The sequence below is a fragment of the uncultured Microbacterium sp. genome (assembly GCF_947489255.1).
Lineage (GTDB): Bacteria > Actinomycetota > Actinomycetes > Actinomycetales > Microbacteriaceae > Microbacterium > Microbacterium phycohabitans.
This window is the reverse complement of the sequence record NZ_CANLCY010000002.1, coordinates 227,335-453,494: the sequence shown is the minus strand read 5'-3', so window position 1 is coordinate 453,494 and position 226,160 is coordinate 227,335. Positions and strand designations below refer to the sequence as shown.

The 226,160-nt window shown below is 70.8% G+C and carries 218 protein-coding genes and 10 tRNA genes (2 of these 228 only partly in view); 81 read left to right on the top strand and 147 right to left on the bottom strand.

Annotated elements, in window-relative coordinates; translation table 11 throughout:
- Together Q0818_RS06125 and Q0818_RS06120 are read right to left on the bottom strand one after the other, a co-directional pair.
- Positions 1-120 carry the start of a bifunctional 3'-5' exonuclease/DNA polymerase gene (locus Q0818_RS06125; protein WP_298872759.1) on the bottom strand. It extends 1,578 nt beyond the left edge of the window, so 120 of the gene's 1,698 nt are visible here — the first part of the coding sequence; it begins with the start codon at positions 118-120; the stop codon falls past the left edge of the window.
- A gap of 15 nt (positions 121-135) precedes the next feature.
- Positions 136-864 carry a C4-type zinc ribbon domain-containing protein gene (locus Q0818_RS06120; protein ID WP_298872756.1) on the bottom strand — a complete coding sequence of 243 codons (729 nt, stop codon included), beginning with the start codon at positions 862-864 and terminating at the stop codon, positions 136-138.
- Between the two features lie 247 nt (positions 865-1,111).
- On the opposite strand from Q0818_RS06120, the gene Q0818_RS06115 reads away from it, so the two are divergent.
- Positions 1,112-1,184, top strand: a tRNA-Val gene (locus tag Q0818_RS06115).
- Positions 1,185-1,234: 50 nt separating this feature from the next.
- Positions 1,235-1,918 carry a type A chloramphenicol O-acetyltransferase gene (catA, locus tag Q0818_RS06110; RefSeq protein WP_298872754.1) on the top strand — a complete coding sequence of 228 codons (684 nt, stop codon included), beginning with the start codon at positions 1,235-1,237 and terminating at the stop codon, positions 1,916-1,918.
- On the opposite strand, the gene Q0818_RS06105 is transcribed toward catA, so the two are convergent.
- Positions 1,908-2,108 (bottom strand): hypothetical protein, encoded by a 201-nt coding sequence (locus Q0818_RS06105; protein ID WP_298872751.1) that lies wholly within the window; start codon positions 2,106-2,108, stop codon positions 1,908-1,910. The genes catA and Q0818_RS06105 overlap by 11 nt on opposite strands.
- A 31-nt stretch (positions 2,109-2,139) precedes the next feature.
- Positions 2,140-2,835, bottom strand: a complete 696-nt coding sequence (locus Q0818_RS06100) for a DUF1345 domain-containing protein (protein WP_298872748.1) — start codon at positions 2,833-2,835, stop codon at positions 2,140-2,142.
- A gap of 251 nt (positions 2,836-3,086) precedes the next feature.
- Here Q0818_RS06100 and aceE point away from each other — a divergent pair, with 251 nt between their 5' ends.
- The 6 genes from aceE (at position 3,087) to Q0818_RS06070 (ending at position 10,848) form a co-directional block, all read left to right on the top strand.
- The gene (gene aceE / locus Q0818_RS06095; RefSeq protein WP_298872745.1) at positions 3,087-5,813 is read left to right on the top strand and encodes a pyruvate dehydrogenase (acetyl-transferring), homodimeric type; all 2,727 of its coding nucleotides are present in this window, start codon (positions 3,087-3,089) and stop codon (positions 5,811-5,813) included.
- Positions 5,814-5,923: 110 nt separating this feature from the next.
- Positions 5,924-7,111: a CdaR family transcriptional regulator gene (locus Q0818_RS06090; RefSeq protein ID WP_298873146.1), complete on the top strand. Its 1,188-nt coding sequence runs from the start codon at positions 5,924-5,926 to the stop codon at positions 7,109-7,111.
- 192 nt (positions 7,112-7,303) lie between these two features.
- Positions 7,304-8,224, top strand: a complete 921-nt coding sequence (locus Q0818_RS06085) for an ACP S-malonyltransferase (RefSeq protein WP_298872743.1) — start codon at positions 7,304-7,306, stop codon at positions 8,222-8,224.
- On the top strand, positions 8,221-9,225 hold the full coding sequence (locus Q0818_RS06080) for a beta-ketoacyl-ACP synthase III (RefSeq protein WP_298872741.1): 1,005 nt from the start codon (positions 8,221-8,223) through the stop codon (positions 9,223-9,225). The genes Q0818_RS06085 and Q0818_RS06080 overlap by 4 nt, the downstream gene beginning before the upstream one ends.
- A gap of 67 nt (positions 9,226-9,292) precedes the next feature.
- Positions 9,293-9,541: an acyl carrier protein gene (locus tag Q0818_RS06075; protein WP_022880558.1), complete on the top strand. Its 249-nt coding sequence runs from the start codon at positions 9,293-9,295 to the stop codon at positions 9,539-9,541.
- Between the two features lie 68 nt (positions 9,542-9,609).
- The gene (locus tag Q0818_RS06070) at positions 9,610-10,848 is read left to right on the top strand and encodes a beta-ketoacyl synthase (protein WP_298872696.1); all 1,239 of its coding nucleotides are present in this window, start codon (positions 9,610-9,612) and stop codon (positions 10,846-10,848) included.
- A 145-nt stretch (positions 10,849-10,993) separates the two neighbouring features.
- Here Q0818_RS06070 and Q0818_RS06065 read toward each other — a convergent pair whose 3' ends face one another.
- The 3 genes from Q0818_RS06065 to Q0818_RS06055 all read right to left on the bottom strand — a co-directional run bounded on the left by Q0818_RS06065 (position 10,994) and on the right by Q0818_RS06055 (position 13,180).
- Entirely contained in the window at positions 10,994-11,497 is a 504-nt protein-coding gene (locus tag Q0818_RS06065) for a DUF3145 domain-containing protein (RefSeq protein ID WP_076675660.1), read from the bottom strand.
- A gap of 137 nt (positions 11,498-11,634) precedes the next feature.
- Positions 11,635-12,516 carry a hypothetical protein gene (locus Q0818_RS06060; RefSeq protein WP_298872693.1) on the bottom strand — a complete coding sequence of 294 codons (882 nt, stop codon included), beginning with the start codon at positions 12,514-12,516 and terminating at the stop codon, positions 11,635-11,637.
- 76 nt (positions 12,517-12,592) lie between these two features.
- Positions 12,593-13,180 carry a hypothetical protein gene (locus Q0818_RS06055; RefSeq protein ID WP_298872690.1) on the bottom strand — a complete coding sequence of 196 codons (588 nt, stop codon included), beginning with the start codon at positions 13,178-13,180 and terminating at the stop codon, positions 12,593-12,595.
- A gap of 149 nt (positions 13,181-13,329) precedes the next feature.
- Between Q0818_RS06055 and Q0818_RS06050 the strand changes: the two genes are divergently transcribed.
- On the top strand, positions 13,330-14,004 hold the full coding sequence (locus Q0818_RS06050) for a response regulator transcription factor (RefSeq protein WP_298872687.1): 675 nt from the start codon (positions 13,330-13,332) through the stop codon (positions 14,002-14,004).
- A complete protein-coding gene (locus Q0818_RS06045) occupies positions 14,001-15,428 on the top strand; it encodes a HAMP domain-containing sensor histidine kinase (RefSeq protein WP_298872685.1) in 1,428 nt (475 codons plus the stop codon). Before Q0818_RS06050 ends, Q0818_RS06045 begins: the two co-directional genes overlap by 4 nt.
- A gap of 126 nt (positions 15,429-15,554) precedes the next feature.
- On the opposite strand, the gene Q0818_RS06040 is transcribed toward Q0818_RS06045, so the two are convergent.
- A complete protein-coding gene (locus Q0818_RS06040) occupies positions 15,555-15,893 on the bottom strand; it encodes an ATP-dependent DNA ligase (protein ID WP_298872682.1) in 339 nt (112 codons plus the stop codon).
- A 335-nt stretch (positions 15,894-16,228) separates the two neighbouring features.
- Between Q0818_RS06040 and Q0818_RS06035 the strand changes: the two genes are divergently transcribed.
- The 4 genes from Q0818_RS06035 to Q0818_RS06020 all read left to right on the top strand — a co-directional run bounded on the left by Q0818_RS06035 (position 16,229) and on the right by Q0818_RS06020 (position 20,207).
- Positions 16,229-17,626, top strand: a complete 1,398-nt coding sequence (locus Q0818_RS06035) for a hemolysin family protein (RefSeq protein ID WP_298872679.1) — start codon at positions 16,229-16,231, stop codon at positions 17,624-17,626.
- On the top strand, positions 17,623-18,648 hold the full coding sequence (locus Q0818_RS06030) for a CNNM domain-containing protein (RefSeq protein WP_298872677.1): 1,026 nt from the start codon (positions 17,623-17,625) through the stop codon (positions 18,646-18,648). Before Q0818_RS06035 ends, Q0818_RS06030 begins: the two co-directional genes overlap by 4 nt.
- A 184-nt stretch (positions 18,649-18,832) precedes the next feature.
- Entirely contained in the window at positions 18,833-19,651 is an 819-nt protein-coding gene (locus Q0818_RS06025; RefSeq protein WP_298872674.1) for an SDR family oxidoreductase, read from the top strand.
- A gap of 187 nt (positions 19,652-19,838) precedes the next feature.
- Positions 19,839-20,207, top strand: coding sequence for a hypothetical protein (locus tag Q0818_RS06020; RefSeq protein ID WP_298872671.1), 369 nt, complete (start codon positions 19,839-19,841; stop codon positions 20,205-20,207).
- 55 nt (positions 20,208-20,262) lie between these two features.
- Here the strand turns inward: Q0818_RS06020 and Q0818_RS06015 are convergent, their stop codons facing one another.
- The 4 genes from Q0818_RS06015 to Q0818_RS06000 all read right to left on the bottom strand — a co-directional run bounded on the left by Q0818_RS06015 (position 20,263) and on the right by Q0818_RS06000 (position 23,293).
- Positions 20,263-21,129: a zinc-ribbon domain-containing protein gene (locus tag Q0818_RS06015; protein WP_298872669.1), complete on the bottom strand. Its 867-nt coding sequence runs from the start codon at positions 21,127-21,129 to the stop codon at positions 20,263-20,265.
- Positions 21,130-21,189: 60 nt separating this feature from the next.
- Positions 21,190-21,263, bottom strand: a tRNA-Ile gene (locus Q0818_RS06010).
- Between the two features lie 90 nt (positions 21,264-21,353).
- Positions 21,354-22,319 carry an isoprenylcysteine carboxylmethyltransferase family protein gene (locus Q0818_RS06005; protein WP_298872666.1) on the bottom strand — a complete coding sequence of 322 codons (966 nt, stop codon included), beginning with the start codon at positions 22,317-22,319 and terminating at the stop codon, positions 21,354-21,356.
- A gap of 11 nt (positions 22,320-22,330) precedes the next feature.
- Positions 22,331-23,293, bottom strand: a complete 963-nt coding sequence (locus tag Q0818_RS06000) for a DMT family transporter (protein ID WP_298872663.1) — start codon at positions 23,291-23,293, stop codon at positions 22,331-22,333.
- 41 nt (positions 23,294-23,334) lie between these two features.
- On the opposite strand from Q0818_RS06000, the gene def reads away from it, so the two are divergent.
- Complete coding sequence (def, locus tag Q0818_RS05995; protein ID WP_298872660.1) at positions 23,335-23,901, top strand: peptide deformylase; 567 nt, start codon at positions 23,335-23,337, stop codon at positions 23,899-23,901.
- Positions 23,902-24,035: 134 nt separating this feature from the next.
- Here def and Q0818_RS05990 read toward each other — a convergent pair whose 3' ends face one another.
- Entirely contained in the window at positions 24,036-26,498 is a 2,463-nt protein-coding gene (locus Q0818_RS05990) for an acyltransferase (protein ID WP_298872658.1), read from the bottom strand.
- 148 nt (positions 26,499-26,646) lie between these two features.
- On the opposite strand from Q0818_RS05990, the gene Q0818_RS05985 reads away from it, so the two are divergent.
- From Q0818_RS05985 to Q0818_RS05975, 3 genes are all read left to right on the top strand, one after another.
- Complete coding sequence (locus Q0818_RS05985; RefSeq protein ID WP_298872655.1) at positions 26,647-27,141, top strand: DUF2231 domain-containing protein; 495 nt, start codon at positions 26,647-26,649, stop codon at positions 27,139-27,141.
- A gap of 142 nt (positions 27,142-27,283) precedes the next feature.
- On the top strand, positions 27,284-28,858 hold the full coding sequence (locus Q0818_RS05980; RefSeq protein ID WP_298872652.1) for a serine/threonine-protein kinase: 1,575 nt from the start codon (positions 27,284-27,286) through the stop codon (positions 28,856-28,858).
- Positions 28,859-29,048: 190 nt separating this feature from the next.
- On the top strand, positions 29,049-30,101 hold the full coding sequence (locus Q0818_RS05975; RefSeq protein ID WP_298872649.1) for a hypothetical protein: 1,053 nt from the start codon (positions 29,049-29,051) through the stop codon (positions 30,099-30,101).
- 40 nt (positions 30,102-30,141) lie between these two features.
- On the opposite strand, the gene Q0818_RS05970 is transcribed toward Q0818_RS05975, so the two are convergent.
- The 8 genes from Q0818_RS05970 to recO all read right to left on the bottom strand — a co-directional run bounded on the left by Q0818_RS05970 (position 30,142) and on the right by recO (position 37,805).
- Positions 30,142-30,214 (bottom strand) — tRNA-Asn (locus tag Q0818_RS05970).
- Positions 30,215-30,276: 62 nt separating this feature from the next.
- Complete coding sequence (locus Q0818_RS05965; protein WP_298872645.1) at positions 30,277-31,050, bottom strand: ATP-binding cassette domain-containing protein; 774 nt, start codon at positions 31,048-31,050, stop codon at positions 30,277-30,279.
- Between the two features lie 79 nt (positions 31,051-31,129).
- The gene (gene dnaG, locus Q0818_RS05960; protein ID WP_298872642.1) at positions 31,130-32,971 is read right to left on the bottom strand and encodes a DNA primase; all 1,842 of its coding nucleotides are present in this window, start codon (positions 32,969-32,971) and stop codon (positions 31,130-31,132) included.
- Complete coding sequence (locus Q0818_RS05955) at positions 32,971-34,323, bottom strand: deoxyguanosinetriphosphate triphosphohydrolase (protein WP_298873145.1); 1,353 nt, start codon at positions 34,321-34,323, stop codon at positions 32,971-32,973. The genes dnaG and Q0818_RS05955 overlap by 1 nt, the downstream gene beginning before the upstream one ends.
- Positions 34,295-35,449 carry a tRNA dihydrouridine synthase DusB gene (gene dusB / locus Q0818_RS05950; RefSeq protein ID WP_298872639.1) on the bottom strand — a complete coding sequence of 385 codons (1,155 nt, stop codon included), beginning with the start codon at positions 35,447-35,449 and terminating at the stop codon, positions 34,295-34,297. Before dusB ends, Q0818_RS05955 begins: the two co-directional genes overlap by 29 nt.
- 94 nt (positions 35,450-35,543) lie before the next feature.
- Entirely contained in the window at positions 35,544-36,227 is a 684-nt protein-coding gene (locus Q0818_RS05945) for a DsbA family oxidoreductase (RefSeq protein ID WP_298872636.1), read from the bottom strand.
- 49 nt (positions 36,228-36,276) lie between these two features.
- Positions 36,277-37,080, bottom strand: a complete 804-nt coding sequence (locus tag Q0818_RS05940; RefSeq protein WP_298872633.1) for an isoprenyl transferase — start codon at positions 37,078-37,080, stop codon at positions 36,277-36,279.
- Positions 37,077-37,805 (bottom strand): DNA repair protein RecO, encoded by a 729-nt coding sequence (gene recO, locus Q0818_RS05935; protein WP_298872630.1) that lies wholly within the window; start codon positions 37,803-37,805, stop codon positions 37,077-37,079. Before recO ends, Q0818_RS05940 begins: the two co-directional genes overlap by 4 nt.
- Positions 37,806-37,885: 80 nt before the next feature.
- Here recO and Q0818_RS05930 point away from each other — a divergent pair, with 80 nt between their 5' ends.
- A complete protein-coding gene (locus Q0818_RS05930) occupies positions 37,886-38,584 on the top strand; it encodes a TRIC cation channel family protein (RefSeq protein WP_298872628.1) in 699 nt (232 codons plus the stop codon).
- A 93-nt stretch (positions 38,585-38,677) separates the two neighbouring features.
- Here the strand turns inward: Q0818_RS05930 and Q0818_RS05925 are convergent, their stop codons facing one another.
- The 15 genes from Q0818_RS05925 to lepA form a co-directional block, all read right to left on the bottom strand.
- Positions 38,678-39,460, bottom strand: coding sequence for an MOSC domain-containing protein (locus Q0818_RS05925; RefSeq protein WP_298872626.1), 783 nt, complete (start codon positions 39,458-39,460; stop codon positions 38,678-38,680).
- A 144-nt stretch (positions 39,461-39,604) separates the two neighbouring features.
- Complete coding sequence (gene leuA, locus Q0818_RS05920) at positions 39,605-41,365, bottom strand: 2-isopropylmalate synthase (RefSeq protein WP_298872623.1); 1,761 nt, start codon at positions 41,363-41,365, stop codon at positions 39,605-39,607.
- Between the two features lie 180 nt (positions 41,366-41,545).
- Positions 41,546-42,136: a GNAT family protein gene (locus Q0818_RS05915; RefSeq protein ID WP_298872620.1), complete on the bottom strand. Its 591-nt coding sequence runs from the start codon at positions 42,134-42,136 to the stop codon at positions 41,546-41,548.
- Positions 42,133-43,080 carry an NADP-dependent oxidoreductase gene (locus Q0818_RS05910; protein ID WP_298872617.1) on the bottom strand — a complete coding sequence of 316 codons (948 nt, stop codon included), beginning with the start codon at positions 43,078-43,080 and terminating at the stop codon, positions 42,133-42,135. The genes Q0818_RS05915 and Q0818_RS05910 overlap by 4 nt, the downstream gene beginning before the upstream one ends.
- A gap of 76 nt (positions 43,081-43,156) precedes the next feature.
- Complete coding sequence (era, locus tag Q0818_RS05905; RefSeq protein ID WP_298872614.1) at positions 43,157-44,050, bottom strand: GTPase Era; 894 nt, start codon at positions 44,048-44,050, stop codon at positions 43,157-43,159.
- Positions 44,047-45,357 (bottom strand): hemolysin family protein, encoded by a 1,311-nt coding sequence (locus Q0818_RS05900; RefSeq protein ID WP_298872611.1) that lies wholly within the window; start codon positions 45,355-45,357, stop codon positions 44,047-44,049. The genes era and Q0818_RS05900 overlap by 4 nt, the downstream gene beginning before the upstream one ends.
- The gene (ybeY, locus tag Q0818_RS05895) at positions 45,354-45,821 is read right to left on the bottom strand and encodes an rRNA maturation RNase YbeY (protein ID WP_298872609.1); all 468 of its coding nucleotides are present in this window, start codon (positions 45,819-45,821) and stop codon (positions 45,354-45,356) included. Before ybeY ends, Q0818_RS05900 begins: the two co-directional genes overlap by 4 nt.
- Positions 45,818-46,843 (bottom strand): PhoH family protein, encoded by a 1,026-nt coding sequence (locus Q0818_RS05890; protein ID WP_298873144.1) that lies wholly within the window; start codon positions 46,841-46,843, stop codon positions 45,818-45,820. The genes ybeY and Q0818_RS05890 overlap by 4 nt, the downstream gene beginning before the upstream one ends.
- 49 nt (positions 46,844-46,892) lie before the next feature.
- Positions 46,893-47,240, bottom strand: a complete 348-nt coding sequence (locus Q0818_RS05885; RefSeq protein WP_298872607.1) for an HIT domain-containing protein — start codon at positions 47,238-47,240, stop codon at positions 46,893-46,895.
- Positions 47,241-47,374: 134 nt separating this feature from the next.
- Entirely contained in the window at positions 47,375-48,109 is a 735-nt protein-coding gene (locus Q0818_RS05880) for a 16S rRNA (uracil(1498)-N(3))-methyltransferase (RefSeq protein WP_298872604.1), read from the bottom strand.
- Positions 48,110-48,111: 2 nt separating this feature from the next.
- Positions 48,112-49,236, bottom strand: coding sequence for a molecular chaperone DnaJ (gene dnaJ / locus Q0818_RS05875; protein ID WP_298872599.1), 1,125 nt, complete (start codon positions 49,234-49,236; stop codon positions 48,112-48,114).
- 62 nt (positions 49,237-49,298) lie between these two features.
- On the bottom strand, positions 49,299-50,339 hold the full coding sequence (hrcA, locus tag Q0818_RS05870; RefSeq protein ID WP_298872596.1) for a heat-inducible transcriptional repressor HrcA: 1,041 nt from the start codon (positions 50,337-50,339) through the stop codon (positions 49,299-49,301).
- Between the two features lie 326 nt (positions 50,340-50,665).
- A complete protein-coding gene (gene hemW, locus Q0818_RS05865; RefSeq protein ID WP_298872592.1) occupies positions 50,666-51,883 on the bottom strand; it encodes a radical SAM family heme chaperone HemW in 1,218 nt (405 codons plus the stop codon).
- The gene (locus Q0818_RS05860) at positions 51,883-52,527 is read right to left on the bottom strand and encodes a DUF1990 family protein (RefSeq protein WP_298872589.1); all 645 of its coding nucleotides are present in this window, start codon (positions 52,525-52,527) and stop codon (positions 51,883-51,885) included. Before Q0818_RS05860 ends, hemW begins: the two co-directional genes overlap by 1 nt.
- A gap of 22 nt (positions 52,528-52,549) precedes the next feature.
- Positions 52,550-54,394 (bottom strand): translation elongation factor 4, encoded by a 1,845-nt coding sequence (gene lepA, locus Q0818_RS05855; protein WP_298872586.1) that lies wholly within the window; start codon positions 54,392-54,394, stop codon positions 52,550-52,552.
- Between the two features lie 197 nt (positions 54,395-54,591).
- Between lepA and Q0818_RS05850 the strand changes: the two genes are divergently transcribed.
- Positions 54,592-55,320 (top strand): alpha/beta hydrolase, encoded by a 729-nt coding sequence (locus Q0818_RS05850; RefSeq protein ID WP_298872583.1) that lies wholly within the window; start codon positions 54,592-54,594, stop codon positions 55,318-55,320.
- A gap of 115 nt (positions 55,321-55,435) precedes the next feature.
- Positions 55,436-55,696, top strand: a complete 261-nt coding sequence (gene rpsT, locus Q0818_RS05845) for a 30S ribosomal protein S20 (protein ID WP_076675791.1) — start codon at positions 55,436-55,438, stop codon at positions 55,694-55,696.
- An 800-nt stretch (positions 55,697-56,496) separates the two neighbouring features.
- Here the strand turns inward: rpsT and holA are convergent.
- The 5 genes from holA to Q0818_RS05820 all read right to left on the bottom strand — a co-directional run bounded on the left by holA (position 56,497) and on the right by Q0818_RS05820 (position 64,888).
- Positions 56,497-57,534 carry a DNA polymerase III subunit delta gene (gene holA / locus Q0818_RS05840; protein WP_298872579.1) on the bottom strand — a complete coding sequence of 346 codons (1,038 nt, stop codon included), beginning with the start codon at positions 57,532-57,534 and terminating at the stop codon, positions 56,497-56,499.
- 197 nt (positions 57,535-57,731) lie between these two features.
- A complete protein-coding gene (locus Q0818_RS05835) occupies positions 57,732-60,038 on the bottom strand; it encodes a ComEC/Rec2 family competence protein (RefSeq protein WP_298872578.1) in 2,307 nt (768 codons plus the stop codon).
- Positions 60,035-60,655: a ComEA family DNA-binding protein gene (locus Q0818_RS05830; protein WP_298872577.1), complete on the bottom strand. Its 621-nt coding sequence runs from the start codon at positions 60,653-60,655 to the stop codon at positions 60,035-60,037. The genes Q0818_RS05835 and Q0818_RS05830 overlap by 4 nt, the downstream gene beginning before the upstream one ends.
- 354 nt (positions 60,656-61,009) lie before the next feature.
- Positions 61,010-63,583 (bottom strand): leucine--tRNA ligase, encoded by a 2,574-nt coding sequence (gene leuS / locus Q0818_RS05825; protein ID WP_298872575.1) that lies wholly within the window; start codon positions 63,581-63,583, stop codon positions 61,010-61,012.
- Positions 63,584-63,649: 66 nt separating this feature from the next.
- Entirely contained in the window at positions 63,650-64,888 is a 1,239-nt protein-coding gene (locus Q0818_RS05820; protein WP_298872573.1) for an anthranilate synthase component I family protein, read from the bottom strand.
- A 42-nt stretch (positions 64,889-64,930) separates the two neighbouring features.
- On the opposite strand from Q0818_RS05820, the gene Q0818_RS05815 reads away from it, so the two are divergent.
- From Q0818_RS05815 to Q0818_RS05795, 5 genes are all read left to right on the top strand, one after another.
- Positions 64,931-65,611: a DedA family protein gene (locus Q0818_RS05815; RefSeq protein WP_298872571.1), complete on the top strand. Its 681-nt coding sequence runs from the start codon at positions 64,931-64,933 to the stop codon at positions 65,609-65,611.
- Between the two features lie 5 nt (positions 65,612-65,616).
- Positions 65,617-66,648 carry an App1 family protein gene (locus Q0818_RS05810; RefSeq protein WP_298872568.1) on the top strand — a complete coding sequence of 344 codons (1,032 nt, stop codon included), beginning with the start codon at positions 65,617-65,619 and terminating at the stop codon, positions 66,646-66,648.
- Positions 66,649-66,888: 240 nt separating this feature from the next.
- Positions 66,889-67,599: an SOS response-associated peptidase gene (locus tag Q0818_RS05805; RefSeq protein ID WP_298872566.1), complete on the top strand. Its 711-nt coding sequence runs from the start codon at positions 66,889-66,891 to the stop codon at positions 67,597-67,599.
- Positions 67,596-68,507 carry a 3-methyladenine DNA glycosylase gene (locus Q0818_RS05800; protein ID WP_298872563.1) on the top strand — a complete coding sequence of 304 codons (912 nt, stop codon included), beginning with the start codon at positions 67,596-67,598 and terminating at the stop codon, positions 68,505-68,507. The genes Q0818_RS05805 and Q0818_RS05800 overlap by 4 nt, the downstream gene beginning before the upstream one ends.
- Positions 68,508-68,549: 42 nt before the next feature.
- Positions 68,550-68,622, top strand: a tRNA-Ala gene (locus Q0818_RS05795).
- Positions 68,623-69,082: 460 nt separating this feature from the next.
- Here Q0818_RS05795 and rsfS read toward each other — a convergent pair.
- The 9 genes from rsfS to rplU form a co-directional block, all read right to left on the bottom strand.
- Positions 69,083-69,463 (bottom strand): ribosome silencing factor, encoded by a 381-nt coding sequence (gene rsfS, locus Q0818_RS05790; RefSeq protein ID WP_298872561.1) that lies wholly within the window; start codon positions 69,461-69,463, stop codon positions 69,083-69,085.
- Positions 69,460-70,596 (bottom strand): hypothetical protein, encoded by a 1,137-nt coding sequence (locus tag Q0818_RS05785; protein WP_298872559.1) that lies wholly within the window; start codon positions 70,594-70,596, stop codon positions 69,460-69,462. The genes rsfS and Q0818_RS05785 overlap by 4 nt, the downstream gene beginning before the upstream one ends.
- Positions 70,593-71,189 carry a nicotinate-nucleotide adenylyltransferase gene (gene nadD / locus Q0818_RS05780; protein ID WP_136585537.1) on the bottom strand — a complete coding sequence of 199 codons (597 nt, stop codon included), beginning with the start codon at positions 71,187-71,189 and terminating at the stop codon, positions 70,593-70,595. Before nadD ends, Q0818_RS05785 begins: the two co-directional genes overlap by 4 nt.
- Positions 71,190-71,199: 10 nt before the next feature.
- A complete protein-coding gene (locus Q0818_RS05775) occupies positions 71,200-71,424 on the bottom strand; it encodes a hypothetical protein (protein ID WP_076675817.1) in 225 nt (74 codons plus the stop codon).
- 55 nt (positions 71,425-71,479) lie between these two features.
- Positions 71,480-72,739, bottom strand: a complete 1,260-nt coding sequence (locus Q0818_RS05770) for a glutamate-5-semialdehyde dehydrogenase (RefSeq protein ID WP_298872551.1) — start codon at positions 72,737-72,739, stop codon at positions 71,480-71,482.
- A gap of 4 nt (positions 72,740-72,743) precedes the next feature.
- The gene (gene proB, locus Q0818_RS05765; protein WP_298872549.1) at positions 72,744-73,580 is read right to left on the bottom strand and encodes a glutamate 5-kinase; all 837 of its coding nucleotides are present in this window, start codon (positions 73,578-73,580) and stop codon (positions 72,744-72,746) included.
- Positions 73,577-75,121 (bottom strand): GTPase ObgE, encoded by a 1,545-nt coding sequence (obgE, locus tag Q0818_RS05760; RefSeq protein WP_298872547.1) that lies wholly within the window; start codon positions 75,119-75,121, stop codon positions 73,577-73,579. The genes proB and obgE overlap by 4 nt, the downstream gene beginning before the upstream one ends.
- Before the next feature lie 152 nt (positions 75,122-75,273).
- Positions 75,274-75,531, bottom strand: coding sequence for a 50S ribosomal protein L27 (rpmA, locus tag Q0818_RS05755; protein ID WP_298872544.1), 258 nt, complete (start codon positions 75,529-75,531; stop codon positions 75,274-75,276).
- Between the two features lie 18 nt (positions 75,532-75,549).
- Complete coding sequence (rplU, locus tag Q0818_RS05750; RefSeq protein WP_055836929.1) at positions 75,550-75,858, bottom strand: 50S ribosomal protein L21; 309 nt, start codon at positions 75,856-75,858, stop codon at positions 75,550-75,552.
- A gap of 213 nt (positions 75,859-76,071) precedes the next feature.
- On the opposite strand from rplU, the gene Q0818_RS05745 reads away from it, so the two are divergent.
- The gene (locus tag Q0818_RS05745; RefSeq protein WP_298872542.1) at positions 76,072-76,350 is read left to right on the top strand and encodes a DUF4031 domain-containing protein; all 279 of its coding nucleotides are present in this window, start codon (positions 76,072-76,074) and stop codon (positions 76,348-76,350) included.
- Between the two features lie 142 nt (positions 76,351-76,492).
- On the opposite strand, the gene Q0818_RS05740 is transcribed toward Q0818_RS05745, so the two are convergent.
- Complete coding sequence (locus Q0818_RS05740; protein WP_298872540.1) at positions 76,493-79,141, bottom strand: ribonuclease E/G; 2,649 nt, start codon at positions 79,139-79,141, stop codon at positions 76,493-76,495.
- A 150-nt stretch (positions 79,142-79,291) separates the two neighbouring features.
- On the opposite strand from Q0818_RS05740, the gene Q0818_RS05735 reads away from it, so the two are divergent.
- The 6 genes from Q0818_RS05735 to Q0818_RS05710 are packed head-to-tail and all read left to right on the top strand — an operon-like array spanning position 79,292 to position 83,078.
- Complete coding sequence (locus Q0818_RS05735; protein ID WP_366943124.1) at positions 79,292-79,852, top strand: YbaB/EbfC family nucleoid-associated protein; 561 nt, start codon at positions 79,292-79,294, stop codon at positions 79,850-79,852.
- Entirely contained in the window at positions 79,849-80,148 is a 300-nt protein-coding gene (locus Q0818_RS05730) for a WXG100 family type VII secretion target (protein WP_298872537.1), read from the top strand. Before Q0818_RS05735 ends, Q0818_RS05730 begins: the two co-directional genes overlap by 4 nt.
- Positions 80,145-80,594 (top strand): hypothetical protein, encoded by a 450-nt coding sequence (locus Q0818_RS05725; protein ID WP_298872535.1) that lies wholly within the window; start codon positions 80,145-80,147, stop codon positions 80,592-80,594. Before Q0818_RS05730 ends, Q0818_RS05725 begins: the two co-directional genes overlap by 4 nt.
- Entirely contained in the window at positions 80,591-80,908 is a 318-nt protein-coding gene (locus Q0818_RS05720) for a hypothetical protein (protein WP_298872532.1), read from the top strand. The genes Q0818_RS05725 and Q0818_RS05720 overlap by 4 nt, the downstream gene beginning before the upstream one ends.
- Positions 80,905-82,431, top strand: a complete 1,527-nt coding sequence (locus Q0818_RS05715) for a hypothetical protein (RefSeq protein ID WP_298872530.1) — start codon at positions 80,905-80,907, stop codon at positions 82,429-82,431. The genes Q0818_RS05720 and Q0818_RS05715 overlap by 4 nt, the downstream gene beginning before the upstream one ends.
- A gap of 47 nt (positions 82,432-82,478) precedes the next feature.
- Positions 82,479-83,078, top strand: a complete 600-nt coding sequence (locus Q0818_RS05710; protein WP_298872527.1) for a vitamin K epoxide reductase family protein — start codon at positions 82,479-82,481, stop codon at positions 83,076-83,078.
- Between the two features lie 414 nt (positions 83,079-83,492).
- Here Q0818_RS05710 and ndk read toward each other — a convergent pair whose 3' ends face one another.
- From ndk to Q0818_RS05665, 9 genes are all read right to left on the bottom strand, one after another.
- Positions 83,493-83,909: a nucleoside-diphosphate kinase gene (ndk, locus tag Q0818_RS05705; RefSeq protein ID WP_058231506.1), complete on the bottom strand. Its 417-nt coding sequence runs from the start codon at positions 83,907-83,909 to the stop codon at positions 83,493-83,495.
- Between the two features lie 3 nt (positions 83,910-83,912).
- Positions 83,913-84,326, bottom strand: a complete 414-nt coding sequence (locus tag Q0818_RS05700) for a DUF4233 domain-containing protein (protein ID WP_298872524.1) — start codon at positions 84,324-84,326, stop codon at positions 83,913-83,915.
- A complete protein-coding gene (locus Q0818_RS05695; protein WP_298872521.1) occupies positions 84,323-85,675 on the bottom strand; it encodes a folylpolyglutamate synthase/dihydrofolate synthase family protein in 1,353 nt (450 codons plus the stop codon). Before Q0818_RS05695 ends, Q0818_RS05700 begins: the two co-directional genes overlap by 4 nt.
- Positions 85,672-89,124 carry an isoleucine--tRNA ligase gene (gene ileS, locus Q0818_RS05690; protein ID WP_298872519.1) on the bottom strand — a complete coding sequence of 1,151 codons (3,453 nt, stop codon included), beginning with the start codon at positions 89,122-89,124 and terminating at the stop codon, positions 85,672-85,674. The genes Q0818_RS05695 and ileS overlap by 4 nt, the downstream gene beginning before the upstream one ends.
- A 309-nt stretch (positions 89,125-89,433) precedes the next feature.
- A complete protein-coding gene (locus Q0818_RS05685) occupies positions 89,434-90,999 on the bottom strand; it encodes an ABC transporter ATP-binding protein (RefSeq protein WP_298872517.1) in 1,566 nt (521 codons plus the stop codon).
- The gene (locus Q0818_RS05680) at positions 90,996-91,817 is read right to left on the bottom strand and encodes an ABC transporter permease (RefSeq protein ID WP_298872515.1); all 822 of its coding nucleotides are present in this window, start codon (positions 91,815-91,817) and stop codon (positions 90,996-90,998) included. Before Q0818_RS05680 ends, Q0818_RS05685 begins: the two co-directional genes overlap by 4 nt.
- Positions 91,814-92,791 (bottom strand): ABC transporter permease, encoded by a 978-nt coding sequence (locus Q0818_RS05675; RefSeq protein WP_298872512.1) that lies wholly within the window; start codon positions 92,789-92,791, stop codon positions 91,814-91,816. The genes Q0818_RS05680 and Q0818_RS05675 overlap by 4 nt, the downstream gene beginning before the upstream one ends.
- A 25-nt stretch (positions 92,792-92,816) precedes the next feature.
- Positions 92,817-94,430, bottom strand: a complete 1,614-nt coding sequence (locus tag Q0818_RS05670; RefSeq protein ID WP_298872510.1) for an ABC transporter substrate-binding protein — start codon at positions 94,428-94,430, stop codon at positions 92,817-92,819.
- Positions 94,431-94,965: 535 nt separating this feature from the next.
- Complete coding sequence (locus tag Q0818_RS05665) at positions 94,966-95,805, bottom strand: DUF559 domain-containing protein (RefSeq protein ID WP_298872508.1); 840 nt, start codon at positions 95,803-95,805, stop codon at positions 94,966-94,968.
- A gap of 354 nt (positions 95,806-96,159) precedes the next feature.
- Between Q0818_RS05665 and valS the strand changes: the two genes are divergently transcribed.
- The 3 genes from valS to Q0818_RS05650 all read left to right on the top strand — a co-directional run bounded on the left by valS (position 96,160) and on the right by Q0818_RS05650 (position 101,295).
- Positions 96,160-98,727, top strand: a complete 2,568-nt coding sequence (gene valS / locus Q0818_RS05660; RefSeq protein WP_298872505.1) for a valine--tRNA ligase — start codon at positions 96,160-96,162, stop codon at positions 98,725-98,727.
- Positions 98,727-98,975, top strand: coding sequence for a hypothetical protein (locus Q0818_RS05655; RefSeq protein ID WP_298872502.1), 249 nt, complete (start codon positions 98,727-98,729; stop codon positions 98,973-98,975). The genes valS and Q0818_RS05655 overlap by 1 nt, the downstream gene beginning before the upstream one ends.
- Before the next feature lie 271 nt (positions 98,976-99,246).
- Positions 99,247-101,295, top strand: a complete 2,049-nt coding sequence (locus Q0818_RS05650; RefSeq protein ID WP_298872499.1) for a M3 family metallopeptidase — start codon at positions 99,247-99,249, stop codon at positions 101,293-101,295.
- A gap of 33 nt (positions 101,296-101,328) precedes the next feature.
- Here Q0818_RS05650 and Q0818_RS05645 read toward each other — a convergent pair whose 3' ends face one another.
- The 7 genes from Q0818_RS05645 to Q0818_RS05615 all read right to left on the bottom strand — a co-directional run bounded on the left by Q0818_RS05645 (position 101,329) and on the right by Q0818_RS05615 (position 107,098).
- Positions 101,329-101,844 carry a GNAT family N-acetyltransferase gene (locus Q0818_RS05645; RefSeq protein WP_298872497.1) on the bottom strand — a complete coding sequence of 172 codons (516 nt, stop codon included), beginning with the start codon at positions 101,842-101,844 and terminating at the stop codon, positions 101,329-101,331.
- A 58-nt stretch (positions 101,845-101,902) separates the two neighbouring features.
- A complete protein-coding gene (clpX, locus tag Q0818_RS05640; RefSeq protein WP_298872494.1) occupies positions 101,903-103,171 on the bottom strand; it encodes an ATP-dependent Clp protease ATP-binding subunit ClpX in 1,269 nt (422 codons plus the stop codon).
- Positions 103,172-103,437: 266 nt separating this feature from the next.
- Positions 103,438-104,100, bottom strand: coding sequence for an ATP-dependent Clp protease proteolytic subunit (locus Q0818_RS05635; RefSeq protein ID WP_108320609.1), 663 nt, complete (start codon positions 104,098-104,100; stop codon positions 103,438-103,440).
- A gap of 23 nt (positions 104,101-104,123) precedes the next feature.
- A complete protein-coding gene (locus Q0818_RS05630; RefSeq protein ID WP_058231493.1) occupies positions 104,124-104,708 on the bottom strand; it encodes an ATP-dependent Clp protease proteolytic subunit in 585 nt (194 codons plus the stop codon).
- A gap of 78 nt (positions 104,709-104,786) precedes the next feature.
- Positions 104,787-105,275 carry a tetratricopeptide repeat protein gene (locus Q0818_RS05625; RefSeq protein ID WP_298872489.1) on the bottom strand — a complete coding sequence of 163 codons (489 nt, stop codon included), beginning with the start codon at positions 105,273-105,275 and terminating at the stop codon, positions 104,787-104,789.
- A 164-nt stretch (positions 105,276-105,439) separates the two neighbouring features.
- Complete coding sequence (gene tig, locus Q0818_RS05620) at positions 105,440-106,951, bottom strand: trigger factor (protein WP_298872487.1); 1,512 nt, start codon at positions 106,949-106,951, stop codon at positions 105,440-105,442.
- A 73-nt stretch (positions 106,952-107,024) separates the two neighbouring features.
- A tRNA-Pro gene (locus Q0818_RS05615) sits at positions 107,025-107,098 on the bottom strand.
- A 200-nt stretch (positions 107,099-107,298) separates the two neighbouring features.
- Here Q0818_RS05615 and Q0818_RS05610 point away from each other — a divergent pair.
- Positions 107,299-107,372: transfer RNA gene (locus tag Q0818_RS05610), tRNA-Gly, on the top strand.
- Positions 107,373-107,423: 51 nt separating this feature from the next.
- Here Q0818_RS05610 and Q0818_RS05605 read toward each other — a convergent pair.
- Entirely contained in the window at positions 107,424-107,762 is a 339-nt protein-coding gene (locus Q0818_RS05605; protein ID WP_298872485.1) for a DUF4190 domain-containing protein, read from the bottom strand.
- 275 nt (positions 107,763-108,037) lie between these two features.
- Here Q0818_RS05605 and Q0818_RS05600 point away from each other — a divergent pair, with 275 nt between their 5' ends.
- Positions 108,038-108,664 (top strand): hypothetical protein, encoded by a 627-nt coding sequence (locus Q0818_RS05600; protein ID WP_298872483.1) that lies wholly within the window; start codon positions 108,038-108,040, stop codon positions 108,662-108,664.
- A gap of 126 nt (positions 108,665-108,790) precedes the next feature.
- Here Q0818_RS05600 and Q0818_RS05595 read toward each other — a convergent pair whose 3' ends face one another.
- Complete coding sequence (locus tag Q0818_RS05595; protein ID WP_298872481.1) at positions 108,791-109,327, bottom strand: gamma carbonic anhydrase family protein; 537 nt, start codon at positions 109,325-109,327, stop codon at positions 108,791-108,793.
- Between the two features lie 148 nt (positions 109,328-109,475).
- Between Q0818_RS05595 and Q0818_RS05590 the strand changes: the two genes are divergently transcribed.
- The 5 genes from Q0818_RS05590 (at position 109,476) to Q0818_RS05570 (ending at position 112,899) form a co-directional block, all read left to right on the top strand.
- Positions 109,476-110,072, top strand: coding sequence for an alternate-type signal peptide domain-containing protein (locus Q0818_RS05590; protein WP_298872479.1), 597 nt, complete (start codon positions 109,476-109,478; stop codon positions 110,070-110,072).
- A 10-nt stretch (positions 110,073-110,082) separates the two neighbouring features.
- Complete coding sequence (locus Q0818_RS05585; protein WP_298872476.1) at positions 110,083-110,610, top strand: hypothetical protein; 528 nt, start codon at positions 110,083-110,085, stop codon at positions 110,608-110,610.
- Positions 110,607-111,104: a hypothetical protein gene (locus Q0818_RS05580; protein ID WP_298872474.1), complete on the top strand. Its 498-nt coding sequence runs from the start codon at positions 110,607-110,609 to the stop codon at positions 111,102-111,104. The genes Q0818_RS05585 and Q0818_RS05580 overlap by 4 nt, the downstream gene beginning before the upstream one ends.
- A gap of 29 nt (positions 111,105-111,133) precedes the next feature.
- Positions 111,134-112,303: a signal peptidase I gene (locus tag Q0818_RS05575; protein ID WP_298872471.1), complete on the top strand. Its 1,170-nt coding sequence runs from the start codon at positions 111,134-111,136 to the stop codon at positions 112,301-112,303.
- Positions 112,304-112,413: 110 nt separating this feature from the next.
- On the top strand, positions 112,414-112,899 hold the full coding sequence (locus Q0818_RS05570; protein WP_076675873.1) for a DNA starvation/stationary phase protection protein: 486 nt from the start codon (positions 112,414-112,416) through the stop codon (positions 112,897-112,899).
- A gap of 153 nt (positions 112,900-113,052) precedes the next feature.
- Here the strand turns inward: Q0818_RS05570 and Q0818_RS05565 are convergent, their stop codons facing one another.
- The 5 genes from Q0818_RS05565 to Q0818_RS05545 all read right to left on the bottom strand — a co-directional run bounded on the left by Q0818_RS05565 (position 113,053) and on the right by Q0818_RS05545 (position 118,376).
- Complete coding sequence (locus tag Q0818_RS05565) at positions 113,053-114,546, bottom strand: amidohydrolase family protein (protein ID WP_298872465.1); 1,494 nt, start codon at positions 114,544-114,546, stop codon at positions 113,053-113,055.
- Positions 114,543-115,166, bottom strand: a complete 624-nt coding sequence (locus Q0818_RS05560; protein ID WP_298872462.1) for an FMN-binding negative transcriptional regulator — start codon at positions 115,164-115,166, stop codon at positions 114,543-114,545. Before Q0818_RS05560 ends, Q0818_RS05565 begins: the two co-directional genes overlap by 4 nt.
- 354 nt (positions 115,167-115,520) lie before the next feature.
- A complete protein-coding gene (locus Q0818_RS05555; RefSeq protein WP_298872459.1) occupies positions 115,521-116,513 on the bottom strand; it encodes a DNA-formamidopyrimidine glycosylase family protein in 993 nt (330 codons plus the stop codon).
- The gene (locus tag Q0818_RS05550; protein ID WP_298872457.1) at positions 116,513-117,055 is read right to left on the bottom strand and encodes a ribose-5-phosphate isomerase; all 543 of its coding nucleotides are present in this window, start codon (positions 117,053-117,055) and stop codon (positions 116,513-116,515) included. The genes Q0818_RS05555 and Q0818_RS05550 overlap by 1 nt, the downstream gene beginning before the upstream one ends.
- A gap of 133 nt (positions 117,056-117,188) precedes the next feature.
- Positions 117,189-118,376: a ferrochelatase gene (locus Q0818_RS05545; RefSeq protein WP_298872454.1), complete on the bottom strand. Its 1,188-nt coding sequence runs from the start codon at positions 118,374-118,376 to the stop codon at positions 117,189-117,191.
- A 150-nt stretch (positions 118,377-118,526) separates the two neighbouring features.
- Here Q0818_RS05545 and pepN point away from each other — a divergent pair, with 150 nt between their 5' ends.
- From pepN to Q0818_RS05520, 5 genes are all read left to right on the top strand, one after another.
- The gene (gene pepN, locus Q0818_RS05540; protein ID WP_298872451.1) at positions 118,527-121,076 is read left to right on the top strand and encodes an aminopeptidase N; all 2,550 of its coding nucleotides are present in this window, start codon (positions 118,527-118,529) and stop codon (positions 121,074-121,076) included.
- A 134-nt stretch (positions 121,077-121,210) separates the two neighbouring features.
- Positions 121,211-122,122 (top strand): ABC transporter ATP-binding protein, encoded by a 912-nt coding sequence (locus tag Q0818_RS05535; RefSeq protein WP_298872448.1) that lies wholly within the window; start codon positions 121,211-121,213, stop codon positions 122,120-122,122.
- Entirely contained in the window at positions 122,119-122,919 is an 801-nt protein-coding gene (locus Q0818_RS05530; protein WP_298872446.1) for an ABC transporter permease subunit, read from the top strand. The genes Q0818_RS05535 and Q0818_RS05530 overlap by 4 nt, the downstream gene beginning before the upstream one ends.
- Positions 122,920-123,003: 84 nt before the next feature.
- Positions 123,004-124,257 carry a mechanosensitive ion channel family protein gene (locus tag Q0818_RS05525; protein ID WP_298872444.1) on the top strand — a complete coding sequence of 418 codons (1,254 nt, stop codon included), beginning with the start codon at positions 123,004-123,006 and terminating at the stop codon, positions 124,255-124,257.
- The gene (locus Q0818_RS05520) at positions 124,254-124,703 is read left to right on the top strand and encodes a globin (protein ID WP_298872442.1); all 450 of its coding nucleotides are present in this window, start codon (positions 124,254-124,256) and stop codon (positions 124,701-124,703) included. Before Q0818_RS05525 ends, Q0818_RS05520 begins: the two co-directional genes overlap by 4 nt.
- 35 nt (positions 124,704-124,738) lie before the next feature.
- Here the strand turns inward: Q0818_RS05520 and Q0818_RS05515 are convergent, their stop codons facing one another.
- Entirely contained in the window at positions 124,739-125,563 is an 825-nt protein-coding gene (locus tag Q0818_RS05515; RefSeq protein WP_298872439.1) for a cation-transporting ATPase, read from the bottom strand.
- A 170-nt stretch (positions 125,564-125,733) separates the two neighbouring features.
- Positions 125,734-126,402: a hypothetical protein gene (locus Q0818_RS05510; protein ID WP_298872436.1), complete on the bottom strand. Its 669-nt coding sequence runs from the start codon at positions 126,400-126,402 to the stop codon at positions 125,734-125,736.
- A 54-nt stretch (positions 126,403-126,456) separates the two neighbouring features.
- On the opposite strand from Q0818_RS05510, the gene Q0818_RS05505 reads away from it, so the two are divergent.
- Positions 126,457-127,326: an acyl-CoA thioesterase II gene (locus tag Q0818_RS05505; protein ID WP_298872432.1), complete on the top strand. Its 870-nt coding sequence runs from the start codon at positions 126,457-126,459 to the stop codon at positions 127,324-127,326.
- 97 nt (positions 127,327-127,423) lie between these two features.
- Here Q0818_RS05505 and Q0818_RS05500 read toward each other — a convergent pair whose 3' ends face one another.
- The 4 genes from Q0818_RS05500 to Q0818_RS05485 all read right to left on the bottom strand — a co-directional run bounded on the left by Q0818_RS05500 (position 127,424) and on the right by Q0818_RS05485 (position 130,822).
- The gene (locus tag Q0818_RS05500) at positions 127,424-127,963 is read right to left on the bottom strand and encodes a thioesterase family protein (protein ID WP_298872429.1); all 540 of its coding nucleotides are present in this window, start codon (positions 127,961-127,963) and stop codon (positions 127,424-127,426) included.
- A complete protein-coding gene (ettA, locus tag Q0818_RS05495) occupies positions 127,956-129,635 on the bottom strand; it encodes an energy-dependent translational throttle protein EttA (protein ID WP_298872426.1) in 1,680 nt (559 codons plus the stop codon). Before ettA ends, Q0818_RS05500 begins: the two co-directional genes overlap by 8 nt.
- A gap of 69 nt (positions 129,636-129,704) precedes the next feature.
- Complete coding sequence (locus tag Q0818_RS05490) at positions 129,705-130,214, bottom strand: hypothetical protein (protein WP_298872424.1); 510 nt, start codon at positions 130,212-130,214, stop codon at positions 129,705-129,707.
- A 62-nt stretch (positions 130,215-130,276) separates the two neighbouring features.
- Complete coding sequence (locus tag Q0818_RS05485; RefSeq protein ID WP_298872421.1) at positions 130,277-130,822, bottom strand: single-stranded DNA-binding protein; 546 nt, start codon at positions 130,820-130,822, stop codon at positions 130,277-130,279.
- A gap of 217 nt (positions 130,823-131,039) precedes the next feature.
- Between Q0818_RS05485 and Q0818_RS05480 the strand changes: the two genes are divergently transcribed.
- Positions 131,040-131,297: a hypothetical protein gene (locus Q0818_RS05480; protein ID WP_298872418.1), complete on the top strand. Its 258-nt coding sequence runs from the start codon at positions 131,040-131,042 to the stop codon at positions 131,295-131,297.
- Positions 131,298-131,348: 51 nt separating this feature from the next.
- On the opposite strand, the gene Q0818_RS05475 is transcribed toward Q0818_RS05480, so the two are convergent.
- Positions 131,349-132,767, bottom strand: coding sequence for a PLP-dependent aminotransferase family protein (locus tag Q0818_RS05475; protein ID WP_298872415.1), 1,419 nt, complete (start codon positions 132,765-132,767; stop codon positions 131,349-131,351).
- A gap of 61 nt (positions 132,768-132,828) precedes the next feature.
- Between Q0818_RS05475 and Q0818_RS05470 the strand changes: the two genes are divergently transcribed.
- On the top strand, positions 132,829-133,437 hold the full coding sequence (locus Q0818_RS05470) for a hypothetical protein (RefSeq protein ID WP_298872413.1): 609 nt from the start codon (positions 132,829-132,831) through the stop codon (positions 133,435-133,437).
- A 50-nt stretch (positions 133,438-133,487) separates the two neighbouring features.
- Here Q0818_RS05470 and Q0818_RS05465 read toward each other — a convergent pair whose 3' ends face one another.
- Positions 133,488-133,697 carry a methyltransferase gene (locus tag Q0818_RS05465; RefSeq protein WP_298872410.1) on the bottom strand — a complete coding sequence of 70 codons (210 nt, stop codon included), beginning with the start codon at positions 133,695-133,697 and terminating at the stop codon, positions 133,488-133,490.
- Positions 133,698-133,801: 104 nt separating this feature from the next.
- On the opposite strand from Q0818_RS05465, the gene Q0818_RS05460 reads away from it, so the two are divergent.
- The 6 genes from Q0818_RS05460 to Q0818_RS05435 all read left to right on the top strand — a co-directional run bounded on the left by Q0818_RS05460 (position 133,802) and on the right by Q0818_RS05435 (position 135,948).
- A tRNA-Arg gene (locus Q0818_RS05460) sits at positions 133,802-133,877 on the top strand.
- 35 nt (positions 133,878-133,912) lie between these two features.
- Positions 133,913-134,539, top strand: coding sequence for an oligoribonuclease (orn, locus tag Q0818_RS05455; protein WP_298872407.1), 627 nt, complete (start codon positions 133,913-133,915; stop codon positions 134,537-134,539).
- A 36-nt stretch (positions 134,540-134,575) separates the two neighbouring features.
- Positions 134,576-134,651: transfer RNA gene (locus Q0818_RS05450), tRNA-His, on the top strand.
- A 171-nt stretch (positions 134,652-134,822) separates the two neighbouring features.
- The gene (locus Q0818_RS05445) at positions 134,823-135,170 is read left to right on the top strand and encodes a metallopeptidase family protein (RefSeq protein ID WP_298873142.1); all 348 of its coding nucleotides are present in this window, start codon (positions 134,823-134,825) and stop codon (positions 135,168-135,170) included.
- The gene (gene clpS, locus Q0818_RS05440; protein ID WP_298872405.1) at positions 135,161-135,469 is read left to right on the top strand and encodes an ATP-dependent Clp protease adapter ClpS; all 309 of its coding nucleotides are present in this window, start codon (positions 135,161-135,163) and stop codon (positions 135,467-135,469) included. The genes Q0818_RS05445 and clpS overlap by 10 nt, the downstream gene beginning before the upstream one ends.
- The gene (locus tag Q0818_RS05435) at positions 135,466-135,948 is read left to right on the top strand and encodes a DUF2017 family protein (RefSeq protein ID WP_298872402.1); all 483 of its coding nucleotides are present in this window, start codon (positions 135,466-135,468) and stop codon (positions 135,946-135,948) included. The genes clpS and Q0818_RS05435 overlap by 4 nt, the downstream gene beginning before the upstream one ends.
- 65 nt (positions 135,949-136,013) lie before the next feature.
- Here the strand turns inward: Q0818_RS05435 and Q0818_RS05430 are convergent, their stop codons facing one another.
- The 6 genes from Q0818_RS05430 to gatC form a co-directional block, all read right to left on the bottom strand.
- Positions 136,014-136,607, bottom strand: coding sequence for a hypothetical protein (locus tag Q0818_RS05430; protein ID WP_298872399.1), 594 nt, complete (start codon positions 136,605-136,607; stop codon positions 136,014-136,016).
- Positions 136,582-136,902, bottom strand: coding sequence for a hypothetical protein (locus Q0818_RS05425; RefSeq protein WP_076675934.1), 321 nt, complete (start codon positions 136,900-136,902; stop codon positions 136,582-136,584). Before Q0818_RS05425 ends, Q0818_RS05430 begins: the two co-directional genes overlap by 26 nt.
- A 63-nt stretch (positions 136,903-136,965) precedes the next feature.
- Positions 136,966-138,222 carry a DNA polymerase IV gene (locus tag Q0818_RS05420; RefSeq protein ID WP_298872395.1) on the bottom strand — a complete coding sequence of 419 codons (1,257 nt, stop codon included), beginning with the start codon at positions 138,220-138,222 and terminating at the stop codon, positions 136,966-136,968.
- A gap of 347 nt (positions 138,223-138,569) precedes the next feature.
- Positions 138,570-140,087 carry an Asp-tRNA(Asn)/Glu-tRNA(Gln) amidotransferase subunit GatB gene (gene gatB / locus Q0818_RS05415; protein ID WP_298872392.1) on the bottom strand — a complete coding sequence of 506 codons (1,518 nt, stop codon included), beginning with the start codon at positions 140,085-140,087 and terminating at the stop codon, positions 138,570-138,572.
- Entirely contained in the window at positions 140,087-141,607 is a 1,521-nt protein-coding gene (gene gatA, locus Q0818_RS05410; protein ID WP_298872390.1) for an Asp-tRNA(Asn)/Glu-tRNA(Gln) amidotransferase subunit GatA, read from the bottom strand. Before gatA ends, gatB begins: the two co-directional genes overlap by 1 nt.
- Positions 141,604-141,903 carry an Asp-tRNA(Asn)/Glu-tRNA(Gln) amidotransferase subunit GatC gene (gatC, locus tag Q0818_RS05405; RefSeq protein WP_298872388.1) on the bottom strand — a complete coding sequence of 100 codons (300 nt, stop codon included), beginning with the start codon at positions 141,901-141,903 and terminating at the stop codon, positions 141,604-141,606. The genes gatA and gatC overlap by 4 nt, the downstream gene beginning before the upstream one ends.
- An 82-nt stretch (positions 141,904-141,985) precedes the next feature.
- Between gatC and Q0818_RS05400 the strand changes: the two genes are divergently transcribed.
- The gene (locus Q0818_RS05400) at positions 141,986-143,665 is read left to right on the top strand and encodes a long-chain-fatty-acid--CoA ligase (RefSeq protein ID WP_298872386.1); all 1,680 of its coding nucleotides are present in this window, start codon (positions 141,986-141,988) and stop codon (positions 143,663-143,665) included.
- 225 nt (positions 143,666-143,890) lie between these two features.
- Positions 143,891-144,391: a hypothetical protein gene (locus Q0818_RS05395; protein WP_298872384.1), complete on the top strand. Its 501-nt coding sequence runs from the start codon at positions 143,891-143,893 to the stop codon at positions 144,389-144,391.
- 124 nt (positions 144,392-144,515) lie between these two features.
- Here the strand turns inward: Q0818_RS05395 and ligA are convergent, their stop codons facing one another.
- The 3 genes from ligA to Q0818_RS05380 form a co-directional block, all read right to left on the bottom strand.
- Positions 144,516-146,975 (bottom strand): NAD-dependent DNA ligase LigA, encoded by a 2,460-nt coding sequence (ligA, locus tag Q0818_RS05390; protein ID WP_298872382.1) that lies wholly within the window; start codon positions 146,973-146,975, stop codon positions 144,516-144,518.
- A 152-nt stretch (positions 146,976-147,127) separates the two neighbouring features.
- Positions 147,128-148,225 (bottom strand): tRNA 2-thiouridine(34) synthase MnmA, encoded by a 1,098-nt coding sequence (gene mnmA / locus Q0818_RS05385; protein WP_298872380.1) that lies wholly within the window; start codon positions 148,223-148,225, stop codon positions 147,128-147,130.
- Between the two features lie 9 nt (positions 148,226-148,234).
- On the bottom strand, positions 148,235-149,446 hold the full coding sequence (locus Q0818_RS05380) for a cysteine desulfurase family protein (protein WP_298872377.1): 1,212 nt from the start codon (positions 149,444-149,446) through the stop codon (positions 148,235-148,237).
- A gap of 47 nt (positions 149,447-149,493) precedes the next feature.
- Between Q0818_RS05380 and glgX the strand changes: the two genes are divergently transcribed.
- The 3 genes from glgX (at position 149,494) to glgB (ending at position 155,881) form a co-directional block, all read left to right on the top strand.
- Positions 149,494-151,593, top strand: a complete 2,100-nt coding sequence (gene glgX, locus Q0818_RS05375; protein WP_298872375.1) for a glycogen debranching protein GlgX — start codon at positions 149,494-149,496, stop codon at positions 151,591-151,593.
- 185 nt (positions 151,594-151,778) lie between these two features.
- Entirely contained in the window at positions 151,779-153,746 is a 1,968-nt protein-coding gene (locus Q0818_RS05370; RefSeq protein WP_298873140.1) for an alpha-1,4-glucan--maltose-1-phosphate maltosyltransferase, read from the top strand.
- Positions 153,743-155,881 carry a 1,4-alpha-glucan branching protein GlgB gene (gene glgB, locus Q0818_RS05365; RefSeq protein WP_298872374.1) on the top strand — a complete coding sequence of 713 codons (2,139 nt, stop codon included), beginning with the start codon at positions 153,743-153,745 and terminating at the stop codon, positions 155,879-155,881. Before Q0818_RS05370 ends, glgB begins: the two co-directional genes overlap by 4 nt.
- Before the next feature lie 146 nt (positions 155,882-156,027).
- Here glgB and Q0818_RS05360 read toward each other — a convergent pair whose 3' ends face one another.
- Both Q0818_RS05360 and Q0818_RS05355 read right to left on the bottom strand, forming a co-directional pair.
- Positions 156,028-156,978 (bottom strand): tetratricopeptide repeat protein, encoded by a 951-nt coding sequence (locus Q0818_RS05360; RefSeq protein ID WP_298872372.1) that lies wholly within the window; start codon positions 156,976-156,978, stop codon positions 156,028-156,030.
- Complete coding sequence (locus tag Q0818_RS05355) at positions 156,975-158,780, bottom strand: glycosyl transferase (RefSeq protein ID WP_298872369.1); 1,806 nt, start codon at positions 158,778-158,780, stop codon at positions 156,975-156,977. The genes Q0818_RS05360 and Q0818_RS05355 overlap by 4 nt, the downstream gene beginning before the upstream one ends.
- Before the next feature lie 174 nt (positions 158,781-158,954).
- Here Q0818_RS05355 and Q0818_RS05350 point away from each other — a divergent pair, with 174 nt between their 5' ends.
- Positions 158,955-160,031 (top strand): AI-2E family transporter, encoded by a 1,077-nt coding sequence (locus Q0818_RS05350; RefSeq protein WP_298872367.1) that lies wholly within the window; start codon positions 158,955-158,957, stop codon positions 160,029-160,031.
- Between the two features lie 2 nt (positions 160,032-160,033).
- On the opposite strand, the gene Q0818_RS05345 is transcribed toward Q0818_RS05350, so the two are convergent.
- From Q0818_RS05345 to rpsB, 9 genes are all read right to left on the bottom strand, one after another.
- On the bottom strand, positions 160,034-160,756 hold the full coding sequence (locus Q0818_RS05345) for an alpha/beta fold hydrolase (protein WP_298872365.1): 723 nt from the start codon (positions 160,754-160,756) through the stop codon (positions 160,034-160,036).
- Positions 160,756-161,043 carry a hypothetical protein gene (locus tag Q0818_RS05340; protein ID WP_298872361.1) on the bottom strand — a complete coding sequence of 96 codons (288 nt, stop codon included), beginning with the start codon at positions 161,041-161,043 and terminating at the stop codon, positions 160,756-160,758. The genes Q0818_RS05345 and Q0818_RS05340 overlap by 1 nt, the downstream gene beginning before the upstream one ends.
- A 9-nt stretch (positions 161,044-161,052) precedes the next feature.
- Positions 161,053-161,652: a transglycosylase SLT domain-containing protein gene (locus Q0818_RS05335; protein ID WP_366943113.1), complete on the bottom strand. Its 600-nt coding sequence runs from the start codon at positions 161,650-161,652 to the stop codon at positions 161,053-161,055.
- A gap of 178 nt (positions 161,653-161,830) precedes the next feature.
- A complete protein-coding gene (locus Q0818_RS05330) occupies positions 161,831-162,406 on the bottom strand; it encodes a DivIVA domain-containing protein (protein WP_298872358.1) in 576 nt (191 codons plus the stop codon).
- Positions 162,403-163,449 (bottom strand): phosphatidate cytidylyltransferase, encoded by a 1,047-nt coding sequence (locus tag Q0818_RS05325; protein ID WP_298872355.1) that lies wholly within the window; start codon positions 163,447-163,449, stop codon positions 162,403-162,405. The genes Q0818_RS05330 and Q0818_RS05325 overlap by 4 nt, the downstream gene beginning before the upstream one ends.
- Positions 163,450-163,454: 5 nt before the next feature.
- The gene (frr, locus tag Q0818_RS05320) at positions 163,455-164,009 is read right to left on the bottom strand and encodes a ribosome recycling factor (protein WP_076675969.1); all 555 of its coding nucleotides are present in this window, start codon (positions 164,007-164,009) and stop codon (positions 163,455-163,457) included.
- Between the two features lie 75 nt (positions 164,010-164,084).
- Complete coding sequence (pyrH, locus tag Q0818_RS05315) at positions 164,085-164,804, bottom strand: UMP kinase (protein WP_298872351.1); 720 nt, start codon at positions 164,802-164,804, stop codon at positions 164,085-164,087.
- Positions 164,805-164,941: 137 nt separating this feature from the next.
- The gene (gene tsf / locus Q0818_RS05310; RefSeq protein WP_298872348.1) at positions 164,942-165,769 is read right to left on the bottom strand and encodes a translation elongation factor Ts; all 828 of its coding nucleotides are present in this window, start codon (positions 165,767-165,769) and stop codon (positions 164,942-164,944) included.
- A gap of 149 nt (positions 165,770-165,918) precedes the next feature.
- Positions 165,919-166,812, bottom strand: a complete 894-nt coding sequence (gene rpsB / locus Q0818_RS05305) for a 30S ribosomal protein S2 (RefSeq protein ID WP_298872345.1) — start codon at positions 166,810-166,812, stop codon at positions 165,919-165,921.
- Positions 166,813-167,127: 315 nt separating this feature from the next.
- On the opposite strand from rpsB, the gene Q0818_RS05300 reads away from it, so the two are divergent.
- Entirely contained in the window at positions 167,128-167,643 is a 516-nt protein-coding gene (locus Q0818_RS05300; RefSeq protein ID WP_298872343.1) for a M23 family metallopeptidase, read from the top strand.
- A gap of 110 nt (positions 167,644-167,753) precedes the next feature.
- Here the strand turns inward: Q0818_RS05300 and Q0818_RS05295 are convergent, their stop codons facing one another.
- The 10 genes from Q0818_RS05295 to Q0818_RS05250 form a co-directional block, all read right to left on the bottom strand.
- Positions 167,754-168,395, bottom strand: coding sequence for a DUF3060 domain-containing protein (locus Q0818_RS05295; RefSeq protein ID WP_298872341.1), 642 nt, complete (start codon positions 168,393-168,395; stop codon positions 167,754-167,756).
- A 312-nt stretch (positions 168,396-168,707) separates the two neighbouring features.
- Positions 168,708-169,730: a tyrosine recombinase XerC gene (locus Q0818_RS05290; RefSeq protein ID WP_298872339.1), complete on the bottom strand. Its 1,023-nt coding sequence runs from the start codon at positions 169,728-169,730 to the stop codon at positions 168,708-168,710.
- Between the two features lie 147 nt (positions 169,731-169,877).
- The gene (gene dprA / locus Q0818_RS05285; protein WP_298872337.1) at positions 169,878-171,062 is read right to left on the bottom strand and encodes a DNA-processing protein DprA; all 1,185 of its coding nucleotides are present in this window, start codon (positions 171,060-171,062) and stop codon (positions 169,878-169,880) included.
- Complete coding sequence (locus tag Q0818_RS05280) at positions 171,059-172,585, bottom strand: YifB family Mg chelatase-like AAA ATPase (protein ID WP_298872333.1); 1,527 nt, start codon at positions 172,583-172,585, stop codon at positions 171,059-171,061. The genes dprA and Q0818_RS05280 overlap by 4 nt, the downstream gene beginning before the upstream one ends.
- The gene (locus tag Q0818_RS05275; RefSeq protein ID WP_298872331.1) at positions 172,582-172,944 is read right to left on the bottom strand and encodes a YraN family protein; all 363 of its coding nucleotides are present in this window, start codon (positions 172,942-172,944) and stop codon (positions 172,582-172,584) included. Before Q0818_RS05275 ends, Q0818_RS05280 begins: the two co-directional genes overlap by 4 nt.
- Before the next feature lie 93 nt (positions 172,945-173,037).
- A complete protein-coding gene (locus Q0818_RS05270) occupies positions 173,038-173,361 on the bottom strand; it encodes a DUF2469 family protein (RefSeq protein ID WP_055836674.1) in 324 nt (107 codons plus the stop codon).
- 232 nt (positions 173,362-173,593) lie between these two features.
- Positions 173,594-174,247, bottom strand: a complete 654-nt coding sequence (locus Q0818_RS05265) for a ribonuclease HII (protein WP_298872328.1) — start codon at positions 174,245-174,247, stop codon at positions 173,594-173,596.
- Positions 174,244-175,017: a signal peptidase I gene (gene lepB / locus Q0818_RS05260; protein ID WP_298872326.1), complete on the bottom strand. Its 774-nt coding sequence runs from the start codon at positions 175,015-175,017 to the stop codon at positions 174,244-174,246. The genes Q0818_RS05265 and lepB overlap by 4 nt, the downstream gene beginning before the upstream one ends.
- 139 nt (positions 175,018-175,156) lie before the next feature.
- Entirely contained in the window at positions 175,157-175,504 is a 348-nt protein-coding gene (gene rplS / locus Q0818_RS05255) for a 50S ribosomal protein L19 (RefSeq protein WP_058231655.1), read from the bottom strand.
- 184 nt (positions 175,505-175,688) lie between these two features.
- Entirely contained in the window at positions 175,689-176,192 is a 504-nt protein-coding gene (locus Q0818_RS05250) for an MFS transporter permease (protein WP_298872323.1), read from the bottom strand.
- A 111-nt stretch (positions 176,193-176,303) separates the two neighbouring features.
- Here Q0818_RS05250 and map point away from each other — a divergent pair, with 111 nt between their 5' ends.
- Positions 176,304-177,086 carry a type I methionyl aminopeptidase gene (map, locus tag Q0818_RS05245; protein ID WP_298872320.1) on the top strand — a complete coding sequence of 261 codons (783 nt, stop codon included), beginning with the start codon at positions 176,304-176,306 and terminating at the stop codon, positions 177,084-177,086.
- A 293-nt stretch (positions 177,087-177,379) separates the two neighbouring features.
- On the opposite strand, the gene trmD is transcribed toward map, so the two are convergent.
- Genes trmD through rpsP form a run of 4 tightly spaced genes read right to left on the bottom strand, consistent with a single transcriptional unit; the run spans position 177,380 to position 179,364 of the window.
- The gene (gene trmD / locus Q0818_RS05240) at positions 177,380-178,069 is read right to left on the bottom strand and encodes a tRNA (guanosine(37)-N1)-methyltransferase TrmD (protein WP_298872318.1); all 690 of its coding nucleotides are present in this window, start codon (positions 178,067-178,069) and stop codon (positions 177,380-177,382) included.
- A 1-nt stretch (position 178,070) separates the two neighbouring features.
- Positions 178,071-178,715, bottom strand: a complete 645-nt coding sequence (gene rimM / locus Q0818_RS05235; RefSeq protein ID WP_298872316.1) for a ribosome maturation factor RimM — start codon at positions 178,713-178,715, stop codon at positions 178,071-178,073.
- Positions 178,715-178,945 (bottom strand): RNA-binding protein, encoded by a 231-nt coding sequence (locus Q0818_RS05230; RefSeq protein WP_056230892.1) that lies wholly within the window; start codon positions 178,943-178,945, stop codon positions 178,715-178,717. Before Q0818_RS05230 ends, rimM begins: the two co-directional genes overlap by 1 nt.
- A gap of 5 nt (positions 178,946-178,950) precedes the next feature.
- Positions 178,951-179,364, bottom strand: coding sequence for a 30S ribosomal protein S16 (rpsP, locus tag Q0818_RS05225; RefSeq protein ID WP_115917985.1), 414 nt, complete (start codon positions 179,362-179,364; stop codon positions 178,951-178,953).
- A 232-nt stretch (positions 179,365-179,596) separates the two neighbouring features.
- On the opposite strand from rpsP, the gene Q0818_RS05220 reads away from it, so the two are divergent.
- The gene (locus Q0818_RS05220) at positions 179,597-180,760 is read left to right on the top strand and encodes a glutamate--cysteine ligase (RefSeq protein ID WP_298872307.1); all 1,164 of its coding nucleotides are present in this window, start codon (positions 179,597-179,599) and stop codon (positions 180,758-180,760) included.
- A 49-nt stretch (positions 180,761-180,809) separates the two neighbouring features.
- Entirely contained in the window at positions 180,810-181,553 is a 744-nt protein-coding gene (locus Q0818_RS05215; protein WP_298872304.1) for an SGNH/GDSL hydrolase family protein, read from the top strand.
- Positions 181,554-181,662: 109 nt separating this feature from the next.
- Here Q0818_RS05215 and ffh read toward each other — a convergent pair whose 3' ends face one another.
- Both ffh and Q0818_RS05205 read right to left on the bottom strand, forming a co-directional pair.
- Positions 181,663-183,207, bottom strand: coding sequence for a signal recognition particle protein (gene ffh / locus Q0818_RS05210; protein ID WP_298872302.1), 1,545 nt, complete (start codon positions 183,205-183,207; stop codon positions 181,663-181,665).
- Positions 183,208-183,336: 129 nt separating this feature from the next.
- On the bottom strand, positions 183,337-183,882 hold the full coding sequence (locus Q0818_RS05205) for a TetR/AcrR family transcriptional regulator (RefSeq protein WP_298872299.1): 546 nt from the start codon (positions 183,880-183,882) through the stop codon (positions 183,337-183,339).
- A 63-nt stretch (positions 183,883-183,945) separates the two neighbouring features.
- Between Q0818_RS05205 and lipB the strand changes: the two genes are divergently transcribed.
- The 4 genes from lipB to Q0818_RS05185 all read left to right on the top strand — a co-directional run bounded on the left by lipB (position 183,946) and on the right by Q0818_RS05185 (position 187,248).
- The gene (lipB, locus tag Q0818_RS05200; RefSeq protein WP_298872296.1) at positions 183,946-184,584 is read left to right on the top strand and encodes a lipoyl(octanoyl) transferase LipB; all 639 of its coding nucleotides are present in this window, start codon (positions 183,946-183,948) and stop codon (positions 184,582-184,584) included.
- Positions 184,581-185,615 (top strand): lipoyl synthase, encoded by a 1,035-nt coding sequence (lipA, locus tag Q0818_RS05195; protein WP_298872293.1) that lies wholly within the window; start codon positions 184,581-184,583, stop codon positions 185,613-185,615. The genes lipB and lipA overlap by 4 nt, the downstream gene beginning before the upstream one ends.
- 128 nt (positions 185,616-185,743) lie before the next feature.
- Complete coding sequence (locus Q0818_RS05190; RefSeq protein ID WP_298872290.1) at positions 185,744-186,922, top strand: inorganic phosphate transporter; 1,179 nt, start codon at positions 185,744-185,746, stop codon at positions 186,920-186,922.
- Positions 186,919-187,248, top strand: a complete 330-nt coding sequence (locus tag Q0818_RS05185; protein ID WP_298872288.1) for a hypothetical protein — start codon at positions 186,919-186,921, stop codon at positions 187,246-187,248. The genes Q0818_RS05190 and Q0818_RS05185 overlap by 4 nt, the downstream gene beginning before the upstream one ends.
- Before the next feature lie 4 nt (positions 187,249-187,252).
- Here Q0818_RS05185 and Q0818_RS05180 read toward each other — a convergent pair whose 3' ends face one another.
- The 4 genes from Q0818_RS05180 to smc form a co-directional block, all read right to left on the bottom strand.
- Positions 187,253-187,681, bottom strand: a complete 429-nt coding sequence (locus tag Q0818_RS05180; RefSeq protein WP_298872285.1) for an MSMEG_6728 family protein — start codon at positions 187,679-187,681, stop codon at positions 187,253-187,255.
- Between the two features lie 3 nt (positions 187,682-187,684).
- The gene (locus tag Q0818_RS05175; RefSeq protein ID WP_298872284.1) at positions 187,685-188,185 is read right to left on the bottom strand and encodes a DUF2004 domain-containing protein; all 501 of its coding nucleotides are present in this window, start codon (positions 188,183-188,185) and stop codon (positions 187,685-187,687) included.
- Between the two features lie 73 nt (positions 188,186-188,258).
- A complete protein-coding gene (gene ftsY, locus Q0818_RS05170) occupies positions 188,259-189,131 on the bottom strand; it encodes a signal recognition particle-docking protein FtsY (RefSeq protein ID WP_298872283.1) in 873 nt (290 codons plus the stop codon).
- 4 nt (positions 189,132-189,135) lie between these two features.
- Entirely contained in the window at positions 189,136-192,681 is a 3,546-nt protein-coding gene (smc, locus tag Q0818_RS05165) for a chromosome segregation protein SMC (RefSeq protein ID WP_298872281.1), read from the bottom strand.
- Between the two features lie 433 nt (positions 192,682-193,114).
- On the opposite strand from smc, the gene Q0818_RS05160 reads away from it, so the two are divergent.
- Together Q0818_RS05160 and Q0818_RS05155 are read left to right on the top strand one after the other, a co-directional pair.
- A complete protein-coding gene (locus Q0818_RS05160; protein WP_298872279.1) occupies positions 193,115-193,402 on the top strand; it encodes a hypothetical protein in 288 nt (95 codons plus the stop codon).
- A 67-nt stretch (positions 193,403-193,469) separates the two neighbouring features.
- A complete protein-coding gene (locus Q0818_RS05155) occupies positions 193,470-194,552 on the top strand; it encodes a GNAT family N-acetyltransferase (protein WP_298872277.1) in 1,083 nt (360 codons plus the stop codon).
- 76 nt (positions 194,553-194,628) lie between these two features.
- On the opposite strand, the gene mutM is transcribed toward Q0818_RS05155, so the two are convergent.
- From mutM to Q0818_RS05125, 6 genes are all read right to left on the bottom strand, one after another.
- The gene (gene mutM / locus Q0818_RS05150) at positions 194,629-195,519 is read right to left on the bottom strand and encodes a bifunctional DNA-formamidopyrimidine glycosylase/DNA-(apurinic or apyrimidinic site) lyase (protein WP_298872274.1); all 891 of its coding nucleotides are present in this window, start codon (positions 195,517-195,519) and stop codon (positions 194,629-194,631) included.
- Positions 195,512-196,204: a ribonuclease III gene (gene rnc / locus Q0818_RS05145; protein ID WP_298872271.1), complete on the bottom strand. Its 693-nt coding sequence runs from the start codon at positions 196,202-196,204 to the stop codon at positions 195,512-195,514. The genes mutM and rnc overlap by 8 nt, the downstream gene beginning before the upstream one ends.
- Before the next feature lie 10 nt (positions 196,205-196,214).
- Positions 196,215-196,424, bottom strand: a complete 210-nt coding sequence (gene rpmF / locus Q0818_RS05140; protein ID WP_013586329.1) for a 50S ribosomal protein L32 — start codon at positions 196,422-196,424, stop codon at positions 196,215-196,217.
- A gap of 2 nt (positions 196,425-196,426) precedes the next feature.
- Entirely contained in the window at positions 196,427-196,921 is a 495-nt protein-coding gene (locus Q0818_RS05135; RefSeq protein WP_298873136.1) for a DUF177 domain-containing protein, read from the bottom strand.
- A 187-nt stretch (positions 196,922-197,108) separates the two neighbouring features.
- Positions 197,109-197,606 carry a pantetheine-phosphate adenylyltransferase gene (coaD, locus tag Q0818_RS05130; protein WP_298872270.1) on the bottom strand — a complete coding sequence of 166 codons (498 nt, stop codon included), beginning with the start codon at positions 197,604-197,606 and terminating at the stop codon, positions 197,109-197,111.
- A gap of 42 nt (positions 197,607-197,648) precedes the next feature.
- Positions 197,649-199,826, bottom strand: coding sequence for an ATP-dependent DNA helicase RecG (locus tag Q0818_RS05125; RefSeq protein ID WP_298872269.1), 2,178 nt, complete (start codon positions 199,824-199,826; stop codon positions 197,649-197,651).
- Between the two features lie 116 nt (positions 199,827-199,942).
- On the opposite strand from Q0818_RS05125, the gene rsmD reads away from it, so the two are divergent.
- Entirely contained in the window at positions 199,943-200,506 is a 564-nt protein-coding gene (gene rsmD, locus Q0818_RS05120; protein ID WP_298872268.1) for a 16S rRNA (guanine(966)-N(2))-methyltransferase RsmD, read from the top strand.
- A 151-nt stretch (positions 200,507-200,657) separates the two neighbouring features.
- Here the strand turns inward: rsmD and thiL are convergent, their stop codons facing one another.
- The gene (thiL, locus tag Q0818_RS05115) at positions 200,658-201,662 is read right to left on the bottom strand and encodes a thiamine-phosphate kinase (RefSeq protein WP_298872266.1); all 1,005 of its coding nucleotides are present in this window, start codon (positions 201,660-201,662) and stop codon (positions 200,658-200,660) included.
- 25 nt (positions 201,663-201,687) lie between these two features.
- Between thiL and Q0818_RS05110 the strand changes: the two genes are divergently transcribed.
- On the top strand, positions 201,688-202,197 hold the full coding sequence (locus Q0818_RS05110; RefSeq protein WP_298872264.1) for a DUF3515 family protein: 510 nt from the start codon (positions 201,688-201,690) through the stop codon (positions 202,195-202,197).
- Positions 202,198-202,379: 182 nt separating this feature from the next.
- Here Q0818_RS05110 and Q0818_RS05105 read toward each other — a convergent pair whose 3' ends face one another.
- The 6 genes from Q0818_RS05105 to leuC form a co-directional block, all read right to left on the bottom strand.
- Positions 202,380-203,465 carry a D-alanine--D-alanine ligase family protein gene (locus tag Q0818_RS05105; protein WP_298872262.1) on the bottom strand — a complete coding sequence of 362 codons (1,086 nt, stop codon included), beginning with the start codon at positions 203,463-203,465 and terminating at the stop codon, positions 202,380-202,382.
- Positions 203,365-204,507 (bottom strand): NAD(P)H-dependent glycerol-3-phosphate dehydrogenase, encoded by a 1,143-nt coding sequence (locus Q0818_RS05100; RefSeq protein ID WP_298872260.1) that lies wholly within the window; start codon positions 204,505-204,507, stop codon positions 203,365-203,367. Before Q0818_RS05100 ends, Q0818_RS05105 begins: the two co-directional genes overlap by 101 nt.
- Entirely contained in the window at positions 204,497-205,243 is a 747-nt protein-coding gene (locus Q0818_RS05095; protein ID WP_298872258.1) for a 1-acyl-sn-glycerol-3-phosphate acyltransferase, read from the bottom strand. The genes Q0818_RS05100 and Q0818_RS05095 overlap by 11 nt, the downstream gene beginning before the upstream one ends.
- A 4-nt stretch (positions 205,244-205,247) precedes the next feature.
- The gene (gene murA / locus Q0818_RS05090; RefSeq protein WP_298872256.1) at positions 205,248-206,621 is read right to left on the bottom strand and encodes a UDP-N-acetylglucosamine 1-carboxyvinyltransferase; all 1,374 of its coding nucleotides are present in this window, start codon (positions 206,619-206,621) and stop codon (positions 205,248-205,250) included.
- A gap of 63 nt (positions 206,622-206,684) precedes the next feature.
- Positions 206,685-207,281: a 3-isopropylmalate dehydratase small subunit gene (leuD, locus tag Q0818_RS05085; RefSeq protein ID WP_298872255.1), complete on the bottom strand. Its 597-nt coding sequence runs from the start codon at positions 207,279-207,281 to the stop codon at positions 206,685-206,687.
- 1 nt (position 207,282) lies between these two features.
- The gene (leuC, locus tag Q0818_RS05080) at positions 207,283-208,779 is read right to left on the bottom strand and encodes a 3-isopropylmalate dehydratase large subunit (protein WP_298872254.1); all 1,497 of its coding nucleotides are present in this window, start codon (positions 208,777-208,779) and stop codon (positions 207,283-207,285) included.
- Between the two features lie 227 nt (positions 208,780-209,006).
- Here leuC and Q0818_RS05075 point away from each other — a divergent pair, with 227 nt between their 5' ends.
- Together Q0818_RS05075 and Q0818_RS05070 are read left to right on the top strand one after the other, a co-directional pair.
- Positions 209,007-210,317 (top strand): PLP-dependent transferase, encoded by a 1,311-nt coding sequence (locus tag Q0818_RS05075; RefSeq protein ID WP_298872252.1) that lies wholly within the window; start codon positions 209,007-209,009, stop codon positions 210,315-210,317.
- On the top strand, positions 210,314-211,627 hold the full coding sequence (locus tag Q0818_RS05070; RefSeq protein WP_298872250.1) for an LLM class flavin-dependent oxidoreductase: 1,314 nt from the start codon (positions 210,314-210,316) through the stop codon (positions 211,625-211,627). Before Q0818_RS05075 ends, Q0818_RS05070 begins: the two co-directional genes overlap by 4 nt.
- A 477-nt stretch (positions 211,628-212,104) precedes the next feature.
- Here Q0818_RS05070 and Q0818_RS05065 read toward each other — a convergent pair whose 3' ends face one another.
- Positions 212,105-213,166, bottom strand: coding sequence for a TerC/Alx family metal homeostasis membrane protein (locus tag Q0818_RS05065; protein WP_298872249.1), 1,062 nt, complete (start codon positions 213,164-213,166; stop codon positions 212,105-212,107).
- Positions 213,167-213,343: 177 nt separating this feature from the next.
- Here Q0818_RS05065 and Q0818_RS05060 point away from each other — a divergent pair, with 177 nt between their 5' ends.
- Positions 213,344-213,898 (top strand): sigma-70 family RNA polymerase sigma factor, encoded by a 555-nt coding sequence (locus Q0818_RS05060; RefSeq protein WP_298872247.1) that lies wholly within the window; start codon positions 213,344-213,346, stop codon positions 213,896-213,898.
- On the top strand, positions 213,895-214,968 hold the full coding sequence (locus tag Q0818_RS05055) for a DUF4349 domain-containing protein (RefSeq protein WP_298872244.1): 1,074 nt from the start codon (positions 213,895-213,897) through the stop codon (positions 214,966-214,968). The genes Q0818_RS05060 and Q0818_RS05055 overlap by 4 nt, the downstream gene beginning before the upstream one ends.
- 387 nt (positions 214,969-215,355) lie before the next feature.
- Here the strand turns inward: Q0818_RS05055 and Q0818_RS05050 are convergent.
- Positions 215,356-215,431, bottom strand: a tRNA-Glu gene (locus Q0818_RS05050).
- Between the two features lie 187 nt (positions 215,432-215,618).
- On the opposite strand from Q0818_RS05050, the gene Q0818_RS05045 reads away from it, so the two are divergent.
- The gene (locus tag Q0818_RS05045; protein WP_298872241.1) at positions 215,619-216,257 is read left to right on the top strand and encodes an MBL fold metallo-hydrolase; all 639 of its coding nucleotides are present in this window, start codon (positions 215,619-215,621) and stop codon (positions 216,255-216,257) included.
- A gap of 203 nt (positions 216,258-216,460) precedes the next feature.
- On the opposite strand, the gene Q0818_RS05040 is transcribed toward Q0818_RS05045, so the two are convergent.
- The 9 genes from Q0818_RS05040 to Q0818_RS05000 all read right to left on the bottom strand — a co-directional run bounded on the left by Q0818_RS05040 (position 216,461) and on the right by Q0818_RS05000 (position 224,385).
- Positions 216,461-216,730, bottom strand: a complete 270-nt coding sequence (locus tag Q0818_RS05040; RefSeq protein ID WP_058623374.1) for an HPr family phosphocarrier protein — start codon at positions 216,728-216,730, stop codon at positions 216,461-216,463.
- 28 nt (positions 216,731-216,758) lie between these two features.
- Positions 216,759-218,819, bottom strand: a complete 2,061-nt coding sequence (locus tag Q0818_RS05035; RefSeq protein ID WP_298872232.1) for a fructose-specific PTS transporter subunit EIIC — start codon at positions 218,817-218,819, stop codon at positions 216,759-216,761.
- Positions 218,820-218,837: 18 nt separating this feature from the next.
- On the bottom strand, positions 218,838-219,803 hold the full coding sequence (locus Q0818_RS05030) for a 1-phosphofructokinase family hexose kinase (RefSeq protein ID WP_298872229.1): 966 nt from the start codon (positions 219,801-219,803) through the stop codon (positions 218,838-218,840).
- Positions 219,800-220,585, bottom strand: a complete 786-nt coding sequence (locus Q0818_RS05025; RefSeq protein ID WP_298872227.1) for a DeoR/GlpR family DNA-binding transcription regulator — start codon at positions 220,583-220,585, stop codon at positions 219,800-219,802. Before Q0818_RS05025 ends, Q0818_RS05030 begins: the two co-directional genes overlap by 4 nt.
- 232 nt (positions 220,586-220,817) lie before the next feature.
- Entirely contained in the window at positions 220,818-221,237 is a 420-nt protein-coding gene (locus Q0818_RS05020; RefSeq protein WP_298872224.1) for a hypothetical protein, read from the bottom strand.
- 88 nt (positions 221,238-221,325) lie between these two features.
- On the bottom strand, positions 221,326-221,535 hold the full coding sequence (locus tag Q0818_RS05015; protein WP_298872222.1) for a hypothetical protein: 210 nt from the start codon (positions 221,533-221,535) through the stop codon (positions 221,326-221,328).
- Between the two features lie 87 nt (positions 221,536-221,622).
- Positions 221,623-221,694, bottom strand: a tRNA-Gln gene (locus tag Q0818_RS05010).
- Positions 221,695-221,903: 209 nt separating this feature from the next.
- Positions 221,904-223,412, bottom strand: coding sequence for a glutamate--tRNA ligase (gene gltX, locus Q0818_RS05005; RefSeq protein ID WP_298872220.1), 1,509 nt, complete (start codon positions 223,410-223,412; stop codon positions 221,904-221,906).
- Between the two features lie 10 nt (positions 223,413-223,422).
- The gene (locus Q0818_RS05000) at positions 223,423-224,385 is read right to left on the bottom strand and encodes a LysR family transcriptional regulator (RefSeq protein WP_298872217.1); all 963 of its coding nucleotides are present in this window, start codon (positions 224,383-224,385) and stop codon (positions 223,423-223,425) included.
- Positions 224,386-224,466: 81 nt separating this feature from the next.
- On the opposite strand from Q0818_RS05000, the gene Q0818_RS04995 reads away from it, so the two are divergent.
- Positions 224,467-225,555: an aminotransferase class V-fold PLP-dependent enzyme gene (locus Q0818_RS04995; protein WP_298872213.1), complete on the top strand. Its 1,089-nt coding sequence runs from the start codon at positions 224,467-224,469 to the stop codon at positions 225,553-225,555.
- A 74-nt stretch (positions 225,556-225,629) separates the two neighbouring features.
- Here the strand turns inward: Q0818_RS04995 and Q0818_RS04990 are convergent, their stop codons facing one another.
- Positions 225,630-226,160, bottom strand: the 3' portion of a protein-coding gene (locus Q0818_RS04990) for an MFS transporter (RefSeq protein ID WP_298872210.1). The gene runs 726 nt beyond the window's last position; 531 of the gene's 1,257 nt are visible here — the last part of the coding sequence; the start codon falls outside the window, past its right edge; the stop codon is at positions 225,630-225,632.

Here is a 226,160-nt window from a genome sequence, read left to right as displayed (position 1 = left end):
CGCGATGGCGTCGGCCAGCCGTTCGACGGGGACCTCGACGGAGGGTGCGTCGCGATCGACGGTCAGGAGTGCGAGACGGTCGGAACCGATGCGCCCGACGACGACCGTGTCAGATGCCACGGGCTCCGGACGAGGTCATCGCGATTCTTCGGTGCGCACGAGGATCGCGCCGCACTCGGGGCAGAAGACGACCTCGTCGGTCTGCGCGCGACGGACGGTGGCCAGATCGCTCGGCGGCAGAACCATGCGGCACGCCTCGCAGGCCCCGGCACGCAGGAGTCCGGCGCCGTTGCCGCGCGCAGCGAGACGCTCGTACAGCCCGAGCAGATCGGACGGCACCGAGGCGGCCACGGCCTCGCGGTCGCGGCGTGCTCCCTCGAGCCGGGTCGTCGCGTCGGACACGGTGGTCTTGGCCTCGGCGCTGAGCTCGGCGCCCTGCGCGTTGGTGTCGGCGATCAGGGCCTCTTGCTCGGCGACCGCGGCATCCGCTGCCTCGAGGCGCTCCATGAGGGCGATCTCCATGTCTTCGAGGTCGCCCTTGCGGCGCTTCAGCGACACGAGTTCGCTCTCGAAGCCCTGCGCCTGCTTGGGGTTCGATGATGCGGCGAGGCGGTCGGTGTCGCGGGCGATGCGGGCGTCGACCACGGCGACGTCGGACTCGAGACGCTTCAGTTCGGCGGTGATGTCGTCGCGCGCATTGGCCCGGATGCCGAGCTCTTGCGACAGCGTGGCCCGCCGGGCGATGAGCTCGCGCACGCGCTCGGCCTGCGGCGGGTTCGCCGCCACGCGCTCGTCGCGCACGATGCGGGCGTCGAGGTCGGCGAGATCGAGCAGTTTGCGCTGGTCGGCGGGATCGGCATTCACGCATGCAACGCTACCCCGGGGGTCGGACATCGGCGGTACGCGCTGTCGTCCCCGCCCGTCCCGGCCCGCCCCGGCCCGTCCCGTTCGACGCGAGGTCACGCGGTCCGGCCGAGATGACCCGCGATTCGCGGCATCCATGGGTCGTCTCGGCGCGAACGCGTGACCTCGCCGTCGAGGCGCCGGCGAGGACGCGAGCGTGCTGCGAGCACGGCCGCGCACCGTCGCGACGCTAGACTCGTGGCATCCCGGGCCTTTAGCTCAGCTGGTAGAGCGCCACGTTTACACCGTGGATGTCGTCGGTTCGATCCCGGCAGGGCCCACCTCTCCACAGCCTCGCTTTCGCTCGTCGCACGTCCGCGATCATGGAGCGATGGAGCACCCCACCCCCATCGACATCGACACGTGGCCGCGACGGCAGCAGTTCGCGCACTACCTGCACGCGTCGCCGTGCACGTACGCGCTGACGGTCGAGATCGACGTCACCGACTTCGTCGCCGCTGTGCGGGCAGCGGCGCGTCGCACGTACGTCGCGCAGATCTGGGCCCTCGCGTCGATCGTCGATCGGCACGAGGAGTTCCGGCTGTGCCTCGACGAGGCGGGCGCTCCGGCCGTGTGGGACCGCGTGCACCCGGCCTTCACGGTCTTCCACGCCGAGCGCGAGACGTTCTCGTGCCTCTGGGTGCCGTTCGACCCCGACTTCGACGCGTTCCACGCCGCCGCGGTGCGGACCATCGCCGAGCACGCGGCATCCGAGGAGTTCTTCCCGCAGGGCGAACCGCCCCGCAACACCTTCGACGTGTCGAGCGTGCCGTGGACGAGCTTCACCGGCTTCACGCTGAACATCCAGAAGGGGTGGGCGCATCTCGCACCGATCGTCACGCTCGGCCGATACGTCGAACGCGACGGCCGGGTGCTGCTGCCCGTCGCCCTGCAGCTGCACCATGCCGCGGCCGACGGCTTCCACGCCGCCCGTTTCGTGAACGAGCTGCGCGACCTTCTGGCCGACGGGTCGTGGCTGGCGGTCGCTCCCCGGGCCGACCGGGCTATCTGGTGAGGACGTGGACGGCGAACATCACGGTGCCGATCAGCCCGCTGACGAGGCCGACGACGATAATCCAGCCGCCGGCGTTCAGATTCGTGCCGATCAGGCTCGCGAATGCGCCCAGCCACGGGGTCATAGCGCGCCGCCGACGCTCGCGAACCGCCCGACGAGAGCGCATCCGGCGCAGGTGCGGAGACGTCATCCGATCATGATGGCATCCCGCGACGACACCATCAGTTCAGGATGTTCACGCTGCGCGCGATCACCAGCGCGAGCAGGATGAAGCCCGACACCGCCTGCGCCATCATGAACAGCTTCGCCCGGCTCGAGAGCGGCATCACATCGGTGGGGCTGAACGCCATGGCGTTGGATGCCGAGAAGTAGAGGTAGTCGACGTATCCCGGCGCCCAGTCCTCGACGTCGGACGACCGCCGCCGCACCTCGCTGACCGCGTCGCGGTCGCTGTCCTGCGGGAACTGGAAATCGGCGGGCGGGAGGTCGTCGCGGGCGTCGCGGCGGCGGGCGATCGGGCCGCCGCGGTCCATCTCCCAGTACACGACGGCGTAGCCGATGACGTTGATCGCCCACACCTGCGCGGCGCCCAGGAGCGTTCCGGCGCCGTCGCCCTGCCCCTGCAGCAGCTGCTGGACGAGCAGGAACAGCGCCACCTGATTGGCCAGCAGCAGCACAGCCGTGAATGCCAGGGCGAACCCGCGCCCGATGCGGGATTCGCGGGTCAGCCGCGACGGGTTGGTCACCACCATCGGGATCGCGCACAGCACCCCCGCGGTCACGACCACGTATCTCAGGATGCCGCCGGCCTCGGTCGGCAGGAACGCGTACAGTCCCGCCCCCACGGCGAGGGCGATGAGCACCGGCCAGCGATGCTCGGGCCGCGTCCGGAACGCGGCGGGATCCTGCGTGTCCACGCGCTCAGGCTAGACCCGCCGGCATCCCGTCCCCCGGATGCGGCGCGCTTCATCCGGAGTCCATGACCGCGACCGGACTGCTCGACGTCGAAGCGTCGCCGCGACGCGGGGCCCGCCGCAGCCCGCGCGCGCATCCGATGGCGCGCCGACTCGCTAGGCTGGACGCTGGTTGATTGTGCGGAGCGAACAAGGGTTGCCGCACTCGTATGGCGATTCTCTGGCATGACCTGCCAGACGACGAAAGGTCTTCCGTGACTGTTCACGACCAGGATCCGTATTCGCAGGGGCCGCAGGACAGCGACCCGGAAGAGACCGGGGAGTGGCAGGAATCCCTGCGCCAGCTGGTCCAGGCGAAGGGTCCGGCTCGCGCTCGCGAGATCATGCTGAGCCTGCTCAAGGGCTCGAAGGAACTGCACCTGAACGTGCCGATGGTTCCGACCACCGACTACATCAACACGATCTCGCAGAAGAACGAGCCCGAGTTCCCCGGTGACGAGGAGCTCGAGCGTCGTTACCGCAAGTGGATCCGCTGGAACGCGGCGGTCACCGTCCACCGCGCTCAGCGCCCCGGCATCGGCGTCGGCGGCCACATCTCCACCTACGCCTCGTCGGCCGCCCTGTACGAGGTGGGCTTCAACCACTTCTTCCGCGGCCTCGACGACCCCTCCGGCGGCGACCAGATCTTCATCCAGGGCCACGCCTCCCCCGGCGCCTACGCCCGCGCGTTCCTCGAGGGTCGCCTCACCGAGGCGCAGCTCGACGGGTTCCGTCAGGAGAAGTCGGCGGCCCCCAACGGCATCCCCTCGTACCCCCATCCCCGTCTCATGCCGGAGTTCTGGCAGTTCCCGACGGTGTCGATGGGTCTGGGCCCGATCAACGCCATCTACCAGGCGATGTCGAACAAGTACCTCGCCAACCGCGGCATCAAGGACGTCGGCGGCTCGCAGGTCTGGGCCTACCTGGGCGACGGCGAGATGGACGAGGTCGAGAGCCGCGGTCAGCTGCAGGTCGCGGCGAACGAGGGCCTCGACAACCTCAACTTCATCATCAACTGCAACCTCCAGCGCCTCGACGGCCCGGTCCGCGGCAACGGCAAGATCATCCAGGAGCTCGAGAGCTTCTTCCGCGGTGCCGGCTGGAACGTCATCAAGGTCGTCTGGGGCCGCGAGTGGGACGACCTGCTCGCCCGCGACACCGAGGGCGCGCTGCTCAACCTGATGAACACCACGCCCGACGGCGACTACCAGACCTACAAGGCCGAGAACGGCGCGTACGTCCGCGAGAACTTCTTCGGACGCGACCCCCGCGCCCTCGAGCTCGTCAAGGACTACACCGACGAGCAGGTCTGGGGCCTCAAGCGCGGCGGCCACGACTACCGCAAGGTCTACGCGGCCTTCAAGGCAGCGGCGGAGCACAAGGGGCAGCCGACCGTCATCCTCGCCAAGACCATCAAGGGCTACGGCCTCGGTCCCCACTTCGAGGGCCGCAACGCCACGCACCAGATGAAGAAGCTGACGCTGGACGACCTCAAGTCGTTCCGCGACGCGATGGACATTCCCGTCACCGACGCGCAGCTCGAGGACAACCCCTACCAGCCGCCGTACTACAACCCCGGCGAGAAGGACGAGACGATCCAGTACATGCTGGAGCGTCGCCGTTCGCTCGGCGGCTTCCTGCCCGAGCGTCGCACGACCCACGTGGGCCTGGAACTGCCCGGGGATGCCGCGTACGCGCTGCCCAAGAAGGGTTCGGGCACGCAGGACGTCGCCACGACCATGGCGTTCGTGCGTCTGCTGAAGGACCTGCTGCGCGTCAAGGGCTTCGGTCACCGCATCGTGCCGATCATCCCCGACGAGGCGCGCACGTTCGGTATGGACGCGTACTTCCCGACCGCGAAGATCTACAACCCCAAGGGTCAGCACTACACCTCCGTCGACCGCGAGCTCCTGCTGGCGTACAAGGAGAGCCCCGAGGGTCAGATCATCCACGTCGGCATCAACGAGGCGGGCGCCCTCGCGGCGTTCACCGCGGCGGGCACGGCGTACTCGACCCACGGCGAGCCGCTGATCCCGGTCTACGTGTTCTACTCGATGTTCGGCTTCCAGCGCACCGGCGACGCCCAGTGGGCCGCGGGCGACCAGATGGCGCGCGGCTTCATCATCGGCGCCACGGCCGGCCGCACCACGCTGACGGGTGAGGGTCTGCAGCACGCCGACGGTCACTCGCAGCTGCTCGCCTCGACCAACCCCGCGACGGTGTCGTACGACCCGGCCTACGGCTACGAGATCGCCCACATCGTGCGCAGCGGCATCGAGCGCATGTACGGCGGCGAGCACTCCGACCCGAACGTCATGTACTACATGACCGTGTACAACGAGCCCTACGTGCAGCCCGCCGAGCCCGAGGGTGTCGACGTGGACGGCATCGTCCGCGGCATCCACCACATCTCCACCGGTGAGGGCGACGGACCGCGCACGCAGCTGCTCGCCTCGGGCGTCGGTGTGCCGTGGGCTCTCGAGGCGCAGCGTCTGCTGAAGGACGACTGGGGCGTCAAGGCCGACGTGTGGTCGGTGACCTCGTGGTCGGAGCTGCGTCGCGACGGTCTCGCCGCCGACGAGCACAACTTCCTGCACCCCGACGAGGAGCCCCGCGTGGCCTACCTCACCGACAAGCTGAAGGAGGCCGAGGGTCCCGTCGTGGCCGTCAGCGACTGGATGCACGCGGTGCAGGATCAGATCCGCCAGTGGGTCCCGCAGAACTACTGGACGCTCGGTGCCGACGGCTTCGGCTTCTCCGACACCCGCGCCGCGGCCCGTCGATTCTTCAAGATCGACGGTCCCTCGCTCGCCGTCCGCGCCCTCCAGGCCCTGGCCGAAGAGGGCAAGGTCGACCGTGCGGTCGTCGGGCAGGCCATCGAGAAGTACCGCCTGCACGACGTCAACGCCGGTACCAGCGGCAACGCGGGCGGCGAGGCCTGAGTCAGGTGACTCCCTCCACGGACGGGTCCGGTTCCGCCCCCACGGGCGGGGCCGGGCCCGACCGCCGTTCTGCGTCCGGTGCCGAGGCGGCGCAAGAGAAGGCCGAGACGCTGACGTGGCTGCGCCGCATCTCCGGCGATCTGGCCACGGCGACCATCCAGCGGCTCGAGGAGACCCTGCCCTGGTACGCCGAGATGCCCCCGGCCCGGCGCTCGGCCGTCGGCCTGGTCGCGCAGGCCGGCATCACGTCGTTCCTGCAGTGGTTCGAGGAGCCCGCCTCGACCCCGGCGATCGCCGCCGACATCTTCGCCGCCGCTCCGCGTGAGCTGCTGCGCAGCGTGAGCCTCACGCAGACCCTGCAGCTGGTGCGCGTGACCGTCGAGGTCATGGAGGAGCGTGTCGCCGGCCGCAGTGAGAAGGTGCGCGAGGCGATGCTGTCGTATTCGCGCGAGGTGGCCTTCGCCGCCGCCGACGTCTACGCGCGCGCTGCCGAGGCCCGCGGCCTCTGGGACGCGCGTCTCGAGGCGCTCGTGGTCGACTCGATCCTCACCGGTGAGGCCGACGACGAGCTTCCCAGCCGGATCGCCGCCCTCGGGTGGCACGGGCACGGAGAGGTCGCGGTGCTCGTCGGCACCACTCCCCCGCAGCTCGACGTCGACCAGGTCCGCCGCACCGCCCGCAAGCTCGGCGTCGACGTGCTCATCGGCGTGCAGGGCTCACGTCTCGTGCTCGTGGTGGGTCGCGCCGACCTGCCCGCGCGCGGCGGTGACGACACCGCCGAACTGCCGTTCCCCGAGATCGCGAAGCGGCTCGAGCCCGGCTTCGGCTCCGGTCATCTCGTGCTCGGTCCCGCCGTGCCCGCCCTCGTCGATGCCGGGCAGAGCGCCCGCGCCGCCCTCGCGGGCTTCGCCGTCGCCCGGGCGTGGCGTCACGCCCCGCGTCCCGTCGAGGCCGACGACCTGCTGCCGGAGCGAGCCCTCGCCGGTGACGCCGTCGCGAAGCAGACGCTCGTCGAGCGCGTGTACCGCCCGCTGCAGGCGCACAGCGCGGATCTCGTGGCGACGCTGTGGAGCTACCTCGACAACGGGCGTTCGCTCGAGGCGACGGCCCGCGAGCTGTACGTGCACCCCAACACGGTGCGGTATCGCCTGAAGCGCGTCTCCGAGGTCATCGGGTGGGATGCCACGGGCCCCCGCGAGGCGCTGATCCTGCAGACGGCGCTGATCCTCGGTTCGATCGGTACGGATGCCACCCGGCGTCGCGGCCCCGTCAACCGGCGGCCCGTCGTGTCGCGCTGACGCCGCACGCATTCCCCGTCTGGACCGTCCGCCGAGCGTCCACGACACGTCGCTCTCCCCGCGAGGACGCGGCGTGTCGGGGACGCTCGACGGGATCGACACGGCGCTGATGCACGGCGCGCACAAAGACACGCCGCATATCTGTGCCGATATCTCCATAAGCGCGGGCCCGATCCTTGGCAGGATGGGACGGTGATCATCGCCGTCTTCCCCGGACAGGGCTCGCAGACCCCCGGGTTCCTCTCGCCGTGGCTCGAGTTCGACGGGGCGCGCGAGCGCCTCGCCGCGTTCTCCGAGCAGGCCGGAGTCGATCTCATCGCCGCCGGTACCGAATGGGATGCCGACCGGATCCGCGACACCTCGGTCGCTCAGCCCCTCATCGTCGCGGCGTCGCTGCTGTCGTGGGCGGCGCTGAGCGAGCGCGCCGGTTCGCCGGTCGCCGGTGTCGCGGGGCATTCCGTGGGCGAGATCGCCGCGTTGGCGGCATCCGGTGTTCTGAGCGACGCCGACGCGCTGCGTCTGGTGGGCCTCCGCGGCCGCGCGATGGCCGAGGCGGCCTCGGCGGTCGAGACGGGCATGAGCGCCGTCGTCGGCGGCGACGAGCAGGCCGTGCTCGAGCGCCTCGAGGCCCTCGACCTGACCCCCGCCAACTACAACGGCGGCGGGCAGATCGTGGCCGCCGGAGAGCTCCCCGCCCTCGCGGAGCTCGCGAGCGACGCGCCCCGCGGCACGCGCGTGATCCCGCTGCAGGTCGCCGGCGCCTTCCACACCCGCTTCATGGAGCCCGCGGTCGAGACGCTGCGTTCGGCGGCGGCCGACGTCGAGGTCGGCGACCCCGAGCTGACGCTCTGGACCAACTCCGACGGCTCCGTCGTCTCCGACGGGCGTCGTGCGCTCGACCTCGTCGTCGCGCAGGTGGCGTCGCCGGTGCGCTGGGACCGCTGCATGGCCTCGTTCGCCGAGCACGGCGTGACCGGCATCATCGAACTCTCGCCCGCGGGGGCGCTCACCGGGCTCGCCAAGCGTGCCCTGCGCGGCACCCCGACCGTGGCGGTCAAGACCCCCGACGACCTCGACGCGGCCGTCTCACTGCTGAAGGAAGACCAGGCATGAGCACCCCCACCCTCCGCCAGACCCAGGGCGCGGCCCACACCCGCATCTACTCCTACGGCGCGGCCCGCGGCGAGAACTTCGTGCCGAACGACGACCTCGTCGGCCCGATCGACTCCAGCGACGAGTGGATCCGCCAGCGCACCGGCATCGTCACCCGCGTGCGCGCGAACAAGGAGACGGATGCCATCGACCTGGCCTCCGAAGCCGCGCGCGAGGCCGTCGAGAAGTCCGGCGTCTCCCCCGCCGACATCGACGCCGTGATCGTCGCCACCATCAGCAACCCGAAGCAGACGCCCTCGGCCTCCGCGATCGTCGCGGACCGCATCGGTGCGAACCCCGCGGCCGCCTACGACGTCAATGCCGCGTGCGCGGGCTTCGCGTACGGCGTGGGTCAGGCCGACGCCCTCGTGCGCGCGGGGCTGGCGAAGCACGTCGTCGTGGTCGGTGCCGAGAAGCTCAGCGACATCGTCGACCCGACCGATCGCAGCATCTCGTTCCTCCTCGGCGACGGCGCGGGCGCCGTGGTCATCGGGCCCAGCGACACCCCGGGGATCGGCCCGACCATCTGGGGCTCCGACGGCTCCAAGGCGGACGCCGTGGGGATGAACGCCACGCTCAACGAGTTCCGCGACGGCACGGCGCCGTGGCCGACGCTCCGTCAGGAGGGCCCCACGGTGTTCCGCTGGGCCGTCTGGGAGATGGTCAAGGTCGCCCGTCAGGCGATCGAGGCGGCCGGCATCGAGCCGGGCGATCTCGCCGCTTTCGTGCCGCACCAGGCGAACATGCGGATCATCGACGAGTTCGCCAAGCAGCTGGGCCTGCCCGAGACCGTGGTCATCGGCCGCGACATCGAGACGACGGGCAACACCTCGGCGGCATCCATCCCCCTGGCCACCCACCGCCTGCTCGAGGAGCACCCCGAGCTCAGCGGCGGTCTCGCGTTGCAGATCGGCTTCGGCGCCGGACTCGTCTTCGGCGCGCAGGTCGTCGTCCTCCCCTGACGCGAGAGCGTCGAACCCTAGACTGATCGGGGCCTGTCAGGCCCGCCCCCAAGAAACAGGAGACATCATGGCATTCACCAACGACGAGGTTCTCGCCGGCCTTGCCGAGCTCATCACCGACGAGACCGGGATCTCGGCCGACGAGGTCGCCCTCGAGAAGTCGTTCACCGACGACCTCGACATCGACTCCATCTCGATGATGACGATCGTCGTCAACGCCGAGGAGAAGTTCGGCGTCACCATCCCCGACGACGAGGTCAAGAACCTCAAGACCGTCGGCGACGCCGTGACGTTCATCACGTCGAACCAGTCCTGACACCTCCCGGTGGGGGCTCCGGCCCCCACCGGTCACGACCTGTCGGCCGCACCAAGGATCCCTCGCTCATGAGCACACCCCGCATCGTCGTCACCGGCATCGGAGCCACTTCGCCCATCGGCGGAACGGCACCCGAGAGCTGGTCCGCCCTGCTCGCCGGAACCTCCGGCGCCCGATCCCTCGAGCACGAATGGGTCGAGCAGTACAACCTGCCCGTCACCTTCGCCGCCGAGGCGCTCGTGCGACCCGAGACCGTGCTCGAGCGACCCGTCGCCAAGCGGCTCGACCCCTCGTCGCAGCTCGCAATGGTCGCGGCCAAGGAAGCATGGGAAGACGCCGGTTCGCCCGACATCGACCCCGACCGTCTCGGCGTCGACTTCGCCACCGGCATCGGCGGCGTCTGGACGCTGCTCGACGCCTGGGACACCCTGCGCGAGAAGGGCCCGCGTCGCGTCATGCCGATGACGGTGCCGATGCTCATGCCCAACGCCGCCGCGGGCAACCTGTCGCTCCACTTCAACGCGCGCGCCTTCGCGCGCACGGTGGCGTCGGCCTGCGCGTCGAGCACCGAGTCGATCGTCAACGCCGTGCAGCACATCCGCGACGGTCTGGCCGATGTCGTCATCGCGGGTGGCACCGAGTCGGCGATCCACCCGATCACCATCGCCTCGTTCGCCTCGATGCAGGCGCTGTCCAAGCGCAACGACTCGCCCGAGACGGCCTCTCGGCCGGCCAGCATCGACCGCGACGGCTTCGTCATGGGCGAGGGCGCCGGTGTGCTCATCCTCGAGACCGAGGAGCACGCGAAGGCCCGCGGTGCGAAGATCTACGCCTCGATCGTGGGTGGCGGCGTCACCGCCGACTCGTACCACATCACCGCCAACGACCCCGAGGGCCAGGGTGCCGCCCGCGCGGTCCACATGGCACTGGAGATGGCCGGAGCGTCGGTCGACGACGTCACGCACATCAACGCGCACGCCACGTCGACGCCGGTCGGCGACCCGAACGAGTACAAGGCGCTGCGGGCGGTGTTCGGCGAGCGCGTCGACGAGATCCCGGTCTCGGCGACCAAGGCCTCCACCGGTCACCTCCTCGGCGGCACGGGCGCCCTCGAGGCGATCTTCACCGTGCTGGCGCTGCAGAACCGCGTCGCCCCGCCGACCATCAACCTCACCGAGCAGGACCCCGAGGTCCCGTTCGCCCTGTCCGGCTCCCCCGTCGAGCTCGGAGCGGGCGATCAGCTCGCGATCAGCAACTCCTTCGGCTTCGGCGGCCACAACGCCGTCGTCGCGATCGCATCCGTCTGATCCGACGAAGAACGCCCCCTGGCATCCCTCCGACTGCGGTGGAGGATGCCAGGGGGCGTTCTCTTTCATCCGAGTGGGGATACGCGGTCCCGGTACCGGGTGCGGACACCGGCCTCCGGTAGTGGCGCCTCCCCGCCCGGGGGTCTCACCCCACCTTGTGCAGCCAGACGATCTGCTGATCGTCTCCCGCGTGGCGGAACGGCTCGAGCTCTTCATCCCAGGCCGAGCCGAGGGCGACGTCGAGTTCGCGCTGGAGTTCGAAGGGATCGCCCGCGGCGACCTCCATGGCGTAGCGCACGCGGTCCTCGCCGATCACGACGTTGCCCGACGCATCGGTCTGCGCGTAGTGGATGCCGAGTCCGGGCGTGTGCATCCAGCGACCGCCGTCGCTGCGCGGAGTGGGGTCTTCGCTCACCTCGAAGCGCAGGTGCTCCCAGCCGCGTATCGCGCTCGCGAGCGCAGCGCCGGAGCCGACCGGGCCCTCCCAGTAGAACTCTGCACGACGGCTGCCCATCAGCACGGGCTGGTCGGCCCAGTCGAAATTGACGGCACGGCCGAGAGCGCGTCCCACCGCCCACTCGAGGTGGGGGCACAACGCGCGGGGCGCGGAGTGGATCAGGATCACTCCGCGCGAAGACGTGATCGCCATGGTCTCTCCTTCGTCAGGTACGTCTTCCCCTACGACCTGTGATGGAGCACGGCGGCTGTTCGTTTGTCCCGGCAATTATCGCCCGTGCATAACGAAATCACAACACTGTGATTTCGTCCGGCCTCACGACGCTGTGGTCAGGCGAACCAGAGCGCCCAGTACAGCGCGAAATTGCGGTTGCCGTAGGCCGAGCAGGCGTCGCCGGTGCCCCACCGCGCGGCCAGTGCGGCGGGGTTCGGCTGGTACGGCGTGTAGTTGTACAGCGCCGCGGTGGCGCGGTTCGTGATCGCCACGTCGGTGCCGCCGCAGGCCGGGTCGGGCGAGTAGGCGATGTAGTGGGTTCCGGGCTGCCGCATGAAGCCCGAGGCGCTGTACGACTTCAGGTCGGTGGTGCCCTGGACGACCTGCTCGGCGAAGCCCGCCGCCCCCGGGTCGCAGGCGGCGTCGTCGGGGCAGCGCGCCCCCATGGCCGCCCCGAGCTGTTCGGCCCGAGGGGCCCGGGCCGACCGGCCCGCGACGAGGCTCTGCTCCTTCTGCAGGGTGACCAGGATGACCTTCGCCGAGATGCCGCACGCTCGCTGCACGCGGTCGATCACCTGCGCGGCGGACAGCTCTCCCCCGTCCCACCCGTCGCACACCGTCTCGCCCGTGGCATCCGAGACGATCGGTCCCCGGGCGGGGAAATCCACGCGCAGATCGGCGAGGCATGTGTCGGCCGTGCAGGCGCCGACCTGGTCGTCGAGGAACGCCTGGATCTGGTCGGCGGTCAGCGCGTCACCGTCGTAGAAGTCGTCGTCGCCGATCAGGGTGCCGGGGTCGAACGAGGTCAGGTCGACCGCTTCGCGACGGGTCTCGGCGTTCCAAGCGGCGTTCCACGCCCGCGTGAGCGAGACCAGCGGCACGAGGGCGGCGACGATCAGGGCGATGAGCACCGCGGCGGTGACACCGACGGTGATCCGGCGGCGGCGGAGTACTCGCGCGCGGGCCGCGGAAGGCCGTCGCCTGCGTCTGTTCGCCACCCCTCGATCGTGCCGCACCGCGCTGACCGCTCGCTGCACGCCCGGGGCGTGGCGCGGCGGTCAGCGCGGTCGCCGCTCAGCTGCCGGACGACGCCGACGGGGTGGGTGCCGCGCCGTCGGCGGGCGGGGCGGGCGGGGTCGGGGCCGTGCCGTCGGACGGCGGAGTGGGCGCCGAGCCGTCGGCGGGCGGGGTCGGGGCGGTGCCGTCGGTCGGCGGGGCGGGCTTCTCGCCGTCGGCCTGGGGGCCTTTCGCTCCGGGGCCGTCCGCTCCGGGGCCGGGGTGACCCGGGCCGCCACCGGGACCGCACTCACCGGGGCCGGTGCCACCGGGCGCGGCGGGTGCGGCGGGCGCGGTGCCGTCGGACGGCGCCGGGGCGGGCGTGGGCGCGGTGCCGTCGGCAGGGGTCCCGCTCGCGGTGGCGCCGGGCGTGGGCGCGGTGCCGGGGCCGGTCGCGCCCCCGTCGGCGCTCGGGGCCGAGGTCGCGGCGGTGAGCGTCGCTCCCCCGCCGTTCTGCGCGGCCAGGGCGGCGCTGCCGCCGGTGAGCCCCGCGGCCACGATGACGGCGCCCGCGATCAGGGCGGGGCGTCGCCACGAGCGGCGGCGCGGCTCGGTGGTGTCGTCCAGGCGCGGAAGCGGCTGGGTGGGGTATTCGTCGTCGTTCACGGTGTCTGTCCTCCTGCGCCGGTGGCTGTCACCGGCTCTGAGACCAGACTTCGAGGCGGGACTGAAGCGAACCTGAAGCCGACGACCGCGCGGTGATCGCATACGCAAGCCACAACCGGCGTTCAGGGGGCGGCCCTATCGTCGGTCGGATGTCCGCTTCGGCCCGCGTGCTCATCCTCGACGACGACGAGACCATCCGCGTCTCCGTGCAGACGGCCTTGCGCGCGGAGGGCTTCGTGACCGAGGCCGCTCCCGACGGGTCCGACCTGCCCGCTCGTCTCGAACGGTTCCGCCCCGATCTCGTCATCCTCGACTGGATGATGCCGGGGCCCAGTGGCATCCGGTTGCTGCCCCTCGTGCGAGCGACGGGCGACATCCCGGTGATCATGCTCACCGCGCGGGACGAGGTCGACGACCGTCTGCGCGGTTTCGCGGAGGGCGCGGACGACTACGTGGTGAAGCCGTTCACGATGGCCGAGCTGGTCGCCCGCGCCGGCGTCGTGCTGCGTCGGCGCGGGCGCCTGCCGCAGACGATCGCGATCGGCGACCTGCTCGTGGATCCGGATGCCGCGACCGCCCACCGGGCGGGGGCGTCGCTGGAGCTGACGGCGACGGAGTTCCGCCTGCTGCAGCTGTTCGCGGAGAGTCGGGGACGCACCCTGTCGAAGGCGCAGATCCTCACCCAGGTGTGGGGCTACGAAGACTACGACCCCAACCTGGTCGAGGTGCACCTCAGCGCGCTGCGCCGGAAGATGGAGCAGCACGGGCCGCGGCTGATCCACACGGTTCGCGGGCTGGGCTATCGCTTGAGCGCGGCCGCGTGAGCGCCCCTGCCCTGCGCTCCGGGTCTCTGCGGCGTCGCACGATCGTCGCCGTGGTGGCGGTCGTGGCGCTGCTGCTCATCGTGCTCGCCGTCGTGGTCGATCTGGCGCTGGGCGCGCGCCTGCGCGGGCAGATCGAGGAGCGTCTGCGCGACCGCGCCGCCGCCACCGCGTCGCTGGTCGGGATCGTCGACGACGCCGACCTCGCCGAGCGTCTGTCGGACCAGGGACTCGCCGTGCGCATCGACTCCGCCGGCGGGGGGTCCGTCGTGGCGGGCCCGAGCCCCGAGCAGCTGCGCGAGGGACCGGGCGGACCGGGCGGGCCGGGTGGAGGTGCACCCCGGGAGCGTTCGGCCCCGCAGCCCTCCCCCTCCAGCGGCGTGGACGTCGTGGCATCCGAGGTGTCGGGCGACGATCAGCTGGTCACCCTGCGCTCGACGCTGAGCGACGGATCGACGTTGACCCTGACCGCGTCGGCCGTGGGCGTCGGCGAGACGCTCGGTCAGGTGCGATGGATCATGGCCGTGTCGTCGGTCGGGGTGCTCGTGCTCGCCGCGGGCGCCGTGACGCTGGTCGTGCGCCGGAGCCTGCGCCCCCTCGACCGGGTATCGGAGGTCGCTCGGGCCATCGGGGCGGGGGAACGGGAGCGGCGGCTGCACCCGACCCGTGCAGACACCGAGATCGGTCGCGTGGCGACGGCGCTCGACGACATGCTCGACGACGTCGTGGGGGCGGAGCGCACGGCCCGCGAGGCCGAGCAGCGGTTGCGGGCGTTCCTGTCGGATGCCGCGCACGAGCTGCGGACGCCGGTCGCCGGCATCCGCGCCGCCGCCGACACCCTCGTGCGCGCCGATCTGGACGGGCCCGAACGCGAGATGCTCGCCGCGCACGTGGCGCGCGAGGCCACGCGCGCCTCGCGCCTCGTCGACGATCTGCTGACGATGGCGCGGGTCGATCGCGGGCTCGACCTGCAGCGCGTTGACGTCGATCTGCGGACCCTGGTGGATGCCGAGGCTCGCCGCGTTCCGCTCGTGCACCCCTCGGTGCGGTTGCGCGCGGCCGTTCCCGATCAGTCCGTCACGGCGACGGTGGACGTCGACCGCATCGCCCAGGTGATCGCCAACCTCATCGAGAACGCGGCCCGAGCCACGGGCGGAACCGGCGAGATCGATCTCGGCCTGCGGACCGACGCCGGTCGCGCGGTGATCTCGGTGGTCGACGACGGTCCGGGGGTGCCCGCCGCCGAGCGCGAGCGCATCTTCGACCGGCTCGTGCGGTTGGACACCGCGCGGGCATCGGCCGCGGGGGTCGGCCTGGGGTTGCCGATCGCCCGCGGGATCGCCCGCGCGCACGGTGGTGACGTGCGGTGCGTCGCGTCACCGACCGGGGCGCGCTTCGAGGTGGAGCTGCCGCTCACCGCCGCCTGAGCGCGTCGCGGTCAGGCTGACGCGCTCGCGGCGAGGCGATGGGCACGCGCACTGCCCGGGTGCCGTGCGCCCGGTCGGGCAGGGGGCGAACGGCATCCGCGCCATCGTGCGAATGGCCGGGCGGCGTCAGTTGGCCGTGCGACCCACCGGGCGGCGGGGCGGGGCCGGCGGCGGGGCGATGCCCGCGGCCGTGAGCGTGAGCCCGTCGGCCCCGCTGGCGTCATGCATCATCTGATCGATGAGTTCCCGGTCGATCGCGGGCTCCCGACCGCCGTAGAACTGCATCACGAGCGCGTTCGAGGCGTGGATCCACAGACTCGCCTGGCGCACGCCCTCGTTGACGGGCAGCTGGAGCATGAACCCCTCGTTGCGCCGCAGCTTGTTCATGACGACGATGCGGAGGTGAGCGAGGATGCGGTCGTCGATGTCGAACGATGCGCGGTCTCGGTAGATGAGTCTTCCCACGACAGGTCCTTTTCTGGCGCGCCGAAGCGTACCGGTAGAGCAAGGGCGGGACCACGCCGGGAAGCGAGGCAATGCGGGAGTACCAGTATCGCATCCGTCGGGGCGGATGAGCCGTGCGCGAGCGATATATCGCTCGACGGGTTTGTCACGCCCCGCGGCCCGTCCTGAAGGTCGAGGCGAACGCTCAGACTGACCGACGACAGGGTCGGTAGATTGAAAGCCGATCTGCGATCACCCGACCCACGAGAGAGAAACCCCGTGAGCCATCACCGCACCTCCACCGACCAGGAGGGCCGATCTTCGAGCCCCCTCTTCTCGAGAGGGGGTGAGATCTGATGCTGGCCGCGGCCCTGACACTCCTGTTGGGGATCATCGTGACCCTGGCGATCATCGTCGCCTGCGGATTCTTCGTGGCGCAGGAGTTCGCCTACATGTCCGTCGACCGCGCGCGACTGACCGCGCGGGCCGAGAAGGGCGACGCGCAGGCGAAGCGCGTGCTGGCGATCACCAAGCGCACCTCGTTCATGCTGTCGGGTGCCCAGCTCGGAATCACCGTGACGGGCCTGCTCATCGGATACGTCGCCGAGCCGCTGATCGGTGAGTCCATCGGCACGCTGCTGGGCGGCGTGGGCGTCGACCCCGCCGTGTCGGTGCTCATCGGGACGGTCGGGGCGCTCCTGCTCGCGACGGTCGTGACGATGATCTTCGGCGAGCTCTACCCGAAGAACCTCGCGATCGCGAACCCCGAGCCGCTCGCTCGCGCCCTCGCCGTGCCGACGCGCATCTACCTGCTGCTGTTCGGCTGGCTCATCACCGTGTTCGACGTCGCCGCCAACGCCCTCCTGCGCCTGCTGCGCATCGAGCCCCTCGAAGACGTCGACGAGAGCGCGACCGCGCGCGACCTCGAGGCCATCATCGAGGAGTCGCGTCAGAGCGGCGACCTGCCCGACGATCTGTCGATGATCATCGATCGCATCCTCGATTTCCCCCAGCGCGATGTCGAGCACGCCATGGTGCCGCGGTCGCAGGTGGGCTCGGTCACCCCCGACACCACCGTCGGCGAGGTGCGCGCGCTCATGGCCACCGGTCATACCCGCTACCCCGTGATCGGCGCGGAGGACTCCCCCGTCGGCGTCGTCGAGCTCATCGACATCCTCCGTGAGGACCCGGCGGATGCCGCGCCCGTGGCATCCGTCATGCGTGCGGCCGTCGTCATCCCGACGTCGATGCTGCTGCCGGTGGCCCTGGATCGCATGCGGCACACGCGCAACGAACTCGCGTGCGTCGTGGACGAGTACGGCAACTTCGACGGCATCCTCACCATCGAGGATCTGACCGAAGAGGTCATCGGCGAGCTCTCCGACGAGCACGACGCCGTCGTGGCCGAGGCGGCGGCGGTCGGCGACGACGCGTGGAGCGTTCCGGGCGACCTGCACCTCGACGAGCTCGAGCGCCTCATCGGGTACGACCTCGCCGACAGCGACGTCGAGACCGTCGCCGGTCTCGTGATCGAAACCCACGGCGACCTCCCGCCCGTCGGCGGGGTGGTGCGCATCGATCTGCCCGAGCGGGCGTCGGAGACCGTCCAGGGCTTGGACTACGAACGCTGGCTCGCGGTCGAGGTCGTCGAGGTCGACCGGCACGTGCCGTCGCACTTGCGGGTGCAGTTGCACGAGGTGGATCGAGACGCCGTCGTCGACGGCCCGACGATCGACGAGGAGGTGGCCCGATGAACGGCTGGACCGTCGCGCTGATCACCACGGCGCTCATCATCGCGAGCGCGTTGTTCGTCATCGTCGAATTCGCGCTGCTCGCCGCCCGCCGACACCGCCTCGAGGAGGAGGCCGCCACGAGCGCCTCCGCCCGAGCGGCGCTCCGCGGGGTCAACGAGCTCACCGTCATGCTCGCGTTCGCACAGTTGGGGATCACGGCCTGTACGTTCCTGCTCGGCGCGATCACCAAACCGGCGATCGACTACGCCCTCGCCCCGGTGTTCGAGGCGTGGGGCCTGCCTTACGTGCTCGCCGACATCATCGCCTTCATGCTCGCGCTGATCGTGGTGACCTTCCTGCACCTCGTGATCGGCGAGATGGCGCCGAAGTCGTGGGCGATCGCCCACCCCGAGACCGCGGCGAAGGCCACCGGCATCCTCGCCCGTGCGCTCACGTGGCCGCTGCGTCCGTTCCTGCTGTGGATCAACCACATTGCGAACCGTCTGGTGAAGGCCTCGGGCGTCGAGCCCGTCGACAAGGCCGCGGCGGGCGGGCAGGACGCCGACACCATCCGCGAACTCGTCGCGCACTCGCGTCAGGCCGGCACCCTTGAGCAGCAGTACTCCGAGCCCATCGCCCAGGCGATCGCGCTCGGCACGCTGACGGTCGGCGACATCGTGCGCACCGACCGCTCCCCCACGGCCGTCCCGCAGGATGCCACGGTCGCCGACATCCAGCGCGTCGCCGCCGCGTCGACCCACCTGCGCATCCTCGTCGGTTCGGGGGCGGGCTCCCGGGTGGCGCACGTGCGCGACACGCTCGCCGTCGCCCCGTCGACGCCGGCGGAGCAGATCGCCCGGGATCCCCTGGTGCTGGAGCCGGCGGCATCCGCCTACGATGCCCTCGCTCGCATGCGGCGCGGACGCGTTCAGCTGGCCACCGTGGTGGAGGGCGAGAGGCTCGTCGGCGTCGTCACGCTGGACGATCTGCTGCGCGAGATCCTGCCCGGGCCGGGCGAGACGGCGGAGGTCGCCGGACGGTAGTCGCCGCTCCCGGTTCGGGGCGGATTCCGCGCTTCGGGGCATGGGTCTTCCGCCCCGAACGCAGGAGGACGCCCCGAACGGCGGCGACGGTCGAGGATGCGGGGGGTGTCAAGCCACCACGGGAGCGGAGAGGCGCGGCGTACCGTCGCTGGCGTTCACCCATCCCCTCTCCTGGAGGACTCCCATGAGCAAGATCTGGTTCATCACCGGCGCATCCAAGGGCTTCGGCCGCGAGTGGGCCGAAGCGGCCCTCGAGCGCGGTGACAGCGTCGCCGGGACCGCCCGGAACCTCGACGACGTGAAGGAACTCGTCGACGCGTACCCCGAGACCTTCCTGCCGATCCAGCTGGACGTCACCGACCACGCCGCCGACACCGCGGCCGTCGAGAAGGCGCACGAGAAGTTCGGCCGACTCGACGTCGTCATCAACAACGCCGGCTTCGGACACTTCGGCATGGTCGAGGAGCTCACCGAGGACGAGGTGCGCGCCCAGCTCGAGACCAACTTCTTCGGCGCGCTGTGGGTGACCCAGGCGGCGCTGCCGATCATGCGCGCGCAGGGCTCCGGGCACATCATCCAGGTGTCGAGCATCGGCGGAATCAGCGCCTTCCCCTCCGTCGGCGTCTACCACGCGTCGAAGTGGGCGCTCGAGGGTCTGTCGCAGTCCCTCGCGCAGGAGGTCGCCGGCTTCGGCATGCACGTCACCCTCGTCGAACCGGGGGGCTACTCCACCGACTGGTCGGGACCCTCGGCGAAGCGCAGCGAGGAGATCGAGGCGTACGCCGACGTCCGCGAGCAAGCGGCGAAGCGCCCCTCGGCCGCGGAACCCGGTAAGCCCGAGGCCACGCGCTCGGCGATCCTGAAGGTCGTGGATGCCGAGAACCCGCCGCTGCGCATCTTCTTCGGCAAGGCTCCCCTCGGCATCGCCGAGAAGGACTACGAATCGCGACTGCAGACGTGGCGCGAATGGCAGCCGGTGTCGGAGGAGGCGCACGGCTCCTGACCGCGTCGTCTCGGCCGGGGCGCGCGACGTGCCCCGGCCGAGACGCTTCGACGACATCGTGTCGGGTGCGGCTCGGTCGCGGCGGGTGCCGCGTCGGTGGTGAGGGGGCGCGGATCCGTCTCCGACCCGGACGGTGCGGCGGCCCTGATGACACCGGGCGGCCCGCCGGCGATGCGATGATGAACCGGTGAGCACAGACGTCGGCTTCCCGCCGCGGCGCAGCCGGGAACTCCTGCGATCGTGGGTCGACGACTATCTCGAGACGGTCAGCCTGAACGGTGCCCGCGTGGACGTCGTCCCACAGGACGGGGAGGACGAGCTCGACACCGGTCTGGTCGTCATGCACCCGAAGGACTCCGCCCTCCTGGTGTACATGCAGCCGCGGGGTGTGAACGATCCGTTGTGGGAGCTCACCATCCCCGGCCGCGAGACGGACTCCGTCCTCAGCGCCCTCGAACTGGGGGCCGTCGCTTCCGTGGTGCTCGACGCGGCGCGGTTGTGCATGTACCTGCAGTTCCGCTCCCTGGAGTGGGACCGCGCATCCGGCCGGCGCTGACTCCCACGCAGCGGCGATGCCGCGTCGGCATCGGCCCCGCGCCCTCGGCATCCCCTCACCGGAGATACGCATCAACGAGGAGCGGGCCCCGGATGCCGCGGAACACGTCGATGAGGAGGTCGACCGCCCGACGATTCCACGTCGCGAGCCGCAGGTCGTGCGGGCCGAGCGGCTCGAGGGCGCCGGTGCGCACCCGCACGACCTCCCACCCCGCTGCACGGAGCGCGCGATCTTTCCGTCGGTCGGACTGCTCGCGCCGGCCCACGTGCTCGAGACCGTGACGACCGATCGAGTCGTACTCGACGGCAACGCGCAACTCGGGGAAGACCAGATCGGGCCACACTTCGAGATGGTCGTAGAACGGGCGCGCCACGCGCACGGCGTTGAACCCCTCGCTCAGCGAGAGGCGTTCGCGCAGGTCGGCGCGCAGCCGACCTTCGACCGCCGACGCCGGCTTCGGGGCGCACACCGATACGAAGGCATCGCCGACGGCCGCGGCGGGCGTCTTGTCGCAAAGGCGGCGCGGGCGCGGGGCGCGGCGTGCCCGCAGGACGGCGTTGTCGGAAGTCGCCGGTTGCGTCACGTCATCGCGCATCGGCAGAGCGATCGTCCGCGTGGGTCTGGCCGACTCGCTGCAGTCGGGGCACCACGCGCTCCTACGCCGCTCGCGACCGGGGCGCAGCCGCTGCTCGGTCGGGGTGGCGGCGAAGCGATGCCCCGCGTCGCACTGCCACAGCAGCAGAACCTCGGCGGCCGGCGGGATCTGGCTCAGCGCGATGCCGTGGTTGAGGTCGGGGTGGTACTGCCGCACCAGCGCCGGAAACGCCGCCCAGGCCTCGCGATACGCACCCCGGGGGTAGGGAACGTCGAGCCCCTTCGACCACTGTCTGCGTGCCCACCAGGCTTGCACTCTCTCCGCCACGCGCCCGACCGTAGCGTCGACCTCCGACATCGGCGATCGGGTCCACGGCGGAGAGAGGAGTAGGGCGGGTGGGACTTGAACCCACGATCGTCGGGTTATGAGCCCGCTGCCTTGACCAGCTTGGCCACCGCCCCCAGCGAAGACGAGCCTACCGGCATCCGTCCGCCGATCTCGAAAGCGGTCGACGACGGCCGCCGCCGTCCGAGCACGCCGGACACGCGGTTCTAGCGCCCCGAGCCCACCGGCCTGAGGCGCGGGATCCAGCACCGTACGGCGCGCGCGTAGGCGCGGTACTCGTCGCCGAAGGCCCTGACGAGGTCGATCTCTTCATGAGGGCGGATCGCGTAGTTCCACACGAGGGATCCGGCGAGGGCGTAGACGACCACCATCCACGACGACATCAGCAGCCCGACGCCGACCCCCTGCGCGATACCCGCGAGCGCCATCGGGTTGCGGACGAAGCGGTACGGACCCGCCACCACCAGGCGGTTCGGCATGGCCGAGGGCAGGGGCGTGCCGTCTCCCTCGACCGTCATCGCGGCCGCCGACCACAGACCGAGGGCGCTCGCGGCCACCACGACCACGATGCCGACGACGTCCACCGCGGCGGGCAGGGGCAGAACCAGCCGCCACCGCTCCTCGAGGGCGCGGATGATCACGGGCAGCACGACGAGGAAGAGGCCCCAGAACACGAAGATCTGGGCGGCCGTGGCCGCGACGTGCGCGAGGGGGCTCCGGCCCGGACGCGCGCGACGGAAGGCGAAGGGCCCCACCAGCAGCCACTCGGTCGGCACGCGCCCGAGCACGAGGAGGAACACCGCTCCCACCGAGGCGACGCTGGCGGCGATCATGAGCACGACGCCCCATCCGGCGAGGGTCGTCACGGTGGCATACGTCGCGAGCAGGACCGTCATCGCCAGCGTCCACGCCGTCGCCGTACCGGCGGCCCAGCGTGCCGCGCGAAGCGGCAGGACCGCGGCGAGAGCGGAGGCGACGACGAACAGGGGGACGTCGAGCACGGCCACGGCGACGGGGTCGAGCTCCCCCAGGGTCGTCGTCCGTACGACGGGGGCGGTGAAGACGCCCACCCACCAGGCGGCGCCGGCGAGCGCTTGCAGTGCGAAGTACGCACGCGCGACGGTCGCGGCCGGGAACCCGCGTGGCAGGGAGACGCGGCCGTCGGCGATCACGTGCGTGCTCGTCAGTGCACGCGGGGCTGGGCGTTCTTGCCGTCGGCCGTGATCTGAGGGTGGTGCTTGGTGAGCTGGATGACGCCCCAGGTGGCGATCGCGCCGGCGATGACGAAGCCGATCAGCGCCCAGGCGGGCGCCGTCGAGGCCTCGCCGAGCACGAGCAGGCCGATGAGCACCGCGATGATCGGGTCGATCACGGTCAGGCCCGCGATGACGAGATCGGGCGGGCCCACCGAGTAGGCGGTCTGCACGAAGTACGCGCCCACGGCCACCGCGGCGAGCAGCGCGACCAGGCACAGCAGCGTCAACCACTCGAAGTTGCCGGCCTGCGCGCGGCTGATGACGACCTTCGCCAGCGTCGCGACGAAGCCGTAGATGACGCCCGCGGCCATGATGTAGAACAGCGCCTGCGCGCGACGGCGCACGAGCACCCAGAAGACGCCGAACACGATCACGACCACGAGCAGGATGCCGAGGATGATCAACAGTTCGCGCTCGGTGATGACGTGCTCGGTCGCGAAGAAGGCCGCGATCGTGACGAAGATGAAGATGCCACCGACGCACAGCGCGATCGCGAGGAGCGACTGCCTCGTCGGCTTGTGGCGCGACACGCGGGCGTTGAGGACCGTGGTGATCACGAGCGCGATCGCGCCGAGGGGCTGCACGAGGATCAGCGGCGCCACCGAGAGCGCGGAGAGCTGGCAGACGATCGCCAGGCCCAGCATCAGCGTCCCCGCCACCCACGACGGCCGCGTCAGGAGCGAGGTGAGCTGACGACGCGACAGACCGCCGGTGGTCTTGCCCGACAGGCGCTCGACCTTCTGCACGCCGCGGTGCTGGTACTGCGCCCCGAACGACATGAAGACCGCGCCCAGCAGGGCCAGCGGGATACCGAGGAGGATCCGCGGGTCGCGGAAGACACCGACGAGTTGGTCGATTCCGTCGCTGAGAGTGGCATCGAGCGGGATCACCCCTCGACGATAGCCGCCCGCCCGCTGGATAGGCTGGTGACGTGGCCGTACTCCCGATCCGCATCATAGGTGACCCCGTGCTGCACGCACCCGCCGCCCGCGTCGACGAGATCACCGATGAGGTGCGCCAGCTCGTCGCCGACATGTTCGAGACGATGGATGCCGCCCCCGGCGTCGGGCTCGCCGCGCCCCAGGTGGGCGTGGGCCTGCGCATCTTCACCTACACGTACGAGGACGACGAGGGTCAGCCGTGGCGCGGCGTCGTCATCAACCCGGAGCTGTGGATCCACCCGCTCGAGCCCGGCTACCCCGACCCCGACGACGAGAGCGAGGGGTGCCTGTCGTTCCCCGGCGAACGCTTCCCTCTGCGTCGGTCCGAGGCCGCGCTGCTCACGGGCACCGATCTCGACGGTCATGCCGTGCGGATCGAGGTGACGGGCTGGCGCGCGCGCATCCTGCAGCACGAGTTCGACCACCTCGACGGCATCCTGTACGTCGACCGTCTCGACGACGAAGACGCGCGCGTGGTCGCCAAGATCGCGAAGAAGCGCAAGTGGGGCAAGCCGGGCGCCTCGTGGATGCCGGGCGTCGACGACATCGACGCGTGACGGCCCCGACCGCGGGGCGTGGTGCGCGGGGTCGGCGGTGACCGGACTTCTCCGGGCCGCCGGACGGCCGCTCCGCGGGCGGGGGTGCTCCCGCGCCGAGGCCGAGCCGGGCGTGCGTGCGGCCCCCGAGACGGTCAGTACAGACCGCGAGCCGACAGTTCGCCGCGCAGGATCGGGGTGAGGCGCTCGGCGAAGGCCGGCGTCACGTGGATGTCGTCGTAACGCAGTGGGGTATCACCGGCGAAGGCCGGACAGACGTCCTGCCAACAGGTGAAGGGCAGGGCGCTGATCGCCGCGTCACCGGTCAGCGCGGCCTGCGCCTCGCTCGCGGCCTCCATGGCGTTCCAGACGTCGTCGACGGCGGAGAGGCACGCTCCGGGGCCGGTGACCGGCGAGTAGCAGCGGCCCAGGTCGGCGCCGTGTGGTGGCGGTGAGAGGTACACGGTCCTGCCTGGCGGTGCCCATCCCGCGACTCCCCGGGCGGTGGCGGATGCCAGCTCCGCGGCGTCGAGATCGCGCCCGTCGACCGTCCGCGCGAGCGTGAACGCGTTCGACACCACGAGCAGGTCGGCGGGGTCGGACGCCACCATCGCCGCCACGTCGCTCTTGCGCGCCGTGCAACCGGCCGTGACCGACGGGTCGCGGCTCTCGATCAGGACGTCGGTGAAGCGGCATCCGTACATCCCGACCGTGGTGACGCGCCAGGCGCCGCCGCTCTCGTCGGCGAGACGCGCGAACGCGGGCGCATACGCCATCGCGCTGGAGTCGCCCACCAGATAGAGATGGTGGGCGGCGCCGGCGTCGCCCCACGTGCAGCCGCCCGGATCGGGGACGCGGTCGGGGGTGAAGCAGTCGTGCGCCCTGTTCGCGGACGACGAGTCGCGCAGGGATTCGTCCAGCGACGGGTGCAGCGTGGGCCAGGTGCTCGCCGTCGTCGCCGCGGCGAGGTCGCTCTGCAGGGCGGCGAGGGCGTCACCGGCCGCGGCGTCGACCTCGGCCGCGGCGGGGGCGGCGACGGGCACGCCCGGAAACGTGGGAGCGCCGTAGGCCGCGAACACCGCGAGCACGGTCGCCCCGGCCCCGATGACGAGGGTGGCGAGGGCCGCTCCCGCGCGGGGGGCGAAGCGTGCGCGCCATGACGACCAGGGTTCGGCCTCAGGCGGGGCGTCGACCGGGGCCATAGCTGACGGACGCGCGGTCGACGGGTGCGGCGCTGTCGGTGCCGGGGACGCGAGCTGTGTCGCAACACCGTGCCGCGGCGCGGCCGGGACTTCCGCCGACGCGGGAGGGGCTGCGCGGCCGACCGCCGCGTGGGCGGCCGGTCGCGCGCCCGGGTAGTACCGCTGACCGGGGACCCATCCGGCGGGGCGCGAGGAGAGAGCGCCGGCACGGGCGGCCAGCCCGGCGGGGGCGGACGGCGAGGAGGGGGCGGACGGACGGCTCACGGGAACGCTCGGCGCGGCCGTGATCGACGGGCGGCTCGCGGGAGCGGCCGCGGGAGCCGTCGGTTCGGCGACCCGTCGCTCCCGCGGCCACGGCAGGCGGTGGAGCGGCTGCTCGACCCCGAGGAAGGTCGCGACGGCGAGCACGACCATCACGAGCGCGGTGATGCCCAGGGCCGCCGGCCCCGGCGTCAGGACGACGCTCGCGAAGACGATGACCGGCAGGTGCCAGAGATACAGCGAGTAGGACATGTCGCCGACGGCGACCGACGCGGGGTTCGTCAGCACGAAGAGGTGGCGGTGCCGTGGGTCTCCCGCCACCCCGCCGGCGATCACCAACGCCGCTCCGACCACGGGCAGCACCGCCCAGGGAGCGGGAAAGGGACCCGCAGGATCCACCACGAAGAACGCCGTGACGATGATGCCCACGCCGCCCCAGGCGGCCGCACCGCCGATCACCGTCGGGATCCGCGACAGCAGCCCTACGCCCGTCGCGAGCACCGCCCCCACGGCGAGCTCTCCCCCGCGTGTGAGGGTGGAGAAGTACGCCAGAGACGGGTCGACGGGGGTGAGCATCACCGCAGCGGCCCCAGATGCCACGACCACCGCGAGTGCGAGGAGAGCGACCGTCACACGCGCACCCCGTCCGCGCCGTGCCGCTGCGGGGAGGAGGGCCACCGCCAGCAGCACGAGGAGCGGCCAGGCGAGGGAGTACTGCTCTTCGACCGACAGCGACCAGAAGTGCTGCAACGGCGAGATGTCGCCGGTGGCGAAGTAGTCGCGGCCCTCGAGACCGAAGCGCCAGTTCGACACCAGTCCCGCGGCCGCCAGCGCGTCGCCGACGGTGCGATCGGCGCGGGGGGCGGAGAACAGCGCGAAGCCGAGCGCCACGACCGTGCCCAGCACGAGCGCGGACGCGGGAACCAGGCGCTTGATCCGCCGACCGAAGAACGCCGCGAGCCGCACCGTCCCCTCGGCGCGCAGATCGGCGAGGAGGATGCCCGTGAGGAGGAACCCCGAGAGGACGAAGAACACATCGACGCCGACGAATCCTCCCCGGGGCCAGCCCGTGAGATGGGTGGCGATGACGGCGAGCACGGCCATCGCCCGCAGCCCCTGCAGGTCGCGGCGCACGCGCGAGACACTCACGGTCACGGGGATCCCTTCCGACCGGAGCAGACGGCCGGAGCGAGCTTAGTGGAAGCGCTCCCATATCCGTGGCGTCGCGCGTCGGATGCGCAGCACCTCAGCCGCTCGCGCGCAAGCCCCAAGAACGGCGACATCGCAGTGCTTCGATGAGCGCATGTGGCAGATCGCGGGGCTCCCCGCCCACCCGTTGCTCGTTCACGCCGTCGTCGTGCTCATCCCCCTCGCGGCCCTCATGGTGGTCGTCGGAAGCGTGTGGCCGGCGGCCCGCCGGCGGCTCGGCATCCTGACTCCGCTCGTCGCGCTCGTCGCACTCGTCTTCGTACCGCTGGCGAAGGAGGCGGGAGAGGTGCTGGAGCGCCAGGTGCCGGCCTCGGCCGTGCTCGAGCGACACACCGAGCTGGGCGATCAGCTGCTTCCGTGGGCGATCGGACTCTTCGTCGTCGCCGTCGGTCAGTGGCTGTGGTTCCGGTTGCGGGCACGGCGCGCCGACGAGCCCACGCGCTCGGCGCGTCCCGGCGCGAGGGTGGCGACGATCGCCATCGCCGTGGTGGCCGTCGTCGTGGCCGGCGCGACCACGTACTCCGTCGTGCAGGTGGGCGACAGCGGCGCGCGAGCGGTGTGGTCGAGCGACGGCGGCGGCGCGAACTGAACGAGCCGCCATTATGGGCGTCCCCCTCGTCGCCCGCTACCCCCGCCGCGGGAGCGGCGAAGGGCCGTAGCGTTCGAACCGGTGGATGTCGCCCGACGCCCGCCCGCTGCATGCCCTCGCGGCACCCCGTGTGAAGGAACCGATGAGCCACGCTCCCGACCTGACGATGCCCCACGCCGGTGACATCCTCGGCGGACGTTACGTGCTCGCCGAGCGCATCGGCGCAGGGGGCATGGGGCGGGTCTTCCGGGCGCGCGACGAGGTTCTGCGTCGCGACGTCGCCGTGAAGGTCTTCTTCGCCGACCGCACCGATGAGGCCGAGTCGCTGCGGCGGATGGCGGAAGCACGGGCCCTGGCCGCCCTCGACCATCCGTCGCTCGTGACGCTCTACGACGCCCGCCTCGACACCGGCGACCACGTGTACCTGGTGATGGAGCTCATCGACGGGCCCTCCCTCCAGCGGCGCATCGAGCGGGGAGCTCTCGCACCCGCGGACGTCGCCGGAATCGTGGCCGACCTCGCCGCAGCCCTCGCCGTCGTGCACGAAGCCGGGATCGTGCATCGTGACATCAAGCCCTCGAACGTCCTCCTCCGGCCCGTGCGCGGAACGGACCGCGGTATGGAAGCCGTCTTGGCCGACTTCGGTGTCGCCCACCTCGTGGATGCCACGCGGCTGACGACCCCCGGAACGGTCATCGGCACCGCGGCCTACCTCGCGCCCGAGCAGGTGCGCGGCGAACCGCCGCAGCCGGCCTCGGACGTGTACGCGCTCGGCCTGCTGGCCATCGAGGCGCTCACGCGCCTGCATCCGTTCGGCGGCGGTTCGGTGCAGGAGACGCTTCTCGCGCGGCTCGCGCGTCAGCCGGACATCCCGGCATCGCTCGGGTACGCGTGGAGATCGCTGCTGTCGGCGATGACGGCGCACGATCCCGCCGCCCGGCCGTCGGCCACCGCCGTGGCCGAGCAGACCGTCGAGCTGGCGGCGGGCCGTGAGACGGTCGCGGTCGACACGGGGCCGATGACCGTGGTGGACGACGACGCGTGGATCGATCTGGGGCTGCCGGCTGTCGCGATCGCCGCCGGTGACTTCACGGCGCGACTGTCCGAGCCGACGGTGGCCCTGCTGTCACCGGCGACGGCCGGCGATGCGGCGTCGAGCGGCTCCCGAGCGACGCCGGACGCAGCGCCCGCGTCCCCGTCGCGCCGACGCCGCTGGGCATGGGCCGGTGTCGGGACGGCCGCGGCCGTGGTCCTCGGCGGGCATCTCGTGGCCTTCTCGTTCACGGGCTCGGGCAGCGTCCCCGCCAGTGGGAGCGTTCCGTCTCCGACGCCGTCGCTCGTCGCAGAGACCTCTGCTCCGGCGCCCTCGGAGACGCCCGTCGACATCCCCGTCGAGCCGGTGGTCGATACCGGAACCGATGTCTCTTCCGGCCAGGCTCCGGCTGCCCCGGTCTCGGTCGACCAGACGCCGGTGGACCAGACCCCGGTCGAGGTCATCCCCTTCGAGCCCGCCCCCGTCGAGCAGCCCGCATCCGGCTCCGGACCCGGAGCGGAACCGGGGGTCGGCCCGGGAGCGGATGCCGGCGGTGGATCGGCATCGGGCCGCGGTAACGGTGCCGCGAACGGCGCGGGAAACGGCGCGGGAAACGGCGTGGGAAACGGCGGAGCGAATCACAAGGCCAACGGAAACGGGAAGGGCGGCCCCGGCGCGCCCTGAGTCGACGTCGGCGTGATCGCGTCCGCTGGTCTCTCCACGGAACCGTTGGCGGATTCACGATCGCTGCCCCTGGCGCGGCCACGCGTCGACGCGGGACACCCGCCGCCCCGGATCACGCCTTCTCGAGGGCCGGAGCGCAACCCCTCGCGGGCGGCCGTGCAGACCGCTTGACTCCCGGGCGGGGGGAACCATGTCGCCGAGGAGAGCCGCGATCGTCGTCGCGATCGTTTCGATGCCGGTTCTGGCGGCATCCGTCGCCTTCCTCCCCACCGGCGGCGGAGTGAGTCTGTTGTCGGCCCTGGGGATCGCGGTCGGTCTCACCGGCGCCGGTCTCGCGATGCTCTGGGCGACCCGTTCGTCGTGGGAGCCGGAAGCCGCACCTTCCCCCCGTGCCCCCGACCGGAATGCGGCGCACCGCCGAGCGCGCCGTCTCCTGCGGGTGCAGGGGTGGGTCGGGGTCGTCGGGGGCCTCGGCATCCTGATGCTCTCGCTCGGAGTGAGCGACGCCGAACGCGCCGCGGTGCGCCTGGGAGCTCTGGGCGTGGGCCTGCTGATCCTCGGCATCGTGAGCATCGTCCTCGCCCGCACGACCGGTCGAGAACGGAGAGAAGAGGATGCCACTCCCGACGACGAGCCGCTCCCGTCGGGGTGGGTGCTCGTTTCGCGTCGCGACCGCGGTGCGCTGGTGATCTTCCTGGTGCCCGGCCTCGTCGCCGTGGTGTGGGGCGCCTGGCAGGTCGTCCCTCTGATGATCCTGACCGCCCGCAACGCCCCGCCGGGGATCGTCGTCCTCCTCGGCCTCAGCGCGATCGCGGTCGTCGCGGGGCTCGCCGTGTGGGCGCTGCGTCAGATCCCCGACGTCTGGATCGACGCAGAAACGGCGCGGGTGCGGGTCGGATCGCGGGTCGTCGCGGGAAGCGCGTTGACGTCGGCCCGGGTGACCGCCACCGCGATGATCACCGGCGGGACACGATCGCTGTTCCTCATCCTCGAGGGGCCGGAGAAGCTGCGTGTCCCCGTGTTGCTGCGTCGCCGCGGCGAGCTCGCGATGAATCCCGCTCAACGACGCGCGACTCTCGCGCTGATCGACGCGGCGGCCATCGAGCTGCCCCGCGCGAAGGAGGATCCGCGAGGGAAGTTCTCGCGGACGCTGTACCCGACGCACCTCGATGCCGGACAGGCGCGCGAGCTCGTCGCCCACCCGCCGCGTTCGGATGAGGACCTGCCGATCACCGTCGGGTGAAACGACGAAGGCCCGACGCGGACGTCGGGCCTTCTGCGGGCTCCCCGGCTTGGACTCGAACCAAGAACCTATCGGTTAACAGCCGATTGCTCTGCCAATTGAGCTACCGAGGATCATGCTCACCTCGCGGCGGGCAACCCCACGATACTAACAGCACACGGGGGTGGCGGAAAAATCAGCGGGCCGAAATCCGTCGCTCGGGCGTGCCGTCCGGCGTCCACTGCAGGGTCTGGTCGCCGTGTCCCAGGGCGACCGCGTGACCGGCGTGCAGCACGAGCACGTCGGCGTCCAGATCGCGCGGGGCGTCGGCGTCGTTCGTGACGATCAGCGACGCCATCCCCCGCTCGTCGCGACGGCGGATGATCGAGGCGCGCGCCGCAGCACGCACCTCGACGTCGAGGTTGGCGTACAGGTCGTCGGCGACGAACAATCGCGGCTCCAGCACGAGAGCACGCGCGAGGGCGACCCGCTGACGCATGCCTGCGCTGAGCTCGTACGGGTACTTCGGCGCGGTGCCCAGCGGCAGTTCCATCTCGTCGAGCAGCGTCGCCACGCGCACGGCCAGAGCCCGCGTGTTGACCCGGCGGTCGCGGCTCGTGATGGGTTCGGCGATGACGTCCTGCACGGTGAGACGGGAGGGCAGTCCGGCGCCGGCCCCCTGGGGCAGGTAGCCGGTGTGGAAGGTCCACTCCCGACGGGCACGGCCCGGACGCCGCGCCGAGATGCCGTGAACGCGCGCGTCTCCCCCGACGACCGCCAGGCCGTCGTCGGGGTGACCGGCCAGCAGCGACACGAGGGAGGTCTTGCCCGCCCCCGTCGCTCCGCGGACGACGAGCGTGCGCCCGGCGGGCAGGGTGAGGGTGATGCCGTCGATCACGCGCACGCCGCTGCGCGCGAGCGAGAGGTCGTCGGTGCGGAGGGCGACGTCGGTGTCGAGTGACCGGGGCATGCTCCCATCCTCGCCGAGGATCGCGTCCCCTGTCGCGGGGCTTCCTCCCGACACGCCGGTGCGGTAGCCCCGGTGGGCCTCAGCTCGCGACGAGTCGCTGCCGATCGGCATCCAGTTCTCGAAGGCGCAGACGAAGACGCCGGCCCTCCTCGGATTCGGCCGGGACGCGCTGGATCCCCCGCAGCAGTTCGTCTTTCTCGCGTTGCAGCTCGCGCACGAGCAGGCCGCGGGCGAGGTCGTTCGCCGACGCCACCGCGCCTTCCTCGGTGCGCGCGGGGAACTCGGCCGTCAACAGCTCGGCGGCGAGGGAGCGGAACGGCTCACGGACCGCCTCGACGGCCGTCACGGCCCAGCCGGGCTGCGACAGGTCCGTGGATGCCAGGGAACTGCGCACCGCTTCGAGAGCCGGGTGACCGAACGGGGTCTGCAGCGCCCGCAGGAATAGGTCGGGCTCGATCCGGTGCCCGTACTGCAGGAAGGCCATCATGGCCCCGCGCTCGAGGGCGACGTCGCGGGTGTGCGGCAGCGAGGCCATCGTGACCGACACGGCGACGGGGGCCGGGTCCGCGGTGCGCTGCGCGTCGCGCTTCTCGGCGCGATCGGCACCGCGGGCGGCGCGTTCGACGGCGGCCTGCACTTCGGGGATGTCGAGTCCCAGACGCCGGGCCAGCACGCGCACGTAGCCCGGCCGGAGCGCGGGGTCGCGGATGTCGGCGACGATCGGGGCCGCCGCGTGGAGAGCGCCGGCACGACCCTCGACGCTGGAGAGGTTGAAGTCCTTGAGTCGCTGATCGATGACGAACTCGAACATGGGGGCCTTGGTCTCCATGAGCGAGCGCACCGCGCCGTCGCCGCGCTGGAGACGCAGGTCGCACGGGTCGAGGCCTTCGGGGGCGACGGCGACGTACGTCTGCGCCGCGAAACGCTTCTCATCGGCGAAGGCCCGCAGCGCCGCCTTCTGGCCCGCGGCATCCGGGTCGAAGGTGAACACGACCTCTCCGGAGCTGCTGTCGTCGCCCATGACGCGGCGGAGCACCGTGATGTGATCACTGCCGAACGCCGTGCCGCACGAGGCGATCGCCGTGGTCACTCCCGCGAGATGGCAGGCCATGACGTCGGTGTACCCCTCGACGACCACGACGCGGTGCGAGCGCGAGATGTCGCGCTTGGCCAGATCGAGGCCGTAGAGCACCTGCGTCTTCTTGTAGAGCGGGGTCTCGGGGGTGTTGAGGTACTTCGGGCCCTGGTCGTCGTCGTAGAGCTTGCGCGCGCCGAAGCCGATCACCTGACCGGTGATGTCGCGGATGGGCCACACCAGGCGCCCGCGGAAGCGGTCGTAGACGCCGCGCTGGCCCTGCGACACGAGTCCCGCCTGCAGGAGCTCGTCGCGCGTGAACTTCTGCGCCGTCAGGTGGTCGAGCAGGTGCGACCAGCCCTTGGGCGCGTACCCGACGCCGAAGTGCGCGGCCGCCCCCGCATCGAAGCCGCGGTCGCCGAGGAAGCGGCGGCCGGTCTCGGCCTCGGGGGTCATCAGCTGCGTGCGGAAGTACTCCGCCGCCGCGGCATTGGCGGCGTAGAGCCGCGAGCGACCCGACGTCTCGGGGGCTGCTCCCCCGTCTTCGTAGTGCAGCGTGTACCCGACGCGCGCCGCCATGCGCTCGACCGCCTCGGTGAACGACACGTGATCCATCGCACGCAGGAACGAGTAGACGTCACCCGATTCACCGCAGCCGAAGCAGTGGTAGTAGCCCACCTGGGGCCGCACGTTGAAGCTCGGACTGCGCTCGTCGTGGAAGGGACACAGCCCCTTCATCGACCCGACGCCGGCGGGCTTGAGCGCGACGCGCTCGCCGATCACGTCGGCGATGTTCACCCGCGCTTTGACCTCGTCGACGTCGGCCTGACGGATGCGACCCGCCATCAGGCATCCGCTCCGCGCGAGGCTCGGGCGCCGGGAGCCCAGACGCCGAGCTCGGCGGCATCCACCTCGCCGACCAGGCGGCCGTGCCACGAGATCGCGAGCTGATCGGTGAGACTCGCGACCTGGTCCACCACCACGCGACGGCGCGCGGCGTCGTCGGCCGCCGCGGCGAAATCGGGAGCGTGCAGGGCGTCGAGAGCGCCGGGGTTCTCCCACAGGGCGGATGCCAGGCGCTTGAGCACCTGACGCTGCTCGCGGTAGAGCACCTTGCGGCCGTCGATCGACACGACGGTCGCGCCGATGATGCCCTTGAGCACCGCCATCTCGACCTCGACCTCGGCGGGCACGATGACGTTCGCGCGGTACCGCGTCAGCGCGTCGGCCGGGTAGGCCTCGCGGGTGGCGGCGGTGGCCGCGCGCGCGAAGCGACCGATGAGATCGGACGTGAGGTTCTTCAGCCGCGCGAGCGCCGGGCGCGTGCCGTCGAAGGAGTGGATCCACTCCGGCATCGCCATGAGCCGTTCGAGACCCGCCGCCAGATCGTCGCGGACGAAGTCGTAGCCCACCCAGCGCTGGATGGCGTCGAGCAGTCCTTCACGGCCGACGCGGGATGCCAGGCGCGCGGGGTCGACGTAGCGGTTGACGACCGCGTCCTCGAAGTCGTGCACCGAGTAGGCGATGTCGTCGGAGAGGTCCATGACCTCGGCCTCGATGCAGCGCTGCCGTGCGGGTGCACCCCCGCGCATCCAGTGGAACACCGGTTCGTCGTCGGGGTAGACGCCGAACTTCAAGCGTCCGCCGGGATCGGGTACGGGCTCGTCGGCCGTCCAGGGGTACTTGCAGGTGGCGTCGAGGCTCGCGCGCGTGAGGTTCAGACCGAACGGTTCCCCCTCGACGCCGAACACCTTGGGCTCGAGGCGCGTGAGGATGCGCAGGGTCTGCGCGTTGCCCTCGAAACCGCCGATGTCGTCGGCCCACTCGTTGAGCGCCCGCTCGCCGTTGTGACCGAAGGGCGGGTGCCCGAGATCGTGGCTCAGGCAGGCGGTGTCGACGACGTCGGGAGACAGCTGCAGGGCGGTCGCGAGCTCTCGGCCCACCTGCGCGACCTCGAGGGAGTGCGTGAGGCGGTTGCGGGCGAAGTCGGCCGGGCTCGCCGGGCTCAGCACCTGCGTCTTGGCCGCGAGGCGCCGCAGTGCGGCGGAGTGCAGCACGCGGGCACGGTCACGGGCGAAGTCGTCGCGCTGGGAACGATGCCGTTCGACGTGGAACCGGGCGGCGTCCGCATCCTCGTACCCGAGGGGACGGGCCGTCGTCACCGCCACCTCAGCCGCCACTGTGGTGCAGCTCCGCATCGGCGAGGGCGCGACCGGCGGCATCGCCGATCTCGCGGGAGTCGAGCCAGCCATCGGGGAGAGCCGGGCGCTTCGGGGTGCCGGCGCGTCCGCGCTGACCCTCGGCCGCGGCGCCCGGGTACGGGGCGTCGAGCTCCATCGTGGACAGGAGCTCGTCGATCTCGTCGAGGGTCGAGGCCGTCGCGAGGCTCGCGCGCAGCTCGCCGCCGACGGGGTAGCCCTTGAAGTACCACGCGACGTGCTTGCGGATGTCGCGGCACCCGCGGCCCTCGTCGTCGAAGAACTCCACGAGCAGCTCGGCGTGGCGCCGGAACGCCTTCGCGACGAAGCCGAGCGTCGCGTCGACCGGCTCGCCGTGCGCGGCGCCCGGGCCGCCGAGGGCACGTGCGAGGTCGCCGAAGAGCCACGGGCGTCCGAGGCAGCCGCGACCGACGACGACACCGTCGCAGCCGGTCTCGTCCATCATCCGCACGGCGTCGTCTGCGGACCAGATGTCGCCGTTGCCGAGCACCGGCACACTCGTCACGGTCTCTTTCAGCTTCGTGATCGCGGCCCAGTCGGCGTGACCGGAGTAGAACTCGCTCGCCGTGCGCGCGTGCAGGGCGATGGATGCCACGCCCGCCCCCTCCGCGATGCGGCCGGCCTCGAGGTAGGTGAGGTGATCGGCGTCGATGCCTTTGCGCATCTTGACCGTGAGCGGCTTGTCGCCCGCGGCCGTGACGGCGCGCTCGACGATCTCGCGGAACAGCGACGTCTTCCACGGCAGCGCGGCTCCCCCGCCGCGGCGGGTGACCTTCGGCACGGGGCAGCCGAAGTTGAGGTCGATGTGATCCGCGTGGTCTTCGTCGACGATCATGCGCACCGCCGCCTCGACCGTCGCCGGGTCGACCCCGTAGAGCTGGATCGAGCGCGGCGTCTCGGACTCGTGATGGCGGATGAGGCGCATCGTGGTGTCGTTGCGCTCCACCAGAGCGCGCGTCGTGATCATCTCGCTCACGTAGAGCCCGGCACCGTATTCGCGACACAGACGACGGAACGCCGTGTTCGTGATGCCGGCCATGGGAGCGAGCACGACGGGGGCGTCGAGTTCGATGTTGCCGATGCGCAGCGTTCGCGTCGGAGCCATTGCCGTATTCACTGTCTCATTCTCCCAGACGGTCGCACGACACGGTGCCCGCCCCCGAACGGATCGGGAACGGGCACCGGATGGGGAGGAAGGGTCACGCGTCGGCGGTCTCGACGACCTCGCGACGCTCGCCCCAGACCTGACGGGCGATCTGCGTGAACGCCTCCACCGGCTGCGCGCCGCTGACGCCGTACTTACCGTCGATCACGAAGAAGGGCACGCCGGTGATGCCGAACTGGCGGGCCTGCTCCTGGTCGGCGCGGACGGCGGCGCGGTAACGCTGCGACGAGAGCGCCTCGCGCGCGGCATCCGCATCGAGACCGACCTCGGCCGCGAGCTGCACGAGGTCGTCGTCGCGTCCGACGTGCTTGCCCTCGAGGAAGTACGCCGACATGAGCAGCTCGGCGAGCTCCAGCTGCTTGCCGTTCTCCTTGGCGAAGTGCAGCAGCTCGTGCGCCTTCACGGTGTTGGTGTGCTTGAGGATGTCGAAGCGGTACGCGAGTCCCGCGTCGGCGGCGACGCCGGTGACGCGGTCGAGCATCTCGCGCGCGGACTCGGGCGAGATGCCCTTGTGCTGCGAGAGGTAGTCGACCTCTCCCCCGTCGAAGTCCTCGGGGGTGTCGGGCGAGAGCTCGAACGAGTGGTACTCGATCTCGACGACGGGAGCGTCGTCATCGGCGGCCGTGGCGGCCAGGCCGTTCTCGAGGTTGCGCTTGCCGATGTAGCACCAGGGGCAGGCGATGTCGCTCCACACGTCGATCTTGATGGCATCCGTCATATCGCGTGCAACCTTCCGGATCGTCGATCTATTCCGCGAGCGGCATTCGTCAGGCGGTGGGCTTGTCGACCGCGCCGCCGAAGCGGCGGTCGCGCGAGAGGTACAGCCCGATCGCGTCCCACAGGTGCGTGCGCCGGAAATCGGGCCACAGCGTGTCGAGGAACACCATCTCGGCGTACGCCGACTCCCACAGCAGGAAGTTCGAGGTGCGCTGCTCGCCGCTGGAGCGCACGAACAGGTCCACGTCGGGCATGTCGGGCTGGTAGAGGTTCTTGCGGATGAGCTTCTCGGTCACGGCCGATGCCTTGAGCTTCCCGGCCGCGATGTCGTCGCCGATGCGGCGCACGGCATCCACGATCTCCACCCGCCCGCCGTAGTTGACGCACATCGTCAGCGTCAGGGTGGAGTTGCCCTCGGTGAGGCGCTCCGCGTGCTGCAGCTCCTTGATGACCGAGCCCCACAGGCGCGGCTTGCGACCCGACCAGCGGATGCGGACGCCCCACTCGTTCAGCTGATCACGGCGGCGGTGCAGCACCTCGCGGTTGAAGCCCATGAGGAAGCGCACCTCGTCGGGCGAGCGCGACCAGTTCTCGGTCGAGAACGCGTAGACCGAGAGGTGCTTCACCCCGGCCTGGATCGCCCCGGCGACGACGTCGAGCAGCGCCGCTTCCCCCGCACGGTGGCCCTCGACGCGCGTGAGCCCCTGCCGGTTGGCCCACCGCCCGTTGCCGTCCATCACGATCGCGACGTGCTCGGGTACGGCCCCCTTGGGGTAGGCGGGCGGGTACTCCCCCGTCCAGTCCAACGGGCGGTACGGCACGGCGTCGCGGTGCGTGAACGGCTTCGGTGTCATCGATGCGCCTCCAGGTGCGAGAGGGAGCGGATGCCGCGCTCCAGATGGAACTGCGCGTACGCCGCGACGAGGCCCGAGGCCGCGGCGGTCGTGCGGCCGGGGGCGGCGTCGATGGTCTCCCACTCCCCCGCCATGAGTGCACGGAGCATGTCGACGGTGTCGCGCGACACGCGCGGGGATCCCGCGGGGGCGCAGGTCGAGCAGACCACGCCACCGAGCTGCGGGAGGAAGTAGTCGTGGTCGCCGATGGTGCCGCAGCGGGCGCACTCGGTCAGCCCCGGCGCCCAGCCCGAGAGGGCCATGGCGCGCAGCAGATACGAATCCAGCACGCTGCGCTCGGAGTGCTCGCCGCGGGCCAGCGCGCGGAGCCCGCCGACCAGCAGCAGGTACTGCTGGGGCGTGGCCTCGGCCTCGTTCAGCCGGTCGGCCGTCTCGACCATCGCGCTGGCGGTCGTGTAGACGTCGTAGTCCGCCACGATCTCGGCCCCGTAGGAGCCCAGCGACTCGGCCTGCTGCACGATGTCGAGGTTGCGGCCCTTGAACAGCTGCACGTCGGCCACCATGAAGGGTTCCAGCCGCGAGCCGAACTTCGACGACGTCCGCCGCACCCCCTTCGCGACCGCGCGGATCTTGCCGTTGCGGCGGCTGAGGAGGGTGAGGATGCGGTCCGCCTCCCCCAGTTTGTGGGTACGCAGGACCACGACTTCGTCGCGGTAGGTGGGCACAGTCCATTATCGGTCCGCGCACCCGTGAGCGGCCTGCGCGGCGCGCGCGCCGGAGCGCACGAGGCGGGAGAATGGATGCCGTGGACTCCCCCTCCTTCGTCATCCCGCTGTGGGCGGATCTCACCGCCGTCGCCCTCGGCGGCGTGCAGGGGGCGCTGTTCGCCTCGGGGTTCCAGGGCCAGCGTCGCCTCGATCTGCTCGGGGTCGCGATCATCGGCATCCTGTTGGGGATGGGCGGGGGTCTCATCCGCGACCTCCTCTTGGGGCTCACCCCGGCGACGCTGCAGAGCAACTGGTACCTCATCACCGCGACCCTGGCCTCGATCGTGGGGATGCTGCTGTCGGGGATCTTCCAGAGGCTGAACCGCGCGATCGTCATGCTCGACGCGGTCGTGATCGGGCTGTTCGGCGCGTTCGGCACGTCGAAGGCCCTCGCCCTCGGCCTGCCCGCCGTCCCCGCGATCTTCGTGGGCGTGGTCGCCGCGGCGGGCGGCAGCGTGCTGCGGGACGTGCTGATGGGGCTGCCGGTCGCGATCATGCACGTGGGCTCGCTCTACGCCGTCGCCGCGGGTGCGGGGTGCGTGGTCCTCGCCGTCACGGCCGGGTTCGGCGTCCCGCTGCCGCTCGCCGCGGTCATCGGCGTGGTGGTGACGACGGTACTCCGCGTGCTGGCCGTGCTCTTCGACCTGTCCCTGCCCGAGCAGCGCAAGCTCTACCGCCGCAAGGTCGCGGTCGAGACCACGGGCATCCCGATCATCCGCACCGACAGCACCGAGTAGGTCTGCCTCTCCCGCGCGTGAGTTGCCGATAATCGTCGCTCAGGTGCTCACCGAAGCGACAATCATTGGCGACTCGCGCGGGGTGTTGCGGGCTCAACCGAGCGGCACGACCTCATCGCCCACGCGCACGGTGCCGCCGTCGGCCGTCGGGAGCAGCAGGATGCCGAGGGTTGCGGCGTCCTGGCCGAAGTCGGTCGTCAGCACCCGCAGCAGGCGCGCGTCGCGGACGCCCGTGTCGGGGTTCGCCGTGATCGCGGCGCAGCGCTCGATCGGCTTCTGCACCTCGAACTCCACCTCCCCGATCCGCACGCGCCCCCGCCATTCCAACTCCGCCCACGGTGCGGTCCCGCTCACGACGATGTTGGAGCGGAAACGGCGATCGTCGACGGGAGCGGCGACCGTGGCATCCAGGTCGGTGACCGAGGCCGCGCCGTGCAGCGAGACGAACCCCTGCGGGCGGTCCTGGAAGCGGGCGGTGCGGCCGTCTCCGAGCAGCCCCAGGGGCAGGATGCCGTCGGCCTCGAGCAGCTTCGCATCGCTCGTCGTGCGGAGGTAGGCGGTGACCGCTTCGCTCAGCCGCGCGCGGCCCTCCTCGCTGAGATCGGCGGTGACGTCGATGTCGTCGACGCTCAGGCGCAGCGTCCGCGCGTCGTCGTCGAACGTCAGGCGCACGCGCGCGAGCGTCGGGAACGTCATCAGCGCGAGCCCACGACTCTTCGGATACGTGGCATCCGCCGGCTCCACCGCATCGGCGAAACGGAACACGAGCGAGCGGTCCCCCTGCACACGTCCGTCGCCCTGGATGACGAGGCTGTCGCGCTTCTCGGGCGTGAAGCCCTTCACGGGGTAGCGGTAGAGGGCGTCGACGCGGATCACGGATTCATCCTCGCATCCCGTCGGTGTGGCGAGATGAGGACCCCCTGGTGCGGTGAGACCGTTCGGCGGGAGGGGTGCGAAGCCCCTCGCCCCCACGCCGAAGCGCCGCCATCCGAACGGGGATGACGGCGCTTCGAGGTCGGATCAGACGCCGGCCAGGGCGCCCGCGGCCTGACGCGTGCGGATCGCGCGGTTGACGCCCGAGACGATCGCCTTGAGCGACGCCGTCGAGATGTCACCGTCGATGCCCACGCCCCACAGACGCTGGTCGTCGACCTGCAGCTCGACGTACGCCGCGGCCTGAGCGTCACCGCCCGAGCTGAGAGCGTGCTCGACGTAGTCGTACAGCGTGACGTCGAAGCCCTGGGAGCGCACGATCTCGAGGAACGCCGCGACCGGACCGTTGCCCACGGCCGAGGCCGGGTGCGTGGCATCGCCGTCGCGCAGCGAGACGTCGAGGTGCACATCGCCCGACATGTCGCTCGAGGAGCGGGTCGACAGCAGCTCGAAGCGGCCCCAGCGCTGGTCGTCGTTCGTGGAGGGCAGATACTCGTCGGTGAAGATGTCCCAGATCTGGGCGCTCGAGACCTCGCCGCCCTCGGCGTCGGTGCGCGCCTGCACCACGCCAGAGAACTCGATCTGCAGCTTCCGCGGCAGGTCGATCGCGTGGTCGGCCTTCAGCAGATAGGCGACGCCACCCTTGCCGGACTGCGAGTTGACGCGGATGACGGCCTCGTACGACCGGCCGAGGTCCTTCGGGTCGATGGGCAGGTACGGCACCGCCCACTCGATCTCGTCGATGGTCTTGCCCTCGGCGCTCGCGCGGGCCTCCATCGCCTCGAAGCCCTTCTTGATGGCATCCTGGTGCGAACCGCTGAAGGCGGTGAAGACCAGGTCGCCCGCCCAGGGGCTGCGCTCGGGCACGGGCAGCTGATTGCAGTACTCGACCGTGCGCTTGACCTGGTCGATGTCGCTGAAGTCGATCTGCGGGTCGATGCCCTGGGTCAGCAGGTTGACGCCCAGGGCGACGAGGTCGACGTTGCCCGTGCGCTCCCCGTTGCCGAACAGGCATCCCTCGATGCGGTCGGCGCCCGCCATGTAGCCGAGCTCCGCGGCGGCCACGGCCGTGCCGCGGTCGTTGTGCGGGTGCAGCGACAGGATGACGTTCTCGCGGTGGTTCAGGTGGCGCGACATCCACTCGATCGAGTCGGCGTAGACGTTCGGCGTGGCCATCTCGACGGTGGCCGGCAGGTTCAGGATGACCTTGCGCTCGGGCGTCGGCTCCAAGACCTCGAGCACCTCGTTGCAGATGCGCAGAGCGAACTCGAGCTCGGTGCCGGTGTAGCTCTCGGGCGAGTACTCGTAGAAGACCTGGGTCTCGGGGATCGTCGCCTCGTACTTCTTGCACAGGCGGGCGCCCTCGAGCGCGATGTCGACGATGCCCTGCTCGTCGGTGCGGAACACGACCTCGCGCTGCAGCACGCTCGTCGAGTTGTACAGGTGCACGATGGCCTGCTTGGCGCCGGCGATCGCCTCGTACGTGCGGGCGATGAGGTGCTCGCGCGCCTGCGTCAGCACCTGGATGGTGACGTCGTCGGGGATCAGGTCGTCGTCGATCAGCTGACGGACGAAGTCGAAGTCGGTCTGGCTGGCGCTGGGGAACCCGACCTCGATCTCCTTGTAGCCCATCTTCACCAGCAGGTCGAACATGACCCGCTTGCGCTCGGGGCTCATCGGATCGATGAGGGCCTGGTTGCCGTCGCGCAGGTCGACGGCGCACCAGCGGGGTGCGGCCTCGATGCGCTTGCTCGGCCACGTGCGGTCGGGCAGGTCGACCCGGATCTGCTCGTGGAAGGGACGGTACTTGTGCACCGGAGCGGACGTGGGCTTCTGGGTGTTCTTCATGATGTGTCGCTTCTTTAGATTCGTTCGGTGGGGCCGACGACGATCTCCGCGACGAGGAAGGCCCTTAGAACGAGGACTCGTCGCGGCAGCTAAGAAGAAGAAGGCCACCGAAGCGCATGGAGCGATCGTAGCAGCCCCGTGCCGCGGCATCCGCCCCGCCCGCGGCGCGAGCGCCCGCCGTCATGCGACGGGTGATCCCCACTCGCGCGCCAGCACGGCGTAGACGAGCAGGTCGGCCCAGCGGTGCTTGAACCAGTCCTTCTCGACGAAGTGCGCCTCGCGGCGCATCCCGAGGCGCTCGGCCAACGCGACAGAGCGAGCGTTGTCGGGATCGATCTGGGCGACGAGGCGACGGAGCCCGTAGACCTCGAACGCCGTGTCGATGAGCGCGCGTACCGCCTCGGTGGCGAGGCCCAGGCCGGATGCCGCCGGGCTCACGACCCAGCCGATCTCGGCCGAACCCTCGTCCGCATCGAGGTGGAAGAGCACGAGGTCGCCGATCACCGCGCCGTCGTCGAGCCGTTCGATGACCAGCATGACCCCGCCGCGCTCCCCCTCCAGCGTCGTGCGACCCATCAGGTGACCGTTGCGGCGTCGGATGTCGTCGGGCGACTGCGGATCGAAGGGGAGGAACCGGCACACCTCGGCGTCGCCGCGGTACGCCGCCATCGCGTCGAGATCGCGCTCCTCGAATGGACGCAGGCGTACCCGCTCCGCCGTGATCTCGAGGGTCTCCGGCGCGGGCGGCAACGTGAACGGCGAGGCGCTCACGGCAGCAGGGCGACCTTGCCGCCGGGGTGCCCGGTCATGACGAAACGCACGGCTTCGACGGCCTCGTCGAGCGGGTAGGTGCGCGCGACAGGCACCTCGAGGGCACCGGATGCCGCGAGCTCGAGCACCCGGGCACGGGCGATGTCGCGGAACCGGGCGCTCTCGGGGCGCGCTCCGGCGATCCAGAGGAAGCCGTCGGCCTTCGCCCGGTCGGGCGAGACGATCGTGACGACACGGTCCCGGTCGGAGACGAGCTCGAGCGAGACGTCGATGGCCTCGTCGGTCCCCGCCGCGTCCCAGGCGGCCGCGATCGCAGCACCGTCGGCCGCCGCCTCGACGCGCTCGCGCAGTCCCTCGCCGTAGGCGACCGGGATCCCGCCGTAGCGACAAACGCGCTCGGCGGAGTCGTCGGCATCCGCCCCGACCGTGCCGATGACGCGCACCCCGAGCACGCGCGCCTGCTGGAGCAGACTCACCCCGACCGCTCCGGATGCGGCGTGCAGCAGCACGGTCTCTCCCTCGGCGACCCGCGTGACCTGGATCATCTCCGCCGCGGTGGTCCCTGCAAGCAGGAGGTTCGCGGCCTCTTCGTGCGAGAGGTTCGCGGGTTTGGCGAACACGTCGCGGGCGGGAACCGTGATGTCGGTGGCATAGGCGCCCTGCACCCGGAACGCCACGACCTCATCGCCGACCGCGAGCTCGCCCGAACCACCGACGGCGTCGGCACCGAGGGCGATGACCTGCCCCGAGAGTTCGTAGCCGATGGGCACCGGGAACTGCACGCCCGCACGCGCCGTCGCGACGTGCTTGGCGTCGGCGGGATTGACTCCGGCCGCGCGCACGCGGATCTTCACCTCTCCGGGCCCGGGCGCGGGAACCTCGACCTCGTCGTAGCTCCAGGTCTCGATCGGCCCCGGAGTCGGCGCCGTCCATCGCTTCGCCATTACGTGCACCTTCCGTGAGGACCGCACGCTCTCGCGCGGGGTCGGGGTTGCTCGGCCGCCGGGTGGCGGACGCCCCTCAGAAGCCGAGGCGTCCGAGCTGCTTCGGGTCGCGCTGCCATTCTTTCGCCACGCGCACGTGCAGCGATAGGTAGACGCGCCCACCCACGAGCGGTTCGATACCGGCGCGAGCGCGCGCGCCGACATCGGCCAGTCGAGAGCCCTTGCGGCCGATGATGATCGCCTTCTGGCTGTCGCGCTCGACGACGATGTTCGCGTAGACGTCGGTGAGATCGCTGTCTTCACGGGCGGCGACGTCGTCGACCGTGACCGCGATCGAGTGCGGAAGCTCATCGCGCACGCCGTGCAGGGCGGCTTCGCGGATGATCTCGGCGATGCGGTCTTCGAGCGTCTCGTCGGTCACGACGTCGTCGGCGTAGAGCGCCGGGCCCACGGGCATGAGCGCCAGCAGCTCGTCGCTGAGGACGTCGAGCTGATCGTTGGTCACGGCCGAGAGGGGGATGACCGCGGCCCAGTCCTCGCGGAGCGCATCGACCTCGACGAGGCGTTCGGTGATCTGGTCGCGACTGGCGGCGTCGGTCTTGGTCACCAGGGCGACCTTCTTGGCACGCGGGTATCCGGACAGCGACTCCGCGATCCGCCGATCGCCGGGGCCGACCTTCTCGGTCGCGGGGGCGCAGAACGCGATGACGTCGACGTCGCCGAGCACCTGCTCCACCAGGTCGTTCAGGCGCTGGCCGAGCAGGGTGCGCGGTCGGTGGATGCCGGGGGTGTCGACGACCACCAGCTGCCCGCCGGGTCGGTTGACGATCCCGCGGATCGCGCGCCGCGTCGTCTGCGGCTTCTCGCTCGTGATCGCGACCTTCTCGCCCACGAGCGCGTTGGTCAGCGTGGACTTGCCGACGTTGGGCCGGCCCACGAAGGTCACGAAGCCGGATCGGGTGTCGGTCATCTGTCGTTCCTTTCACGCGCCGAGAGCTCTGCCTCGGCGTCGTCGTCGGCGGGCGTTTCGCTGCGCTCGACGATCACGGTGGCGATACCCCGGTTGCGGCCGCGCGATGCGCCGCCGGTCATCACGAGGCCGGAGTGTTCGGCGGTGGCGCCGGGTTGCGGGATGCGACCGAGCGCCTTGCCCAGCAGACCGCCGATCGAGTCGACGTCCTCGTCGTCGAGCTCGAGGCCGAAGAGGTCGCCGACCTCATCGAGGCCGAGGCGGGCGTTGACCCGGTAGCGTCCGTCGGGGAGCTCGACGATCTCGGTGTTCGGTGCGTCGTACTCGTCGGCGATCTCGCCCACGAGCTCCTCGATGAGGTCTTCGAGGGTGACCAGACCGGCGACACCGCCGTACTCGTCGACGACGAGGCAGACGTGGACGGCATCCTTCTTCATCTGCTGCAGGAGCGTCTCGGCCTTCATCGACTCGGGGACGAACACGGCGGGTCGGGCGATGCGGCGGATGGGGGCGTCGCGCCAGCCCGCCTCGTCGCGGAAGCCGAACTGCACGAGGTCTTTCAGGTAGAGAACCCCCACGACGTCGTCGGCCTCGTCGTCGGCGAGGGGGACGCGCGAGACGCCCTTCTCGAGGAACAGTGCGAGGGCCTCGCGCGAGGTGGCGGTGGCATCCACGCTCACCATGTCGGTGCGCGGCACCATCACCTCGCGCACGTACCGGTCGGTGAAGTCGAACACCGAGTGGATGAGCTCGCGGTCGTCCTCCTCGATGAGCTCGTTCTCGGCGGCCTCGTCGATGATGCTGAGCAGCTGCTCCTCCGACGCGAACGACGTCGAATGCGAGACCCCGGGGGTCACCCGGTTGCCGACCGCGACGAGACCGTGTGCGAGCGGGCCGAGCAGGACGCGCATCCCCCGGATGACGGGAGCGATACCGCGCAGCAGACCGCGCGCGTGCTGACGACCGACCGACCGGGGGCTCGCACCGACCGCGACGAAGGAGATCCCCGTCATCAGCACGGCCGCAGCGGCGACCGCGAGCCAGATGTCGTCGAAGATCAGCATGAACGCGGCCGCGACGAGCACGGCAGCGGTGGTCTCGGAAAGCACGCGGATGAACACCACCGCGGTGTTGTGCGCGCTGGTGTCATCGGCGATGCGACGCAGCGACCGGGCGTTGCGGCCCGAGGCGCCGAGCTCCAGGAGATCCGTGCGCGAGGTCACGCCGAGCGCCGCCTCGGAGGCCGCCATCAACCCGCCGAAGGCGACGAGGAGGAAGGCGGCGACGAGGAGGAGCGCTTCGGTCATGCCCGACGCTGGCGTTCGACGGCTTGGAACCCGCTGATCAGCTCGCGCTGCAGGCCGAACATCTCGCGCTCCTCGTCGGGTTCGGCGTGGTCGAACCCGAGCAGGTGCAGGAGCCCGTGCGTGGTGAGGAGGATGAGCTCGTCCTGCGTCGAGTGCTTCGCCGCGACGGCCTGGGTCTCGGCCACGGCGGGGCACAGCACGATGTCGCCGAGCAGACCCGCGGGGGTGGGGGCGTCTTCGGAGCCGGGACGCAGTTCGTCCATCGGGAAGCTGAGCACGTCGGTCGGGCCGGGCTCGTCCATCCACTGCACGTGCAGCGACTCCATGGCGCCTTCGTCGACGAGCACGATCGCCACGTCGGCGTCGGCGCTGACGTGCAGCTCCGCCAGGTTGTACTCCATCAGGCGCAGCAGCACCTGTTCGTCGACCTCGTGGCCGGACTCGTTGTTGATCTCGATCGTCATGAGCGGTTTCGTCTCGGGAGGTGATCGCGGGGACCGGCGGCACCGGGGCCGCGTCGCTCCGCACGGGTGGCGAACTCGGAGGCCTCGTCGCGCTCGCGACGCGCGGCCAGGCGCTTCTCGTCGTACTCGCTGTACGCGTCGACGATGCGGCCGACGAGCGAATGACGCACGACGTCGTCGCTGGTCAGTCGCGAGAAGTGGATGTCGTCGATGTCGCTGAGAACGCGGGTGACCAGGCGCAGACCCGACGCGCCCTGCGGGAGGTCGACCTGGGTGATGTCACCGGTCACGACCATGCGCGTGCCGAACCCGAGGCGCGTGAGGAACATCTTCATCTGCTCGGGCGTGGTGTTCTGCGCCTCGTCGAGCACGACGAACGAATCGTTGAGCGTGCGACCGCGCATGTACGCCAGAGGTGCGACCTCGATCGTCCCCGTCGCCATGAGCTTGGGGACGATGTCGGGGTCCATCATCTCGTTGAGCGCGTCGTAGAGCGGGCGCAGGTAGGGGTCGATCTTGTCGGTGAGGGTGCCCGGCAGGAACCCGAGCCGCTCCCCCGCCTCGACGGCGGGACGGGTCAGGATGATGCGGTTGACCTCTTTGCGCTGCAGCGCCTGCACGGCCTTCGCCATCGCGAGGTACGTCTTGCCGGTTCCGGCCGGACCGATCCCGAACACGATGGTGTTCTCGTCGATCGCGTCGACGTACTCCTTCTGCCCGGCCGTCTTGGGGCGGATCACCTTGCCCCGCGACGACAGGATCGCCTCACCCATGACCTCGGACGGGCGCGGCCCGCCGTCGCTTCTCAGCATGCGGTTCGAGCTCGACACGTCGGACGGGTCGAGGCCCTGGCCCGAGCGGGTCATCGCGAGCAGTTCGTCGACGAGGCCGCGTGCGGCGCGCACCGCCCCGGCCGCACCGGAGAGCGTGATCTCGTTGCCGCGCACGTGGACGTCGACGTCGGGGTGCTCCTTCTCGACGACGCGCAGGAGGCGATCCTGCGGGCCGAGCAGTTGCACCATGGCCACACCGTCGACAGCGATCTGCTCGACGACGGTCTCTTCGGGGGAATCAGCCACCCAGGCTCTTTTCGTTCAGGCCGCCCGCGAGGACGTGGGCGTGCACATGGAAGACGGTCTGACCGGCACCGGCGCCGGTGTTGAAGATCAGTCGGAAGTCGCCGTCGGCGTGCTCGGCGGCGAGGCGGTCGGCGAGGGCGACGACCTCGGTGAGCAGCTCCGGGTCGCCGGCGGCGAGCTCGACGACATCGCGGTACTGCGCCGTCTTGGGGATGACGAGCAGGTGGACCGGCGCCTGGGGCGCGATGTCGCGGATCGCGAAGACGTTCTCGGTCTCGGCCACGATCTCGGCGGGGATCTCGCCCTGCAGGATGCGCGTGAAGATCGACGGTTCGCTCATGGCATCCAGTCTAGTGAGGGCCTCCGACACGCAGGTCGAGTGGGCGGAGCCGCTGAAGCGTCGGCGAGCGGTCGGGGCGGAGATCTCGTGCCCCGAACGCCGGAGCGCACCCCGCACCGGTGACGCGGACCCGCTCACCACCGCCCGTGCGCCGCCGACAGCACCGAGACCGCCGCAGCCCCCGCGGTGGAGGTGCGCAGCACGGTGTCGCCGAGGCGCACGAGCCGCGCGCCCGCGTCCTCGAGCGTCGAGAGCTCCTCGGGGGCGATGCCGCCCTCCGGGCCGACGACGAGCACGACGTCACGTCCGTCCGAGGCCTCCGCGGCCACCTCGGTGAGGCGAGCGGATGCCGAGGGCTCCAGCACCAGAACGAGCGCCGTGCGGGCGAGGGCGACGAGGTCGGCCGTTCGCGCCAGCCTCTGCACCTCGGGGATCCACGCGCGATGCGCCTGCTTGGCGGCCTCGCGCACGATGGTGCGCCAGCGCGCGAGCCCCTTGTCCTCCTTGGCATCCCACCGCGACACGCTCCGTGCCGCCTGCCACGGGACGATCGCGTCGACACCGAGCTCGGTGGCCGCCTGCACCGCGAGCTCGTCGCGGTCGCCTTTCGCGAGCGCCTGCACGAGCACGAAGCGCGGGGACGGCTCGGAGGCCACGTCGCGCGAGGCGACGCGGACCTCGACCTCCTTGGGGCCGACGGCCGTCACGACGCCGGAGAGCCAGACGCCGCAACCGTCGCCGAGGGTCACCGTCTCGTCGACGCGCACGCGCCGGACGCTGGCGGCATGGTGCGCCTCCGCTCCCGTCAGGGTCACGGCATCCCCGGGACGTGCGGACGCGGCGCCGTCGGTGACGAAGTGCAGCGCCACGATCAGTGCCGGAAGCGGTCGCGGAACTTGCTGAACATGCCCTGCTGGTGCTCGGCCAGGCGGGGCTTGGGGGCCTTCGTGCGCTTGGCGAACTCCTCGATGAGGGCGCGGTCGCGATGATCGAGACGCGTGGGGGTCACCACGTGCACGCCGACCTTGAGGTCGCCGCGCTGGGAGCCCCGCAGGGGCGTGATCCCGCGACCCTTGATCGTCAGCACGTCGCCGGACTGCACGCCGGGGCGCACCTCGAGGTCGACGGAGCCGTCGAGGGATTCGATCGTCGTCGTGGCGCCGAGGATGGCGTCGGGCATCGACACCTCGAGGGTCGCGACGAGGTCGTCGCCCTCGCGGCTGAAGGCGTCGTGCGCCTCCACCGTGATCTCGAGGTACAGGTCGCCGTTGGGGCCGCCGGCCGGACCGACCTCGCCCGAGCCGGGGAGCTGCAGGCGCAGACCCGACTCGACGCCCGCGGGGATGTCGACCGACACGGTGCGGCGTGCGCGCACGCGTCCCTGACCCTGGCAGGTGCCGCAGGGGTAGGGGATGGTCGTGCCGTGACCGTGGCACACGGTGCAGGGCTGGCTGGTGACGACGTTGCCGAGCAGGCTCCGCACGGTGCGCTGCACGTGACCGGAGCCGTGGCAGATGTCGCACGTGACCTCGCTCGTTCCGGGCTGGGCGCAGGCCCCCTGACACGTCTCGCAGAGCACCGCCGTGTCGACCTCGAGGTCGCGGTGCGTGCCGAAGACCACGTCGCCGAGGTGCAGCGTGACGCGCACCAGGGCGTCCTGGCCGCGCTCTCGACGCGAGCGCGGGCGCGGACCACGGCCTCCGCCGCCGCCCTGCGCGCCGCCGAAGAACGTCTCGAAGATGTCGCTGAAGCCGCCGAAGCCCGCCGCTCCCCCGCCGCCGAACGGGCTCTGATCGCCGCCCATGTCGTAGCGGCGACGCTGCTCGGGGTCGCTGAGCACGTCGTAGGCGTGGGTCACGAGCTTGAAGCGCTCCGAGGCGTCCTCCCCCGGGTTGACGTCGGGGTGCAACTGGCGCGCCAGACGCCGGTAGGCCTTCTTGATGTCTTCCGGGCTGGCGTCGCGTTCGACGCCCAGGACCTCGTAGTGGTCAGCCACAATCGCCTTCCTGCCCGCTGTCGCGGGGTCGTTCTCGTGGGGAGTGCTCGCAGCGATCGACGTCAGCGCGAACTGTCGTCGTCTTCGAGCATCCGGGTCAGATAGTGCGCGACGGCGCGGACCGCCGCGAGGTTGGAAGAGTAGTCCATGCGCGTGGGCCCGAGCAGGCCCACGCGGGCGCCACCGGTCGAGCCGTCGTACCGGCTCGCGAGCACCGAGGCCTCGACGAGGCCGAACGGTTCGTTCTCGCGTCCGATACTCGCCGACAGGCCCTTCTCGTCGGCGACCATCTCGCTCATCAGCCGCAGCAGGGTCACCTGCTCCTCGATCGCCTCGAGGAGCGGGTAGATGCTGCCGCGGAAGTCCTGCTCCCGCTTGGCGAGCGTCGCCGCACCGGCCATGACGAGGCGGTCTTGGCGGAACTCCTCGAGCTCTTCGCCGACCACGCGCAGCACGGCGTCGGCGATCGCGTCGAGGGCGACGCCGGGCCGCGGGCCGTCGGAGAGGGCTTCTGCCACGCGCTGTGCGCTCTCGGCGACGCTGCGCCCCACGAGCACCGCTCCCACGCGCGCCCGCAGGAGCGCGATGTCGCTCTCACCGGGCTCGACGGGCACGAGCGCGATGCGCTGCGAGACCCGCCCGGTGTCGGTGACCAGGATGACGAGCACCCGGGGACCGCCGAGGGCGACGAGCTCCACGTGCGTGACGTTGGCGCGGGAGAACGAGGGGTACTGCACGATCGCGACCTGGCCGGTCAGCTGCGTGAGCGCCCGCACCGTTCGAGCGAGGAGGTCGTCGAGATCCCCGGCCTCGTCGAGGAACGACGTGATGGCCGAGCGCTGCGCGGTCGACAGCGGCCTCAGCTCGGCGAGGTGGTCGACGAAGACGCGGTAGCCCTTGTCGGTGGGCACGCGCCCCGACGAGGTGTGCGGCGCGACGATGAGCTCTTCGTCTTCGAGCAGCGCCATGTCGTTGCGGATCGTGGCGGCCGAGACTCCGAAGGCGTGGCGGTCGACGATGGCCTTGCTGCCGACCGGCTCACGCGTGTCGACGTAGTCCTGGACGATCGCGCGCAGGACCTGGAGGCCGCGTTCCGACACCATGCGCTGCTCCTCCCGTCTGGCACTCGACTCGACTGAGTGCCAATTCTACGACGATCGCCCGGCCCCTGCGTCGAGCGGCTCGCGGGGTGTGCCTCGCGCGTCCCGTCCGCCCCGGCGATGAACGCCGATCCTGTCGAGACACGCTGCGTCGCGCAGTGTTTCGTCCGGATCGGCGTTTATCGAGGGATGCGGCACGCGCCGGGACGCCGATGATCACCGGGATGTCGGGAGGCGCGGAGCACCGGCACGCGCGAGGGGCCGACACAGGCGTGCGCCGTCTCGCGCGAGAGCACACCGATTCGAGGGGTGGATCGATTCCGCGCGGGTCAGGCCGTGAGCGCGCGCACCACGGCATCCGCCAGCAGGCGTCCGCGGCGTGTCAGCACGATGCGCCCGCGCACGGCATCCGCGCCCTCGATGAGGCCGTCGGCGATGAGGGATGCCACGGCCTTGCGGCCCTCGCCGAGGATCTCCGACACCGCGAGCCCCTCGCGGATGCGACTGCGCAGGAGCACCGACTCGAGCCGGCGCGCGGTCTCGTCGGGACGCTCGCGTGCGGCGGCGGGCGACTCCTCGGCCGCGAGGCGCTGCGCGTACGCGGCCGGGTGTTTGACGTTCCACCAGCGCAGCCCGGCGACATGGCTGTGGGCGCCGGGACCGAAGCCCCACCAGTCGGTGCCGCGCCAGTAGGCGAGGTTGTGCCGGGAACGGTGGTCGACCCCGCGCGACCAGTTCGAGACCTCGTACCAGTCGTAGCCGGCGGCCGCGAGCAGATCGTCGGCGAGTTCGTACATGTCGGCCTGCAGGTCGTCATCCGGCATGGCGACCACCCCCGAGCGGATCTGCCGAGCCAGCTTCGTGCCGTCCTCGACGATCAGCGCGTAGGCCGAGACGTGGTCGGGCTCCAGAGCGGTGGCCGCCTCGAGGGAGGCGCGCCAGTCGTCGAGCGACTCCCCCGGTGCGCCGTAGATCAGGTCGACCGAGACGTCGAGACCGGCGCGGCGCGCGGCCGAGACGGCGGTGGAGACGTTGGCCGGGTCGTGCGTGCGATCGAGGGCGGCGAGCACGTGCGGCCGGGCCGACTGCATGCCGATCGACAGGCGCGTCACGCCCGCCGCGGCGAGGGTGCCCGCGACGGCGTCGTCGACCGTGTCGGGGTTGGCCTCGACCGTGACCTCCGCGCCCTCGGCGATGCCGAACTCCTCGCGCACGGCATCCAGCATCCGCGCCAGATCGCCGGGCGGGAGCAATGTGGGCGTGCCGCCGCCGAAGAACACCGTGGATGCCGCACGCCGACCGCCCGCGGCATCCATCACCGTGCCCGCGAGGCGGACCTCGGCGGCGAGCGTGTCGGCGAAGTCGTCTTGGCGGGCGCCGCGCAGCTCGCTCGCGGTGTACGTGTTGAAGTCGCAGTAGCCGCAGCGCACGCGGCAGAACGGCACGTGCAGGTACACGCCGAAGTCGGCGTCGGCGTCGACGACCAGGTCGCCGGGGAGCCGACCGTCGACGGGCGCGGGGTCGCCGAGCGGGAGGGGCCCGCCCATCAGGACGTGTACAGCGGCGAGATCGCGCGCAGGTACCGCGCGAACAGCGCCTTGCGCCGACGCCGGACGCGGCTCGTGAAGAGGCGGTACGACGGCGCGGTCGGCCGGTCGAAGGCCCGCACGACGAACCAGACCTCGTCGTTCTCGCGCCATTCGAGGGCGAAGAGCTCTTCGCCGCTCACGATCGAATGCCCGACCGTCCCGAGGATGAAGCCGACCCGGCGGGGCTCCTCGAAGACCGAGATGACGCGCAGTTCGGCGTCGGCGCGGTGGCCGTCGACCTTGCCGTGCAGGCGCACGCCGGTGCCGGGGCTGACGAACGGGGTGCCGTCGGCGGCGAAGCGCTGTTCGGCCTCGAGTCGGCTCGGCGCCACGGGCGCTCCCTCGGCGTCGAAGCCGACACCGGCATAGCCCCCTCGGGATGCCGGGCGCACGTCGGTGATGCTCAGTTCCTCCCCGCGCAGCGGAGCCCAGGAGAGCAGGAGCTCACCGGCCGCGACGAAGCGCTCATCGCCGCTGCCGATGCGCCACGCGTCTTCCGCGGGCACGGAGTGCTCCGGCGGGTACTGCATGAGGTCGGGCGCCTGGGTGGCGCCGACCGCCGCGTAGTCGACCGTGTCGTCGGTGAAGTTCTGCCGTCGCATGATCTCCCTCTCGATTCGGTCGTTACTTCTTCGCCTCGACGTCTCCCGACAGGGCGGCGATGAACGCCTCCTGGGGAACCTCGACGCGGCCCACCATCTTCATGCGCTTCTTGCCCTCTTTCTGCTTCTCGAGGAGCTTGCGCTTGCGGGTGATGTCACCGCCGTAGCACTTGGCCAGAACGTCCTTGCGGATCGCGCGGATCGTCTCGCGGGCGATGATGCGGGCGCCGATGGCGGCCTGGATGGGCACCTCGAACTGCTGACGAGGGATGAGCTTGCGCAGGCGCTCGGCCATGAGCGTGCCGTAGGCGTAGGCCTTCTCGCGGTGCACGATCGAGCTGAACGCGTCGACCTTGTCGCCCTGCAGCAGGATGTCGACCTTGACGAGGTCGGCCGTCTGCTGGCCGGCGGGCTCGTAATCGAGGCTCGCGTACCCCTGCGTGCGCGACTTGAGGTGGTCGAAGAAGTCGAACACGATCTCGCCGAGGGGCATGTGGTAGCGCAGCTCGACGCGGTCTTCGCTGAGGTACTCCATGCCGAGGAGCGTGCCGCGGCGCGTCTGGCAGAGTTCCATGACGGTGCCGACGTAGTCCTTCGGCAGCAGGATGCCGACCTTGACGATCGGCTCCGACACGGAGGCGACGCGACCGTCGGGGTATTCGCTGGGGTTGGTGACCGAGACCGTCTCACCGGTGTCGGTCGTGACCTCGTAGGTCACCGACGGAGCCGTGGTAATGAGGTCGAGTCCGAACTCGCGCGAGAGGCGCTCGGTGATGATCTCGAGGTGCAGCAGCCCGAGGAAGCCGCAGCGGAAGCCGAAGCCCAGCGCGACCGAGGTCTCGGGCTCGTACTGCAGCGAGGCGTCGGAGAGCTTCAACTTGTCGAGCGCTTCGCGCAGCTCGGCGTAGTCGCTGCCGTCGATCGGGTAGATGCCCGAGAAGACCATCGGCTTCGGGTCGGTGTAGCCGGGCAGCGCCTCGGTGGCGGGCTTGCGGTGGGTGGTGATCGTGTCGCCGACCTTCGACTGGCGCACGTCCTTCACCCCGGTGATCAGGTAGCCGACCTCGCCCACACCGAGGCCCTGGGTGGGCACCGGCTCCGGGCTCGAGACGCCGATCTCGAGAGCCTCGTGCGTCGCGCCGGTCGACATCATCTGCAGCCGCTCGCGCGGCTGGAGGGACCCGTCGATCATGCGGACGTAGGTGACGACGCCGCGGTAGGCGTCGTAGACGGAGTCGAAGATCATCGCGCGGGCCGGGGCGTCGGCCTTGCCGATTGGGGCGGGGATCTTCTCGACGATGAGGTCGAGCAGGTCTTCGACGCCCATGCCGGTCTTGCCGCTGACGCGCAGCACGTCGGCGGGGTCGCCGCCGATCAGGCCGGCGAGCTCGGCGGCGTACTTGTCGGGGTCGGCGGCGGGCAGGTCGATCTTGTTCAGCACGGGGATGATCGTCAGATCGTTCTCGAGTGCGAGGTAGAGGTTCGCCAGGGTCTGGGCCTCGATGCCCTGCGCAGCGTCGACGAGGAGGATCGCGCCCTCGCACGCGGCGAGCGAACGGCTGACCTCGTACGTGAAGTCGACGTGACCGGGCGTGTCGATCATGTTGAGGGCGAACGTGCCGTCGGCGGTGGACCACGGCATCCGCACGGCCTGCGACTTGATCGTGATGCCGCGCTCGCGCTCGATGTCCATGCGGTCGAGGTACTGCGCGCGCATGTCGCGGTCGGCGACGACGCCGGTGATCTGCAGCATGCGGTCGGCCAACGTCGACTTGCCGTGGTCGATGTGGGCGATGATGCAGAAGTTGCGGATCTGCGCCGGCGGGGTGGCGGACGGCTCGAGGGGCTTCAGGGCGCGCGGTGACATGTTCCGTCGATTCTACGGTGGCGCGCCGACATCCCCGTCCGCGGATGTCCAGGATGCCGGCATCCGGCATCCCGATCGCGCCGCGGGACGCGCGAGATCATGCGATCCGGACGAGGGCGCACGTTGTCGGCGGGGTCGGATGGTGTCGGCGTCGCGGCCCGGACCTCACGGTGTGCCTCGCTCGTAGCATGGATGCCATGGCGGTCCAGGTCGTGTTCGTGCACGGCATCCGCACGTCGGCGACCATGTGGCGCACGCAGGTCGCGTACCTCGAGCAGCGGGGCACGCCCGCGATCGCGGTCGACCTGCCCGGGCACGGCACGCGCCGGGGCGAGGACTTCACGCTCGACGGCGCCTTCGCCACGATCGACGCAGCCGTTCGCGAAGCCGCGACCCGGGGACCCGTGCTGCTGGTGGGCCATTCGATGGGCGGACTGCTCTCGATCGAGTACGTGGGTCGGGAGGAGGAGCCGCCGCCGGTCGCCGCGTTCGTCGCGGCATCGTGCACCTCGATCCCCCGCGGCGTGGGGCTTGCGGCGTATCGCTTCCTCGCGCGGCGGTTCGACAGCCTCCCCGATCGCGGCCTGGGGCTGACCAACCGCGTGCTGGATCGCACTCTGCCGCCCGAGACCCGGCCCGACTTCGGCGCCGGCGGCTACGCGTTCGACGCGCAGGACACCGCGCTCGCGTCACTGTCCGTGCTCGACCTGCTCGCGGCACTGCGGCGCATCGAGGTGCCACTGTGGTTCATCAATGGGCAGTGGGACCAGCTGCGCGTGAACGAGAAGCTGTTCTCGTCGATCGCGAAGGATGCCGAGTTGATCGTCGTTCCGCGCACGACCCACCTCGTCACGGCGATGCGGCCGCGCGTGTTCAACGCGCTGCTGGAGGTGGCGCTCACCACGATCGAGACCTCGACCTGTTAGACTCGATTCTTGGCTTGCGTGTGGGGTTTTTCCCGACCTCCACGATCGCCGGTGCAGCGCCCCTCTACCGCTTGACCGGCACTTCCAACATTCACTCAAACGAAAGACCGTCGACGTGGCGAACATCAAGTCGCAGATCAAGCGCAACAAGACCAACGAGAAGGCGCACGAGCGCAACAAGGCCGTCAAGAGCGAGCTGAAGACGCACGTGCGTCGCACCCGCGAGGCCGTCCTGGCCGGTGACAAGGAAGCCGCCGAGAAGGCGCTCGTACTCGCCGGCAAGAAGCTCGACAAGGCCGTGAGCAAGGGTGTCATCCACCAGAACCAGGCCGCGAACCGCAAGTCGGCCATCGCGAAGCAGGTCAACGCTCTCTGAGCCGAAGCCTTTCGACAGCCCGTCCCGCCTCGGCGGGGCGGGCTTCGTCGTTTCCGGGGGCGGTTCGGGAGGCACGGCGGGACGGGGCGGTGGTTTCGGGCCTTCGGCCGGGGGTCGGGCCGAGCGGTTCGGGGCGTTCGACCGGGGGTCGGGCCGAGCGGTTCGGGGCGCGTTCTGTGCATTGGGGCGGACTATTCGCGCCCCACAGCACGCAACGCGCCCCAAACCCGATGGCGGGTTGAGAGGTCCCGGTTTGCGGCCGGGCGCGGCGGTTTGGGGCGCGTTCAGTGCATTGGGGCGCGCAATTCACGCCCCGATGCACGCAACGCGCCCCAAACCTCGTAGGCGGGATGGGAGGTCGCGGTTTGCGGCCGGGCGTGGCGGGTTGGGGCGCGTTCAGTGCACTGGGGCGCGCAATTCACGCCCCGATGCACGCAACGCGCCCCAAACCCCGTAGGCGGGTTCGGAGGTCCCGGTTTGCGGCCGGGCGCGGCGGTTTGGGGCGCGTTCGGTGCATTGGGGCGCGCAATTCACGCCCCGATGCACGCAACGCGCCCCAAACCCGACGGGCGGAGCATACCCGGCGGAGCTACCGCAGCCGCGAGGCCGCTTGGCGTGAAACAGCGGCGCCCCGCACGAGCCCGAGACCGCGCTCCGCGGCGCGACGTCGCGTCTGGGGTGCGTGCACCGTCTGAGGTGCAACGTCCCGGCTGCGGCTCGATGTCCCGTCTGGGGCGCGTGACGTCACCGCACACCGCGGGTAGCGCTCGAACTCGCGCCGGGCGCAGCCGCGCACCGCGTCAGTCGCCGTACGGGGCGCGTGTGGCGATGATCGTGATCATGCGCTCGAGCGCGAAGACCGGGTCGCGCGAGGCGCCCTTGACCTCGGCGTCGGCGCGGGCGGTGGCGTGGATCGCCATGCCGAGGGTGTTGCCGGTCCAGCCGACGAGGTCGCGGCGGGCGCGGTCGACCTGCCAGTCCTTCATGCCGAGGCGCTGTGCGGTGGCCGACGACGACTCGCGGGTTCCGGCGACCCGCGCCATCGTGCGGAGCTTCATCGCGACCGCGGCGACGAGGGGCACGGGGTCGGCTCCGGATGCCAGGGCGTGGCGCAGCGCGAGAAGCGCCGGCCCGTACTGACCGGCGATGGCGGTGTCGGCGACGGTGAACGCCGAGGTCTCGACGCGCCCGCCGTAGTACCTCTCGACGATGCGCTCGTCGATGTCGCCGGGGACGTCGGCGATGAGCTGCTGGCAGGCGGCGGCGAGCTCGGTGAGGTCATCGGCGAACGCGGACACGAGGGAGCGCAGGGCGACCGGGGCGATGCGCTTCTGGGCGGCTTTGAATTCTCCGACGGCGAAGTCGAACCGGTCGGAGTCGCGCTTGACGGCGGGACACGCGATCTCGATGCCGCTCCCCTGGCCCGCGCGGATGCCGTCGAGGAGCTTCTTGCCGCGGACGCTCGCGCCGGTGTGGCGCAAGACGACCGTGGCGCCCTCCTGCGTCTGCGAGAGGTACGAGACGGCCTCGCTGAGGAACGTGTCGCTGCACTTCTCGACCCCGCTGACGCGCACGAGCCGCGGCTCGCCGAACAACGACGGCGAGGTGACGGACAACAGGGTGCCCGCGGCGTAGTCGTCGGCACGGATGTCGGTGACCTCGAGGCTCGGGTCTTCGCTCTTCAGCAGGGAGCGGATACCGGCGATCGCGCGTTCGGCGCAGACCTCTTCGGGGCCCGAGACCAGCACGATGGGAGCCGGCTGCGGGGCGCGCCACGACACCTGCGGGATGGCCGATTTGGCCTTGGCAGGGGCTGCGCGTCGAGGGGCCGGGGTCACCCTCACAGCCTACCGACAGGGTCGGACACGCGTACCGGGCCGAAGAGGGAACGGGGCCGGCGCCGCGGCGACGTCGACCGCGCGAGATGGCCGCCGTCGCCCGGCGCTCGGTGGCAGCCGCAGACGAGCGCGTGCGGGGCGGGCGCTACCGCGCACTGGCCCGCCGCGAGCCGCTCGTCCGCTCGCGCCCACCTTCGTCACCCTCCACGCTGGCGCCACAGGGTGAGACGCCCCTCCTCGTCGTGCCAGACGGCGAGCAATCCCCCGGTGTCCGTGCGCGCCGCGACGGTCGCCTCCTCCTTCAGGATGCCGAGCAAGCGTGCCGTCGGATGACCGTAGGTGTTGTGCGCACCGACGCCGATCAACCCGATCGAGGCGTGCAGGCGGTGGTACAGCTCAGAATCCTGGTCGGCGCTGCCGTGGTGCGAGACCTTCACCACCTCCACGCGCGGCGCGTCGACCCGTCGCAACAGCGCCGCTTGCGGCTCGGCGCCGAGGTCTCCGAGCAGGACGGTGCGCGGGAAGCCCTCCCCCACGACGTCGATCGCGACGCTTGCGGCGTTGCCGGGCTCCGTACCGGGCAGGGGCCCGAGCGCCTGCCACCGAGTGCTGCCCACCGTTCCCGTCATGCCCATCGTCGCCGGGACCAGTCGCGCGCCACCGGCGACGAAGCAATCGAGCAACCTCCGATCACCCGCTTCGCCGAGAGGACCGTGCACGATCAGATCGGTCCGACCCACGACGGCCGCCGATCCCCCGACATGGTCTTCATCGAAGTGTGTGAGGACGACGAGGTCGAGATGGGCGATGCCCAGGGTCTGGAGACACTCGGCGAGGGGCTGAGGGTCGGGGCCGGTGTCGACGAGGGCGACCGCCGATCCGGAACGCCACAGGGTGGCATCCCCTTGTCCGACGTCGCACATGGCCACCTGCCACAGCGCGGGAACGGTGAGCGGCCCGGCCACGGATCGAACGACACCCGTCGCCCCGGTCACCCCCACGAGCACCGCGACCATCGCCGTCGCGGTCGCTGTCAGCCGCGGCACCCTGCGCGGACGCGCCACGGCCACCGCGATCGCCGCCCCCACGACGGCCAGCAAGGCCGCACCGAGGGTGCCCTCCGGCCAGGGCAGATTCTGAGCCGGGACTGCCGCCGCGGTCCGCGCGATGGCGGCGATCCAGGCGGCGGGGATCCAGGCGAGGGCGGTCAGCCCGTCGCGAAGCCACGGGACAGGGGCGATGCAGGCGAGCGCACCCGCGATCGTGGCCGGCGCCGCGGCCGGATCGGCGAGCATGTTGGCCACCACCCCGAGCAGGGGAACGTGCGGGTCGATCAGCACGATGAGCGGACCGCACACGATCTGAGCCGACGTGGGCACCGCCAGTGCCAGTGCGAGAGGTTGCGGCATCCATCGCCCGAACCCGGTGGCCAGCGGTCGGGCGAGGACGAGGAGGGCGGCGGTCGCCGCGGCGGACAGGGCGAAGCCGAGTGATCGGCACAACCAGGGGTCGGCGATCAACAGCACGGTCACCGCCCCCGCCAGAACGGCGATACCGATGGTCGGTCGCCCCAGGGCGACCGCCAGCAGCGCGATCGCGCTCATCGCGGCGGCGCGGACGACGCTGGGCTCGGGCGTGACCAGGATGACGAACGCTGCCAGCACGATGAGTGCGCCCACCACACGGATGCCACGACGAACCCCGCACAGCCCGAGCACACCGAAGGCGGATCCCACGACCAAGGCGCAGTTGGCGCCCGAGACCGCGGTGAGGTGGGAGAGGGAGGCGGCGTTCATGGCGATCTCGGTGTCGCTGTCGAGGCTGGAGGTGTCGCCGACGGCCAGACCCGGGATGAGGCCCGCCCCGGGTTGCGGCAGGCCGTGCGTCGAGGCCACGAGCCCGTCGCGAAGCTGTTCGAACACCGCCCAGACGCCCTCGGGCGCGGATGCGCGCTCGACCTCGTTCGCGCGCAGCGCCAGGATCGCGCGATCGGCGGGGTCGGTGGGGATGCCCGTCCCTGCGACGACGATCTCACTGCCGGGACCGATCGAGGCGACGTCGCTCAGCACCTCGGGATCGAAGCCGATGCGAGCCGGAATTAGACCGCTCACCGCGGTGGCGCCCGCGGTCAGGGTCGAGACCGACGCGTCCATCCACGCCCCGCCGCCGGAACTCCTGGCCAGATGTCCCGTCACCGTCGCCGTGACCCGCAGGTGCCGCCCGCCCTCCACCTGGAGGTGGGCGACCGCCTCGCGCGTCGGGACGAGAGACGACACCGTTGCGGCGGAGGCACCCGCGCAGGCGAGCGCGACCGCAACGACGACCAGCAACGGATGCCGCACCCGGACGAGGAGCGCGACCACGATGGCCGCCGCTGCCGAGAGGCACACGGCGAGCAGTCCCGGATCGGTCAGGGCGGTCGCCGCCGCAGCCGCCGTCCATGTCGCCCCCGCCACCACGACCGGCCGCAGAGACCGCCGCCGCAGCGCCCGGCTTGTGTTCACACGCGCACCAGGTCGCGGATCGCGGCGAGCATCTTGTCGCCGATCCCGGGCACCGACAGCAGGTCGTCGACACTGGTGAAGCGTCCGTTCTCTTTGCGCCACGCGAGGATGCGGTCGGCCATCGCGGGCCCTACCCGGGGCAGGGTGTCGAGCTGCTCCGCGGTCGCCGTGTTGAGGTCGAGGAGCGCGCTCGCGGTCCCCGAAGCGCCGGGCCCATCCCCTTCGGGGGCAGCACCCGCCACGGGGACGACGATCTGCTCCCCGTCGGTCACGGTACGGGCGAGATTGACGCCGTCGCGATCCGCGTCGTCGGCGAACCCGCCGGCCAGAGCCACGGCGTCGGCGACCCGGCCGCCGACATCGAGCCGGTACAGTCCCGCTCGGTGCACCGCACCGGCGACGTGGACGTAGACGCCGGTCTGGGCGGGGACCACCGCACTCCGCGAGGGCGACGGACCGGGGGTGACGGTCTCGGCCCCGGTCGTGCCGCGGAACATCCCGATGCCGATCGTCACGGCGAAGGCCGCGAGGATCAGCACGATCACCGCGCCGACGCCCAGCTTGCGCCGCGCGCCGGTCCCCTCGGCATCCGGGGCTTCGGCGGGACGAGCGGTCATGCACTCACGGTAGGGATGAGCCTCCACGTCCCGTGGGCGGGGCGGACCGATCGGTGGACGACCGTGCCAGCTCCCCCGCTGGGGAGGAGCCGCACCGAACGACGGTCACCGACGACGTCGAATGCGCCGCTGCCCCGTCGACACCGGGCTGCTCACCCGGTCGGGCTCCAATGGCCCATGCGCCCCCGCAGCGGGTCGGCGTTCACCCGGGCGACGACGCTCAGGCACGAAGGCCGGCCGTCTCTGGGCGACGACACGACCGCCCGAAGCGACACCCGCGCGCGCCCGTGAACGCCGAATGCCACGCCCTCACCGCTCCGCAGAGCTCGAGGACGTGGCATCCGGAGTCGACGATCACTTCGTCGAGAAGCTGACCACCTTCGGCGGACGCACGACCGCGCGCACGATCTCGCGCTCGCCGAGCGCGCGCACGACCTTCTCGTCGGCGCGCGCGAGCTTCTCCAGCTCGTCGGCGCCGATCTTGGCCGAGACCTGCAGCGTGCCGCGCACCTTGCCGTCGATCTGCACGACGGCGGTCACGGTGTCTTCGACCAGCAGCGTCGGGTCGGCCTGGCGCCAGGTGACGAGGCCGACGAAGCCGTCGTAGCCGAGCGTCTGCCACATCTCCTCTGCGGTGTGCGGGGCGAACAGGTCGAGAGTCATCGCGATGACCTCCGCCGCCTCGCGCACGGCGGGGTCGCTCGCGCCGGCCGAGCCGTCGATCGCCTTCCGGGTGGTGTTCACCAGCTCCATCAGGCGGGCGACGACGACGTTGAACTTCGTCTGCTCGATGAGGTTCGGCGCCTCGGCCAGCAGGCGGTGGGTCACGCGGCGCAGCGACGCGTCGCCCTCGGCCCAGACGACGTCGGTCTCGCTGTCGACGTCGTGCGCGATGCGCAGGGCGCGGGCGAGGAACTTCGCCGCGCCCGTCGTCGACACGTCGTTCCAGTCCTTGTCGTCCTCCACCGGGCCGGCGAAGGCGAGCGCCACGCGCAGCGCGTCGGCGCCGTGGGCGTCGAGCTCCTCCTGGAAGAGCACCAGGTTGCCCTTGCTCTTCGACATCTTCGCGCCGTCGAGGATGACCATGCCCTGGTTGATGAGGCTCGAGAACGGCTCGGTGAACTCCACCAGGCCCATGTCGAACAGCGCCTTGGTGATGAAGCGCGCGTACAGCAGGTGCAGGATCGCGTGCTCCACGCCGCCGATGTAGAAGTCGACCGGGCCCCACTTCGATGCCTCGCGGCCCGAGAACGCCTCCGTCTCGCTGTTCGGCGACAAGAAGCGCAGGTAGTACCAGGAGCTGTCGACGAAGGTGTCCATCGTGTCGGGGTCGCGCAGCAGCGTCTGCCCCGTCTCGGGATCGGTGACCTGCACCCACTCCGTGGCGGCTCCCAGCGGGGAGGTGCCCTTGGGCTTGAGGTCGAGACCCTCGACGGAGGGCAGCACGACCGGGAGCTGGTCGGCGGGCACGGGCGTGATCGACCCGTCCTCCCCGTGCAGCATCGGGATCGGGGTTCCCCAGTAGCGCTGACGCGAGATGAGCCAGTCGCGCAGGCGGTACGTCTTGGCGGCGCGGCCGACGCCCTTCGCCTCGAGCTCCTCGATCATCCGCGCAATTGCGTTGCGCTTGCTCAGCCCGTTCAGCGATCCGGAGTTGATCATGCGCCCGTCGCCCGTGAGCGCGACGCCGGTCTTGACGGGGTCGGTCTCGTCGAGGTCGCCGAGGGGATCGATCGGCACGCCGTCGGCATCCAGCTCGATCACCGGGATCGCCCCGGTGACGGGAGCGTTCGTGTCGACGACCACCTTCACGGGCAGGTCGAACGCGCGGGCGAAGTCGAGGTCGCGCTGGTCGTGCGCGGGCACGGCCATCACTGCACCGTGGCCGTAGTCGGCGAGCACGTAGTCGGCGGCCCAGATCGGCAGCTTCTCGCCGTTGATCGGGTTGATCGCGTAGTGCCCGAGGAACACGCCCGTCTTGGGACGGTCGGTCGCCTGCCGCTCGATGTCGGTCGCGCGCTGCACCTGCTCGAGGTACGCGCGGAACGTCTCCTGCACGCCCTGATCGGCGGATGCCGCGAGCTCGGCCGCGAGCTCCGACTCGGGCGCTACGACGAAGAACGTCGCGCCGTGCAGGGTGTCGGGGCGCGTGGAGAAGACGGTGATCTTCTCTTCGCGGCCCTCGACCTCGAAGGTGATGTCGGCACCCACGGAGCGGCCGATCCAGTTGCGCTGCATCTGGATGACCTTGCTCGGCCAGAAGCCCTCGAGCTGGTTGAGGTCGTCGAGCAGACGGTCGGCGTAGTCGGTGATGCGCAGGAACCACTGCGTCAGCTTCTTCTTGACCACCACGGCGCCGCTGCGCTCGCTCGTGCCGTCGGGCAGCACCTGCTCGTTCGCGAGCACGGTCTGATCCACCGGGTCCCAGTTGACCAGGGCGTCCTTGCGGTACGCCAGGCCCTTGTCGTAGAGCTTCTGGAACAGCCACTGGTTCCAGCGGTAGTACTCGGGGTCGCTCGTGTGCAGCACGCGGCTCCAGTCGAACGAGACGCCGTAGTCTTTCAGGCTCTCCTTCTGCTGGGCGATGTTGGCGTACGTCCACTCGACCGGATCGGCGCCGCGCTTGATGGCGGCGTTCTCGGCCGGTAGGCCGAATGAGTCCCAGCCGATGGGGTTGAGCACGTTGTACCCGCGGTGGCGCCAGAAACGGGCCACGATGTCGGAGTAGAGGTAGTTCTCGGCGTGCCCCATGTGCAGGTCGCCCGAGGGGTAAGGGAACATCGCGAGCACGTACTTGCGGGGACGCGTGTCGTCGTCGCCCCCGGCGCGGAACGGGTCTTTATCGGCCCACGCCTGCTGCCACTTCGCCTGGATGGCGTGGGTGTCGAAGCCCCCCTCGCGGGGGTCTGGTGCGGAGTTCTGAGACACGGGTGAAGCCAATCGTGAAGGTCGGGGAGGCCGCGAGGGCCTCCTCCCAGGCTATCGGACCGCGCGTCACCACCCGGGCGGGACATCGGCGCCCAGAGCCGCGAGCGGTGCGCGCGCCTTCAGCCCCACCTCAGCGACCTCGGATGCCGCGACCGACCGCCACGTGATCCCCCCTCCGGCGCCGACCCAGGCGGCATCCGGCTCGACGACGACGCTGCGGATGACCATGGCGAGGTCGGCGGAGCCGTCGTCGCCGATCCAGCCGAACGTTCCGGAATAGACGCCGCGGGGCGCCGCCTCGAGGCCGGCGAGGATCTCCATCGCCGACGCCTTCGGCGCCCCGGTCATGCTGCCCGCGGGGAACGCCGCCGAGAGCAGCTCGCCGATCGTCGTGCCGGGCAGCAGCCTCCCCGACACCTCGCTCACGAGCTGGTGCACGCTCGGATACGTCTCCACCTCGAGGAGGCGATCGACCCCGACCGTCGACGGTTCGCACACCTGCGACAGGTCGTTACGCATGAGGTCGACGATCATGACGTTCTCGGCGCGTTCCTTGGCATCCGTCCGCAGCTCTTCGGCCAATGCGCGGTCGGTCTCGGCGTCGGCGGCGCGTCGCCGCGTCCCCTTGATCGGGTGCGTGTGCACGTGGCCGTCGCGGACGGTCAGGAAGCGCTCGGGCGACACGCTCGCGAGGGCCGTGCCGCCCTGGCGCAGGAACCCGGCGTGGTGCGACCCCGACGCGCGGCGCAGGCGCCGGAACACGTCGAGCGCGTCGATCGCCCCCGGCACGGTGAATCGGGTGGTGAGGCACAGCTGGTACGCGTCGCCCTCGCGAATGCGCTCGCGACACGCCTCGATGAGTTCGGCGTACCGATCGGGTGAGACGCGGGCGGATGCCGTGCCCCGGGCCGGCGCGTCGGGCACCGGCGCCGCGGGGGTCACGGCCGCGAGACGCTCCGGAGACACCGCGTCGCCGTACACGAGCACGCGTCGCGCGGCATGGTCGAAGGCGAGGAACGAATCGACGCGCATCCACGCGGAATCGCCCTCGTACGCGCGCCAGCCCACCCAGCCGCCCCGGAACGCCCCGGTCCGGTCGTCGCCGGCGCGCGGCCCCGTCGCGTCGACGCGGGTGCTCACGGACTCGTCTGCCGGGCGCCCCGTCCCCATCCAGCTCCACCCCGTCCGGGCGTCGGCTCCGGCGTCGAGCCAGAACGCGTGGGCGGACGCGGCGAAGAGATCGACGAAGGCCGCTTCGGGGTCGACCCAGCCGTGTCGGGTGAATGGAGAGGCGGAGTCGGGCACGCTCCCAGGCTAGGCGCGACGAGCGGCTCTAGGCTGAGGGAGGTGAACGAGATCCTCACGTGGCTGCTCGACGTCGTCCAGAACGTCGACCCCGTGTTGCGCACGGTCATCGCCGGTCTCGCGGTCATGCTCGAAACGAGCGTGCTGGTCGGTCTCGTCGTCCCCGGCGACACGATGGTCATCGTCGCCGGCACCGCCGTCGCCTCCCCCGTGGAGGGTGTCGTACTCGCCGCCGCGATCGTGGTGGGGGCGCTCATCGGCGAGAGCCTCGGCTTCTGGCTCGGTCGCTACTTCGGACCGCGCATCCGGGCGTCGCGGCTCGGGCAGAAGCTGGGCGAACGCAACTGGGACCGCGCCGACCGCTACCTGCGCCGACGCGGGGGTCCGGCGATCTTCCTGTCGCGCTTCCTGCCCGTGCTGCACTCCCTCGTCCCTCTCACGGTGGGGATGAGCGGGTACAGCTACCGCCGTTTCCTCGCGTGGACGACCCCCGCGTGCGTCGTCTGGGCGAGCCTGTACGTCACGGTCGCGGCGGGAGCGGCGGGGACGTATCGCGAACTCAGCGATCAGATCCACTACGCCGGCTATGTCTTCGTCGGCATCCTCGTCGTCTTCCTCGTGCTCGTCTTCGTCGGCAAGAAGGTCATCGAACGGATGGAACGCCGTCACCTGGCAGATGACGACCAGATCCTCGAATCCGCGGACGGCGACGTGAAAGACTGAGGCGGATGCCTCGTAATCCTCGCGCCAAAGTGCTCTGGTTCGCCCGACTGGAGCGCCGCTTCCACCGCTGGCGCGAACGACGCGCCCGCGCCCGCGGCCTCCGTCCGGCCGTCACCGGCTTCCCCGGCTACGGCACGGAGGAGTGGGTGCGCGTCCTCGGCCGCGTCCTGATCGCGCCGCCCACGAAGCGCACCTCCACGGGTGAGCTCGAGAGCCTGCGCGGGTGGCGGAGCTTCGCCGCGGTCCCGGTGGGGTTCGCGCACGTCACGGTCGTGATCGATGGGGTGACCCACCAGGTCGCCGCCGACCGCGGAGGGGTCATCGACGCGAAGCTCCCGGCGACGCTGAAGCCCGGGTGGCAGAGCATCACGATGTCGGTCGAGGGCAGCGATCCCGCCGAGACCCGCGTCTTCGTCGTCGGGTCCGACGTCCGGTTCGGCGTCGTCAGCGACATCGACGACACCGTCATGGTCACCGCTCTCCCCCGTCCCCTGCTGGCCGCCTGGAACTCGTTCGTCGTCGACGAGCACGCGCGGCAGCCCGTCCCCGGAATGGCGGTCATGCTCGAGCGCCTCACACGTGAGCACCCGGGCACGCCCGTCGTCTACCTCTCCACCGGGGCATGGAACGTCGCACCCACGCTGACGCGCTTCATGCGTCGACACCTGTTCCCGGCGGGTTCGTTCCTGCTCACCGACTGGGGTCCGACGCACGATCGCTGGTTCCGCAGCGGCCGCGACCACAAAGAACTGAACCTCCGCCGCCTCGCGGCCGAGTTCCCGCAGGTGAAGTGGCTGCTCGTCGGGGACGACGGACAGCACGACGACGCGATCTACACCGGTTTCGCGATCGAGCACCCGCGGAACGTCGAGGCCGTCGCCATCCGCCGCCTGCTGCCCGCCGAGGCCGTGCTCGCCGGAGGTCGCACCGTCGTCGACGACCACTCGGCGGCCGAGGTGCCCTGGGTCACCGGCTCGGACGGCGCGGCCCTGCTCGATCGGCTCGAAGACGTGGGCGTCATCTCGCGCAACGCCTGATCCCGGATGCCGTGCGGCCCATGCCGCACACAACTTCGGTGATTCGCGCACGCTCAGCGCGAACCCCGCTCCCTCGGGGTGAGGCTGCGTACACCGAGGTTGCGCTCATCCCGAGGGTGCGTGAGACGTCGGAATCACGTGAATCGCTGATGTCGCGCTGAGCGCCGAGGTTGCGCTGGGCGACGCGCGGCCGACGGCGACGGACGCGCCGATGTCGGAGGGGCCGCGTACGGTGGAGGCATGTGCGGTCGATTCGTCGTGGCCAATGTCGCCAGTGAGCTCGTGGGGGTGCTGCGCGTCGACGTCGAAGCCGACGAACTGCCTCGGCCGTCGTACAACATCGCGCCCACCTCTCCGGTGGCGATCGTCCTCGATTCGCTCAAGAGCGAGCCACCGGTGCGCCGCCTCGAAGTGGCGCGCTGGGGCCTCATTCCCGGCTGGGCGAAAGACGTGAAGATCGGCGCGCGCGCCTTCAACGCCCGCAGCGAAGAGGTCGAAGACAAGCCGATGTTCCGCAACGCCCTCATCAAGCGCCGCGCCATCGTCCCGGCATCCGGCTACTACGAGTGGAAGACCACCGACGCCGGGAAGACGCCGCACTACATCCACCCCGCCGACGGATCGCCGCTCTTCTTCGCGGGCCTCTACGAGTGGTGGAAAGACCCCGCCCGCGCCGACGACGACCCGGCGCGCTGGGTGCTGAGCTGCACGATCCTCACGCGCGACGCCATCGGCCGCCTCGGCTCGATCCACGACCGCATGCCGCTGTTCATGGACCCCGACGTCGCCGACGCGTGGCTCGACCCCACGACCGAGAACGTCGGCGACATCCTCGACGCGGCGATCGACGCCGCTCCCGACGTGGCCGAGACGCTCGACGACCACGTCGTCTCGGCAGCGGTGGGCAACGTGCGCAACGACTCCCCCGACCTCATCGAGCCGGTCGGATGACCCTGACGCTCGACGCCCCCTGCGTCCTCTCCCGCGACGAGTGGATGCCGATGGCCGGCGCCCACGTCGCGCGCGCCGACGAGCTGACCGCGGCGCACCGAGCGCGGGCGAGCCGGGGCGAGAAGCACCCCGTGGAGGACTTCCTCTTCACGTACTACTCGTACAAGCCCGCGATCCTCCGGCGGTGGCATCCCGGTCCCGGTATCACGCTGCGCGGTGCGACCGAACGCGTCGACTGGCGCTGGTACCGCGCCGACGGCGACGATGTGCGGGTGGATGCCGCCGCCTTCCGTTCGGAGAAGGGCTCGATGTACCGCGGCATCGTGAACCTGCTGCGCGCGACGCGCGATCGTCCCGCGCAGTTCGGGTGCTTCGGTCTGCACGAATGGGCGATGGCCTACCGCGTCGACGAGGTACGCCACGCCGTGCCGCTGCGCCTGGGCCGAGCGGGGACGGATGCGGTGGTCGACGCGCACGAGCTCAAGTGCACCCACTTCGACGCGTTCCGCTTCTTCACCCCCGATGCCGTGCCCCTCAACCGCACGTCGCTGCGGCGCGACGACCAGGCGGCGTGGGAGCAACCGGGCTGCCTGCACGCCGGGATGGACGTCTACAAGTGGGCCGTCAAGCTCGGGCCCCTCGTTCCCGGCACCGTTCTTCTCGACGCGTTCGAGCTCGCCCGCGACATCCGCACGCTCGACATGGAAGCGTCGCCGTACGACCTGACCGACTGGGGCTATGGGGCGGTAGCCATCGAAACCCCGGAGGGCAAAGCCGAATACGTCGCCCGCCAGCGAGCGCTCAGCGCCCGCGGGCAGGAGTTGCGAGACCGTCTGCTGGCTGCCGTGACCTCGCCCGACGACACGCCCGGCGGCGTCGATTTTCCTCGTCTGCGATCCGTGTTGTAAGCTCATGGAGTTGCCTCAAACGGGGCGGAAAACAAAAAACACGGGCCTGTGGCGCAGCTGGTAGCGCACCTGCATGGCATGCAGGGGGTCAGGGGTTCGAGTCCCCTCAGGTCCACCCGGTTGAGAAAGCCCCCGCTTCGGCGGGGGCTTTCGTCGTTCCGGCGGCGTCGTCGTGTCGCCCTCCCGGCCGTGCCTTCGGGTGACTCCACCGGGACCCGCGCGGTCAGTCCCCTGCCCCTGATGCAGGATCCCTCTTGCGAGCAGGATGCCATCCGCAGCGCCTCCGCGGCCGACCCGGCGCCTCACGGTCGACCCGGCGCTGCTTTACGGTCGATTCGGCGCCTCGCGTTCTGTGCCCCGCGTTCTGTGCCCCGTAGATGCGGATCGCCGCCCCAGAACCGGAAAACCACCCCAGAACCGGGTCGATGCGCTCCCGGCATCCGAATCCCGCGCCACCCTCCGGATCCGGTGAACGGATGCCGACCGGGGCCGCTCGGGACGCACGGGAGGGCGCCCGCCCCGGGCATACGAGAACGCCCCCTGCTGGGCGGCAGAGGGCGTTCTGGAGGGCGTCGTTACTCGGGCGCGTTCGCGGGCGTGGGCAGCTCGATCGGGATGACCGGGCAGTCCTTCCACAGGCGCTCGAGACCGTAGTAGACGCGCTCCTCCTCGTGGAACACGTGCACGACCAGATCGCCGAAGTCGAGCAGGACCCAGCGCGATTCCTGGCGACCCTCGCGGCGCAGGCGCTTGTGACCGGCCTCGAGCATTTTCTCCTCGACCTCGTCGGCGATCGCCGCGACGTTGCGCTCGTTGCGACCGGTGACGAGCAGGAACACGTCGACGAGGGGAAGGGGCTCGGACACGTCGAGGGCGACGATGTCATCGCCGCTCTTGGAGTCGGCGGCGAGAGCGGCGATCCGCGCCATCTCCCGCCCGTTGTCGGTGGCTGTCATCGGAAGACTCCTGTCGTGAAGGCGAGCACGAGAGTGACGGCCACCGCCAGCGCGAGCGCGCCGGTCGTGATGATGAGGCCGACGAGGAGCTTGCTCCCCTTCTCGGGCGCCGGTGGGCGAATGATCTCGCCCGGTTGCTTGACGGTGCTGATCGCGGCGCTGGCGGCGATCGGCGTGGGGGACGAGGCGGGCGGGAGCTCGCCGTCGAGGAGCACCGCGTCGGCGTCACGGCCGTCGGTGGTGCCGGGTGCGTGTCCGACCGATCCGAGCCCCTCGGGGAGCGGGAAGGTGCCGGTGATCATGATCTCGCCCGTGCCGTTGATCGGACCCACCAGCGGAACGCCGGTGGGGGTCTGCGACAGGATCAACGCGTTCGGGGTCGAGACGGTGCCGGTGGCACCGGTGTTGCGCGAGATGAGCTGATCGAACGACGCCGGCAGGCTGATGTCGGGCGTCTGTCCGTCGAGCAGGTCGGAGCCCAGGGCCGGGTTGACCACCGACGGCGCGGGCGCCTCTTCGGCCGCGGTGACGGGGCTCTCGCCGGTGTCGGCAGCGGCGGGACGGAAGATCGCGGGGAGCACGGGCTCCGCCGCGGAGGGGGCCGGAGACGCGGCCTGGCGGGGCTGCGCAGGCTCCAGGTCGGGGCTGATGATCGGAACGGCCGCCGTGCGGATCTTCTCCTGCGCGCGAGCCTGACGACGGGTCAGACCCGACACCCCGAACTCGGCACCCGCGTCGGTGAAGGGAGAGTCGAAGACGGCGGGGCGCAGCGCGGGTGCGGCAGGTTCGTCGCCCACAGCGGGTTCGGTCGCGGCGACGTCCGACGCGCCGGACTCGTCTGCGGCCTCTTCGCCGGCGGCGCGCTCCTCTACGGCGGTGTGCTCCTCTGCCGCGGTGTGCTCCTCGCCGGGCGCGTCCGCGGCCTCGTCGTCCGCGGATCCGTCTGCGGCGTCGGCGGCGGTCGGGGCGGAGGGAACCGCGTCGATGACCTCGGCGGGGGCGGAGGTCTCGGCATCCGGGGTCTGCTCGCCCTCGGGCTGCGGCGGGATGATCGGGGTCGCGCCGGTCTGACGCAGCTCGCGCAGCTGACGACGGGTCAGGGCGGGCGTCTCTGGGGTCTCGGAAGTGCTCATGCCTTACTCCGGTAGAGGTGATGCTTCGCGATGTACTGCACGACGCCGTCGGGCACGAGGTACCACACGGGGTGTCCTCGGCGCACACGTGCGCGGCAGTCTGTGGACGAGATCGACAGCGCCGGGATCTCCAGCTGGCTCACGTTCTCGGAGGGCAGGCCCTCCGTGGTCAGCACGTGACCCGGACGCGAGACGGCGACGAAGTGCGCCAGGTCCCACAGCTCCTGATGGTTGCGCCAGCTGAGGATCTGCGCGACGGCGTCGGCTCCGGTGATGAAGAAGAGCTCGGCGCCCGGGCGCTGCTCCTGCAGATCGCGCAGGGTGTCGATCGTGTAGGTGGGTCCCGCGCGGTCGATGTCGACGCGACTCACGGTGAACTGCGGATTGGATGCCGTCGCGATCACCGTCATGAGATAGCGATGCTCGCTCTCGGTGACGTCGTCTTTCTGCCAGGGGCGGCCCGTGGGCACGAACACGACCTCGTCGAGGTCGAACGATTGCGCGACCTCACTGGCCGCAACGAGGTGACCGTGATGGATGGGATCGAACGTCCCACCCATGACCCCGATACGAGGGGCGCGCGTCACCGACATACGGTGGCCCTCAGTGGCCGTGGGCCTCGGGAGTGGGCGTGCCGTGCTTCTGCGTGTAGGCCTCGGCCTTGTGCGCGTGACGGTTGGAGACGTTGCGGTACGACAGCGTCACCAGGCTCAGCGCGACGAACACGACGAAGGCCACCACGCCGTACCAGAAGGTCGAGGCCTGGACGTTGCCCCCGTGGTGGGCGCCCTCTTCAGCGGCCTGGGCGAGAAGTGACACGAAAGTCATCAGTGCTCCGTTCGAAGTTTCCGCGCGTCGGGACGCGCGTTGCCATTTTAGGCGGTCAGGCGCGCACCTGGCCGTCGCCGCGCCCGAGCCACTTGGTGCTCGTCAGCTCGGCGAGGCCCATGGGTCCGCGGGCGTGCAGTTTCTGGGTGGAGATGCCGACCTCGGCACCGAAGCCGAACTCGCCTCCGTCGGTGAAGCGCGTGGACGCGTTCACGAGTACCACAGCGGAATCGACCTCGGCCAGGAACCGGTCGGCGGCAGCCTGATCGGCCGTGACGATGGATTCCGTGTGCTGGGTCGAGTAGCGACGGATGTGCGCGAGAGCCTCGTCGAGATCGTCGACCACGCGCACCGCGAGGTCGAGCGTGCCGTACTCGCGGGCCCAGTCGTCGTCGGTCGCGGGCACGACGCGGTCGTCGTGAGCGCGGGTCGCGTCGTCACCGTGCACGGTGACACCGGCATCGGCGAGGGATGCCAGCAGCTCCGGCAGCAGTCGGTCGGCGGCGTCGCGGTGCACGAGCACCGTCTCGACGGCGTTGCACACGCTCGGGCGCTGCACCTTGGCGTTCAGGACGATGTCGCGCGCCCAGTCGTCGCGGGCCGTGGCGTCGAGGAAGACGTGAACCACACCCGCGCCGGTTTCGATGACGGGGACGGTGGACTCGGTCACCACGGTCTCGATGAGCGAAGCACTCCCCCGCGGCACCAGGACGTCGACGAGGCCGCGGGCGTTCATGAGGGCGCGCGCGCCCTCCCGCCCGAAGTCGTCGACGCTCTGGATCGCCTCCGGGTCGACGCCCTGCGCGCGCAGCGCGTCGCGCATGACCCGCACGAGTGTGGCGTTGCTGCTCTGCGCCGCCGAGCCGCCCCGCAGGACGACGGCGTTGCCGGACCGCAGCGCGAGCGAGGCGATGTCGACGGTCACGTTCGGACGCGCCTCGTAGATCGACCCGACCACGCCGAACGGCACGGCGACCTTCTGCAGCGCGAGACCGTTGGGGAGCGTGCGCGTATCGAGCACCCTTCCCACGGGATCGGGCAGCTCGGCCACCTCGCGGACGGCAGCGGCCAGGGCGGCGACGCGTCCCGCGTCGAGGCGCAGGCGGTCGAGCAGCGACTCGCCGATGGCATCCGCTCGACCGCGCTCGAGGTCTTCGGCGTTCGCGGCGACGATCTCGGAAGCGGCCTCGTCGATCGCCTCCGCCACGGCGAACAGCAGTGCGCTCTTGCGTGCGGAGTCGAGCAGCGCGATCTGCCGCGCGGCGTCCTTGGCCAGACGCAAGCGCTCGTCGACGGAAGCGGCGATCACGGTCATGCGCTCAGTGTACCGGCGCGCCCACAGCGCCCACGGGGCCCGTTGTCAGGGTGACGGGGTCGGGATGGGGAGCGAACCAGGTGCCCACCGCATCGCCGGCGAGGGCGGATGCCACCAGGTCGGCGCTCGTGACGAGCACCCCGACGCCGGCGGTGGAGGCGAGCTTCGCGGCGGAGGCCTTCGTGGCCGCTCCCCCGGTGCCCACGCCGTTCACGACGCCTGCGCCGAACTCGAAGTCTGACAGGTCGTCGCCCCAGGCCACGTCGGTGATCGGGCGGGCGCCGGGCTCGCTCGGCGGGCGGGTGAAGAGGGTCTCGATGTCGCTCAGGAGCACCAGGGCGTCGGCGCCGATGAGCTGGGCCACGAGCGCTGCGAGGCGGTCGTTGTCGCCGAAGCGGATCTCGTGGGTCGCGACCGTGTCGTTCTCGTTGACGATGGGAAGGATGCCGAGACCGAGCAGACGCTCCATGGCACGACGCGCGTTGGAGCGGTGGGTGGCGTTCTCGAGGTCGCCGGCGGTCAGCAGTACCTGCCCCGCGAGCAGACCGAAACGATCGAGAGAGGTCTGATAGCGCCACATGAGCACGTTCTGGCCGACGGCGGCGGCCGCCTGCTGGGTGGCCAGATCGTTGGGGCGCCCCTCGAGATCGAGCAGGGGCAGGGCGGTGGCGATCGCACCCGACGACACGAGCACGACCTCGGTTCCGGCGCGGTGCGCCTGCGAGAGCGCGTCGACGATCGTGTCGATGCGGTAGGCGCCGTCGCCACTGATCGACGACGACCCGACCTTCACCACGACGCGGGCGGCGCCGGGGATGTCGGCGCGCGTCGTCGCGGTCATCGCTCCTCGTCCTCGAGCGTCAGGGCCGTGGAGTCGCCGTCGGGCGAGATGCCCGCCGCGCGCGCCGCACGGCGTTCGGCCTCGAGCTCGGCGCGGGCGTCGGCCTTGGCATCCATGCGCTCGTGATACTGCTCGCGACGCTCCGAGGAGGTGCGGCGGGAGTTCTGGATGAGACGCGGGTCGGTGCCTCGCGGCGCCGTCATGAGCTCCGCGGCCGAAGTGAGGGTCGGCTCCCAGTCAAACACGATGCCGTCGCCGGGGCCGATGACCACGGTCGCTCCGGCGACCGCACCCGCGCGGAACAGGCCGTCTTCGACACCGAGACGGGCGAGGCGGTCGGCGAGGTAGCCCACGGCCTCCTCGTTCTGGAAGTCGGTCTGCTGCACCCACTTGACCGGCTTGTCGCCGAGGATGCGGTAGACGGGGCCGTACGTGCCGCCCTCGACCTTGATCTCGAAGTCTTTGACGGCGCCCTTCGGGCGGATCACGACGCGCTCCGCGGGAGCCTCGGCGATGGAGGCGATGCGGTGCTGCTCGACGATCTCGCCGAGGGCGAAGGTGAGCTCGCGGAGCCCGGCGCGGCTGACGGTGGAGATCTCGAACACGCGGAATCCGCGGGCCTCGAGGTCGGGGCGGACGAAGTCGGCGAGCTCGTGCGCCTCGGGGACGTCGATCTTGTTCAAGACGACGATCTGCGGACGCTCGAGGAGGGGGATCTGCCCCTCGGGCACGGGATAGGCGGCCAGCTCGGCGAGGATGATGTCGAGGTCGCTCAGCGGGTCGCGGCCCGGGTCGAGCGTGGCGCAGTCGAGCACGTGGACGAGCGCCGTGCAGCGCTCGACGTGACGGAGGAACTCGAGCCCCAGTCCCTTGCCCTCGCTCGCACCCTCGATGAGGCCCGGGACGTCGGCGATCGTGTAGCGGGCATCACCCGCCTGCACGACGCCCAGGTTGGGGTGGAGCGTGGTGAACGGGTAGTCGGCGATCTTCGGCCGTGCCGCCGACACGGCGGCGATCAGGCTGGACTTGCCGGCTGAGGGGAACCCGACCAACGCCACGTCGGCGACGGTCTTGAGTTCCAGGACGACGTCGCCCTCCCAGCCGGGGGTACCGAGCAGCGCGAAGCCAGGGGCCTTGCGCTTCGGCGACGCCAGCGCGGCGTTGCCGAGACCGCCGAGGCCGCCGGGGGCGGCGACGAACCGCATGCCGGGGGTGAGCATGTCGACCAGCACGTTGCCGTCGGGATCCTTCACGACCGTGCCGAGCGGGACGGGAAGCTCCTGGTCTTCGCCCAGGGCGCCCGAGCGGTGGTCGCCCATACCGAAGCCGCCGTTACCCGCGGAGCGGTGCGGCGAGTGGTGGTACGACAGCAGCGTCGTCACCTGCGGGTCGGCGACGAGCACGACGTCGCCGCCGCTGCCGCCGTTGCCGCCGTCGGGACCGGCCAGCGGTTTGAACTTCTCACGGCGCACCGAGACGCAGCCGTTGCCGCCCTTGCCCGCACGCAAGTGCAGGGTCACGCGGTCGACGAAGGTGACCATGGCGGGTCCTTCCGGGTGGGCGGCGGCGGGGCCGACGCGGCGGGAGACGGGGGTGCCGTCGGTGCAGGCGAGGTTCGGGTCAGCCGTGCACGGGAAAAAAGACGAGGGGGCGGGCAGTGCCCACCCCCTCGGAAGCGCCGGAGCGCTGAGGATTACTCCGCTGCAGCGACGATGTTGACGACCTTGCGGCCGCCCTTGTTGCCGAACTCGACCGCACCCGCGGCCAGAGCGAACAGCGTGTCGTCGCCACCACGGCCGACGTTGGCGCCGGGGTGGAAGTGCGTGCCGCGCTGGCGGACGAGGATCTCGCCGGCGAGGACGGCCTGGCCGCCGAAGCGCTTCACGCCGAGGCGCTGTGCGTTGGAGTCACGACCGTTACGGGTGGAGCTTGCGCCCTTTTTGTGTGCCATCTCTGCGTCTCCTGGCTCTTACTTGATGCCGGTGATCTTGACGCGCGTGAGGTCCTGACGGTGGCCCTGGCGCTTCTTGTAGCCGGTCTTGTTCTTGAACTTCTGGATCACGATCTTCGGACCGCGCTCCTCGCCGAGCACCTCGGCCGTGACCGAGACCTTCGCGAGCTTGTCGGCGTCGGTCGTGACCGCGTCGCCGTCGACGAACAGGACGGCGGGCAGCTGGATGCTCTCGCCGATCTTCGCCTTCTGGCGGTCGAGCACGACGACCGTGCCGACCTGGACCTTCTCCTGGCGGCCGCCGGCGCGCACAACTGCGTAAACCACTTCACACCTGTTTCGTTCGGGAGCGCACGGCTCCGGTTGTCTGATGACGTTGGGAGGGTCTGATGACCCAAGTCTCGGTGCGATCCGGCCGACGAAAGTCAGCGGGGTCACGCTCCGATGAGAGCGGACGCGACGCACCAAGGGTCAAGTTTAGCTCACCCGGGGGCATCCGGCAAAAGCATCCGTCCCGCGTGTCGACCGTAGGATCGCGGAATGGCGATCCTCATCGACGACCCGCAGTGGCCCGCGCACGGACGACTGTGGGCGCATCTGGTGAGCGACACCGATCTCGACGAGCTGCACGCCTTCGCCGCCGCCGCCGGCATCCCTTCGCGCGCCTTCGACCTCGACCACTACGACGTCCCCGATGAGCGGCACGCAGACCTGGTCGCGGCCGGCGCCGAGCACGTGGGCGGGAAGGAACTCGTGCGCCGCTTGCGGGCCTCCGGCCTGCGCATCACCGCCCGGGAGCGGCGCGACGCGAGGCGCTGACACCGATCTCGCGGGCGGCCGATCGCGGCGGGCACGGGCGGTCGGTGGCATCCATCCCGTCCGACCGCATGCGTGAGGGGCCGCACGCCGCCGCCGGGAACGATGCTCGGCGACGGAGGACGACCCCTCACGGGATGGGGACTCAGGACTCCGGGTTCGGCTGCGCGTTGACCGGGGTGCCGGTGAGGGCGGCGGTGGTCACGCGGCGACGCGAACGCCCCTGCCCCGGAGCCTTGGGCTCGGGCAGCGCCTCGAGCACGGACTCCAGGAGCGCGTCCTTCTCGGTGCGCGGGGCCTTGGGTTCGCGCTTCTTCCGCGGACGCTTCTCACGCGCCGGGGCGGCGGGCGCCTCGGACTCGGACTTGGCCTCGAGCACGGCCTCGACGGAGGCGACGACGGCCGCCTCGACGACGGCCGGGTCGTCGATGGTCGGCTTGACGGTGGATGCCGCGATCTGAGCGAGCGCGGACTTCACGCCCTCCGTGATCACGTGCGTGCCGCCGGCCGGGGCTGCCGCGGAACCGCCGTTGCCGCCGTTCTGCGCCGAGCCGTTGCCGGAGCCGCCGTTCTGCGCGTTGCCGTTCTGTCCGTTGCCGCCGCGACCGCGACGGTTCGACGAACCGCCGTTGCCGCCGTTGCCGTTGCCCCCGTTGCCGCCGGCCGATCCCGAGGTGCGGTGACGCACCACCGGGTCGTGGTGCACGACGACCCCGCGACCGGCGCACACCTCGCACGCCTCGCTGAAGGTCTCGAGCAGGCCGAGACCCAGCTTCTTGCGGGTCATCTGCACGAGACCGAGCGAGGTGACCTCGGCGACCTGATGCTTCGTGCGGTCGCGGCTCAGGCACTCGATGAGGCGGCGCAGCACGAGGTCGCGGTTGGACTCCAGCACCATGTCGATGAAGTCGACCACGATGATGCCGCCGATGTCGCGCAGGCGCAGCTGACGGACGATCTCCTCGGCCGCCTCGAGGTTGTTCTTCGTGACGGTCTCTTCGAGGTTGCCGCCGGAGCCGACGAACTTACCCGTGTTGACGTCGACGACCGTCATCGCCTCGGTGCGGTCGATGACGAGCGAACCACCGGAGGGCAACCAGACCTTGCGGTCGAGGGCCTTCTCGATCTGCTCCGTGACGCGGAACGCGTCGAACGGGTCCTGCTCGCCCTCGTACTTCTCGACACGCTCGAGGAGGTCGGGGGCGACGCCCTGGAGGTAGGACGAGATCGTCTGCAGCGCCTCGTCGCCCTGGATGAGCATGCGCGTGAAATCCTCGTTGAAGACGTCGCGCACGATCTTCACCAGCAGATCGGGCTCGGAGTGCAGCAGGGCCGGCGCCTGAATGGTCTTCACCTGGCTCGACACGTGCTCCCACTGCGAGGTGAGGCGCTGCACGTCGAGGGTCAACTGCTCTTCGGTGGCGCCCTCGGCGGCGGTGCGCACGATGACGCCCGACGACTCGGGGAGCACCTCCTTGAGGATCTTCTTCAGGCGCGCACGCTCGGTGTCGGGGAGCTTGCGCGAGATGCCGTTCATCGTGCCGTTGGGCACGTAGACGAGGTATCGGCCGGGCAGCGAGATCTGGCTCGTCAGACGCGCACCCTTGTGGCCCACGGGGTCTTTGGTGACCTGCACGAGCACGCGGTCGCCCGACTTGAGGGCCAGCTCGATGCGGCGGGGCTGATTGTTGGTCTCGACGCCGTCCCAGTCGACCTCGCCGGAGTACAGCACGGCGTTACGACCGCGGCCGATGTCGACGAACGCCGCCTCCATGCTCGGCAGCACGTTCTGCACGCGACCGAGGTAGACGTTGCCGATGAGCGAGGCGTCCTGGTTGCGGGCGACGTAGTGCTCGACGAGCACGTTGTCTTCGAGCACGGCGATCTGGATGCGACCGGCCTTCGAGCGCACGACCATGACGCGGTCGACGGCCTCGCGGCGGGCGAGGAATTCGGCCTCGGTCACGACGGGTCGGCGGCGACCGGCTTCGCGACCGTCGCGGCGACGCTGCTTCTTCGCCTCGAGGCGCGTGGAGCCCTTGATGCGCTGCGGTTCGGTGATGACCTCGACCGCGCGCTGGCGGACGGGGGCGGCCGGGGCCTCGGGGGCCTCGTCGGCAGACCCGGTGCTCGCTCCCCCGCGGCGGCGGTTGCGGCGGCGCGCGTTCGCGGAGCCGCGCTCGGCGGGGCCCTCGTCGTCACGGTCGTCACGGTCGTCGCGGTCCCAGGACTCCTCGCGCGCCGGCAGCGGCGGAAGCGCGGGGGCGTAGAAGTGCAGCGCGGTCGACACGGCCGATACGAAGTTCTCGGGCAGCAGGCCGAGCGACACGGCCGTGGGGCGCGTCGGCTTCTCGGGCTCCGCAGCGACCTCGGGCTCCGCAGCGACCTCGGGCTCGGGCTCGGCGGGCACCTTGGGCTCGGCCGGCGCCTCGGGCTCGGCGGCGGTGTCGGGCTCAGCCGGGCTCGCGGACTCGGCCGGGGTCGCGGGCTCGGCCGGGGTCGCGGGCTCGGTCTGCTCCGTGACCGCGTCGGACGAGGTCGGCGCCTCGTCGGGAACCGGAACGGATGCCGCGACGGCGGCGTCCTCCGAGGTTGGCGCCACGACGTCGTCGGGCGCCGGGATGTCCGTCACGTCGAGCACCGCGGGAGCCTCGGTGTCGTCGGACGCCGCGTCCTCGGCATCCTGGACCGCCGCCTGCTCCTCGTCGACCACGTCAGCGTCTGATGACATGGCGGTGTCGGGTGAGACCTGAGTCTCGTCGGCGGGGTTCTGTTCGTCTGTCACATCGGCCATATCGGGGTACTCCCTGGCGGGCGACACCGCGCGTCGCCCGACGAAATCTCATGCAGCGCCGCACCCGGCGGGGCCGCGAACTCACTCGGTCTGCAGCCGGCCTGCGGCTCGGGCTGCGAAGGGCGGTCATCGCCCGAAGTCTTCTGGGTGATGTTCCTGCGGCGCGGCCGCGGTCACATCAGCCTTCATTATCGCATGAACCGCCGCGAACGCTCGCGACCGCGCGGGACCGACCCATCGCATCCGCCCTTCCACGCCCGGAGGGGCCTGGGTAGGCTCGCAGCTCTGGCGAAGGGGGCCACCATGACCTGGTCCGAGGACTCGCTCAGCGCTCCGGAGCAGGCACGCGCACGCGTGCACGCCCAGACGGCACAGGCCAGGGCGCTCGCGCACGATGCGGCCCGCATGGCCACCGACGTGCGCACCACCACCGCCACGCGCACTTCGGTCGGGCGGGAGGTGCGCGTTTCGGCAACCGCGGGCGGACGCGTGAATCGCGTCGATCTGTCCGCAAGCGCGATGGATCCGGATGCCGCGACCCTGTCGCGCATCATCACGGAGACCGTGCGCGAGGCGCAGCGCGACGCGGCGGACACCGCGCTTCGAACGATGGCGGAGAGCCTCGGGGATTCCTCGGAGCTCGTCGCCACGACACGCCGGTGCATCGAGGAAGAGGACGCCGGTCCGACCACAGGGAGGCTGGACGCATGATCAATCATCTGGAGGTGACGCCGGCTCGACTCGCGACCGCCGCGCAGAACATCAAGGACGCGGGGTCGCGGATCGACCAGCTCGTCGAGACGCTGACGCGCGAGGCCGCGACACTTAGCACGCAATGGAGCGGAGAGGCACAGCAGGCCTACGCGTTCGCCCAGGCGCAGTTCGGCACGAGCGCGGCCAGCCGCACAGCCCTGCTGACGAGGACGTGCGGGGCGCTGGACGACCTCGCCGCCGCCTACAGCGAGGTCGACCTCGCCGGTGCTCGCGGTCTGGGGGCGACGGCATGAGACGTCCCGTCCGCACGATCGCGGTCGTCGGCCTCGCGGTGGTCGCGAGTCTCGCCGCGGGCTGCAGCCAATCGCCGCTCGCCGACGATTCGTACAAGACGGCGATCCCCGCCGCACTCGAGGCCGCCGACCTCGGCATTTCGGATGCCTACGCCGATGTCAGCCTCGACGGGTTCACCGAGACCCTGACGGTGGGGGGAACCGTCACCCTCCCCACCGGGGAGGGGACGGAGGCGTCGCCGGAGTTCGTTCGCAGTGTGATCGGAATCGCCCTGGACGGGCGAAACCTGAACATGAAGTACCTCGACGTGGCTTTCCGCGACGGCGACGACACGAGGATCGACGTGGCATCAGCGCTCACGAGTCTCGGTGCGACGCCGAACTACGACGGGTCGAGCATCACCATGGACGAGGCGAGGACGATCGCGGAGGGGGCGACACGATGACAGCGGCGAACCAGCGCATCGAGATCGACGGCGGCGTTCTGAAGAAGCAGGCGTCCCTGGTGCGCGATGCGTCGGGCGCTTTCGCCTCGGCCGCGGACGGCGTTACCGCCGATCTGCCCCAGGAGGCGTTCGGTCTGCTGAGCCGGGGCCTCGTCGTCCCCCTCGCGAACGCGGTCGCGGATCGGGCGCGCGAATTCCTCGCGTCGGCGCAGAACCTGGCAGATCGCGTCGCCGACGGGGTCGACGACGCCACGACGGCGTTCTCCACGGTCGAACAGGATGCCGTGGACGTCTTCGCCGGGACCGGCGGATGACCGCCGCATCCGCCATCAGCTCCGAACTCGCGGGTGGCACCTGGGCTCGGGGCCTGCCCTCCACCGGTCCGGGGGGCGACGCGTGCGCGCAGATCCCCGGCATCGCGGGCGTCGTGCTGCAGTACGTGCAGCCGTTGCGCGACTGGTTCGACGAACTGGTCGGCAACCCCGCCGCCACGGCGGCCGTCGCCGCCGCGTGGGAGGACAGCTCGAGATCGCTGTCCGGTATCCCGGACACCGTTCAGAGCGCGCGGGCCTCGCTCGGCGAGCTCGACGGTCGCACGGTGCGTGCGCTGCGCGAGCGCCACGAAGACCTCTTCCAGGTGGCCCTCGACGCGGCCGAGTGGACGGCGGCGACCGCCGCCGCGCTGCGCCTGGCCTCCCGCATCGTGGAGGCCACCCGGTCGTTCGTCTGCGACGCTCTGGTTCAGCTGGCGCGCTTCGCCGACGACCTCTTCTCCTTCACTCTGAACCCCTTCGAGGTGGCCGATCGCGTCCAAGACTTCGCCCGGGGTGCGTACGACCTCATCGAGGCGACCGGACGTCTCGTCACCGACCTTCTCGAAGCCCTCGCGGCTCTCGGGTCGCTCCTGCAGCGGCTCCTGCCTCTCATCGCCGAGGGGATCGACGATCTGCAGCAGATCATCGCCAAGATGCTGCCGGCCCTGGGCGCTCTCGCGGGGGTGCCGTTCGGTCCTCTCGGGGTCGCCGGCGGGTTCCTTCTGGGCGGCGCGGGCCAGAACTTCCTGCAGAAATCGACGGATGTCGAAGAGCTCGACCCGGAGACGCTGACCGGCCAGAGACGCGAGGCGTGGGAGCGATCGCAAGAGGTGACCCGGCTGTCCACCCTCGCCGACCTCGTCTCGGTGAACGGCACGACCGACGGGATGGGCGGCGCCGACCAGACGGTCATCGACATCAAGAAGATCGTGGGATCCGACGGGATGGAGCGGTGGGTCGTCTCGCTCCCCTCCACGCAGGATTGGCAGCTCGGTCCCGACGCGGGCGCGTTGAACGACCGCGACTCGAACATCGCCCTCATGATGGACAATCCGGCTCTGCGCACGGCCTACGAGCGGGCGGTTCTCGAGGCGATGAGCGACGCGGGGGTGCCCCCGGGAAGCGACGTCGTCCTCACAGGGTTCAGCCAGGGCGGGATCATGGCGGCCAATCTGGCTTCCGACCGCACGTTCCCGTACAACACGGTCGGCGTCGTGACGAACGGATCGCCGATCGACTCTTTCGACGTGCCGCGCGACGTGCCGGTGTATGCCTTCCAGCACGTCACGGACGTCGTGCCGACTCTCGACGGGAACGCGTTCGACGAGATCCCGTCGAACGTCAATCGCGTGCTCATGCCGGGTCCGGCGAGTCCCATCGACGCGCACAACAACAAGGCCTACACGAACTCGGTCCATGCGTGGGAGCAGCAGTACGCCGCACAGCACGGAGGCCCACCCCCCGGCCTCGACCTGTTCACGGGAGAGGTGGTCGATCACAGCGTCTTCGCGACGCGCGAGTGAGGCCGTTCGAAGCGACCGCATAGCGCGACGGTGCGAGAATCGGCTCCATGAGTGAAGCCGTCGCCCCCCGCCGTCCGGTCGTCGTGGCCATCTGGTTGATCTTCGCGGGCGTGGTGGGATGGGTCGCCGCCTTCTCCCTGACCATGGAGCGCTTCCACCAGCTCATGAACCCGGGGGCCGCGGCGTCCTGCGACTTCAGCGTTCTCGTCCAGTGCTCCACCAACCTGCAGTCGTCGCAGGGCAGTGTCTTCGGCTTCCCCAACCCGATCATCGGCCTGGGGGCCTGGATCGCCCCGATCGTCGTCGGAATGGCCCTGCTGGCGGGCGCCCGCTTCGCCCGGTGGTTCTGGGTGCTGTTCTGGCTCGGCTTCGTCTTCGCGATCGGTTTCGTCGTCTGGCTCATCTCGCAGAGCCTGTTCGTGCTGGCGACCCTGTGCCCGTGGTGCATGGTCACGTGGGCGGTCGTCATCCCGTCGTTCTTCGTCGTCACCTTGCACGTGCTGCGCGAGGGCGTCATCCCGGGCGCCCCGAAGGTGCGCGAGGTCGCCGACCGACTCATGGTCTGGGTGCCGCTCATGGCCTTCGCGTGCTACGTCGTCGTCGCGGTGCTGGCGCAGGTGCGCCTGGACGTGCTGTCGCAGCTCTGACGCGTCGGTGCGTCGCGCTGCGCACATCCTCCGCCATGCGCATGACCTCAGCTCGAGCGACCCGGATGCCACTGACCCGGCGCGCATCGCTGAGGTTGTGCGCGCACGGGCACCGGTGGCTTCGACAGGCTCAGCCATCTCGCGTCGACGCCGGGGCTCGTGTTCCCGGCCGCGTCGGAGGTCGCTGAGCTCGTCGAAGGTCGTCGGACCCCGAAGGTCCCTGAGCTTGTCGAAGGGACCGGGAGCCGCGGGTCGGTGGCTTCGACAGGCTCAGCCACCTCACGTGGACGCTGCCCCCCGGTGCCTTCGACAGGCTCAGCCACCTCACGTGGACGCTGAGCCCGGTGGCTCGGCTCCGGGGAAGACGACGAAGGCCGCCGCCCTTGCGGGGCGGCGGCCTTCACGGCATCCGGATCAGGCGAACCAGATCGCGAGCTCGCGCTCGGCGGATTCGACGCTGTCGCTGCCGTGCACGAGGTTCTGCTGCACCTTCAGGCCCCAGTCGCGGCCGAAGTCGCCGCGGATCGTGCCGGGGGCGGCGGTGGTGGGGTCGGTGGTGCCGGCGAGGGAGCGGAAGCCCTCGATGACGCGGTTGCCCGCGAGGCGGATCGCGACCGAGGGGCCGGACAGCATGAACTCGAGCAGCGGCTCGTAGAACGGCTTGCCCTCGTGCTCGGCGTAGTGCCGGGCGAGGGTCTCACGGTCGGGCTCGACCAGGCGGATGTCGACGAGGGCGTAGCCCTTCGCCTCGATGCGGGCGAGGATCGCGCCGGTCAGGCCGCGGGCGACGCCATCGGGCTTGACCAGGACGAGGGTCTCTTCGGTGGCCATGGGTCATTCTCCGTTCGAGAGGTCGGGGTCGGCGGCCCGTCGCGCGTTCGCACGATCGAGGGCCGCTCCCTTGATCGTCGCATACGCCCACATGCCGCCGAAAATGACCGCGACCACGGCGAGGGCCGGAACGAGGAAACCGCCGAGCAGCAGGAGCACCTGCAGCCCCCACCCGGCGAACAGCGCCCAGCGATGACGCAGCAGACCCGACACCGCGACCATCGCGACGGCGAGCACGACACCGCCGACAATCCCCCACCACGGCTCGATGCCGAAGGGCAGGACCTTGAGGCCGTAGACGACGAGGCCGCCGAGGAAGACGATGATCGACTCGAAGCCGAGCACGACCGCGCCGAGCGACTCCTGCGCGCCGCGCTGACGACGCGGGCGCGGCGCGCGCGGTGCGCGGGGGCTCACGCCTGCCACCCCGATTTCCAATCCTCGAGCTCCGACAGACGCAGGGCTTCGCCGGCCAGCACGACGGAGCCGGCGATGACGACGGCCCGGCGGTCGGACTCCGCGGCCCACGCGCGCGCGGCGTCGGCCGCGTCCTCGAGGGTGGGGTGCACGGTGACGGGCAGATCGGCGGCCTCGGCGACGTCGGCGATCACGTCGGGGTCGGTGGCGCGGTCGCTGTCGGGGGCGGTGGCGAACACCCGCGCCACGGCGGGAACGAGCGCCGACATGATGCCCACGGCATCCTTCCCGTCGAGGATGCCGACGACGGCCCCCCACTCGTCGATGTCGAAGGCCTCGTCGAGGGCGGCGACCAGCGCGCGGGCGCCGTGCGGGTTGTGCGCGGCGTCCACGAGCACGGTCGGTGCGGTGCCGACGAGCTGCAGGCGCCCGGGCGAGGTGGCGTTGCCGAGTCCGTCGGCCACCACGTCGGCGGCGAGCGGCTGCGAGCCCCCGCCGATCAGCGACTCCACCGCGGCGACGGCGAGGGCGGCGTTGGTGCCCTGGTGCGCGCCGTAGAGGGGCAGGTAGACCTCGCGGTACGTGCCGGCGACACCGCGGATATCGAGCTGCTGGCCGCCGACCGCGAGCGTCTGCGCCTCGAGCGCGAAACCGTCGCCGGCCACGGCGACGTGCGCGCCCTCCTTCTCGGCGCGCGAGCGGATCGCGCGCAGGGCCTCCTCGGGCTGGGCCGCCGAGACGACCGCGGCTCCGGGCTTGATGATGCCGGACTTGACCGTGGCGATCTCGGCGATCGTCGCGCCCAGCCGGTCGACGTGATCGACGTCGATGGGGGTGAAGACCGCGACGTCGCCGTCGGCGGTGTTCGTGGAGTCCCACTCCCCGCCCATGCCGACCTCCAGCACGAGCACATCGATCGGTGCGTCGGCGGCGACCACGAAGGCGAGCACCGTGAGCAATTCGAAGAACGTCAGCGGGGCGTCGTCGGCCGCGGCCAACTCGGCATCCACCATGCCGACGAACGGCTGGATCTCGTCCCACGCGTCGGCGATCGCAGCGTCCGAGACGGGCTCGCCGTCGATGAGGATGCGTTCGGTGAAGCGTTCGAGGTGGGGGCTGGTGAACAGCCCCGTGCGAAGGCCCATCGCCCGCAGCAGGCTCTCGATCATGCGGCTGGTCGAGGTCTTGCCGTTCGTCCCCGTGATGTGGATCACGCGGTACGTGCGCTGCGGGTCGGCGAGCAGCTCGAGCACGCGGCGCGTGCGCTCGACGCGCGGCTGCACCCACTGCTCGCCCTGCCGTTCGAGCAACGCGCTGTAGACGGCGTCGGCCCTGGTGCGATCGCTCATGCGGGGGCTCCGATCCGTGCGACGGCGACCGTGACGGCCCCGACATTCGCGTAGGTCTTGGCGGCGAGCACGTTCTCGAACTCCGCGGGGGCCAGGGACCCCCGCTCGACGAGTCGGCCCGCGGGACCGGCCAGCACGACGGCTTCGGCGAGAGTCTCGGATGCCACCCCCGCGATGTCGAACGCCTGGGCCACGGCCTGCGCGTCGGAGTCTTCGACGAAGGTCAGCGAGAGGGAGATCCGGTCGCTCACGTCGAAGCCGGCCGCCTTGCGGGTGTCCTGGATGCCGCGGATCATGTCGCGTGCCAGGCCCTCGGCCTCGAGCTCCGGCGTGGTGACGGTGTCGAGCAGCACGAAGCCGCCGCCCGCGAGCACGGCCAGCGCCTCTCCCTCGGGGCGACCCGCGGTCTCGACGACGAGGTCGTACTCGGCGGGCTCGAGCGCGATGCCGCCCGCGACGACCTGTCCGTCGACCTCGCTCCAGTCGCCCTCGCGCGCCGCCTTGATGGCCTGCTGCACCTGCTTGCCCAGGCGGGGTCCCGCGGCACGGGCGTTCACCGAGAGCCGGTGCGTGATGCCGTACGCGGCAGCGGTGCCCTCCTCGAGCGCGACCTGCTCGACGCTCTTGACGTTGAGCTCGTCGCGCAGAATGTCGTCGAACTGCGCCAGGCCGGCGGCATCCGCCGTCACGACGGTCAGACGCGGCAGGGGCAGGCGGACGCGCTTGCCCTCGCGCTTGCGCAGGGCGTTGGCGACGCTGGAGACCTCGCGGACGGTGTCCATCGCGGTGCGGATGTCGGCGGACGCGGGGAACGCGGCGGCATCCGGCCAGTCGGTCAGGTGCACGCTGCGTCCACCGGTCAGACCCTGCCAGACGCGCTCGGTGACGAGAGGCAGCAGCGGGGCGGCGACGCGGGTGAGGGTCTCGAGAACCGTGTACAGCGTGTCGAAGGCCTCGCGGCTGCGCGGATCGTCGGTCACGCCCACCCAGAAGCGGTCGCGCGAGCGGCGGATGTACCAGTTGGTCAGCACCTCGGCGAAGTCGCGCAGGCGCTCGGCCGCGGTCGTGGAGTCCAGGCCCTCGAGGTCGGCCGCGACGTTCGTCACAAGGTCGCCGGTCAGCGCCAGGATGTACCGGTCGAGCACGTCGGTGGAGTCGGTGCGCCATTCGGCCTCGTAGCCGTCGGCACCGGATGCATTTGCGTACGTCGCGAAGAAGTACCACGCGTTCCACAGCGGGAGCAGGAACTCGCGCACGCCCGAGCGGATGCCCTCCTCGGTCACGACGAGGTTGCCGCCGCGCAGCACGGAGCTCGACATGAGGAACCACCGCATGGCATCCGAGCCGTCGCGATCGAACACCTCGCGCACGTCGGGGTAGTTGCGCAGCGACTTCGACATCTTCTGCCCGTCGTTGCCCAGCACGATGCCGTGGCACGACACACCCGTGTACGCCGGGCGGTCGAAGAGCGCGGTCGAGAGCACGTGCATCACGTAGAACCAGCCGCGGGTCTGCCCGATGTACTCGACGATGAAGTCGGCCGGAGCGTGCTCGTCGAACCACTCGTGGTTCTCGAACGGGTAGTGCACCTGCGCGAACGGCATGGAGCCTGAGTCGAACCACACGTCGAGCACGTCTTCGATGCGGCGCATCGTCGACTGCCCGGTCGGGTCGTCGGGGTTCGGCCGGGTGAGGTCGTCGATGTAGGGACGGTGGAGGTCGACCTCGCCGTCCGCGTTCACCGGGAGGCGGCCGAAGTCGGCCTCCATCTCGGCGAGCGAGCCGTACACGTCGACGCGCGGGTAGTCGGGGTTGTCGCTCTTCCACACCGGGATCGGCGACCCCCAGTAGCGGTTGCGGCTGATCGACCAGTCGCGCGCACCCTCGAGCCACTTGCCGAACTGGCCCTCCTTGACGTTCTCGGGCACCCAGGTGATCTGCTGGTTGTTCGCCAGCAGGTCGTCCTTGATGTCGGTCACGCGCACGAACCAGCTCGACACGGCCTTGTAGATCAGGGGGTTCCGGCAGCGCCAGCAGTGCGGATACGAGTGCTCGTACGAGGCCTCGCGCACGAGGCGACCAGCCTGCTTCAGCAGGCGGATGAGGGGCCGGTTGGCCTCCATCCACAGCTCCCCCGCCACGTCGGTGACGGCCGACAGGAAGCGGCCGCCATCGTCGAGCGAGATGATGGTCGGCAGGCCCGCGGCGTCCGCGAGGCGCTTGTCGTCCTCACCGTAGGCCGGGGCCTGGTGCACGATGCCCGTGCCGTCGGAGACGGTGACGTAGTCGTCGACGAGGATCTTCCAGGCGTCCTGCGTGCCCCACACCGAGGCGTCGGCGTAGTAGTCGAAGAGGCGGTCGTACGACACGCCCTCGAGCTCCGCGCCCAGGATCGTGGACTGCACGGCCGTGCGGGCGGCATCCGGGCTCTCGTACCCGAGGTCTTTGGCGTAGTTCGGCAGCAGGTCCTCGGCCAGCAGGTAGCGGTGGGCGACGGCCTCGAAGGCTTCGTCGGGCGTGCCGTCGGCGGTCGTATGCACGTCGGCGGCGCCGTTCGGGCCGCCCTCGATCACGGCGTACCGGATGCCGGGACCCACCGCGAGCGCGAGGTTCGTCGGCAGGGTCCACGGCGTCGTCGTCCAGGCCAGAGCCCGCACGCCCGTGAGACCGAGCGCCTCGGCCTTGGCACCGACGAGGGGGAAGGTGACGGTGACCGAGGGGTCCTGGCGCATCTTGTAAACGTCGTCGTCCATGCGCAGCTCGTGCGTGGAGAGGGGGGTCTCGTCGCGCCAGCAGTATGGCAGCACGCGATAGCCCTCGTAGGCGAGACCCTTGTCGTGCAGGGTCTTGAAGGCCCAGAGCACGCTCTCCATGTAGGTCGTGTCGAGCGTCTTGTAGCCGCGGTCGAAGTCGACCCAGCGCGCCTGGCGGGTGACGTAGTCCTGCCACTCCCGCGTGTACTCGAGCACCGACTCGCGGGCCTTGGCGTTGAAGGTCGCGACCCCCATGGCCTCGATCTCGTCCTTCTCGGTGATCCCGAGCTGCTTCATCGCCTCGAGCTCGGCCGGGAGGCCGTGGGTGTCCCACCCGAACACGCGGTCGACCTTCTTGCCGCGCATGGTCTGGAAACGCGGGAAGACGTCTTTCGCGTACCCGGTGAGCAGGTGCCCGTAGTGCGGCAGGCCGTTCGCGAACGGCGGGCCGTCGTAGAAGACCCACTCCTGGGCGCCCTCGCGGTTCGCGATCGAGGCGCGGAAGGTGTCGTCGGCCGCCCAGAACGCGAGCGTGTCGTTCTCGATCTCCGGGAAGCGGGGGCTGGGGACGACGGATGCCGTGGCGGCGGCGCTTCCGCCGGATGCAGGGGCCGTGGCATCCGGGGTCGACGCGGGCGTGCCCGCAAGACCGGCGTCGGCGGCGGGTCCGAAGGATGAGGGGCGAGGGTAGGTCATGTCTCTCCGCGGGTCGAGGTCTGCTCGCCGGGACGATCCGTCAGGACCGCGGTACCACCCTGCATTGCGCGCCTTGATGGCGCGCCTCTCTCACTGCGGCGATGACGGGCCTGCCCCGCGCGGTTCTAGTGGTCCGGTCCCTGAGCGTGTCGAGGGGCCGGACGTTCTTCCGCGAGCTCCCCGGTGATGGCCGGATCGACGCTGTTGCCCTCATTCTACGCGAGCGCGGGGCTGCGCGCGCCGGCGCGGCGCTCGAGGGCGCGGGTCGGGGCCGCGTCGCGCGGCGGCGTCGGCCGCGCCAAGTGACCCTCACTGCGGAGTTGCGGCTCCGCCGGGTTCGGAGCGGAGGCCGGCCGCGGCCAGCAGCTCGCGGGTGAAGGGGTGCGCGGGGGCGGCGAAGACGCACGAGACGGCGCCCGAGTCGACGACCCGACCGTCCTTCATCACGATCACGTCGTCGGCGATCGCGGCCACCACGTCGAGATCGTGCGTGATGAACACCATCGCGAGATCCCGCTCGGACTGCAGCGCGAGCAGGCGGTCGAGGATGCGCGCCCGCACCGACGCATCGAGGGCCGACACCGGCTCGTCGAGCACGAGCAGATCGGGCGACACCGCCAGGGCTCGCGCGATCGCGACACGCTGGCGCTGACCGCCCGACAGCTGCGCGGGCCGGCGACGAACGAACGCCGGCGAGAGGCCGACCTCTTCGAGCAGCGCGGCGACCGCGGCACGGCGCTCGCCCCGCGGCACCCCTCCGGCGGCGACGGCCTCGCCGAGCGTGCGCCCGATCGTCCATCGCGGGTCGAGAGCACCCCACGGATTCTGCTGCACCAGCTGCACGCGCGTGCGCGCGGCGCCGACGGCGACCCGCGACGACCAGGGCCGGGCGTCGAAGCGCAAAGACCCGGCATCCGGATCCGTCACCCCCACGATCATACGGGCGAGGGTCGTCTTGCCCGAGCCCGACTCCCCCACCACCGCGAGGGTGCGTCCGCGACGCAGGGCGAGCGAGACGTCGTCGACGGCCACGCGGTCGCCGAAGCGTTTCCCGAGGCCGTCGGCGCGCAGCAGGGGCTCGTCGGTGCGAGGACTCCGTCCGAGCGGCTCGTGCGAGACCGCGACCACCAGCGCCCGCGTGTGGGGATCGCGGGGGGATTCCAGCACCTCGGCCGTCGGGCCGGTCTCCACGACGCGTCCTTCGTGCAGGACGACGACCCGGTCGGCGACCCGCGCGACGGCGCCGAGGTCGTGACTGATGAAGACCACGGCCACGCCGTCGTCGGCGATGCGTCGCAGAAGCGCCAGCACCCGGGCCTGCACGGTGGCATCCAGAGCCGTCGTGGGCTCGTCGGCGACGAGCACCGCCGGGTGCGCCGCAAGCGCGGAGACGATGAGCGCGCGCTGACGCAGACCCCCCGACAGCTCGTGCGGGTACTGCCGTGCCCGCACGTCGGGCTCGGGCATCGCCACCCGCGCGAGGCTGTCGAGCACGCGCGCGGCGAGAGCGGCGCCGCGCACCGAGGGCTCGTGGATGCGGACCGGTTCGGCGACCTCGGCGCCGATGCGGCGGAGCGGATCGAGGGACACGAGCGCGTCCTGCGACACCAGCGCGATGCGGCGGCCGCGCAGTCGTCTCCATTGCCGCTCGCCGAACGCGCGCGTGTCGACGCCGTCGATCTCGAGCTCGTCCGCCGAGCTGCGCAGACCCGTCGGCGTGAGCCCCAGCAGGGCCCGGGCGCTCACCGATTTGCCGGTCCCCGACTCCCCGACGATCGCGACGCACTCCCCCGGCGCGACATCGAGATCGAGATCGCGGACGATCGAGCCCGACGGCCCGTCGATCCGCAGGCCTCGCACCCGCACGCCGCTCATGCGCCCCGCTCCTCGGCTCGCGCGCGCAGGATGCGGCCGACCACGCTGACGCTCACGACGGTGGCGGTGATGGCCAGCCCGGGGAACAGCGCGACCCACGGGGCCTGCAACAGGAGGTTGCGTCCCGCGGAGAGCATGAGGCCCCACTCCGCGGTCGGCTCGGTGGGGCCGAGCCCCAGGAAGCTGAGCCCCGCGGCCGCGAGGATGCTCGTGCCGACACCGATGGTCGCGAGCACGCTCGCGGCGCCGAGAACGCCCGGCAGCACGTGGCGCACGTGCACCACCGCGGCGGGTACACCGATGAGGCGCGCCGCTTCGACGTGCTCGGCCGCCGCGAGCGAACGCGTCTGCGCGCGCGCCAGTCGCACATACACCGGGACCGCCGCGATCGTCACCGCGATCGCGACGTTCACGGCTCCGGGACCGAGCACCGCGACGACCAGCAGCGCCACCAGGAACTCGGGGAAGGCCAGCAGCACGTCGACCACGCGCATCGCCGCGGCGTCGACGAGGCGCGGCGCGACGGCCGAGAGCGAACCCGCGACGACCCCGACGACGAGGGCGAGAGCCGTGGCGAGCAGGCCGATGCCGACCGACCGGCCCGCCCCGTACACGACGCGCGAGTAGACGTCGCGTCCGCTCTGATCGGTGCCGAACCAATGCGCCGCGCTGGGCGGCTGGAGCGTGGAGCGCACGTCGGTGAGCAGCGGATCGTGGGTGGCGAGGAGCCCGGGCGCGACGGCGGCGAGGGCGATGACGGCGAGGACGGTACCGGCGGCGATCAGCGCGGCCCGGCGCGCCGGACGGGGCCCGCTCACGACGGCACCGCCGTCCGCACGCTCAGCGCGGGTTCCGCGGCACGCAGGCGGGGGTCGATCAGGGGCACGACGAGGTCGACGATCGTGTTGATCACGACGAAGACGAGCGCGCTGAGCAGGATCACCCCGGTGATCACGGGCAGGTCGCGGTCGGTGATGGCCGTGAGCGTGACGCGACCGATTCCGGGACGGGCGAACACCGTCTCGACCAGCACCGCTCCGCCCAGAAGCGACCCCACGAGGTACGCGGCGAGCGTGAGTCCCCCGGCCCCGGCGTGGCGCAGGGTGTGGTGCACGCTCTCGCGCACCGCGCCGGCGCCGCGGGCCCGCACGGTCAGCAGGAAGGGCTCGCGCTCGGCCGCCTCGACACCGTCGCGCAAGACCTGCGACAGCAGAGCGGCGACGGGGAGCGCCAGCGTCACCGCGGGGAGCACGATGGCGGCGCCGTCCCGCGCCCCCGACACCGGGAACCACCCCAGCTGGAACGAGAACACGCTCAGCAGCACGAGGCCCGTCCAGAACACCGGCGACGACAGCACCACGAGCTCGATCCCGGATGCCACCGCACGACCGGTCCGCCCGCGAACGAGCAGAGCGGATGCCAGCGCCAGCACCACCGCGATGACCAGGGCGAGTGCCGACAACTGCAGCGTCGGCCCGAGCTGGCGCCCGATGACCTCGGTCACGGGCAGGCGCAGCTGGTACGACTCGCCCAGATCGCCCCTCGCGAGGCGCGCGATGAACGACGCGTACTGCTCCACAACCGGCCGGTCGAGGCCGAGGTCGCTGCGCATCGCCGCCTTCACCGCATCGCCGACCTGCGCCTGCGGCCCCAGCATCACCTCGACGGGATCGCCGGGGATGACCCGGAACGCCACGAACGCCAGGGTCGCGGCCCCCCAGAGCACCAGGACGACGGATGCCACGATCCCGCCGATGCGCGTGAAGATCGCGCGCGGGCGAGAGCGTGGCATCCGGGGTCCGTCGTCAGCGGTGGACTCAGCCGACCGAGGCTGTGGCGAAGAGCGGACGACCGTACAGGTCGAAGCTCAGCCCGGTGATGTCGGGACGCACGGCGCTGATCAGCGTGGGGCTGTACAGCGGCACGATCGCGGCGTGCTCGGCGTTCCACTGCTGCACCTGGGCGTACACGTCGTTGCGCGCGGCGGCATCCGTGGTCGAGGCGCCCTGTTCGAGCAGCGCGTCCATCGCCGGGTCGCTCACCTGAGACGCGTTCTGGAAGCCGTCGGTGGCGAGGTGGCTGCGCAGCAGGTCGGGGTCGACGCCCGAGAAGCCCCAGTCGGTCACGTCGTAGGTCTTCGGTCCGTACTGCTCGTTGTAGGCACCGGGCTCGAGAACCTCGCGCTGCAGGTCGAAGCCCACGGCCTTCAGGTCGCTCTGCACGGCGTTGGCCAGGGCGGCGCGGTCGTCGGGCACGGGGGTCCAGGCGATCCAGCGGGCGGTGAGACGCTGTCCGTCCTTGGTGCGGATGCCGTCGGCATCCCGTCCTGTCCAGCCGGCCTCGTCGAGCAGGGCGTTCGCCTCCGCCTGGTCGAAGGGCCAGGAGTTCTCGAGGCTCGCGTCGTAGCCGGGGGTGGTGGCGCCGAGGATGCTCCACGCCCGCGGGTACTGGCCGAAGAAGATCTCGTCCACGGCCGTGTCGACATCGATCGCGCGGGTGAACGCCTGGCGCACCTTCTCGTCGGCGAAGACGCCGTACTTCTCGTTCAGGAACAGGGAGTAGGGCAGCCCGGGGTAGGCGATCGACTGCACGGTGTCGTCGGCGGGCACCTGCGAGACGAGGTTCGGGGGCAGGTTGGTCACCACGTCGGCCTGGCCGCTGGAGAGCGCCCCGACGCGCACCGAGGCCTCGGGGAGGATGTCGACGCGGAGCGTCTTGAAGGCGGGCGCGCCGGCCCCGTCGGGACCCCACGTGTAGTCGTCGTTGCGGGTGTAGACGATGTCCTGATCGGGCGTGTATTCGGTCAGTTCGAAGGGACCCGTGCCGACGGTGACGTCGGGGCCGCCCGCGGCGAGCTGGTCGGCCTTGGTCTCGAGCACGGTCGGCGAGTAGAAGCCGAGCAGAGCGGTGCTCGCGGCCTGCAGGAACGGCGCGTAGGGCTGCGTGAAGCGCACGCGCACGGTGTGCTCGTCGACGACGTCGGTGCCCGCGTACAGGTCGCCGCCCAGCATGCTCGCGGCCTGGGCGGAGGCGGTGTCGGGGTCGACGATGCGATCGAAGTTCGCCTTGACGGCGGCGGCGTCGAAGGGCGTGCCGTCGTGGAAGGTCACGTCGGTGCGCAGGCGGAAGAGGTAGCTCGCACCGTCGTCCTCGATGTCCCAGGACTCGGCGAGCCACGGCGAGAACGATCCGTCGGGCTCCTGGAACACGAGCGAGTCGAGCACGGCGCGCTGCACCATGGCGGTGACGTCGAGCTGACTGGTCTGCGGGTCCATCTTGCCCGCCGAGAGGTTCGCGCCCTCGATCGCCCAGACGATCTCGCCGTCACCGGACGCCGCCGGGTCGGACCCGGCGCAGGCGGAGAGGGACAGAGCGGCGACCGCGCCGACGGCCACGGCGGAGAGCACGCGCCGGGAAAGCTGAGAAGGCATGACGAAACCTCGAAGTCTTCGGTGGGGGAACCCCCAGCCTACCCGCGTTCCTGGACCGGGTGCGGAAAGTCCGGAGTTCGCGGCCGCGCGGCCGCGCTGAGGCGCCCGTGCTCCGCGATGCGCACAGCCTCCACGCCGCGCATAACCTCCGCGATGCGCACAACCTCCGCCAGCATCCGCCCCGTCGCACTGACCCTGTGCACATCGCCGACCCTGCGCACGGCGCGCAGCCCGTGACCACTCACCACCCGCGCACAACCTCCGCGCCGCGCACAACCTCCGCCAGCATCCGCCCCGCTGAACTGACCCTGTGCACATCGCCGACCCTGCGCACGGCGCGCGGCCCATGACCACTCCCACCCGCGCACAACCTCCGCGCCCTGCACAACCTCCGCGATACGCACAACCTCCGCCAGCATCCGCCCCGCTGAACTGACCTTGTGCACATCGCCGACTCTGCGCACGGCGCTCGGCCCGGGGCGTCCAGCCCAGGCCAACCGCGCACGGCGCGGGACATTAAGCCCTCCCGCACGACTCACGCGCGGTGGAGGCCCTGGGCCACCGCGTGCATGATCAGCTCCTGCACCTCGGGCCAGCGGTGCATGACCTGCTCATAGCTCACACGGATGACGTGATAGCCGAGCAGCATGAGCGCGGCATCGTGCCGGATGTCCTCCGATCGTTGCGGGCCGACGTGATGCCCGCCGTCGATCTGCACCGCGAGTCGCTCGCCGATGAGGAAGTCCACCCGATGACCATCGATCCAGATCTGTGGCCGGATCGAGAGGCGGAGCCATCGCAACCGCGTCGAGAAGTACGTTTCGAGTCCCGAATCCGCCCACGGTGTCACCTCGGTCGCGAGACGGCGCGCAACGCCCACCCACGGCAGCCGTTCGAGTCTGCGACGGTCGACGAGCCGCTTGTTCACCGCCGACTCCCACACCGCGAGCGCTTCTTCGTAGGGCCGGCACGCGGCCACGGTCATGAGCACGTTCTCGACGCCGTCTTCGAGCAGATCGGGATGCCGCGGAACGATCGCGCGTTGCCAATGGACGACGGCCGCCGTCTCGGCGATCTTCCCCCGGCCGGGGTAGGCGACGTGCGGGCGGTCGGGACGCTCGTGCACCCAGATCCCGAGGCGCTCGGCGGCGGTGACGCAGGACACGACGGTTCCCGTCCTCGCCGCCGCGACCAGGTACTCATCGGCATCGGGGCTGGCGATCCAGTCACGGCGTACCCGCGTCACGAGTCCGCGCGAGATGGCATCCGCGATCTGACGACGACCGTGCCCCTCCCGGACGAGCCGCGTCGGCCGCGCCACGCCACCGAGTTCTGCGACACGTCCGGCGACGGAACGAGCTCGATCGGTGGGCATGACGACATGGTGCGCGACGGGCACGCGCTCCGGGGGCGTCGCGTCGGCTCTGTGGATCATCTGGCCCCTGGGGAGGAGGCGCGGCGTCGCGCTCACGAACTCCGCGATGTGCACAACCTCCGCCCGCATCCGCGTCAATCGACGGAGATTGCGCGCATCGCTCACTTTGCGCGCACCGAACGCAGCTGAGAAGCCGCATGCAGCCGCGCCCCACCGCCGCACGCGGGGCCGCACAGCCGGTACGGCACACGTCCGCGCGTGCCCCGACACGAGGACCCCGGCCCGATACGATGGATGCCGCACCCATCAGGCACGCTCACACAGTGCCGCCCATATCGCTCGAGGAGTTTTTCCATGGCCACGATCCCCGACAAGCCCGCGCTGGAAGGCCTCGAGCAGAAATGGGACGCCGCGTGGCGCGAGCGCGGCACCTATGTCTTCGACCGCCTGCGCGCCGCCGAGGCCGGCCGCCAGGGCGTCTACTCCGTGGACACGCCGCCGCCGACGGCATCCGGAAGCCTGCACATCGGGCACGTGTTCTCGTTCACGCACACCGACGTGAAGGTGCGCTTCGAGCGCATGCGCGGCAAGACGGTGTTCTACCCGATGGGCTGGGACGACAACGGCCTGCCCACCGAGCGCCGCGTGCAGAACTACTACGGCGTGCGCTGCGATCCCTCGCTCCCCTACGACGCCGACTTCACCCCGCCGTTCGCGGGCGGCGACAACAAGAGCAGCAAGGCCGCCGATCAGGTGCCCATCAGCCGCCGCAACTTCATCGAGCTGTGCGAGCAGCTGACGGTCGAAGACGAGAAGCAGTTCGAGGATCTCTTCCGCGAGCTGGGCCTCAGCGTCGATTGGACGCAGACCTACCGCACGATCTCCGACGACTCGATCCGCACGAGCCAGCTGGCGTTCCTGCGCAACATCGAGCGCGGCGAGGCGTACCAGGCCCTCGCGCCGACGCTGTGGGACGTGGACTTCCGCTCCGCGATCGCCCAGGCCGAGCTCGAGGACCGCGACCAGCCCGCCGCCTACCACCGCGTCGGCTTCGCCAAGACCGACGGTTCGGGCGACGTGTTCATCGAGACCACCCGCCCCGAGCTCCTCGCAGCGTGTGTAGCCCTCGTTGCGAACCCCGACGACGAGCGCTACCAGCCGATGTTCGGCACCACCGTGCGCACCCCGCTGTTCGACGTCGAGGTGCCCGTGCTCGCCCACCCGCTCGCGCAGAAGGACAAGGGGTCGGGCATCGCCATGATCTGCACCTTCGGCGACGTGACCGACATCATCTGGTGGCGCGAGCTCGACCTCCCCAACCGCACGATCATCGGCAAAGACGGGCGGATCGTCGCCGACGCCCCCGACGTGATCGTGACGGATGCCGCGAAGGCGGCGTACGACGAACTCGCCGGCAAGACCGTGTTCAGCGCCAAGAAGCGCGTCGTCGAGCTCCTGCAGGAATCCGGCGCCATGGAGGGCGCCCCGAAGCCCTTCACGCACCCCGTGAAGTTTTTCGAGAAGGGCGACCGGCCGCTCGAGATCGTGTCGACCCGCCAGTGGTACATCCGCAACGGCGCGCGCGACGCCGAGCTGCGCGAGCGTCTGGTGGCCCTCGGTCGCGAGATGTCGTGGCATCCGGACTTCATGCGCGTGCGCTTCGAGAACTGGACCAACGGCCTCACCGGCGACTGGCTCGTATCGCGCCAGCGCTTCTTCGGTGTGCCGATCCCGGTCTGGTACGGCCTCGACGACAGCGGCGAGCGGGACTACTCCCGCGTGCTCACCCCCGATCTCACGTCGCTCCCCGTGGACCCCACGGTCGACGTGCCCCCGGGCTACACCGAGGACCAGCGGGGCATTCCCGGCGGCTTCGACGCCGAGCGCGACATCCTCGACACGTGGGCGACCTCCTCGCTCACCCCGCAGCTCGCCGGTGGCTGGCAGCGCGACGAGGAGCTGTGGAACCTCGTCTCGCCGTTCGACCTGCGCCCGCAGGGCCAGGACATCATCCGCACGTGGCTCTTCTCGACCATGCTGCGCAGCGCCCTCGAAGACGACCGCAGCCCCTGGACGGATGCTGCGATCTCCGGCTTCATCGTCGACCCCGACCGCAAGAAGATGTCGAAGTCGAAGGGCAACGTCGTCACGCCCGCCGACATCCTGAAGCAGCACGGCTCCGACGCGGTGCGCTACTGGTCGGCATCCAGCCGTCTCGGCACCGACGCGGCCTTCGACCCGCAGAACCCCACGCAGGTGAAGATCGGCCGCCGCCTGGCCATCAAGCTGCTGAACGCGGCGAAGTTCGTGCTGTCGTTCCCCGTGCCCGAGGGCGCCGAGGTGACGCACGCGCTCGACGCGTCGATGCTCTCGACCCTGGATGCCGTGGTGCGCGACGCGACGGCCGCCTTCGAGGCCTACGACCACGCGCGGGCGCTGGAGATCACGGAGTCGTTCTTCTGGACGTTCTGCGACGACTACCTCGAGCTCGTCAAGGAGCGCGCCTACGACCAGTCCGACGTGGGTCAGGCCTCGGCCGCCCTCGCGCTGCGCACGGCCCTGTCGGCGCTCGTGCGCCTGTTCGCTCCCGTGCTGTCGTTCGCGTCGGAGGAGGTGTGGTCGTGGTTCGAGGAGGGCTCGGTGCACACCGCCGCGTGGCCCGAGCCGCTGGGCATCGAGGGCGACCCGGCCGTGCTCACGGCCGTGAGCGCCGCGCTCATCGGCATCCGTCGCGCCAAGACCGAGGCCAAGGCCTCGCAGAAGACGCCCGTGACCTCCCTCACCGTGGCCGGTCCGAACGTCGAGGCGCTGCGTCTCGCCGAGGGCGACCTGCGCGCCGTGGGTCGCATCGAGACGATCGCCTTCGCCGAGGGCGACTCCACCACCGTCACCGACATCGTGTTCGCACCCCAGGAGGACTGATGCAGCTCGGAACCCGTTGGACCGCCCGTGAGCAGCCGCCGAAGGCCGTTCCCGAGGCGCTGCACGCGCAGATCGCCGCGGTCGAGGCCGCGCTCAACCCCGACGGCCTGAGCGCCCCCGCCCCGCGGTGGACGCTGACCTTCCTCGAGGGGCGGCCCGTCGCCGAGCTCGACACGGGGGTCATCGTGTCGCAGGAGGCATCGGGCGAGGTCGTCGTGCGTTACGACGACGACGCCGAGTTCGCCTGAGTCGCCCGCTCCGGCCGTCGAGCCCGCCGCCGCCTTCGGGCGGTCGGCGGGCTCTCCCGTTCGGCGTCGAGGTGCCCCGGTCCCTTCGACACGCTCAGGGACCTCCGCCGGGGAGGTGGCTGAGCCTGTCGACGCCACCAGACGCGCAGGTTCCGGTCCCTTCGACACGCTCAGGGACCTCCGCCGGCGAGGTGGCTGAGCCTGTCGAAGCCACCGGGACGGGCTCACGCTGTGCCGCGACCGGGGCCGGACCTCGGCCTAGGCTGGACCGATGACGGATTCCCCCAATCCCCTCCTCGCGCCGCCCTCCCTCCCCTACGACCTGCCCCCGTACGGCAGCATCCGCGCGGAGCACTATCTGCCCGCGTTCCACGCCGGCTTCGCCGCCCAGCGCGCCGAGATCGACGCGATCACCGCGCAGACCGACGCGCCCACGTTCGAGAACACGCTGATCGCGCTCGAACGCAGCGGCGAGGTGCTCGGTCGTGTGAGCCGCACGTTCTACACGGTCACCGGTGCCGACGGCACCCCGGAGATCCAGGCCATCGAAGAAGAACTCGCACCGCTGATGTCGGCCCACCGCGACGCCATCCAGCTCGATACGGCGCTCTTCGCCCGCGTCGCCGCCGTGCACGCCCAGCTCGACGAGCTCGACCTCGACGCCGAGTCGCGCTACCTCGTCGAACGTCACCACCGCGAGATGTCGCTCGCCGGGGCCGCACTCGACGACTCCGAGAAGCAGCGCCTGACCGGGCTCAATCAGGAGCTCTCGGTGCTCACCAACACCTTCGAGAAGAACCTCCTCGCCGACACCAACGACCTCGCCGTGGTCTTCGACACCGCAGCCGAGCTCGACGGTCTCAGCGAGGGCGAGCTGTCGGCCGCCGCTCAGGCCGCGACGAGCCGCGGACTGGACGGCCGCTACGTCGTCACCCTCACCCTGTACACCGGTCACCCGCTGCTCGCCTCGCTGACGAACCGCGAGAGTCGCCGCCGCCTGCTCGAGGCCTCGCGCTCCCGCGCGATCCGCGGCAACGCCCACGACAACCGCCCGGTACTCCGCGACATCGTCCGCCTGCGCGCCGAGCGCGCCGCTCTGCTCGGCTACCCCTCCCACGCCGCTGCCGTCCTCGCCGACCAGACAGCGGGATCCCCGGATGCCGCCCGCGACCTCCTCCGCCGGCTCGCCGCCCCTGCTGCCGCCAACGCCCGCTCCGAGCAGGAAGCGCTGCAGCGGATCGCGGACGCCGACGGCATCCGGATCGAGGCCCACGATTGGGCTTTCTACACCGAGAAGGTGCGTGCGGAGCGCTACGACCTCGACCGTGCGGCGCTGCGCCCGTGGTTCGAGGCCGAGCGCGTGCTGCGCGACGGCGTGTTCTTCGCGGCGGAGCAGCTCTACGGCATCCGCGTATCGGAGCGGCACGATCTGCAGGGCCACCACCCCGACGTGCGCGTCTTCGAGGTGCACAACGCCGACGGCACCGAGCTCGGACTGTTCCTGCTCGACCTCTACACCCGTGACACCAAGCGCGGCGGCGCGTGGATGAACTCGATCGTGACGCAGTCGGCCATCCGCGGCACGGCCCCGGTCGTCGTCAACAACCTCAACGTGAACAAGCCCGCCCCCGGCACCCCGACGCTGCTGACGCTGGATGAGGTCACCACCCTCTTCCACGAGTTCGGCCACGCCCTGCACGGCCTCTTCGCCACCGTCACCTACCCCCACTTCGCCGGCACGGCCGTCTACCGCGACTTCGTCGAGTTCCCCAGCCAGGTGAACGAGATGTGGATCCTGTGGCCGGAGATCCTGTCGAACTACGCCCGTCACATCGACACCGGCGAGCCTCTCCCCGCCGACGTCGTCGAGCGCCTGCACGCCTCGGAGGCCTTCAACCAGGGCTTCGCCACGAGCGAGTACCTCGCGGCATCCTGGATCGACCAGGCATGGCACGGACTCTCGGTCGATGAGGCCTCGGCCGACATCGACGTGGCGGAGTTCGAGGCGCGGGCCCTTGCCGACATCGGGCTCGACAACCCGGCGGTTCCCACGCGTTACGCCTCGACGTACTTCGCGCACGTGTTCTCGGGCGGCTACAGCGCCGGGTACTACTCCTACATCTGGAGCGAGGTGCTCGACGCCGACACCGTGGAGTGGTTCCGCGAGAACGGCGGACTCACGCGCGAGAACGGCGATCGCTTCCGCCAGCGGCTGCTGGGCGTCGGTGGTTCCGGCGATCCTCTCGCCGCGTATCGCGACTTCCGAGGTCGGGATGCCGAGATCCAGCCGCTGCTGGAACGTCGCGGTCTCGCCGGCTGAGGCGCTCTCGCGGCCCGGGGCCCCAGGGCGGGGTCAGCTCCCGACGGAGTACTTGAAGCCGATGTGAGAGTCGGCGAAGCCGAGCCGGGTGTAGAACCGGTGGGCGTCGACGCGAGCGGCGTCGGAGGTGAGTTGCACGAGGGCCGCCCCCATTGCCGGGGCGGCCTCGTGCATGACCCAGCGCATCACGGCGCTTCCGATGCCGCCGGAACGCACGGTCGACGACACGCGCACCGCCTCGACGAGCAGGCGCGTCGCGCCCCGGCGCGCCATACCGGGGATGACGGTCAGCTGGAGCGTCCCCACGACGGCGCCGTCGGCGTCATCCACGACGAGCAGCTCGTTCAACGGGGCGTCGAGGACGCTTCGCAGGGCGTCTGCATAGACCTCGGTGTCGCCGTCATCGCCGCGGTCGCCGCGGGCGGCGCTGATCGGGTCGTCCGAGAGCAGTGCCATGAGGGCGGGCAGGTCGGACGCCGTGGCGCGACGCACGCCGACGGCGCCGACGCGCGTTGACACCACGGCGGGAAGCTGGAGTTCGGGGAGCATCTCCCCATCCTGCCGCCCGTGACATGGCTCGCCGCGCAGGACGCCCCGCGACGCCGCCTCAGGCGCTGCGGCGCTTCTGCGCGAGCACGATCGTCGGCTGCGCTCCGTCTTCGACGGACGCGCGCGTGATGACGACCTTCGCGATGTCGTCGGCCGAGGGCACCTCGAACATGATCGGACCGAGGACGTCCTCGAGGATCGCGCGCAATCCGCGAGCACCGGTCTTGCGGGCGACGGCGAGGTCGGCGATCGCCCGCAGAGCGTCTTCGTCGAACTCGAGCTGGACACCGTCGAGCTCGAACATGCGCTGGTACTGCTTGACCAGAGCGTTGCGCGGCGCGGTGAGGATCTCCATCAGCGCGTCCTGGTCGAGGGGCGAGACGGATGCCACCACGGGCAAACGACCGATGAACTCGGGGATCAGGCCGAACTTGTGCAGATCTTCGGGCAGCGCCTCGCTGAAGAGGTCGGGCGCGTCTTCCTTGCGGTGCAGCGGAGCGCCGAAGCCGACGCCGTGCTTGCCCACGCGGGCCGAGATGATCTCCTCGAGTCCGGCGAAGGCTCCCGCCACGATGAACAGCACGTTCGTCGTGTCGATCTGGATGAATTCCTGGTGCGGGTGCTTGCGGCCGCCCTGCGGCGGAACCGACGCGACCGTGCCCTCGAGGATCTTCAGCAGCGCCTGCTGCACGCCCTCGCCCGACACGTCGCGGGTGATCGAGGGGTTCTCGGCCTTCCGAGCGATCTTGTCGACCTCGTCGATGTAGATGATGCCCTGCTCGGCGCGCTTGACGTCGAAGTCGGCGGCCTGGAGGAGCTTGAGCAGGATGTTCTCGACGTCTTCACCGACATAGCCGGCCTCGGTGAGGGCCGTGGCATCCGCGACCGCGAACGGGACGTTCAGGCGCTTCGCGAGCGTCTGGGCGAGGTAGGTCTTGCCGCAGCCCGTGGGCCCGAGCAGCAGGATGTTGCTCTTGGCGATGTCGATCTCTTCGGCGCGCGCTTCGGCGGGCTGGAGCGTGCCGTGCGCGCGGACGCGCTTGTAATGGTTGTAGACGGCGACCGCCAGAGCGCGCTTCGCGGGCTCCTGACCGACGACGTACTCCTCGAGGAAGGAGAAGATCTCGCGGGGCTTGGGCAGATCGAACTCGGCGACCTCGCCGGCCGAGGACTCGGCCATGCGCTCTTCGATGATCTCGTTGCAGAGCTCGACGCACTCGTCGCAGATGTAGACGCCCGGACCGGCGATCAGCTGTTGCACCTGCTTCTGGCTCTTGCCGCAGAAGGAGCACTTGAACAGGTCGGCGCTCTCACCGATGCGTGCCATCCCGGTTCCTCCCGTCACCCGGCCCCCGCCGGTGTGTACCCGAGCCTAACCCGAGCCCGCGACATCCGAGGGCATTTGCGCTTCCGGCGGTGTCGTGATCGCCGACGGCGGACACGTGGCATCCGGTCTCCCCCGCGTCACTCGCCGACTTTTGTCGCCTGGGCGTCGCCCGAAGCGGCCATTTCTGGCGACTCACGCGATGGCGCGCCGCACACGACGAAGCCCCGCATACCGAAACGGGTCTGCGGGGCTTCGTGACGCGAGGGTCAGGCCGTGAGGGCCGCGGGCTGACGCTTGCGGGTCGTGAGGACCTGGTCGACGATGCCGTACTCCATCGCCTCGTGCGCCGAGAGGATCTTGTCGCGGTCGATGTCCTTGTTGACCTTGGCGACGTCCTGACCGGTGTGACGGGCCATGGTCTCTTCGAGCCAGGTGCGCATGCGGAGGATCTCCTGCGCCTGGATCTCGATGTCGGACGCCTGCCCGTGACCGGCCTCGCCCATCGCGGGCTGGTGGATCAGGATGCGGGCGTTCGGCAGGGCGAGACGCTTGCCGGGGGCACCGGCGGCCAGGAGCACGGATGCCGCGGAGGCGGCCTGTCCGAGCACGACCGTCTGGATCTGCGGCGAGACGTACTGCATCGTGTCGTAAATCGCCGTCATGGCCGTGAACGAGCCACCGGGCGAATTGATGTACATGATGATGTCGCGGTCGGGGTCCTGCGACTCGAGCACGAGGAGCTGCGCCATGACGTCGTCGGCCGAGGCGTCGTCGACCTGGACGCCCAGGAAGATGACGCGGTCCTCGAACAGCTTGTTGTAGGGGTCCTGGCGCTTGTAGCCGTAGGCCGTGCGCTCCTCGAACTGGGGCAGGACGTAGCGGCTCGAGGGCATGTGCGCTGCGGCGCCGCCGAAGGTGGGGATGTTCATGTCGGTGTCCTTTTCCTCTCGCCTCAGGCCGCGGTTCCGCCGCCGCCGGTGACGTCGGTGGCGTGCTCGCGCATGTGGTCGACGAAGCCGTACTCGAGGGCCTCCTGCGCCGTGAACCAGCGGTCCCGGTCGCCGTCGGCGTTGATCTGCTCGACGCTCTTGCCGGTCTGATTCGCGGTGATCTCGGCCAGGCGGCGCTTCATGTCGAGGATGAGCTGCGCCTGCGTCTGGATGTCGCTCGAGGTGCCGCCGAAGCCGCCGTGGGGCTGGTGCAGCAGCACGCGCGCGTTCGGCGTGATGTAGCGCTTGCCCTTGGTACCGCTGGTCAGCAGCAGCTGGCCCATCGACGCCGCCATGCCGATGCCGACGGTGACGATGTCGTTCGGCACGAACTGCATCGTGTCGTAGATCGCCATACCGGCCGTGATCGAGCCGCCGGGCGAGTTGATGTAGAGGTAGATGTCCTTCTGCGGGTCTTCTGCCGCGAGCAGCAGGATCTTGGCGCAGATCTCGTTCGCGTTCTCGTCACGCACCTCCGAACCGAGCCAGATGATGCGGTCCTTCAGCAGCCTGTCGAAGACGCTCGTTGCCATAAGGGGTTCGGGCATGTGTGCTCCTCTTCCGGTGATCTGCAACGAATCTACCGGCGGGCTCCGGGGCAGGATGCCGTGTTCGCCGCGGGCGGATCAGCGGGGGTTCTCGGCGATTTCTCGCGCGTATCCGGTCACGGAACGGGTATAGCGCGGCAGGTGCGGCGCGAGCGCCTGAAGAGCGACGGATGCCGCGCGCTCCGGCTCCCCGCTCGACACGAGAGCCAGGGAGTAGAAGGCGGCGGCCGCGTCGTGCAGCGCTCCGCGGGGCTCGCGCTCGTACTCGGCGCGGAGCATCGCGAGAGCCTCCTCGGTCTTGCCGAGGTTGCGGATCGTGCTGGCCAGCTGGATCGTGGCCTGCGTTCGCCGGTCGTCGTCGAGGCCGATCGCCAGCGCCCGACGGTACAGCGTCTCGGCCTCGTCCTCGATCCCGGCCGAGTCTCGCGCTCCGGCGCGCTCGAAGAGCGCCACGGCGTCATCGGGGTCCCGCTCGGCGGCGAGCTCGTCGATCCGCCCGATCACCTGATCCGGGCTGAGCGCCTCATCGGCCCACACGGCATCCACTCTGCTCTGCCAGTCACTCACGCATCCATCCCTCTCTCGTCGTGCGGCATCGAGCCGTCCGCCCCTGGCGGGTGTCCATGACACGCCGCGACGCGCGTCACCGGTACGGCGTGTCTCGGACACCCTCGGCATCCGGGTACGAGAAAGGGGGCGGATGCCGTGGCATCCGCCCCCTTCGTCTCGACTTACTCGCTGTCGGCGGCGTCGGCCTTCTTCTTGGCCGGGGCGCGCTTCTTGGCGGGAGCCTTGGCGGGGGCCTCGTCAGCGGGAGTCTCCTCGGCGGGAGCCTCGTCGGCAGCGACCTTCTTCTTGGCGGGGGCGCGCTTCTTGGCGGGAGCCTTCGCGGGGGCCTCTTCCGCTGCGGGGGCCTCGTCGGTCTCGACGGCCTCGTCCTCGTCGCCCTCGGCGGGCTCTTCACCCTCGACGGCGACGAAACCGGTCAGGTCGACGGGCTTGCCGTCGGTGTCGACGACGGTGACCTTGCCGAGAGCGATCGCGAGCGCCTTGTTGCGGGCGACCTCACCGACGAGCGCCGGCAGCTGGTTGCCCTGCTGCAGGGCGTTCACGAAGTCCTGCGGCGCCATGTTGTACTGCGCGGCCGACTGGATGAGGTACTGCGTCAGCTCGTCCTGCGACACCTGGACGTTGGCGTCTTCGGCGATCTTGTCGAGCACCATCTGCGTGCGGAACTGCTTCTCGCTCGCCTCGGTGACCTCGGCGCGGTGCTCGTCGTCCTCGAGGCGGTTCTCACCCTCGAGGTGGTTGTGCACCTCGTCTTCGATGAGCTGCGGGGGCACGGGGATCTCGACGGCCTCCAGGAGGGCGTCGATGAACTTGTCGCGCGCGGCCGAGCCCTGCGTGAACACGGCCTGCTGCGACACGCGCTCGCTGAGCGACTCGCGGAGCTCGGCGATGGTGTCGAACTCGGATGCCATCTGGGCGAAGTCGTCGTCGGCGTCGGGGAGCTCGCGCTCCTTGACGGCCTTGATCGTGACGGCCACCTCGGCCTCTTCGCCGGCGTGCTCGCCACCGACGAGCTTCGAACGGAAGGTGGTCTGCTCGTCGGCGGTGAGGGACTCGATCGCCTCGTCGATGCCCTCGAGCAGCTCGCCGGAGCCGATCTCGTACGACACGCCCTCGGCGCGGTCGATCTCGTTGCCGTCGATCGTGGCGACGAGGTCGAGCTCGACGAAGTCGCCGGTGGCGGCCGGACGATCGACCGTGACGAGCGTGCCGAAGCGGGCGCGCAGGCGGTCGAGCTCGGCGTCGATGCCGGCCTCATCGGCCTCGGCGGCGTCGACCGTCACCGTGATGGTGTCGTAGGCGGGCAGCTCGAACTCGGGGCGCACGTCGACCTCGACATCGACGACGAGGTCGCCGGAGAAGTCCTTGAGCTCGGGCAGCTCGACGATCTCGGCGCTCGGACGGCCGATGACGCGGAGGTCCTGCGCCTCGACGGCCTGACGGTAGAACCCGTCGAGACCCTCGTTGACGGCGTGCTCGATGACCGCGCCGCGTCCCATGCGCTGGTCGATGATGGGAGCGGGGACCTTGCCCTTGCGGAAGCCGGGGATCTGCACGTCGCGGGCGATGTGCTCGTAGGCGTGGGCGATGCTCGGCTTGAGCTCGTCGGGCGAGACCGTGATGTGGAGCTTGACCCGGGTGGGGCTGAGCTGCTCGACGGTGCTGTTGACCATGCGGTGTGTTCTCCTCGTGTGGCCCGCGCGCACGCGGGGGCCGTGTGGGCCTGTGGTCTGTGGGGCCGTTGCGTCGGGGCGACAGGATTTGAACCTGCGGCCTCCCGCTCCCAAAGCGGGCGCTCTACCAAGCTGAGCTACGCCCCGGGGCGACGCGCGCGAACGCGTTCGACGAAACGACCTCGGAAAGTCTAGTCGATCGGCCTGGGAGCACCGGTTTTCTCGCGGTGCGGGGTGAAATCGGCCGCCGACCCGCGCCCGCGACGCGCGGTGCGTTCGCGACCGCCTGCGCCGTGTCGTACAGTAGACGAGTCCGACTTCGCGGCTCGATCCGAGCGGCGTAATTCGGGGCTGTAGCTTAGTGGTAAAGCCTCTGTCTTCCAAACAGATGATGCGAGTTCGATTCTCGTCAGCCCCTCCACGATGAATGGCCCGCCCCCTCGGGGGTGGGCCATTCATGTTCCGGCGGTGATCAGCCGCCGAGCGTGTTGCAGGCGACCTCGTTGCCGTTCACGACGACGGTGCCGGTGAACCCGGCGACCTCGCACGCCTGGTATGCCGCGGCGCCGAAGCCGATGGCCGAGACCACGACGATCGCCACGATGATGCCGATGACCGTGAGCACGGCGCCGACGATGATCGCCGCGACGGCGAAACCGTTCTTGTGCCCCGCCTTGCGGCTCTGCACGAGTGCGACGATGCCCAGGATCAGGCCGATGACATTGAAGAAGATCGCCACGACGAGCGCGACGATGCCCAGGGTGCGACCGGGAACGGGGCCGGACGCGGGGCGGTTGTATTCGACGGACATGGATCCTCCAGAACACTGCTGTTGATGCAGTACGCATCGGACATTAGCGCGCGACGTGGCTTCCTGGGTGTTTCCTGTGCCCCGTGACGACCAGCGGAGACGTTGCGCCTTCGGCTTCGTCTGTCGAGCGCATGGCGATGCTCGGCCGCGCCTGCGATGGGACCTATCCCGCGCCTCTTCGACGATCATCTGCGCGCTTGCTACGTTGCTGGGGGGCGCACTGCCTCCGTGCAGCGGAAATGAGGCCGAAAATTCAGAATCCGAGACGGCGTGCGGTGTGGCGAACGATGGCGGGGGCGGCGACCGTCTCGCTGAGCGTCGGTCTCGCCGCGTGCAGCGGGGGAACTGATGCCGGCGGCGAGTTCTCCGCCGAACGCAAGACCGTCGAAGCCTTCATGGACGCTCTCCAGAACGGCGACGCGCAGCAGGCGTCGACGTATCTCGCCGACAGGTCCAGCTTCCCCGCCGACGCGTTGACGGACGACTTCTATTCGTCGGCCCTAGAGCGTCCTCAGGACGCGCGCATCGCGGTCGCGACGGAAAGCCAGGGCACCGTCTACGTCCAGGTCGGCTACCGGCTGGGCTCGGACGACCGAGAGCTGGATCTCGTCATGGCGAGCGGAGACCGATCGCTCATCGAGGGATGGTCGGGCACGCCGACGATCCTGCGGTCGGCCGCCGGCGACGGTCGGGTCACCGTGTCCGACGCGCTCGAGATCGAGGTGGGGACGGCGGCAAGCTACACCTCGCTGCTTCCCGGCCGTTACTCCGTGTCGTACACGGGTGCTGGCGATGCCGTCGGCCCGTTCGAACTCGACTTCCCTGTGAAGGCCCCGGAATCCGACTCTCAGCTGCCCACGGGCGTGTCATTCGCGGGTGGCGCCCTCGAGTTCGCGGGCTGAGCGCTCAACTCGCCCGAGCTGCTCAGCCCCGGCAACCCGTTCGCGGCCTTCAGCGCTGCGGAACGATGGCGTCAGGGCGCGGCGCTGCGCGGGGCGTCCGTCGGAGGAGAGCGTCCGCGGCCGCCCTCACACGCGCCGCGCGTCGGCATGACGCGCCGTGTGCCGCAGATAGGTCTGGGCGTTGCGGAGGATCCCCGCGCGTTCGTCGTCGGTAAGCGCTCGGCGCACCTTCGCGGGCACTCCCGCCACGAGCGAGCCGTCGGGCACCACCGTCCCCTCGAGCACCACCGCTCCCCCGGCGATCAGACATCCCGCCCCGATCCGCGCCCCCGAGAGCACGACGCTTCCCATGCCGATGAGCGAGCCGTCGCCGATCTCGCAGCCGTGCACGACGGCGTTGTGCCCCACCGAGACGTCGGCACCGATCACGACGCCGTGCCCGGCGTCGACGTGCACCGAGACGTTGTCCTGCAGGTTGCTGCGCGCCCCCACAACGATCGACGCGCTGTCTCCGCGCAGCACGGCGTTGTACCAGACGCTCGCGCCCTGCCCGAGCCGGACGTCGCCGACGATACGGGCCCCGGATGCCACGAACGCGGTGTCGTGCACGGAGGGCACGGCGCCGTCGAGGGCGAGCAGGGAGGCGTCGGGTGCGATCGTCATGCGCCGAGGTTAACCGCACGGGCGTACTACTGGCGACTACTGGGCCGAGGAGACAGCCGTAGCCCCGGTCGGCGAATCGGTAGCGGCTCGCGACGCGCTCCGCTCTAGCTTCGGTCGCAACCCCGTCGCCGTGGCCCCAGGAGTCGTCATGTCACTCGAAACAGCATCCCCCACCCCCGCCGCCCGCGCCGCACGCCCCGTCCGTCGCCATCGACGCGCGACCGCGATCGCGCTCATCACCGTCGGGGCCGCTCTGCTCTCGGTGGGGGGAGGGTCGTACGCTTACTGGTCCACTCAGACCGCCCTCACCGCCGGCCCGGTCAGCGCCGGTGACCTCAACCTGTCGCTGGGAACAGGAAGCTGGACGCTGAAGGGCGTGATCGGAACGGCTCAACCGGTCGCCAACCTCACGACGGTGAAGATCGTCCCGGGGGATGTCCTGACGCTGACGCAGCCCCTCGACGTGACCCTCGTGGGCAACACGATCGCCGCCGATCTCAAGGCTGAGGTGGGCTCCACCTTCACGTCCGGTGCGCTGGGCAGCAACCTTGACGTCGTGCTGTCGGTCGCCGGCTACGGCACCGCCACCAGCGCCAACACCTACCGGCTGACCTCCGCCAACAGCGGTGCGGCGACGGCGACCCTCACGGTCACCTTCAAGCCCGGCACGACCGGACGCGCGGGGGCGACGCAGAGCGTCAACCTCAACGACATCGCCTTCACGCTCACGCAGGCGTCCAGCTGACGCGCGTCCCGTGCGCACGCGAGCCGCCGCCGTCTCGCGACGGCTGCAGTGGGCCGCCGCGCTGACGGTCGCCGTGCTCGTCGTCTCCGGAGCGTCGACTGCGCACGCCCTCTGGCAGAGTCGCACGGCGCTCGCGGCGGGCACCCTCACCGCGGGTTCCCTCGACCTGTCGACGGAGTGGGTCGGCGCGTGGACGTCGTGGACCCCGCTGTATCCCGGACGCGCGAGCGATACGGCCACGCTACGGGTCACCGAGACCGCGGCCGGCGGAACGACGCTGCGCTGGCGTCTGACGGCCACTCCCGTCGTCTCGGCCGATCTGGCGCCCTACGTCACGACGCAGGTGTACGTCGGCGCCTGCGGATCGGGCACCCCGATCAGCCCCACCACCGGGTACGCGCCCGCTGGCGGCCTGTCCCCCGGACAGAGCGTCGACCTGTGCCTGCGGGTGACCCTCGCCACGAGTGCGCCGCAGAACGTACAGGGCAAGGCGGTCGCGCCGGCGATCACCGTGACGGCCGACCAGGTGATGTCGTGACCAGGCGTGGTCGAGGAGCGCTCCTCGTCGCCGCGCTCACGATCACCGCCGTCGCCGTCGTCCCCGACACGGGTCCCGCTGCCGCGGCGTGGCAGGTGTCCGTTCCCGCGCCGGCATTCACCCTCGCCGCCGGATCGCTCACCGCACCCGCGGCCACGTGCCAGACGACGACCTCTTCGCCTCCGGCCGCGCGTATCTCGTGGCAGGCGGTGGACGGGGCCACGGGATATCGCGTCGTCCTCGGCAACACCGTCAATTCCTCGACCTCGGAGCTCGCGGCGAACCAACCGGGAACCAGCTACGACGTGACGGGGTCGGCCCTGGGAAATCTGCTGTTGGTGCTGGGGAATCTCCTCACGGGGGGATCGGTGCACGTCACGGTCACGGCGCTCAATCAGAACTGGAGCTCGCCGCCGAGCACCCGCCAGAACATCGCGCTGGCCGGCAGCGTGTTGACGGGACTCGCGGGAGGACTGAAGTGTCAGTCGGGGTAGGTCTGCGACGGGACCGGGCGAACGCCCCCATGTCGGGCGCGCGGCGGGGGTGGCGGCGGACTCGAGGTGCGCTGGCCACCGCGGTGCTCGTCGTGGTGTCGACCTTCGCGTTCTTCACCGTGGTCGTTCCCCTGCTGCTCGGCGCGCAGACCTACACGATCCTGACCGGGAGCATGCAACCGGGGTTGCCTCCGGGGAGCCTCATCGCGGTGAGACCGGTGTCGATCGACGAGGTGAGCGTCGGTGACGTGGTGACCTACCAGATCCGATCCGGCGATCCCGCGGTGGTCACCCATCGGGTGGTGGGGACGACGTCGAGCACGGGTGGCGATCGCCTGCTCATCACCCGTGGGGATGCGAACGATCTCGACGACCCCCCGGTCCAGCGCGAGCAGCTGCGCGGCTCCGTCGTGCTCGCGCTGCCGTATCTGGGATACCCGGCGGCACTGTTCGGTGGGCAGGCCCGCGGAGCGGTGATCGCGTCGGCGGGGGTTCTCATCGTCGGATACGGCGCAGCGCTCCTCGCCCTCGACCTCGCCCGATCCAAGCGGTCGCCGCGGCGCCGCGAAACGACCCTCGCCATCATCGTCGTCCTCTCGACCGGCATCGCGGCATCCGCCACCTCTCCCCTTCCCGCCGAGGCCGCGGACGGTACCGCGGACGCGCGGCTCCTGCTGAGCGTCGACGGGAACACCTTCGTCGCCGACGGCGTCGTGTCGCTGTTCCGCTCGGACCTGCCGCTCGTTCCGGGTGGGTCCGCCGGCTCGGTCCTGTGGATCCGCAACGCCAGCACAGACCCCGCACGGGCGGGGATCCGCATCGACGCGAGCCCGCTGAGCGGGAGCCCGACGGATCACGAGATGGCGGACGACCTTCGGCTCGTCGTGGACGACGCGCCGGTCGCCCCGGGAGGAGAGTGGGTCAGCGATCCGATCTCCGCCGGGGCGACGCTCCGTGTCGACGTCGCGCTGGGGTTGGATGCCGACGCCCCGAACGCATCGCGCCGGGGCGAAGCGCTCGTCTATCCCTCGGTTCGTCTGACACAGGTCGTCGACGAGGACCCGCCGGGGCGGGAGGCGGGCGGCGTCCTCCCGCGGACGGGCGGGGCGGCCCCTCTCCCGGTGGGCCTGTGGGGAGCGGGCCTGCTCGCGCTGGTGTGCGGGATCGGTCTGCGTCGACGGGCCACCGAGGGAAGGTAAGGATTGCCTCCTCACCGGGGATTTAGCCGAGCCTCATCTTGCTTGCGGAATGTCCGGGCGTGAGTAGCGTTGCATCCAACAGACTTCGTTCACTGCGACAAGGAGCAGACATGAGCACCGTTCAGACCCCCGCCGCCACCACCGTCGACCCGACGATGGCCGCCGGCACGGCCCAGTTCCTCTCCCCCGTCGTGATCGGCCTCGAGGCGCTCGTCGTCAACGGCAAGCAGGCGCACTGGCACGTGCGCGGCTCGAACTTCATCGGCGTGCACGAGCTCCTCGACACGGTGGTCGCCCACGCGCAGGACTGGGCCGACCTCGCCGCGGAGCGCATCGTCGCCCTGGGCCTTCCGATCGACTCGCGCCTGTCGACCGTCGCCGCCAAGGCGAAGGCGACCGAGGTGCCCGCCGGTTTCGCGCAGTCCGACGTCGTCATCCGCGCCGTGATCGCCGACATCGACGCGGTGCTCGTCGACATCGAGGCCGCCATCGAGGGTCTCGACGAGATCGACATGTCGAGCCAGGACGTCGCGATCGAGATCAAGCGCGGTCTCGACAAGGACCGCTGGTTCCTCTTCGCGCACCTCGCGGCGTAAGCGGAACGAAGGGGGCGGCGCTTCGGCGTCGCCCCCTTCGTCGTCCCCGTACCGCTCGTGATGAGCGCCCGTGGATGGTCACGTCCTGTCGCCGCAGCGCCCGCCGGGCGACGAGAACGCACGCGCACGCCTGAGAGAGCACGGGAGGGGCGATCAGAGCCCGTGGGTCACCCGGCCGGCGAGCAGCGTCGTCCGCACCGGCATCGACCGCAGCGCACGCTCGTCGGCGCTCAGCGGATCGGCGCCGACGATCACGAGGTCGGCGACCGCCCCCGGCGCGATCTCGGCCGGAGCCATCGATCCTCCGGCGGTGGAGGCCGCGATCGCGGTGCCGATCTCCACCCGCTGGTGCGCCTGCCAGGGCTCGCGCCCGTCGCGGGTGCGGAACACCGCGGACGCCATCGCCGCCCACGGATCGAGCGGCGCCACCGGCGCATCCGAGCCGAACCGCAGGTTCGCGCCACTGTCGGCGAGGGCACGCAGGGGGTAGGGCTGCGCCGACTGCCCGGCCCAGATGGCATCCGTCATGTCGCGATCGTCGAGAGCGTGCTCCGGCTGCACGCTCGCCGTGACGCCCAGGCGGGCGAAGCGCGGGATGTCGGCGTGGGCGACGAGTTGCGCGTGCTCGATCGTCCCGACCGCGCCGGTCACCGCGTAGGCGTCGAGGGCATGGCTGTTCGCGACGTCACCGATCGCGTGGATCGCGCACTCCAGGCCCGCGGCGGTCGCGCGCGTCATCATCTCGACGAGGTCGTCGGGTGCGACGGTCAGCAGACCGCGGTTGCCGGGGTCGCCCGGATACGGGTGCGCGCACGCGGCGGTGCGCGTGCCCAGGGAGCCGTCGGTGATGGCCTTGAGCGGCCCGACCCGGATGAGGTCGCTCCGCCCGCCCCGCACACGGTCTCCCGTGCGCAGTCCCTCGGCGATCGCCCGGTCGAGATGCTGCGGGTACGTTCCGTACGACACGCGCAGAGCGTCGAAACCGCGAGCGGCACGTCGCTGCCACGGCTCGTCGTTCCAGGTCATGTCGAGGTCGACGAGTCCGACGAGGCCCCGCGCCGCGGCGGCGTGCGCCATGCGCTCGACGGCGTCGTCGGCGCCGTCGGGCGCGACGGCGTTGAGGCGACGCGAGATCTCGAAGGCGTCCTCCTCCACCAGCATCCCGGATGACACGGGGGTGAAGCCCTCCCGGTGGAAAGCCGCCGTGTTCAGCCAGACGCTGTGCACGTCGGCGTTGATGAGGTACGTCGGCACCTCGCCGGTCGTGGCATCCAGAAGGTCCAGGGTCGGCTCGTCGGGCCACAACCCGTCGCGGAAGCCGGAGCCGATGCGCCGCCCGTCGCTCACCGGAGCGAGCGCCATGACGGCCGCCGCATCGTGCGCCGAGGCGACCTCACCCAGCGGGACGCGATCCGCGGCGAGGGCCCACTGCAGCACGTGCACGTGGTGGTCCCACAGGCCCGGGAGGAGCCATCCCCCCTCGCCCTCGACCACGAACCCGGTGGGGCGCAGGTTGCCCGTGGGCGCGATGTCGGCGATGACGCCGTCGACGAGGACGAGGTCGACCGGTTCGTCGGTGGGCAGCAATTCGCGACCGGGACCGGCGACGCGTACCGCGCGGATGAAACCGACGTCCTCGCCGATCACGGGCGCACCCGCGCGTCGGCGGCGCGCTGCATCTCTGCGGCGAGCACGGGGTTGTGCGATTCGAGTCCCTCGATGATCGTGTCGACCACCTCGGCACTGCGGTTCTGACTGAGCTTGCGCTTCGCCGTCACGCGCGTCGGCGTCAGGCGGAAACCGACGGTGCCGCGTTCGAGCCGTTCGACGAAGGCCGCGTCGTTGGGGAGCGTGTACAGCCCCCGCGCATCGGCACCGTCTCCCTCGAAGCGGTCGACGAGCCGATCGAGCACGCGGAGGTTCTCCTCCGGCGACAGCAGTTCCGGGATGCCGGACAGGTGCGCCGACACAAAGTTCCAGGTCGGCACGGCGGCGACGTCGCCGTACCAGCGCGGGGTGATGTAACCGTGCGGACCCTGCACGACGACGAGCAGTTCGCGGTCGCCGAGGCCGAGGATGACGTCGTCGGGCTTTCCCACGTGACCGACGATCGTGAGGTCGTCGCGCGTGTCGTCGAGCATGACGGCGTAGTGCGAGGCGACGAGGCCGTCGTCGGTGTGACTGACGAGGGTCACCCACGGATTGAGGTCGACGAGACGGCGGATCTCGCCGATGTCGGTCATCGCGAAACTCGGGTTCTGGCGCACCGGACCAGCCTAGAACGCGCGGCCCGCTGCGGTCGGCTTCGACGGACGCAGCCTCCTCCACCCCAGGTCCCTGAGCCCGTCGAAGGGACCGAGACCCGCGACGGGGCCGGAGACTTCGACAGGCTCAGCCTCCTCCGCCCCAGGTCCCTGAGCCCGTCGAAGGGACCGGGACCCGCGACCGCCCGGAGGCTTCGACAGGCTCAGCCTCCTCCGCCCCGAGCCGGCCGAGGCACAGAGACCCACGACCGCCCGGAAGCTTCGACAGACTCAGCCTCCTCCACCCCAGGTCCCTGAGCCTGTCGAAGGGACCGGGACCCGCGGACGGGCCGCCGGGTCAGCGTCCCGAGGAGCCCGTCACGCCTGACAGCGAGGGCACCAGTACAGCTTGCGCCCCGCGGCCTCCTCCATGAGCACCGTCGTCCCGCACACCCGGCACGGGAGTCCCGCCCGGTGGTAGACCCAGTGCCGGTCGTCGCGGTGCGCCATGGCCCGGCGGTACGCCTCGGGATCGAGGTCGTCCATCGTCATCATCTGACCGGTCTCGACGCCGATGGGCAGCAGCCGCGCCCAGTCGCGCCACAGGTCGCGCACGACCTCCTCGGGCACCTCCCGCCCGGGGGTGTGCGGGTTCTGGCGCGCGCGGAACAGCAGCTCGGCACGGTAGACGTTGCCGATGCCGCTGACCACGGACTGGTCCATGAGCAGCAGGCCGATGGGGGTCGGCTTCTTCCGCACGACCGCGGTGAATCGTTCCTCCCCCTCGGCGACGTCATCGACGAGCGGGTCGGGGCCCAACTTCGCGATCGTCGCCGCGACCTCGTCGGGCGACTGCAGCGCGCACGCCGTCGGTCCGCGCAGATCGGCGCAGGTGGTGTCGGTGAGCAGGCGCAGCCGCACCGCACCCACGACCGGCGGGGGCCACTCGATCTGCTCGTCGAGCCCCGTCGTCTGCTCCGACATGCGCACCCGCGCGCGTCGCGGAGCGCCGATGGAGCTCAGGGAGTTCTCGCCCGCGGCATCCAGGATCGGCTCTTCGTCCGCGACGGTGCCGCGCTGATTGGTCTGCCCCATGCGTCCGTTCGCGGACGCGATGGTGGCATCGACCGAGACCTCGCCGGCGAAGTCCCAGGCCCCGTACATGCCGAGGTGCACGCGCAGCCAGACGTCTCCGTCGAAACGCAGGAACATCTGCTTCGCGACCGCCCGCGCCTCGAGCGCTTCTCGTCCGTCGATGACGGCAGCGCCCTCGACGAAGCGACCCTGGGGACTGGATGCCGAGACCGTGCGTCCGACGATGTTGCGCTCGAACTGACGAGCGATCCGATGGACGGAGTGCCCTTCGGGCATCAGCCTGCCTCGGGGTCGAACGAGTCGCTGGCGTCGGTCATCGTGTTCTCCGAACGCCCGGCACGCGGGTCGGGCAGCAGCACGCCGTCCTGCTCGAACGCGGCGAGCTGGCCGATGCGACGCGCGTGGCGCTCCTCGCCCGAGAACGGCGTGGCGATGAACCGGTCGATGAACGACGCGGCCTCGTCGAAGGTGTGCTGGCGCGCGCCGATCGAGATGACGTTGGCGTCATTGTGCTCACGAGCGAGCTCGGCCGTGGAGATGTTCCACACGAGTGCCGCCCGCACGCCCAGCACCTTGTTCGCCGCGATCTGTTCGCCGTTGCCGGAGCCGCCGAACACGACACCGAGGGCCTCGACGCCCTGAGCCTGATCGCGTACGACGGCTTGAGCCGCGCGGATGCAGAACGCCGGGTAATCGTCGAGCGGGTCGTACTCGATCGGTCCGTGATCGATGACCTCGTGCCCCTGGGCGGCAAGGTGGTGCTGGATCTGGGTGGAGAACTCGAGACCGGCGTGATCGGTGCCGATGTGGATGCGCATGGGGCCAATCCTATTGAGCAGCGCCGACATCGGGCCCGCGGATGACGCCTCGCCGCACCCTCCCCGGTCGCCCGGGCGCGCACACGACGACGCCGCCCGCTCCCAGGAAGGAGACGGGCGGCGTCGATGGCGCTCAGGGGCGCAGTCCCGCAGCTACCGGCTTGAAGCCGGCGCGGATGTTCTCGCAGCACCCGGGACGGCAGACGTCGTACCAGGGACCGAGATCGGTCAGGTGCGGCCGCTCGGACTTCGGCGCGCCGGTGAGACGTTCCTCGACGAGGTCGACGAGACCCGACACGTAAGCGGGGTCGATACCGGGCGTCGGGGTGCGCACGGCCCGGATGCCGGCCTCTTCGGCGGCCTCCATGGCCTCGGTGTCGAGGTCCCACAGCACTTCCATGTGGTCGCTGACGAACCCGAGCGGAACGATGACCACGGCCTCGGCGCCTCGGCCGGGCAGCTCCGCGATGACGTCATTGACGTCGGGCTCGAGCCACGGCTGCGTGGGCGGGCCCGAGCGCGACTGGTAGACGAGCTCCCATTCCACGTCGGCGACGGCCGCGGCGACCTCGGCCATGACGAACGCGGCGACGGCCTTGTGCTGGGCCTCGTAGGCGCCGCCCTCGCCGAAGTCGACGTCGCGCGGACCGGAACGCTGCGCGTCGGCCGTGGGGATGGAGTGGGTGGAGAAGAGCACGCGGATCTTCTCGGGCGCGATGCCGTCGGCGACGAAGGACGAGACCGCCTCGGTGACGCCCGTGACGAACGTCGAGACGAACCCGGGGTGATCGAAGAACTGACGCACCTTGTCGATGGTGACCGTCTCACCCAGACCCGTCGCCTCGAGCACCCGCGCGTAGTCCTCGCGGTACTGACGGCAGCTCGAGAACGAGCTGTAGGCGCTGGTCGCGATGGCCAGCAGCGTGGTGTCGCCGGCCTCGGCCGCCTCGGTCACGGCCTCTTCGAGGTACGGCGACCAGTTGCGATTGCCCCAGTAGACCGGAAGGCCCAGACCGCGCTTGGCGATCTCCGCCTCGAGGGCCGCCTTGAGCTCGCGGTTGTGCTGGTTGATGGGGCTCACGCCGCCGAAGTGGCGGTAGTGGTGGGCGACCTCTTCGAGGCGCTCGTCGGGGATGCCGCGTCCACGCGTCACGTTGCGCAGGAACGGGATGACGTCGTCCTGCCCCTCGGGCCCGCCGAAACCGGCGAGGAGGATGCCGTCGTAGGCCACCGGCGTCTCGACCCACTTGGGTCCGGACGCCGCGGCAGGCGACGCGTAGAGGACGGTCTCAGGGCTGGTGTCCGTGTCGGTCGTGCTCACGCACACATCCTCCCACCCCGCCGATGGGCCTGGACGCGAGATATCTCGCGACTAGGCTATTACGGTTGCCATCGTCGCCGACGGCGTCCGCCGTGACCCGCGCCGGAGCGTCATCCGCGACGATCCCACCCTCATCCCCGGGAGACGCCAGTGCCAGGAGAAAACCTCACCCGCATCGAAGCGCAGGAGCGCCGTGCGATCGTCGACACGCACGAGTACGACGTGCAGCTCGACCTCACCCGCGGAGACGAGGTGTTCTCCTCACGCACGGTCGTGCGCTTCGCCGCCACCGAGGGAGCGTCGACGTTCATCGACCTCATCGCGCGCACGGTGCACTCCGTCACGCTGAACGGCCGTTCGCTCGACCCCGCCACGGTGTTCGTCGACTCCCGCATCGCGCTCGACGACCTCGCCGCCACGAACGAGCTCGTGGTCGAAGCCGACTGCGAGTACACCAACACCGGCGAGGGCCTGCACCGCTTCGTCGACCCCGTCGACGGCGAGGTCTACCTCTACTCGCAGTTCGAGGTGCCCGACTCGCGCCGCATGTACACGGTGTTCGAGCAGCCCGACCTCAAGGCCGCCTTCACCTTCTCGGTGACCGCTCCCGCGCGCTGGAAGGTCGTCTCCAACTCCCCCACCCCCGAGCCCGTCGCCCTCGACGGCGATTCCGCGCGCTGGGACTTCCCTCCCACCCCCCGCATCTCGTCGTACATCACGGCCCTCGTCGCGGGCCCCTACGAGGCCACCTACAGCGAGCTCACGAGCGCCGACGGCCGCGTCATCCCGCTCGGCGTCTTCGCCCGCAAGAGCCTGTGGCAGTACCTCGACGCCGACTACGTGTTCGAGAAGACCCGCCAGGGCTTCGCGTACTTCGAGGAGAAGTTCGGCTTCCCCTATCCCTTCGCCAAGTACGACCAGCTCTTCGTGCCCGAGTTCAACGCCGGCGCGATGGAGAACGCGGGTGCGGTCACGTTCACCGAGACCTACGTCTTCCGCTCCAAGGTGACGGATGCCGTCAAGGAGCGTCGCGTCGTGACGATCCTGCACGAGCTCGCGCACATGTGGTTCGGCGACCTCGTGACCATGAAGTGGTGGAACGACCTGTGGCTGAACGAATCGTTCGCCGAGTGGGCCTCCACCATCGCCACCGCCGAGGCGACCGAGTGGGAAGCCGCGTGGACGACCTTCAACGCGATGGAGAAGACCTGGGCGTACCGCCAGGATCAGCTGCCCTCGACCCACCCGGTCGTCGCCGAGATCAACGACCTCGAAGACGTGCAGGTCAACTTCGACGGCATCACTTACGCCAAGGGCGGATCCGTCCTCAAGCAGCTGGCCGCCTGGGTCGGCATCGAGCAGTTCTTCGCCGGTGTCGCGGCGTACTTCCAGAAGCACCAGTGGTCGAACACCGAGGTCGGCGATCTGCTCACCGAGCTCGAGACCACGAGCGGACGCGACCTGGGCGACTGGGCCAAGAAGTGGCTCGAGACCGCGGGCGTGAACACGCTCACCCCGCTCATCGAAGAGGGTGCCGACGGCACCATCTCGCGCTTCGCGATCGTGCAGACCGCGCCGAGCGACTACCCCACGATCCGCCCGCACCGCCTCGGCATCGGCTTCTACTCGCTGAACGACGCCGGAGCGCTCGAGCGCGTCCACCACGTCGAGCTCGACGTCGACGGCGACCGCACCGAGGTGGCCGAGCTGCGCGGCATCCGTCGTCCCGACCTCGTGCTGCTCAACGACGACGACCTCGCCTACGCGAAGATCCGTCTCGACGAGCGCTCGCTGGCGACGGCCATCGCCCACCTCAAGGACATCTCCGACCCCCTCGCCCGCTCGCTCGTCTGGGGCGCCGCGTGGGATCAGACCCGGGATGCCGAGGCCTCGGCGACCGATTACCTCGACCTCGTGCTGCAGAACATCGGCTCCGAGACCGAGTCGACCACCGTGCGCACGACGCTGGCCCAGCTGCAGCTCGCCGCGAACTCGTACGTCGCCCCTTCCACGCGGGATGCGGCGCGTGAGCGCGTCGCCGACGGACTGTGGGCCCTCGCCCAGCAGGCCGAGGCCGGGAGCGACAGCCAGCTGCAGTTCGTCACGGCGTTCGCGTCGGCGGCATCCACTCCGGCCCACGCCGAGACGGTGAAGGCCCTGCGCGACGGGTCGACGACCCTCGAGGGTCTCGAGATCGACACCGACCTGTCGTGGCAGCTGCTGGTGTCGCTCGCCGCGGCGGGCGTCGTCAGCGGGGCTGATATCGAGGAGGCCCGCGCGGCCGACAACACCGCCAAGGGCGGCGAATTCGCGGCGATGGCGAAGGCGTCACTGCCCTCGCGCGAGGCCAAGCAGGAGGCGTGGGACTCGTTGATCGTCCGCACCGACGCGCCGAACACGATCGTGCGCTCGACCGCCGCCGGGTTCACCAACCCCGCGACGGTCAACGTGCTCGCCGACTTCGTCGAGCCGTACTTCGCGATGCTGCTGCCGATCTGGGAGTCGCGCAGCTACCAGATCGCGCAGTACCTCATCGTGGGTCTGTACCCCGCCGCCCTGGCGAACAAGTCCCTGCGCGACGCGACCCGTCAGTGGCTCTCGCAGAACGCCGACGCGGCCCCGGCGCTGCGCCGTCTCGTCGGTGAGAACCTCGCCGGCGTCGAGCGTGCGCTGGCCGTACAGGAGCGCGACGCGCAGTAGACCGCACCCCGACGACGGATGCCCTCTCCCCCACCGGGAGGGGGCATCCGTCGTTCCGGGTCATCCTCGCGATGACGCGGGATCATCCCCGCGACCGACGCCCGCGCCGGGGGCTGATCCGTAGCGTCGAACGCATGATCGTTGCAGACAATCTCACCAAGCGATACGGCGCGAAGACCGCCGTCGACGGTGTCTCGTTCACCGTCGCCCCGGGGCGGGTGACCGGCTTCCTCGGGCCCAACGGCGCGGGCAAGTCCACGACCATGCGCATGATCGTGGGGCTCGATCGCCCCACCTCCGGCCGGGTCACGGTCTCGGGACGGGAGTACCGCCATCTGCGCTCTCCGCTGACCGAGGTCGGCGTGCTCCTCGACGCGAAGGCCGTGCACACGGGCCGCTCGGCACGCAACCATCTGCGCGCCCTCGCCGCGACCCACGGCATCGGCCGGGAACGGGTCGACGAGGTCATCGAGCTCACGGGCATCGGCGCGGTCGCGGGGAAGCGCGCGGGCGGGTTCTCGCTCGGGATGGGGCAGCGCCTCGGCATCGCGGCGGCGCTGCTCGGCGACCCGCACACGCTGATCCTCGACGAGCCCGTGAACGGCCTCGACCCCGAGGGCGTGCGCTGGGTGCGACAGTTCGTGCGGCACCTGGCCGCAGAGGGCCGCACGGTCCTGCTGTCGAGCCACCTGATGAGCGAGATGGCGCAGACCGCCGACCACGTCATCGTCCTGGGGCGTGGCCGCGTCCTCGCCGACGCGCCCCTCGCCGACCTCGTCGGGGCCTGGACGACCACGACCCTCGTCGTGCGCTCGCCCCGCCTCGACGACCTCGTCACCGCGCTGCAGACCCCGGATGCCACGATCGCGGCGATCGAGCCGGGTGCGGCCCAGATCACCGGGGTCCCCCCGCAGACGGTCGGCGACATCGCCGCCGAGCGCGGCATCCCCCTCTACGAGCTCAGCCCGCGCGTCGGATCCCTCGAGGACGCCTACCTCGCCCTGACCGACGACTCGGTCGAGTACAAGACCAAGGAGATCGCATGACCACGCTCGTCGCCGGACCCCGCAGGTCCACGCACGCTCCGGCTCATGGCCTGAGCTTCACCCGCCTTCTCCGCGGGGAGGCGATCAAGATCCTCACCCTGCGCTCGACGTGGTGGTCGCTCGGGGTCACCGCCGCCCTGTCGGTCGGTATCTCGCTCCTGATCGCCGTGGCGACCAGCGATACGGACGGGTCGATGGCGCCGACGAACGTCATCCTGGCCCCCACCCAGTTCACGATGCTCGTGGCGGGCATCCTCGGTGCGATCGTCGTCACCGGCGAGTATTCCACCGGCATGATCCGCTCGACCCTGACCGCCGAACCGCGTCGGGGAGCCGTGCTGCTGGCCAAGGCGATCGTCGTGGCGGTGACCATGATGGTCACCACGGTCGTGATCTACGCCGTCGCGATGGCCTTCACCGCACCCTTGACGACCGCGGGGATCGATTGGGCGTCACCCGCGGACTCGATCGTCCCGCTCGGCTGGGGCGTGGTGTCGATGGCGTGCTTCACCCTCATGGGTGTCGGCTTCGGCTTCCTGCTGCGCAGCGGAGCGGCCGCCATCGCGGTCACGGTGGGCGTGCTGTTCGTGCTGCCGATCGTCCTCAGCCTCTTCGCGATCGCGGGTCCGGACTGGATGTGGGTCGTCGAGGCGGGCCGGTACCTCCCCGTGGACGCGGCCGGCGCGCTGACGCGGGCCGGGGCACAGGACCTCCTCGAGCCCGCGCTCACCTTGGCCGGGTGGGTCGTCGGGCCGCTCGCGCTCGGATGGATCGCCCTGCGGACGCGCGACGCCTGACCCCTCCTCCCCATCCTCCGCACCCTCCACGGATGCCTCGACGCTCAGCCGGCGCCGAGGCATCCGTCGTTAGTCTGATTCCCGATGTTCGTTCTCGCCGAAAACCCCGATCCCAGCCCGTCGCCCACGATCACCTCGCCCGCCCAGCTGGCCGACCTCGACACCTGGGCCTGGATCGGCGGGCAGTTACTCGGTTTCGGCGGCGTGCTGCTGCAGATCCTCGGCATCGTCGTCGGCATCGCCGTCGCCGCGTGGGTCTTGCGCGTCATCATCCGCCGGGTGGTCGACCGCATCGTCAATGGTGCCAAGAGCAAGGCCCGCGTCGATGACACGCAGGCGCTTGACCGCTCTCCCCTCAGCGCCGTCCGGCTCGTGCAACGCACGCGCACTCTCGGCACGATTCTGCAGAACATCGTCAACGTCATCCTCGTGATCGTCGCGCTCGTGTGGATCGCCGGCATCGTCGCGCCCGACGCCCTCGCATCGCTCACCCTGCTCACCGCGGCGATCGGCGCCGGCCTCGGCTTCGGCGCTCAGAACATCGTCAAAGACGTTCTCAACGGCATCTTCATCGTCGCCGAAGACCAGATCGGCATCGGCGACGTGGTCGACCTGGGACTCGCGACGGGCATCGTCGAGTTCGTGAGCGTCCGCATCACGCACGTGCGCGACGTCAACGGCACGCTCTGGTACGTACGCAACGGCGAGATCACGCGCATCGGCAACATGTCGCAGGGCTGGTCGCGCGTCATCATCGATCTCGCCGTGCCGGTGGATGCCGACATCGACGACGTCGAGAAGGCCATGCTCAGCGCGGCGAAGGCGATGTCGAAGGAGCAGAAGTGGCGTTCCCGCATCATCGAGCAGCCCGAGATCTGGGGCCTCGAGTCGATCAGCGGTGATGCCCTCGTCATCCGTCTCGTCATGAAGACGCGATCGAGCGCCAAAGACGACGTCGCCCGTGAGCTGCGGGCGCGCCTGAAGCGCGCCATCGACGCGATGGGGATCGCCCTGCCCCACCTGAACTCCATCGTCCTCACCGGCGCCGAGGGCGCGCAGAGCGTGCGGGGAGCCCACCCGCCGAAGACGAAGGAGACGCCCGTCGCCGTCGTCAACGATCGTCCGCGCTGGAAGCCGCGAGGGCGTCGCCTCGACGTCTCGGATACGGTGGAGGACCGCACCGAGCACGATGCCGCTCCGGCGCCGAAGGTCGAGAAGACCAAGACGCGGCGCGACGACACCCCCACTTCGGTTGTCGACCTGCCCGAAGCGCCGGGTGCCGACACGCCGAAGCCGACTCCCCCGGCCGCACGCGCCGACGAAGAGGGCACCCCATGAGCGAACCGGTGAGCTTCTACGACCAGGTCGGGGGCATGGAGACCTTCCGCCGGCTCGTCGACGCGTTCTACCGCGGCGTCGCGTCCGACGAGGTGCTCAAGCCCATGTACCCCGAAGAGGATCTCGGTCCGGCCGCGGAGCGGCTGACGCTCTTCCTGGCGCAGTACTGGGGCGGTCCGGCCACCTATGGTGAAACGCGCGGGCATCCGCGACTGCGCATGCGCCACATGCCGTTCCACGTCGACCCCGACGCGCGCGACCGGTGGCTCCGCCACATGCGCGCGGCCGTCGACGAGATCGCCCTGCCTCCCGCGTTCGAAGCGCCCCTCTGGGATTACCTCGAGCGCGCCGCCTACGCCATGGTCAACACGTTCGAGCCGCGCGGGATCGGTCCGCAGCAGAACGGACGACCCGACACCGGACTGCCCGTCCGCGCGAGCGACTGACGTCGTTCCGCCCGGCGGGCCGGTGCCGCCCCTCCTCAGCGGCCGAGGAAGTCCCCGAAGCCGGGGAGGTCGAGGTTCGACAACCCCTCGCCGAAGCCGCTGAGCTGTTCTCCGGCTCCGGTCACGGCATCCTGAGCTCCTCCCGCCCACTCGCCGACGACGCCGCCGTCGGCCAGCGACGCGAGGTCGACACCGGATGCCAGGGCCTCGAGGTCGACGCCCTCGGCGAGCCCCGCGAAGTCCACGCCCATCTGACCGGCCTGAGCGAGCAGCGGACCGGCGACGGCACTGACGACCGCGCCGCCCGCGACCGCCGCCAGAAGACCGCCGGCTCCGACGACACCCGCGCCCACGAGCCCGCCGCGCCCTGCCTTCGCGAGCAGGGCGGACATCCGGCCGGGGCGCGTCGCCTCGGCTCGCGCGGCGGTGCGGGCGAGGTCGTCCGGCGCGTCCGAGCGCGGACGCTCGTGCGGGGAGAGCTCGGCATCCATCCGCTCCCGCACGTGCGCGCGCTGCTCGGGAGTCAGGCGGGCGAAGGCCTCACGGTGCATCTGCTCGACGTGCTCGGGGTCGGCCGTGCGCACGAGGTAGTCGTAGCGGGCGATCGCCGCGCGGTCGGCCGCCGAGAGGGAGGAGCGGGAGGCCGTGCCTCGGGCGGCCGGCGGGGCGTACCGGTCCCCGCGGGGCGCGGAAGGGGCCACGGCGTCACGCGAGCGGGCGTCGCCGGTCACGGCGTCGGCGGCGGAACGCACCATGTCGCGCCAGTCGCGGCCTGCGGGAGCGGAGCCTGAGCCCTTCGCGGACGCGGCCTTTCCGGCGGCCTTCGAGGCGAGATCGAACAGACGGGAGAACGAGACCATGGGAGAACCTCTCGACGGGCGGCATGCTGCCGCGACGTCAAGGTCTCCTCCGCCCTTTCGGACCGACGCACCCGGAATCCAACCGTGGACTCGTGATGACGGATACGCCGTGTCGGGAGTACTCCCCTTGCTCGTCCGATCGTAAGGATCGCACCTGTGTGCGGGCTGGGTCAGCTCCCGGTCGCGCGCACCGCCGTGAGGCCCGACCGCACCGGACCTCGCACGAGGACGTGACCGCGGGCGAGACTGACGCGCGTCCAGGCGCCGCTCCGACGCACCGGTGCCTCCTCGCTCCCCGCGATGAACCCGAGGGCGAACGCGGCGAAGGCCACACCCAGCGGGAGGTCCGCGAGAGCCGCGTCGGGCTGCCCCCACACCTGCGCCCGGATCACCCGCACCACATCTTCGCCCGCGTCCGCCGGCAGGGCGTCGGCGACGGCAGCGACGCCGTATTGCGCGCGAGCCGCGAGCACGGAGGCGTCGATGATGCCCGTCTGCTCCCAGCCGCCCTGCGGCGGCGAGATTCCCGCCCACGCCGGAGACGTCGCGGTCTCGGGCAGGACGACGGCGTTCGCGTCGTCGGGGGCGGGCAGGAGCGCCGACGCCTCGACGACGAGGTCGCACTCGAGTTCGGGGTCGATCGCCGACGCGCGCAGCCCGAGAACGGTGGGCGTCGCGTCCATCAGGCCGCGGGGGGCGAGCGGCGCGGCCGTCGTGACCAGGACTCCCCCGCGGGCGCGGAGGCGCACGGTTCCGTCGCCGAGACGGATCGTCCGGCTCGAGAAGGTGAGCAGGTCGGCTGCCGCCTGCGGGTCGGGGAACAACAGGCGCGCGGACACCCGCTCTAAACTAGCAAGCGGTGCGCACCTCGTCGCACCGGAACGGGAGTCAGCGTGACCGACGCCATCGATCCCGTGGCGTCTTTGCTCGCGGTCCTCGACCTCCGCGATGCCGGCGCCCGGACGACCGAAGACATCTTCACGGGGGTGTCGCAGGCCATGCCGACCGGCCGTGTCTACGGCGGACAGGTGCTCGCGCAGACGATCGTCGCCGCATCGCGCACGCTCCCGCCCGAGCGCCCCGTGCATTCGATGCACGGCTACTTCCTGCGTCCGGGCGACCCGAGCGACGGCATCACGTTCTCGGTCGACCGCATCCACGACGGTCGCTCCTTCTCGACGCGGCGCACGCAGGCGTTCCAGTCGGGAGTGCCGATCTTCTCGATGATCGCGTCGTTCCAAGACGAAGACCCCGGTCTCGAGCACTTCGAGCCCATGCCCGACGGCACCGCCCAGCCCGAGGACACGGCGCCCGTCGACGTCGAGACGCTGCATCCCATCAGCCGTCGCATGCTGTCGGCGAGTCCCGTCGACGTGCGTCACGTCTCGTCGCCGGTGTACGCATCGGTCGAGGGCCCGCACGTGCCGCGGCAGGCCGTGTGGATGAAGCTGCGCCGCCCCATCACCGACGACCCGGCCGTCCATCGCGCCGCCCTCGCGTACCTCAGTGATCTGACGATCCAGGAGACGATCCTGCGCGCCCACGGCGTGGCCTGGAACGCCCCGGGGCTGCGCGTGGCGAGTCTCGATCACGCGATGTGGTGGCACCGCCCCGGACGCGTCGACGACTGGCTGCTTTACGTGCAGGAGTCGCCGAACGCCCGCGGCGGGCGTGGTCTGTCGACGGGCCGCGTCTACACGCGGGACGGCGTGCTGCTGGCGAGCGTCGCACAGGAGGTCATGGTGCGCGTGCCGCGCGACTGACCGGATGATGCGGATGCCGCCACCCGGCGGCATCCATCCGGCGTCTCACGGTCACCACGACGGCGTGAGACTGGGGGCCCCGCCACCTCGGCTCGACTCAGCCCTTCGCGGATCGGCGGCGATATTCGATCGGGTCGCCCACGTAGGGCCTCCACGCCGCGCGCTCGGCCTCGCTCCAGCGGATGGGCCGGCCGCTCGCCGTGTCGACGAGGACGACGACGGCGGTGGCCCGCGCATAGAGCACCTGATCGGCGTCGCCGATCGGGCTGAATACCTCGAAGCAGATGTCGGCGCTGGATCCGCCCATCGCGCCGATCCACATGCGCACGTCGAGAGGGCGCTGGCTGTAGGGCACCGGGCGGAGGTACTCGATCTCCTGGCGAGCGATGAGCGTCGCCCGCTCGCCGCCGCTCTCGAGGACGCTCATGTCGAAGACCGCCGTCGGCAGCGCCTCGCCCTCGCCGTCGCCGCGCCAGAACGCGCGCAGGCGCGCCTCCTCGAGCAGCTTGAGCATCGACGTGTTGTTGACGTGCCCGAGCGCGTCGAGATCGCCCCACCGCAGCGGGATCGGCACGTGGAGCCGCTCGGGCCCCGCCGCGGCGGGGCCCGAGTCGGGGGTGAGGCGTGCGTCAGTCACGCGTGAGCTTGCGGTAGGTCGACCGCGACGGGTTGGCGGCATCCGCGCCGAGGCGCTCGATCTTGTTCGCCTCATAGGCCTCGAAGTTGCCCTCGAACCAGTGCCACTGGTCGGGGTTCTCCTCGGTTCCCTCGTAGGCGAGGATGTGCGTCGCGATGCGGTCGAGGAACCACCGGTCGTGGGTGATGACCACGGCGCAACCGGGGAACTCGAGGAGAGCGTTCTCGAGCGAGCTCAGCGTCTCGACGTCGAGGTCGTTGGTCGGCTCGTCGAGGAGCAGCAGGTTGCCGCCCTCTTTCAGCGTCAGGGCGAGGTTCAAGCGGTTGCGCTCACCACCCGAGAGCACACCGGCCTTCTTCTGCTGGTCGGGCCCCTTGAAGCCGAACTTCGACACGTAGGCGCGCGAGGGGATCTCGGTCTTGCCGACCGTGATGATGTCGAGGCCGTCGGACACGACCTCCCACAGCGTCTTCTCGGGGTCGATGTTCGCGCGCGACTGGTCGACGTAGCTGATCTTGACGGTCTCGCCGATCTTCAGCGTTCCGCCGTCGAGAGGCTCGAGGCCGACGATCGTCTTGAACAGCGTGGTCTTTCCCACGCCGTTCGGACCGATCACGCCGACGATGCCGTTCGGCGGCAGGTTGAAGCTCAGGTTGCTGATGAGCGAGCGGTCTCCGAAGCTCTTCTGGAGCTTCTTCGCATCGATGACGATGCTGCCCAGGCGCGGACCCGCGGGGATCTGGATCTCATCGAAGTCCAACTTGCGCGTGCGCTCCGCCTCGGCCGCCATCTCCTCGTATCGAGCCAGACGGGCCTTCGACTTGACCTGACGGCCCTTGGCGTTCGAGCGGACCCACTCGAGCTCGTCCTTGAGTCGCTTCGCGAGCTTCGCGTCCTTCTTGCCCTGGACGTCGAGGCGCTGCGCCTTTTTGTCGAGGTACGTGGAGTAGTTGCCCTCGTAGGGGTAGAGGTGACCGCGGTCGACCTCGGCGATCCACTCCGCGACGTTGTCGAGGAAGTACCGGTCGTGGGTGATGGCGATGACCGCACCCTTGTAGGCCTTGAGGTGCTGCTCGAGCCAGAGCACGCTCTCGGCGTCGAGGTGGTTGGTGGGCTCGTCGAGCAGCAGCAGGTCGGGCTTCTGCAGCAGCAGCTTCGCCAGCGCCACGCGGCGACGCTCACCACCCGAGAGCGGCACGACCGAGGCGTCCGCCGGGGGCGTGCGCAGGGCGTCCATCGCCTGCTCGAGCTGCGAGTCGAGGTCCCAGCCGTCGGCGGCGTCGATCTCTTCCTGCAGCGTGCCCATCTCGGCCAGCAGCGCGTCGAAGTCCGCGTCGGGGTCGGCCATGAGAGCGGAGATCTCGTTGAAGCGGTCGAGCTTCGGCTTGATCGCCACGCCGTCCTGGATGTTCTCCAGCACGGTCTTGCTGTCGTCGAGCTCGGGCTCCTGCATCAGGATGCCGACCGTGAAGCCGGGGCTGAGGCGCGCCTCACCGTTGGAGGGCGTGTCGAGGCCGGCCATGATCTTGAGGATCGTGGACTTTCCCGCGCCGTTCGGACCGACCATGCCGATCTTGGCGCCGGGGAGGAACGACATCGTGACGTCGTCGAGGATCAGTTTTTCGCCGACTGCCTTGCGGGCACGGACCATGGAGTAGATGTATTCGGCCATAACCGTTCCAGTCTAGGGGCGGCGACCCCGCGGACCGACGTGACGACGGCGCAGCGGCCGCTGCCGGGTTCACCAATCGATGGCGCGGGTTCGCCCGATGAGGCAGCCGCCGGAGCTCAACCCGGGCAGAACCGTCGTCACGGGATCGCCGATCGAAGGGCCCACCTGCCCGACGAGGCACTCCTCGCCCACCCGAACGGCGAATTCGATGCTCTCCGCCGCGTTGCCGATGGTGGACTCATCGGAGGTGACCTGCATCGCCGCCTTGTCGAAGCCGGCCGCCACCAGGGCATCGATGTATGCGCGTCCCGACGCGGGGTTCGACCCCGTCCACACCGACGCCACGGTCTGCGAGAACAGCGGGAGGCGCTGCGCGGCCTCGCCCGCGGAGGAGGCCGCCGGGGTCGACGAGGCGTCGGCCGCGGGGGCCGTCGCCTCACCGCGCGGAGCTGCCGTCGGGGACGACTCGCCACTGCCCGTGTCGGTTCCCGGAGCGGGCGTACCGCCCGTGCACCCCGCGAGACCGAACGCGGCCACGAGCGTCAGAGCGGCGAGGGATCGTCCGAGGAAGCGAGACACGCCGTCGAGTCTACGGACCCGCCCCGCGCGCTCCCGGTGGATCGGCCTCTCCGCCTCGAGGTTCAGAACGGAGCAGCGTCCGCGGGCACCTCGACGCCGCCGAGCTCCCCCGCGCCCACGACGAGCTCCGACCGTGCGGGCTCGGTTCCCCGGTCCGCGATGACGGCAGGCGTCTCGAGGGGAGCCCCCGGTACGGTCCATCCCCCACCGTCCCTCTCGTCGCGCGGCGCGGGTTCGGCCGTCTGCTGCGGCTTCGCGGCGCGTTGGAACACCGATACGCCCCAGCGCAGATCGTGGCCGATGGCATCCGCGACGACGTCGGCGCTCACGCCGCGCTTGCTCTCGGTCTCCCACTCCCGGAGACGCAGCCGGCCGCTCAGGATCACTCGCTCGCCCTTCTGGAACGAGCGCAGAGCGTGGGCGCCGAGGTCGCCGAAGACCGAGATGGCGTAGAAGTTCGTGTGCCCGTCCACCCATTCGCCCTTCTCGCGGTCGAACCTCCTCTCGCCCACGGCGAGGCGGAAGGCGGCGACCGGTCCGCCCCCGCGGGTGGTGCGCTGCTCGAGGTCGCCGACGATGTTGCCGACCAGGGTGATGTGATCGCTCATGATGTGTCCTCTCGATGGGGCATTCCGATGTGTCGTGACGCTCCGGCATCCGTGTGCCCGACGGATGCCGGAGCCGTGCTCAGCGTCCCGCGATAGGGAGGGACGGCGGGGGCGCCATCACCAAAACGGTGGATGGATGCCGCATCGGACGCACTGGGGAGGACGGGTGGCGTTCCCGCGCCGGGGCGATGTCGGAGGTCGGTCGTACCGTGTCCGCATGAGCACCGCACTGTGGAACGACCTCGCTCCGGCACCGCGCTCGGCCGGGTGGGGCGCGGCGACGCACGTCGCCGCCGGTCTGTGGCGCATCGCCGACCCGCGAGGCATCGTGGTGGGCCACATCCGTGCCATCGCGGCCGACGGCGGATGGCGCTACACGGCCGAGCGCTTCCACACCGCGTCAGGCAGTTTCCGGCGGCTCGGGGAGTTCTGGTCGTCGAGCGACGCCGTCGAGTGCCTGCGCTACGCGCGATGAGCCGCATGGCGGCGCTCGGGGCGCCCCGGGGGCGACGAGGCCGCAGCCCGGTCACACCACCGTGGCGAAGTCCTCCCGCGCGGGCACCGTGCGCCCTCCCCGCACGTCGTCCCACGCCGCGCGCAGTATCTCCACGGCGCGTTCGAGCGTGGCGGGCGGAGCGGTGAAGGGGACGCGCAGGCGACGGTCGTGTCCGCCTTCGACAGCGAAGCGGGAGCCGGCCGAGAGAGCCAGTCCGCGCGAACGCGCGTTCATGACCAGCGGAGTGCTGAGCGGCTCCCCGATGCCGACCCACACCGATACGCCGCCGCTCACCCGGGGGACGTCCCACTCCGGGAACGTATCGATCAGCGCGGTCCGCAGGGCGTCCCGTCCCGCACGCAGCAGTTCTCCCCGCTGCCGGGCGATCTCATCGAGCCGCGGCACCAGGCGCGTCGCGATGGCCTGCTCGAGCTCCGGCGTTCCGAGATCGTGCACGGGGCGCCCGCTCACGAGGCGGCGGATGATGTCGGGAGCGGCGCGCACCCATCCCACCCGGAGACCGCCCCAGACCGTCTTCCCCAGCGACGCGACGCGGATGATGCGCTCGTCGTCCGGGAAGGGTGCGGCATCCCCCTGGCGGTCGATGTCGAGCTGTCCCGTGGTCTCGTCGAGCACGAGGAGCGTTCCGGCACTGCGGGCTCCCGACACGAACGCGTCGACCTCGCGCTCGTCCATCGAGCGTCCGGTCGGATTGTGGAAGTCGGGCATGAGGTAGGCCAGCGAGGGCAGGGCCCGCGCGAAGCTCTGCTCGGCACGCTCGACGTCCCATCCGTCATCCGAGTCGACGGGCACCCCGATCAGGCGTGCTCCGACCCGACGGAAGGCGTCGGCCGCGTGGGGGTAGGTCGGCGTCTCGAGCATGACTCGGTCGGCCCGACCGATGAGCACGGAGGCGATCAGGTGGATGGCGCTCTGCGCGCCCGTCGTGACGAGGATCTGGTCCGGTGAGGTCGCGAGCCCCCGATTCGCGTAGTGATCCGCGATGGCCGCGCGCAGTGTGGGATCGCCCACGACGTCGTATCCGATTCGGGAGACCAGCGCGGGGGCCTGGGTTGCGGCCTCGGCGATGACCGCCGGGAGCCCCGGCCATGCCGCGGGACTGGCCTGTTGCAGGTCGATGCTGTCGGCATCCGCGTCGAGTCGGCCGGGGTCGCTCCGCCGGAGCGGGAGGGTCACGCTGCCGCTGCCGCGGAGGCTCGCGATGTGGCCCGTCTCGCGCAGACTCCGATAGGCCGCGGCCACCGTGGTGCGACTGAGCGACAGCGCGGCGGCGAGCTCCCGCTCGGCCGGGAGGGCGGTCGAGGGGGCGAGACGGTTGTCCAGGCACAGCAGGCGCACGCCGTCGGCCAGCGCCTCGTAGGCCGGGCCGCTTCCGCGCCAGCCGCCCAGGGCCGCTGCGAGGGCGCGGGCGGAGATGCGGGAGTCCATGCGGCCACCGTAGCGCAATTGGCCTCTACGCCACAGTCCAATCCGATGATTGGATTGACGCATGTTCTCCCGCGTCACCCGCCTCCTCGTCGGACTCGTCATCTACGGCACCGGAGCCGCCTTCACCGTCGCCGCCGGCCTCGGCGTCGACCCCTGGACCGTCTTCGCCCAGGGCATCTCGCGAGTGACGGGCGTCGGCATCGGATGGGTCACGAACATCGTCGGGCTCGGCGTCCTCCTCCTATGGATCCCCCTGCGCCAGAAGCCGGGCGTCGGCACGATCGCGAACATCCTGCTGGTCGGAACCAGCCTGCAGCTGGCCCTCGCCGTCCTGCCGCACCCCGATGTCCTCTGGCTCCAAGCCCTCATGCTCGTCACCGGCGTGGTGCTGGTGGCGGTGGCATCCGGGCTCTACATCGGAGCGAACTTCGGCCCCGGACCCCGAGACGGACTGATGACCGGACTGCACGGGCGCTTCGGGTGGCCGATCTGGGCGTGCCGGCTCGCCGTCGAGGGCACGGTACTCGTGCTGGGGTGGCTCCTGGGCGGCACCGTGGGGATCGGCACCGTGATCTTCGCACTCGGCATCGGGCCCCTCGTGCACATCGCGATGCCGCTGCTGGCGACTCCCCGCCCCGCACCGCGGCTGCGGCCCGACGCACGGGTCTGAGACGAGCGCCCCGCCCGCGGCGGATGCCGAGCGGGCGGGGCGTCGCGCGGTCAGTGCTCTCGGAACTCCGGGCGGTCGCTGCCAGGCTTGAGATGCGAGTGCAGTGCGCTCTTTGCGATGTCCATCGACGGGTAGACGCCCAACCTCTCGTCCTTGCCCGTCATGTGGACGCTGTAGCCCTCGGCATCCTTCTGGATGGTTCCGACGACACCCACCGGGCCGTAGGCCACCCAGAGTCGTCGCGTCGCGGTGTCTGACATGAGTGCTCCTTCGCTCTCGTTCGCCCGGAGGCTACGCCCGCTCGGGCGCCCGCGCCAGGGGCTGGTGCGACGTCGAGGGTGCGACCGATATCCTGGATCGACGACCCCCAGTAGCTCAGTGGATAGAGCAGCGGCCTTCTAATCCGCCGGTCACACGTTCGAATCGTGTCTGGGGGACCAGACCCGGTGTCGCACCCCCTCAGTAGGATGTGGGGATGGTAAACGCCTCCGAGAACGACCGGCTCGTCTGGATCGACTGCGAGATGACCGGTCTCGACCTCGGCGTCGACGAACTCGTCGAGATCGCCGTCGTCATCACCGACTTCGAGCTGAACGTGCTCGACCCGGGCTTCCAGATCGTCATCAAGCCCGACGACTCCGCTCTGGCCAACATGGGTGAGTTCGTCACCGAGATGCACCGGTCGTCGGGGCTCCTCGACGAGATCCCGAACGGCGTCAGCCTCGCGGATGCCGAGTTCCAGACGCTCGAATACATCCAGCGCTTCGCGCCGGTCGAGGGCAAGGCGCCGCTCGCCGGCAACACCATCGGCACCGACCGCATGTTCCTCGCGAAGTACATGCCCCGCGTCGACCGTTGGCTGCACTACCGCAACGTCGACGTGTCGAGCATCAAGGAGCTCTCGCGCCGCTGGTATCCGCGCGCCTACTTCCAGGCGCCCGCGAAGAACGGCGGCCACCGGGCCCTTGCCGACATCCGCGAGTCGATCCGCGAGCTCGCGTACTACCGCGCCGCCGTGTTCGTGCCCCAGCCCGGTCCCACCAGCGACGAGGCGAAGGCCGTCTCGGCGTCGGCCGTGTCGTCGTTCGCTCTCGACGTGTGACATAATCTTTCAGTTGTCTTCTTCCGAAGACACATGGTGGCTATAGCTCAGTTGGTAGAGCACCGCGTTGTGGTCGCGGGGGCCGCGGGTTCAAGTCCCGTTAGCCACCCCAACACGCACAGAAGCCCGGCCGAGATCGCGCCGGGCTTCTGTGTTTCCGGATGCCGGCTCCCCCGCGCCCGTAGAATCGTCGGGTGGACGCTGCCCGCGCGGATGCGGCATCCGCCCACCGCTTCGACCCCCGGGAGGCCACGTGAACGACGACGTCGATGCGCGTCCCGCGATGGTCATGACGCCCGACGCGTTCGAGCAGCTCGTCGTCGACGAGCTCGACCGGCTTCCGGACGACATGGTCGAAGGCCTCGACAACGTCGTGTTCGTCGTCGAGGACCGCCCCGAGGACGGCTCGCTCGACCTGCTGGGGCTCTACGACGGGTGGGCGCTCACCGAGCGCGACCGGTACGGCGTCGGAGAACTGCCCGACCGCATCATCCTCTACCGCGAGTCGCACCTCGCCGCCTGCGCCGACGAGGACGAACTGCGCGACGAGATCCACACCACGCTCGTGCACGAGATCGCGCACTTCTACGGCATCGACGACGACCGCCTGCACGAATTCGGGTGGGCATGATGGCGCGCACCGCCTCTCCCGACCTCGACGTCGATCACGAACGAAGCCTCGACGCGCAACCGCCGTCCTCCTGGCAGACGGTCGTCTGGAACGACCCCGTCAACCTCATGAGCTACGTGTCCCACGTGTTCCGCACGTACTTCGGCTTCGACGCCGCGACCGCCCACCGCCTCATGATGGCCGTGCACCACGACGGGCACGCCGTGGTCGCGCGCGGCCCGCGCGAGGTCATGGAGGCCCACACGCAGGCCATGCACGATTTCGGCCTCTGGGCCACCGTCAGGAAGGACCCCTCGTGAGCGAGCGGATCGTCGTCCTCGAGATCAGCGGTCTCGAAGCCCTCCACCTCGCCGGGATCGTCGGGCAGTTCCGCGACCTTCTCGCCGACTCCCGCACCGACGACGACCCGGCCGTGGCCCGGCTCATGCCCGACGCGTATCCCGACGACGAGGCCGCCAGCCGCGAGTTCCGCAGGCTCACGGGGGGCGATCTGATCGAGCGGCGTTCGCAGGATGCCGCGACCGTGCTGCAGACGCTGGGGGCCGACGGCGGCGAACCGACGCCCGCGGGCGATCCGGACGCGACCATCGCCGTCGCCCTGGGCGAAGGCGAAGCCCTCGCGTGGATGCGCACGCTGTCGGCGGTGCGCCTCGTGCTCGCCACGAGACTCGGCATCCACGACGAGGACCACCATCAGCCCGATGATCCGCGCTTCGGGGTGTACGACTGGATCGGCTACCGCCTCGACGGACTCATCGCCGCTCTCGAACGTCCCTGAGCCGCTGTCGGTGCCGGTGCCGAGCTAGGCGCCGATGCACGTCGGGCGCCGGTGTCGGCGCGGGATCAGGGGATGCGCACGCGCACGTCAGCGCGTTCGGCGGGGCTGTGCTCCTCGAGGTGGGCGTCCTCCTGGAGCGCCCACCGCTGCCAGTGCGGGCGGTACGTGTCGCCGTCGCGCGAAAGTGCGCGGTGCCGGCGCGAGGGCGTCGGCGCTTCGACCCAGACCGACACGTCGACGAGCCGCGCCACCTCCGGTGTGAGGATTCCCGCTCCCTCGACGACCAGCGGCAGCGAGGGGTCCACCGCGTACGCCTCGGCGCGCGTCCCGGCCTCCCAGTCCCAGCGCTGCCACACCCCGAGGAGTCCTCGGGCGTGCGGCAGCAGGATCGTCTCGCGGGCGTACTGCACTCCCTCGGCGAGGCCGTCCCATCCCGGGTAGACGTCGTCGAGAGCGACGAGCTGCACCCGACCGCGCCCGGGCCACGCCGAGACGAGTCGCCGCGCGAGCGAACTCTTGCCCGCCCCGCTGCGCCCGTCGATGACCACCGCGGGGTTCGATGCGCCGACCGCGACGATACGCGCCGTCACCGCGGCGACCGCCGCGACGAGGGCCTGGTCGACCGGGTCCGCGTTACTTCTTGAGGGCGCGGATGACACGGCTGAGCGCGCGACCGGCGACCCACACGAACGGGATGCCGACGGCGAGCAGAGAGACGAGGTTGGGGTCGAACCGGAGGTCGTCGCCGCGGCGGATGTAGGCCCCGAGCGGGAGGGTGTAGCCGCCTCCGCCACCTCCGCCGTTGCCCTGCTCGTCCGAGCCGCCGCCGTAGCCGGCCCAGGTGAGCGCGACGGGGACGATGCGCACACCGTCGACGTCCTGCTGCTCCCCGTACGCGGAGGTGACGCCGAAGCTGGTGGCCTGCTTGCCGAGTTCCAATGCGATGTTGGGCATGAGCCCACCGTAGCCGCCCGCGCGGCCGCGCCGCAGGGGCGTTGCGCGCGTCGGACGAGCGTGTCAGTGGTCGTACGACGGGCGCGGGTTGGCCGGCAGCGCGCCTCCCCCGCGAGAGGGCCCCAGCAGCGAGCCCCGCGTCACGGCCCCGCGACCGAAGCGTGCGGCCGCCCCGTCGAGGGCACCCTCCACGCGACGCCATTCCGCGTCGTCGTCCCAGAGCGTCGCGGCCATCGCGGCAGGCTTGAGCTTCTCGCCGCGAACTCCCACGAGCCGCACCGCCTGCCGCCGATCGATCGAGTCGAACAGTTCGATCGCGGCATCCCCGATGCGCTGGCCGACGGAGGTCGGCTCGGTCAGGGTGCGCGAGCGGCTGAGCGTGGTGAAGTCGGAGAAACGCACCTTGATCGAGATCGTCGACGCCTCGTACTGCTGCGCACGCAGGCGCGCGCCGACCCGGTCGGCGAGACGCCGGAGCTCCACGTGCAGGGTGCGCGTGTCGGAGATGTCGGTATGGAACGTCTCCTCGTGGCCGACGCTCTTCTCGGAGCGGCCGGTATGGACCTCGCGCGCATCGATCCCCCGCGACAGATGCCAGATGCGCTCCCCCATCGCCGCCCCCAGGACCTGATCGAGAGCGTGGCGCGGGGTGTCGAGGATGTCGGAGATGAGGCGGATGCCACGCGACTCCAGCGCCTCCGCCGCCTTCGGCCCGACGCCCCACAGCGCGCGCACCGACCGGGGCCGCAGGAACCTCTCGGTGTCGGTCGCGGCCACGATGAGCAGCCCGTCGGGCTTGGAGATCGTGGATGCCATCTTCGCGACGTGCTTGGTGGCGGCGACGCCGATGCTGCAGGTGAGACCCGTCTCGGCCTTGACCCGGGCGCGGAGATCGCGGGCGATCGTCCCGGGACTCCCCCACAGGCGCCGCGCGCCTCGCACGTCGAGGAACGCCTCGTCGATCGACAGGGGCTCGACCAGCGGCGTGACGTCGTGGAAGATCGCCATGACCTGACGCGACATCTCGGTGTACCGGTGGTACGGCGGATTGACCACGATCGCCGTGGGACACAGGCGCAGCGCGATCGCCACCGGCATCGCGGACTTCACGCCGTAACGGCGCGCCTCGTACGAGGCACTCGAGACGACACCGCGCCCCTCGGACCCGCCGATGATCAGGGGCTTGCCGGCGAGCGAGGGGTCGTCGAGTACGGCGACCGAGGCGAAGAACGCGTCCATGTCGACATGCAGGATGCCGGTCCCGGTGTCGTCGGCGTCGGGGCGCGAGACGATGCGCCCCGTGCCGTCTCCGCGTCCCATGGCATCCATTCTCCCCCGGACCTCCGACATCGAGCCCGCCCGCGACGCCACCCCGCGCACAACCTCCGCGATGCGCACAACCTCCGCCGGAACCCCGCGAACCCGACGGAGCCTGCGCGCCTCGCTCACCTCGCGCACCGCCCGCCCGCGACGCCACCCCGCGCACAACCTCCGCGATGCGCACAACCTCGGCCGGAACCGCGCGAACCCGACGGAGCCTGCGCACATCGCTCACCACGCGCACCGCCCGCCGCGCTTCGCCCGACGGTCGGAGGAACCGGCCGGATACGACGGATGCCACGACCCCGGCGGCGCGGAACCGCCGGGGTCGTGGCATCCGGTGTCGACTACTGCGCGGCGGCGCGCTCCAGCACGAGCTCACGCACGCGGGCGGCGTCGGCCTGCCCCTTCATGGCCTTCATGACCGCGCCGATGACGGCGCCGGCGGCCTGGACCTTGCCGTCGCGGATCTTCGCGAGCACGTCGGGCTGGGCGGCCAGCGCGTCGTCGATCGCGGCGATGAGCGCTCCGTCGTCCGAGACGACGGCGAGACCACGGGCGTCGACGACCTCCTGCGGGGTGCCCTCACCGGCGATGACGCCCTCGAGCACCTGGCGCGCGAGCTTGTCGGTCAGCGTCCCGGCATCCACCAGCTTCTGCAGCGCGGCCACGTTCTCGGGCGAGACGAGGTCGGCGGCGTCGCGCTCCTGCGTGTTGGCGACGCGGGTGATCTCACCCGTCCACCACTTGCGGGCGGAGGCGGGCGCGGCCCCGGCGGCGATCGTGTCGGCGACCGCGTCGAGCAGTCCGCCGTTGGCGACGTCCTGGAACTCCAGGTCGGTGAAGCCCCACTCGGACTTCAGCCGGCGACGGCGCGCGGCCGGCGGCTCGGGGAGCGCGGCGCGCAACTCCTCGATCAGTTCGGGCGCGGGGACGACCGGGAGCAGATCGGGCTCGGGGAAGTAGCGGTAGTCGTCGGCATCCGACTTCGGACGACCCGGCGAGGTGCGCCCGGTGTCTTCGTGCCAGTGCCGCGTCTCCTGCGTGATGGTGCCGCCCTTCGCGAGGATCGCGGCCTGACGCTGGATCTCGTACCGCACCGCGCGTTCGACCGAACGCATCGAGTTGACGTTCTTGGTCTCGGTGCGGGTACCGAGCTTCTCCTGGCCACGGGGACGCAGCGAGACGTTCGCGTCACAGCGGAGGTTTCCGCGCTCGAGCTTGGCCTCGGAGATTCCGAGGCCGCGCACGATGTCGCGGATCGTCGCGACGTACGCCTTCGCGAGCGCGGGGGCGGAGTGCTCCGCACCGAAGATCGGCTTGGTCACGATCTCGACGAGAGGAACGCCGGCGCGGTTGTAGTCGACGAGCGAGTACTCCGCACCCTGGATGCGACCGGTCGCCCCACCCATGTGGGTGAGCTTGCCGGCGTCTTCTTCCATGTGCGCGCGCTCGATCGGGACAGTCACGATCGTGCCGTCCTCGAGCTCGACCTCGACCGAACCCTCGAAGGCGATCGGCTCGTCGTACTGCGAGATCTGATAGTTCTTGCCGAGGTCGGGGTAGAAGTAGTTCTTCCGCGCGAAACGGCTGGACGGCGCGATGGAGCAGCCGAGGGCGAGGCCCAGGCTGATCGAGGAACGGATCGCCTCGGCGTTGACCACCGGGAGGGCGCCCGGCAGCCCCATATCGACCGGCGCGACGAGGGTGTTGGGTTCTGCGGCGTGGTTCGCCTCGTTGGCGGGGTTGGGCGCCGCGGAGAACATCTTGGTGGCGGTGTTCAGCTCGACGTGCACCTCGAAACCGAGGACGGGCTCGAACATCTCGAGCGCCTCGTCGAAGTCCATGAGTGCATCTTTGGCCATTAGAGCGACGCTCCGTTCGTGAGAGAGGGCGCCTTGTCGAGCAGCGGACCGCCCCACTGGTCGATCAGCACCGTTTCGAGGGCCGCGCCGACCCGGTAGAGCCGGGCATCCTCGCGGGCGGGGGCGAGGAACTGGATGCCGACCGGCAGGCCGTCCTCCTCGGCGAGGCCGCTCGGGATCGAGATGCCCGGGACGCCCGCGAGGTTCGCGGGGATCGTCGTGACGTCGTTGAGGTACATCTGCAGCGGGTCGTCGATCTTCTCGCCGAGTCGGAACGCGGTGGTCGGTGCCGACGGCGTGGCGATGACGTCGACGTGCGCGAAGGCGGTGTCGAAGTCCTGCTGGATGAGCGTGCGCACCTTCTGGGCGCTGCCGTAGTAGGCGTCGTAGTACCCGGCCGACAGGGCGTAGGTGCCGAGGATGATGCGGCGCTTGACCTCGGGGCCGAAGCCGGCGTCGCGCGTCGCGGCCATGACGTTCTCGACCGTCGGGGTGCCCTGCGGAGTGACCCGGAGGCCGAAGCGCACCGAGTCGAACTTGGCCAGGTTGCTCGACGCCTCGGCGGGCAGGATCAGGTAGTACGCGGCGACACCGTACTCGAAGTGCGGGGCGCTGATCTCGACGATCTCGGCACCGCGCGCCTGCATGGCCGCCAGCGAGGCGCGGAAGGAGTCCGACACGCCCTTCTGGAAGCCGCGGTCGTCGAGCTCGCGGATGACACCGACCTTGAGACCCTTGAGGACCTCGCCGGTCGCCCCTTCGCGGGCGGCGGCGGCGAACGAGGGCCACGCGTCGGAGAGCGAGGTGGAATCGTTCGCGTCGTGCCCGCCGATCACGTCGTGCAGCAGGCCGGCGTCGAGCACCGTGCGGGTGACGGGACCGACCTGGTCGAGGCTGGATGCCAGGGCGATCGCGCCGTAGCGGCTGACCCCGCCGTACGTGGGCTTGACGCCCACCGTGCCGGTGACGTGGGCGGGCTGACGGATCGAGCCACCCGTGTCGGAGCCGAGGGCCAGCGGTGCCTCGAAGGCGGCGACGGCCGCGGCCGACCCGCCACCGGAGCCACCGGGGATGCGGTCGAGGTCCCAGGGGTTGCGGGTCGGGCCGTAGGCGGAGAACTCGGTCGAGGAGCCCATCGCGAACTCGTCCATGTTGGTCTTGCCCAGCGGCACGAGGCCGGCAGCACGCGAGCGCGCGACGACCGTGGCGTCGTAGGGCGACATGTACCCCTCGAGGATCTTCGATCCGCTCGTGGAGGGCATGTCGGTGGTGACGAGCACGTCTTTCACCGCGAGCGGGACGCCGGCGAGCTCGTGCAGCTTCTCGCCCGCGGCGCGGCGGCGGTCGATGTCGGCCGCGACCTCGAGGGCGCGATCGTTCACGTGGAGGAACGCGTGCACGTCGCCGTCGACGGCGGCGATGCGATCGAGGTGCGCCTGGGTCGCCTCGACGCTCGACACCTCGGACGAGGCGAGCTTGGCGGCCAGGTCGGCGGCGGTGAGGCGGGTGAGATCGGTCACTGCTCTTCTCCCAGGATCGCGGTCACGCGGAATCGTCCGTCGGCCTGGTCGGGTGCGTTCTGCAGCACCTGCTCACGCGTCAGCTGCTGCTGCACGACGTCGGGGCGGAAGACGTTCTCGAGCGGGATCGGGTGGCTCGTGGCCGCCACGTCGGGCGTCGCCACCTCGGACACCTTCGCGATGTTGTCGACGATGGCATCCAGCTGGCCGGTGAGGCTCTGGACCTCCTCGTCGTTCAACTGGATCCGGGCGAGCACACCGAGATGGCGCACGAGATCAGGAGTGATTTCAGACACCCCCCGAGTCTAGTTCGCACACGGTCTCCTCCCCGTCGCGCGTCGCCTGGCCCTGACCGGAGCACCGTCCTAGGCTGGCCGGGTGACGAGCTTCGATCCGCCGCGCCCCTGGACCTCGAGCTATGCCGCGGGGGTGCCCGAGGATCTGGAGCCCCAGACGGGCTCGCTCCTCGACATCGTCGACGCGTCCACCCGCGACTACCCCGATGCCCCGGCCCTGCAGTTCTTCGGACGCGAGACCACCTACGGCGAGATGTCGGAGCAGATCTCTCGCGCCGCCGCGGCCCTCTCCGCACACGGCGTGCGCGCGGGCGATCCGGTGGCCCTCGTGCTGCCCAACTGCCCCCAGCACATCGTGGCGTTCTATGCGGTGCTGCGTCTCGGGGCGGTCGTCGTCGAGCACAACCCGCTCTACACCCCTCGCGAGCTGCGCAAGCAGTTCGAGGACCACGGGGCGAAGCACGCGATCGTGTGGAGCAAGGTCGTCCCGACCGTGCAGGAGTTCCCCGCCGACCTGCGCCTGACCACCCTCATCTCCGTCGACGTGACCCGCGCGATGCCGTGGACGACGCGGCTCGCTCTGCGTCTGCCCGTCGCGAAAGCCCGCGAGTCCCGTGCCGCCCTGCACGCCCCCACCAAGGGCGCGGTGCAGTGGGACGACGTCGTGCGGCACGCCCCGCTCGCCGCCTCGCATCCGCGTCCCGTCGCCTCGGACCTCGCGATCATCCAGTACACCAGCGGCACCACCGGCACTCCCAAGGGCGCCATGCTCACCCATGCCAATCTGCTGGCCAACGCCGCGCAGGCGCGGGCATGGGTTCCGCAGATCGTGCGCGGCGAGGGGTGCGTCGTCTACGCGGTGCTGCCGATGTTCCACGCCTACGGCCTCACGCTCTGCCTCACCTTCGCGATGTCGATGGGCGCGCGGCTCGTGCTGTTCCCGAAATTCGACGCCGATCTCGTGCTCGCGGTGACCAAGAAGCACCCGGCGACGTTCCTGCCCCTCGTTCCCCCCATCGCGGAGCGGCTGCTCGCCGCGGCCGAGGCCCAAGGCGTCTCCCTCGAAGGAACCGACGTCGCGATCTCGGGCGCCATGGCTCTGCCGCACGACCTCGTCGTCCCGTTCGAGAAGGCCACCGGCGGCTACCTCGTCGAGGGGTACGGCCTGAGCGAGTGCTCCCCCGTCCTGATGGCGAACCCCGTTGCCGACAACCGCGTCGCCGGAACGGTCGGCCTGCCGCTGCCCGGTACCGAATGCCGCGTCGTCGACCCCGACGACCCCCGCACCGATGTCGAGCGCGGCGAGCTCGTCGTGCGCGGACCCCAGGTGTTCTCCGGCTATTACGGCAAGCCCGAGGAGACCGAGGCGGTGTTCGTCGACGGCTGGTTCCGCACCGGCGACATCGTCACGATCGACGAGGACGGCTTCGTCCGCATCGTCGACCGCATCAAGGAGCTCATCATCACGGGCGGCTTCAACGTCGCCCCCACCGAGGTCGAGAACGTGCTGCGACAGCACCCCGGTGTCGCCGACGTCGCCGTCGTGGGTCTGCCGAGCGAGCACTCCGGCGAGGAGGTCGTCGCGGCCGTCGTGCCGACCGTGGCCGGCGAGCTCGACGTCGAAGCGGTCCGGGCGTTCGCGCGTGGCATCCTGACGCCGTACAAGGTGCCCCGTCGCATCATCGTCGTCGACGACCTGCCGCGCTCGCTCATCGGCAAAGTCCTGCGCCGCCAGGTGCGGGAGCAGTTGCTCGCGGACTGAATCGCGCTCACCTCGCCCCCGCCCGCGGCGCGCACCCGCACCACGAGGCGGCGTCGTGCGGACGACGTCGCTCTCTCTTCGTCGACTTCATGACAGGTCGTCTCAAGAAGGACCCGACCGGCACCGCGCAAGGGGTGGGCGGAAACCGCACCGTCCGGCACGACCCCGCTACCGTGAGGCGAAGGCCCGATCCCGGGCCCGACCGTGACCTTTGGGGGGAATCACATGATCATCAAGCGCGCATCTTTCGCCGCCGTCGCCGCAACCGCTCTGCTCCTGGCGGGGTGCTCCGGAGGGGGATCGTCGGATGCCGCGGGTGCGGCCGCGGAGTCCGCCTCCCCGAGTCCCGCATCGTCGAGCCCGGCCCCCGCGTCGACCGAGGCCTCGTCCGCTGCGACCGGTGAGCAGTCCGCGCAGGAGGCGTGCCAGATCATCATCTCGTCGTTCAACGACGTGACCACGGCCAGCAGCGAGATCAGCACGTCGGATCCGCAGGCGGCCGTCACCCGCTTCAAGGAACTCGCGAGCAAGGTGCAGAGCGACTTCTCGCAGATCACGAATGGAGACATCGCCCCGGCCGCGCAGAACGCCAGCCAGACCCTCGACGAGTACGTCACGTTCCTCGAGGGGGTCATGGCCGACCCCAGCACGGCCAGCGGACTGGGCGACCAGGTCACCGCCCTGCAGGAGAGCTTCACGCAGGCGGGCACGGCCTGCGCCGGCTGACCTTACGAGTGCCGGGAGGGTCCGGACGAGATCGCTGGTCCGGTAGGCGGGTGAGCGGCCTGCTCACGCCGCCGGGCGGCGACTCGCCCGACCGCCTGAGGCGAGGGGCCCCGCCCGACGCGCGTCACGCGGTCGGCGCGGCCTCCCCCTCGCCGCTCTTGGTCGGAGCGCCGGCGGGCGGGCCGTCGCCCGACTCCGTATCGCCGGCCTCCGCACCGTCGAGCGCCGCGGGTCCCTGTTCGACGAGGATCTTGAACTGCGCCGCATCCAGGATGCGCAGCCCCAGGTCCTCGGCCTTCGCGAGCTTCGAGCCGGCACCCGGGCCGGCCGCGACGAAGTCGGTCTTCTTCGACACGCTCGACGCGGCCTTGCCGCCGGCCGAGATGATCGCCTCCTGGGCTCCCTCGCGCGTGTAGCCGTCGAGCGAACCGGTCGCGACGACCGTGAGTCCGGCGAGGACGCCTCCCGCAGCGGCCGCAGCGCCGGGCCCCGGGTGACCGGGGATCGCGAAGCGCACGCCGGCGGCCTGCCAGCGTTCCACGATCTCGCGATGCCAGTCCACCTCGAACCAGTCGATCACCGCGTCGGCGATGATCCCCCCGACCCCCTCGACGGCCGCGAGCTCCTCGCGCGAGGCCGCCCGGATGGCATCCAGCGATCCGAACCACTGCGCGAGCGCCCGCGCGGCGACCGGACCCACGTGACGGATGTTCAGCGAGACGAGCAGGCGCCACAGGTCTTTCGTCTTGGCCTTCTCGAGCTCGGCCACCAGCTTGGTCGCCTGCTCCGAGGGCCGCACCTCGCGGAAGTCCTTCCGGATGCCGCGTCGCCGGCGCTCCGCGGGATCGAGGTCTTCGGTACCCGGGGGGTAGGTGGCTGGTCCGAGCTTCTGGAACGGGGCACGCCGCACGAGCTCGCCCGTGTCGGGGTCGACCTTGCGCTCGCCCGTCTCGGAGTCGCGGACGACGACCTCGATGGGCACCAGCTCGTCGATGGTGAGGGCGAACAGCCCGGCTTCGGTGTCGAGGGGCGGGTGCTCGGGGACCTCGGGCTGCGTGAGGGCGGCGGCCGTGACCTCGCCGAGCGCCTCGATGTCGAGGGCACCGCGCGAGCCGATGTGCTCGACGCGGCCGCGCACCTGCGCGGGGCACGATCGCGCGTTCGGGCACCGCAGGTCGATGTCGCCCTCTTTCGCCGGGCGCAGCGGCGTGCCGCACTCGGGGCAGTCGGCGGGCATGACGAAGGCCCGCTCGCTGCCGTCGCGCAGCTCGACGACGGGACCGAGAACCTCGGGGATGACGTCGCCCGCCTTGCGCAGCACGACCGTGTCGCCGATGAGCACGCCCTTGACCTTCACGACGTCCTGATTGTGGAGCGTCGCCTGCCGGACGACGCTGCCGGCCACCTTCGCGGGCTCCATCACGGCGAACGGGGTCGCGCGACCGGTGCGGCCCACCGACACGACGATGTCGAGCAGCTTCGTGTTGACCTGCTCGGGCGGGTACTTGTACGCGATGGCCCAGCGCGGGGCGCGGCTCGTGGCGCCGAGCTCGTCGTGGAGGGCCAACTCGTCGACCTTGACGACGACGCCGTCGATCTCGTGCTCCACGTCGTGGCGGTGCTCACCGTGGTGCGCGACGAACTCGAGCACTCCCTCGATCGAGGTCTCGACCCGGCTGTACGGCGAGGTCGGCAGTCCCCACCCCTTCAGCAGGTCGTAGATCTCGCTCTGCGCCGCCACCGGCGGGTCGGGCCATGCACCGATGCCGTGGACGTACAGGGCGAGGGACGCGATACGGGCGAGCCCCGCTTCGAGTTCGAGACCGGTCTTCTTCTCGATCTGCTGCCGCAAGCCGCCGCTCGCCGCGTTGCGCGGGTTGGCGAAGGCCGGGAATCGACGCGCGGCCGCCAGCTCGGCCTTCTCTTCGTCGAACGCCCGCCCCCCACGTCGTCCCGCGGAGCGCTCGCGCGCTTCGGCGATCGCTCGCTCGCGGTACTCCCCCTGCAGTCGGTTGAGGTTCTCGAAGGCGGCGACGGGGATGAACACCTCGCCGCGCACCTCGACGAGGGGCGGATGCCCCTCGCCCGACAGCTCGCGAGGGATTCCCGCCACCCGCAGCGCGTTGTCGGTCACGATCTCGCCGACACGACCGTCGCCGCGGGTCGCCGCCGACGTCAGGACCCCGTTCTCATAGCGCAAGTTGATCGCGAGACCGTCAATCTTCAGTTCGCTCAACCACTGCACCGGCCGCGCGGCCGAGGCCTGCGTCTTCACCGCCCAGTCGCGCAGTTCGTCGGGCGAGAACACGTTGTCGAGGCTCAGCATGCGCTCGGCGTGTTCGATCGTCACGAGATCGGTCGCCTCGGCCGCGCCGACGGACTGCGTCGGGCTGTCCTGCCCCTGCAACTCGGGATAGCGGCGCTCCAGCGCCTCGAGCCGATGCATCCACCCGTCGTACGTGGCGTCGTCGACGAGTTCGGCGTCGCGCCCGTAGTACGCGTCGCGCGCGTCGAGCACGCGCTGGGCCAGATCGGTCCATTCTTCTCGCGCCGCGTCGAGGGAGAGATCGGGGAGCTCAGTCACGGCATCCAGCTTAGGGAGGGGCTCCGACATCGCCCGCGGACTTGCCCCCGGCGGATCCGCGCGTCATGAGCGGGGGCGCCCCCGGCTGCGGGAACCCCCGCTCCGCGCGGACCGACACCCGTCGACACGCGCAGAAGCGTCGCCCGCGGAGATCAGACCTCGACCGGAACCGCCGACACCGTCCGGTCGATCGTGAACTGGCCGATCACGCGCGTCCCGTCGTACAGCACGGCGGTCTGCCCCGGCGCGACACCGTCGAACGGCGTCTCGGGTCGCACCGTCAGCACGCCCTCGGCCAGCACGGCCTCGGCGGGCACGGGGTCGGCGTGGGCGCGGATCTGCACGTGGCACGCGAACGTCGTCGCCGATGGCGCTCGACCCGCCCACGTGAAGCGCTCCCCCGCGATCTCGCTGCAGGCCAGGGCCTCCTTCGGCCCGACGACGACCGTGTTGTTCACGGGACGCACCTCGAGCACGAAGCGCGGCTTGCCGTCGGATGCCGGGACCCCCAGCTGCAGCCCGCGCCGCTGCCCCACGGTGAAGGCGTGCGCGCCCTCGTGCGTGCCCACGACGGCACCCGTGCGGTCGAGGATGTCGCCGCGCTCGGCGCCGACCTTGTCGGCGAGCCAGCCGCGCGTGTCACCGTCGGGGATGAAGCAGATGTCGTGGCTGTCGGGCTTGTGCGCGACGGTGAGTCCCCGCACCTCGGCCTCCGCCCGCACGACCGCCTTCGAGGGGGTCGATCCGAGCGGGAAGTACGTGTGCGCGAGCTGCTCGGCCGTCAGCACGCCGAGCACGTACGACTGATCCTTCGCGGCATCCGAGGCCCGATGCAGCTCGCGCCCCTCGGGCGTGTCGACGAGCGTGGCGTAGTGGCCGGTGCAGACCGCGTCGAAGCCGAGTTCGATCGCCCTCTCGAGGAGGGCGGCGAACTTAATCTTCTCGTTGCATCGCATGCAGGGATTGGGGGTGCGCCCCGCGCGGTACTCCGCCACGAAGTCGTCGATCACGTCGTCGCGGAAGCGCTCCGAGAAGTCCCAGACGTAGAACGGCATCCCGAGCTTGTCGGCGGCGCGACGCGCGTCCATCGCGTCCTCGATCGTGCAGCAGCCGCGGCTGCCCGCCCGGAGCGTTCCCCCGGCCCGCGAGAGCGCGAGGTGCACGCCGACCACGTCGTGACCGGCCTCCACCGCGCGGGCCGCGGCCACCGCGGAGTCGACGCCACCGCTCATCGCCGCCAGAACTCGCATGGTCCCAGTCTACGAACGCCCCGCTGAGCGGGCGCTCGATGCGCCCGACCCCGACCGGGCGCCGGATGCCACGGCCCGCGCGTAGGCGTCGGGAAGCCGGGCGAGCACGGCCTCGACGTCGTCGAGCGTGGAGGTGTGTCCGAGGGTGAAACGCAGCACGGAGCGCGCCGCGCGGTCGTCGAGGCCGAGGGCGAGGACCACGTGCGACGGCTCCGCCACCCCGGCCTGGCAGGCCGACCCTGTCGATACCGCGACCCCCGCCATGTCGAGCAGGAACAGCAGCGTCTCACCAGCGGCATCCGGGAAGAGCACGTGCGCGTTGCCGGGCAGCCGGTTCGCGGGGTCTCCCAGGAGGCGCGCGGCGGGGATGGCGTCGCGGATGCCGCGCACCAGGCGGTCGCGCAGAGCCGCGAGACGCACGCTCTCGCTCTCGCGTTCCGCCTCGGCCGCCCGCGCGGCGGCGGCGAAGGCCGCCGCACCCGCGACGTCCTGCGTGCCCGCGCGGAGCCCTCGCTGCTGACCTCCGCCGTGCAGGAGCGGGGTCGGCGCGGCGTGCCGCGAGACGACGGCGGCCCCCACGCCGACGGGCCCCCCGACCTTGTGCGCCGAGACCGACAGCGCGACCAGTCCCCCGCCGGCCGAACCGGGCCCGCGCAAGGCCGCGAAGTCGACCGGCACCTGCCCGAGCGCCGACACCGCGTCGAGGTGCAGGGGGACTCCGGCGGCGGATGCCGCGGCGGCCAGGCCGGCGGCATCCTGGATCGTTCCAACCTCGTTGTTGGCCACGAGGGCGGTCGCCAGAGCAGCGCCCGGCAGGGCGTCGGCGAAGGCGTCGGGGGCGATGCGCCCGAGGGAGTCCAACGGCACGGCGCGGACGTCGGCGTCCTGCGTCGAGGAGAGCCATCCGACGACGTCGAGGGTCGCGTGATGCTCGCCATCGGGCAGCACCACCGCGCGGGTACCGTGCGCGCGCGCCCACCAGAGGCCCTTCAGAGCGAGGTTGGCTGCCTCCGTGCCGCCCGAGGTGAGCACCACCTCGATGCTCTGGCATCCGAGGATCTCGGCGAGGCCGTCACGCGCGTCTTCGAGAAGGCGACGCGCGTCCTGACCGGCGCCGTGGATCGACGAGGGGTTGCCGAGCACCTCGTGTGCGGCGAGCCAGGCCTCCCGCGCTTCTGCGCGAAGAGGCGTCGTCGCTGCGTGATCGAGGTAGACCCGCATCCGCCACCCTCCCGGTTCCGCCGTCCGTCTTCACTACCCTAAGACGCATGGTCCGACCCGAGACTGTCCTGCCCGCCCGCCTCCCCGCCCGCCCGGGGCTGCTGAGTCCCACCCTCGACGACCTCGGCGTGCGCCTCGGTCCCGACGGCGGAACCCTGCGCGTGTGGTCGGGAGCCGCCGACGCGATGCAGCTGCTCGTCTTCGACGACGTCGACCTCGACTGGGCCACCGAGACCATCACGATGACCCCCGTGGGCGGCGGTGTCTTCGAGGCGTCGACGCCGCTGCTTCGACCGGGCGCGCGGTATGCCATCCGCGTCGGCGGACCGCACGGACCGGGACACACCTTCAACCCGCAGTCGCTGCTCATCGAGCCGTACTCGCGCGGTCTCGTCTCTGGCAGCTTCGGCGACTGGCGCTCGGTCGTCGTCGACGGGTCGTTCGATTGGGGCTCCTCGGCGAAGCCCCGGGTGCCGATGGACCGCACCGTGATCTACGAGGGACACGTGAAGGGCCTGACGAAGCGGCATCCCTTCATCCCTCCCGCCCTGCACGGCACCTACGCGGGACTCGCGCATCCCGCCATGATCGATCACCTGCTCTCGCTCGGTGTCACCAGCGTCGAGCTGCTGCCCGTGCACGCCTTCGCCACCGAGCCGCGCCTGCTGCAGCTGGGCCTGACGAACTACTGGGGTTACAACTCTCTGAACTTCTTCACCCCGCACGCGCCGTACGCGACGGCCGCCAGCCGTGCCGAGGGCCCCGACGCGGTGCTGCGCGAGTTCAAGGGCATGGTCAAGCTGCTGCACGAGGCCGGACTCGAGGTGCTGCTCGACGTCGTCTACAACCACACCGCCGAGGAGGGCATCGGCGGACCCCGCACGAGCCTGCGCGGTATCGACAACCGCGCCTACTACCGCCAGACCGCCGAGGGCGTCTACATCGACGAGACCGGCTGCGGCAACGCGGTGAACACCTCGACGGATGCCGCGGCCCGGCTCGTGCTGGACTCCCTGCGCTACTGGGCGGAAGACGTGCAGATCGACGGGTTCCGCTTCGATCTCGCCGTGACGCTGGGTCGCGACGCGCAGCACTCCTTCACTCCCGATCACCCGCTGCTCACGGCCATCCGCGACGACGAGCGGCTGGCGGGCACGAAGCTCATCGCCGAGCCGTGGGACGTCGGCATGGGCGGGTGGCAGACGGGCAACTTCGGCCCGGGATGGCTCGAGTGGAACGACCGCTACCGCGACCGCGTGCGCAACTTCTGGCTCAGCGACATCGACTACGCGCGCCGGGCCGACACCGCCCCGGTCGGCGTCGGCGGATTCGCCACACGGCTCGCGGGCTCGTCGAACACGTTCAGCGAGGAGCGCGGGCCGCTCGCGAGCGTCAACTTCGTCACGGCCCACGACGGCTTCACCCTGCGCGACCTGGTGTCGTACGACGTCAAGCACAACCTCGGCAACGGCGAGCAGAACCGTGACGGCGCCGACACCAACCGCTCGTTCAACCACGGCGCCGAAGGTCGCACGGACGACGAGCGCGTGCTCGCCACGCGGCGCAAGGCCATGCGCAATCTGATGGGCACCCTGCTCTTGTCGGCCGGCGTACCCATGATCACGGCCGGAGACGAGATGGGACGGACGCAGCGCGGCAACAACAACGCCTACTGCCACGACTCCGCCCTGACCTGGCTGTCGTGGGACCTCGCGCCGTGGCAGCGCGACCTGTTCGCCCACACGCAGCGTCTGCTCCAGGTGCGACGGGAGAATCCGGCCCTGCGCCCGCGGCGCTTCGCCCGGCTCGGAGAGCGGATCCCCTCGGCATCCGTCATGGAGTGGTTCGACGAGCGCGGCGAGACGATGTCGAGCGAGCGGTGGAACGACCCCGCCCACCGCACGCTGCAGTACCTCGCGACCTCGACCCCCGAAGACGAGGAGCCGAACCGCGTGCTTCTGGTGGTGCACGGCACCGAGAAGGACATCGAGATCGTGCTGCCGCAGATCGACGGCGAGCCCGACATCGCCTACGTCGCACTGTGGTCCAGCGCCGACGACGCCCCCGACACCGCCGAGGCGCGGTTCGCCCCGGGCGATGCCGTCGCCGTGACGGGCGCGTCGATGCTGCTGTTCCGCATCGAGTAACCGGCGCACGCTGTCAAGGCCGCGCGAAACGATGCGGCAACGTCGGTGGCCCGCGGTAGGTTCGGACCGTGGCCACCACGACGACTCCTTCGCCCGAGCTGCCCTGGCGCAGCGCCGCCTCGATTCCCGTGCGTCCGGTCAAGCCGACGCCCACCGCGCGCAGCGTCGTCACGCCGCGCATCCCGATGGCGCTGCCGCACCCCAGCGTTCCGGGTGGACGATTCCGTCCGTCGGCGTTCGTCGGCGAAGCCGTGCCCTTCACCGTCACGGCGTTCCGCGAGGGGCACGACCGCATCGGAGTGCAGGTGCGCCTGTTCTCGCCCTCCGGCGACGAGTCGCTGCACCGTCTGAGTCCCCTCAACGACGGATTCGACCGCTGGTCGGTGCTCGTCGCCCCTCTCGAGCAGGGCGTGTGGCGGTTCCGGTTCGAGTCGTTCGCCGACGACTTCGCCACGTGGGAGCACGCGGCCGACCTCAAGATCGCCGCGGGCGTCGACGCCGCGCTCATGCGCGAGATGGGCGCCCAGCTGTTCGACCGCGCGCGTGGCGAGAAGAAGCGCCCCGGCAGCGACAAGGACCGCCTCTACGACGCCGCCCGGGCCCTGCGCGATCCGGAGGTGCACGACGACACCGCGCTGCAGATCGTGCGCGATCCCGAGATCGCCGCCTTGTTCGAGGCGCGGCCGATGATGGGTCTGGTCTCCGTCGGCAAGGATGCCGAACTGCTGGTCGAGCGCGAGCGCGCCGGCGTCGGCGCCTGGTACGAGTTCTTCCCGCGGTCCGAGGGTGCCACGCGCGGCGACGGCGGGACCGTCGTCAGTGGGACGTTCCGCACCGCGGTCCACCGCCTCCCCGGCGTCGCCGACATGGGCTTCGACGTCCTCTATCTCCCGCCGATCCACCCCATCGGGGTGACCAACCGCAAGGGGCCGAACAACACGCTGGTCACGCAGCCGGGCGACCCGGGTTCCCCGTGGGCGATCGGTGCCGCGGAGGGCGGGCACGACACCGTGCACCCCGACCTCGGCACGCTCGACGACTTCCGCGCCTTCGTCGCCGCCGCGCGCGAGAACGGCATCGAGGTGGCGCTCGACCTCGCGCTGCAGGCCTCCCCCGACCACCCGTGGGTCGCCGAGCACCCCGAGTGGTTCACGACGCTGCCCGACGGGTCGATCGCGTTCGCCGAGAACCCGCCGAAGAAGTACCAGGACATCTATCCGGTCAACTTCGACAACGACCCCGAGGGCATCCGCGCCGAGGTGCTGCGCATCGTGCGTCACTGGATCGCGCAGGGCGTCACCATCTTCCGCGTCGACAACCCGCACACCAAGCCGCTGCAGTTCTGGGAGTGGCTCATCGCCACGGTGAGCGCGGAGGAGCCCGACGCCGTCTTCCTGGCCGAGGCCTTCACCCGCCCGGCTCCGCTGCAGGGCCTGGCGATGGCCGGTTTCCAGCAGAGCTACACCTACTTCACCTGGCGCAACACGAAGGAGGAGCTCGAGGAGTTCCTCGGCGGCCTCGCGCACGACACCGCCGACTTCCTGCGTCCCAATCTCTTCGTCAACACCCCCGACATCCTCACGGAGTACCTGCAGTTCGGCGGGCGCCCGGCGTACAAGATCCGCGCCGCGATCGCCGCGACGGCTGCCCCCACCTACGGCGTCTACGCCGGGTACGAGCTCTTCGAGAACATCGCGCGGCCGGGATCCGAAGAGAACATCGACAACGAGAAGTACGAGTACAAGTTCCGCGACTGGGCGGGTGCCGAGGCGGCGGGCGATTCGCTCGCCCCCTACCTGCGCATGCTCAACGCCGCGCGCCGCGCCCATCCCGCCCTCCGGCAGCTGCGCAACCTCGAGGTGCACTGGAGCGACGACGACGCGATCCTCGTGTACTCCAAGCACCTCGATGCGGCCCTCAGCCCCACGGGCGCCTCCGACACGGTGATCGTGGTCGCCAACGTCGACCCGCACTCCGCCCGTGAGACCACCGTCCACCTCGACACGACCGTGTTCGGCGTCGAACCCGGCGCGTCGTACGACGTCGAAGACCTCGTGACCGGCCAAGTCTGGACCTGGGCCGACCACAACTTCGTCCGCCTCGACGCCTTCAGCGAGCCCGTGCACATCCTGCACGTCAAGGAGAACCGATGACCTCCCTCTCCCCCGAAATCCTGGATGCCGTCGCCCACGGCGCCCACCACGACCCGCACAGCGTGCTGGGCGTGCACCAGACCGGCGACGGATGGGTCATCCGTTCGCGGCGTCCCCTCGCGGCGACCGTCGTCGCCGAGCTCGCCGACGGCACGTCGGTTCCGCTGACGCACGTTCGCGGCGGCATCTGGGAGGCGGCCGTCGAGGCCCATCCCGGCGCCTACATCGTGCGCGCGTCGTACGACGGGTCCGAGCACGTGGCCGACGACGGCTACCGCCACGTTCCGTCGATCGGCGAGCTCGACCTGCACCTCATCACGGAGGGGCGCCACGAAGAGCTCTGGCGCGTGCTCGGAGCGCATGTGCGCGATCTCGACGGGTCGTCGGGCACGGCGTTCACCGTCTGGGCACCCGACGCGCGCGCCCTGCGCGTGATCGGCGACTTCAACGGCTGGGACGGCTCGGGCAGCGCGATGCGCTCGATGGGCGGGAGCGGCGTCTGGGAGCTCTTCGTCCCGGGGATCGGGGCCGGCACCCGCTACAAGTTCGAGATCCTCACCCGCGCGGGCCAGTGGATCCAGAAGGCCGACCCGATGGCCCGCCTGGCGGAGGTGCCGCCCGCGACGGCATCCGTCGTCACCGACTCGGAGTATGCCTGGGCCGACGACGCCTGGATCGACGAACGCTCCCGCACCGCGCCGATCGATCGCCCGATGTCGATCTACGAGCTGCACCTCGGTTCGTGGAAGCAGGGTCTGTCGTACCGCGACGCGGCCGACGAGATCATCGAATACGTCGGCGCTCAGGGCTTCACCCACGTCGAGTTCCTCCCCCTCGCGGAGCACCCGTTCGGCGGCTCGTGGGGCTACCAGGTATCGGGCTACTACGCCCCCACGAGCCGGTTCGGCTCCCCCGACGATCTGCGCTACCTCATCGACCGGCTCCACCAGGCCGGCATCGGCGTCATCATGGACTGGGTCCCCGGGCACTTCCCCAAAGACGACTTCGCGCTCGCCCGCTTCGACGGCGAGGCGCTGTACGAGCACCCCGACCCCCGCCGCGGCGAGCACAAGGACTGGGGCACGCTCATCTTCGACTACGGCCGCAACGAGGTGCGCAACTTCCTCGTCGCGAACGCGCTGTACTGGTTCGAGGAGTTCCACGTCGACGGTCTGCGCGTGGATGCCGTGGCATCCATGCTCTACCTCGACTACTCCCGCAACGACGGCGAGTGGGCGCCGAACCAGTTCGGCGGACGCGAGAACCTCGAGGCGATCCGCTTCCTGCAGGAGGTCAACGCGACCTCCTACAAGCGCTACCCGGGCATCGCGCTCATCGCCGAGGAGTCCACGAGCTTCCCCGGCGTCACCGCCCCGACCTCGCACGCGGGCCTCGGCTTCGGCTTCAAGTGGAACATGGGGTGGATGAACGACTCGCTGCAGTACATCGGGCGCGACCCGATGTACCGCTCGCACCACGAGGGCGAGCTGTCGTTCTCGTTCGTCTACGCCTTCAGCGAGAACTTCATCCTGCCCATCAGCCACGACGAGGTCGTGCACGGCAAGGGCAGCCTCTTCGGGCGGATGCCGGGAGACCACTGGCAGAAGCTGGCGAACATGCGCGCGTTCCTGGCGTACATGTGGGGGCACCCGGGCAAGCAGCTGCTGTTCATGGGCCAGGAGTTCGGCCAGATGTCGGAATGGTCCGAATCGCGCAGCCTCGACTGGTGGATGCTCGACCAGCCGGCGCACCGCCAGCTGCACGACTTCGTCGGCGAGCTCAACCGCGTGTACAAGGACCAGGCGGCGCTGTGGTCGCGTGATCACGACGGAGCGGCGTTCTCCCGGCTGGGTGCGCCCGCGTGGAACCCCAACGTCCTCGCCTTCGCCCGCCGCGACCACCACGGCAACACGGTCGCGGTCGTCTGCAACTTCTCGGGTGTCCCCCTCACCGACTTCCCCCTCGACCTGCCCGAATCCGGGTCGTGGTCGGAGGTGCTCAACAGCGACGCCGAAGCGTTCGGCGGCTCGGGCCAGGGTAACTTCGGCACGGTCACGACCGACGCTCGCGGGAGCGCGACACTCACCCTCCCGCCGCTCGGGGTGCTGTGGCTGCACCACCGCGCCGGATCCTGACCCGTTGACGCCGCAACGCCCCGCCCCTCACACGGGGGCGGGGCGTTCCGGTTCCCGGTAGTCCTCCCCGGCGCCGCGGTGATCCCCTCCCGACGAACGACGGCCCGGTCCCTCGGGAGGAACCGGGCCGTCGTTCGTCGATCGGATCAGAAGAGAAGGGATGCCAGACGCGCGCGAGCCCGCACCACGCGGGCGTCGTCGTCGCCCACGATGCCGAACAGCTCGAGCAGGCGCTCGCGGACCGGGGCGCGCTCGTCGACGGGCAGGGCCGCGAAGAGGTCGAGCAGACGGCCGAAGGCGTCGTCGACGTGTCCGCCCACGACGTCGAGGTCGGCGACGACGAACTGGGCCTCGACACCCGAGGGGTCGGCTGCGGCTGCCGCGCGGGCCGCCTGCAGATCGGCACCCTGAACACGGTCGAGCAGTCGCACCTGGCTGAGGCCGGCGCGCGCGTCGGCGTCGCGCGGGTTCTCGGCGAGGGCCTTCTCGTAGGCGGTGATCGCCCGGGCGTAGTCGCCCTCCTCGATCGCGGCGAACGCCTCGGCGTGCAGCGGCGGCAGCGGGGGCTCCTCGGCGGGAGCCGCATCGGTCGCGTCGCCGACGGGCACGGTGCCGGTCACGCCGTGCTGGGCCGCGAGCTGCAGCAGCTGCGCGAACACGTCGCGCACCTGCTGCTCGGGCACCGCCCCGGTGAACAGCGGCACGGGCTGGCCCGCGACGAGCGCGAGCACCATCGGAATCGACTGCGCCCGGAAGCCCTGAGCGAGCTGCGGGTTGGCGTCGACGTCGACCTTCGCGAGCACGAGGCGGCCGCCCAGTTCGGTGACGACCTTCTCGAGCACGGGGCTCAGCTGCTTGCAGGGGCCGCACCACTCGGCCCACAGGTCGATGACGACGGGGACCGTGCGCGAGAGCTCGAGCACCTCGCCGAACGTCGCGTCGGTGACATCGAACACCAGGGGCAGAGCGCCGGTGGGCGCTGCACCGTCGGCGGGAGTCCCGGATGCCGCGGGCGCGGCGGGGGCGGCGGGGCGGTTGCGCAGCGACGAGAGGTCGACGGCGCCGCGCATCACGGAGCCGGGGGCGGGAGTGCTCACGGGGACACCTTCGCTTCGAGGAGGCTGGAACGGTAGCCGAGCAGGCGGATCTTCTCGTCGGAACCCTGGCTGGGCACGTAGAAGAACACCTGGTCGGAATAGGTCGTGGTGAAGCCTGTCGCGGACTGGTCGACACCGGTCAGGGCCTTGACGGCCGGGTTGTTGTCGAGCTTGATGACGGCGTCGGCGTTGGTGGGCTTCGCCGTGTCGCTCTCGTAGACGTTCACGGCGACGATCGCGCCGGTGTCCAGCGTCGCGAGAGCGATGGGGGCGGCGGGCCCCGCCGAGGCGGCGAAGCTGATCTCCGCGGTTCCGGCACCCGTCTGGTTGAGCTCGTCGGTGCGCTTGGTCTTGTTGTCCTGGATCGCCGAGAGCAGCAGATCGTTCGCGGTGTCGAACAGCGCGGCCGACGTGCTGTTCTCGCCGTTGTTGATGATGTCGGCGTACGCCGCCGCGACCTTCTCGGGAGCGAGGGTGAGGAACGAGGAGTCCGGCGGCACCTGCGTCGCGCCCACGTACGGCGCCGCGAGTTCGGGCAGGTTGGTGGACGCCTCGAGGTTGCCCACGTACGACGCCTTGTAGTCGTCCCACGGGGTCTGCTGGGTCATCATCATGATGGTCGTCGTCGGGGTCGCGGCATCCGCTGATTCCACCACCGTCATGAGCGTACGCGGCCAGGCTCCCGTGGTCTGCGGCAGGGTGATCTGCACGGGCTCCGCGGGGATCGCCGGCAGGGCGGGGCGGTCGGGCAGCGCCGCGCGCAGCGTGTAGTTCGTCGCGCGCTCCGCCAGCGCGGGTCCCGACAGGCGCTCGGCGGCGGCGTTCTGGTCGAGGGCTGCATCGGCGGAGGCGACCGTGCTCGACACGCGCGAAACGATCCGCTCGGCCTGGGCCTCGGTCACCGCGGGCGGGAACTGCCCCTCGGGCACGACGACCGTGGGGGTCGGGCTCGGAGTCTCGGATGCCGCGAACTGCGGCCATGCGTCTGCCGAGCATCCCGCGAGCAACGCGACCGAGACGCCGAGGGCGGGTATCGCAACTAGAGCGCGTCGTCCACGGGAGCCGGTCGTGCGGCGTGCGGGGCTCTCGCTGACGACACCCTTCGATGCGGCGTCGGCAGCGGCGTCCGACTCGGCGATCGAGATCGGCTCGGTGACCGGCAGGGGCAGCCCCTTACGACGCGGACGCCGCGAGCGACGCACGTGCCGGATGCCGAGCAGGTAGAGGACCAGGCCCGCCAGCAGGGCGATACCGCCACCGACGATGAGGGGGCCCGCCCAGGGGGTCGAGTCGTCGATCGGCCACGTGACGCTGACGTTCGAAGGGGCGGGGGCCGTGCCGTCGGAGGCCACGAGCACGCTCATGTCGCTGGGCAGCTGCAACGTGGTCGACAGCGATCCGGTCTGCTCGAACTCGTCCAGCCAGAGGTCGTTGTCGATCGGGCTCCGCCCCGCGGCGGCGTCGGAGGTGGGCGTCACGGTCGGCGCCTGGTCGGCGGTCTGCACCGCACCCTCACCGTCGACGGTCACCGAGGTGTAGTCGACGTCGGCGAGCCAGGCCTTCAGGTCGGCGGTGCGTCCGTACGAGACGAACACCTCCCCGTCGCCCTCGACGCGCAGCGTCTGCGCCCCCGGCACGCTCGTGAGCACCGAACCGTCGATCAGCGTGTACGCCGCGGTCCCCTCGGTCTGCACCGTCTTCGAGGTCTCGGATGGACCTTGGAAGACCGTGCGCTGAGCGATCCCGGCACCGATCATGGCGGCGGCGATGACGAACGCCACCACGGCCCAGACGAATCTCACGCTTCACACCATCCCCACCGGCAGCTCGGGCGCCACCGAAGAATCGACGTTTCAGACTATCCGAGGGCGGCTGAAAGTTCGCGGCGAGGCTCGCGCCTTGCCGATGCGGCCCCGCGCGGTCACTATCCTGACCAGACGGGCGTGCTTGCCCGGCTGAGGCGGGAGTCGTTCGGCATGAAGATCCACAATCCCTTCCGGGTGGCGCTGCTGGCGACACTCGGCGTCGGCGTCGGCCTGCTGCTCATCGGCAGCGTGCAGAACCTGTCCACGATCCTGCTCTACGTCGGAACGGCGCTGTTCCTGTCGCTGGGTCTCGACCCCGTGGTGTCGTTCCTCGAGCGCCGCGGCCTGCCGCGCTGGGCGGCGGTGCTGCTGACGATCCTCGCCGTGCTCGGGGTGTTCGCCGGCATCGTGTTCATGGTCGTACCCGTCATCGTCAGTCAGATCGCTCAGCTGGTCTCCCAGATCGAGCAGTTGCTCCAACCGGGCCGCTGGAACGAGATCGTCGCGCAAGTGCAGCAGTGGGCGTCCGAGACGCTCCCGTGGCTGAAGATCGACGAGCTGTGGCTCGGCGTCCAGCACTGGTTCAGCACGCTCGACGTCGGATCGATCTCCACCATCGTGGGCAACAGCCTCCTCACCGGCGCGGGCGCCGTGGCGGCGGGCCTGGGCGGCGCCTTCATCGTGCTGATCCTCACGATCTACTTCACGGCATCCACTCCGTCGCTCAAGTCGGCCGTGTACCAGCTCGTGCCGGCCTCGAAGAGGGCGCGCTTCATCGAACTCGCCGAGAAGATCACCGACTCCGTCGGGTACTACGTCATGGGGCAGGTGAGCCTCGGCGTGATCAACGGTGTGCTGAGCGCGATCCTCCTGTCGATCATCGGAGCGCCCTTCCCGGCCGTCCTCGCGGTGATCGCGTTCTTCTTCTCCCTCATCCCGCTGGTCGGCACACTGACGGGCTCGACGATCATCGTGCTCGCGTGCCTCATCCCCGGTCTCGGGACGCCCCCGTGGGCGGTCCTCGTGGCGGCGATCTACTACCTCATATACATGCAGATCGAGGCCTACGTCATCTCCCCGCGCATCATGAACCGCGCCGTCTCGGTGCCGGGATCGGTCGTGGTCATCTCGGCACTGGCCGGTGGGGCGCTGCTGAACCTGCTCGGCGCCCTCATCGCGATCCCGGTGGCCGCGAGCATCCTCATCATCTACCGCGAGGTCATCATCCCGCGGCAGAACGAACGCTGAGCTCAGCTCTCGGCGTCGTCGTCCCACTCCGTGGGCAGCGGCAGGGCGTCGGGGTTGACCGCCGCGACGATCTCCGTGAGCACACGGCGCGTCTGGGTCTCCCCGACCCACAGGTGCTTGCCGCCCTCGACCGCGATGAGCGTGGCATCCGGAACCGACGAGAAGCGCTCACGAGCCTCGGCGGGGCGCAGGTAGTCGTCGAACTCGGGCACGAGGATCACCATCCGGCGGCGGTCCGCCGACCACCCGGCGACCTCGTCCGCGGTCGCGCGGTGAAGCGGGGGCGAGAGCAGGATGACGCCCTCGATGTCGTGATCGCGGCCGTACTTCAGCGCGAGCTCGGTGCCGAACGACCAGCCGACCAGCCACGGGCGAGGAAGCCCGCGCTCGCGGACGAGGTCAACCGCTGCGGCGACGTCGAAGCACTCGTTCGCGCCGCCGTCGAACGTGCCCTCGCTCGTTCCCCGCGGGGAGGTCGTGCCGCGGGTGTTGAAGCGGAGCACGGCGAGGTCGGCCAGGGCGGGCAGCCGCCCGGCGGCCTTCCGCAGGATGTGCGAGTCCATGAACCCGCCGGCCGTGGGCAGCGGATGCAACGTCACGAGCGTCGCCACGGGATCGCGATCGAGAGGGAGGGCCAGCTCGCCGACGAGCGTCAGGTCGTCGACCGTGCGCAGTTCGATGTCCTCTCGGCGGGCGGGGAGCAGAACGGGTCCGCGAATCTCCATCAGGCGATCCTCCAACAGTGCGTGTGCCAGTGCCGCCGGGCGGCGAGGTCGGCGGCGTCTCCGAGCACGCCGTCGGCGCGCCAGACGACGAGGTGGGCGGTGCCGGCGCTGACGGTGCGTCCGCACCCGGGACAGATGTAGTCCTTCACGGCCTGCGGCCCCGAGATCGGTTGCACCGTCCACTCGGCGCCGCGTTTGAACTCGGTGCGCTTCCACCCGGCGATCAGACGATCGAGCGAATCGTCGCCGCGACCCGGATCGGGGCGGCGTCTACGGGAGCGGGGCATGGATGCCGCTCACCACCAGTGGTTGCTCGTCCAGAACGCGTACGCGCCCGCCCAGCTGCCGTAGCGGCCCGTGGCGTACCCGGTCGCCCAGCGCAGGTTGTCGACGGGGTCGTAGCCGTTGCCGGGGACCTTGCTGCAGGGCAGGGCCTGCACGAGACCGCACGCGCCCGAGGAACGGTTCGTGGCGTTCGGGTTCCAGCCGCTCTCGCGGCTGACGATGTAGTCGACGTAGCCCATGTCGGCATCCGAGATGCCGGCGGCCGCCATCCACTCCGCGGGCGCTCCCCCACCGGAGTAGTACAGCGGTCCGCCACCACCGCTGCTGCCGCTGTCGCCGGCCGACGAGCCCGAATCGCTGCTGCGGGTCTGCGTGGGAGTCGGCGTCGGCGTGGGCTTCGGCTTGACGTAGACGTTGTAGCTCGAGCGCTGGAGGTCGGGGGCCTGCTTCTCGCCCGACGTCGACACGGCCTGCGCGTCGTCGAGGCCCTCGGCGTACAGGGTGACGGTGTGCGGCTCCTCGGCCTGCGCCGGCGAGAGCGCGGCGCCCATCGGCCCGACGTAGGCGGCGGCGAACAGCACCGCCGCGCACGCCCCGAACACGCCCACCACGCCCCGACGACGAGACCAGCGCGGTGCCGAGCGGCGCGGAAGAGCCGGGGGGATCACGTCGACCGACCCGACGCCCCGACGGGCGACGCGGTCCGACGATCTACGCGAGAGTTCCGAGCCAGCAGTCACAGTGCGGCCGAGTCTACCGACGAGTCGGCGCGGGTGTCATCCTGAGGCCTCATCCGACGGCGAGCATGACCTCGACGACGGCGTCGAGCACCGCGTCGACCTGCGTCTCGCGGTATCCGCCCCGCTGCATGCGGAACGCGACGGCGCGCACCTGGTCGGGCGTCACGGGATCGCCCGCGGCGAGGTAGCGCGCGACGCGGTCGGCCACGACGTCGACCTCGTCGACCCGGTAGCCGTAGTGCAGCAGCGAGACCCGCTCGAAGCGCTGTCGGCGCGGCCGTCCGAGACGGTCGAGCACCACCTGCGCGGTGTCGCGCGTCTCGGCGACCCAGGCGCGCGCACCGAGTCGCGAGAGCGCGTGTTCGCGCTCGCGCGCGGCGAACGCGTCTTCGACCCGGCCCAGGGCCGCATCGACGGATGCCACGGCGTAGCCGCCCCTCACCAGGGGGAACGACACCGCTCGAACCTCAGACGACCGCAGGACGCCGGCCTCGTCGGCCTCGAAGGCGTCCCGCGCGCGGGCGAGGAACGCGTCGACGGCACGCTTCTCGTACCCCTTGGTGCGCCCCGACGCCTCGGGGAAGGGGGTCGCGGCGACCTCGTCGTGGATCGGGGTCTCGGTCATGACACTCCCAACGGGGCGAGCAGATAGAACATCACCAGGGCGGCGGTCGCCGACGGCAGGATCGAGTCGAGCCGATCGAGCACTCCCCCGTGTCCGGGGAGCCAGGAGCTCATGTCCTTGATGCCGAGGTCGCGCTTGACCATGGACTCGCCGAGGTCGCCCACGGTGGCTGTCGCGAGGACGACGGCGCCGAAGATGAGCCCGGCCCACCACGGCACCTGCAGCATGAACACGGCCAGGAGCGCCCCGGCGACGAGAGCCGCGACGCACGCGCCGGCGAAGCCCTCCCACGTCTTCTTCGGGCTGATGCGAGGAGCCATCGGATGCCGCCCACCCCGGCCGAACGTGAGGCCCGAGATGTAGGCCCCCGTGTCAGCGGCGACGGCGAGGATGATGAACGCGAGCACCCACCACTCCCCGCGCGGCTGAGCGAGCAGGATCATGGCGACGCTGGTGAGGAACGGGACGTAGAGCTGCACGAAACCGGCGACGAGGACGTCGCCGATGACGTCGATCCGCGCTCGCCCGTCACCCGCGAACAGCTGCGCCACGAGCCGCCACACCACGACGACGACGACCGCGGCCAGAACGGCGATCCAGTGCACCCAGGCGCCGAGGAAGAACCCGCTCAACAGCAGCACGAATCCCATGACCAGCTGCGGGACGACGTCGACCCGACGGCCGGCCACCTGCAGGGCGCGACTGAACTCGACCACACCCAGCACCATCGCCGCCGCGGCGAAGAGGACGAAGGCCCACTTCACGAAGATCAGCGAGGCGATCACGATCGCACCGATCGCGACGCCGATGAGCGTGGCGACGATCAGGTCGCGCCCCGTGCGCTGCTTCAGACGCTCGTTGGCCTGATCGAATTCCGCACGCGCGTGCGCGATGTGCTGCTCGGCATCCGATCGCATGGCGCGAAGCTGCGACTCGATGGCCGTGACCCCTTCGCCCGTCGTCGGACGGCGCGCCGAATCGACCCGACCGAGGTCGGGCGGGTCGACCGGCTCGGCGTCGCCGATCTCAGGGGCGTCGGGCATTCGGATCAGACCTCGAGGAGCTCGGCCTCTTTGCGCTTGAGCGCCTCGTCGATCAGATCGACGTGCGTGCGCGTGACGGCGTCGAGCTCTTTCTCGGCCCGGACCAGTTCGTCCTCGCCGACATCGCTCTTGAGCGCGTCGAGGTCGTCCTTCGCCTTGCGGCGGAGGTTGCGCACCTGCACCTTGGCGTCTTCGCCCTTGCCGCGCACGATCTTCACGTACTCCTTGCGGCGGTCCTGGGTGAGCTCCGGCATGGTGACGCGGACGATGGTGCCGTCGTTGGTGGGGTTGACGCCCAGGTTCGGCATGTCGCGGATGGCCTGCTCGATGGCCTTCAACGCGGACTTGTCGTAGGGGTTGATGACGAGGGTGCGCGCCTCGGGGTTGTTCAGCGACGCGAGCTGGGCGAGAGGAGTGGGCGACCCGTAGTAGTCGACCAGGACCTTCTGGAACATCTGGGGGTTCGCGCGTCCGGTGCGGACGGTCGCGAAGTCCTCCTTGGCGGCCTCCACGGCGCGATCCATACGCGCTCCGGCATCGGCGAGGACATCGGCGATCACGGTGACTCCATTCGTTGGAACTGACTTCCCACTCTAGTCGCGCGCGGGCCCGGCTCCCCGGGCCCGCGCGGCGCGTCACGCGGTGACGAGCGTTCCCATCTCGTCGCCCAGCAGGGCGCGGGTGACGTTGCCGGCCGGCTCCATGCCGAACACGCGCATGTCGATGCCGTTGTCCATGCAGAGGCTGAACGCGGTCGAGTCGACGACCTTGAGGCCCTTCTGGAGCGCGTCGTTGTAGGTGAGGTGGTCGAGCTTGGTCGCGTCGGGGTCCACGCGCGGGTCCGCCGTGTAGACGCCGTCGACGCCGTTCTTGGCGACCAGCACCTCGGTGGCCCCGATCTCGAGCGCGCGCTGGGCTGCGACCGTGTCGGTGGAGAAGTAGGGCAGTCCGGCACCCGCACCGAAGATCACGACGCGCCCCTTCTCGAGGTGACGCACCGCGCGGCGCGGGATGTAGGGCTCGGCGACCTGGGTCATCGAGATCGCGGACTGCACGCGCGTGGCGGCTCCCGCCTGCTCGAGGAAGTCCTGGAGGGCGAGGGAGTTCATCACCGTTCCGAGCATGCCCATGTAGTCGGCGCGACCGCGGTCCATTCCGCGCTGGCTGAGCTCGGCGCCGCGGAAGAAGTTGCCGCCGCCGACCACGATCGCGATCTCGACCCGGTCCACCGCCTCGGCGATCTCCCGGGCGATCTGGCTGACCACGTCGGGGTTGACACCCAACTGGCCCCCGCCGAACGCCTCCCCCGACAGCTTCAGCAGAACTCGGCGGCGCTTGGTGGCTTCATCGATCACGTGTGGTGTCCTCTCGTCTTGAACAAACTATCCCCCGCGCGTTTCCGGCGCGCGTCCGAAGCGGCGCCGGGCAGGGAAAAGGCCCGGGATGCCGTGGCATCCCGGGCCTGATGACGGGCCCTGAGCCTGTCTGAGCCTTACGCGCCGACCTTGAAGCGGGCGAAGTCGGTCAGGGTGAGACCGGCGTCGGACGCGACCTTGGCGACGGACAGCTTGTTGTCCTTCGCGTAGTCCTGGTCGAGCAGGGCGACCTGCTTGAAGAACGCGTTCACGCGGCCCTCGACGATCTTCGGCAGGGCGGCCTCGGGCTTGCCCTCGTTGCGGGAGATCTCGGTGACGATCTCGCGCTCCTTCTCGACGTCGGCCTCGGGCACGGCGTCGCGGGTGAGGTACGAGGGGTTCGCGAACGAGATGTGCTGCGCGATGCTGCGAGCGGTCTCGGCGTCGTCACCGGTGTAGGCGAGCACGACACCGACCTGCGGCGGCAGGTCCTTGCTGGTCTTGTGCAGGTAGACCTCGAACTTGTCGCCCGAGATGGTGCGCACGCGACGCAGTTCGACCTTCTCGCCGATGATCGCGGCCTCGTCGGAGATGAGCTGCTCGACGGACGTGCCCTCGGCGTCGGCGGCCAGAGCGGCCTCGACCGAGTCGGCACCGGCGGCGGCGGCCGCGTCGACGACCTTGTCGGCCAGAGCGATGAAGCGCTCGTTCTTGGCGACGAAGTCGGTCTCGCAGGCGAGCTCGAGCAGCGTGACCGAGCCGGCGTTCTCGCGAGCGACCACGAGGCCCTCGCTCGTCGAACGGTCGGCGCGCTTGGCGTTGCCCTTCGCACCCTTGAGACGCAGGATCTCGACGGCCTTCTCGACGTCGCCGTCAGCCTCTTCGAGCGCCTTCTTGGTGTCGACCATGCCGGTGCCGAGCTGCTCGCGCAGCGCCTTGATGTCGGCGATCGTGAAGTTTGCCATGGTGTGGCGGTCTCCTTGTCGTTTGCGTTCTAGATGTGAGCCCGGCGGGGCCGTGTCATCGTCCCGTGGAGGGACGGTCACGACCCCGCCGGATCGTAGCCTGTGCGGGTGACGCGTGTGCCACCCGGAGGTGTCGCGCGTCGCGCGGCTTACTTGCTGTCGGTGGCCTCGGCGTCGGCGACCTCGGTCGCGGACTCGCCCGACTCGGCGGCGACGGCCTCGTCGTGGGCCTCGGCGCCGGCCTTGTCGTCAGCCGACTCGGTCGCAGCCTCGGTGGTCTCGGCGGGGGTCTCGAGCAGCTCGCGCTCCCACTCGGCGAGAGGCTCGGCGGCCTCTTCCTCACCGGCGGGCTGGTGGCGCTGGATCAGGCCCTCGGCCGCGGCGTCGGCGATGATGCGCGTGAGCAGGCTCACCGAACGGATCGCGTCGTCGTTGCCGGGGATCGGGTACTGGAACTCGTCGGGGTCGGCGTTCGTGTCGAGGATGCCGATCACGGGGATGCCGAGCTTCTTGGCCTCGTCGACCGCGAGGTGCTCGCGCTTGGCGTCGACGACCCAGATGGCCGACGGGGTCTTCTGCAGATTGCGGATACCACCGAGCGACTTGTGCAGCTTGTCGAGCTCGCGCTTCTTGAGCAGGAGCTCCTTCTTGGTGAAGCCGCTCTCGGCCGGGTTCTCGTAGTCGAGCTCCTCGAGCTCCTTCATACGGGCGAGGCGCTTCGACACCGTCTGGAAGTTGGTGAGGAGGCCACCGAGCCAGCGCTGGTTGACGTAGGGCTGGCCCACGCGGGTCGCCTGCTCGGCGAGGACTTCCTGCGCCTGCTTCTTGGTGCCGACGAAGAGGATCGTGCCGCCGTGCGCGACCGTCTCCTTGACGAACTCGTACGCCTTGTCGATGTAGCCGAGCGACTGCTGCAGGTCGATGATGTGGATGCCCGAGCGCTCGGTCAGGATGAAGCGCTTCACCTTCGGGTTCCACCGGCGGGTCTGGTGTCCGAAGTGAACGCCGCTGTCGAGCAGCTGGCGGATGGTGACGACGGCCATGGTCGTACTCCTGTTTCTGGGCGCTTTCACGCCGTGGTTGTGGTTGTTCGCGCCAGACGGACCGTCTGACGAGCCTGGTACCCGGCGCACACCCGCCACCCGCCGGAGCGGAGGACCATGGGGTGTGGATGCCGCGCGGTGCGCCGATCCGCAGATCGACGCGGTGCGCAATGGGCACGCGGAGTCATCCCGACATGCGGGACGCGTCCCCCAGCATACAGGACGCCTCCTCCCCACCGCGTGCGCGGACGCGACCGTCCCCATCTCGGCCGTCGCCGCCTCGCCGGCCTCGCACGAAGGACCAGACTCCCGGGCATGGCCCTCCCCTTCGCGCGGCGCGCTCTCGACGTGATCGTGGTGATCCTGACGTTCGGCGCAGCGCTCGTCGGCGCCGCGGCCCCGGCGCGCGGGGTGGACGCGGATCCGCTCGCCCACAGCGGATGGGTGTGGCCGGTCACCCCGGTGCGCATCGTGCGCGGATGGGAGGCGCCCGCGCGGCCCTACGGTCCGGGCCACCGGGGCATCGACCTCGCGGGCGCGGAGGTTCGCTCGCCCGCTGACGGGACCGTGGCCTTCGTCGGGCCTGTCGCCGGACGGGGTGTGCTGACCGTCGACTTCGGCGGGGGCCTCGTGGGCTCGGTCGAACCGGTCTCCTCGGACCTGAGGGTCGGCGACCGGGTCACCCGGGGTCAGCGGATCGCGACGGTCGCCGAGGGCGGTCACACCCCGTCGGGAGCGGTGCACCTGGGCGTCCGCCTCGACGGCGAGTACGTCAACCCGCTGCGCCTCCTGGACGGCGTACCCCGGGCCGTGCTGCTTCCATGCTGCTGAATCGCGGCCGGCGTCTCAGGGGCGCGTTGCAGGATGCCGCAGCCAGCCCCTGCGGCGACTGCTCGTGGGCGACGCCGAACGACGGGACCCGCACCCCGTGAGCGCGGGCGTCACCCGATCTGGTTGCCGCGGCCCTCGACCGTCGTCGTTCCGACGCCACCGGGGGCGCGCACGACGTTGTCCTGCCCGCGGACCGTGACCGCGGCGATCGCTCCCGCCGCCTGCACCGTCGTACGGTCACCGCTGAGGTCGACGCTCCCGATCCCACCCGAGGATTCGACGGAGCCGTCGTTGCCCTGCACGACCAGCATGTCGATCCCGGCGGCGACGACGCGCGCGCGGTCGCCCGAGACGCGGAGCGTCCCGATGGTCGCGCCGGAGGCATCCACGGTGACAGCCGAGCCCGACACGGTCAGTTCGGCGCATGTGCCCATCACGCGCACGGACTGCTCGGCGCCGGAGACGCTCTGGCTCCCCCCGTCTCCGCACGAGAGCGCACCCGGGTCGACCCCGGGGGTCGAGGGCGAGGGAACGACGGTGACCAGCGGTGCGGACGTCGCGTCCGCGTCGGGCGTCGGCGAGAGCGTCACGACCGTGGGCGACGGGACGGATGCCGCCGGGGACGCGCTCGACGCGTCGTACCCGGGCGGAAGTCGCGTCTCGACCGGTTGCGGCTGCATCGCGCAGGCCGTGAGCACACCGCAGACGACCAATGCACCTGCCGCGGCGGCGGCGATTCGACGGGACGACACGGTCCCACGGTACGGGCTGCGCGGCTGCACACGCCAGCCGACGCGATCGAGGGCAGCCACTGCTGACACGCGACACCGACTGCCAGACCGGCCGACCGGCCGACCGGCGCGAGCGGAGGGCCCTATCGGCTGACGGACGACGTCGACCGCCCTGAACCCGGACCAGCTCGGCGGATCACACGCACCGCTCACGGCTCGCTCCGACGGCCGGCCACTCCGGCCGGAGCGAGCGGAGGGCACGCACCGCTGACGCTCACGCCGACCGCCCGCCACACTGGCCGCCGGGCACGCCGGTCGTCCGGCTTACCGTGCTCACGCGCGCGGGTGCGCCAGACGATATGCCTCGCGCAGCCGCTCCGCCGAGACGTGGGTGTATATCTGGGTCGTTCCGAGACTCGCGTGACCGAGGATCTCCTGCACGGCCCTCAGGTCTGCGCCACCGTCGAGCAGGTGGGTGGCGGCGGAGTGTCGGAGCGCGTGCGGACCCAGCACCTCCGCTCCCAATCGCGGACCCACCGTGCGCGACACGAGCGCGTGGACGGCGCGAGGACCCAGACGCGCACCCTTCGCTCCGAGGAACACGGCCCGTGCGTCCCGGCCCGTGCCGGTGAACGCTCCGCCCCTGACGGACCGGGCGGACACGTCGTCATCACCGTGGCCTCTCGTCGTGTCGGCGCGTCCCGGGTACGTGCGGGAACCCTCCCCGGACTCTGGCGCTTCCTGTCGCGCGCGAAGAACCGGTCGGCCGCGGACGAGGTAGGCCTGGAGGGCGCGTTCCGCGGGCAGGCCGAACGGAACCACGCGCTCCTTGTCGCCCTTGCCCCGCAGTCGGAGCGTGCGCCGCTCATGATCGATGTCGTCGAGATCGAGTCCGCAGGCCTCCGAGACGCGCGCCCCCGATCCGTAGAGAAGCTCCAGGAGGGCGTGATCCCGGAGGGCGATGGCGTCGCCCTCCTTCGCCGACGCGGCCGCGGCGTCGAGCACCTCCGCGAGGGCATCGCGCGTGGCCACCGCGGGGAGCGTGCGCCCGCGCTTGGGCGAGACGAGGCGCTGCGAGGGGTCGACGGTGACGAGGCCGACCTCGCCCGCCCAGGCGAACATCCCGCGCACCGTCGAGGTGCGGCGGGCAGCGGTGGCTCTGCTCTTCCCCGCCTGCGCGGCGCGCCATTGCCATTCGCGGAGATGGTCGACCTCGATGTCGGAGATCGGCGGATCGTCCAGGGCCCGCACCAGGTCTTCGAGATCGGAGCGATAAGCCTGCACGGTGGCGGGCGAGAGTCGGCGCACGTCCGCGAGGTGGGACAGATATCCCTCGACCACCGCGGATGTGCGCACGCTCCCACTCTGCCCCCCGCCCGCCTCGAGCCGCGGCAGACGCGCGGTGAGCTTCCGAGCCCGGGTCGCGACCGGGCGGCCCCTCGTCGAGGATGCTCTCCACCCCGGTCCGGCGCACCGCGCAGTGGCGCCGTGTCGACCCCCGTGTCACGGACGACCACTCCCCCGCGTCACCGACCGCCACGCGCCGTCGTCGTCGCGTACGGCACGACCCTCCAGCTCGGCGAATCCGAGCAGGACGGCGGCGTCGTCACGCGCGAGCCCGCTTCGTCGGGCGACGTCCTCGACCGATCTCGCCGACCGTGGCGACAGCGCATCGAACAGCCTCGTGGTGTCATCCGTCTTCGCGCCGTCGACCGGGCTCTCGCCGGCGCTCTGGGGAGAAACTCCCGCGCCGAGCATCTCGAGGACGTCCGCCGCCGACGTCACGCACACGCCGTCGAATTCGCGCAGCACCCGGTGGCATCCCGCCGACGCCGCGCTGGTGATCGGGCCGGGTACCGCTCCGAGCCGCCTGCCGAGCATCGCGGCATGACCGGCCGTGTTCAGGGACCCGCTTCGCCAGCCGGCCTCGATGACGACCACGGCGTCGGCCATCGCCGCGATGAGACGGTTGCGGCTGAGGAACCGCCATTTGGTCGGCGCCGCCCCGCACGGGGTCTCGCTCCAGACGGCCCCGGTTGCCGCGATCCGTTCCAGCAGGCCCTCGTGTCCACGGGGATACGGGCGGTCGACCCCACCGGCCAGGAATGCCACCGTCCCGCCCCCGGTCGAGAGCGCGCCGCGGTGGCATGCGCCATCGATGCCGTACGCGGCGCCGGAGATCACCACGGCACCCGTCGCCGCCAGCTCGGCGGCGAGATCGGCTGCGACGCCCTCGCCGTATGCGGTCGCGGCACGCGCCCCCACGAGAGCCACCGCGGGGGCATCCGGAGGTGTCCCGCGCCCACGCCTCCACAGAGCGACCGGCGCGTGCGCCTCGAGATCGTCGATGCGGGAGGGCCACGCGTCGTCTCCCGGGACCACGAGGCGAGCTCCGCACCGCCGAGCCGCGTCGAGAGCGGCGGCGACAGCCGACGGCTGCAGTCTCGGCATCCATCTCGATCGCGCTCGATCCAGGGCGTCACCGCCGCCCGCCATCACGACACGCAGAGCCGCGGCGGCTCCGACGGCCGCGATCAGGACCCCCGCCTCGCTGTCGCCGGGCTCGACGAGCACGCTCCACACCGCTCGCGCGTAGACCTCGACCGGATCGGAGACGACGCCCCCGCCGCCGCGCAGACCCTCGATCGCTTCGCGAGCGGACCCCTCGGACAGATCCAGCGTGCTCATGAAGCGCTCGCTCCCCGTCGCAGATAGAGCGCTCGACCGACGTCGGACGCCTCCAAACGGTCATGTCCGGCGATGTCTGCGACCGTCCAGGCCACCCTCATGAGGCGGTCGTACCCGCGCAACGTCAACGCGCCTCGCCGCAGGGCGAGATCGAGTGGGGCGAGCACGTCGGAGCTCGGCGCGGCGGGTCCACGCAGCCAGGTGCCGGGGACGTCTGCGTTCCGACGCCACGGGGTCTCCTTCCAGCGCCGCGCAGCGCGGGCGCGCGCTTCCGCCACCACCGACCGGGCATGAGCCGTCGTCACGATCGCCCCCGCGTCGTCTCGGCGCACCGACGAGACGCGCTGCAGACGGAGGTCGATGTCGATGCGGTCCAGCAGCGGCCCGGACAGGCGCCGCGTGTAGCGTCGGATGGCCTGCGGGGCGCACTCGCACGTCCCTCCCGGGACGCCGTACTGCCCGCATGGGCAAGGATTGGTCGCCACCACCAGTTGAAACCGCGCCGGGTAGGTCGCCGCCACGCCGGAGCGATGCACCTGGATCACTCCGCTCTCGAGAGGCTGACGGAGGGCGTCCAGAACCGAGGCCGGAAACTCCCCGCCCTCGTCCAGGAACAGAACGCCCTCGCTGGCCCTCGCGATCGCGCCCGGGCGGATCACGCCGGAGCCCCCACCGATGAGCGCCGCAGCCGTCGCCCCGTGGTGGGGGCTCTCGAACGGCGGAACGCGCGAGAGACGGGTCACGGTCTCGCCGGAGAGCGAACGCACCGACGCCACGGAGAGCGCCGCATCGTCGTCGAGGGGCGGGAGGATGCCGGGCAGCCGACGAGCGAGCATGGTCTTGCCGGCACCCGGCGGCCCGCTCATGAGGATGTGGTGTCCGCCCGCTGCCGCCACGACGAGGGCGTCGACCGCCTCACGCTGGCCCACGACGTCCGCCAGCTCGAGGGCGACGTCGGCCGGCTCGGCCGCCCCTGGCAGGTCGACGGCGGGGAGATCGGGCGCTTCGCTGCGGCCGCCGTGCCACCGCACCACATCGGCGAGACAGACGGCCGCGAACACCTCCAGCCCGTCCACCAGAGCGGCCTCGGCCGCGTTCGCCGTCGGGACGACCACACGTGTGCGCCCGGCGGCGCGAGCGGCCACGACAGCGGGGAGAACCCCGGCGACGGGGCGCAACCGCCCGTCGAGCCCGAGCTCGCCGATGTGAACCGTGTCGGCGACATGGGCGGCATCCATCCGCACGGAGGTGGCGAGGGCCGCCACGGCGATTGCGACGTCGAAGCCCGAGCCGCGCTTGGGCAGGCTCGCCGGGGAGAGGTTCACGGTGATCCGCCGTTTGGGCAGGTCGAGACCGCGATTGGTGCACGCGTTGCGCACCCGGCGGCCGGCCTCGCCCAGGGCTTTGTCGGCCAGGCCGATGATCGCGAACTCGGGCGTCTGCGACGACACGTCGGCCTCCACCTCGACGAGGTCGCCACGCAGTCCCGTCAGTGCCACGGCCCACGTCCGCGCGACGGTCACAGGGCGTCCTCGAGATGTTCGAGGCGCGCGTGAGCGGGATCGTCGCCCACGAGACCGATCACGTCGACACGCAGGCGTCGCCCCCGTGCGTGCTGCGGATGCTCGGAGAGCCAGGCCATCGACAACCGCCAGAGGCGCTCGGCCTTGCGTCTGTCGACCGCCTCGAACGGGTGACCATAGTCCTCGCTGCGTCGGGTCTTCACCTCGACCACGACGAGCGTCCCGTCGCGCTCCGCCACGACGTCGATCTCGCCCTGCGGGCATCGCCAGTTGCGCGCCAGGATGCGGTAGCCGTCGCCGATCAGATACGCGACGGCGCGGTCTTCTCCGGCTTTGCCGAGGTCGTCTTTCGCTGCCATGCCCGAGAGCGTGGCATCCGGCTCATCCCGCCCGTGGAGCTCGACGCCTCATCGGTGGAGAGATCGCGTCGCAGCGGCGCTGGGGAGGAGCCGTCAGTTGTCGAGCGACAGTTCGTCGGGCAGCTGGAAGTCGTGGCGCGAGAGCTCCTCGACATTGACGTCTTTGAACGTCAGCACGCGCACCGACTTGACGAAGCGGTCGGCGCGGTAGATATCCCACACCCACACGTCGGTCATCGAGATCTCGAAGTAGAAGTCGTGCTCGGTGTCGCGGCGCACGACGTTCACGTCGTTCGCGAGGTAGAACCGACGCTCGGTCTCGATCACGTAGGTGAATTGGCGCACGACATCGCGGTACTCGCGGTACAGGGCCAGCTCGAGTTCGCGGTCGTAGTCCTCGAAGACGTCGTCATCCATGGTTCTCCCATCCTAGGCGCGGGACGCGCGGGCAGCAGCACGGCGCCGAACGCCCGGGCGCGTCCGTCCGCCGGAGCACGCTCGAGGGGCGCAGCCCGAAGTGCCCAGGCCGGAACAGCCCAGACTCCGACAGAGCGGCCCCGGCCGCGGCGCGGACAACGACGATGCGGATCGAAGAGAGCGGGTCTCTCGACAGCCCGGGCCCGCACGGCGCGAGGTGCAACGGCGCTGGTCAGAACAGCGTCGGCGCCGCCGCGATCGCCCACGAATGGCGGTGGTGCATGCTCATCCCGTGCACCGAGATGGCTTCGCGGTGGTCGAGGCTCGCGTAGCCCTTGTTCCGCGCCCACCCGTACGCGGGCAGGTCGTCGTGAAGCCCCGTCATGAGGGTGTCGCGCGCGACCTTGGCGATGACGGATGCCGCGGCGGCACTCGCGCAGTCGCGGTCGGCCTTGATGACCGGACGGACGGTCAATCCGGGCTCCCCCGCGGGCGTGATGTAGTCGTGGTTGCCGTCGAGGATGACGAGGGCCTCCTCGGGCACGACGCCGTGCGCACGCAGATCCGCGATCGCGCGGACGGCCGCGAGCCCCAAGGCGCGGATGATGCCGATCTCGTCCACCTCGACCGAACTCGCCCACCCGACCGCGCTGTGCTGCACGAACGCCGCCGCGCGGGCGGCCACCTCCGGGCGCCGTGCCTCGGGCACGAGCTTCGAGTCCCGCAGTCCCGCAGGTACCCGCTTGCGGGATCGGGCCGGGTCGATCACGGCCGCGCCGACGGCCACGGGACCCGCCAACGCCCCGCGACCGACCTCGTCGCACGCGATGATGATCGCGTGCTGCTTGAGCAGCCGGCGCTCGAGGGTGAGGGTGGGTTCGATCACTGCTCCCCCGGCGCGGGAACCCCCGCGAACACCTCGTGGTGGAAGTCGATCAGCCCGAACCGGTCGAAGGGCCAGGTGATGACGAAGGCACGGCCGACGACGTTGTCGATCGGCACGAAGCCCTGCCCGGGCTGCGCCTGGTTGAAGCGAGAGTCGCGCGAACTGTTGCGGTTGTCGCCGAGCACCCACAGGGAGTCGTCCGGCACGGTGACGTCGTACGGCACCGGCTCCGGAGCAGTCGCCCCCGGAGACAGTCGCACGTAGGTCTCGTCGATCGGGACGCCGTTCACCGACGTCTGGCCGAGGGCGTTGCAGCAGACGACGTGGTCACCGGGCGTTCCGATCACCCGCTTGATGAGATGGTCGTCGCTGTCGGGCGCGGCGAGCCCGAAGAGGGACAGGACCCAGTCGACGCCCTCGACGAAGGGCGACCGCTCCTGCGCCGGTGCGTTGTCGAGCCATCCGCCCGGGTCGCGGAAGACCACGACGTCACCGCGCGAATACTCCCCGAACTTCGGGGTGAGCTCATCGACCAGGATCCGGTCCTTGATCATCAGCGTGTTCTCCATCGACGCCGACGGGATGTAGAACGACCGCACGACGAACGTCTTGACCAGGAACGACACCAGCAGCGCGATGACGACGATCACGACGAGGTCGCGGAGGAACGAGCCCCAGCCCCGGCGACGAGGTTCGGAGGATGCGCGGGAACGGGATGCGCGGGAGCGGGATGGCATGGCATCCGGGGTCGAGGCGGTCTGGTCGCTCATGTTTCCTTCACCGGTTCCCCGCACGCCGGAGAACCGCAGCAACAAGGGTCGCACACCCGCGCGCCGCCCCGTGACCGCGTCGCCGCGAAAACGCCGAACGCCCCGGGGTGAAATCCCCGGGGCGTTCGAGAGAGTCGACTCAGCGGTCGCGCTTCTCCTTGATCTTGGCCTTCTTGCCGCGCAGGCTGCGCAGGTAGTAGAGCTTCGCGCGACGCACGTCACCGCGCGTGACGACCTCGATGTGGTCGATCACGGGGCTGTGGACGGGGAAGGTGCGCTCGACGCCGACCTGGAAGCTGACCTTGCGGACGCAGAAGGTCTCGCGCACGCCGTCGCCCGAGCGGCCGATGACGACGCCCTGGAACACCTGGATGCGCGAGCGGTTGCCTTCGGTGATGTTGACGTGCACCTTGACGGTGTCGCCGGGGGCGAAGGCGGGGATGTCGGAGCGGAGCGAAGCCGCGTCGACGGAGTCGAGGATCTGCATGATCATCACTTCCTGCGACCGCCACAGGTCGATCGCACGATAAAAGGGGAAAAGGTGAGGCGTGCCCGAGCCGCGGATGCGGCGGACTCCCCTGAGGCAGAGCCGGTCAGGGCACAAGGGATCATTCTGCCACGTCGAGACGCAGCGGCCAAAACGCGGGTCCGCCGGACGGCGGCTCCCCGGGTCATTCCGTGCGCCGCGACTCCGACACGACGATGACGTCGCCGTCGACCCGCGGCTGCGGACGCTGCTGCGCGCGCTCCTGCGGCGCAGGGATGTACGCCGTGCCATCGGTGGCGTGCAGCACCGTCACGGCCCCACGGGCCTCGTTCCACACCTGCGCGAGCGACGACCAGAAGAGCACGAGCGCACCGGCGATCGACAGCACGAGGAGGGGGAAGAACACCCGCGAGTCGAACAGACCGAGCGCGACGATGACGAGGTGCCAGAGCCCGATGCCGATCGCGTCGCGCCACGACACCGCACGGGACTCGCGGACGCTCACCCGGGCGCGGACGAGCAGCGAGAGCAGCAGCTGCGAGACGAACACGGCGGGGATGGCGACGAACAGCCAGAGCAGCGCCCATCCGCTGCCGCCAGAGAAGACGATCCAGCCGACGAACAGCCACAGCGGCAGCACGAAAGCGGCCGGGAACATCCAGCGGAAGAACAGACGGCGCAGCACCATGAGCCGATGCTAGGACGCGACCATGTGCGGCACCTTTGAGAACCCCATGGCCCGAGCCCGCGGCATCCGCATCCATCGGAGAGAATGGAGACTCGACGAAAGGGAACCACCATGATCGAACTGCGTACGCCGGCCGAGATCGACGCGATGCGCCCCGCGGGCCGCTTCGTCGCGGAGGTGCTCGCCACGCTGCGCGACGAGACCAAGGTGGGTACGAACCTCCTGCACCTCGACCGTCGCGCGCACGACATGATCCGCGCGGCGGGGGCGGAGTCCTGCTACATCGACTACCACCCGTCGTTCGGCGCGAGCCCGTTCGGCAAGGTCCTGTGCACCTCGATCAACGACGCCGTCCTGCACGGCCTCCCCCACGACTACGTCCTGCGCGACGGCGACCTCGTCTCGCTCGACTTCGCGGCCTCCGTCGACGGCTGGGTCGCCGATTCCGCCGTCTCGTTCGTCGTCGGCTCCCCCCGCGACGAAGACCTCGCCCTCATCGACACCACGCAGCGCGCCCTCGCCGCGGCGATCGACGCCGCGACCGTCGGCCACAAGATCGGCGACATCTCCGCCGCCGTCGCGGCCGTGGCGCACGCCGAGGGCTTGAGCATCAACACCGACTTCGGCGGCCACGGCGTCGGGCGCACGATGCACGGCGACCCGCACGTCGCCAACGACGGCAAGGCGGGACGCGGGTATCCCCTCCGCGACGGCTTGGTCGTCGCCCTCGAGCCGTGGTTCCTGCAGACGACCGATGAGCTCGTCACCGACCCCGACGGCTGGACGCTGCGCAGCGCCGACGGCTCGCGCGGAGCGCACTCCGAGCACACCGTCGCCATCACCGCCGCCGGTCCGATCGTGCTGACCGACCGCTCTTTCCTCGGCGTCGACTGAGTCCGCATCACGGATGCCGCGGCCGTGCGGTCGCGGCATCCGTCATGTCCGGGCGCGTCATCGCACAGGACCGCACGCATCTCGCAGGCCCAGCGCCACGCGAGGTTCGAGTCGATCGGCGAACCGGCGACCGCGAACCGCAACCGGATGCCGCAGCCCGGGGTCTTCGGCATCCGCCACATCCCGGCGCTCCACCGCGGACGCCTCGCGGAACCTCGCCCCGGCATGCGCGACTGCGCCGACCTGCGAACTCGGCGAGCGGGCGGGACGTGAAAGGCCGCCGGCGCCGGCGCTCAGTCCGCGAGCAGGTCGGGACGACGTGCGCGGGTGCGTTCGAGCTGCTGCTCGCGGCGCCAGCGCGCGACGGCGCCGTGGTTGCCGCTCAGCAGCACCGGCGGCACCTCGCGGTCGCGCCACAGCGCGGGCTTGGTGAACGACGGGTACTCGAGCAGCCCGTCTTCGTGCGACTCCTCGACGAGGCTCTCCGGGTTGCCGACGACGCCCGGGACGAGGCGGCCGATGGCCTCGACCATCGCCATGACCGCGACCTCGCCGCCGTTGAGCACGTAGTCGCCGAGCGAGAGCAGACGCACGTCGCCGAGCTCGGACGCGTAGTCGAACACGCGCTCGTCGATGCCCTCGTACCGGCCGCATCCGAAGACCAGGCGCGGCGCCGTCGACAGCTCGCGGGCGATCGCCTGGGTGAAGCGCTCCCCCGCCGGAGAGGGGAAGACGATGACGGGACGCGGATCGGCGTCACCGACGACGGCGTCGAGGGCCTCGCCCCAGGGCTCGGGCTTCATCACCATCCCGGCGCCGCCGCCGTACGGGGTGTCGTCGACCGTGCGGTGACGGTCGTGGGTGAAGTCGCGGAGGTCGTGCACCTGGACGTCGAGAAGGCCGCTCTGCCGGGCCTTGCCCAGGAGGGAGACCTCGAGCGCGTCGAAGATCGTCGGGAAGATCGACACGACGTCGATGCGCACGTCAGTCCTCGCGGTCGGTGGGAACGTCGTCGGCGGCCGCCTGCTCGTCGGCGGGCGCCTGCTCGTCATCGGGCTCCGGGGGAAGGTCTTCGAACAGACCGGCCGGGGGCGTCACGACGACACGTCCGCCCGCGATGTCGACCTCGGGCACGATCGCGCTCACGAAGGGGACAAGCACCTCGCGGTCGTCGCCGGACTGCGTGACGATCAGCAGATCCTGCGCGGGGAAGTGGTCGACGCGCGAGACGCGGCCGATGACCGTCCCGTCGCGGACGACATCGAGACCGACGAGCTGGTGGTCGTACCACGCGTCGTCTTCGGCGGGGGCCTCGGAGGTGTCCTGGTCGATCCAGAGGATGGCCTTGACGAGCTCCTCCGCCGCCGTGCGGTCGTCGACGCCCTCGAAGAAGGCCACCGGGTGGGAGTTCATCCAGCGGAACTCGCGCACCGTCAACTCGCGGCCATGCCACGGAGAGGACTCCGGAACCTGAAGGGTGAACGTGCTCCCCGGCGCGAAGCGTCCGTCGGGATCGTCGGTGTACAGCTCGAGCTTGAACGCTCCCTTGAGGCCGTGGGCCTTCACGAGCCGTCCGACGCGGAGCTGGGTCTTGGCGGGCTGAGCGCCCGCGGTGTCGCCGTTCGCCATCAGTCGTCGGCGACGTCGACGCGCACACGGCGGCCGTCGGCGAGAGCCGACACCACCGTGCGCAGTGCCTTGGCGGTGCGTCCGCCGCGCCCGATCACGCGACCCCGGTCATCGGGGTGCACGCGAACCTCCAGCACGTCGCCACGCGGCGACGAGCTGGAACGGATGGTCACGGCATCCGGGTGATCGACGATCCCCTTGACGACGTGTTCGAGCGCGGCGGAAAGCACGGGGATTACTCGGCCGAGGTCTCGGCGGCGTCCTCAGCGGGCGCCTCCGCGGGGGCTTCGGCCTTCTTCTCGGCCTTGGGCTTGACGACGGACTTCTTCGAGGCATCGGCCTCGAACGCGGCCTTGGGCTCGCGGACCTTGACGGTCGACACGGCGTCCTTGTCGCCCTTGAACTTGCCCCAGTCGCCCGTGAGCTTGAGGATGGCGGCGACCTGCTCGGTGGGCTGAGCGCCGACCGAGAGCCAGTACTGGGCACGCTCCGAGTCGACCTCGATGAACGAGGGCTCCTCGGTCGGGTGGTACTTGCCGATCTCCTCGATGACACGACCGTCGCGCTTGGTGCGCGAGTCGGCGACGACGATGCGGTAGTAGGGCGCGCGGATCTTTCCGAGGCGCTTGAGACGGATCTTGACAGCCACGATGACTCCTGATGATGAAAACGAACGAACCGGACGCCTGGAGCGTGGGGTGCACACCCGGCGGAAGCTCAAAAGGGTGGACCGAAACTGGATAGAGGGTCGAGTAACGGGTCCAGCCCTCTATTCTGCCAGATCCCCCGACCCCGACGTGACAGATGGCGGAGAACGACACGCGGCGTCGCGGAGCGTAGCGCAGAGACGGTGCGCCGGGGCTGCGTGTCAGACTGACCGCATGAGGCTCCCGTTCGCTGAATCGACCCGCTCGTCCGTGGGTCTGGAGTGGGAGCTCATGCTCGCCGACCGCGAGACGGGCGATCTGGTCCCCCGCGCGCCCGAGGTGCTCGAGGAGCTCGAGGAGAAGTCGGCGCTCGAGCGTTTCACGGTCACCGGCGAGCTGCTCACCAACACCGTCGAGGTCACCAGCGGCGTCGGTCACACCGTCGCCGAGGCCGTCGATGACATCGGCGACGCTATTTGCGCGCTTCGGGAGGAGACCGAGCCCCGCGGGGTCGAGCTGCTGTGCGCCGGCAGCCACCCCTTCGCGCAGTGGTTCGATCAGCAGGTCACCGACAAGACGCGGTACCACACCCTCATCGAGCGCACCCAGTGGTGGGGCCGCAACATGATGATCTGGGGCATCCACGTGCACATCGGCGTCGACGACGTCGACAAGGTCATCCCCATCGTCAACGCCCTCACCGTCTTCCTCCCCCACCTCCAGGCGCTGTCGGCCTCGAGCCCGTTCTGGGCCGGTGAACGCACGGGCTACGCCTCCAACCGCGCCCTGGTGTTCCAGCAGCTGCCCACCGCGGGACTCCCCTGGCAGCTCGGGACCTGGGACGACTTCGAGGGCTACCTCGACGACATGGTGCGCACGGGAGTCATGGCGGATGCCAGCGAGGTGCGCTGGGACATCCGTCCGGCGCCCAAATGGGGCACGGTCGAGATCCGCGCGTGCGACGGGATGTCGACCCTGCCCGAGCTCGCCGCCGTGGCGGCACTCGCGCAGACGCTCGTCGAGCACTTCTCGCGCTTGCTCGACGAGGGGCGCGAGCTGCCCGGCATCCCGCCCTGGTACGCCCGTGAGAACAAGTGGCGAGCCGCCCGATACGGCCTCGACGCCCGGGTGATCGTCGACCGCGAGGGCACACAGCGCCCCGTGGTGGAGCACCTGCGCGAGACCATGGAGGAGCTCGCCGAGGTCGCGGTGGAGCTCAAGTGCGCGCGCGAGTTCGCCAGCCTCGAGACGATCCTCGCGACAGGCGGCAGCTCCGCGCGCCAGGTCGCGGTGGCCGACGCCGCCGACGGCGACCTCCGCGAGGTCGTGCAGCATCTGATCCGCGAGTTCCGGGGCGGTCCGACGCTGCGCGAACATCTCGCCGCGCTTCGCGTCTAGAGGGCGACCTCCGCGCGCGTTCATAGGTGGCCGATCCTAGGATCGCGTCATGGATTCCGCACGCCGCGCATGGGCGATCTCGCTGATGGCCCTGTGCGCCGGGGCGACGACACTGCTCGCCGGGTGCGCGGCAGAGCCGGTCGACGCGGCCCCGGCGCCCTCGTTCGCGGCCCCGCGGCTGCCCGCGCCGACGGCGACGGCATCCGCTGCCCCCGCTCCCGCGATCACGCCCGCACCTTTGCGCACCGTCGCCCTGGGCGACTCGCTCATGTCGGGCTTCGGCCTCGATCCCGACGAGGCGTGGCCGGTCATGCTGGCCGCGCGCGGCGAGGTGACGATGACCAACCTCGCGTGCGCCGGAATGGGCTTCGTCGTGCAGGGCGACTGCGGAACCACGTACGCGGGCTTCGTGCCGGCGGTCGCCGCGCTGCAGCCGCAGCTTTTGATCGTCGAGTCCTCGAGCAACGACTTCTGGGAGGACCCCGACGAGATCCGCGTCGACACCCAGGACACGGTGACCGAGCTGCACGACGCCGCCCCCGACGCGCGCATCGTCGGACTCAGCACCATCTGGAACGACGAGGACGACGTCCCCGACGACACGGCCGTCACCTCCGAGGCGTTGCGCGACGCCGTCGACGCGGTGGGCGGGACCTACCTCGATCTCGGCCAGCCGCTCCGCGGCCACCCCGAGTGGATGCAGGAGGACGACGTCCACCCCACGCCCCGAGGACAGCGGGCGATCGAGCAGACGGTGATGTCGGCGCTCCAGGACGCCGGCATCCTCCCCTGAGGGCGTTCACCCTCAAGGCGCGCGCCCCGCAGACGCTGACCCTGAAGGCGAGCGGCCCCTCAGGCGTTTGCCCCTGGGCGCGCGCCCTGAAGGCGCTCGTCGGGAGGGGTCAGCCCCGGCCGAGCATCTTCTGCAGCTCGGCGAGGTCGGCCTCGCTCGGGGCGTTCTGCCCACCGAGGCCGAAGCCCGAGCCGGTGGGCGCGGTGGAGGCCGCGATCCCGGCGTTCTCGGCAGCGCGCTTGGCCGGGTTCCCCGAGCGCGAGCCCTTCGCCTTCTGCTGCTTGCCGCGCTTCGACGACGCGCCGGGCTTGCCGCCGACCGGACCCATGCCGGGGATGTTGGGCACGCCGCCGCGCGCCACCGTCTTCATCATCTTCGCGGCCTGGTCGAAGCGCTGGACGAGCTGATTGACGTCGGTGACGGTCATGCCCGAGCCGCGGGCGATGCGCAGGCGACGCGAGCCGTTGAGGATCTTGGGGTTGCGACGCTCCGCGAGCGTCATCGACCGGATGATCGCCTCGGTGCGGTCGATCTCGCGCTCGTCGAAGTCCTCGAGCTGTTGCTTCATGTTGCCCATGCCCGGGAGCATCCCGAGCATCTTCTTCATGGAGCCCATCTTCTTCATCTGCTGCATCTGCTCGAGGAAGTCCTCGAGCGTGAAGGTCTCGGTCGCGAGCTTCTCGGCGACCTTCATCGCCTCGGCCTCGTCGAAGGCCTGCTGCGCCTGCTCGATGAGGGTGAGGATGTCACCGAGGTCGAGGATGCGGGATGCCATGCGGTCGGGGTGGAAGGGCTCGACGTCGTCGAGGCCCTCACCGGTCGACGCGAAGATGATCGGGCGCCCGGTCACCGAGGCGACCGACAGGGCGGCGCCACCGCGGGCGTCGCCGTCGAGCTTGGACAGCACGACGCCGGTGAAGTCGACGCCGTCCTGGAACGCCTTGGCCGTGTTGACGGCATCCTGACCGATCATCGCGTCGATGACGAAGAGCACCTCGTCGGGCTGCGTGGCCGTGCGGATGTCGGCGGCCTGCTTCATCAGCTCGGTGTCGACGCCGAGGCGACCGGCCGTGTCGATGATGACGATGTCGTGCTGCTGGCGCGTGGCGTAGGCGACGCCGTCGCGCGCGACCTTGACCGGGTCGCCGACGCCGTTGCCCGGCTCGGGCGCGTAGATCGTGGCACCGGCGCGCTCGGCCACGACCTGGAGCTGGTTGACGGCGTTGGGACGCTGGAGGTCGCACGCGACGAGGAGGGGCGTGTGCCCGTCTTTCTCGAGCATCTTGGCGAGCTTGCCGGCGAAGGTCGTCTTGCCCGAGCCCTGCAGGCCCGCGAGCATGATGACGGTCGGCGGGTTCTTGGCGAACTGCAGACGACGCTGCTGACCGCCCAGGATGCCGATGAGCTCGTCGTTGACGATCTGCACGACCTGCTGTGCGGGGTTCAGCGCGCGGTTGACCTCGTCGCCGAGGGCGCGCTCGCGCACGGCGGCGGTGAACTCCTTGACCACGGGGAGCGCGACGTCGGCGTCGAGCAGGGCGCGGCGGATCTCGCGCACCGTCCCGTCGACGTCGGCGGGCGTGAGCTGGCCCTTCTTCCGGAGATTGCGGAAGGTCTCTGTGAGCCGGTCGGAGAGGGTGCCGAAAGTCGCCATGATGAGTCGAGTTTACGCGGGGACGGCCGACACCGCCGCCGCAACCGGCCGTCGCGCCATCTCGCGGATCAGCAGAGCCTCACCGCCGACGACGCGGCGGCGCGCGAAGGGCTGACGGATGCCGAGCCCTCACGCCGCGGCCAGGGCCTCCGACAGCGTCTCGGTGAGCGAGCGCCCGGCGGTGTGATCCGCCCAGGCCCAGACCGCGGCGAGCACGGCCGCCGACAAAGCGCCCGCGCGCACCTGCGCGATCAGCGGCGCGGCGCCGTCGCGGACCAGCCGAGCGGCCGTCTCGCGCTGCAGCCGGAACTGCCGGATCGCGCGGTCGCGGTCGAGTTCGACGGCGATCCCCATGGCATCCGCGTTCACGATGGCCAACGCGAGGGCGTCGGGGGCGAGCCCGTCGCCGATCGCGGCGAGCACCCGCGAGGGCGTGCCGCCGTCGCGGAGGTCGGCCACCGCCGCATCGACGCGCGCGTCGAATCCCGACCACAGCACGTCGCTCTTGGCGGAGAAGTAGTTGAAGAAGCTCGAGCGGCTCACGCCGGCGCGGCGGGTGATGTCGGAGACCGACGTGGCGTCGTAGCCCTGCTCGAGGAAGAGCTCGCACGCGGCCTCCGACAGAACCTCGCGCGAGGAGGCGCGCGGTCGGCCGCTGCGGGGCTCGGAGGTCATCGCTCCACCCTACGGCGCTGGCCGAGATGTATTGTTGGACCCAATCCAACATCGGAGGGGTCGATGATCGACATCCACGACGCCGGCCTCGCGCCGCACTACGTCCCGTACCTCGACGGCTGGGCCCACCAGCGTCGCATCCACGCGGACGTCGTGGCCGGCACGCGCGCCGACACCCTGCTCCTGCTCGAGCACGAGGCCGTGTACACCGCGGGCAAGCGCACCGAGGCGCACGAGCGCCCCGACGACGGCACCCCCGTGATCGACGTCGACCGCGGGGGCAAGATCACCTGGCACGGGCCGGGGCAGCTCGTCGGCTATCCGATCGTGCGCCTGCCCGAGCCGATCGACGTCGTCGCTCACGTCCGTCGCCTCGAGGCCCTGCTCATCGACGCGCTCTCCGAGCACGGTGTCGACGGCTTCCGCGTGGAGGGACGCAGTGGCGTCTGGGTCCGACGCCCCCTCGGCGTCGACAAGATCGCGGCGATCGGTGTCCGCGTCGAAAAAGGAGTGACGATGCACGGCTTCGCCGTCAACTGCGACAACACCCTCGCGGGGTTCCGGCACATCGTGCCGTGCGGCATCTCGGATGCCGGGGTCACCACCGTCAGCGAGGTGCTCGGGGCCGACGTCTCCCCCGCCGACCTCCTGCCCGCGATCCAGCGCGTCTTCCGCGCCGAGTACGCGGCGGTCGCCGCGTGAGCGCCTGCGGGACCGGCAGCGCCGGGGCTCCGGCATCCACCGCACCCAACGGGCGCAAGCTGCTGCGCCTCGAGGTGCGCAACGCCGAGACGCCGATCGAGCGAAAGCCCGAGTGGATCAAGACGAAGGCCCGGATGGGGCCCGAGTACACGGCGCTGCAGAACCTGGTGAAGACCGAGGAGCTGCACACCGTGTGCCAGGAGGCCGGGTGCCCGAACATCTTCGAGTGCTGGGAGGATCGCGAGGCCACCTTCCTCATCGGCGGCTCCCAGTGCACGCGCCGCTGCGACTTCTGCCAGATCGACACCGGCAAGCCCGCCGACTACGACCGCGACGAACCGCGGCGTGTGGCCGAGAGCGTCACGCGCATGCAGCTGCGCTACGCCACGGTGACCGGTGTCGCGCGCGACGACCTCCCCGACGAGGGCGCCTGGCTGCACGCCGAGACGGTGCGTCGCATCCACGCGGAGAACCCCGGCACGGGCGTGGAGATCCTGGCCACCGACTTCTCGGGCAACCCCGCGCACCTCGACGAGGTCTTCTCGTCGAGGCCCGAGGTGTTCGCGCACAACGTCGAGACCGTGCCGCGCATCTTCAAGCGCATCCGCCCGGCTTTCCGTTACGAGCGCTCGCTCGGCGTGCTCAGCGCCGCCCGCGACGCGGGGCTCATCACGAAGTCGAACCTCATCCTCGGCATGGGCGAGGAGCCCGAGGAGGTCGTGCAGGCGCTGGAAGACCTACACGCGGCGGGCACCGACATCATCACCATCACCCAATACCTCCGCCCCACACCGCGCCACCTCCCCGTGCAGCGCTGGGTGAAGCCCGCGGAGTTCGTGGAGTTCAAGGAAGAGGCCGAGCGCATCGGCTTCCTCGGCGTGCTCGCCGGTCCCCTCGTGCGCTCGTCGTACCGCGCGGGCCGCCTGTGGGCGCAGTCGATGGTGTCGAAGGGCCGCGAGATCCCGCCGCACCTCGCACACCTGGCGAAGGACATCGCGGCGGCCGACGCCGGCTTCGCACAGGCCGTGTGATCGCGAACGGCGCAGAATAGACCCCTCCGCCCCCGCGGCGGAAGGGCACCGTTCCGTCACCCGGGAGGCCTACCGTGTCGCCGGGCCAACCGACCCGCGATCCGGCACCACCTCGCGAACGGAGCTGCGTGGATCTCACCGTTCTCGTCCCTGTCCTCCTCGTCGTCACGCTCTCGATCTTCTTCGACTTCACCAACGGCTTCCACGACACCGCGAACGCCATGGCGACGTCGGTCGCGACCGGCGCGCTGAAACCGAAGGTCGCGGTCCTCATCTCCGCGATCCTGAACCTCGTCGGCGCCTTCCTGTCGACGGCCGTCGCGAAGACCGTGTCCGAGGGCATCCTCGCCCAGGACGACCGCGGCCTCCCCTCGATCACCGTGCCCATGATCTTCGCCGGGCTCATGGGGGCGGTCGTGTGGAACCTTCTCACGTGGTGGCTCGGCCTGCCGTCGAGCTCCACCCACGCGTTGTTCGGGGGTCTCATCGGCGCCGCCATCATCGGGGTGGGCTTCCAAGCCGTGGAGTGGGGCGGGGTGCTGTCGAAGATCGTCCTGCCCGCGCTGCTGTCACCCTTCATCGCCGGCCTCATCGCCCTGGCGGCGACGTACGTGGTCTACCGGGTGACGAAGATGGCCACCGTGGCGGGGTCGTCGACGGCGTTCCGCCACGGGCAGACGGTCTCGGCGTCGCTGGTCTCGCTCGCGCACGGGACCAATGACGCCCAGAAGACGATGGGCGTCATCACCCTCACCCTGATCGTCGCGGGCTTCCAGGAGGCCGGCACGGGCCCGCAGCTGTGGGTGATCCTCTCGGCCGGACTCGCGATCGCCCTGGGCACCTACCTCGGTGGGTGGCGGATCATGCGGACGGTGGGAAAGCGCATCACCGACGTGAAGCCGCCGCAGGGTTTCGCCGCCGAGACGAGCGCCGCATCGACGATCCTCATCTCATCGACCTTGGGCTTCCCCCTCTCGACCACCCAGGTCACCTCGGGCGCGGTCATCGGCTCGGGGATGGGCAAGCGCCTCGCGTCGGTGCACTGGAATGTCGTGACGCGGATCGCGTTCGGGTGGGTGGTCACCCTCCCGGCCGCGGCCCTCGTGGGCGGGCTCGCGGCCTGGGCCGCGAGCGGCGGGATCGTCGGCCTGGTGATCGTCCTCGTCCTCGGACTCGCCGTGTGCGTCGGCCTGTTCGTCCTCGCGCGGCGCAAGCCCGTCTCGGCCGACACCGTCAACGACGACTCCCTGGATGCCGACCACGTCGGCCGCCCCGGAGCCCGGCAGCCCGAAGGAGAACGCGCATGATGCCCCTCGTCCGCAGCGCCGCCGCCGGCGGTTCCTGGCTCGACACCGAGTGGGGCTCCATCGCGCTCGTCTTCCTCGTCGGACTCGCCGCCACCCTGGTCATCGTGGGGCTGTACGCCCTCGGTATCCGATTCTTGGCGGTGGGAGCCCCCGACGTGCAGGTTCCGGTCGGCGAGGATCCCGAGGGTCCTACCGCCGTCGTCGGGGATCGCGTCCATCCGCGACCACTGCCCGCCACGCTCGCCGGCCTGGTCTGCTTCGCGGGCGTCGCTGCCGCGGTCGTATACGGGATCTACCTGGTGATCCCGCTATTCCACGGGTCGTGAAGCGTCAGAGCGGCCACACGTACGGCAGGTCGTCGGCGATCTCACCGAACCGCGGGACGTAGAACTCCGGGTCCTTGCGGATGAGATTGGAGCGGTGCGCGAGGTGGAAGTCCTCGTCGCCGATCCACGGCGGGAGCTCGAGATCGTCCTGGGCGAGACCGTCGGCCTCGGGCGCGAACGCCCGGATCTTCTCGCGCACCGTGTCGGCGCGACCCTGCGCGATCCATTCGTCGGTCATCACGAGCCCGTACGACACGAGAGCCGGCAGATGCCCGTCCCACATCTTCGCCGCGGGGTGATGCCGCCACCCGTGATCGGGCACGGTGAGAGCGCGGAGGAGCTGGAACGTCTCGACGCGCTGCTTGCCGAGCCGTTTCGCGTCCAGAATGCGAGCGGAGTCGACGAACGACGGGTAGGGCAGGAAGGTCTGCACGGATCAGTCGGCGCTGGTGACCGACTGCACGCGCCCGTCGGAGGCGAGGTTGACCAGCAGCACGTCGTCGGTCGCGTCGGGGTCGAGCGCGTATTCGAGCACGGCGAACGGGTCGGCGCCGCCGTGCTCGTCGGCGAGGATCGTCATGCTCATCAACTGCAGGGCCTTGATGACGTCGATGTGGGTGTCACCGGTCTGATCGACCAAGAGGTCGTCGAGCTCCTCGCCGAGGGTCGCCTGCTGCTGCAGGATGTACTCGGTCACCTCGCTCGTGCGCGAGTCGAGCTCGTTCACCATGGCGTTGCGGGCGGCGAGGTCGACGGCCTCGAGAGACGAGACGAGCGACGCCGCGACGTCGAGGGCCTCGGTGGACACGTCGTCCTGATCGGGCGCGGTCAGGTCGACCGTCACACTCTGGTCGCCGAACTCGACGTTCTCGCTCCAGAAGATCGACCCGTCGGGGCCCGACTCGAGGAGTCCGAAGAAGTCGTGCTCGATCGCCATGCGTCCCATGTAAGCATCACCCGCGGGCTTCGGGAAGAAGACCCGCCCGGAGCCGCCCGTGCGGTATGGGGGCTCAGTCGACCAACGATGCGGCGAAGACGTGCGGGGTGAAACCGGTGAGGTCGCCGATGCCCTCGCCCTGGCCGAGCAGCTTGACCGGGATGCCGGTGCGCTCCTGCACCGCGAGGACGAACCCGCCCTTCGCGGAGCCGTCGAGCTTGGTGAGCACCAGTCCGGTCACCCCGGCGCTGTCGAGGAACGCCTGCGCCTGCAAAAGCCCGTTCTGCCCCGTCGTGGCGTCGAGCACGAGCAGCACCTCGCTGATCGGCGCCTGCTTCTCGACGACGCGCTTGATCTTGCCGAGCTCGTCCATGAGGCCGCCCTTGGTGTGCAGACGCCCGGCGGTGTCGATCAGCACGATCTCGGTGGCGGTCTCCTTCGCGTGGGCGACGGTCTGGAAGGCGACGGATGCCGGGTCCTGGCCCTCGTGCTGGGGACGCACGATCGTGGCTCCCCCGCGCTCGGCCCACGTCGCGAGCTGATCGACCGCGGCAGCGCGGAACGTGTCGGCGGCACCCACCACCACGGTGCGGCCGTAGCGCTGGAGGAACTTGGCGAACTTGCCGATCGTCGTGGTCTTGCCGACGCCGTTGACCCCGACCACCAGCACGACCGCGGGACGCTCGGTGAGGCGCAGGGTCGTGTCGAACTTCGCGAAATGCTCCTCGAGCGTCTCGCGCAGCATGCGCTGCAGGTCGCGCGGGTCGGTGGTGCGGTACCGCTCGACCTTCTCGCGCAGTTCGTCGATGAGGCGTTCGGTGACGTCGGGGCCGAAGTCCGCCGTCAACAGCGCCGTCTCGAGATCGTCCCAGGTCGTCTCGTCGATGGTGGGTTTGACGAACAACCCGCGCAGCGCGCGGCCCAGCGACCAGGAGTTCTCAGCCATTGCTTCAGCTTACGGGGGCGGCCTCGTCGCGCGCGGCGGCCGGGACGCTCTGCCGCGAGGCCGCACGATCACCCACCCGCTGCCCCACCACCGCCGAGACGCCGTCCTGCCGCATCGATACGCCGTAGAGCGCGTCGGCGATCTCCATGGTGCGCTTCTGGTGGGTGATGACGATGAGCTGACTGCTGGCGCGCAGCTTCTCGAACACGCCGAGGAGGCGGCCGAGGTTGGCGTCGTCGAGGGCCGCCTCGACCTCGTCGAGGATGTAGAACGGACTCGGTCGTGCGGTGAAGATCGACGTCAGGAACGCCACCGCCGCCAGCGAGCGCTCGCCGCCCGAGAGCAGGGACAGGCGCTCGATCTTCTTGCCGACGGGACGCACGGCCACCTCGATGCCCGTCGTGAGCGGGGAGTCGGGGTCGGTCAGCGAGATGCTGCCGGAACCGCCCGGGAAGAGGATCGGGAAGATGTCGGTGAACGCCGCCCGGGTGTCCTCGAAGGCCGCGACGAAGATCGTCTGCATCCGTTCGTCGAGGTCGGCGATGATCGTCTGCAGGTCGGCTCGGGTCTGCTGCAGGTCGGCGAGCTGCTCGGTGAGGAACGCGTGCCGCTGCTCGAGGGCGGCGAACTCCTCGAGCGCGAGCGGATTGACCCGGCCGAGCTGACCGAGCTTGCGCTCGGCATCCTGGAGGCGGCGCTTCTGGGTCGCACGGTCGAAGGCGGTCGGCTCCCCCTCGTCATCGGCGGGAATCGGTTGATCGGGCCCGTATTCCGCAACGAGGACGTCTTCCTCGAGGGCCAGCTCCGACCTCACGCGTTCGAGGAGGCTCGTGACGTGGAGCTTCTTCTCGTGCATCTGCAACTCGAGCCCGTGCACGTTCTCGGTCAGGCGCGCGAGGCGATCGCGGACGCCCGACTCGTCTGCGCGAGCGCGCGTGAGCTCATCGGTGATCGCGGCACGCGCGGTCTCGGCCGCGGCGAGCTCGACACGCGCCTGGCTGACCGAACGGTCCACCGAGTCCAGCAGAGCGGGCAGCGCGCCGGCGACCTCGGCCGCGATCTCGCGCTGAGCACGACGGATCACGGCGCGGCGAGCGGCTTCGGCGGCGGCGGCGCGCTCGCGTTCGCGCTGCTGCTCGAGCTGCACGATGCGCGCCTCACCGGCACGCACCCGTTCCTTCAGCGTCTCGATGTCGAGCCGCGCGCGCATCTCCCGCTCCCGCGCCGTCTCCACCTCGGCTGCCAGGGGCGCCCTCGCCGACGCGTCGAGCAGCGGGCGGGGCGCCTCGAGCGCACGGGACAGGGCGTCGTCGGCGCGTCGCGCCGCCCCCTCGGCCTCGGTCACGGCGTTCTCCGTCTGGGCGAGACCGGCCTCGAGGCGGTCGCACTCCGCCACCGCGGCCTCGTGACGGACGGTGACGCGGTTGACCTTCTCGGCGTGGGCCGCGAGAGCGGCGTCGTGCGCGCGCAGCGTCGAGAGCGTCTCCTTGGTGCGCTGCCGAGCGTCCGCGAGCACCCGTTGCTCATCGGCGAGAGCCTCGCGCAACGAGTCGGCGACCACCACGATCTCGTCGAGCCGTTCGGCTGCGGCGTCGCGCTCCGCGGCGAGCTCGAGGCGCGAGCGTCCCGTACCCGACCCGGCCCGCAGCGTGTAGGCCGTGAGAACCTCGCCGTCACGGGTGACGACCGTCACGTCATGCGGGATCCGCTCGCGCAGCGCCTCGGCCGCGGTCAGGTCGTCGACGATCACCGTGCGACTCAGGATGCCGAGAACCCCGTCGGACGCGGTCACCACCTCCGTCGCGGGAGTCGCACCCAGGTCGGGGGGCGAGACGGTCGTGGTACCGGTGCCGCTGGCGATGGCGATCTCGACCAGACCGAGGTCGGACGCGGACGCCTCGCGCGCTGCGACGAAGGCGGACCCGGCGTCGTCGACCAGGAGACCCTCCGCCAGCGAACCGAGCGCCGCGGCGATGGCCGCCTCATAGCCGGCGGTGACCTTGACGTCGTCGCCGACCAGTCCGCGGACACCGGGACCACCGCCGGAGAGGAGATCGGCCGCGGCGTTGCGCACGTCGAGGGCGCGGCCGAGGGCGGTCGTCTGGGCCGCCAGCGCATCGCGCTCGCGCTCGGCGGCGTGAAGGCGCTCTCTCAACCCCGCAACGGTGGTCTCCACCTCGTTGGCGTCGCGCTGCGCGCGCTCGTAGGCGGCCGCGTGCTCCGCCGTCGACGCCTCGGGAACCACGTCGGGATCCAGCTCGGCACGCGCCTGTTCGGCCTCCGCTCGGCGCGCGAGCGCGGCATCCAGAGCCCGCTGCTGGCGTTCCAGACCGCCGCGCACGGCCGCGAGGGCCGAGTTCGCGGCATCCGCCGTTCCCCGCAGGGCCTGGATCTTCAGCTCGTGCTCCGACACGAGCGCGCTCTGGGCGGCGATGTCGACGTCGAGGGCATCGAGATCGGCGCGGGCACGGACGACCGCGCGCGCTGCGTCGGCCGCGGCGTCCTGGGCGTCGCCGAGACCGGATGCGATGTCGTCGATCTCGGAGCGGACGTCGTCGATCGTGCGCTGTGACACCGTCGGCGCGAAGCCGGCGCCGTCGCTGTCGTCGTCGCTCAGCAGGGTGAGGCGCTGCCCGGCGAGGGTGTAGAGCCCACGCAGACGCTCCTGCACCTGCTGGAGGGCGAAGGCGACGCCGCGCGCGCGATCGACGGCCTCGGACCGCTGGTCGTTCTCGAGACGCTCCACGCGTCGACGCAATCCGTCGGCCTGCTCCTGGAGCCCCAGCCGCTCGGTGTGGCGTTCGCTCTCCGCCCGCGCCGCGTCGGCCAGCTGCGTGCGGAGGCGGACGAGGTCGTCGGCGTACAGGCGCGCCTTCGCGTCGCGCACGACGGCCGCGATCGTGGCCGCCTCCCGCGCGATCTCGGCCTGCTTGCCGAGGGGCTTGAGCTGACGGCGGAGCTCGCCCGCGAGATCGCTCAGTCGCGTGAGGTTCGTCTCCATCGCCTCGAGCTTGCGGACGGTCTTCTCTTTGCGACGACGGTGCTTCAGGATGCCGGCGGCCTCCTCGATGAAGCCGCGTCGATCCTCGGCGGTCGCCTGCAGGACGGTGTCGAGGCGTCCCTGACCGATGATGACGTGCATCTCGCGTCCGAGACCGGAGTCGCTGAGCAGTTCCTGCACGTCGAGCAGTCGGCAGGTCTGCCCGTTGATGGCGTACTCGCTCGCGCCGTTGCGGAACAGCGTGCGACTGATCGTCACCTCGCTGTAATCGATGGGCAGGGCGCCGTCGCCGTTGTCGATCGTCAGCTGCACCTCGGCGCGACCCAGCGGGCCCCGCGTCGAGGTGCCGGCGAAGATGACGTCCTCCATCTTGCCGCCACGCAGCGTCTTCGCCCCCTGCTCCCCCATGACCCAGGCGAGCGCGTCGACGACGTTCGACTTGCCGGAGCCGTTCGGGCCGACGATGCACGTGACCCCCGGCTCGAGAGCGAAGGTGGTCGACTGGGCGAAGGACTTGAAGCCTTTGAGCGTGACGCTCTTCAGATGCACGTCACCCTCCCTCGCTCGTCCCAGCGCTCCCACGGTATCCGAACGCCCCCGGGATTCCGCGGCGGCGAGCCGACACCGACCCGCGGACGCGCCCGGGAGGCGTTCGTTTCTGAGGAAGAGCTTGACATCCGCTGAGTGCCTTCGCTAGCGTCGGGGGTCGCAACCGACGTCGAGAGGAGGTTCCTTCCATGATTCGCAACACCACCGGCTTCACCGCCCCCGGCTTCATCGCCGTCCCCGTGCTCTCCGCATCCGTCTCCGAAGGGGCTTCCGCCGTCGGAATGCCTTCCCGACTCGGATAACCCCGTCGCGTCGAGACGTCCTGCGTCTCCGCTTCCGCGAGCCTCTTCGCTCGCCCGGACCCTCGCGGTCCGTTCGTCGACGCGCCCGTCGCGTCATCTGCTCGTCTTCTTCCCTTCCACGGAGCATCCGCATGAACGCCCTGTTCACGCGCGCGCCGCAGCACGCCTCGGCCGCGCCCACCGTCATCCCCACCCCGTCGACCGTCACGTTCGACACCACCGCCTATCGCCCGCTCGGTCTGCTCGACCGGCTGTCGCTGCGTCTCGGCCTCTGGCTCTTGACGCGGCACGCCGATCGAGCGCGGGCGCTCGACCACCAGGCCGTCGCGGCGTACCGCGCGCAGAAGGCCCAGGCCGAGCGCGAGAAGCGCGAACGCGCCTGGCAGAGCGCCGCGGCCTTCAGCCGCCCGCCGTTGTAATCGGTGGGGCCGACAGACGATGTCGTCGGCCCCACCGCTATCCCCTCTTCGACACGAAAGTCATCGCATGAGCACTCTCCCGGCCGGCCTCGAGCTGCGCCCCCTGCACATCCCGTCCTCCATCGACGCTCCCGACGCCGCGGACTTCCGCGACATGGTGCGCCTGCGCAACCTCGTCTACGCCGAGATCTCCGGTCACGACGACTCCTCCATGCCCGCGGACGAACTCCTGCCGCTGTATCAGCCGCAGCCCGAGATGAAGCGGTACGCGTGGATCGCCGTCTTCCGGGGCGAGGTCGTGGGTCGCGTGGGCCTCGACCTCCCCCAGGAAGCCGGCGCCCGCACGGCGTTCTGGCTGATAGAGCTGCGACGGTCGTCGTGGGGCCACGGCATCGGCCGTGCCGCCTTCGCGGAGATCGAACGCGTCGCCCGCGACGAAGGGCGCACGGTCCTGCAGTCCTGGGCCGAGCACCCTGCCGCCGAGGGACCGCAGCTGGCGGCGCCCACCGGCTTCGGCGCCGTCCCCGAGGATCACGCGGCGCGGTTCCTCCGGGCCTCCGGCTGCACGCTCGAACAGATCGTGCGGGTGAGCGCGCTCCCCCTCGCCGGCGCCCGCCCTCACCTCGAGGCGCTGCTCGCCGAAGCCGAGGCCGCGGCATCCGGCTATCGGGTCGTGCAGTGGACGCTGCCGACCCCCGAAGAGTTCGTCGACGCCTTCGCGTGGATGAAATCGCGCATGGTCACCGACGCGCCCTCGGCCGACCTCGAGTTCGACGAGGAGGTGTGGGATGCCGGGCGCGTCCGCCGTTACGAAGCGGGGTACCTCGACGCCGGCCGCCACATGCTCGTCACCGCGGCCCAGCACGTCGACAGCGGCGAGCTGGCCGCCTTCAACGAACTCGTGATCGGCAAGGACCGCACGGCGGCGACGAGCCAGGAGGACACCCTGGTCGTCTCGACGCATCGCGGCCACCGTCTGGGCATGCTCGTGAAGTGCGCGGGCCTGCTCGCGTGGTACGACGTCGCCCCGGACTCCCCGCGCGTCCTGACCTACAACGCCGAGGAGAACCGCCCGATGCTCTCGATCAACGAGCGGATCGGCTTCCGTCCCCTCTCGTACGAGGGCGTCTGGAAGAAGGTCCTCGCCTGACCGCGCGAGTCGCCGGGAATCGTCGCCGCGAACCGGCCGGAAGCGACGATCCCCGGCGACTCACACACAGGTCGGGTCAGCGCCGACGCTGGCAGTGCGGGCAGAAGTGGCTCGAGCGGTTCATGAACGACACGCGCACGATCGGCCGACCGCACCGCGGGCACGGCTGACCGGTCCGGCCGTAGGCGTTGAGCGAGTGCGCGAAGTACCCCGCCTGACCGTTGACGTTGACGTACTGCGCGTCGAAGCTCGTGCCGCCCTCGGCCAGGGCCTTCTCGAGCACCGCCTGCACCTCGGCGAGCAGGCGGTTCACGGCACGAGTGGGAAGGGCGGATGCCGGAGTCTCGGGGTGGATGCGCGCGGCCCACAGCGACTCGTCGGCGTAGATGTTGCCGATCCCGCTGGCCGCGGTCTGATCCAGCAGCACGCGCTTGATCCCCGACGACGTGCGCCCCAACCGCGCGCGGAAACGGGCGCCGTCGAAAGCCGGATCCAGCGGATCGCGTCCGATGTGCGCGACCTGGGTCGGCACCCGCGGGAGGGCGGAGCCCCGACCGCCGGCGGCCCCGTCGGGCGTGTCGACCAGAGCGTCGATCGCGAGCGAACCGAAGGTGCGCTGGTCGGCGAAGACCACCGACAGCGGCCCGTGCTCCGGGTGCTCGAGCTCGATGCGGATGCGCTCGTGGCGTTCCTCGGGCGCTCCCGGGAGGCGAAGGAGCATCTGCCCGCTCATTCCGAGGTGCGTCACGATCGTCTCGTCGTCGGACACCGGCATCCACAGGAACTTGCCCCGTCGAACGGCCGCCGAGATGCGCCGACCGGTGAGCTCCGCCTCGAAATGGGCCGCTCCCCCGGTGTGCCGCGTGAGGGCGCGTTCGTCGCGCACGTCGACCGACGCGATCAACGCGCCGCGCACGGCGGGCTCGAGGCCCGCCCGAACGACCTCGACCTCGGGAAGCTCAGGCACGCGCGTCGAGCTCGCGCCAGGCGGCGAGGGCTGCCGCCATCTCGGCCTGCTTCTTGCTCGAGCCCTGGCCCGTGGTCACGACGTCTCCCACGGTCACGGTCGCGGTGAAGCGGCGGTCGTGGTCGGGGCCTGCGGCCTCGATGCCGTACACGGGAGCGGCGAAGCCGAGACGCGCCGCGATCTCCTGCAGGCTCGTCTTCGGATCCATCGCGGCACCGTAGCGCTCGGGATCGGCGAGCAACGGCTCGACCAGGCGCAGCACCATCGCCGTCGCGGCATCGGGACCGGCCGAGAGGAAGGTCGCGCCGATGATCGCCTCCATGGTGTCGGCGAGGATCGAGTCCTTGTCGCGCCCGCCGGTGAGGATCTCGCCGCGGCCGAGACGCACGTGGTCGCCGAGCGAGATGCTGCGGGCCACCTCGGCCAGCGCGACCGTGGAGACGACGCTCGCGCGACGCTTGGCGAGGCTGCCCTCGTCGAGGTCGGGGTGCCCGGTGAACAGACGCACGGTCACGGCCTGGCCCAGCACCGAGTCGCCGAGGAATTCCAGGCGCTCGTTGTGGGCGATGCCGCCATTCTCGTAGGCGAACGACCGGTGCGTCAGAGCAAGAGAAAGAAGCTCGGGGTCGATGTCGACCCCGAGCTTCTCGGTGAGCGCATCGCGCTCGACGTTGTTACGCGCCACGAAGTGCCGATCAGACGTCGGCGACCTTGCGGCCCTTGTACTCGAGGAAGAGCTCGGTGCCCTGCGAGTCGGTGACGACCTTCGCCTGGTGAGGGCGGCTGTAGACGACCTTGCCGTTCTCGATGGTCTTGACCAGGGCGGGGGCTTCAGCCTTCCACTGGGCGCGACGCGAACGGGTGTTGGAGCGGGAGACCTTCCGCTTCGGGGGGTTACCTGCCATGTCTAGCTCTTCTCTGTCTTGGGGGCGGCGCGGAGCGCATCGCCGTGGTCTGGGGTGTACTGCTGGAGCGCAGCCCATCGGGGATCGACAGGCGACTGCTCCGATTCGCCGGGGCTTTCCGTCAGCCTCTCGCCCGTGTTCGGGTCGAGCCCGGGGCAATCCGGCTGACACACCGGCTGGAACGGAAGCGACAGGACAATGGCATCCCGGACCAGATTTTCAAGATCCACGTGGTCGTCTTGAACGTCGAAGTCGCTCGCTTCTCCCCCAGGATACGCGAAAAGTTCTTGGAACTCGACTTCGACAGGCTCGGTCATGTCGATGAGGCAGCGTCCGCACACGCCCGTGGCGGTGGTGTCGACGGTGCCCGACACGAGGATGCCCTCGTGCACGGACTCCAGGCGCACCTCGAGTTCGAGCACCTCGGCCTCGGGGACGGAGAGGAGACCCTCGCCCCACTTCTCGGGGGTGGGGATGTCGAGGGAGTGCTCGCGCATCTCTCCCGGCTTGCGTTCGATGTCGCGCACGGGGAGCTGGAAGGGTCCGGGACGGTGAGTTCTCACGGTCGACAATGCTACCCGCGCGCCCCTGGGCGCGGGCCGGGTGCGGTGCGGCGAGCCCCGGCCCCCACGACCTCGGGAGGACGAGCGCCCACCGGGGAGGCGATGCCGGGCTCCCGCGACGTCAGAGGTCGCGCGCACCCGTGTCGAGGAACCGCGCCACGGCCGCCGGCACATAGGGCGACACGTCGCCCCCGAGCCCCGCGACCTGCCGCACGAGCGAACTCGACACGAGGGCATGCGACGGGTCGGGCAACAGGAACACGGTCTCGACGTGCGCGAGGTCGCGATTGACGATCGCCATGGGGGTCTCGTAGGCCACGTCGACCTGCGAGCGGATGCCCTTGACGAGCACCTTCGCGCCCACGTCGGTGGCGTAGTCGACGAGCAGGCCCATGCTCCAGGCCGCCACGATCACGTCGCCCTCGATGCCCGCCTCGCGGATGGACTGCTCGAGCAGGCTCTGACGCTGCGCGATGGGCAGCATGGCCTCTTTGCCGGGGTTGTGCACCACCAGGACGTGGAGCTGGTCGAACAGACCGGCCGCACGGCGGATCACGTCGAGATGGCCGAGGGTGGGCGGGTCGAACGAGCCGGGGACGACGGCGATCCGGGGGTCCATTCCGCCAGCCTAGCGAGAGCACTCCTGCCCAGGGCCGACGACTCAGGACTTCGCCAGCGCGGCGCGCTCCTCGACGCCGACGCGCCGCTCGAGAGCGGCGGCGAGACCCGGATGCCGGGTGAGCGCGGGGTCGTCGGCGAGGACGCGCTCGCCCTCGGCACGGGCCTCGGTGATGAGCGCGGCATCGGTGACCACGCGCAGCAGTCGCAGCGAGGACCTCGCCCCCGACTGCGCCCCGCCGAGCACGTCTCCCTCACCGCGCAGCTCGAGATCGACCTCGGCGAGGGCGAACCCGTCGAGGGTCGCGGCGACGGCCTCGACCCGCGACCGGGCCGAGGTGCCGGGGGTCGCCTCGGTCACGAGCAGGCAGAGCCCCGGAAGACCACCGCGCCCCACGCGACCGCGCAGCTGATGCAGCTGCGAGACACCGAAGCGATCGGCCTCGAGGATCACCATCGTCGAGGCGTTGGGCACGTCGACCCCGACCTCGATCACCGTGGTGGCGACGAGCACGTCGATGTCGCCGCGAGAGAAGGCCTGCATGACGGCATCCTTCTCGTCGGAGGCCATCTTGCCGTGCAGGATCTGCACGCGGATGTCGCCGAACGACGGCAGCTGCGCGAGCAGCGCGTCGACTTGCACGACGCCCCATCGCGTGCGATTGCCCTCGCCCGACGCAGCCGCCGGCGCGTCGGCCGGCTCATCGCTCTTGCCGTCGGCGGCGACCTGCTCCGCGTCGATCGCGGGGCACACGACGAACGCCTGTCGCCCGAGCGCCACCTCTTCGGCCACGCGATCCCACACCCGCGCGAACCAGCCCGGCTTCTCGGCGAGAGGGGCGACGAACGATTGGATGCCGGCACGCCCGGCCGGCATGGTGCGGATCGTCGAGACGTCGAGGTCGCCGAACACCGTCATCGCGACGGTGCGCGGGATGGGAGTGGCCGTGAGCACGAGGGTGTGCGGGGAGTCGCCCTTCGAGCGCAGCGCTTCGCGCTGGTCGACGCCGAAACGGTGCTGCTCGTCGACCACCACGAAGCCGAGATCGGCGAAGGTCGTGCTCGCGCTCAACAGCGCGTGCGTGCCGACGACGATGCGCGCCTGACCGGATGCCACCCGCAGCGCCGCCTTGCGACGCTCGGCCGCCGGCATCTGGCCGGTGAGCAGGGTGGGCATGAGCTCGGGCGCGAGTTCGGGCCCCAGCATGCGCGCGATCGAGCGCAGGTGCTGACCCGCGAGCACTTCGGTGGGCGCGATGAGCGCGGACTGGCCGCCGGACTCGGCGACCTGGAGCATCGCGCGCAGGGCGACGAGGGTCTTGCCCGACCCGACCTCGCCCTGTACGAGCCGGTTCATCGGCCAGCCGCCGACGAGGTCGGCCGCGAGCTGGGCGCCGACGCTGCGCTGATCGGGCGTGAGCTCGAACGGGAGGATCGCGTCGAAGCGTTCGAGGAGCCCTCCCGGCGCCGCGGGGCGCTGGGCGGCGGAGAGCGCCCGCACGAACTGACGCTGCTGCAGCAGCGCGGTCTGCAGCACGAAGGCCTCCTGCATGCGCAGCGTCTCGACCGCGGGCGGGATGTCGTCGTCGCTCTCGGGACGGTGGATGCGCTCGAGCGCGGCTCGCGCGTCGAGGAGGCCGCGGCGGGCCCGCAGATCGTCGGGCAGAGGATCGTCGATCTCGCCCAGACCGTCGAGCACGAGCGCGATGGTCTTCTGCACGAGCGTGCTCGGTACGGAACTGGTGGCCGGGTAGATCGGGATGGGCCGCTTGGCGGTGACCTCCGCCTCGGCGCGCGCTTCGGCGATGTCGTCGAAGAGCTCGTAGTCGGGGTTCGTCAGCTGCGTCTGCCGCCGGTACTCGCCCACCTTGCCCGAGAAGATGCCGCGCCGGCCGGGAGTGAGGTCTTTCAGGCGCCACGGCTGGTTGAAGAACGTCAGCGACATGCGCCCGTCGCCGTCGCTGATCGTGACCTCCAGCAACGACCCGCGGCGATTCTGCATGCGCCGCTCGTTCGCGCTGACCACCTCGGCCACGATCGTCACCGGCTCGCCCAGCGGCAGCGTCGCGATGGGCGTGAGCTCGCCGCGACGCGCGTAACGACGGGGGTAGTGCTCGAGGAGCTCGCCCACCGTCTTGACCCCGAACGCCTTGTCGAAAGCCGTCGCCGTCTTGCCGCCGACGGCCCCGTCGAGACGGGAGGCGAGCGAGAATCCGGGCATGCTCCGAGTCTAGGCAGCCCCTCCGACACCACCGGCCCGGCCGCGACGGCAGCCGCCCCCGGGATGGCTGCTCGCGGAGACCGATCCGCGGCATCCGGAAACCCTAGGCTGGAACGGTGACGCGCATCATCTCGGGCCGCGCGGGCGGCACGGTCCTCGACGTCCCCCCGAAGGGCACGCGCCCCACCAGCGACCGCGTGCGCGAGTCCCTGTTCGGCGCCCTCGAGTCCGCGGGTGTCCTCGACGACGCCCGCGTGGCCGACCTGTACGCCGGATCCGGCGCACTCGGCCTCGAGAGCCTCAGTCGTGGAGCGGCCTCCGCCGACCTCGTCGAGCTCTCCGCCCCCGCCGCGACGCTGATCCGCAAGAACGCCGACCGCCTGCGAACGGCGGGAGTCGCCGCACCCGCACGCGTGCACCGGGCGAACGTCACGACCTACCTCGCGGCATCGGCCCAGGTCTGGGACCTGGTGTTCATCGATCCGCCCTACGACGTCTCGGAGGCGGAGATCACGAGCGTGCTCGTTGCGCTCGCTCCCCGGCTCAGCGCCGACGCGACCGTCATCGTCGAGCGCGCCAAGCGCTCGCCCGCTCCCGACTGGGCCGCAGCGGGCCTGGAAGCCGATCGCGACCGGGCCTACGGCGACACGACGATGTGGTGGGGACGCCCCACGGGCTGAGGCCGCCACCCGGACTCGGTGCCGAGACCGGGGTTCCCGCAGCACCGCACCGCGCAGCCGCCCCGGGCCGGCCCTGCAGCCCGAGCGGTGCACCGGACGACGACGCGCGACCAGCCCGACGCGGAGCGCGCGCGCTGGGCCCGCCGCGGCCTCAGCCGCGTCCGGCGTCCCAGTCCCGGTAGGGATCCCAGCCGCCGAGCCCGTCCCATGCGCGCCCGTCGACCCGCACCGCCTCCGCGCCCCGGGCGACGACCGTGCCGATGCGACGGCCGTGGGGCTCGGCATCCGGGGGGAAGGTGACGAGGAACCCGTGATCCTCTCCCCCGTCCAGAGCGCGCGCCGGCTCGTCGCCGAGCGTGGCGGAGTCGATCTCGATCGTGACGTCGGAGGCGTCGGCCAGGCGGGTGGCGTCGAGCACGAGGCCGTCGGAGACGTCCATCATGGCCGTCGCGCCGGATGCCGCCGCCGCCAGCGCCGCGGCCAGCGGCGGGCGCGGGGCGAGCTGGCGCGACACCGCCCGCGCGTCGGCGGGATCGAGGGCCTCGCGGGCCTCCGAGGTCAGCGCGATGGGGGCGCCGTCGACGTCGGTGAAGCGCCGGAACAGCACCTCGAGACCCCGCGCCGCCTCGCCCAGCTCGCCGATGACGTAGACGCCGTCGCCCGCACGGGCGCCCGAGCGGCGCACCGGGTCGCGTCCGTCGAGGCTGCCGAGAGCGGTCACGGCGATCGTGAGGGTGTCCGAGACGGTGAGGTCGCCGCCCTCGACGGCGCACCCGGGGGCGAGCTCGGCGCACGCGGCCGCGAGACCGTCGGCGAGCCCCCGCACGAACGACACCGGCGTCGCGTCGGGCATGGCCAGCGCCACGAGCAGGGCCACGGGGCGGGCTCCCATCGCCGCCACGTCGGCGAGGTTGACCGCCGCGGCCTTGAAACCGAGGTCGAAGGGCGACGACCACGCGAGACGGAAGTCGGGTCCGTGCACGAGCGTGTCGGTCGTGGCGACCACGCGACCGTCGGGGACCGCGAGCACGGCGGCGTCGTCGCCCGGGCCCACGGGCGCGGTCGAGGGCGGGAGGCGATCGAGGATGCCGCGGAGGACCTGCCCCTCGGACAGCTCCCCCACAGTGCTCTCGCGGGTGGTCTCGGCGTCGGTCACGCTCCCACGCTATTAGCCTGGAGGGGTGCCCCGCTCTTCCCGTACCCTCGCGCTGCTGACCGCCCTCGCCCTGCTCCCGGGGCTCGCGGCGTGCAGCACGACGGTGGCGATGGAGCCCGCGAAAGACGCGAACGACCCGGCCTGCGCCGACATCGTCGCCCGCCTGCCGCAGACCATCTCGGGGCAGGAGCGCCGGTGGACCGACGCTCAGGCGACCGGGGCGTGGGGCGATCCGGCCGCAATCCTCATGACCTGCGGGCTCGAGACCCCCGGCCCCTCGACGCTGCCGTGCCGCTCGTTCGACGGCGTGGATTGGCTCGTCGACGAGTCGCAGGCCGCCGACAACCGGTACACGCTCACGACGTTCGGCCGCACCCCCGCGCTCCAGGTGTACCTCGACTACGAGGCGGCGAGCAGCGGCGACGTCGCGCAGGCGCTCGGACCGCTCATCCGCAGCTACCTCCAGCCCACCGGCTCGGTGTGCACCTCGGCGTCCGACGCGACGGCGACCCCCAGCCCCACCCCGACGCCGTAGTCACCCCGCGTCCCCGGGACTCGAACCGCGGGCCCAACGGCCGGAAATCCACCCGACACGCCGCCGGCCGGCATCCGCCCCTCGGCGTGTCGGCGTTCGCCCCGCCGATATGCACGCTCACGCGCGCGACGCGGAATCCCGCGGCCGAGAACGGCCGGGGAGAGCCCCGCCCGCCGCGGACGTCAGGCCTTCTCGAGTGCCGCCTCGAGCAGATCGGTGATGAGATCCGGGTAAGACAGGCCCGAGGCGATCCAGCAGGTGGGGAACATCGAGATCGGGGTGAAGCCCGGCATCGTGTTCACCTCGTTCACGTAGAACTCCGACCCAGTGTAGAAGAAGTCCACGCGCGCCAGGCCCTGTCCGCCGATCGCCTCGAACGCGTGAGCGGCGATCCGCTGCATCTCGGCCAGCTCTCCGTCGCGCAGATCCGCGGGGCACACCAGGTCGACACCGGGGGCGTCGAGGTACTTCGCCTCGAAGTCGTAGAACTCCCGACCGGTGACGACGATCTCCCCCGCCACCGAGACCCGTACCGGCCCGCCGTCGCGTCCGGGCAGCACGCCGCACTCGAGCTCGCGGCCCACGATGGCCTGCTCCACCAGCACGAGGCCGTCTTCCGCGAAGGCGGTGTCGAGGGCGGCATCCAGGTCTTCCCACCGCGAGACCTTGGTCACCCCGACGCTGGATCCCGCCTCGTTGGGCTTGACGAACACGGGCAGGTCGAGGGCGCGGATGCGCCGCTCCCAGAGCCCGCGATCGCGTGCGAGGTCGGCGCGGGTGACGGCGACCCACGGCACGACGGGCACGTTCGCCGCGCGCAGGACCTGCTTGGTGACGTGCTTGTTCATGCCGATCGCCGACATGAGCACGCCGCCACCGGCGTAGGGGATGCCGAGCAGCTCGAGAAGCCCCTGCACCGTGCCGTCCTCGCCGAAGCGCCCGTGGAGGATCGGCAGCACGACATCGACCTCGCCCAGGGAGCGTTCGCCGTCGGCATCCGTCACCGTCCACTCGCGCGACAGCGTCGAGTCGGGCAGCCGCACGCGGGTGCCGTTGTCGACGACCTGCGGCAGCGCCTCGGGGCGCAGGGCGAACTTATCGGGGTCGTCGTCTTCGAGCACGAAGGCGCCGTCGCGCGTGATTCCGACCGGGATCACCCGGAAGCGGTCACGGTTGATCGCCCGCAGCACCCCTCCCGCCGTGGCGGAACTGATCGAATGCTCGCTGGAGCGCCCGCCGAAGAGCACCACCACCACCGGATTGGTCATTCTGCGTCCTCTCGCCCTGCGGCTGGTCGTCGTCTGTGGTCAGATGCGGGGCGATGTCGCGGGGATCCATGGTGCCGTCGAGCACCATCTTCACCTGCTGCACGATGGGCATGTCGACACCGACCTGCTTCGCGAGCTGGAGCACCGGGGCGACGGATGCCAGACCCTCGGCGGTCTGCTGCATCTGGGTCACGACCTCTTTGTAGCCGTAGCCCTGGCCCAGGAGGCGCCCGGCGGTGTTGTTGCGACTCAGCGGCGACTGACACGTCGCGATGAGATCGCCGAGCCCGGCGAGACCCTGCAGGGTCTCGGGCTGCGCGCCCTGCGCCACCGCGAAGTCGGTCATCTCGACGAGACCACGCGTGATGATCGACGCCTTCGTGTTCTCGCCGTAGCCGACGCCGTCGACGATCCCGATGGCGACGGCGATGAGGTTCTTCAGAACCCCGCCGAACTCGGTGCCGATCACGTCGGTGTTGACGAACGAGCGGAAGTACCGGTTGCGCGCGCGTCGGGCCACGGCCTCGGCGGTCTCGGGACTCAGCGAGCTGATGACCGCGGCCGTGGGCTGCTCGCGCGCGATCTCGAGCGCCAGGTTGGGGCCGGAGGCCACGGCGATGCGGGCCGGATCGCACCCCAGCACCTGCTCGATCACCTGGCTCATGCGCAGGCCCGTCGACTTCTCGACGCCCTTCATGAGCGAGACGAGCGGCACGTCGGTGGCCTCGACGAGCGGACGGATGGCGGCGAGGTTCTCGCGCAGCGACTGCGAGGGCACCGACAGGTAGATCTGCTCGGCTCCGGTCAACGCCTCCGCCAGATCGGTGGTGGCCGTCATCGTCCGCGGCAGGTTGATGCCCGACAGATACCGGCTGTTGCGCTTGGACTCGGTGATCTCGGCCGCGAGTTCCGGCCGACGAGCCCACATGACGACGGAGGCCCCGCCGTCGGCGAGGATCTTGCCGAACGTCGTGCCCCAGCTTCCGGCGCCGACGACGGCGACCTTGGGCCCCGCGGCCTGCGGGAGGTTCTTACGCGTCAAGGCGGCCCGTCTCGTTCTGTCCGTGCTGGGAGGGATTCCACCGCTCGGCCGGTGCGGGGATGCCGCGGATGCCGGACAGCATCTCCGTGATTCGGTTCATGAGCGCGTCGGTGGCCCGGGTCAGCGTCGCCGGCTGCGTGGGCGCGTCGGCGTAGGCCGACATGTCCATCGCGGGTCCGAATTCGACGATGACGCGCGAGCGACGCGGGAAGCGCAGCTTGCCGTAGCGCGGGAGGATCTGCTGCACACCCCACTGCGCCATCGGGATGAGCGGCAGGTCGCCCGCGAGGGCCAGCCGCACCGCGCCCGTCTTGCCGCGCATGGGCCACAGCTCGGGGTCGCGCGTGAGCGTGCCCTCGGCGTAGACGATGACACCGCGTCCGTCGCGGGCGATCTGCTCGGCCGCCTTCATCGATTGGTTGGCGCTCGTCGACGCGCGCGGCACCGGCACCATCCCGGTCGCCTTGAGGGCTGCGCCGAGGACGGGGACGCGGAAGAGGCTCTCCTTCGCCATGAAGCGCGGGGCCCGGCCGACCCGCCACACAGCGACGGCGACGACGAGGGGGTCGAACTCCGAATTGTGGTTGGGGGCGAGCACGTACGCCCCCTCCCGCGGGAGGTTCTCCGCGCCGCGGATCTCGATGCGCGCGAACAGCCCGGTGAGGGGGACGACGATCGCCGCGAGCGGCCAGAAGGCGCTCGGACGGCTCTTCTCGGGCGAGGACGAGGACGCCATCGCGTCAGCCCACGACGTCGAAGTCGGCGTGCAGTGCCGTGAGCTTCTCGAGGAACTTCTCGTAGCCGCGCCGGATGATGCCGATGTTGCGCACCGTCGACTCGCCCTCGGCCGCCAGTGCCGCGATGACGTAGCTGTAGCCGCCGCGCAGGTCGGGGACCTCGACGTCGGCCGCGTGCAGCGGCGTGGGGCCGTTGATGACGGCCGCCTGCTCGAGGTCGCGACGCGGGACGCGACGGTCGGGGCTGTCGATGCCCTTGGGGTGCACGACGATGTCGGCGCCCATCTTGTTCAGCGCCGCGGTGAAGCCGAGTCGGTTCTCGTACACCGTCTCGTGCACGGTCGACGTGCCGGCGGCCTGCGTCAGGGCGACGATGAGCGGCTGCTGCCAGTCGGTCATGAAGCCGGGGTGCACGTCGGTCTCGACCATGACGGGCTTGAGTTCATCGCCCCGACGGAACAGGATGCCGTCCTCGCGCACGTCGAACCAGCCGCCGGCCTTGCGGAAGACGTTCAGGAACGTCAGCATGTCCTGCTGGCGCGCGCCCTTGGCGAAGATCTCACCGTCGGTCGCGAGGGCCGCGCAGGCCCAGGACGCAGCCTCGTTGCGGTCGAAGATGGCGCGGTGGTCGTAGCCGACGAGCTTGTCGACGCCCTCGATGAAGATGACGCGGTTGGGCTCGTACGAGATGATCGCGCCCATCTTCTGCAGGACGGCGATGAGGTCCATGATCTCGGGCTCGATCGCGGCGTTGCGCAGCTCCGTGACGCCCTTCGCGCGGACGGCGGTGAGCAGCACCTGCTCGGTGGCGCCGACGCTCGGGTACGGGAGGGTGATGTTCGCACCGTGGAGTCCGTTGGGCGCCGTGATCCGGATGCCCTCGTAGCTCTTGTCGACGACGGCGCCGAACGCACGCAGCGCGTCCATGTGGAAGTTGATCGGCCGGTCGCCGATGCGGCATCCACCGAGGTCGGGGATGAGCGCCTCGCCGAGCAGGTGCAGCAGCGGGCCGCAGAAGAGGATCGGAATGCGCGAAGCCCCCGCGTGCGCGTCGATCTCCTCGAAGTGCGCGGCGACGGCGCCCGAGGGGTCGAGGTGCAGCGTGCCCTCTTCGTCTCCCTCGGTGACCGTGACGCCGTGCACCTCGAGGAGCGACCGGACGACCTTGACGTCGCTGATCATCGGCACGTCGCGCAGGGTGCTGGCCGTCTCGCCCAGCAGGGCAGCCACCATCGCCTTGGTGACGAGGTTCTTCGCCCCCTTGACCTCCACCGTGCCGCGCAGCGGTCGCCCGCCGCGGATGGTCAGGGTTTCGGCCGACTCCCAATCCGGCTGCCCGATGGGGTGTTCTCCGGTGTCGGAAACGAGTGTGCTCATAGGGGGGTGGACCTCACTTCGTGGACGAGGGGCGACAGATCGACCCGATCGGGTCGATCGGGGTCAGCGGACCGGGAGGGTCCGCGGCCGCCATGCCTCGCGGCGCGCCTCGAACTGCGTGATCTTGTCTTCGTCACGCAGCGTGAGCCCGATGTCGTCGAGCCCTTCGAGAAGCCGCCACCTAGTGTAATCGTCGATCTCGAACGAGACCGTGAGCTCGCCCACCGTGGCGGTCTTCGCCTGCAGGTCCACGGTCATCTCGATGCCGTGGTCCTGCTCGAGGACGGCCCAGATCCGCTCGACCTCGTCCTCGGTGATCACGCCCGTCACCAGACCCTGCTTGCCCGAGTTCCCGCGGAAAATGTCGGCGAACTTCGGGCTCAGCACGACCTGGAAGCCGTAGTCGCGCAGCGCCCACACGGCGTGCTCGCGGCTGGATCCGGTGCCGAAGTCGGGGCCGGCGACGAGCACGGATGCCGAGCGGTAGGCGTCCTGGTTGAGGATGAACTCCGGGTCCTGGCGCCAGTTGGCGAACAGAGCGTCGTCGAAGCCGGTCTTGGTGACGCGCTTGAGGAACACGGCCGGGATGATCTGGTCGGTGTCGACGGCCGAGCGCTTCAGCGGGGCGGCGACACCGGTGTGCGTGGTGAACTTCTCCATGTCAGGCCTCCGCCCCGGTCGAAACGGTCTCCGCGGGCGCAGCGGCCTCGGGCAGGGGGCCGAGGTCGGCCGGGCTCGACAGCGTCCCGCGCACGGCGGTGGCCGCCGCCACGAGCGGCGACACGAGGTGCGTACGCCCGCCCTTGCCCTGTCGGCCCTCGAAGTTGCGGTTCGAGGTCGATGCGCAGCGCTCCCCCGGAGCCAGCTGGTCGGGGTTCATGCCGAGGCACATCGAGCAGCCCGCGAAGCGCCACTCGGCACCGAACGCGGTGAACACCTTGTCGAGGCCCTCGGCCTCGGCCTCCAGTCGAACGCGGGCCGAGCCCGGAACGACCATGACGCGGACGTTCTCGGCCTTCGTTCGACCCTGGATGACGGAGGCGAAGGCCCGGAGGTCTTCGATGCGGCTGTTCGTGCACGAGCCCATGAACACGGCATCCACCGGGATGTCCTTCATCGGGGTGCCGGCCTCGAGGGCCATGTACTCGAGAGCCCGCTCGGCGGCGGCGCGCTCGTTCGGATCGGCGATGTCGGCCGGGGTCGGCACGACGTCCGACAACGACACGCCCTGACCGGGGTTCGTGCCCCAGGTGACGAAGGGCTCGAGGTCGGCTGCGTCGAGGAAGACCTCGGCGTCGTAGACGGCGCCCTCGTCGCTGGGAAGGGTGCGCCAGTAGGCCACCGCGTCGTCCCAGTCCTGGCCCTGGGGGGCGTGCGGCTTGTCTTTGACGTAGGCGAACGTCGTCTCGTCGGGGGCGATCATGCCCGCGCGGGCACCGGCCTCGATCGACATGTTGCACATCGTCATCCGCCCCTCCATCGAGAGGGAGCGGATCGCGGAGCCACGGAACTCGAGCACGTAGCCCTGGCCGCCGTTGGCGCCGATCTTGGCGATGATCGCGAGGATGATGTCCTTCGCCGTCACGCCGGGCTTCAGCTCGCCCTCGACGGTGATCGCCATGGTCTTGAACGGCTTCAGCGGCAGCGTCTGCGTGGCGAGCACGTGCTCGACCTCGCTCGTGCCGATGCCGAAGGCCATGGCCCCGAAGGCGCCGTGGGTCGAGGTGTGGCTGTCGCCGCACACCACCGTGATGCCCGGCATCGTCAGGCCCAGCTGCGGGCCGACGACGTGGACGATCCCCTGCTCCTTGTCGCCGAGCGAGTGGATGCGCACGCCGAACTCGTCGGCATTGCGACGCAGCGTGTCGATCTGCGTGCGACTGGTGAGATCGGCGATCGGCTTGTCGATGTCGAGCGTCGGGGTGTTGTGGTCCTCGGTGGCGATCGTGAGATCGAGCCGGCGGACCGGGCGCCCCTCGGCCCGCAGGCCGTCGAACGCCTGGGGGCTCGTGACCTCGTGCACGAGGTGCAGGTCGATGTAGATGAGATCGGGCTGGCCGTTCTCGCCCTTGACCACCAGGTGGTCGTCCCAGACCTTCTCGGCCAGGGTGCGGGGGCGATCAGGGATCTGGATGCCGTCGATCGATGTGCTGCTCATTCTGCGTTTCTCCTCGGAAGGGGTGTGAGGCCCGCGACGAACTCCGCGACGAGAAAGGCCTAGAACAAGGTCTCGTCGCGGCCGCTAAGGAGGAGGCGAGCGATCCGCACCCGGTCACGATACCACCGGCCGAGACGGGGGTTCCCGCGTAACACGACGCCGCACGTTTCGTCGTTCCCCGATCGCGCGTGCGAACCTGGCCCGATCCCGAAGGAAGGAGCACGCCCATGACCGCAGGTGCCGACACCGGATTCTCGACCCGCCAAGTCCACGCGGGCTCCGTCAGCGCGCCCGCCACCCCGCGGGCGACGCCGATCTACCTGACCGCCGGGTTCACCTTCAGCGACCTCGACGAGTCGGCCGAGCACTTCGGCACCGGCGCGGGGTTCGGTTACAGCCGCACCGGGAACCCGACCGTGCAGGCCGTCGAGGAGCGGCTCGCCTCTCTCGAGGGCGGCGACCAGGCGATCCTCGTGTCCAGCGGACAGGCCGCCGTCACCGTCGCCCTGCTCGCCCTCGCCGGAGCGGGCGACCACGTCGTCGTGTCGGAACACATCTACGAGGGCACTCGCGGACTCCTGCTCGACAACCTCGCGCGACTGGGCATCGAGACGACGTTCGTCGACGTGTCCGACCTGGATGCCGTCCGCGCGGCCGTCACGCCCCGGACGAAGGCCCTCTTCGCCGAGACGCTCTCCAATGCCCGCAACGACGTCCTCGACGTCGCCGCCGTCGCCGAGATCGGGGCCGAACGCGGCATCCCCCTGGTCGTCGACAGCACGTTCACGACGCCGTATCTCCTGCGCCCGATCGAGCACGGCGCGGCCGTCGTCGTGCACTCGGCGAGCAAGTTCCTCGCCGGGCAGGGGGCGGTGCTCGGCGGCGTCATCGTCGACGACGGACGCTTCGACGCCGCGGCATCCGGGCACCTCTTCCCCCACCTCGTGCAGACGGACCGCCTCGGCGGAGCGAGCTACGCCGAGAAGCACGGCCCCCGCGCGCGCGGTCAGTACCTGCGCGAGAGCGTGGCGCCCCGGTTCGGCCCCTCCCCCTCGCCGTTGAACGCCTTCCTGATCGGTCAGGGCATCGAGACGCTGAGTCTGCGCGTCGAGCGGCAGTCGGCGAACGCGCTGGTCGTCGCCCGGTGGCTCGAGGACCGCCCCGAGGTCGAGCGCGTCGACTACGTCGGTCTCGCCTCGCACCCCCACCACGCCCTCGGCGAGAAGTACCTGCGCGGCGGGCACGGATCGGTCTTCACCGTGACGCTGCGCGGCGGTCTCGAGGCCGCCCGCCACCTCGTGCAGTCGGTGCGGCTGATCACGCACATGACGCACCTGGGCGATGTGCGATCGCTGATCCTCCACCCCCAGAGCACCTCGCACTCCGCGCGCACGGTCTCCGAGCGCGAGCGGGCGGGGGTCTTCCCCGGCACGGTGCGACTGTCGATCGGCATCGAAGACGTCGGCGACATCCTCGCCGACCTCGAGCAGGCACTGGTCGGGGTCCCCTCCGCCGAGCGGGAGACGGTGGTCCTGTGAGCCGCCTGCAGCACTTCGGCTGGTTCCTCGCGCGCGGCTTCGGCCCGCACGGCTGGGGGCACCCCTATCTGCGGTGGAACCACCGGTGGACCGAGCCCGGGCTCTACCAGGATTCCGCGCGCACCCTGGAGCAGGCCGGGTTCGACCTGCTCATCATCGAGGACGCCCCCTCCCTGGGCAGCGCCGAGACCATCGACCTGCGCGTGCGCCACGCCTTCGGCGGACCGAAGCACGACCCGCTGCTGCTCGCGCCCTACCTCTTCGCGGCGACACAGCACCTCGGGGTCGTCCCCACGGTCAACCCCGCGGCGTACCTGCCCTACACCGCCGCCCGCCAGTTCGCGACGCTCCAGCACCTGAGCGGTCACCGCCTGGGCCTGAATGTCGTCACCGACACCGGGAGCGCCCGCCACTTCTCGGCCGCGCCGCAGCTCGGACACGACGCCGCGTACGACCGCGCGGAGGAGTGGCTCGACGGCATCCGTCAGCTCTGGCGCAGCTGGGGCGAGGGAGCCCTCGTGGCCGACGAGGAATCGGGCGTCTACGCCGACGGCACGAGACTGGATGCCACGCGCCACCGCGGTGAGTACTTCGGCTTCGACGGTCCGCTCAACGCGATCCCGTTCACCGACGGCGAGCCGGCGATCGTCTCGCCCGGCGGGTCGGGGCGGGGCCTGTCGTTCGCCGGACACAACTCCGACGTCCAGCTCGCGCTCGCGCCCCTCGACGAGGCCAGCATCCGGGCGTACCGCGGTCGGATCCACGCCGCGGCGGAAGCGGCGGGGCGCTCCGCCGACGACATCAAGATCCTCTTCGCGATTCAGCCCGTGCTCGTGTCGTCGCCGGAGGAAGCCGACCGCCTGGTCGCGGCATCCGCCCACCCGGACGACGAGGCCCTGCTGCAGATCGCGCGCAAGCAGTCCAGCGACCTCGAGACCGACCTCACGGCGCTCGACCTCGACAAGCCGCTCGACCGCGCGATCTTCGGCGAGCACGTGTCGGAGGGCAGCATCAGACGCCTCGTCGGAAAGCACGAGGCCGACGCTCCCCTGCGCACGCTGCTCGCGGCCCACGCGCGCCTCGGCCGCCTGAACGACGGATCCGGGTTCGTCGGAACCGCCGACGAGTTCGCCGACCGCATCGAGGAGCTCGGCGACTGGGGCAACGACGGCGTGCTGCTGTGGGGCGACCTGCACCCGGTCACCGTGCACCGGCTGCTCGACGACCTCGTGCCGATCCTGCGGCGGCGCGGGATCCTCCGCGAGGAGTACGTCGGCGGCGGTCTGCAGGCGAACCTGCGCGCGTTCTGAATTCCGGATGCCGCCCGCCCGGCCGAGACCCTCGTCCCACTTATGGCCGGTTGGCGCGCCCTCGACCGACCACAAGTGGGACACGCACCCCGAGAAGTGGGACAAGCGGCCAGCACCACCACCCCTCGCCCCACTCCTGACCAGCCAGCGGGCGTTCCCGACCGCGGATGCCGCCCGCCCGGCCGAGACCCTCGTCCCACTTATGGCGGGTTGGCGCGCCCTCGACCGACCACAAGTGGGACACCCACCGCTAGAAGTGGGACGAGCGGCCAGCAACGCCACCGATCGACCCACTCCTGACCGGCCAGCGGGCGTTCCCGACCGCGGATGCCGCCCGCCCGGCCGAGACCCCCGTCCCACTTATGGCCGGTTGGCGCGCCCTCGACCGACCACAAGTGGGACACGCACCCCGAGAAGTGGGACGAGGGGGCGACAGACGACTCGGGCCGCACAGGACGCAGACGTGTCGCGCGAGGGTCAGTCGCGCTCGGGCTGCTCCACCGTCGCGGGGGTGCCCTTCTCGTCGGCGACCTCGGCCGCGGCATCCTGAGGTCCCTCGGCAGACGGCTCGCGCCGCGCGGCGACGAGGCTCGCGACCGTCGCCACCGCCATCGACAGGATGATCACCGCGAGCGAGACCCACGTCGAGATCTCGGGAGCCCACTCGATCGGCTCGCCGCCGTTGAGGAACGGCAGCTCGTTGACGTGCATCGCGTGCAGGATGAGCTTCACGCCGATGAAGGCGAGGATGAACGCGATGCCATAGTGCAGGTACTTCAGGCGATCGAGCAGGTCGCCGAGCAGGAAGTAGAGCTGGCGCAGGCCCATGAGCGCGAAGAGGTTCGCGGTGAACACGATGAACGGGCTCTGCGTGATGCCGAAGATCGCGGGGATCGAGTCGATGGCGAAGAGCAGGTCGGTCACGCCGATCGCCACGAACACGATGATCATCGGCGTGAACAGCTTCTTGCCGTTGACGCGGGTGATGACCTTCTTTCCGTCGTACGAGTCGCTCATCGGCAGCACGCGGCGCAGCGTCCGCACGATGAGGTTCTCCTTCTGGCTGTCGTCATCGTCGTCGCCGGGGAAGGCCTGGCGGATCGCGGTGTAGATCAGGAACAGGCCGAAGAGGTAGAAGATCGGGCTGAAGTTCTCGATGATCGTCGCGCCGACGAGGATGAAAGCCCCCCGCAGGATCAGCGCGATGATGATGCCCACCATCAGCACCTCCTGCTGATAGCGGCGCGGCACGGCGAACTGCCCCATGATCAGCACGAAGACGAAGAGGTTGTCGATCGACAGGCTGTACTCGGTGAGCCAGCCGGCCACGAACTGACCCGCCACCTCTCCCCCGGCGACGATCCACAGCACGCCCGCGAAGATGAGCGCGAGCGTCACGTAGAAGACGACCCAGAGCGTCGACTCCTTCGGCGCCGGGATGTGCGGACGCTTGAGGATGATCAGCAGGTCGGCGATCAGGATGACGACCAGCACCACCAACGTGATGGTCTGGAAGAGCGGGTCGAGCTGCAGCTCCATCGCGGGGGCCTTTCATCGGGGGAAGCGATCGAGTCTATCGAGCGGACTCCGCCCGCCCCCGGGTTGTGCACGTAGTTCTCATTACGTGCGTCGTTGCGTGAGACGATCGGCCGCGCACCGACACCTCTGAGTGAGAGAGTGCTCGCAGAGCCTCGCCCGGACGAGAAGTGGATGCCGATGACCGACGACGTGATCGACGACAGGATGCTGGTCGCGCGCGCCGCCGGCGGCTCGGAAGCGGCGTTCCGCACCCTGTACCGCGCCTACGTGCGGCCCGTGTACTGGGTGGCCTTCGGTCTCGTCGGCCAGGCTGCTGACGCCGAGGACGTCACCCAGGAGACGTTCGTCGTCGCGTGGAGGAAGATCCCCGCTCTTCGCCTCGAGGGGGACTCGCTCCTCCCCTGGCTCGCGACGATCTGCCGCCTGCAGGCGCAGAATCGCCTGCGCGCACGGCGACGTCACGGTTCGCACGCGGCGCTCGACGCGGAGATCCCCTCCGTCGTCGACGTGGAAGCGCAGGTCGTCCAGGCCGAGACGGTCGCCGCGATCCTCGCGGCCGTCGACCGACTGAGCGAGCTCGACCGGGAGATCTTCCGCCTGTGCGCCGCCGAGGGTTACGGGTACGAGGCAGCGGCGGCGACGTTGGGCGTCTCGCACGGCGCGGTACGCAACCGCCTCTCCCGCATCCGATCCCGGATGCGCGCCACCGCGATGGAGACGGAGACCCCATGAACGCGCCCACCCTTCCCTCCCTGTCCCCCGACCGGATGGATGCCATCGAGACCGCCGTCTTCGGACGGATCGCCGACGAACGCGACCGCCGTCGTCGGCGTCGACGCGCCGTCTGGACGGGCGTCGGCGCCGCCGCCGCCGTCATCGTGGTCGCCGCCGTCGTCGGCCCCTCGCTCAGCACCACCTCGGGCGTCAGCGGTTCGTCGACCGTCGCGGGTGCGGGCGACAGCGCGCCCGAGGGCGGGACGATCGATCAATCCGCTCAGGGCTTCGCCGGCTCGGAGGCCGGGTCCGCGCCCGTGGCCCCCGACCAGAGCGGTGCGGGGGCACGCTCCGACGCCTCGTCGTCGACGGACGCCTCCGCGCGGGAGATCGTCTCCACGGGGTCCAGCACGGTCGCCGTCGACGACATCGGCACCGCGATCGAGGCGATCGGCAACGCCGCCACCGCGGCCGGCGGCTATGTCGAATCGTCTCAGCTCGGCGACGGCGGCGTCGTGATGCCCCTCGAAGGAACCCCGACGGGCGCGACGCTCTCCTCGGGATGGATCACCGTCCGGGTCCCCGCCGACTCGCTCGCCACGGTGATGGACGGCCTGAGCACCGTGGGCGAGGTCACCGCGACCAGTGTGACCCGGTCCGACGTCACCGACCAGGCCATCGACCTGCGTGCGCGGGTGGCCGCGGGCGAGGCGTCCGTCGCCCGCCTGACCGAGCTGATGGCGCAGGCCGGATCGGTGTCCGACCTGATCGCCGCCGAGACCGCTCTCGCCGATCGCCAGGCGCAGCTCGACAGCGACCGGCAGATCCTCCAGTCGCTGTCGTCGCAGGTGGCGATGTCGACGCTCAGCGTGCAGCTGACCGCGCGCACGGCATCCGTCACCGCCGATCCGGCGGGCTTCGGCGACGGCCTCGCCGCGGGATGGAACGGCCTCGTGGCGACGCTCAACGGCATCGTGATCGGTCTGGGCTTCCTGCTGCCGTGGGTCGTCGTGGCCGGGATCGCCGCCGCCGTGGTGTGGGGCGTGCGCCGGGTCGTCCGCCGTCGCCGCGCCGCACGACAGGGCTGAGTCGGAAGGTCGAAGCGAGGCGGATGCCAGGGGGTTGGCGTCCGGTTCTCGATGCACTCATCCCGTTCCATGGGCGTCTCGAGCGTGGTCCGGGGCCGCTCCACTGTGCGCGGAGCCTCCGGGCGGGTGGGGCCCAACCCGCACATGCAGCTCCTCGTCCAGCCGAAGTCGCCGACAACGAAGAAGAGCCCCGACCATTCGGTCGAGGCTCTTCTTCGTGTTGGTGACCCCAGCGGGATTCTCCCTCCGCCCCCTCCACGCGCCGCTTCGCAGCGCGCGGAGCCTCCGGGCGGTGGGGCCCAACCCGCGCATGCAGCTCCTCGTCCAGCCGAAGTCGCCGACAACGAAAATGAGCCCCGACCATTCGGTCGGAGCTCATTTTCGTGTTGGTGACCCCAGCGGGATTCGAACCCGCGTTACCGCCGTGAGAGGGCGGCGTACTAGGCCGCTATACGATGGGGCCGCGTCGCAACGTGTTCAAGTATGCACCACGAATGACGCGCACGCAAAATCAGGGCCGAGCCACCGATATCCCGGGCGTGTCCGGCCACGGTACCGCGATCGGGCGGCCAACGGAAGAGGCGATAGACGCTGTTCACCTTCCGCGCCAGCGCTTGCCGCCCCGTGGCATCCGGGAGTTGGATCGGGGTATGCGCCTCACGAAACACGAACACGCCGCCCTCGTCGTCGTCGAATCCGGGTACACGCTCGTCATCGACCCCGGGAGCTTCACCTCTCCCCTCGAAGAGCTCACGGGCCTCGTCGGAGTGGTGATCACGCACGAGCACGCCGACCACTGGACGCCCGAACACCTCACGCGCCTGCAGAAGGCGCACCCGGACGTGCCGATCTACGGGCCCGAGGGCGTGCGGAACGCCGCGGCGGGCTTCGAGATCACGATCGTGAACCCCGGTGACCGACTGGACCTCGGCCCCTTCCACCTCGAGTTCTTCGGCGGACGTCACGAAGTCATCCACGAATCGATCCCCGTGGTCGACAACGTCGGCGTCCTCGTCAACGACGCGCTCTACTACCCCGGCGACTCCTACGCCGTGCCGAAGCACAAGAAGGTGGCCCTTCTCGCCGCTCCGGTCGGGGCGCCGTGGCTCAAGATCGGCGATGCGATCGATTACGTCCTCGCGGTCAAGCCCGAGCGGGTCTTCGCCACACACGACATGACGCTCTCGGTCGCCGGCAAGCAGATGGGCGATGCCCGCCTGACGTGGGCGGTGGAGCAGAACGGCGGCTCTTTCGTCGATCTGAAGCCAGGCGATTCGGTCGAGGTCTGAGGCCGCGGGCGGGCCGAACTCCGGCGCTTTCGACCGTCGGCGTCGGTCGCCACGACGTGTCCGGCAGCGCATCACGCAGATCTCAGGAATTCTGCCCGCTCGCGCAACGCCACCCCGACGCTGACGGGCCCCGCTTCGAAACCAGAACACCGGATGCCACGAGCCCTCGGGCCCGTGGCATCCGGTGTTCTGGTGCGAGGTGCTTACTGCGCGTCGAGGTCGGTCTCGAGCAGCGCGACGAGCTCGTCGAGCGCCTGCTCGGCACCCTCGCCCTCGGCCTTGAGCGTCACGACCGTGCCGTGACCGGCGCCGAGACCCATGAGCGACAGGATGCTGCCGGCGTTGAGGTCGGGACCGCCCTGGGCCGCGATCGTGACGGGGACCTTCTTCTCCTGCACAGCCTGCACGAAGAGCTTCGCGGGACGGGCGTGGAGGCCCGAGGCGCTGGCGATGGTGGCCTGACGTTCTGCCATGGTGAATCCTTCCGATTCGACGGGGGTGTTACGCGGCGACCGTGACTGCGGGCGCAGCCTCGGTGACGGCGGCGTCCTTGGTGCTGCGACCGACGCCCTTGAGGGCGACGACGATGAGCGCCGTCACGACGGTACCCGCCACGATCGCGAGGGCGAAACCCCAGAAGGGGTTGATCGCGAAGAAGACGAAGATGCCGCCGTGCGGGGCGAACGACTGCACACCGAAGAGCATGCTCAGACCACCCGTGATCGCACCGCCCACCATCGAGGCGGGGATGACGCGCAGCGGGTCGGCCGCCGCGAACGGGATGGCACCCTCGGAGATGAACGAGGCGCCCAGCAGCCACGCGGCGGCGCCGTTCTCGCGCTCGACCGGAGTGAACTTCTTGCGCGCGAGCAGCGTCGAGGCCAGGGCCATGGCCAGCGGCGGGACCATGCCGGCGGCCATGACGGCGGCCATGATCAGGTACGGAGCCGTGTTGGTCTGGGTGGCGGCGGCGAGGCCCGTGGTGGCGAAGACGTAGGCGACCTTGTTGACCGGGCCACCGAGGTCGAAGCACATCATGAGACCGAGGATCACGCCGAGCAGGATCGCACCGGCACCGGAGGCGGCGAGCGAGTTGAGGCCGTCGGTGAGGGCGGCCATGAGGGCGGCGATCGGGCGACCGAGGAACAGGATCATCAGGCCCGAGGCGAAGATCGAGCCGAGGAACGGCACGATGACGACGGGCATGAGTCCGCGCAGCCAGCGCGGCGCGTCGAAGCGGCCGAGCCACCAGGCGATGAAACCGGCGAGCAGACCGCCGATGATGCCGCCGATGAAGCCCGCGTTCATGAGCACCGCGACGGCACCGGCGACGAATCCGGGCGCAATACCCGGGCGGTCGGCGATCGCGTAGGCGATGAAGCCCGCGAGCACGGCGACGATGAAGCCCATCGAGGTCGCGCCGATCATGAACGCCACCGAGCCGAGGTACTGGCCGACCGGTCCGAGCGGGGAGGTGATGCCCTCGGTCGGGAGGTCCCACAGCGAGTTCTGGATGATGACGTTGGCGGCGTTCTGCGTCACCTGGTACCCGCCGAGCAGGAAGCCCAGCGCGATGAGCAGACCGCCACCGGCGACGAAGGGGATCATGTAGCTGACGCCGGTGAGCAGCCACCGCTGGATGCGACGGCCCACCGACTGCTGCGCCACCGGAGCGTCCGACGCGGATGCCGCGGCGGCACCGCCCTGCACGCGCGCGGCGTTCGGGTTCTCGCTGGCGGCGAGGGCCTCGGCGATGAGCTGCTTCGGCTGCTCGATGCCGCGCTTGACGCCGGCGCGCACGACGGGCTTTCCCGCGAAGCGCTGCGGCTCGCGCACGTCGACGTCGACCGCGAAGATCACGGCGTCGGCGTCGTCGATGACGCTCTGCGGGAGGGCCTTGTATCCGCTCGAACCCTGCGGCTCGACGACGAGCTCGACGCCGTCGGTCTCGGCACCGGCCGCGGTGAGCGCGTCGGCGGCCATGAAGGTGTGGGCGATGCCCGTGGCGCACGCGGTGACGGCGACGATCTTCTTCGTCTTCGTCGCCGTGGCGGTGCGCGCCTCGGCGCGGGTCGCAGCGGGGGCCTCGGCGGCCGCCGGCTGCGCGGGGGCCGGGTTCACGGCATCCGTGATGATGCGCACCGCGTCCGAGGGCGTCTGCGCGGCGCGCAGGCCGGACATGAACTGGTCGTTCATGAGGCTGCGAGCCAGCTGCGACAGCACCGCAAGGTGCGCCTCGTCGGCACCGGCGGGTGCGGCGATGAGGAACACGATGTCGGCCGGGCCGTCGGGGGCGCCGAAGTCGACGCCCGGGGTGAGGCGGGCGAAGGCGAGGGTCGGCTCGGTGACCGACGCGCTGCGCGCGTGCGGGATGCCGATACCGCCGGGCAGGCCGGTCTCGTCTTTCTGCTCGCGGGCCCACGCGTCGTCGAAGAGTTCTTGGGCGCTGGTCGCGCGGCCCTGCGCGACGACGCGCTCGGCGAGGGCGCGGATCACCGACTGCTTGTCGGTGCCCAGGGGCACGTCGAGGGTGACGAGCTCCGGAGTGATGATGTCGGACATTGTCAGTGACCTCCGTGGTCAGGATGTTGCGATGGGGGTGGCGAAATCGGATACGGCGATCGGGCCCGGGGGCAGATCGGCCGGTGTCGGGGCCTGGGTCCCCGGCAGGGTCGCGGCAGCGGCACCGTAGGCGATGCTGCGCGCGAGACGGTCGGGGGCCGGAGCCCCGTCGAGGTCGGCCAACAGGTAGCCGGCGAGCGAGCTGTCGCCCGCGCCGACCGTGCTGGCGACCTGGATCTTGGGGGCGCGTCCGCGCCACGCGCCGTCGGCGGTGAACAGCAGCGCACCGTCGGCACCGAGGGTCACGAGAGCGGATGCCACGCGGCCGGGCACGAGGGCCGTTGCGCGCCGGGCGGCCTCGGCGAGGACATCGGCGTCGAGGGACGGGTCTTCCCCGACCAGCTCGGCGAGCTCCTCGTGGTTCGGCTTGATGAGGTCGGGACGAGCGCTCTCGACGACCGCGGCGAGAGCCTCGCCGGAGGCGTCGACCGCGATGAGCGGGGCGGCGGCGCCCCAGCGTCCGCGGACGGCGGAGACGAGGTCGGCGTAGAACGACGCGGGCACCCCGGGAGGCAGGGACCCGGCGAGCACGAGCCAGGTCGCGCCCTCGGCGGCCGCGACCACGCCCGCGGTAAGCGCCTCGGCCTCGACGGCGCTGAGTTCGGCACCGGGCAGGTTGAGCTTCGTGGTCTCCCCGGTGGGGTCGGTGATGGTGAGGTTCGCGCGGGCACGACCGGCCACCTCGACGACGTCGAGGGCGATGCCGGTGTCCTCGAGCAGCACACGATACGGGTCGTGAGCACCGACCGGCACGACGGCCCGGGCCGGGGCACCGGCGGCCGTCACGACGCGGGCGACGTTGACGCCCTTGCCTCCGGCATCCTCGCGCGACGACACCGCACGCTGAACCTCGCCCGGGACGAGGGCGTCGGACAGCACAACGGCACGGTCGGCGGACGGGTTGGCGGTCAGGGTGACGATCATGCGACCCGCACCTCGATGTCGGCGTCGGCGAGGGCCTCGGCCAGGTCGGCGGGCGGTGCCGCATCGGTCACGAGAACGTCGATCTCGTCGAGCTGGGCGAAGCGCACGAGCAATTCCTCTCCGAACTTGGCCGCGTCCGCGACGAGGACGACGCGGCGGGCCGTTTGGATGATGGCGGCCTTCACCGCGGCCTCGTCGGGGTCGGGCGTGCTGAGGCCGAATCCCGCGCTCAGACCGTTGGTGCCGACGAAGGCGATGTCGGGCCGCAGCTGGCCGATCGTGCGTACGGTGTGCGCGCCGACGGCGGCGGCGGTGACCCCGCGGACGCGGCCGCCGATGGTGGTCAACGACAGCCGGTCGTCGCCCGAGAGCACGTGCGCGGCTTCGAGCGAGTGCGTGACGACCTCGACCCCGGCGATACCCGCCCCGAGAGCCTCGGGCAGGAGAGCGGCGACCGCGGCGGGCGTCGTGCCGGCGTCGAGGAAGACCGAGCCGCGGAAGTCCGGGCCCAACAGAGCGACGGCCGCGACGGCGATCGCGCGCTTCGCATCGCCGTGCCGCTCTCGACGTTCGGTGAGCGGAGACTCCGCGGTGCTCGCGCGGCCGGCGTCGACGGCGCCACCGTGCACGCGACGGAGCGAGCCGAGGCTTTCGAGGCGATCGAGGTCGCGGCGCACCGTCTCGGTGGTCACGTCGAAGCGGCGGGCGAGGTCGACGACGCTGACGCGTCCGACCTCGCGCAGTTCGCGCTCGATGAGCTGCTGGCGCTCCATTGCGTACACGGGATCTCCTTCGAAGATTCCCACACAGTACAACACGAAACCACAGAGGGCAACAGATTCACGCAGGCATGCGCGCAGGACGCCTCCAGCTCCCGCACCCACGGACTTCCGTCGGGTCGCGCGCCGTTCCTCACCGATCGGCTGGGCAGGACAGCATCTCGGGATGCCGCCCGCCAGGGCAGCCGGGGGTGACGGCGGTCAGCGAGCGTCGGCGGGCGGGGAGCGCCGGGGATCAGGGCGCGACGACGGAGATCGTGAAGTCGACCTGCTGCCCGTCGGGGCCGGTGGTCGTCGCCGCCGTCGTCCCGAGCGCGCGGGCGATGAAACCGGGCCGGAACACCGCCCCCTCCGACGGACCTCCCGCCGAGAACTCCGCGACGGTCACGTCCGCCGTCGAGCCGGTCCACTCCGCCTCGGTCCCGTCGGGCACGGCGAGGACCACCGCGCTCCCGATGGCCACGCTCACGTCGGTCCCCGCGAGGTCCGCCGGCACGACGATCGCCGGCGGGAGCGCTTGCCCCTCGGACGACGGCGTCGGGGAGGGTGCGGCGGCACTGCCGATCGGCGTGACGGGGTCGGATCCCGCCGGCGTGCACCCCGCGACCATCAACGGCAACACGATCGCAGCGACGGCGACGGCGGAACGCTTCACGGTGACCTTCTTCCGCGGGGTGGATGCCGATGGCATCCCTCGATCGGATGGTAGCGACGGCGCGCGCGCGATCGTCGTCGTCGCGCGGTCAGTCCCGCGCGCTCGGGTCGTCGGTGGGAACGACCGGGACCTCGATCGAAGCCACCGGCGCGTCGAGGAGACCGAGAAGGCCCGCGGGCGAGGTTTCGAGGCCCTCCTCGTCGGGCAGCACCTCGGCGCGCGAGCGCGGACGCACCGGCTCACCGGGAAGCCCGGCCCACTCGCTCGGTTCTTCGGGTCGCTGTACGAAGAGTCCCATGCGCCCAGTGTGCCGCGTCGGCGTAAGGACGGGCTGGGAAAGCGAAAGCCCCGGTGATCTTCGCGATCACCGGGGCTTTTCTCAAAGCTGGGGTACCTGGACTCGAACCAAGAACAACGGAACCAGAAACCGCCGTGTTGCCAATTACACCATACCCCAAGGCGCTGAGCCGTAACTCGTGCCGAGGATCAAGCTTACGTGACGCGGGCTCCAGCGCCAAACCGGCGCCCCTCGACGCGCGTCCCGGGCGTTTCCCACGCCTGCCGCCCCCGCGTCGGGACGCCCCGATTCCCCGCAGAAACACGCGATCCTCGCATCCTCCGGCGAGAGGAGTGCGAGGATCGTCGCGATCTGCGAAGACGGGGCGCTCAGCCCAGGTGCTGCACCAGCGCCTCGAGGCGGCGCAGCGTCTCGGCCTTGCCGAGCAGCTCCATCGACTCGAACAGCGGCGGCGACACGCGCCGGCCCGTCAGGGCGACGCGCGGCGGACCGTAGGCCACGCGGGGCTTGAGACCGAGCTCCTCCACGAGCGCCGTCGACAGGGCCGCCTGCACACCAGCGGTGGTGAAGTCGTCGACGCCCTCGAGGGCGCGGACGGATGCCGTGAGCACCTCGGCCGCATTGGCGGGAAGCCCCTTCAGGGCGTCCTCGGCGTAGGTCACGTCGGAGACGAAGAGAAAGCCGAGCATCCCCGGCACCTCGCCGAGGAGCTGCACGCGCTCCTGCACGAGAGGCGCGGCCTCGGCGATGATCGCCCGGTGCTCCGGCGACGGATCCTCGGCGATCAGCCCCGCGCCCGCGAGGTACGGGACGATCCGGGCGGCGAAGTCATCGGCATCCAGCATCCGGATGTGGTCGCCGTTGATCGCCTCGGCCTTCTTCTGGTCGAAGCGCGCGGGGTTCGGGTTGACGTCGGCGATGTCGAACGCGGCGATCATCTCCTCCAGCGAGAACACGTCGCGGTCGCTCGCGAGCGACCAGCCCAGCAGCGAGAGGTAGTTGAGCAGGCCCTCGTGGATGAACCCCTTCTCGCGCTGCAGGAACAGGTCGGCCTGCGGGTCGCGCTTCGAGAGCTTCTTGTTGCCCGTCTCGCCCAGCACCAGCGGCATGTGACCGAAGCGCGGGATGAACGTCGTGACCCCGGCATCCACCAGGGCCGAGTACAGCGCCAGCTGACGGGCCGTGGAGGGCATGAGGTCTTCGCCGCGGATGACGTGGGTGATGCCCATGAGCGCGTCGTCGACCGGGTTCACGAAGGGGTAGAGCGGCACTCCCCCGGCGCGCACGAGCACGAAGTCGGGGAAGGATCCTGCCGGGAAGGTCACCTCGCCGCGGATGAGGTCGACGTAGCTGAGGTCGTGATCGGGAACGCGCAGACGCCACGCGGGCTGACGCCCTTCGGCGCGGAACGCCGCCTTCTGCTCGTCGGTGAGGTCGCGGTCGAAGTTGTCGTAGCCGAGCTGCTTGGCGCGGCCGTTCGCCTCGTTGCGGGCGTCGATCTCCTCCGCCGTCGAGTAGCTCTCGTACACGGCGCCGGCGGCGATGAGCTTGTCGAGCACCTCGCGGTAGATCTCGTGGCGCTGGGACTGGCGGTAGGGGGCGTGCGGACCGCCGACCTCGACCCCCTCGTCCCAGTCGATGTTCATCCACCGCAGTGCCTCGAGGAGCTGCTGGTAGCTCTCCTCGCTGTCGCGCGCGGCGTCGGTGTCTTCGATGCGGAAGACGAGCGTGCCGCCGTTGTGCCGGGCGTACGCCCAGTTGAACAGGACCGTGCGGATGAGACCGACGTGCGGCAACCCCGTCGGTGAGGGGCAGAACCGAACGCGAACGTCGGCGCCGGTGGCGGTCGTGGTGCGGGGATCGGGCGTGGCAGACATCCCCTCGATCCTACCGGCGGGCGCCGCCGGTCCCCGAGGTGCGTCGATGCTCGGCCACCACCTCGGCGACGACCTCGAGGGCCGCACCCACCGCGGGCACGCTCTCGGCTCCTCGGGCGGTGACGACGTGGAGGGTGCGTGCCTCCTCCCCGGGAAGGCGCGGCACCGCGATACCGGCGAGCAGGGGGAGGGATGCCACGGCCATGCGCGGCAGGATGGCCATGCCGACGCCGAGCGCGACGAGGTTCTCGACGGCGATGTAGTTGTCGGTCTCGAACGCGATGTCGGGCGTGAACCCCGCGCGCCCGCAGGCCTCGAGCAGATGGCCGCGGCACTGGGGGCAGCCGGCGATCCACCGCTCCCCCGCCAGCTTCGACAGGTCGATCGGGTCGTCGGAGGCGGCGGAATGCTCCGCGGGGACGACCACGACGGTGTCGTCGTCGCCCAGGCGGCGGACCGACAGGCCGGCGGCGGCCTGCGTGAGCTGCTCGCGGCGATCACCGGGGTAGCTGTAGATCAGGGCGATGTCGGCGCGGTCCTCCCGCACCGCGGAGATGGCCTCCGGGGGTTCCGCCTCGACGAAGCTGATCGACACGCCCGGGCGGCGGGCCGTGACCGCCGCGATGACGCGCGGCACGACGGTCGACGACGCCGAGGGGAACGCCGCGATCCGCACGCGGCCGGCGCGCAGGCCGCGCAGCTCCGCGAGGTCGCCGGCTGCGGCATCCAAGGCGGTCGTGACCGTCGCGGCGTGACGCGCGAGGACCCACCCGGCCTCGGTGAGTCGCACGCCGCGACCGACGCGCTCGACGACGGGCATCCCCGCGCGTTGCTCGAGGCGGCGCAGCTGCTGGCTGACCGCGGGCTGACTGTAGCCGAGGGCCCGCGCGGCAGCGGTGATCGAGCCGGTGTCGGCGATCGCCTTGACGACGCGGAGTCCGTGGGCGTCGAGACCGTCGTCGATGTCGCTCATGACGACACATAAGCAGAATGGATGCTTCTCATGCAACACCTGCTCTAGTGCAATGACCCCGCGGAGCGCGACCCTGGTTCCATGAGCAGCCTCGCCACGCACTTCGCCGGCGGCCGCGACTACCTCGCCGCCTGCACCGTCGGACTCCCGTCCCGCGCCACGGTGCGCGCCGTCCGCGCCGACCTCGATGCCGCGGCATCCGGTCGTCCCGACGTCGTCGCGGCCTCGCAAGCGGTCGAGGAGGCCCGGGCCTCCTTCGCTCGCCTCGTGAGCACACCGGTGAGTCACGTGGCGATCGGCTCGCAGACCTCGGTGCAGGTGTCGCTGATCGCCGCATCGGTTCCCGACGGCGCGGAGGTGCTGTGCGCCGAGGGCGACTTCTCGTCGCTCGTCGCCCCCTTCGCGCACGCGGGTCGAGGCATCCGGCTGCGCACCGCTCCCCTGTCGGAGCTCGCCGCCGCCATCGCCCCCGACACCTGGCTCGTCGCGTTCTCGCTCGTGCAGTCGGCCACCGGCGAGGTGGCGGATGCCGCGGGCATCGCCGCCGCCGCGGCACGCGCGGGAGCGCGGACCCTCTGCGACCTGACCCAGGCCGCGGGGTGGCTGCCCGTCGACGCGACCATGTTCGACGCGACCGTGTGCCACGCGTACAAGTGGCTGTGCTGCCCCCGGGGCGTGTCGTTCCTCACCCTGTCCCCCGCGTTCGCGGACGAGATCCGCCCGGTGCAGGCCGGCTGGTACTCCGGCGACGACCCGTGGTCGTCGTGCTACGGCATCGGCGGCACGCTCGCCTCCGACGCACGCCGCTTCGACGTCTCGCCCGCGTGGCAGGCATTCGTCGGGGCGGCTCCCGCGCTCGCCCTGTTCGCCGACGCCGACATCACCGCGATTTACACGCACACGACGGGCCTCGCCGCACGCTTCCGCGACGGCCTCGGGCTCGCCCACCCCGAGCGTCCCTCCGCCATCGTCACGTGGCCGGATGCCACCGGCGAAGCCCTCGCGCAGCTGACCGCGCACGGCATCACCGCATCGGGCCGCGCAGGTCGGGCCCGGGTGGCCTTCCACGTCTTCAACGACGAGCGCGACGTCGACCGGGCGCTGCACGCCCTCGGTGTGCGCGGGATCGAGAACCTGTCGGCGTTCGACGGTTTGGTGTACGCGATCTGACGCGAGTTCGCCCCTGCCCGCAGCGGGCTCGAGGTGTCACGCGCCGTCGCGCGAGCGCGCCACGGCGCGACTCCTCACGCGCGGGCGGACGCGACAGGAGCTCGCCCGACGAGCGACGCGCCCAGGCAGACCAGGCCGACGGGAACGAACGCCCAGAGCGCCAGTCCGCCGTAGCCGGCGAGCCCGAGGATCAGTCCCGCCAGGATCGACCCCACCGCCGCCGAGGCCGTCATGAGCGTGTCGCTGCGACCCTGCCGGCGCGGTCGCAGCGCGAGCGGCGTCGCCTCCGTCAGCAGCGCCGAGCCGGCGACGGTCGCCGCGCTCCACCCGAGACCGAGCAGTACTAGCGCGACCAGCACACCGACCTGCGTATCGGCGAACGCGGCCGCGGCGACGAGCGCCGCCGCGAGCAGCACCTGGCCAAGCAGGATCACCGGGATGCGACCCCAGCGATCCGCGAGGATCCCGAACACCGGCGACAATCCGTACATCCCGAACACGTGCAAAGCGATCGTGACGCCGACGGCCAGGGTCACGGCATCCGGGGCGACGATGTGCGACAGGTGAACGGGCGTCATCGCCATCACCGACGCCATGGTCACGTG

Excerpts from the sequence above, each read along its gene's own strand:
- catA (WP_298872754.1), top strand. The coding sequence starts at position 1,235 with ATGGAGCACCCCACCCCCATCGACATCGACACGTGGCCGCGACGGCAG.
- Q0818_RS06105 (WP_298872751.1), bottom strand. The coding sequence starts at position 2,108 with ATGACGTCTCCGCACCTGCGCCGGATGCGCTCTCGTCGGGCGGTTCGC.
- Q0818_RS06080 (WP_298872741.1), top strand. The coding sequence starts at position 8,221 with ATGAGCACCCCCACCCTCCGCCAGACCCAGGGCGCGGCCCACACCCGC.
- Q0818_RS06075 (WP_022880558.1), top strand. The coding sequence starts at position 9,293 with ATGGCATTCACCAACGACGAGGTTCTCGCCGGCCTTGCCGAGCTCATC.
- Q0818_RS06070 (WP_298872696.1), top strand. The coding sequence starts at position 9,610 with ATGAGCACACCCCGCATCGTCGTCACCGGCATCGGAGCCACTTCGCCC.
- Q0818_RS06065 (WP_076675660.1), bottom strand. The coding sequence starts at position 11,497 with ATGGCGATCACGTCTTCGCGCGGAGTGATCCTGATCCACTCCGCGCCC.
- Q0818_RS06050 (WP_298872687.1), top strand. The coding sequence starts at position 13,330 with ATGTCCGCTTCGGCCCGCGTGCTCATCCTCGACGACGACGAGACCATC.
- Q0818_RS06035 (WP_298872679.1), top strand. The coding sequence starts at position 16,229 with ATGCTGGCCGCGGCCCTGACACTCCTGTTGGGGATCATCGTGACCCTG.
- Q0818_RS06030 (WP_298872677.1), top strand. The coding sequence starts at position 17,623 with ATGAACGGCTGGACCGTCGCGCTGATCACCACGGCGCTCATCATCGCG.
- Q0818_RS06025 (WP_298872674.1), top strand. The coding sequence starts at position 18,833 with ATGAGCAAGATCTGGTTCATCACCGGCGCATCCAAGGGCTTCGGCCGC.
- Q0818_RS05985 (WP_298872655.1), top strand. The coding sequence starts at position 26,647 with ATGTGGCAGATCGCGGGGCTCCCCGCCCACCCGTTGCTCGTTCACGCC.
- Q0818_RS05980 (WP_298872652.1), top strand. The coding sequence starts at position 27,284 with ATGAGCCACGCTCCCGACCTGACGATGCCCCACGCCGGTGACATCCTC.
- Q0818_RS05975 (WP_298872649.1), top strand. The coding sequence starts at position 29,049 with ATGTCGCCGAGGAGAGCCGCGATCGTCGTCGCGATCGTTTCGATGCCG.
- Q0818_RS05965 (WP_298872645.1), bottom strand. The coding sequence starts at position 31,050 with ATGCCCCGGTCACTCGACACCGACGTCGCCCTCCGCACCGACGACCTC.
- dnaG (WP_298872642.1), bottom strand. The coding sequence starts at position 32,971 with ATGGCGGGTCGCATCCGTCAGGCCGACGTCGACGAGGTCAAAGCGCGG.
- Q0818_RS05955 (WP_298873145.1), bottom strand. The coding sequence starts at position 34,323 with ATGCGGAGCTGCACCACAGTGGCGGCTGAGGTGGCGGTGACGACGGCC.
- dusB (WP_298872639.1), bottom strand. The coding sequence starts at position 35,449 with ATGGCTCCGACGCGAACGCTGCGCATCGGCAACATCGAACTCGACGCC.
- Q0818_RS05945 (WP_298872636.1), bottom strand. The coding sequence starts at position 36,227 with ATGACGGATGCCATCAAGATCGACGTGTGGAGCGACATCGCCTGCCCC.
- Q0818_RS05940 (WP_298872633.1), bottom strand. The coding sequence starts at position 37,080 with ATGACACCGAAGCCGTTCACGCACCGCGACGCCGTGCCGTACCGCCCG.
- leuA (WP_298872623.1), bottom strand. The coding sequence starts at position 41,365 with ATGAAGAACACCCAGAAGCCCACGTCCGCTCCGGTGCACAAGTACCGT.
- Q0818_RS05910 (WP_298872617.1), bottom strand. The coding sequence starts at position 43,080 with ATGGCGAAGCGATGGACGGCGCCGACTCCGGGGCCGATCGAGACCTGG.
- era (WP_298872614.1), bottom strand. The coding sequence starts at position 44,050 with ATGACCGACACCCGATCCGGCTTCGTGACCTTCGTGGGCCGGCCCAAC.
- Q0818_RS05900 (WP_298872611.1), bottom strand. The coding sequence starts at position 45,357 with ATGACCGAAGCGCTCCTCCTCGTCGCCGCCTTCCTCCTCGTCGCCTTC.
- ybeY (WP_298872609.1), bottom strand. The coding sequence starts at position 45,821 with ATGACGATCGAGATCAACAACGAGTCCGGCCACGAGGTCGACGAACAG.
- Q0818_RS05890 (WP_298873144.1), bottom strand. The coding sequence starts at position 46,843 with ATGGTGCAACTGCTCGGCCCGCAGGATCGCCTCCTGCGCGTCGTCGAG.
- Q0818_RS05885 (WP_298872607.1), bottom strand. The coding sequence starts at position 47,240 with ATGAGCGAACCGTCGATCTTCACGCGCATCCTGCAGGGCGAGATCCCC.
- hrcA (WP_298872596.1), bottom strand. The coding sequence starts at position 50,339 with ATGGTGTCGGAACGCGGCCTCCAGGTCCTGCGCGCGATCGTCCAGGAC.
- hemW (WP_298872592.1), bottom strand. The coding sequence starts at position 51,883 with ATGGGCGGGCCCCTCCCGCTCGGCGACCCCGCGCCCGTCGACGGTCGG.
- Q0818_RS05860 (WP_298872589.1), bottom strand. The coding sequence starts at position 52,527 with ATGCGACGGCAGAACTTCACCGACGACACGGTCGACTACGCGGCGGTC.
- lepA (WP_298872586.1), bottom strand. The coding sequence starts at position 54,394 with ATGTCACCGCGCGCCCTGAAGCCCCTCGAGCCGTCCGCCACCCCGCCG.
- Q0818_RS05850 (WP_298872583.1), top strand. The coding sequence starts at position 54,592 with ATGGCGGTCCAGGTCGTGTTCGTGCACGGCATCCGCACGTCGGCGACC.
- Q0818_RS05830 (WP_298872577.1), bottom strand. The coding sequence starts at position 60,655 with ATGACCGCTCGTCCCGCCGAAGCCCCGGATGCCGAGGGGACCGGCGCG.
- Q0818_RS05810 (WP_298872568.1), top strand. The coding sequence starts at position 65,617 with ATGCCTCGTAATCCTCGCGCCAAAGTGCTCTGGTTCGCCCGACTGGAG.
- Q0818_RS05805 (WP_298872566.1), top strand. The coding sequence starts at position 66,889 with ATGTGCGGTCGATTCGTCGTGGCCAATGTCGCCAGTGAGCTCGTGGGG.
- Q0818_RS05800 (WP_298872563.1), top strand. The coding sequence starts at position 67,596 with ATGACCCTGACGCTCGACGCCCCCTGCGTCCTCTCCCGCGACGAGTGG.
- rsfS (WP_298872561.1), bottom strand. The coding sequence starts at position 69,463 with ATGACAGCCACCGACAACGGGCGGGAGATGGCGCGGATCGCCGCTCTC.
- Q0818_RS05785 (WP_298872559.1), bottom strand. The coding sequence starts at position 70,596 with ATGAGCACTTCCGAGACCCCAGAGACGCCCGCCCTGACCCGTCGTCAG.
- nadD (WP_136585537.1), bottom strand. The coding sequence starts at position 71,189 with ATGTCGGTGACGCGCGCCCCTCGTATCGGGGTCATGGGTGGGACGTTC.
- Q0818_RS05775 (WP_076675817.1), bottom strand. The coding sequence starts at position 71,424 with ATGACTTTCGTGTCACTTCTCGCCCAGGCCGCTGAAGAGGGCGCCCAC.
- Q0818_RS05770 (WP_298872551.1), bottom strand. The coding sequence starts at position 72,739 with ATGACCGTGATCGCCGCTTCCGTCGACGAGCGCTTGCGTCTGGCCAAG.
- proB (WP_298872549.1), bottom strand. The coding sequence starts at position 73,580 with ATGACCGCGACGACGCGCGCCGACATCCCCGGCGCCGCCCGCGTCGTG.
- obgE (WP_298872547.1), bottom strand. The coding sequence starts at position 75,121 with ATGGTCACCTTCGTCGACCGCGTGACCCTGCACTTGCGTGCGGGCAAG.
- rpmA (WP_298872544.1), bottom strand. The coding sequence starts at position 75,531 with ATGGCACACAAAAAGGGCGCAAGCTCCACCCGTAACGGTCGTGACTCC.
- Q0818_RS05745 (WP_298872542.1), top strand. The coding sequence starts at position 76,072 with ATGGCGATCCTCATCGACGACCCGCAGTGGCCCGCGCACGGACGACTG.
- Q0818_RS05740 (WP_298872540.1), bottom strand. The coding sequence starts at position 79,141 with ATGGCCGATGTGACAGACGAACAGAACCCCGCCGACGAGACTCAGGTC.
- Q0818_RS05735 (WP_366943124.1), top strand. The coding sequence starts at position 79,292 with ATGTTCCTGCGGCGCGGCCGCGGTCACATCAGCCTTCATTATCGCATG.
- Q0818_RS05730 (WP_298872537.1), top strand. The coding sequence starts at position 79,849 with ATGATCAATCATCTGGAGGTGACGCCGGCTCGACTCGCGACCGCCGCG.
- Q0818_RS05725 (WP_298872535.1), top strand. The coding sequence starts at position 80,145 with ATGAGACGTCCCGTCCGCACGATCGCGGTCGTCGGCCTCGCGGTGGTC.
- Q0818_RS05720 (WP_298872532.1), top strand. The coding sequence starts at position 80,591 with ATGACAGCGGCGAACCAGCGCATCGAGATCGACGGCGGCGTTCTGAAG.
- Q0818_RS05715 (WP_298872530.1), top strand. The coding sequence starts at position 80,905 with ATGACCGCCGCATCCGCCATCAGCTCCGAACTCGCGGGTGGCACCTGG.
- Q0818_RS05710 (WP_298872527.1), top strand. The coding sequence starts at position 82,479 with ATGAGTGAAGCCGTCGCCCCCCGCCGTCCGGTCGTCGTGGCCATCTGG.
- ndk (WP_058231506.1), bottom strand. The coding sequence starts at position 83,909 with ATGGCCACCGAAGAGACCCTCGTCCTGGTCAAGCCCGATGGCGTCGCC.
- Q0818_RS05695 (WP_298872521.1), bottom strand. The coding sequence starts at position 85,675 with ATGAGCGATCGCACCAGGGCCGACGCCGTCTACAGCGCGTTGCTCGAA.
- ileS (WP_298872519.1), bottom strand. The coding sequence starts at position 89,124 with ATGACCTACCCTCGCCCCTCATCCTTCGGACCCGCCGCCGACGCCGGT.
- Q0818_RS05685 (WP_298872517.1), bottom strand. The coding sequence starts at position 90,999 with ATGAGCGGCGTGCGGGTGCGAGGCCTGCGGATCGACGGGCCGTCGGGC.
- Q0818_RS05675 (WP_298872512.1), bottom strand. The coding sequence starts at position 92,791 with ATGCCACGCTCTCGCCCGCGCGCGATCTTCACGCGCATCGGCGGGATC.
- Q0818_RS05670 (WP_298872510.1), bottom strand. The coding sequence starts at position 94,430 with ATGCCTTCTCAGCTTTCCCGGCGCGTGCTCTCCGCCGTGGCCGTCGGC.
- Q0818_RS05665 (WP_298872508.1), bottom strand. The coding sequence starts at position 95,805 with ATGCCCACCGATCGAGCTCGTTCCGTCGCCGGACGTGTCGCAGAACTC.
- valS (WP_298872505.1), top strand. The coding sequence starts at position 96,160 with ATGGCCACGATCCCCGACAAGCCCGCGCTGGAAGGCCTCGAGCAGAAA.
- Q0818_RS05655 (WP_298872502.1), top strand. The coding sequence starts at position 98,727 with ATGCAGCTCGGAACCCGTTGGACCGCCCGTGAGCAGCCGCCGAAGGCC.
- Q0818_RS05650 (WP_298872499.1), top strand. The coding sequence starts at position 99,247 with ATGACGGATTCCCCCAATCCCCTCCTCGCGCCGCCCTCCCTCCCCTAC.
- Q0818_RS05645 (WP_298872497.1), bottom strand. The coding sequence starts at position 101,844 with ATGCTCCCCGAACTCCAGCTTCCCGCCGTGGTGTCAACGCGCGTCGGC.
- clpX (WP_298872494.1), bottom strand. The coding sequence starts at position 103,171 with ATGGCACGCATCGGTGAGAGCGCCGACCTGTTCAAGTGCTCCTTCTGC.
- Q0818_RS05635 (WP_108320609.1), bottom strand. The coding sequence starts at position 104,100 with ATGAACATCCCCACCTTCGGCGGCGCCGCAGCGCACATGCCCTCGAGC.
- Q0818_RS05630 (WP_058231493.1), bottom strand. The coding sequence starts at position 104,708 with ATGCCCGAACCCCTTATGGCAACGAGCGTCTTCGACAGGCTGCTGAAG.
- tig (WP_298872487.1), bottom strand. The coding sequence starts at position 106,951 with ATGGTCAACAGCACCGTCGAGCAGCTCAGCCCCACCCGGGTCAAGCTC.
- Q0818_RS05605 (WP_298872485.1), bottom strand. The coding sequence starts at position 107,762 with ATGTCCGTCGAATACAACCGCCCCGCGTCCGGCCCCGTTCCCGGTCGC.
- Q0818_RS05595 (WP_298872481.1), bottom strand. The coding sequence starts at position 109,327 with ATGACGATCGCACCCGACGCCTCCCTGCTCGCCCTCGACGGCGCCGTG.
- Q0818_RS05590 (WP_298872479.1), top strand. The coding sequence starts at position 109,476 with ATGTCACTCGAAACAGCATCCCCCACCCCCGCCGCCCGCGCCGCACGC.
- Q0818_RS05575 (WP_298872471.1), top strand. The coding sequence starts at position 111,134 with ATGTCGGGCGCGCGGCGGGGGTGGCGGCGGACTCGAGGTGCGCTGGCC.
- Q0818_RS05570 (WP_076675873.1), top strand. The coding sequence starts at position 112,414 with ATGAGCACCGTTCAGACCCCCGCCGCCACCACCGTCGACCCGACGATG.
- Q0818_RS05555 (WP_298872459.1), bottom strand. The coding sequence starts at position 116,513 with ATGCCCGAAGGGCACTCCGTCCATCGGATCGCTCGTCAGTTCGAGCGC.
- Q0818_RS05550 (WP_298872457.1), bottom strand. The coding sequence starts at position 117,055 with ATGCGCATCCACATCGGCACCGATCACGCCGGTCTCGAGTTCTCCACC.
- Q0818_RS05535 (WP_298872448.1), top strand. The coding sequence starts at position 121,211 with ATGATCGTTGCAGACAATCTCACCAAGCGATACGGCGCGAAGACCGCC.
- Q0818_RS05530 (WP_298872446.1), top strand. The coding sequence starts at position 122,119 with ATGACCACGCTCGTCGCCGGACCCCGCAGGTCCACGCACGCTCCGGCT.
- Q0818_RS05525 (WP_298872444.1), top strand. The coding sequence starts at position 123,004 with ATGTTCGTTCTCGCCGAAAACCCCGATCCCAGCCCGTCGCCCACGATC.
- Q0818_RS05520 (WP_298872442.1), top strand. The coding sequence starts at position 124,254 with ATGAGCGAACCGGTGAGCTTCTACGACCAGGTCGGGGGCATGGAGACC.
- Q0818_RS05515 (WP_298872439.1), bottom strand. The coding sequence starts at position 125,563 with ATGGTCTCGTTCTCCCGTCTGTTCGATCTCGCCTCGAAGGCCGCCGGA.
- ettA (WP_298872426.1), bottom strand. The coding sequence starts at position 129,635 with ATGGCCGAATACATCTACTCCATGGTCCGTGCCCGCAAGGCAGTCGGC.
- Q0818_RS05485 (WP_298872421.1), bottom strand. The coding sequence starts at position 130,822 with ATGAGCGATCACATCACCCTGGTCGGCAACATCGTCGGCGACCTCGAG.
- Q0818_RS05480 (WP_298872418.1), top strand. The coding sequence starts at position 131,040 with ATGAGCACCGCACTGTGGAACGACCTCGCTCCGGCACCGCGCTCGGCC.
- Q0818_RS05475 (WP_298872415.1), bottom strand. The coding sequence starts at position 132,767 with ATGGACTCCCGCATCTCCGCCCGCGCCCTCGCAGCGGCCCTGGGCGGC.
- Q0818_RS05470 (WP_298872413.1), top strand. The coding sequence starts at position 132,829 with ATGTTCTCCCGCGTCACCCGCCTCCTCGTCGGACTCGTCATCTACGGC.
- Q0818_RS05465 (WP_298872410.1), bottom strand. The coding sequence starts at position 133,697 with ATGTCAGACACCGCGACGCGACGACTCTGGGTGGCCTACGGCCCGGTG.
- orn (WP_298872407.1), top strand. The coding sequence starts at position 133,913 with ATGGTAAACGCCTCCGAGAACGACCGGCTCGTCTGGATCGACTGCGAG.
- Q0818_RS05445 (WP_298873142.1), top strand. The coding sequence starts at position 134,823 with ATGGTCATGACGCCCGACGCGTTCGAGCAGCTCGTCGTCGACGAGCTC.
- Q0818_RS05425 (WP_076675934.1), bottom strand. The coding sequence starts at position 136,902 with ATGCCCAACATCGCATTGGAACTCGGCAAGCAGGCCACCAGCTTCGGC.
- Q0818_RS05420 (WP_298872395.1), bottom strand. The coding sequence starts at position 138,222 with ATGGGACGCGGAGACGGCACGGGGCGCATCGTCTCGCGCCCCGACGCC.
- gatB (WP_298872392.1), bottom strand. The coding sequence starts at position 140,087 with ATGGCCAAAGATGCACTCATGGACTTCGACGAGGCGCTCGAGATGTTC.
- Q0818_RS05395 (WP_298872384.1), top strand. The coding sequence starts at position 143,891 with ATGATCATCAAGCGCGCATCTTTCGCCGCCGTCGCCGCAACCGCTCTG.
- mnmA (WP_298872380.1), bottom strand. The coding sequence starts at position 148,225 with ATGCGAGTTCTGGCGGCGATGAGCGGTGGCGTCGACTCCGCGGTGGCC.
- Q0818_RS05380 (WP_298872377.1), bottom strand. The coding sequence starts at position 149,446 with ATGCGGGTCTACCTCGATCACGCAGCGACGACGCCTCTTCGCGCAGAA.
- glgX (WP_298872375.1), top strand. The coding sequence starts at position 149,494 with ATGGTCCGACCCGAGACTGTCCTGCCCGCCCGCCTCCCCGCCCGCCCG.
- Q0818_RS05370 (WP_298873140.1), top strand. The coding sequence starts at position 151,779 with ATGGCGCTGCCGCACCCCAGCGTTCCGGGTGGACGATTCCGTCCGTCG.
- glgB (WP_298872374.1), top strand. The coding sequence starts at position 153,743 with ATGACCTCCCTCTCCCCCGAAATCCTGGATGCCGTCGCCCACGGCGCC.
- Q0818_RS05350 (WP_298872367.1), top strand. The coding sequence starts at position 158,955 with ATGAAGATCCACAATCCCTTCCGGGTGGCGCTGCTGGCGACACTCGGC.
- Q0818_RS05345 (WP_298872365.1), bottom strand. The coding sequence starts at position 160,756 with ATGGAGATTCGCGGACCCGTTCTGCTCCCCGCCCGCCGAGAGGACATC.
- Q0818_RS05340 (WP_298872361.1), bottom strand. The coding sequence starts at position 161,043 with ATGCCCCGCTCCCGTAGACGCCGCCCCGATCCGGGTCGCGGCGACGAT.
- Q0818_RS05330 (WP_298872358.1), bottom strand. The coding sequence starts at position 162,406 with ATGACCGAGACCCCGATCCACGACGAGGTCGCCGCGACCCCCTTCCCC.
- Q0818_RS05325 (WP_298872355.1), bottom strand. The coding sequence starts at position 163,449 with ATGCCCGACGCCCCTGAGATCGGCGACGCCGAGCCGGTCGACCCGCCC.
- tsf (WP_298872348.1), bottom strand. The coding sequence starts at position 165,769 with ATGGCAAACTTCACGATCGCCGACATCAAGGCGCTGCGCGAGCAGCTC.
- rpsB (WP_298872345.1), bottom strand. The coding sequence starts at position 166,812 with ATGGCCGTCGTCACCATCCGCCAGCTGCTCGACAGCGGCGTTCACTTC.
- Q0818_RS05300 (WP_298872343.1), top strand. The coding sequence starts at position 167,128 with ATGGCCCTCCCCTTCGCGCGGCGCGCTCTCGACGTGATCGTGGTGATC.
- dprA (WP_298872337.1), bottom strand. The coding sequence starts at position 171,062 with ATGAGCACGCTGGATCTGTCCGAGGGGTCCGCTCGCGAAGCGATCGAG.
- Q0818_RS05275 (WP_298872331.1), bottom strand. The coding sequence starts at position 172,944 with ATGGCAGCGAAAGACGACCTCGGCAAAGCCGGAGAAGACCGCGCCGTC.
- Q0818_RS05270 (WP_055836674.1), bottom strand. The coding sequence starts at position 173,361 with ATGGATGACGACGTCTTCGAGGACTACGACCGCGAACTCGAGCTGGCC.
- lepB (WP_298872326.1), bottom strand. The coding sequence starts at position 175,017 with ATGAGCGACCAGACCGCCTCGACCCCGGATGCCATGCCATCCCGCTCC.
- rplS (WP_058231655.1), bottom strand. The coding sequence starts at position 175,504 with ATGCAGATCCTCGACTCCGTCGACGCGGCTTCGCTCCGCTCCGACATC.
- Q0818_RS05250 (WP_298872323.1), bottom strand. The coding sequence starts at position 176,192 with ATGGTGCTGCGCCGTCTGTTCTTCCGCTGGATGTTCCCGGCCGCTTTC.
- map (WP_298872320.1), top strand. The coding sequence starts at position 176,304 with ATGATCGAACTGCGTACGCCGGCCGAGATCGACGCGATGCGCCCCGCG.
- rimM (WP_298872316.1), bottom strand. The coding sequence starts at position 178,715 with ATGGCGAACGGCGACACCGCGGGCGCTCAGCCCGCCAAGACCCAGCTC.
- Q0818_RS05220 (WP_298872307.1), top strand. The coding sequence starts at position 179,597 with ATGAGGCTCCCGTTCGCTGAATCGACCCGCTCGTCCGTGGGTCTGGAG.
- Q0818_RS05215 (WP_298872304.1), top strand. The coding sequence starts at position 180,810 with ATGGATTCCGCACGCCGCGCATGGGCGATCTCGCTGATGGCCCTGTGC.
- ffh (WP_298872302.1), bottom strand. The coding sequence starts at position 183,207 with ATGGCGACTTTCGGCACCCTCTCCGACCGGCTCACAGAGACCTTCCGC.
- Q0818_RS05205 (WP_298872299.1), bottom strand. The coding sequence starts at position 183,882 with ATGACCTCCGAGCCCCGCAGCGGCCGACCGCGCGCCTCCTCGCGCGAG.
- lipB (WP_298872296.1), top strand. The coding sequence starts at position 183,946 with ATGATCGACATCCACGACGCCGGCCTCGCGCCGCACTACGTCCCGTAC.
- Q0818_RS05185 (WP_298872288.1), top strand. The coding sequence starts at position 186,919 with ATGATGCCCCTCGTCCGCAGCGCCGCCGCCGGCGGTTCCTGGCTCGAC.
- Q0818_RS05175 (WP_298872284.1), bottom strand. The coding sequence starts at position 188,185 with ATGGCGATCGAGCACGACTTCTTCGGACTCCTCGAGTCGGGCCCCGAC.
- ftsY (WP_298872283.1), bottom strand. The coding sequence starts at position 189,131 with ATGGCTGAGAACTCCTGGTCGCTGGGCCGCGCGCTGCGCGGGTTGTTC.
- Q0818_RS05160 (WP_298872279.1), top strand. The coding sequence starts at position 193,115 with ATGAACGCCCTGTTCACGCGCGCGCCGCAGCACGCCTCGGCCGCGCCC.
- Q0818_RS05155 (WP_298872277.1), top strand. The coding sequence starts at position 193,470 with ATGAGCACTCTCCCGGCCGGCCTCGAGCTGCGCCCCCTGCACATCCCG.
- rpmF (WP_013586329.1), bottom strand. The coding sequence starts at position 196,424 with ATGGCAGGTAACCCCCCGAAGCGGAAGGTCTCCCGCTCCAACACCCGT.
- Q0818_RS05135 (WP_298873136.1), bottom strand. The coding sequence starts at position 196,921 with ATGCGCGAGCACTCCCTCGACATCCCCACCCCCGAGAAGTGGGGCGAG.
- coaD (WP_298872270.1), bottom strand. The coding sequence starts at position 197,606 with ATGGACCCCCGGATCGCCGTCGTCCCCGGCTCGTTCGACCCGCCCACC.
- Q0818_RS05125 (WP_298872269.1), bottom strand. The coding sequence starts at position 199,826 with ATGCCCGGATTCTCGCTCGCCTCCCGTCTCGACGGGGCCGTCGGCGGC.
- Q0818_RS05105 (WP_298872262.1), bottom strand. The coding sequence starts at position 203,465 with ATGACCAATCCGGTGGTGGTGGTGCTCTTCGGCGGGCGCTCCAGCGAG.
- Q0818_RS05095 (WP_298872258.1), bottom strand. The coding sequence starts at position 205,243 with ATGGCGTCCTCGTCCTCGCCCGAGAAGAGCCGTCCGAGCGCCTTCTGG.
- murA (WP_298872256.1), bottom strand. The coding sequence starts at position 206,621 with ATGAGCACACTCGTTTCCGACACCGGAGAACACCCCATCGGGCAGCCG.
- leuD (WP_298872255.1), bottom strand. The coding sequence starts at position 207,281 with ATGGAGAAGTTCACCACGCACACCGGTGTCGCCGCCCCGCTGAAGCGC.
- leuC (WP_298872254.1), bottom strand. The coding sequence starts at position 208,779 with ATGAGCAGCACATCGATCGACGGCATCCAGATCCCTGATCGCCCCCGC.
- Q0818_RS05075 (WP_298872252.1), top strand. The coding sequence starts at position 209,007 with ATGACCGCAGGTGCCGACACCGGATTCTCGACCCGCCAAGTCCACGCG.
- Q0818_RS05065 (WP_298872249.1), bottom strand. The coding sequence starts at position 213,166 with ATGGAGCTGCAGCTCGACCCGCTCTTCCAGACCATCACGTTGGTGGTG.
- Q0818_RS05060 (WP_298872247.1), top strand. The coding sequence starts at position 213,344 with ATGACCGACGACGTGATCGACGACAGGATGCTGGTCGCGCGCGCCGCC.
- Q0818_RS05055 (WP_298872244.1), top strand. The coding sequence starts at position 213,895 with ATGAACGCGCCCACCCTTCCCTCCCTGTCCCCCGACCGGATGGATGCC.
- Q0818_RS05045 (WP_298872241.1), top strand. The coding sequence starts at position 215,619 with ATGCGCCTCACGAAACACGAACACGCCGCCCTCGTCGTCGTCGAATCC.
- Q0818_RS05040 (WP_058623374.1), bottom strand. The coding sequence starts at position 216,730 with ATGGCAGAACGTCAGGCCACCATCGCCAGCGCCTCGGGCCTCCACGCC.
- Q0818_RS05035 (WP_298872232.1), bottom strand. The coding sequence starts at position 218,819 with ATGTCCGACATCATCACTCCGGAGCTCGTCACCCTCGACGTGCCCCTG.
- Q0818_RS05030 (WP_298872229.1), bottom strand. The coding sequence starts at position 219,803 with ATGATCGTCACCCTGACCGCCAACCCGTCCGCCGACCGTGCCGTTGTG.
- Q0818_RS05015 (WP_298872222.1), bottom strand. The coding sequence starts at position 221,535 with ATGGGACTCTTCGTACAGCGACCCGAAGAACCGAGCGAGTGGGCCGGG.
- gltX (WP_298872220.1), bottom strand. The coding sequence starts at position 223,412 with ATGTCTGCCACGCCCGATCCCCGCACCACGACCGCCACCGGCGCCGAC.
- Q0818_RS05000 (WP_298872217.1), bottom strand. The coding sequence starts at position 224,385 with ATGAGCGACATCGACGACGGTCTCGACGCCCACGGACTCCGCGTCGTC.
- Q0818_RS04995 (WP_298872213.1), top strand. The coding sequence starts at position 224,467 with ATGAGCAGCCTCGCCACGCACTTCGCCGGCGGCCGCGACTACCTCGCC.